The 170,025-nt window shown below is 61.7% G+C and carries 140 protein-coding genes, 2 tRNA genes and 1 riboswitch (1 of these 143 running past the window's edge); of the genes, 66 read left to right on the top strand and 76 right to left on the bottom strand.

Features of this window, described 5'->3' with window-relative positions; genetic code table 11:
• Positions 1–318 precede the first annotated feature (318 nt).
• The gene (locus LIY45_RS07950) at positions 319–1,665 is read left to right on the top strand and encodes an MATE family efflux transporter (protein WP_017478433.1); all 1,347 of its coding nucleotides are present in this window, start codon (positions 319–321) and stop codon (positions 1,663–1,665) included.
• On the opposite strand, the gene LIY45_RS07945 is transcribed toward LIY45_RS07950, so the two are convergent.
• The 5 genes from LIY45_RS07945 to LIY45_RS07925 form a co-directional block, all read right to left on the bottom strand.
• Complete coding sequence (locus LIY45_RS07945; RefSeq protein ID WP_226475893.1) at positions 1,649–2,512, bottom strand: alpha/beta hydrolase; 864 nt, start codon at positions 2,510–2,512, stop codon at positions 1,649–1,651. The genes LIY45_RS07950 and LIY45_RS07945 overlap by 17 nt on opposite strands.
• Before the next feature lie 167 nt (positions 2,513–2,679).
• Positions 2,680–4,593 (bottom strand): arginine decarboxylase, encoded by a 1,914-nt coding sequence (gene speA, locus LIY45_RS07940; RefSeq protein ID WP_017478431.1) that lies wholly within the window; start codon positions 4,591–4,593, stop codon positions 2,680–2,682.
• A gap of 212 nt (positions 4,594–4,805) precedes the next feature.
• Positions 4,806–5,177: a translation initiation factor Sui1 gene (locus tag LIY45_RS07935; protein ID WP_003217297.1), complete on the bottom strand. Its 372-nt coding sequence runs from the start codon at positions 5,175–5,177 to the stop codon at positions 4,806–4,808.
• 173 nt (positions 5,178–5,350) lie between these two features.
• Positions 5,351–5,887, bottom strand: coding sequence for an NUDIX hydrolase (locus tag LIY45_RS07930; RefSeq protein ID WP_026078096.1), 537 nt, complete (start codon positions 5,885–5,887; stop codon positions 5,351–5,353).
• Between the two features lie 2 nt (positions 5,888–5,889).
• Positions 5,890–6,957 carry a DUF2333 family protein gene (locus tag LIY45_RS07925; RefSeq protein ID WP_017478429.1) on the bottom strand — a complete coding sequence of 356 codons (1,068 nt, stop codon included), beginning with the start codon at positions 6,955–6,957 and terminating at the stop codon, positions 5,890–5,892.
• A 274-nt stretch (positions 6,958–7,231) separates the two neighbouring features.
• Between LIY45_RS07925 and LIY45_RS07920 the strand changes: the two genes are divergently transcribed.
• The 13 genes from LIY45_RS07920 (at position 7,232) to LIY45_RS07860 (ending at position 24,269) form a co-directional block, all read left to right on the top strand.
• Positions 7,232–8,902: a PleD family two-component system response regulator gene (locus LIY45_RS07920; protein WP_226475892.1), complete on the top strand. Its 1,671-nt coding sequence runs from the start codon at positions 7,232–7,234 to the stop codon at positions 8,900–8,902.
• A gap of 52 nt (positions 8,903–8,954) precedes the next feature.
• Positions 8,955–10,916 (top strand): methyl-accepting chemotaxis protein, encoded by a 1,962-nt coding sequence (locus LIY45_RS07915; RefSeq protein ID WP_226475891.1) that lies wholly within the window; start codon positions 8,955–8,957, stop codon positions 10,914–10,916.
• A gap of 264 nt (positions 10,917–11,180) precedes the next feature.
• Positions 11,181–11,636 (top strand): type II 3-dehydroquinate dehydratase, encoded by a 456-nt coding sequence (aroQ, locus tag LIY45_RS07910; RefSeq protein ID WP_017478426.1) that lies wholly within the window; start codon positions 11,181–11,183, stop codon positions 11,634–11,636.
• Positions 11,637–11,661: 25 nt separating this feature from the next.
• The gene (gene accB, locus LIY45_RS07905) at positions 11,662–12,123 is read left to right on the top strand and encodes an acetyl-CoA carboxylase biotin carboxyl carrier protein (protein ID WP_003217309.1); all 462 of its coding nucleotides are present in this window, start codon (positions 11,662–11,664) and stop codon (positions 12,121–12,123) included.
• Positions 12,124–12,140: 17 nt separating this feature from the next.
• The gene (gene accC / locus LIY45_RS07900) at positions 12,141–13,502 is read left to right on the top strand and encodes an acetyl-CoA carboxylase biotin carboxylase subunit (RefSeq protein ID WP_010174033.1); all 1,362 of its coding nucleotides are present in this window, start codon (positions 12,141–12,143) and stop codon (positions 13,500–13,502) included.
• Positions 13,503–13,778: 276 nt separating this feature from the next.
• Positions 13,779–14,657 carry a 50S ribosomal protein L11 methyltransferase gene (prmA, locus tag LIY45_RS07895; RefSeq protein WP_017478425.1) on the top strand — a complete coding sequence of 293 codons (879 nt, stop codon included), beginning with the start codon at positions 13,779–13,781 and terminating at the stop codon, positions 14,655–14,657.
• A gap of 30 nt (positions 14,658–14,687) precedes the next feature.
• Entirely contained in the window at positions 14,688–15,950 is a 1,263-nt protein-coding gene (locus tag LIY45_RS07890) for a DUF3426 domain-containing protein (RefSeq protein WP_226475890.1), read from the top strand.
• Between the two features lie 185 nt (positions 15,951–16,135).
• Entirely contained in the window at positions 16,136–17,149 is a 1,014-nt protein-coding gene (gene dusB, locus LIY45_RS07885; protein WP_017478423.1) for a tRNA dihydrouridine synthase DusB, read from the top strand.
• A complete protein-coding gene (gene fis, locus LIY45_RS07880) occupies positions 17,146–17,466 on the top strand; it encodes a DNA-binding transcriptional regulator Fis (RefSeq protein ID WP_003186237.1) in 321 nt (106 codons plus the stop codon). Before dusB ends, fis begins: the two co-directional genes overlap by 4 nt.
• A gap of 81 nt (positions 17,467–17,547) precedes the next feature.
• Positions 17,548–19,155 (top strand): bifunctional phosphoribosylaminoimidazolecarboxamide formyltransferase/IMP cyclohydrolase, encoded by a 1,608-nt coding sequence (purH, locus tag LIY45_RS07875; RefSeq protein WP_017478422.1) that lies wholly within the window; start codon positions 17,548–17,550, stop codon positions 19,153–19,155.
• Between the two features lie 184 nt (positions 19,156–19,339).
• Positions 19,340–20,632: a phosphoribosylamine--glycine ligase gene (gene purD / locus LIY45_RS07870; RefSeq protein WP_226475889.1), complete on the top strand. Its 1,293-nt coding sequence runs from the start codon at positions 19,340–19,342 to the stop codon at positions 20,630–20,632.
• A 102-nt stretch (positions 20,633–20,734) separates the two neighbouring features.
• Positions 20,735–23,509 (top strand): hybrid sensor histidine kinase/response regulator, encoded by a 2,775-nt coding sequence (locus tag LIY45_RS07865; RefSeq protein WP_226475888.1) that lies wholly within the window; start codon positions 20,735–20,737, stop codon positions 23,507–23,509.
• Between the two features lie 163 nt (positions 23,510–23,672).
• Positions 23,673–24,269 (top strand): MarC family protein, encoded by a 597-nt coding sequence (locus LIY45_RS07860; RefSeq protein WP_003217330.1) that lies wholly within the window; start codon positions 23,673–23,675, stop codon positions 24,267–24,269.
• 1 nt (position 24,270) lies between these two features.
• On the opposite strand, the gene LIY45_RS07855 is transcribed toward LIY45_RS07860, so the two are convergent.
• The 5 genes from LIY45_RS07855 to cobG all read right to left on the bottom strand — a co-directional run bounded on the left by LIY45_RS07855 (position 24,271) and on the right by cobG (position 29,656).
• Positions 24,271–25,062, bottom strand: a complete 792-nt coding sequence (locus tag LIY45_RS07855) for a hypothetical protein (RefSeq protein ID WP_226475887.1) — start codon at positions 25,060–25,062, stop codon at positions 24,271–24,273.
• A gap of 302 nt (positions 25,063–25,364) precedes the next feature.
• Entirely contained in the window at positions 25,365–27,005 is a 1,641-nt protein-coding gene (gene cobJ, locus LIY45_RS07850) for a precorrin-3B C(17)-methyltransferase (RefSeq protein WP_226475886.1), read from the bottom strand.
• Positions 27,005–27,736 (bottom strand): precorrin-2 C(20)-methyltransferase, encoded by a 732-nt coding sequence (locus tag LIY45_RS07845; RefSeq protein ID WP_063033329.1) that lies wholly within the window; start codon positions 27,734–27,736, stop codon positions 27,005–27,007. Before LIY45_RS07845 ends, cobJ begins: the two co-directional genes overlap by 1 nt.
• Complete coding sequence (locus LIY45_RS07840; RefSeq protein ID WP_226475885.1) at positions 27,736–28,362, bottom strand: precorrin-8X methylmutase; 627 nt, start codon at positions 28,360–28,362, stop codon at positions 27,736–27,738. Before LIY45_RS07840 ends, LIY45_RS07845 begins: the two co-directional genes overlap by 1 nt.
• Entirely contained in the window at positions 28,355–29,656 is a 1,302-nt protein-coding gene (cobG, locus tag LIY45_RS07835) for a precorrin-3B synthase (protein WP_226475884.1), read from the bottom strand. The genes LIY45_RS07840 and cobG overlap by 8 nt, the downstream gene beginning before the upstream one ends.
• Before the next feature lie 95 nt (positions 29,657–29,751).
• On the opposite strand from cobG, the gene cbiE reads away from it, so the two are divergent.
• Both cbiE and LIY45_RS07825 read left to right on the top strand, forming a co-directional pair.
• A complete protein-coding gene (gene cbiE / locus LIY45_RS07830; protein ID WP_226475883.1) occupies positions 29,752–30,957 on the top strand; it encodes a precorrin-6y C5,15-methyltransferase (decarboxylating) subunit CbiE in 1,206 nt (401 codons plus the stop codon).
• Positions 30,954–31,673, top strand: a complete 720-nt coding sequence (locus LIY45_RS07825) for a cobalt-precorrin-6A reductase (RefSeq protein WP_226475882.1) — start codon at positions 30,954–30,956, stop codon at positions 31,671–31,673. Before cbiE ends, LIY45_RS07825 begins: the two co-directional genes overlap by 4 nt.
• A 146-nt stretch (positions 31,674–31,819) precedes the next feature.
• On the opposite strand, the gene LIY45_RS07820 is transcribed toward LIY45_RS07825, so the two are convergent.
• From LIY45_RS07820 to LIY45_RS07810, 3 genes are read right to left on the bottom strand one after another with little or no spacing between them, the layout of a single operon-like run.
• Positions 31,820–34,903, bottom strand: coding sequence for a MexW/MexI family multidrug efflux RND transporter permease subunit (locus tag LIY45_RS07820; protein ID WP_226475881.1), 3,084 nt, complete (start codon positions 34,901–34,903; stop codon positions 31,820–31,822).
• Positions 34,900–36,051: an efflux RND transporter periplasmic adaptor subunit gene (locus LIY45_RS07815; RefSeq protein ID WP_226475880.1), complete on the bottom strand. Its 1,152-nt coding sequence runs from the start codon at positions 36,049–36,051 to the stop codon at positions 34,900–34,902. The genes LIY45_RS07820 and LIY45_RS07815 overlap by 4 nt, the downstream gene beginning before the upstream one ends.
• Positions 36,052–36,074: 23 nt before the next feature.
• Positions 36,075–36,488, bottom strand: coding sequence for a VOC family protein (locus LIY45_RS07810; protein WP_226475879.1), 414 nt, complete (start codon positions 36,486–36,488; stop codon positions 36,075–36,077).
• A 47-nt stretch (positions 36,489–36,535) separates the two neighbouring features.
• Between LIY45_RS07810 and LIY45_RS07805 the strand changes: the two genes are divergently transcribed.
• A complete protein-coding gene (locus LIY45_RS07805) occupies positions 36,536–37,462 on the top strand; it encodes a LysR family transcriptional regulator (RefSeq protein ID WP_226475878.1) in 927 nt (308 codons plus the stop codon).
• Here the strand turns inward: LIY45_RS07805 and LIY45_RS07800 are convergent.
• Together LIY45_RS07800 and LIY45_RS07795 are read right to left on the bottom strand one after the other, a co-directional pair.
• Positions 37,441–37,722, bottom strand: coding sequence for a hypothetical protein (locus LIY45_RS07800; RefSeq protein WP_226475877.1), 282 nt, complete (start codon positions 37,720–37,722; stop codon positions 37,441–37,443). The genes LIY45_RS07805 and LIY45_RS07800 overlap by 22 nt on opposite strands.
• Positions 37,723–37,884: 162 nt before the next feature.
• The gene (locus tag LIY45_RS07795; protein WP_017478404.1) at positions 37,885–38,331 is read right to left on the bottom strand and encodes a DMT family transporter; all 447 of its coding nucleotides are present in this window, start codon (positions 38,329–38,331) and stop codon (positions 37,885–37,887) included.
• A 278-nt stretch (positions 38,332–38,609) separates the two neighbouring features.
• Between LIY45_RS07795 and LIY45_RS07790 the strand changes: the two genes are divergently transcribed.
• From LIY45_RS07790 to ureC, 20 genes are all read left to right on the top strand, one after another.
• A complete protein-coding gene (locus LIY45_RS07790) occupies positions 38,610–39,005 on the top strand; it encodes a DUF2946 domain-containing protein (protein WP_226475876.1) in 396 nt (131 codons plus the stop codon).
• A 46-nt stretch (positions 39,006–39,051) separates the two neighbouring features.
• Entirely contained in the window at positions 39,052–39,534 is a 483-nt protein-coding gene (locus LIY45_RS07785; protein ID WP_226475875.1) for a copper chaperone PCu(A)C, read from the top strand.
• A 64-nt stretch (positions 39,535–39,598) separates the two neighbouring features.
• A complete protein-coding gene (locus tag LIY45_RS07780) occupies positions 39,599–39,970 on the top strand; it encodes a DUF2946 domain-containing protein (RefSeq protein WP_226475874.1) in 372 nt (123 codons plus the stop codon).
• 93 nt (positions 39,971–40,063) lie between these two features.
• The gene (locus tag LIY45_RS07775) at positions 40,064–42,136 is read left to right on the top strand and encodes a TonB-dependent copper receptor (RefSeq protein WP_226475873.1); all 2,073 of its coding nucleotides are present in this window, start codon (positions 40,064–40,066) and stop codon (positions 42,134–42,136) included.
• A gap of 118 nt (positions 42,137–42,254) precedes the next feature.
• Positions 42,255–43,637: a PepSY domain-containing protein gene (locus tag LIY45_RS07770; RefSeq protein WP_226475872.1), complete on the top strand. Its 1,383-nt coding sequence runs from the start codon at positions 42,255–42,257 to the stop codon at positions 43,635–43,637.
• A gap of 152 nt (positions 43,638–43,789) precedes the next feature.
• Positions 43,790–43,924 (top strand): hypothetical protein, encoded by a 135-nt coding sequence (locus LIY45_RS30690; protein ID WP_260525256.1) that lies wholly within the window; start codon positions 43,790–43,792, stop codon positions 43,922–43,924.
• 10 nt (positions 43,925–43,934) lie between these two features.
• A complete protein-coding gene (locus LIY45_RS07765) occupies positions 43,935–44,723 on the top strand; it encodes an ABC transporter ATP-binding protein (protein WP_226475871.1) in 789 nt (262 codons plus the stop codon).
• The gene (locus tag LIY45_RS07760) at positions 44,720–45,667 is read left to right on the top strand and encodes an ABC transporter substrate-binding protein (RefSeq protein ID WP_226475870.1); all 948 of its coding nucleotides are present in this window, start codon (positions 44,720–44,722) and stop codon (positions 45,665–45,667) included. The genes LIY45_RS07765 and LIY45_RS07760 overlap by 4 nt, the downstream gene beginning before the upstream one ends.
• Entirely contained in the window at positions 45,664–46,674 is a 1,011-nt protein-coding gene (locus LIY45_RS07755) for an iron ABC transporter permease (RefSeq protein WP_226475869.1), read from the top strand. Before LIY45_RS07760 ends, LIY45_RS07755 begins: the two co-directional genes overlap by 4 nt.
• A 183-nt stretch (positions 46,675–46,857) precedes the next feature.
• Positions 46,858–48,123, top strand: a complete 1,266-nt coding sequence (gene urtA, locus LIY45_RS07750) for an urea ABC transporter substrate-binding protein (RefSeq protein WP_003217372.1) — start codon at positions 46,858–46,860, stop codon at positions 48,121–48,123.
• A 132-nt stretch (positions 48,124–48,255) separates the two neighbouring features.
• A complete protein-coding gene (urtB, locus tag LIY45_RS07745; protein WP_226475868.1) occupies positions 48,256–49,758 on the top strand; it encodes an urea ABC transporter permease subunit UrtB in 1,503 nt (500 codons plus the stop codon).
• Entirely contained in the window at positions 49,758–50,837 is a 1,080-nt protein-coding gene (gene urtC / locus LIY45_RS07740; RefSeq protein WP_226475867.1) for an urea ABC transporter permease subunit UrtC, read from the top strand. The genes urtB and urtC overlap by 1 nt, the downstream gene beginning before the upstream one ends.
• A gap of 23 nt (positions 50,838–50,860) precedes the next feature.
• Positions 50,861–51,694: an urea ABC transporter ATP-binding protein UrtD gene (gene urtD, locus LIY45_RS07735; protein WP_017478392.1), complete on the top strand. Its 834-nt coding sequence runs from the start codon at positions 50,861–50,863 to the stop codon at positions 51,692–51,694.
• A 116-nt stretch (positions 51,695–51,810) separates the two neighbouring features.
• The gene (gene urtE, locus LIY45_RS07730; protein ID WP_017478391.1) at positions 51,811–52,509 is read left to right on the top strand and encodes an urea ABC transporter ATP-binding subunit UrtE; all 699 of its coding nucleotides are present in this window, start codon (positions 51,811–51,813) and stop codon (positions 52,507–52,509) included.
• Positions 52,510–52,539: 30 nt separating this feature from the next.
• On the top strand, positions 52,540–53,379 hold the full coding sequence (locus tag LIY45_RS07725) for an urease accessory protein UreD (RefSeq protein WP_226475866.1): 840 nt from the start codon (positions 52,540–52,542) through the stop codon (positions 53,377–53,379).
• Between the two features lie 148 nt (positions 53,380–53,527).
• Positions 53,528–53,830, top strand: coding sequence for an urease subunit gamma (gene ureA / locus LIY45_RS07720; protein ID WP_003217383.1), 303 nt, complete (start codon positions 53,528–53,530; stop codon positions 53,828–53,830).
• 9 nt (positions 53,831–53,839) lie between these two features.
• A complete protein-coding gene (locus tag LIY45_RS07715) occupies positions 53,840–54,361 on the top strand; it encodes a GNAT family N-acetyltransferase (protein ID WP_017478389.1) in 522 nt (173 codons plus the stop codon).
• 5 nt (positions 54,362–54,366) lie between these two features.
• Entirely contained in the window at positions 54,367–54,897 is a 531-nt protein-coding gene (locus LIY45_RS07710; protein WP_226475865.1) for a GNAT family N-acetyltransferase, read from the top strand.
• Positions 54,894–55,202, top strand: coding sequence for an urease subunit beta (locus tag LIY45_RS07705; RefSeq protein WP_226475864.1), 309 nt, complete (start codon positions 54,894–54,896; stop codon positions 55,200–55,202). Before LIY45_RS07710 ends, LIY45_RS07705 begins: the two co-directional genes overlap by 4 nt.
• 142 nt (positions 55,203–55,344) lie before the next feature.
• Positions 55,345–57,045, top strand: a complete 1,701-nt coding sequence (gene ureC / locus LIY45_RS07700; protein ID WP_087693127.1) for an urease subunit alpha — start codon at positions 55,345–55,347, stop codon at positions 57,043–57,045.
• Here the strand turns inward: ureC and LIY45_RS07695 are convergent.
• Entirely contained in the window at positions 57,042–62,207 is a 5,166-nt protein-coding gene (locus LIY45_RS07695) for a DUF6543 domain-containing protein (RefSeq protein WP_226475863.1), read from the bottom strand. The two genes, ureC and LIY45_RS07695, sit on opposite strands and share 4 nt — an antisense overlap.
• 268 nt (positions 62,208–62,475) lie before the next feature.
• Here LIY45_RS07695 and LIY45_RS07690 point away from each other — a divergent pair, with 268 nt between their 5' ends.
• The gene (locus LIY45_RS07690; RefSeq protein WP_226475862.1) at positions 62,476–68,379 is read left to right on the top strand and encodes an NEL-type E3 ubiquitin ligase domain-containing protein; all 5,904 of its coding nucleotides are present in this window, start codon (positions 62,476–62,478) and stop codon (positions 68,377–68,379) included.
• Between the two features lie 4 nt (positions 68,380–68,383).
• Here LIY45_RS07690 and LIY45_RS07685 read toward each other — a convergent pair whose 3' ends face one another.
• Positions 68,384–68,692: a chaperone modulator CbpM gene (locus LIY45_RS07685; protein ID WP_003217397.1), complete on the bottom strand. Its 309-nt coding sequence runs from the start codon at positions 68,690–68,692 to the stop codon at positions 68,384–68,386.
• 2 nt (positions 68,693–68,694) lie between these two features.
• Complete coding sequence (locus LIY45_RS07680) at positions 68,695–69,642, bottom strand: DnaJ C-terminal domain-containing protein (protein ID WP_003217399.1); 948 nt, start codon at positions 69,640–69,642, stop codon at positions 68,695–68,697.
• A 288-nt stretch (positions 69,643–69,930) separates the two neighbouring features.
• On the opposite strand from LIY45_RS07680, the gene LIY45_RS07675 reads away from it, so the two are divergent.
• Entirely contained in the window at positions 69,931–71,199 is a 1,269-nt protein-coding gene (locus tag LIY45_RS07675; RefSeq protein WP_003217400.1) for an Hsp70 family protein, read from the top strand.
• A 118-nt stretch (positions 71,200–71,317) separates the two neighbouring features.
• Here LIY45_RS07675 and LIY45_RS07670 read toward each other — a convergent pair whose 3' ends face one another.
• The 3 genes from LIY45_RS07670 to LIY45_RS07660 form a co-directional block, all read right to left on the bottom strand.
• Complete coding sequence (locus tag LIY45_RS07670) at positions 71,318–72,331, bottom strand: AI-2E family transporter (protein ID WP_226475861.1); 1,014 nt, start codon at positions 72,329–72,331, stop codon at positions 71,318–71,320.
• Positions 72,332–72,517: 186 nt separating this feature from the next.
• The gene (locus tag LIY45_RS07665; RefSeq protein WP_017478381.1) at positions 72,518–72,832 is read right to left on the bottom strand and encodes a PsiF family protein; all 315 of its coding nucleotides are present in this window, start codon (positions 72,830–72,832) and stop codon (positions 72,518–72,520) included.
• Between the two features lie 71 nt (positions 72,833–72,903).
• On the bottom strand, positions 72,904–73,692 hold the full coding sequence (locus LIY45_RS07660) for a helix-turn-helix transcriptional regulator (RefSeq protein ID WP_226475860.1): 789 nt from the start codon (positions 73,690–73,692) through the stop codon (positions 72,904–72,906).
• 97 nt (positions 73,693–73,789) lie between these two features.
• Here LIY45_RS07660 and LIY45_RS07655 point away from each other — a divergent pair, with 97 nt between their 5' ends.
• On the top strand, positions 73,790–74,686 hold the full coding sequence (locus tag LIY45_RS07655; RefSeq protein WP_017478379.1) for a DMT family transporter: 897 nt from the start codon (positions 73,790–73,792) through the stop codon (positions 74,684–74,686).
• A 182-nt stretch (positions 74,687–74,868) separates the two neighbouring features.
• Positions 74,869–75,399 carry a ferritin-like domain-containing protein gene (locus LIY45_RS07650; RefSeq protein WP_017478375.1) on the top strand — a complete coding sequence of 177 codons (531 nt, stop codon included), beginning with the start codon at positions 74,869–74,871 and terminating at the stop codon, positions 75,397–75,399.
• A 136-nt stretch (positions 75,400–75,535) separates the two neighbouring features.
• Here the strand turns inward: LIY45_RS07650 and LIY45_RS07645 are convergent, their stop codons facing one another.
• Positions 75,536–77,605 (bottom strand): AsmA family protein, encoded by a 2,070-nt coding sequence (locus LIY45_RS07645; RefSeq protein WP_226475859.1) that lies wholly within the window; start codon positions 77,603–77,605, stop codon positions 75,536–75,538.
• Between the two features lie 368 nt (positions 77,606–77,973).
• Between LIY45_RS07645 and LIY45_RS07640 the strand changes: the two genes are divergently transcribed.
• Both LIY45_RS07640 and LIY45_RS07635 read left to right on the top strand, forming a co-directional pair.
• Positions 77,974–78,423 carry a hypothetical protein gene (locus LIY45_RS07640; protein ID WP_017478373.1) on the top strand — a complete coding sequence of 150 codons (450 nt, stop codon included), beginning with the start codon at positions 77,974–77,976 and terminating at the stop codon, positions 78,421–78,423.
• A 151-nt stretch (positions 78,424–78,574) separates the two neighbouring features.
• Positions 78,575–79,207, top strand: coding sequence for a TetR family transcriptional regulator (locus LIY45_RS07635; RefSeq protein WP_017478372.1), 633 nt, complete (start codon positions 78,575–78,577; stop codon positions 79,205–79,207).
• Between the two features lies 1 nt (position 79,208).
• On the opposite strand, the gene LIY45_RS07630 is transcribed toward LIY45_RS07635, so the two are convergent.
• Positions 79,209–79,697: a C40 family peptidase gene (locus LIY45_RS07630; RefSeq protein WP_226475858.1), complete on the bottom strand. Its 489-nt coding sequence runs from the start codon at positions 79,695–79,697 to the stop codon at positions 79,209–79,211.
• Between the two features lie 337 nt (positions 79,698–80,034).
• Between LIY45_RS07630 and ureE the strand changes: the two genes are divergently transcribed.
• The 5 genes from ureE (at position 80,035) to LIY45_RS07605 (ending at position 83,740) form a co-directional block, all read left to right on the top strand.
• A complete protein-coding gene (gene ureE, locus LIY45_RS07625; protein WP_226475857.1) occupies positions 80,035–80,535 on the top strand; it encodes an urease accessory protein UreE in 501 nt (166 codons plus the stop codon).
• On the top strand, positions 80,532–81,206 hold the full coding sequence (locus tag LIY45_RS07620; protein ID WP_226475856.1) for an urease accessory protein UreF: 675 nt from the start codon (positions 80,532–80,534) through the stop codon (positions 81,204–81,206). Before ureE ends, LIY45_RS07620 begins: the two co-directional genes overlap by 4 nt.
• 23 nt (positions 81,207–81,229) lie before the next feature.
• The gene (gene ureG, locus LIY45_RS07615) at positions 81,230–81,844 is read left to right on the top strand and encodes an urease accessory protein UreG (RefSeq protein ID WP_003217431.1); all 615 of its coding nucleotides are present in this window, start codon (positions 81,230–81,232) and stop codon (positions 81,842–81,844) included.
• 24 nt (positions 81,845–81,868) lie between these two features.
• A complete protein-coding gene (locus LIY45_RS07610; RefSeq protein ID WP_017478368.1) occupies positions 81,869–82,441 on the top strand; it encodes a HupE/UreJ family protein in 573 nt (190 codons plus the stop codon).
• Positions 82,442–82,609: 168 nt separating this feature from the next.
• Positions 82,610–83,740, top strand: a complete 1,131-nt coding sequence (locus LIY45_RS07605; protein ID WP_219272180.1) for an AGE family epimerase/isomerase — start codon at positions 82,610–82,612, stop codon at positions 83,738–83,740.
• Here the strand turns inward: LIY45_RS07605 and LIY45_RS07600 are convergent.
• The 9 genes from LIY45_RS07600 to LIY45_RS07560 form a co-directional block, all read right to left on the bottom strand.
• Positions 83,712–84,617, bottom strand: coding sequence for a cation transporter (locus LIY45_RS07600; RefSeq protein ID WP_008439079.1), 906 nt, complete (start codon positions 84,615–84,617; stop codon positions 83,712–83,714). The genes LIY45_RS07605 and LIY45_RS07600 overlap by 29 nt on opposite strands.
• 157 nt (positions 84,618–84,774) lie before the next feature.
• A complete protein-coding gene (locus tag LIY45_RS07595; RefSeq protein WP_219272178.1) occupies positions 84,775–85,542 on the bottom strand; it encodes an SDR family oxidoreductase in 768 nt (255 codons plus the stop codon).
• Positions 85,543–86,347: 805 nt separating this feature from the next.
• Entirely contained in the window at positions 86,348–87,064 is a 717-nt protein-coding gene (locus LIY45_RS07590) for an ABC transporter ATP-binding protein (protein WP_226475855.1), read from the bottom strand.
• The gene (locus LIY45_RS07585) at positions 87,061–87,936 is read right to left on the bottom strand and encodes an ATP-binding cassette domain-containing protein (RefSeq protein ID WP_010173909.1); all 876 of its coding nucleotides are present in this window, start codon (positions 87,934–87,936) and stop codon (positions 87,061–87,063) included. The genes LIY45_RS07590 and LIY45_RS07585 overlap by 4 nt, the downstream gene beginning before the upstream one ends.
• On the bottom strand, positions 87,933–89,210 hold the full coding sequence (gene livM, locus LIY45_RS07580) for a high-affinity branched-chain amino acid ABC transporter permease LivM (RefSeq protein WP_017478364.1): 1,278 nt from the start codon (positions 89,208–89,210) through the stop codon (positions 87,933–87,935). Before livM ends, LIY45_RS07585 begins: the two co-directional genes overlap by 4 nt.
• A 2-nt stretch (positions 89,211–89,212) precedes the next feature.
• Entirely contained in the window at positions 89,213–90,127 is a 915-nt protein-coding gene (locus LIY45_RS07575) for a branched-chain amino acid ABC transporter permease (protein WP_003217447.1), read from the bottom strand.
• 253 nt (positions 90,128–90,380) lie between these two features.
• The gene (locus LIY45_RS07570; RefSeq protein WP_017478363.1) at positions 90,381–91,517 is read right to left on the bottom strand and encodes an ABC transporter substrate-binding protein; all 1,137 of its coding nucleotides are present in this window, start codon (positions 91,515–91,517) and stop codon (positions 90,381–90,383) included.
• A gap of 376 nt (positions 91,518–91,893) precedes the next feature.
• On the bottom strand, positions 91,894–93,177 hold the full coding sequence (locus LIY45_RS07565; protein WP_226475854.1) for an FAD-binding oxidoreductase: 1,284 nt from the start codon (positions 93,175–93,177) through the stop codon (positions 91,894–91,896).
• A 168-nt stretch (positions 93,178–93,345) separates the two neighbouring features.
• A complete protein-coding gene (locus LIY45_RS07560; RefSeq protein WP_226475853.1) occupies positions 93,346–94,836 on the bottom strand; it encodes an aldehyde dehydrogenase family protein in 1,491 nt (496 codons plus the stop codon).
• Positions 94,837–94,991: 155 nt separating this feature from the next.
• Between LIY45_RS07560 and LIY45_RS07555 the strand changes: the two genes are divergently transcribed.
• The 3 genes from LIY45_RS07555 to nadE all read left to right on the top strand — a co-directional run bounded on the left by LIY45_RS07555 (position 94,992) and on the right by nadE (position 98,148).
• Positions 94,992–95,888, top strand: coding sequence for a LysR family transcriptional regulator (locus tag LIY45_RS07555; RefSeq protein ID WP_017478360.1), 897 nt, complete (start codon positions 94,992–94,994; stop codon positions 95,886–95,888).
• 214 nt (positions 95,889–96,102) lie between these two features.
• The gene (gene pncB / locus LIY45_RS07550) at positions 96,103–97,317 is read left to right on the top strand and encodes a nicotinate phosphoribosyltransferase (protein ID WP_226475852.1); all 1,215 of its coding nucleotides are present in this window, start codon (positions 96,103–96,105) and stop codon (positions 97,315–97,317) included.
• Between the two features lie 3 nt (positions 97,318–97,320).
• Entirely contained in the window at positions 97,321–98,148 is an 828-nt protein-coding gene (gene nadE / locus LIY45_RS07545; RefSeq protein WP_226475851.1) for an ammonia-dependent NAD(+) synthetase, read from the top strand.
• A 297-nt stretch (positions 98,149–98,445) separates the two neighbouring features.
• On the opposite strand, the gene azu is transcribed toward nadE, so the two are convergent.
• Positions 98,446–98,892: an azurin gene (gene azu, locus LIY45_RS07540; RefSeq protein ID WP_008439083.1), complete on the bottom strand. Its 447-nt coding sequence runs from the start codon at positions 98,890–98,892 to the stop codon at positions 98,446–98,448.
• A 337-nt stretch (positions 98,893–99,229) separates the two neighbouring features.
• On the opposite strand from azu, the gene LIY45_RS07535 reads away from it, so the two are divergent.
• Positions 99,230–99,817, top strand: coding sequence for a TIGR00730 family Rossman fold protein (locus LIY45_RS07535; RefSeq protein WP_003217468.1), 588 nt, complete (start codon positions 99,230–99,232; stop codon positions 99,815–99,817).
• 68 nt (positions 99,818–99,885) lie between these two features.
• A complete protein-coding gene (locus LIY45_RS07530; RefSeq protein ID WP_226475850.1) occupies positions 99,886–100,065 on the top strand; it encodes a hypothetical protein in 180 nt (59 codons plus the stop codon).
• A gap of 130 nt (positions 100,066–100,195) precedes the next feature.
• On the opposite strand, the gene LIY45_RS07525 is transcribed toward LIY45_RS07530, so the two are convergent.
• The 6 genes from LIY45_RS07525 to LIY45_RS07500 all read right to left on the bottom strand — a co-directional run bounded on the left by LIY45_RS07525 (position 100,196) and on the right by LIY45_RS07500 (position 111,109).
• Positions 100,196–101,086, bottom strand: a complete 891-nt coding sequence (locus LIY45_RS07525) for a transglutaminase family protein (protein ID WP_017478354.1) — start codon at positions 101,084–101,086, stop codon at positions 100,196–100,198.
• The gene (locus tag LIY45_RS07520; protein ID WP_226475849.1) at positions 101,086–103,572 is read right to left on the bottom strand and encodes a circularly permuted type 2 ATP-grasp protein; all 2,487 of its coding nucleotides are present in this window, start codon (positions 103,570–103,572) and stop codon (positions 101,086–101,088) included. The genes LIY45_RS07525 and LIY45_RS07520 overlap by 1 nt, the downstream gene beginning before the upstream one ends.
• Positions 103,573–103,725: 153 nt before the next feature.
• The gene (locus tag LIY45_RS07515) at positions 103,726–107,019 is read right to left on the bottom strand and encodes a transglutaminase family protein (protein WP_226475848.1); all 3,294 of its coding nucleotides are present in this window, start codon (positions 107,017–107,019) and stop codon (positions 103,726–103,728) included.
• Between the two features lie 187 nt (positions 107,020–107,206).
• Positions 107,207–107,656 carry a hypothetical protein gene (locus LIY45_RS07510; protein ID WP_226475847.1) on the bottom strand — a complete coding sequence of 150 codons (450 nt, stop codon included), beginning with the start codon at positions 107,654–107,656 and terminating at the stop codon, positions 107,207–107,209.
• Complete coding sequence (locus LIY45_RS07505) at positions 107,653–108,585, bottom strand: NAD synthetase (protein ID WP_226475846.1); 933 nt, start codon at positions 108,583–108,585, stop codon at positions 107,653–107,655. The genes LIY45_RS07510 and LIY45_RS07505 overlap by 4 nt, the downstream gene beginning before the upstream one ends.
• Positions 108,586–108,805: 220 nt before the next feature.
• A complete protein-coding gene (locus LIY45_RS07500) occupies positions 108,806–111,109 on the bottom strand; it encodes a YgiQ family radical SAM protein (protein WP_026078089.1) in 2,304 nt (767 codons plus the stop codon).
• 193 nt (positions 111,110–111,302) lie between these two features.
• Here LIY45_RS07500 and LIY45_RS07495 point away from each other — a divergent pair, with 193 nt between their 5' ends.
• Complete coding sequence (locus LIY45_RS07495; RefSeq protein WP_226475845.1) at positions 111,303–115,256, top strand: DUF6543 domain-containing protein; 3,954 nt, start codon at positions 111,303–111,305, stop codon at positions 115,254–115,256.
• An 18-nt stretch (positions 115,257–115,274) separates the two neighbouring features.
• Here LIY45_RS07495 and dnaB read toward each other — a convergent pair whose 3' ends face one another.
• The 7 genes from dnaB to rnr form a co-directional block, all read right to left on the bottom strand.
• Positions 115,275–116,669 (bottom strand): replicative DNA helicase, encoded by a 1,395-nt coding sequence (dnaB, locus tag LIY45_RS07490; RefSeq protein ID WP_003217484.1) that lies wholly within the window; start codon positions 116,667–116,669, stop codon positions 115,275–115,277.
• Positions 116,670–116,804: 135 nt separating this feature from the next.
• Positions 116,805–117,251 (bottom strand): 50S ribosomal protein L9, encoded by a 447-nt coding sequence (gene rplI, locus LIY45_RS07485; protein WP_003171376.1) that lies wholly within the window; start codon positions 117,249–117,251, stop codon positions 116,805–116,807.
• A gap of 18 nt (positions 117,252–117,269) precedes the next feature.
• Complete coding sequence (locus LIY45_RS07480) at positions 117,270–118,157, bottom strand: hypothetical protein (protein WP_026078088.1); 888 nt, start codon at positions 118,155–118,157, stop codon at positions 117,270–117,272.
• Positions 118,158–118,193: 36 nt separating this feature from the next.
• Positions 118,194–118,424 carry a 30S ribosomal protein S18 gene (rpsR, locus tag LIY45_RS07475; protein WP_002551829.1) on the bottom strand — a complete coding sequence of 77 codons (231 nt, stop codon included), beginning with the start codon at positions 118,422–118,424 and terminating at the stop codon, positions 118,194–118,196.
• Between the two features lie 28 nt (positions 118,425–118,452).
• Positions 118,453–118,875: a 30S ribosomal protein S6 gene (gene rpsF / locus LIY45_RS07470; protein ID WP_003217491.1), complete on the bottom strand. Its 423-nt coding sequence runs from the start codon at positions 118,873–118,875 to the stop codon at positions 118,453–118,455.
• 314 nt (positions 118,876–119,189) lie between these two features.
• Entirely contained in the window at positions 119,190–119,945 is a 756-nt protein-coding gene (gene rlmB, locus LIY45_RS07465; protein WP_003217493.1) for a 23S rRNA (guanosine(2251)-2'-O)-methyltransferase RlmB, read from the bottom strand.
• Entirely contained in the window at positions 119,942–122,575 is a 2,634-nt protein-coding gene (gene rnr, locus LIY45_RS07460) for a ribonuclease R (RefSeq protein ID WP_017478347.1), read from the bottom strand. Before rnr ends, rlmB begins: the two co-directional genes overlap by 4 nt.
• A gap of 224 nt (positions 122,576–122,799) precedes the next feature.
• Between rnr and LIY45_RS07455 the strand changes: the two genes are divergently transcribed.
• From LIY45_RS07455 to LIY45_RS07440, 4 genes are all read left to right on the top strand, one after another.
• Positions 122,800–122,886, top strand: a tRNA-Leu gene (locus LIY45_RS07455).
• A 173-nt stretch (positions 122,887–123,059) separates the two neighbouring features.
• Positions 123,060–123,146: transfer RNA gene (locus LIY45_RS07450), tRNA-Leu, on the top strand.
• Between the two features lie 145 nt (positions 123,147–123,291).
• Positions 123,292–124,317: an extracellular solute-binding protein gene (locus LIY45_RS07445; protein ID WP_226475844.1), complete on the top strand. Its 1,026-nt coding sequence runs from the start codon at positions 123,292–123,294 to the stop codon at positions 124,315–124,317.
• Complete coding sequence (locus LIY45_RS07440) at positions 124,317–125,882, top strand: iron ABC transporter permease (protein WP_226475843.1); 1,566 nt, start codon at positions 124,317–124,319, stop codon at positions 125,880–125,882. Before LIY45_RS07445 ends, LIY45_RS07440 begins: the two co-directional genes overlap by 1 nt.
• 108 nt (positions 125,883–125,990) lie before the next feature.
• On the opposite strand, the gene LIY45_RS07435 is transcribed toward LIY45_RS07440, so the two are convergent.
• The 12 genes from LIY45_RS07435 to LIY45_RS07380 form a co-directional block, all read right to left on the bottom strand.
• Positions 125,991–127,925: a methyl-accepting chemotaxis protein gene (locus LIY45_RS07435; RefSeq protein WP_226475842.1), complete on the bottom strand. Its 1,935-nt coding sequence runs from the start codon at positions 127,923–127,925 to the stop codon at positions 125,991–125,993.
• Between the two features lie 139 nt (positions 127,926–128,064).
• Positions 128,065–129,354 carry an adenylosuccinate synthase gene (locus LIY45_RS07430; RefSeq protein ID WP_226475841.1) on the bottom strand — a complete coding sequence of 430 codons (1,290 nt, stop codon included), beginning with the start codon at positions 129,352–129,354 and terminating at the stop codon, positions 128,065–128,067.
• Positions 129,355–129,408: 54 nt separating this feature from the next.
• Entirely contained in the window at positions 129,409–130,596 is a 1,188-nt protein-coding gene (locus LIY45_RS07425) for an ATP phosphoribosyltransferase regulatory subunit (protein WP_003217507.1), read from the bottom strand.
• Positions 130,597–130,897: 301 nt separating this feature from the next.
• Positions 130,898–131,764, bottom strand: coding sequence for a protease modulator HflC (gene hflC, locus LIY45_RS07420; protein ID WP_017478342.1), 867 nt, complete (start codon positions 131,762–131,764; stop codon positions 130,898–130,900).
• Entirely contained in the window at positions 131,764–132,942 is a 1,179-nt protein-coding gene (gene hflK, locus LIY45_RS07415) for an FtsH protease activity modulator HflK (protein WP_017478341.1), read from the bottom strand. Before hflK ends, hflC begins: the two co-directional genes overlap by 1 nt.
• Positions 132,943–133,038: 96 nt before the next feature.
• Positions 133,039–134,340, bottom strand: a complete 1,302-nt coding sequence (hflX, locus tag LIY45_RS07410) for a ribosome rescue GTPase HflX (protein ID WP_003217514.1) — start codon at positions 134,338–134,340, stop codon at positions 133,039–133,041.
• A gap of 12 nt (positions 134,341–134,352) precedes the next feature.
• Positions 134,353–134,616, bottom strand: coding sequence for an RNA chaperone Hfq (gene hfq / locus LIY45_RS07405; RefSeq protein WP_003217515.1), 264 nt, complete (start codon positions 134,614–134,616; stop codon positions 134,353–134,355).
• Between the two features lie 94 nt (positions 134,617–134,710).
• Entirely contained in the window at positions 134,711–135,682 is a 972-nt protein-coding gene (miaA, locus tag LIY45_RS07400) for a tRNA (adenosine(37)-N6)-dimethylallyltransferase MiaA (RefSeq protein ID WP_226475840.1), read from the bottom strand.
• Positions 135,682–137,580: a DNA mismatch repair endonuclease MutL gene (mutL, locus tag LIY45_RS07395; RefSeq protein ID WP_226475896.1), complete on the bottom strand. Its 1,899-nt coding sequence runs from the start codon at positions 137,578–137,580 to the stop codon at positions 135,682–135,684. The genes miaA and mutL overlap by 1 nt, the downstream gene beginning before the upstream one ends.
• A gap of 14 nt (positions 137,581–137,594) precedes the next feature.
• On the bottom strand, positions 137,595–139,028 hold the full coding sequence (locus tag LIY45_RS07390; protein WP_202948682.1) for an N-acetylmuramoyl-L-alanine amidase: 1,434 nt from the start codon (positions 139,026–139,028) through the stop codon (positions 137,595–137,597).
• A gap of 3 nt (positions 139,029–139,031) precedes the next feature.
• Entirely contained in the window at positions 139,032–139,502 is a 471-nt protein-coding gene (gene tsaE, locus LIY45_RS07385; RefSeq protein WP_063033391.1) for a tRNA (adenosine(37)-N6)-threonylcarbamoyltransferase complex ATPase subunit type 1 TsaE, read from the bottom strand.
• Positions 139,490–140,350, bottom strand: coding sequence for an NAD(P)H-hydrate dehydratase (locus tag LIY45_RS07380; RefSeq protein WP_226475839.1), 861 nt, complete (start codon positions 140,348–140,350; stop codon positions 139,490–139,492). Before LIY45_RS07380 ends, tsaE begins: the two co-directional genes overlap by 13 nt.
• Positions 140,351–140,412: 62 nt before the next feature.
• Here LIY45_RS07380 and queG point away from each other — a divergent pair, with 62 nt between their 5' ends.
• Complete coding sequence (gene queG, locus LIY45_RS07375) at positions 140,413–141,495, top strand: tRNA epoxyqueuosine(34) reductase QueG (RefSeq protein ID WP_226475838.1); 1,083 nt, start codon at positions 140,413–140,415, stop codon at positions 141,493–141,495.
• Here queG and LIY45_RS07370 read toward each other — a convergent pair.
• Positions 141,474–142,088: a trimeric intracellular cation channel family protein gene (locus tag LIY45_RS07370; protein WP_017478334.1), complete on the bottom strand. Its 615-nt coding sequence runs from the start codon at positions 142,086–142,088 to the stop codon at positions 141,474–141,476. The genes queG and LIY45_RS07370 overlap by 22 nt on opposite strands.
• Positions 142,089–142,297: 209 nt before the next feature.
• Positions 142,298–142,840, bottom strand: coding sequence for an oligoribonuclease (orn, locus tag LIY45_RS07365; protein WP_003217529.1), 543 nt, complete (start codon positions 142,838–142,840; stop codon positions 142,298–142,300).
• Positions 142,841–142,946: 106 nt separating this feature from the next.
• Between orn and rsgA the strand changes: the two genes are divergently transcribed.
• On the top strand, positions 142,947–143,978 hold the full coding sequence (rsgA, locus tag LIY45_RS07360) for a small ribosomal subunit biogenesis GTPase RsgA (RefSeq protein ID WP_076018064.1): 1,032 nt from the start codon (positions 142,947–142,949) through the stop codon (positions 143,976–143,978).
• Between the two features lie 52 nt (positions 143,979–144,030).
• Here the strand turns inward: rsgA and motB are convergent, their stop codons facing one another.
• Both motB and motA read right to left on the bottom strand, forming a co-directional pair.
• A complete protein-coding gene (motB, locus tag LIY45_RS07355) occupies positions 144,031–145,053 on the bottom strand; it encodes a flagellar motor protein MotB (RefSeq protein WP_017478331.1) in 1,023 nt (340 codons plus the stop codon).
• Between the two features lie 3 nt (positions 145,054–145,056).
• On the bottom strand, positions 145,057–145,908 hold the full coding sequence (motA, locus tag LIY45_RS07350) for a flagellar motor stator protein MotA (RefSeq protein ID WP_226475837.1): 852 nt from the start codon (positions 145,906–145,908) through the stop codon (positions 145,057–145,059).
• A gap of 166 nt (positions 145,909–146,074) precedes the next feature.
• Here motA and LIY45_RS07345 point away from each other — a divergent pair, with 166 nt between their 5' ends.
• The 3 genes from LIY45_RS07345 to asd are packed head-to-tail and all read left to right on the top strand — an operon-like array spanning position 146,075 to position 149,361.
• A complete protein-coding gene (locus LIY45_RS07345; protein WP_226475836.1) occupies positions 146,075–147,610 on the top strand; it encodes an HDOD domain-containing protein in 1,536 nt (511 codons plus the stop codon).
• Between the two features lie 58 nt (positions 147,611–147,668).
• The gene (gene rhdA / locus LIY45_RS07340) at positions 147,669–148,484 is read left to right on the top strand and encodes a thiosulfate sulfurtransferase (RefSeq protein ID WP_017478329.1); all 816 of its coding nucleotides are present in this window, start codon (positions 147,669–147,671) and stop codon (positions 148,482–148,484) included.
• 16 nt (positions 148,485–148,500) lie between these two features.
• The gene (gene asd, locus LIY45_RS07335) at positions 148,501–149,361 is read left to right on the top strand and encodes an archaetidylserine decarboxylase (RefSeq protein WP_226475835.1); all 861 of its coding nucleotides are present in this window, start codon (positions 148,501–148,503) and stop codon (positions 149,359–149,361) included.
• A 144-nt stretch (positions 149,362–149,505) separates the two neighbouring features.
• Here the strand turns inward: asd and serB are convergent, their stop codons facing one another.
• Positions 149,506–150,720: a phosphoserine phosphatase SerB gene (serB, locus tag LIY45_RS07330; RefSeq protein ID WP_003217536.1), complete on the bottom strand. Its 1,215-nt coding sequence runs from the start codon at positions 150,718–150,720 to the stop codon at positions 149,506–149,508.
• Positions 150,721–150,854: 134 nt separating this feature from the next.
• Here serB and LIY45_RS07325 point away from each other — a divergent pair, with 134 nt between their 5' ends.
• A complete protein-coding gene (locus LIY45_RS07325) occupies positions 150,855–152,387 on the top strand; it encodes an AhpA/YtjB family protein (protein ID WP_063033400.1) in 1,533 nt (510 codons plus the stop codon).
• 188 nt (positions 152,388–152,575) lie between these two features.
• Here the strand turns inward: LIY45_RS07325 and LIY45_RS07320 are convergent, their stop codons facing one another.
• The 9 genes from LIY45_RS07320 to LIY45_RS07280 all read right to left on the bottom strand — a co-directional run bounded on the left by LIY45_RS07320 (position 152,576) and on the right by LIY45_RS07280 (position 161,828).
• Positions 152,576–153,283: an ABC-type transport auxiliary lipoprotein family protein gene (locus LIY45_RS07320; RefSeq protein ID WP_226475834.1), complete on the bottom strand. Its 708-nt coding sequence runs from the start codon at positions 153,281–153,283 to the stop codon at positions 152,576–152,578.
• Between the two features lie 177 nt (positions 153,284–153,460).
• On the bottom strand, positions 153,461–155,725 hold the full coding sequence (gene parC, locus LIY45_RS07315; RefSeq protein WP_003217539.1) for a DNA topoisomerase IV subunit A: 2,265 nt from the start codon (positions 155,723–155,725) through the stop codon (positions 153,461–153,463).
• Positions 155,726–155,735: 10 nt separating this feature from the next.
• Positions 155,736–156,257, bottom strand: coding sequence for a TIGR02281 family clan AA aspartic protease (locus tag LIY45_RS07310; RefSeq protein ID WP_226475833.1), 522 nt, complete (start codon positions 156,255–156,257; stop codon positions 155,736–155,738).
• Complete coding sequence (locus LIY45_RS07305) at positions 156,254–157,249, bottom strand: esterase-like activity of phytase family protein (RefSeq protein ID WP_017478324.1); 996 nt, start codon at positions 157,247–157,249, stop codon at positions 156,254–156,256. Before LIY45_RS07305 ends, LIY45_RS07310 begins: the two co-directional genes overlap by 4 nt.
• Positions 157,249–159,153: a DNA topoisomerase IV subunit B gene (gene parE, locus LIY45_RS07300; RefSeq protein ID WP_003209518.1), complete on the bottom strand. Its 1,905-nt coding sequence runs from the start codon at positions 159,151–159,153 to the stop codon at positions 157,249–157,251. Before parE ends, LIY45_RS07305 begins: the two co-directional genes overlap by 1 nt.
• A 44-nt stretch (positions 159,154–159,197) precedes the next feature.
• Positions 159,198–159,806 carry a YqiA/YcfP family alpha/beta fold hydrolase gene (locus tag LIY45_RS07295; RefSeq protein ID WP_017478323.1) on the bottom strand — a complete coding sequence of 203 codons (609 nt, stop codon included), beginning with the start codon at positions 159,804–159,806 and terminating at the stop codon, positions 159,198–159,200.
• Positions 159,807–159,855: 49 nt separating this feature from the next.
• Positions 159,856–160,671, bottom strand: a complete 816-nt coding sequence (gene cpdA / locus LIY45_RS07290) for a 3',5'-cyclic-AMP phosphodiesterase (RefSeq protein ID WP_226475832.1) — start codon at positions 160,669–160,671, stop codon at positions 159,856–159,858.
• Positions 160,672–160,770: 99 nt separating this feature from the next.
• Positions 160,771–161,220 carry a DUF1249 domain-containing protein gene (locus LIY45_RS07285; RefSeq protein ID WP_003209507.1) on the bottom strand — a complete coding sequence of 150 codons (450 nt, stop codon included), beginning with the start codon at positions 161,218–161,220 and terminating at the stop codon, positions 160,771–160,773.
• Complete coding sequence (locus tag LIY45_RS07280; RefSeq protein WP_226475831.1) at positions 161,211–161,828, bottom strand: NUDIX domain-containing protein; 618 nt, start codon at positions 161,826–161,828, stop codon at positions 161,211–161,213. The genes LIY45_RS07285 and LIY45_RS07280 overlap by 10 nt, the downstream gene beginning before the upstream one ends.
• Positions 161,829–162,039: 211 nt before the next feature.
• On the opposite strand from LIY45_RS07280, the gene LIY45_RS07275 reads away from it, so the two are divergent.
• The gene (locus LIY45_RS07275) at positions 162,040–162,786 is read left to right on the top strand and encodes an RsiV family protein (RefSeq protein WP_226475830.1); all 747 of its coding nucleotides are present in this window, start codon (positions 162,040–162,042) and stop codon (positions 162,784–162,786) included.
• Here LIY45_RS07275 and cytX read toward each other — a convergent pair.
• Positions 162,755–164,044 (bottom strand): putative hydroxymethylpyrimidine transporter CytX, encoded by a 1,290-nt coding sequence (cytX, locus tag LIY45_RS07270; RefSeq protein WP_226475829.1) that lies wholly within the window; start codon positions 164,042–164,044, stop codon positions 162,755–162,757. The two genes, LIY45_RS07275 and cytX, sit on opposite strands and share 32 nt — an antisense overlap.
• Positions 164,045–164,233: 189 nt before the next feature.
• Positions 164,234–166,138 carry a phosphomethylpyrimidine synthase ThiC gene (gene thiC / locus LIY45_RS07265; protein ID WP_008439122.1) on the bottom strand — a complete coding sequence of 635 codons (1,905 nt, stop codon included), beginning with the start codon at positions 166,136–166,138 and terminating at the stop codon, positions 164,234–164,236.
• A gap of 145 nt (positions 166,139–166,283) precedes the next feature.
• Positions 166,284–166,389, bottom strand: a riboswitch (TPP riboswitch).
• A 196-nt stretch (positions 166,390–166,585) separates the two neighbouring features.
• Between thiC and LIY45_RS07260 the strand changes: the two genes are divergently transcribed.
• A complete protein-coding gene (locus LIY45_RS07260; protein ID WP_017478318.1) occupies positions 166,586–168,025 on the top strand; it encodes a TolC family outer membrane protein in 1,440 nt (479 codons plus the stop codon).
• Positions 168,026–168,146: 121 nt separating this feature from the next.
• Here LIY45_RS07260 and waaA read toward each other — a convergent pair whose 3' ends face one another.
• Positions 168,147–169,424 (bottom strand): lipid IV(A) 3-deoxy-D-manno-octulosonic acid transferase, encoded by a 1,278-nt coding sequence (gene waaA, locus LIY45_RS07255; protein ID WP_226475828.1) that lies wholly within the window; start codon positions 169,422–169,424, stop codon positions 168,147–168,149.
• A gap of 23 nt (positions 169,425–169,447) precedes the next feature.
• Positions 169,448–170,025 carry the 3' portion of a LysR family transcriptional regulator gene (locus tag LIY45_RS07250; protein WP_226475827.1) on the bottom strand. 313 nt of this gene lie beyond the right edge of the window, so the window shows 578 of its 891 coding nt (coding positions 314–891); its start codon lies off the right edge, out of view; its stop codon occupies positions 169,448–169,450.

The raw sequence follows: 170,025 nt of genomic DNA, 5'->3' as shown, positions 1-170,025 counted from the left end.
CTCCTTCTGTGATGTTGTAGCGCCTCACATCTGGCTCTCCTTTTCCGCATTTTCCATGTTGTTTTCCTTTTCTCGCGCCCAAGCAGGCCTGAGCACCACAAGGGTGTTGATTCATGAGGCGTGTGATCGCGCCGGCATGGCGTGAAAAGGATGGTGCTGAACAGCGCAGGACCTAACAACTGACCGTTCGGCCAGGCTCTTGAATAAAACGAATCGCCTCACGCCCATCAAAGTTTCACCTGTAGGAAATCACCCCCTACATCGGATCTGCGTTGCCGCCAATGGCCAGTTACACTATCGCTCCCCAAAGGAGCCCGCATGACTTCCCTGCTGACCGACTGGCGCGACCGCCCCACCCACCGCCGCGTGTGGGCCCTCGCCGCGCCGATGATCCTGTCGAACATCTCCGTGCCGCTGGTGGCGCTGGTGGACAGCATGGTCATCGGCCACCTGCCCCACGCCCATCAACTCGGCGCCGTGGCCGTCGGGGCCAGCCTGTACACCTTCCTCGCCTGGGCCATGGGCTTCCTGCGCATGGGCTCCACCGGGTTTGCCGCCCAGGCCGCCGGGCGTGGTGATGGCGCGGCGCTGCGGCAGATTCTGTTGCAAGGACTGTTGCTGGCGCTGGGCCTGGCCATAGTGCTCGGCAGCATCGGCATTCCGTTAAGCGGCCTGGTGCTGGACTGGATGCAACCCTCGCCCGAGCTGAACCAACTGACCCGTGAATTCTTCCACACCCGCCTCTTCGGCCTGCCCGCAGCCCTGGCCAGCTACGCGCTGGTGGGCTGGTTCCTCGGCACCCAGAACGCCCGCGCGCCCCTGGCGATTTTGCTGACCACCAACCTCGTCAACATCGCTCTCAACCTGTGGTTCGTGCTGGGTCTGGATTGGGGCGTGGTCGGCTCCGCCCGCGCCTCGGTGATCGCCGAATGGACCGGCGCCCTGCTCGGCCTGGCCCTCACCCAAAAAGCCCTGCGCGCCTACCCCGGCCATATCGCCTGGGCCGCACTCACGCTGTGGCAAAGCTGGCGCCCGCTGCTGGCGGTAAACCGCGATATCTTCATCCGCAGCCTGGCCCTGCAATCGGTGTTTTTCATGATCACCGTGCAAGGCGCTCGCTTGGGTGATGCGACAGTCGCGGCGAATGCGCTGTTGCTGAACGGATTACTGCTGACGGCTCATGCCCTGGACGGGCTGGCCCACGCCGTGGAAGCCTTGTGCGGCCATGCCATCGGCGCCCACGACCGCCAGGCCTTGCGCCGCTCGCTGGTGGTGGCCTGTGGTTGGTCGCTGCTGGCCAGTATCGGTTTTGCGATCCTGTTCGCTGTGTTCGGCCACTTGTTTATCGCCATGCAAACCGACATCCCGAGCGTGCGCGAAACCGCCGACATCTACCTGCCCTACCTCGCCGTACTGCCATTGATTGCCGTGTGGAGCTACCTGCTGGACGGCCTGTTTATCGGCGCCACCCGCGCCCGGGAAATGCGCAACGGCATGCTGCTGACGGTGGTGATTGTGCTGCCCTTCGCCTGGGCCTTGCAGGGCCTGGGCAATCACGGCCTGTGGATAACCTTCCTGCTGTTCATGGCCCTGCGCAGCCTCACGCTGTGGGCAATTGCCTGGCGCCTGAACCAACAGGACCGCTGGCTCACTGGCCCGGCGTGAACTTGATAAACGCCGTGACCCGGTCCAACACAGGCGCCAGCCAGCGCAGCGGCCGGGAGATCGAGGCCACCAATGTCGCGTGGCTGGTCTTGGTGAAGTAGAACGCCTCCACCGGCACGCCCGCCGCCCGCAGTTTGTTCGCCAACCCGCCGGTATTGCGCGTGGGGTTGACCAGGTTGTCGTCCACCGAGGCAATCAACAGGCTCGGCGGCGCGTCATGGCTGACGTGGTTGATGGGTTGGGAATCGGGTGGCGAATCCGGGAAGAAGAACACCGGGCGCACCTCGCGGTTTTCAATCGGCAGGAAATCATACGGCCCGGCGAGGCCGATCCATCCCTTGAAGACTGACGGCGACAGGCCGACCCCGGCCAGCCACTGTGGGTCCAGCGCGAGCATTGCCGCGTTGTACGCACCGGAACTGTGGCCCATCACATACAGCTTGCGGGGATCGCCACCGTACTCGGCACTGTGCTGATACGCCCAGGCCACCGCTTGGGCGCCGTCCTGCAAAAACGCCGGGTAACGCACCTGTGGATAAAGTCGGTAGTCAGCAATCACCACCACGATGCCCCGTGAGGCCAGGGCTTCGCCGACGAAACCGTAGTCATCCTTGGAGCCGCTGTTCCAGCTGCCGCCATAGAAAAACACCACGACGGGCGCGTCGGGCAAGGCGGTGACGGGACGGTAGATATCGAGTTTCTGGCGGGGGTCATCACCGTAGGCGATGGAGGAAGTTTTGGTGAAGGTGCTGGTGGGGGTAAGTGCGTTGAGCACTTTGATGGGCGAACAAGCCGCAAGCAGCGCGGCTATTGCCAGGGTGAACACTTGCAGGAGTTTGCTCGACATCGTTCAGGCCCTATAAGGAGGGTACTGCCAAAACGCTGATCAAAGGTGGGAGCTGGCTTGCCTGCGATGGCGGTGGGTCAGCTAGCCCATTGGCTGCCTGACACTCCGTCATCGCGGGCAAGCCCGGCTCCCACATTAGAGCCGGGTCTACCTTGAAGTCGGTGTGCTTACGAGGACAGGTACGACGAACGGGTCAAACCAAGACGCAACGCATCCAGGAACTGAGTCCGCTCCGCCGCCGTGATCTTCGCGCTGGCGCACTTGTCACGGTAGTGAGTCATCAACTCCTCCGGCGACAAGTGCACGTAGCGCAGCATGTCTTCGATGGTGTCGTGGGTCTCGATCCCGGCGCTGTACACCGAACCGTCTTCGCGCTGGTAGATGTTCACCGAGTCGGTGTCACCGAACAGGTTGTGCATGTCGCCAAGGATTTCCTGGTAGGCACCCACCAGGAAGATCCCCAGCAGGTAGTCCTCACCTTCTTTCACGGCGTGCACCGGCAGGCTGGTCTCGATGCTTTGCTCGTCGACGTACTGCTTGATCTTGCCGTCGGAGTCGCAGGTCAGGTCCTGCAGCACCGCACGGCGCAGCGGCTCTTCGTCGAGGCGATGCAGCGGCAGGATCGGCAGCACCTGGCCGATGGCCCAGGTGTCCGGCAGGCTCTGGAAGACCGAGAAGTTGCAGATGTATTTGTCGGCCAGCTTGTCGTTGAGCTCGTCCAGCACCTGGCGGTGGGAACGCTGACGGGCTTTCAACGAATCGTGCAGGCGGCGGCAGACGGCGAAGTAGCACTGCTCGGCCAGGGCTTTCTCGGCCAGGGTGATCTTGCCGTCGGCGTACTGGGTGGCCACGTCGCTCATGTAGTGAGTGGCGCGCCAGTAGGTTTCGGTGACCATTTCGATGTCGGTCGGGCCCAGCAGGTCCACCAGCCATTGCACGGTTTCCGGCAGGCTTTCCTTGTTCTCGATCAGCGGCACGTCGTCGTTGTGTTTCTCGACGTCGGTGACTTGCACCACCAGCATGGCGTGGTGGGCGGTCAGGGAACGGCCGCTCTCGGAGAAAATGTGCGGATGCGGCAGGCTCTGGGCGTCGCAGAATTCCTTGAGCATGCCCACGACCACGCCGGCATAGTCGTCCATGTCGTAGTTGATGGAGCTGGCGTTACGCGAGTGCGTACCGTCGTAGTCCACGCCCAGGCCGCCGCCTACGTCGATGTGGTCCACCGGCAGGCCGAGGTTGCGCAGTTCGCCGTAGTAACGAATGGCTTCCTTGAACCCGTGCTGGTAGTCGGCCAGGTTGGCGATCTGCGAGCCCATGTGGAAGTGCAGCAGGCGAATGCCCTGGTCCAGGCCCGCCGCGCGGAAGCGCTCGACCACCGACAGCAGTTGCGCCGCCGACAGACCGAATTTGGATTTCTCGCCGCCGGTGTCTGCCCACTTGCTCGACGCCAGGGACGACAGGCGCACCCGCAGGCCCACCTGTGGCTTGACCTTGAGGTTGGCGGCTTCTTCGATCACCAGGCCGACTTCGGATTCTTTCTCGATCACGATGAACACGTTGTGGCCGAGCTTCTGGCCCATCAGCGCGAGGCGGATGAACTCACGGTCTTTGTAACCGTTGCAGACGATGGTGCCGCCTTTCGGCGCCAGGGCCAGCACGGCCAGCAGCTCAGGCTTGGAGCCGGCTTCCAGGCCAATGGACACGTCCTGGGTGGCGATGATGTTTTCGATCACCGCCTCCTGCTGGTTCACCTTGATCGGGTACAGCGCGGTGTATTGGCTCTGGTATTCCAGGCGCTCGATGTTGGAATCGAAGGCACCGGTCAACTGGCGCACGCGGTCTTGCAGGATGTCGGGGAAACGCACCAGCAACGGCAGGGACAAGCCGCTTTTGCGCAGCTCGTCGACTTGCTCGTACAGGTCGACAGGCGTGCTGTTCGGGCCGTTCGGACGGACTTCAACGCGACCGGCATCATTGATCGCGAAATACCCGGCCCCCCAATGGCGAATCCCGTAAACACTGCGGCTGTCCGCAACTGTCCATTGGCTGCCATCGTCTTTGCGTGTGCGTCGTACGGACATCGAAGTCCCCTATAAATGAAGTCGAAGTGCACCGGCCTGATCAGAGGCTGGCGCAGTCTAAAGAATGAAAATGACGATTTGCCTGTGAGAGGGGTAGACCCCACTTGCAGGACAGAGTTTAGACACCGGTCAGGAACAGGCTCTGTGAAAACCATGGAGACGACAGTTTGCGTTCAGCAAGCGGGTCATCGGGGTGGTTTTCACAGAGGCTGCTAGCCGCCGGATTTCTTCGCCTTGTAACCCAGCTTGATCAGCTCGGCCAACAGCAACTCGACGTGGTCGCCCTGGATCTCGATGACACCGTCTTTCAAGGCGCCACCGGTGCCACAGCGCTTTTTCAGCGTCGTGGCCAACTCCTTCAGGGCCTCTTCGGCCAGGGGCACGCCGGTGATGGTGGTCACCGTCTTGCCGCCACGGCCCTTGCTCTCGCGACGGACGCGGGCAATACCATCGCCTTCAGGAATCAGGGTTGTTTTGCAGGTACACGCGTCCACGGGCTGGCGACAGTCCGGGCAGTGTCGACCTGCGTCGGTGGAAAATACCAGGCCACCAAGGGCGGCGAAGGATGCGGCTTTTTTGGCCACCGGCAATCCTCTTGGGAGGACAAAGACTGATCGATGGGGTCATCGACCGCGAAGCCCCACTCAGGCAGGGGCAGCGCTACTGAACCGCGAGAGCGGTTCAGCCTGAAAAGTCGCGCAGTGTAACGGCAAAAAGGCCCCTTGCTAAGAGCCAAATGGCGCCAATTTATGCAACTTTAGCGACGCAGGGCCAAATAACGACGCAGCCCTTCCTGTGCATCCGGGCAATAGGGCTTTTGTTCGGCCTCCTCCAGCACCGTCGCCAGTGGCAGAAAGCGCGCCTCCATGACTTCTTCCGGCTGGATCCGCAGGGGCCCGTCCCACACCGCCGAGAACGAGGTGCACCAGAGCCGGCTGTCGCCGTCTTCGAAATAGAAGTGGTCGTGCGGGGTCAATTCGACGCCGCTGACGCCCAACTCCTCTTCCAGCTCGCGGGCTGCCGACTCGGCGTAGGACTCATGAGCCGCCACCATCCCGCCCGCCGCCGTGTCCCAGAACCCCGGGTACATGGCTTTGCTCAAGGTGCGCCGGTGCACACACAGCTCACCGGCCGAGTTGAACAGGAAGATAAAGGTGCAGCGTCCGATCAGCCCGCGCTGGCGCAAATCGGAGCGCACCAGGCTGCCGAGCAGGTTGTCCTGCTCGTCGACCCAGGCAATCAGTTCGGCGTCGGAGGCGGCGCGGTGCGCAGCCTCCCTGGTGGAAGCGTCCATCATCAACCCTGGTTCAGGAGCTGACGCAAGTCGATCACTGCAGCGTTGGCCCGGGAAATATAGTTGGCCATGACCAGCGAATGGTTGGCCAGGATGCCAAAACCGCTGCCGTTGAGAATCATCGGGCTCCACACCGGTTCCTGCGAGGCTTCCAGCTCACGAATGATCTGGCGCACGCTGACGGTGGCGTTCTTCTTGGCCAGCACATCGGCGAAGTCGACTTCGATGGCGCGCAGCAGGTGGGACAGGGCCCAGGCCTGGCCGCGGGCTTCGTAGAACACGTTGTCGATCTGCATCCATGGGGTTTCCACCACTTCTTCGTCGAGCTGCGGCACTTCACCCGGCGCCAGCGCTTCGGTTTTCAGCGCGGTGTTGAGCTTGACCCGGCCCACGCTGGCCGACAGGCGTTGCGACAGCGAACCCAGGCGGGTCGCCACATCACCCAGCCAGTTGTTCAGGTTGTCGGCACGGGCATAGAACAGCGCGCCGCGCTGATTAGGGTCGGACAAGCGTGCTTCGTAGCGGCTCAGGGAATTGATGCCTTCCTGGTATTCCGACTCGCTGGACGGCAGCACCCAGCTCTTGTTGTCGAAGTTGAAGCGCGGTTCGGCCTTGGCCAGGTCCGCGTCTTCCGCCGACTGCGACTGGGAACGGGCGAAGTCCTTGCGCAGGGCACGGGTCAGGTCACGCACCTGCACCAGCACGCCGTATTCCCAGCTCGGCATGTTGTCCATCCACAGGCCCGGCGGGAAACGGTCGTTGGAAATGTAGCCACCCGGCTTGTTCAGCAAGGTGCCGGCCACAGTCTTGAGGGTTTCGACGGTGGTGAAGCCCACCACCATTTGCTTGCCTTCCTTCTCGGCCGCAATCTGCGCGTTTTGCTGGACCGGGAACAACGCAGGCTCTTCACTCCAGTACCAACCCAGGGCACCGGTGACCAACAGATACAACGCAACCAGCGAGAGCAACGCACGGCTCATCAGCAAATTACGGAAATAGCTGCGGGGGGCCGACTTGGTTTCAGGGGCCGGGCCCTTTGCACTGCCTGCGCGGTTTTTCCAGTCCAGCATGGCGATATCCTTTCAATCACTTGAGTTCAATAGCTACGACCACAACCCTACCCCATCGTGCCGAGCATTGCGGCGCTTTTAGTCGGGGTGGCGCAAGTGCGCGGCTCGACTATAAAGGATGCACGATGTTTACGCCCGCGCGACTGCATGGTCGGTAAATGAATATCCAGGACCTTGCAGTTAATTGACGTATGACACGCGTGCAACGGAAAAGAGGTGCTAGCATAGAGCCATCAGTTCGACCTCAGCATGCAGCCTAACTAGTAGTCAGGATATGACCGAGCCAGAAGACCCCAGCCGTGAGCGTCTCAAGCACCATTTTGCCCAGCGGGTAATTCATCAGGCACGTCAAATTCTTGAGATCTGGCAGCGCCTGCAACGCAGCGAATGGTCGACCGCCGACTTGACCGAACTCGGCGAGGCCAACCTGCGCCTGCTGCGTTTCGCCGAACGCTTCGAGCAGCCGGAACACGGCCAGCTGGCACACCAGATCAGCGCTTCACTCAAGGCGGTGGACGACAACCGCGGCCGCCTGAGCAGCCACCTGATCACCGAACTCAATCGCCTGATGCAGCGCCTGTCCCGCACCGGCCTGCGCCAGGGCGACCACTTGGAACAAACCCTCCTGCCGCCGATGCGCAAGCCGATCTACGTGATGCTGGCCGACCACGACCGTGCCGAGCGCCTGGCCAAGCAGTTGGAGTTTTTCGGCTTGAGTGCCCAGTCCCTCGACAGCGTGGCAGCATTTCGATCATCGATGGCCGAGCGCTTGCCGGCGGCCATCGTCATGGATGTGGATTTCTGCGGCACCGGCCTGGGCCTGAAGCTCGCCGCCGAAGCCCAGGAAGGCTTGGAGCAAAAACTGCCGCTGCTGTTTTTCAGCCTGCACGAAACCGACACCCCCACCCGCCTGGCCGCCGTGCGCGCCGGCGGCCAGGAGTTCCTCACCGGAACCCTGGAGGCGTCGAGCCTGCTGGAAAAAATCGAAGTACTGACCTGCGTCGCCCAGTACGAACCTTATAAAGTGCTGATCATCGACGACTCGCGGGCCCAGGCGTTGCACACCGAGCGCCTGCTCAACAGCGCCGGCATCGTCACCCGCACCCTGATCGAACCGATCCAGGCCATGGCCGAGCTGGCGGACTTCCAGCCCGACCTGATCATCCTCGACATGTATATGCCGGCCTGCACCGGCACCGAACTGGCCAAGGTGATCCGCCACAACGACCGCTACGTCAGCGTGCCGATCATCTACCTCTCGGCCGAAGACGACCTGGACAAGCAACTGGACGCCATGAGCGAAGGCGGCGACGACTTCCTCACCAAGCCGATCAAGCCTCGGCACCTGATTACCACCGTGCGCAACCGTGCGGCGCGGGCGCGCAACCTCAAGGCGCGGATGGTGCGCGACAGCCTCACCGGGCTGTACAACCACACCCACATCCTGCAATTGCTCGAAGACTGCAGCTTCCGCGCACGCCGCGAGAGCAAGCCGCTGAGCTTTGCGATGCTCGACATCGACCACTTCAAGCGGGTCAACGACAGCCACGGCCACCCCATGGGCGACCGGGTGATCAAGAGCCTCGCGCTGTTTCTCAAGCAGCGCCTGCGCAAGACCGACTATATAGGCCGTTACGGCGGTGAAGAATTTGCCATCGTGATGCCCGACACCGATCTCGACGCCGCCTGCAAAGTGCTCGATGAAATCCGTGGGCGCTTTGCCGAGATCCACTACCCCGCCCAGCCCCAGGATTTGTGGTGCACCTTCAGTGCCGGCGTGGTGGAACTGTGTGATGGCTCCGACAGCCTGATGATGGCGGCCCAGGCCGACGAGGCGCTGTACCGCGCCAAGGATGCGGGGCGTAACCGGGTGATCTCGGCGCGCGCATCAAAGCAAAGTGCCACCTTTTCACCGGAATCCACCGAATCCGTCATAACTCTGTAATGGAAACGCAATAACTTCAGGCACTTACTTCTGCTGTCGGTTGAAACCACGCATGCGCCTGAAGCTGCTGACGAATCTGAACACCCTCCTTCTGGTCGCCGTTTGCCTGGCCCTGGGCGCGACGCTCTGGTGGTCGCAACGCGCCCTGGAGCGCCCCTATCTGTTGATGGAGCGCTACCTGGGCCTGTCGCAGACCTTTCAAAACCAGGCCGCGCGCAATATCGACGATTACCTCGCCAGCGGCGACGCCCTGCGCCTGAGCAGCGCCAGCCAGAGCCTGGAAAACCTGTTGCAGCATCTGGATGAGTTACCCGCGGACCTGGCGCAAAACCTGCGCCCCAGCCTGGTAGACCTGGATACCTTCAGCAAGACCGACCTGCTGGCCGCCGGCAAGCTGGCGGGCGACCCGCAGGCCTTGCTGCTGCAAGCCGAACGCGAGCTCGGCGCCAATCTGGAGCAACTCAACCAATACGCCAGCGGTGTCACTGCCCCCGACGCGGCACGTTACCTGCCGCCGTTGCTCGCGGCGTCCCAGCACCTGGCCAAACTCTCCCTGGCCCGGGACAAGCTGGTAAGCAGCGGGCGCAGCGAACTGGCCGACGATGTGGAGCGCGAAGTCAGCAATATCCGCAGCCAGGCTGACGTGCTGGGGCAACTGCCGTTGCTGGGCGTGACCGCCAGCAGCGAGTCCAATACCGACGACTTCTCGGCCATGATGGGCCTGGAAAACGCTGAAAAAACCGTAGCCCAGGACACCGGCGTCGACCTCAAGCGCGAACTCAACAGCCTGCTGACCCGCTACCCCGCTGAGCTGAAACGCACCCGCGAGCAAATCCAGCAACGCACCGAACTGGCCAGCAGCACCCACCTGAAAATCAACGCCGTGCAGCAAGCCATTGCCGGGCTAGAGCCGGTGGTGCGGGCCCAGCATGCGCAGATCCAGGGCGAAGTGCGGCTGATGCAAGGCGTCATGATCGGCCTGATTTTGCTGATCGCGCTGTTGATCGACACCTTGCAACGGCGCCTGGCGCGGGTGCTGACCAACCTGGCGCCCGCCTTGTCCACTTGGGCCGAAGGCGACTTCAGCCAGCACATTGCCTTGGGCAAGACCAACCGCGAACTGCACGATATCGAGGAGTCCCTGAATCGCCTGCGTGCTTATCTGGTGGACCTGGTGGGCACTATCCGCGGCAACGCCGAGCAAGTGGCCGGCAGCAGCAGCGCCCTGGCGGAATTGAGCAGCGGCATGCACGACGGTGCCGAGCGCCAGGCCGGTGACACCGCGCAGATTCGCGATTCCCTGGGCGAACTGGAAGCCACGATCCAGCAGGTTGCCGGCGACGCCAGCCAGGCCGCCGAGGCCAGCCGCAGTGCAGGCCAAGCCGTGGAACAGGGCCAACGAGTGATCGGCCTGAGCCTGACCGGGTTGCACGCCTTGGTCGGCGAAGTGCAGACAAATGCGCAGATGATCGAGAAACTCGCCGAGGAATCCGCGACCATCGGCGGCGTACTCACGGTGATTCGCTCCATTGCCGACCAGACCAACCTGCTGGCGCTGAACGCCGCCATCGAAGCTGCGCGGGCCGGAGAGGCCGGGCGCGGGTTCGCCGTGGTAGCCGATGAAGTGCGCTCCCTGGCCCAGCGCACCGCCGGCGCCACCGCCGAAATCCAGCACCTGATCGCCGGCCTGCAAACCGCCGCCCGGCAATCGGTGGAAGGCATGCGCGCCCAGGTCGAACACGCCGAGGCCACCGCCGAGCAAGCCCAGGCGGCCGACGGCGCGCTGGATGAAATCGTCGGGGCGATCCAGACGATCTCCGACACTGCGGTGCGAATTGCCGATGTGACGGCCCAGCAAAGTGGCGCCGTGAGTGAAATCCGCGATAACAGTGAGCGGATTCACCAGCTGGGTGAGGACAACTTGCTGCGAATTGGCCAGGGACGCCGCCAGGGCGAGCACTTGCTGGTACTTGGCGGGCAACTCAATACCGCCGTGCAGGCATTCCGCGTGTAACCGGCTCTCCGGTCTTGTGAAGATCAAAATGTGGGAGCGGGCTTGCTCGCGAAGGCGGCGCCCCCGTCAACGCATGTGGCGGCTGAACCACCGCCATCGCAGGCAAGCCCGCTCCCACACTGACCGGATTCAGCCTTGCGGTCACATATTTTGCGCAATCCTCGCTAATCGTGCTGCCTACTGCATAGAACTGGACAGTCACAAAGGCTTTGCGGCATAGTCGCCGGGTTCTACCGTGCCCACATCAATAACAAGGAACAGCCGATGGCGACCTTACTGGTTCTTCACGGACCCAACCTGAACCTGCTCGGCACCCGCGAACCGGGCGTCTACGGGTCAGTGACCCTCGAACAGATCAACCTCGATCTGGAACGACGGGCACGTGATGCCGGCCACCATCTGCTCTACCTGCAAAGCAATGCCGAGTACGAACTGATTGATCGCATCCATGCCGCGCGCAGCGAAGGCGTGGACTTTATCCTGATCAATCCCGCCGCTTTTACGCACACAAGCGTTGCATTACGTGACGCGCTGCTGGCGGTGAGCATCCCATTCATCGAAGTGCATTTATCGAACGTGCACAAACGCGAACCTTTCCGCCATCACTCTTACTTCTCCGACGTTGCGGTAGGAGTGATCTGCGGCCTTGGCGCCAGCGGTTACCGACTGGCCCTGGAGGCCGCCCTGGAACAGCTTGAAGACACGGCCAAGCGCCCCTGACCGACCCTTTGGGAGTTGATGATTCATGGATATCCGTAAAGTTAAGAAACTGATCGAACTGCTGGAAGAATCCGGTATCGACGAGCTGGAGATCAAGGAAGGCGAGGAATCCGTACGGATCAGCCGTCACAGCAAGACCCCGGCCCAACAGTTCTACGCACCGCAGATGCAAGCGCCGGCTCCGGCCGCTGCGCCAGTGGCTGCTGCTCCGGTTGCGGCTGCTGCCGAAGCCCCTGCTGCGCCAAAACTGAACGGTTTCGTGGTCAAGTCGCCAATGGTCGGTACCTTCTACCGCACCCCGGCACCGACCTCGCCAGCCTTCGTTGAAGTCGGCGCAACCGTGAAAGTGGGCGACACCATCTGCATCGTTGAAGCGATGAAGATGATGAACCACATCACGGCTGAAAAAGCCGGCGTCATCGAATCCATCCTGGTAGAAAACGGTCAGCCGGTTGAGTACGACCAGCCGCTGTTCACCATCGTTTGAACCGCGGAGCGCCTTCGATGTTGAAACCTGCGAAGAAACTGCAAAAAGTCCTGATCGCCAACCGCGGCGAGATCGCGCTGCGTATCCTGCGCGCCTGTAAGGAAGAGGGCATCAAGACCGTCGCTGTTTACTCGACGGCCGATACCGAATTGATGCACGTGAAACTGGCGGACGAAAGCATCTGCATCGGCCCGCCACTGGCCACGAATTCGTACCTGAAAGTCTCGAACATCATCGCCGCCGCCGAAGTGACCGGCGCCGATGGTATTCACCCGGGCTACGGCTTCCTCGCGGAAAACGCCGATTTCGCCGAACAGGTGGAGAAATCCGGGTTTGCCTTCATCGGCCCCAAAGCCGAAACCATTCGCCTGATGGGCGACAAGGTATCGGCCAAGGACGCCATGATCGCGGCCGGCGTGCCAACCGTTCCAGGTTCCGACGGCCCGCTGCCTGAAGACGAGGCAACCGCCCTGCGCATTGGTCGCGAAGTCGGTTACCCGGTGATCATCAAGGCCGCCGGCGGCGGTGGTGGTCGCGGCATGCGCGTGGTGCACAAGGAAGAAGACCTGATCGAAGCCGCCAAGCAGACCCGCTCCGAAGCGGGCGCCTGGTTCGGCAACCCGATGGTCTACCTGGAAAAGTACCTGACCAACCCACGTCACGTGGAAGTGCAGGTACTGTCCGACGGCCAGGGCCACGCCATCCACCTGGGCGACCGCGATTGCTCGCTGCAACGTCGTCACCAGAAGGTTCTGGAAGAAGCGCCGGCACCGGGCCTGGATGAAACTGCTCGCCAGGAAGTACTGGCTCGCTGCGTCAAGGCGTGCATCGACATCAACTACCGTGGCGCGGGCACTTTCGAGTTCCTGTACGAGAACGGCCGTTTCTACTTCATCGAGATGAACACTCGTGTGCAGGTAGAGCATCCGGTTTCGGAAATGGTCACCGGTATCGACATCGTCAAGGAGATGCTGAGCATCGCCGCGGGCAACAAGCTGTCGTTTACCCAGGATGATGTGAAGATCCACGGCCACTCCCTGGAGTGCCGGATCAACGCCGAAGACCCGAAAACCTTTATCCCAAGCCCTGGCCTGGTCAAGCATTTCCACGCGCCCGGCGGCAACGGCGTCCGTGTGGATTCGCACCTGTACAGCGGCTACAAGGTTCCGTCCAACTACGACTCGCTGATCGGCAAGCTGATCACCTGGGGCGCCACCCGCGACGAGGCCATGGCCCGTATGCGTAACGCCCTGGACGAAATCGTGGTAGACGGCATCAAGACCAACATCCCGTTGCATCGGGATCTGGTTCGCGATGAAGGCTTCTGCGAAGGTGGTGTGAACATTCACTACCTGGAACACAAGCTGGCTAATCAGTAAGCGAAGTGATCCACCCCACAAAGCCGCCTTCGGGCGGTTTTGTTGTTTGTGGGATACAAAAAACACCACAAAACCCTGTGGGAGCTGGCTTGCCTGCGATGGCGGTGGGTCAGTGAGGTAATGCTCCGCTGACACTCCCCTATCGCAGGCAAGCCAGCTCTCACATTTAGCCTGCGTTCAGTCAGTGGTGTCGTCTTCTGCCCGCCGCTCGCGTAAACTTGCGCGTCTTTCGCAGCCCTACCCCGCTGCACACTCATTTTTTCAAAGGTGCCCGCCATGCCTTGGCTGCAAGTCCGTCTCGCCATCAGCCCAGAACAAGCCGAAACCTACGAAGACGCGTTCCTCGAAGTGGGCGCCGTGTCGGTGACCTTCATGGACGCCGAAGACCAGCCGATCTTCGAGCCCGAGCTCAACACCACCCCGCTGTGGTCCCACACCCATCTGCTGGCCCTGTTCGAAGACGGCACCGATGCCGCCAGCGTGCTGGCCCATATGGAACTGCTCACCGGCGGCCCACTGCCGGAACACCACAGCGAAATCATCGAAGACCAGGACTGGGAACGCAGCTGGATGGACAACTTCCAGCCGATGCGTTTTGGCCAGCGCCTGTGGATCGTGCCGAGCTGGCACGCCGCCCCCGAGCCTGACGCCGTCAACCTGCTGCTGGACCCGGGCCTGGCCTTCGGCACCGGCACTCACCCGACCACCGCCCTGTGCCTGGAATGGCTCGACGGCCAGGACCTGAAAGACTGCAACGTGCTGGACTTCGGCTGCGGCTCGGGGATCCTGGCCATCGCCGCCCTGCTGTTGGGCGCCAAGGAAGCCGTCGGTACCGATATCGACGTGCAAGCCCTGGAAGCCTCCCGCGATAACGCTGGGCGCAATAACATCGCCGAAGAGAAATTCCCGCTGTACCTGCCGGAGCAATTGCCCCAGGTGCAGGCCGACGTACTGGTGGCCAACATCCTCGCCGGGCCGCTGGTCGCGTTGGCACCGCAGCTGTCAAGCCTGGTCAAGCCGGGCGGCCGCCTGGCGCTGTCGGGCATCCTCGCCGAACAAGGCGAGGACGTGGCCGCCGCCTACGCCCAGGATTTCGAGCTGGATCCGATCGCCAACCGCGATGGCTGGGTACGCATCAGTGGTCGTCGGCGCTAGAATGAGCGCCTGCATGAATCGGATGGCCGCATGACCGACAGTTTCGTCACCCAGTGCCCACATTGCCAAGCACGCTTTCGCGTCAACCACGCTCAATTGAGCGTGGCCCGTGGCGTGGTGCGCTGTGGCTCATGCCTGCAAGTGTTCAATGCCGCTCGCCAACTGCTGGAGCAGCGTGGCAGTACGCCCGCGCCCCAGGCACTCCCGGCGGTAGCGCCACCGCCAGCAGCAGAACCGCCACCCGAGGCACCCCGGGCCATCAGCCAGAAGCAGTGGACCTCCGAAGAGCTTGACCTGGATAACCTGGACCTCGACGAAGAACTGGCCAAGCTGGAACGTCGCGAGATTCAGCACACCCAGCCGGTAGGAGCCGATCGTCGCCAACCCGGCGCCGACCGTCGGCAAAAGGAAGACGCCCTCAGCGCCAGCCGCGATACGGCCAAGGCCGAGGAAGAGCAATGGGCTGCCAGCCTGTTCAGTGAGCCACGGGATGAACGGGCGCAAGCCCCGCAACCGGCCGATGATGAACCGCAACCGGCCAAGGCAGGCCCCGGCAAACCCAAGCGCACCGAACCGTCGATGTCGTTTGAAGCGGTCGAGCCCGACGACGAACCAGCGCTGCACGCCAACACCACCGATGACGAACTCGATCCACCGGTAACCGCCGTAGCAGAAGAGCCGGAACCCGAACAACCGGAACGCCCGCAGCCCAAACGCAAGCGCCCTCGCCCCGAGGCCGGCGTCCACGACGACCTGCTTTCGGACCTGGAAGACGATCCGCTGCACCTCTACTCCCAGAAGCGCGCCTCCGGCTGGGGTCGCCGCCTGTTCTGGGGCTTGCTGGTGTTGCTGGCTGCCGCCGGCCTGGCGGGACAATACGTCGCCTACCAATTCGACGACCTGGCACGCCAGGACGCCTACCGCCCATGGTTCCAGGAACTGTGCCCGAAACTGGGCTGCACTGTGCCCTCACGGGTCGATATCGCCCACATCAAGAGCAGCAATCTGGTGGTGCGCAGCCACCCGGAGTTCGCGGGCGCCCTGGTGGTGGACGCGATCATCTATAACCGCGCGACTTTCTCCCAACCGTTCCCGCTGTTGGAGCTGCGCTTTGCCGACATGAACGGGAATATGATCGCCAGTCGTCGCTTCAAGCCCGCCGAATACCTCAGCGGTGAGTTGGCCGGCGTAACCGAGATGCCCTCCCAGACGCCGATCCACATTGCCCTGGACATCCTCGACCCGGGAAACAAAGCGGTGAATTACAGCCTGAGCTTCCATTCTCCCGAGTGATCCGGCACACGGGGCAAGGTTTGACGGCGGATTCTTGACTGCACCGCCCTTGACCAAACCAGCGGCGATAAGAAAATAACTGTTCAGATTTTATCCAATTCAGCCTTTATCCAGTCATCGAGAGCGGGTATCATGCCAACCCTTTTTCGAACTCTAATGATCCGGCCCCACAACAGGGAAGTCCTATGTCGGCGGTACGCATCGGCCCATACACATTGCACAACGGCTTGATCCTCGCCCCGATGGCGGGCGTCACCGACCAGCCCTTTCGTCAGCTTTGCAAACGTTTGGGCGCAGGGCTTGTAGTCTCGGAAATGGTGACCAGCGACATGAGCTTGTGGAACACCCGCAAATCGCGGATGCGCATGATCCACGAAGGTGATCCCGAGCCCCGCTCGGTGCAGATCGCCGGCGGTGATGCGCAAATGCTGGCGGATGCGGCCCGGGCCAACGTGGAGTTGGGGGCGCAGATTATTGATATCAACATGGGTTGCCCGGCCAAGAAGGTCTGCAACAAGGCCGCAGGTTCTGCCCTGTTGAAGGATGAGCAGTTGGTGAGCGAGATCCTGCATGCCGTGGTCGCTGCAGTGGATGTGCCGGTCACCCTGAAGATCCGCACCGGTTGGGACCGGGACAACAAGAATGGCCTGACGGTGGCGAAGATCGCCGAGCAGGCGGGCATTACAGCGCTGGCAGTGCATGGCCGCACCCGCGCCGACCTTTACACCGGTGAAGCCGAGTACGACACCATTGCCGCGATCAAGCAGGCGGTGTCGATTCCCGTCTTTGCCAACGGCGACATCGATTCAGCCGAGAAAGCCCGGCGCGTGCTGCACGCGACCGGCGCCGATGGCCTGTTGATTGGCCGCGCGGCCCAGGGGCGGCCGTGGATTTTTCGTGAGATCGAGCATTTTCTGCGTACCGGCGAAACCTTGCCGGCACCGGAGCTGATCGAGGTGGAACGTATTCTGCTAGAGCATCTGGCCGCGCTGCACGCCTTCTATGGAGACGTGATGGGCGTACGCATTGCTCGCAAGCATGTGGGCTGGTATCTCGCAACCTTGCCGGGCGCCAAGGAGTTTCGCGCCCACTTCAATCGTTTGGATGATACGGAAGCACAGTGCGCCAACGTTCGTGAGTTCTTCACCGAGCGTTACAAGAGCCTGGTGACAGGGGACGGAGAAGGGGTGGCCGCATGACGATGATGACCGAGACTTTAGTGAGTGGAACAACACCCGTGAGCGACAACGTCAATTTGAAACAGCACCTCAACACGCCGAGCGAAGAAGGCCAGACCCTTCGCGGGAGTGTCGAGAAGGCGCTGCACAATTATTTCGCCCACCTTGAGGGCGCTGCCGTCACGGACGTGTACAACCTGGTGCTCTCCGAAGTCGAAGCGCCGTTGCTCGAAAGCGTAATGAACTACGTCAAGGGCAACCAGACCAAGGCCAGTGAGCTGCTCGGTCTGAACCGTGGGACGCTGCGCAAGAAACTCAAGCAGTACGATTTGCTGTAAGCATTCAATCAAACCAGAAAGGCGCCCGCGTAAAAACGGACGCCTTTTTTGCTGACTCCTTTGCTTTTGATGGAAATTGAAATGACCGACCAGACTACCCGCCTGCCGATCCGCCGTGCCTTGATCAGTGTCTCCGACAAGACCGGCATCCTCGAATTTGCCCGGGAGCTGGAAGCCCTGGGCGTGGAGATTCTCTCCACCGGCGGGACCTTCAAACTGCTGCAGGACAACGGCGTGGCCGCAGTGGAAGTGGCGGACTACACCGGTTTCGCAGAAATGATGGACGGTCGGGTCAAGACCCTGCACCCGAAAATCCACGGCGGGATCCTCGGTCGTCGCGGTATCGACGACGCCATCATGAGCGAGCACGGCATCAAGCCGATCGACCTGGTGGCCGTTAACCTGTACCCGTTCGAAGCCACCATCAACAAGCCAGGCTGCGACCTGCCGACCGCCATCGAAAACATCGATATCGGCGGCCCGACCATGGTTCGCTCGGCAGCCAAGAACCACAAAGACGTGGCCATCGTGGTGAACGCCAGCGACTACGCCAACGTACTGGAAAGCCTGAAAGCCGGAGGCCTGACCTACGCCCAGCGCTTCGACCTGATGCTCAAGGCCTTCGAACACACCGCCGCCTACGACGGCATGATTGCCAACTACATGGGCACCGTGAACCAGGCGGCCGAAACCCTGAGCACTGAAGGTCGCAGCCAGTTCCCGCGCACCTTCAACAGCCAGTTCATCAAGGCCCAGGAAATGCGCTACGGCGAGAACCCGCACCAGAGCGCGGCGTTCTACGTTGAGGCCAAGCCTGCTGAAGTCGGCATCGCCACCGCGACCCAACTGCAAGGCAAAGAGCTGTCCTACAACAACGTGGCTGACACCGACGCCGCGCTGGAATGTGTGAAGAGCTTCGTCAAGCCGGCCTGTGTGATCGTCAAGCACGCCAACCCGTGCGGCGTGGCCGTGAGCCCGGACGCTGAAGGCGGTATCCGCCAGGCCTACGAACTGGCCTACGCCACCGACACCGAATCGGCCTTCGGCGGCATCATCGCCTTCAACCGTGAGCTGGACGCCGAGACCGCCAAGGCGATCGTTGAGCGTCAGTTCGTTGAAGTGATCATTGCCCCATCCGTCAGTATCGAGGCCCGTGCCATTGTTGCTGCCAAGGCCAATGTGCGCCTGCTGGCCTGCGGCGAGTGGTCGGCTGAGCGTGCCGCTGCCTGGGACTACAAGCGCGTCAACGGCGGCTTGCTGGTACAGAGCCGCGACATCGGCATGATCGGCAGCGCCGACCTGAAAGTAGTGACCAAGCGCGCCCCGACCGAACAGGAAATCAACGACCTGATCTTCGCCTGGAAAGTCGCCAAGTACGTTAAATCCAACGCCATCGTCTACGCCAAGAATCGCCAGACCATCGGTGTTGGCGCCGGCCAGATGAGCCGCGTGAACTCGGCGCGTATCGCTGCGATCAAGGCTGAACATGCCGGCTTGCAGGTTGCCGGTTCGGTGATGGCGTCCGACGCATTCTTCCCGTTCCGCGACGGCCTCGACAACGCCGCGAAAGCCGGTGTTACCGCCGTGATCCAGCCAGGCGGCTCGATGCGTGACGCAGAAGTGATTGCAGCGGCTGATGAAGCCGGCATCGCCATGGTCTTCACCGGCATGCGCCACTTCCGTCACTGAGCCAACTCGATCGAAATGTGGGAGCCGGTTTTGTGGCGAGGGAGCTTGCTCCCGCTGGGGTGCGAAGCGCCCCCAAAAGCGGGCTCCAGCTGCGCTGTCGAACGGGAGCAAGCTCCCTCGCCACAAGAGTCCGGCTCCACATTAAAGCGCTCGTGCAGCGCCCACAGAATTTGAGGTTTTTGAAATGAATGTTTTGATCATTGGCAGCGGTGGCCGTGAACACGCCCTGGCCTGGAAAGTTGCCCAGGACCCGCGCGTCCAGAAAGTGTTCGTCGCCCCCGGCAACGCCGGTACCGCCATTGAAGCCAAGTGCGAAAACGTCGCCATCGACGTGTTGGCCCTTGAGCAACTGGCGGACTTTGCCGAGAAAAACGTTTCCCTGACCATCGTCGGTCCGGAAGTGCCCTTGGTGGCTGGCGTCGTGGACCTGTTCCGCAGCCGTGGCCTGGACTGCTTCGGCCCAACCGCCGGCGCTGCCCAGCTGGAAGGCTCGAAAGCCTTCACCAAGGATTTCCTGGCACGCCACAAGATCCCGACCGCCGATTACCAGAACTTCACCGAGATCGAGCCGGCCCTGGCTTACCTGCGTGAGGTCGGTGCACCGATCGTGATCAAGGCCGACGGCCTGGCCGCCGGCAAAGGCGTGATCGTCGCGATGACCCTGGCTGAAGCCGAAGACGCCGTGCGCGACATGCTCGCCGGCAACGCTTTCGGTGAAGCCGGTTCCCGGGTGGTGATCGAAGAGTTCCTCGACGGCGAAGAAGCCAGCTTCATCGTGATGGTCGACGGCAAGAACGTACTGCCGATGGCCACCAGCCAGGACCACAAGCGTGTGGGCGACGGCGACAGCGGCCCGAACACTGGCGGCATGGGCGCTTACTCCCCGGCTCCGGTAGTGACTGCCGAAGTGCACAAGCGCGTGATGGACCTGGTGATCTGGCCAACCGTGCGCGGCATGGCCGAAGAAGGCAATGTGTACACCGGCTTCCTGTACGCCGGCTTGATGATCGACAAGGCCGGCAACCCGAAAGTCATCGAGTTCAACTGCCGCTTCGGCGATCCGGAAACCCAACCAGTGATGCTGCGTCTGCAATCGAGCCTGGTACTGCTGGTGGAAGCGGCGCTGGCCCAGGCCCTCGACAAGGTCGAAGCCCAGTGGGACCCGCGCCCAAGCGTCGGCGTCGTGCTGGCCGCTGGCGGCTACCCGGCCGACTACGCCAAGGGCGATGTGATTGAAGGTCTGGAGGCGGCTGCTACGCTGGAAGGCAAGGTGTTCCACGCGGGCACCGCGCTCAAGGATGGCAAGGTCGTCACCGCCGGTGGTCGCGTATTGTGCGCCACCGCCATGGGCAGCAGCGTAGATGCCGCCCAGCAACAGGCTTACAAGCTGGCGGCGAAGATCGACTGGAAAGGCTGCTTCTACCGCACCGACATTGGCTACCGCGCCATTGCCCGTGAGCGTGGCGAAAGTCAGTAAACAGCTATCCGTTCGGTTAGGCAGGGGCCCTTGGCCCTTGCCCTACGCTTGTGGCCCCGCGCATAGTTATACCCATGCATCAACCTACGAAGGGATTTCGCCGTGCGCTGGCTCAGGATCGCCATAGGTTTCACTGTCAGTCTGCTGACCTTGCTCTGCTTGCTTCCGGCCCAGGCCGCGGCACAAGGCAGTGGCTGGGCGGTATTGCTTGACGAACAGGCCGATCTGCAACTGAGCGACATCCGCTCGCCCCGCTACATCAATCAATTCAGCCCCATCGAACTGGACCGGATTACCGCCGCGCAACCGGACGGTGCGTTATGGGTGCGCTTCAGGCTGCAACCCGGCAAGCACGAGCAAGTGCTACGGGTATTCGCCCCAGACCTGGCACACCTGAACCTGTACGTGCTCGACGGCGACACCCTGGTGGAGCAGCAAGCCACCGGCACCCGCCAGCCCCAGGCCGAGCGCCCGCTGCCCAGCAGCGACTTCATGCTGCCGATGCCCCAAAGCCAGAAGCCGCTGGACGTGTACCTGCGCATGGTCTCGGAACACGAGCTGCGCCCCTACATCACCCTGGAGCCCGCCGTACTCGCCGCGGCCAACCAGAACCAGACGCTGATCTACGGGCTGCTGTTCGGCTGCCTGGTGATGCTGATCCTGCATAACCTGACCCGCTACGCTTACCATCGCTCCCGCAGCAGCCTGTGGCTCGCCGCCTGCGAAGTGTTGTTGCTGCTGAGCCTGGCGCTGCTGCTCAACCTGGTCGGGCCGTGGCTGCCGAACTGGCACGCGGTACAAACCCCTGGTGCATACCTCGCCCTGCTGCTGACGGCGCCGTGCGGGCTGATGTTTGCCTATCGCTTCTTTGCGCCCCTTGGCCCGCATCCGCTGAACAAGCTGTTGATGGCCGACATTCTGCTGATCGTTCTCAGCGGGCTGTTGCTGCTGTTCGTCAACACGCTGCCACTGAACATCATCACCTACGCCCTGGTGGCGCTGGCCGGCCTGAGCATGCTGTTCGTCTCGGCCTATCACTGGCAAAAAGGTTATCGCCCGGCGCGCCTGTTCATGGTGGCGATGGTGATTTTCAACATCGGCACGCTGATTATCCTGCCGGCCTTGCTGGGCCTGACATTGGTGGCGCCCCAAGGCTTGATCGTCACCCTGCTCGGTTTTATCTGCCTCAGCGGCCTGTTGATGAGCCTGGCCTTGGGCGAACGCCAGCGCGCCATCACCGAAGACAACTTCAGCCTCAGCCGCGACCTGGCCGCCAGCAATGCCGAAATCGCCGCCAAGGCCGAGTTCCTGGCGAAGATCAGCCACGAAATCCGCACCCCCATGAACGGCGTGCTGGGCATGACCGAGTTGCTGCTGGGAACGCCACTGTCGGTCAAGCAGCGCGACTACGTGCAAACCATCCACAGTGCGGGCAACGAATTGCTCACGTTGATCAACGAGATTCTCGACATCTCCAAGCTCGAATCCGGGCAGATCGAACTGGACGACGTGCAGTTCGACCTCAATGCGTTGATCGAAGACTGCCTGAGTATTTTCCGCGCCAAGGCCGAGCAGCAAAACGTCGAGCTGATCAGCTTTATCCAGCCCCAGGTGCCACGAGTCATCAGCGGCGACCCGACGCGCCTGCGCCAGGCGCTGTTGAGCCTGCTGGAAAACGCCCTGCAAAAGACCGATGAAGGTGAAGTGCTGATCGTCGTGGCGCTGGACGAGCGCAGCAGCAAGCCGCGTTTGCGAATTGCGGTGCAAGACAGCGGCCTGCCGATGGAGCCCGCCGAGCGCGACGCCCTGCTGCACAGCGAATTGCACAGCAAGAATTTCCTGTCTGCCACACGTTTGAGCGGCCATCTGGGCCTGGTCATTGCCCGCCAGTTGATCCTGCTGATGAACGGCGAGTTCGGCATCAAGAGTGGCAGCCAACAAGGCAGCACCCTGTGGCTGACCCTGCCACTGGACCCGGAACGTCTCGAACATCCCACCTCCGACCTCGACGGCCCGCTCAAGGGCGCGCGCGTGCTGGTGGTGGACGACAACGACACCTGCCGCAAAGTGCTGGTGCAGCAATGCACGGCCTGGGGCCTGAACGTGAGTGCCGTGCCTTCGGGCAAGGAAGCCCTGGCGCTGCTGCGCACCAAGGCGCACCTGCGGGATTACTTCGATGTGGTGCTGCTGGACCAGAACATGCCCGGCATGACCGGCATGCAACTGGCGGCGAAGATCAAGGAAGACCCGAGCCTGAACCACGACATCTTGCTGATCATGCTCACCGGCATCAGCAATGCGCCGAGCAAGATCATCGCGCGCAACTGCGGGATCAAACGCATCCTCGCCAAACCCGTGGCCGGCTACACCCTCAAGACCACCCTGGCCGACGAGTTGACCCAGCGCAGCAAGGGCACTGTGCAACCGCGCCAGGCGGCGATCAGCGCGCCGGTCCCGGTGACCGTGCCGAATGACTTCCGGATTCTGGTGGCCGAAGACAACAGCATCTCCACCAAGGTGATTCGCGGCATGCTCGGCAAGCTCAACCTGCAGCCGGACACCGCGAGCAATGGTGAAGAAGCGTTGCAAGCGATGAAAACCCAGCGGTATGACCTGGTGTTGATGGACTGTGAAATGCCGATTCTCGACGGCTTCTCCGCCACCCAGCAACTGCGGGCGTGGGAAGTCAGCAACCAGCGCATTCGTACGCCGGTGGTGGCGCTGACGGCGCACATTCTTTCGGAGCACAAAGAGCGTGCGCGCCAGGCCGGGATGGACGGGCACATGGCCAAGCCGGTGGAGTTGTCACAGTTGCGCGAGCTGGTGGAGTACTGGGTGGCACAGCGCCAACAGCGGCCAGAGCACGCGCCTACCTGACCTGAAATACGCTCTCCCTGTGGGAGCTGGCTTGCCTGCGATAGCGGTGCATCAGACACCTGATTTTTTGGCTGATACACCGTCATCGCAGGCAAGCCAGCTCCCACATTTGTTCCGTGGCGCCTGATAGACTCCCCACTCGTCCCCGCCGCGAGCCGCGCCCATGCTCCATGTGCTATTCAGCGTTTACCTGAAGATGCTGGTGCTCTACAGCCCCTTCTTCGTGCTTTCCTGCTTTATCAGCCTGACTCGTGGTTACTCCAGCAAGGAGCGGCGGCGCCTGGCCTGGAAAGTGGCCCTCGCCACCCTGGTATCAAGCGTGTTGCTCTACCTGTTCGGCCGGGTGATTTTCAGTGTGTTCGGCATCACCGTCGACGCCTTCCGCATCGGCGCCGGCAGTGTGCTGTTTATCTCCGCCCTGGGCATGGCCCAAGGCAAGTCGGCGGTGCAGACCGACAACGTGCAGCAGGACGTGACCATCGTCCCGCTGACCATCCCCCTGACCGTCGGCCCCGGCACCATCGGTGCGCTGCTGGTGATGGGCGTCAGCCAGCCGCACTGGGACGACAAGATCACCGCCATCCTCAGCATCGCCCTGGCCAGCCTTACGGTGGGCGTGGTGCTGTACCTGTCCAACCGTATCGAACGCATTCTCGGCGACCAGGGCCTGCAGATTGTCAGCCGCTTGATGGGGTTGTTTGTGTGCGCCCTGGCCGCACAAATCATCTTCACCGGGGTACGCGGTTACCTGGTGCCGTAGGTCAAATCCTGTATTGGGCGATGGCCAGGCGGACCTTGTCCCCTGCGCTGTCGCGCATCAATTGAATCGTGGCTTCGTTGACCACCGAACTGTTCAGCACCAGGCAGGTGCGGCCACTGAAGGCTTCAACGGACGCGCTGTCCCACTCCAGAAACGGCATGCCCCACTGCTTGCTGACGCCGTGGGAGCTGTAAGTCACCAGCACCATCGACACTTCCCCCGCCGTTTCCGAACAGGATGCCAAGCCGAAATCGCCGCCCTCACGGGTCGTGGTATTTCGTTTGAATAACTCAAATGAGGCCGGGAGCTGTTTCAAGGCTTCGATAGCCTCCCCCACCCGCTTGGGCAGTACACTGATCAATGGCCCCGACAGGAACGTCGAGGCCACGGTGGCCGCCACCAGGTTCAGCGCCGCCAGCTGCACCGACAATCCTTTGCGGGTCGTGTATACCCGCTCGAAACTGCTCCTGACCGGCATCCAGCCCAGGCTGCTCATCACCTTGATGAATTCGTTGTACCAGGCCTCCGTTCCCCGGGCGATCCGCAACACATCACTGACGTAGCTGCTCGCCAGCAAATAGCTTTTGCGGGTGTACTCCTTGTTGAGGCTCGTCATGCCTTCCACAAACGACATGACACTGTTGTTCACCACTGCCGCGTTCAGCTCATCATCACCGTCGAGCTTCTCCGGCGCGCGCAACCCCGACGCCAGGCCGGGCGCGCCCGGAAGCCGGTAGGCGGCAATCAGCTTCCTCCTTTTTGCGCTGTTGATCCGTCTGTTATTTCGCTCCATAGCCATTTCTCCATAACCCCCAACATGGGGCTTAACGCCAACACTAGTCGACTTGCCGGGGATTTTGAGCTGCTGGAAATTGACCACGGGACGCGCCGCGACCCGCCGGAAAAATCACTGCAGAGGGCACAGATGAGTAAACGCTGGGGATGAGGCGACGGCGCACAAAGACGCCGTGCTTTTCTTCAAACCGTAGAGAAAGGTATGACGTGAGTCGATGCAAAAAAACCTCGGCAAGCAGACCTTTCCGGCATCAATGACTGACGTTTCAAGGCGGCCCCATGGCGAGGCCGCCGTCGTTTTCAGGAGACCGGTTTCTCGCCATACCAACGTGGCGTATACACCCACTCGCCACCACCCGCCCGCGCAAAGACACAGGTGGTGGACGATCCGATCAGCACCATGGTGCGCATGTCCACCTGCTCCGGGGTCAGTTGCCCCAGGGTGGTGACTCGCAGGGTCTGGCCCGGTCGACCGATATCGCGCCCCAACACCACCGGCGTCTCGGCCGTGCGGTGCTGCGCGACGATCTCCAGGGCGCGCCCCAACTGCCAGGGCCGAGCACGGGAAATCGGGTTGTAGAACGCCAGCGCCAGGTCGGCCTGGGAAGCCAGGTCCAGGCGCTTCTCGATGATCGACCAGGGCTTGAGGTTGTCCGACAGCGACATCACGCAGAAGTCATGCCCCAGCGGCGCCCCCGCCTGCGCCGCCGTGGCGAGGGATGCCGACACACCCGGCAGGATTTCCAGGTCGACCTGATGCCAGGCCGGGTCGCTGGACTCATGCAGGGCCTCGATCACCGCAGCCGCCATGGCGAATACGCCTGGGTCACCCGAAGACACCACCACCACCGAACGCCCCTGCGCCGCCAGCTCAAAGGCATGACGGGCGCGCTGCATCTCTTCGCGGTTGTCGGTGCAATGCTGGATTTGATCCGGGCGGAACGGCCCCGCCATGCGCACATAGGTTTCGTAACCCAGCACGTCGGTGCAGCGGGCCAGTTCAGCCTTCACCGCTGGCACCATCAGTTCCGCAGCGCCGGGGCCCAAACCGATGACCGCCAGGCGGCCGCGGGGGCGACCGATCAGGGACAGGTCCAGCGGTGCATCGGCCACCGTAATGGCGATGTCCGTTTGGGTCGGCAAACCGGCGAAGCGCAACGGTACGCCCAACTCGATTGAAGCCTCATGCAGCGACGAATCGGCCATCTCGGTTTCAGCCGCCAGCAGACACGCCAGGGACTGCACGGCGAGCCCTGCATCCTGCAACGCCGCACGAATGCGCGCGGCCAGTTGCGGCCCCGGCTGGCAGGTGACCAACACGTTCTTCGGATAAATCAGTAGCTCATTAGCCGCAGGCGTACGCTCGGCACTGCTGACGTGAATCGCCAGACGCGCCTGCTGGTCCTGGGGCAAGTTGGCCTGATCCAGCCACGGCGCCGCGCCTTCAATGCGGACCGATTCCCCCGCCAGCAAATCGGAAACAAAGCGTTTGCCCAGTTCCAGATCGCCGAGCTGATAACCGCTGGGCGGGTTGAGCAAGCAGGTGCCGAAACGCAGTTCGCCACTGGTGGTGATCGCGGCGGCCACGCCCAAGGCCGCGGCGATTTCCCGCGCCATTACGTTCACGCCCCCCAGGCCACCGAGCAGCGGCACTACGGCGCTGCCGTCTTCGGCAACTGCCAGCACCGCAGGCTCGACGCCCTTCTCCAACAGCAGCGGCGCCAGGGTGCGGATCACAATTCCGGCGGCGCACAGGGCGATGATCGGCGTGCCCTGTTGATACAACTGGCGCACGGTGACACCGAATTCGTTATAGGCCTGATCCGCACCTTCAACCCGTCCGGCCAGGCCGTGGATCAGTGCGGCGGGATACACCTGCTGGATAGCCCGGGCAGTGGCGAGGCTGCCCTGCCCCAGAATGACAATCGCGGGAGCCGTCATCAGCCTTGCCACCTTTCACCGGGAACGATGATCAGCGAGAAATACGGCGAAGACGTTGGATCGACCTGGTCCAGGGCGACGATTTTCTGATTGGCCATGGTCGCGCGCTCGACGTACAACGCCCGGCTCGCCAGCCCCAGCTCTTCCAATACCTGACGCACCTTGGTGAAGTTGCGGCCCAGCTTCATGATCACCGCCGCGTCGGCATCCGCCAGGCGACGCTTGAGTTCGTCATGGGGCAACACGCCGGAGAGCACCGACAGGCTCTGGTTGCGATACACCAACGGCGCCCCCAGCACGGACGCGCCGCCGAGCATCGAGCACACACCCGGGATCACCTGAGCGTCGTAGCGCTCGGCCAGGCGGTCATGCAAATACATGTAGGAGCCGTAGAAGAACGGGTCACCTTCGCAAATCACCGCCACATCGCGCCCGGCATCCAGGTGTGCGGCAACGTCGACACTGGCGGTGTCGTAGAAATCACTGATCACTTGCTCGTAGGACAGCGGCGCGGGCAACACTTCAGTGGTCACCGGGTACACCAGCGGCATCAGGGTTTGCTGCGGCACCAAATGGTCTTCGATGATGCCGAACGCGTTGCCTTTCTTGCCCTTGGCCACGAAGTACGCCACCACCGGCGATTCCCGCAGCAGGCGCAGGGCTTTCAGGGTGATCAGTTCCGGGTCACCGGGGCCTACGCCCAGGCCAATCAAACGTCCGCGTGCCGGCATTATTCGACCTCCGTGGCCAAGGCGTTGACCGCGGCGGCGGCCATCGCACTGCCGCCCAGGCGGCCCTGCATGATCACGAACGGTACGCCGCGGCTGTCTGCCGCCAGCATCGCCTTGGATTCGGCGGCGCCGACAAAGCCCACCGGAAAACCGAGAATCAGCGCGGGTTTTGGCGCCCCGGCGTCGAGCATTTCCAGCAGGTAGAACAGCGCTGTCGGCGCATTGCCGATCACCACCACGCTGCCTTCCAGGTGCGGGCGCCACAGCTCCAGGGCGGCGGCGGAACGGGTGTTGCCCAGCTCGCGGGCCAACGCCGGCACGCTGTCATCGCGCAGGGTGCAGATCACCTGATTGTTGGCCGGCAGGCGCGTACGGGTCACGCCTTCGGAAACCATCCGCGCATCACACAGGATCGGCGCGCCGACGGCCAGGGCTTCGCGCCCGGCCCTGCCGGCACCTTCGGAAAATTGCAGGCCGTCGATGGCGTCGACCATGCCGCAGGCATGAATCACCCGCACGGCGAGTTTTTCCAGGTCGGCAGGAATGCGATCCAGCTTGGCTTCTGCGCGAATGATCGCGAAGGAGTTGCGATAGATCTCCTGACCGTCGCGGATGTAATCAATCATCGGTGTTGCTCCGTGGGTGGGCGCGCAACAAGGCGCCCGCCGCTTCAATGGAAAGAGTGCGCGCGTGCAGGCGGCCAAAACCGGGCTGGCCTGCGTCGCGGAAATAGAGGTCGTAGTGGCCGGGGCTTACCGCCAGCAAGGTGACGGGCGCGGTGTGTGCGGCGGCGCAGGAACGTGGGCAGCCGGACAGGTGCACGCTGTGGCCGGGCGCGAGCGTTGCCAATTGCAGGGCGTCGGTCTTGGTGTCGGCCAGGCCTTTGGCGCATCCGCTGGAGCCGGTGCAGGCGATCAGGCGCGCCAGGGGCTGGTCCACCGAGCACAAAAAGCCAAGCCGTTCGAGGCGTTCAATGACAGCCGCCGCGTCACGGATATTGGGCAGCAGCAGGCCCTGCCATGGCGTGACACGCAGGGTAGCGTCGCCATGGTCGACGGCCAGCTGCGCGGCGCCCCTGAGCATCGCCGAATCCAGGCGGCCCAAGGGGGCGACGGCAGCGACGTAGACTCGATTTTTTTGCCGCTGTGGATAACTTCCCAGGTGCAGCGGCGCGGGGTTGGAATGGCGTGAAAAGCCGTCAACCGGCTGCAACGGCAGGTTTAGCCGCCCGAGAACGTTATCCACAGCCGTTTCAGCCAGCAGGTGGCGCATGCGGGTTTGATCGGGCCGGGCCAGTTCAAGGAACCGCTCCAGAACCGCCACCACCAGTGCATGCCCTTGCGCCAAAGGCACGGCGGCCAATGGCGCGTCCTGCGCCGGGCAGCCTGCCAGGCCGAATGCCAACAGCGTCTGGCCATTGGCGTCGAACGCCGACAGCCACAGGTCGTGATGATGCTCGAGCATCGCCAGGGCTTCACCGCCGTCCAGTTGCACGGCGAACTTGGCTGACAGCTCATGGAATCGCGGGTGGGTTTCCAGGGTGGCGAGGATTTCGTCGGCCAGCGGCCGTGTGTCGAACAGCATCTCGCGGTCGATGCCGGCGCTGGGGCTGAGCATCAGGTTGCGCACATCGTCACCGGCGGCGCTTCTGGGCCCAAGGTCAGCGGCCAGCAAGGCGGCGATCAATGCGTCCTGTTCGGCACCTATCCCGCGAATCTGCAGGTTGGCGCGGTTGGTCGCCTCGATTACCCCGCCGGCATGGGCATGGGCCGCATCAGCCACGGCAAAGGCCTGCTCGGCGCGGATCGAACCACCGGCCAGCTTGATCCGGCAAATCCCGCCATCCAGCGCCTGGACAATACGCAGCAACCCCGGACAGGCCGAGGGGCGCAAGGTATTGGACGGTGGTATTGGTTTCACAGGGCTACCGGTTCACGGGTAAAGGCGCGGTATTATGCCTGCTTTGTCCGGCGGCATGAAAAGCCTGCCCGTCGGATGTCGTTCAAGGAATTCATATGTCGCCCTGGCTGACGGTAGTAGGCATCGGTGAAGACGGCTTCAAGGGCCTGGGCAGAAACGCCCGGCATGCCCTGCTGCGCGCCTCGCGCATTGTTGGCGGCCAGCGCCAGCTGGACTTGTTGCCGGTATGTATCCGTGGCGAACGCCAGCTGTGGCCGAGCCCGTTTTCCCTGGAACCGGTGCTGGCCAGGCGCGGTGAAGCGGTGTGCGTGCTGGCCAGCGGCGATCCGATGTTCTATGGCGTAGGCGCGAGCCTGGCGCGGCAGGTGCCCGCCGATGAGCTGCTGATTCTGCCGGCGCCTTCGTCGGTGTCATTGGCGGCGGCGCGTTTGGGCTGGCCGCTGCAGGACGTGGTGACGCTGTCGGTGGTTGCCCGGCCATTGGCGGCGCTGAATGCGCACCTGGCCAGCGGCGTGCGCATGCTGGTGCTGAGCAATGACGGCCAGAGCCCGGCGGCGATGGCGGCGCAGTTGGCTGAGCGTGGCTTTGGCGCAAGTCGCCTGAGGGTGTTTGAACACCTCGGTGGACCGGATGAGCGGCACCTCGACGGCATCGCCCGGGATTGGCCAGGTGAACCGATTGCGGCATTGAACCTGGTGGCCATCGACTGCGTCGCCGACGCCAACACAGCCCGCCTGTCACGCCTGGCGGGGCTGCCGGACTCGGCCTTCAAGCACGATGGCCAACTGACCAAACGTGACGTGCGCGCCATGACCCTCGCCCGCCTCGCGCCGATGCCCGGCGAACTGCTGTGGGACGTCGGCGCGGGCAGCGGCTCCATCGGGATCGAATGGATGCGTGCCCACCCCAGTTGCCGAGCGCTGGCCATCGAAGCCGATGAAGGCCGGCAACTGTTGATCGAACACAACCGCGACGCCCTTGGCGTCCCCGGCCTGCTACTGATTCGCGGCACGGCGCCCCATGCACTGAACGGGCTGGAAGCGCCCGACGCTATCTTCATCGGCGGCGGCGTCACCCGCGACGGCGTGCTCGACACCTGTTGGCAACAACTGCGCCCCGGCGGTCGGCTGGTGGCCAACGCCGTGACCCTGCAAAGTGAAATGACCCTGATGGCCTGGCGCGAACAACACGGCGGCGAACTGACCCGCATTCATGTAGCCCAGGCCCAGCCGCTGGGGGACTTTGATACCTGGCGCCAGGCGCTGCCGATCACTCTGCTGGAAGTGATCAAGCCGCTATGAAACGCATCCTGCTGCTGGGCGGCGTGACGGAAGCCCTGGCCATTGCCCGCACACTGGGGCCGGAGCATATCTACAGCCTGGCCGGTGTTGGTCGGGTGCCGACCGACCTTACTTGTGAAGTGCGCGTCGGCGGCTATGGCGGCGCTGAGGGCCTGGCGCAGTTTATTCGCGACGAAGGCATCGAACGGGTGGTGGACGCGACTCATCCGTATGCCGCGCAGATCAGCGCCAACGCGGCCCGCGCCGCGGGTAGGTGCGGCATTCCCTGCTGGGCCCTGCGCCGCCCGGCGTGGCAGCCACAGGCCGGTGATGACTGGCGCGAGGTCAGTGACTGGGCGGAGTTGATCGAAGCCCTGAAACCCTTCAAGCGGCCGCTGTTCACCCTGGGGCGCGAACCGTTGCAGCACCTCGACGAAATCCCCGCCGAGCAGTTCTGGACGCTGCGCGCGCTGGACGTATACCCGGGCAATGAACGTTGCGAAGTGATCGGTGCCCGTGGGCCGTTTTTGATCGAGGATGAGCGGGCGTTGTTTGAGCGCCGGCAGATTGATGTACTGATCAGCAAGAACAGCGGCAGCAGCGCCACGGAGCCAAAGCTGGAAGTGGCGCGGGAACGTGGGGTGCCGGTGCTGGTGTTGAAGCGGCCGGTGTTGCCGGAGGTGGACCGGGAGTTCACGACCGTCAACTCGGTACTACAAGCCTTACAGTCGTTATGACCTGACACGAACAAATGCCAAGTCGCAACTCAGCCGGTTGGCCGAGGCCAGTGCATCAATGAGGTTGACCAACAGGTCTTCGGTGCGGATTCCATCGGCTACAGGCACTGACTGAAACGGGCGTCCTCAGGACGCCCGTTTTGCTTTTAAGCTTGAGGCTTGAAGCCAGCGGCTGTTTTCTCTATCACCTCCCAATCAATTACCGGCTTATGCGCTCGTGACAGCAGGGTGTAGACCGACGGCAACACGAACAGCGTAAACAAGGTGCCCACCAGCATCCCGATAACGATCACAAGCCCCAGGCCAAATCGGCTGCTGGCGCCGGCGCCGGACGAGAACAGCATCGGTACCAGGCCAACCACCATCGCGGCGGTGGTCATCAGGATCGGGCGTAGACGAATTCGCGCTGCGCGGATGATCGCCTGGGCCGGCGTGCAGCGGTATAGCGGCTGTAACTCGTTGGCGAACTCGACCATCAAGATCCCGTGTTTGCTGATCAGTCCGATCAGCGTCACCAAGCCAATCTGCGTGTAGATGTTGATCGTGGCCAAACCCAGGGCCAGCGGGATCAACGCGCCGCAGATCGACAGCGGCACCGTGATCAGGATGATCAGTGGATCGGTCAGGCTTTCATACTGCGCGGCCAGCACCATGTAGATCACGATCAGCGCAAACAGGAACGTCAGCATCAACGCATTGCCTTCGTGAATGAACTGGCGCGAATCGGCCTGCCAGTCATGGCTGAAGCTGGCCGGCAGCTGCTGGCTGTGCGCCTGCAAAAACGCCACCGCCTGACCCAGGCTGACCCCCGGCGCCGGGATGCCCTGGAAGGTCGCGCTGTTCTGCTGATTGAACTGCTTGAGCTTGTTGGGCTCGATCACGCTGTGCAGGCTGACCACGGTCGACAGCGGCACCTGCTGGCCGGCGTCGGTATCGAGGTAGAAGGCATTCAGGTCCTGGGGCGTGAGGCGGCGCGACGCCTGGCTCTGGGGGATCACATCATATGAACGGCCCTGCAAGGCGAAGCGGTTGGTGTAATTTTCGCCGATCAACACCGCCAGGGTGCTGCCGATGTCCTGCATGCGAATCCCCAGGCTGTTGGCCTTGCTGCGGTCGATGCGCACCTGGGTCACCGGGTTGTTGAAGGCCAGGTCACTATCGACCACCGCAAACAGGCCGCTGGCCCGCGCCTGGGTCTTCAGCTCTTCCATGGCCTGGTACAACGAGCGGTAGTCCTCGGTGCTGCGCATCACCAGTTGTACCGGCAAACCGCCGGTCGAAGCGGGCAGTGGCGGCAACTGGAACACAAAGATCGAGTTGCCCTCCACCGCATCCACGCTCTGTTGCAGTTCGGCCTGGATACTCGCGGCGCTGCGTGAACGTTGCGACCACTCGCTGAAGTTGACGCCGGCGAAGCTGGCCGCCACCCCGTCGTTGCCATTGATGATCCAGGTACTGACGGTCTCCGGCAGTTGGCCGAGAATCTCGCTCAACTGATAGGCGTAGCGCTCCACGTAATCGAGGTTGGCGTGTTGCGGTGACTTGATCGCCAGCAGCAGGTTGCCCTGGTCCTCATTCGGCGCCAGTTCCTTGCTGGCCTGCCCGTACAGCCAGGGCAGGCTGATCAGCACCAGTGCGCCCAGCAGCAGGATCAGCCCTCGCCTGCGCAACGAGCCGAGCAGCGCGCGCTGGTAGAGGCGCGCCAGACGCTGGAAGAAGCGCTCGGCCAGGCGGCTCATGCGCCCTTCGTGTTCCTGGCTGGGCAGCAGCTTGGCGCACATCACCGGGGTCAGGGTCAGGGCGATGACCCCGGAGACCAGCACCGCGCCGGCCAGGGTCAGGGCGAACTCCTTGAACAACGCGCCGGTCAGGCCGTTCATCAGTCCGATGGGCATATAGACGGCGGCCAGGGTGATGGTCATGGCGATCACCGGCGAAGCCATTTCCCGTGCGCCGAACAGCGCGGCTTGCAGGGCCGTGCGGCCTTCCTTGAGGTGACGGTGGATGTTCTCCATCACCACGATGGCGTCATCCACCACCAGGCCGATGGCCAGCACCATCGCCAGCAGCGTCAGCAGGTTGATGCTGAACCCGAACAACGTCATCAGCCCCAAAGCGCCGAGCATCGACAGCGGGATGCTGACGATGGGGATGATCACGCTGCGCACCGAGCCCAGGCACAGGTAGATGATCACCACCACGATCAGGATCGCTTCGATGAGGGTCTCGATCACTTCGATGATCGACGCCTCGATAAAGTGCGCGGTCTCAAACGCCAGCGCCACCTTGACTCCCGGCGGCAAGGTTTTCTCGATGGCCGGCAGCAGGCGCTTGATATCGGCGACGATCAGCAGCGGGTTGCCCTTGGGCGTTGCATACAGCCCCAGGTGTACCGCCGGCTTGGCATCCATCAGGGCACTGGTTTCATAGGCCGCCGAGCCGAGCTCGACGGTGGCGATATCGCGCAGGCGCAGCAGGTGGTCACCATTGTTGCTGATGACCATGTTGCGAAATTCATCCAGGCTGCTCAGGTCGGTATTGACCTGGATCGAGGAGACCACGTACTGGCCCTTGATCTGCCCCGGTGCTGCCTGGAAGTTATTGTCGCGGATGGCCTGTTCGACCTGAGCCGCGCTGATGCCGTGGCCTGCCATGCGCTGCGGATCGAGCCACAGGCGCATCGCGAGGCGCTGGCCGCCGAAGGTCTCGACCTTGGCCACACCCTCGATGGTGGAAAACAGCGGCTGCACCACGCGACTGAGGTAATCGCTCAAGGCCGAAGCGCTGAGCGAATCACTGGAAAACCCCACATAGGCCACGGCCGTTGCGTCGCCGGCGGAGCGCTCGATCACCGGGTCGTAGGCCTGTTCCGGCAGGCGATATTTGACTTGGTTGACCTTGGCAATCACATCGCTCAGGGCCTTGGCCGAATCCTGATTAAGGGCCATGCGCAAGGTGATCTGGCTGCGTCCCTGCACCGAGGTCGAGCTGACGTAGTCCACGCCTTCCACCGAGGCCAGGGACTGGTTGATCGGCTGGGTCACAAAGCCTTGCATCAGCTCGGCGGGGGCGCCGGGATAGTCAGTGGTGACGCTGATCACCGAGCTTTCCAGCAGCGGGTACTGGCGCACGGGCAGGTCGAGGTAAGCCTTGAGGCCGGCCAGCACGATCAGCAGGCTGACCACAAGCGCCAGCACCGGGCGGCGCACAAAGAGGTCGGTGAATTTCACGGTTGCTCTCCGGACATGCTCAGCCGTGGGGGCGTGTTGGCGTCGTTCAACACCGTGCGCTCAAGGGGTTCGATGGCGGCGCCGTCGCTGAGCTTGATCTGCCCGGAAATCACCACCTGTTCACCCGGATTCAACCCCGAGTCGATCACTACCCGGCCCTCCCGGCGTTCGCCGGTCTTGACCAGCACGCGCCGTGCAATAGGCGGGGTGTTGGCGTCTGGCGAGGGTTGCACCACAAACACATCTTCACCATAGGCGTTATAGGTGATCGCGGTTTCCGGCACGGTCAGGGTATTGCTCGGCAGCGGCTGGGGCAGGCGCACTTTGGCGAACATGCGCGGCAAGGCGCCGGGCGTCGGCGCTTGCAGCAGCGCCTGGACACTCAAGGTGCGCGCGCGATCGAGGAACGGGTCGATGCTGCTGATGCGCGCGGTGTAGCGTTGCCCCGGCAGGGCATCGAGCTGCACGTTCACGCGGTTGCCGACCTTGAGTTGCGCCAACGCTTGTTCCGGCACGCTGAAATTGACGTACAGGCCTTGGTCGCCCACCAGGTTGATCAGGCTGTCGCCCGGATTGACGTACTGCCCCAAGTGCACCTTGCGAATCCCCAAGGTGCCGGCGAAAGGGGCGCGGATGGTCAGTTGATCAATCTGCGCCTTGAGTTCCTGCAGGGCTCCTTGAGCCGTGGTGTACTCGGTCTGGGCATTGTCGAAGGCTTCGTGGGAGATGGCGTTGACCTTGACCAGGCTGCGCGAACGTTCCAGCTTGACCTTGGCGTTTTCCAGCTCGCTTTGCAGGCGCATCAGGCTGCCGCGCTGTGGCGCGTCGTTGAGCTTGACCAGCACTTGGTCCCGCTCGACACGCTGGCCGGATTCCACCGGCAATTGCACCACGCGCCCGCCGACTTCGGCGGGCACGCTCACCTGATGCACCGCCTCCAGTTCGCCAATGGCCTCCAGGTAGCGGGTGAACGGTGCATCGCTGACTGGCGCAATCGCGACTTTTATCGGCGCCGGGGCGTAGGAGGCAACGGCCGGATGGCTCCAGCGCCATAAGCCCCAGGCCAGGGCGAGCAACAGGAGCGCGGCGATCAGCAATGCCACGGTGGTTCGGGAAACGGCACGTCCCGGAGTGCTGACGTGAGGCATAAGCTTCATTCCTTGAAGAGCAATCAGTAAATGGGCCAACAGCCCGGTGTCAGCAGTTCGACGAGGTTCGCATCCGGGTCACGGAAGTAAACGCTCGATCCGCCCTTGGGCCAATGCGTACGCCCTTCGATGGCGATATCGGCCGCGCCCAGGCGCGTCTCCCAGGTCGGCAGGTCTTCGGCATCGATGGCAAAGCAGATATGAATACGCCCGCTGGCGTCGTGGGGTGGGATCTCGCCGCCGCTCAAATACTTGGTCTGCACGGAGGCGCCCCGTTTGAACAGCAAGAGAGTATTCTGTTGGCCAACGTTGAACGCGACGAGCACGCTGCTCTCAACCATCACTTCCAGTTGCAGGTGCTGGCTGTAAAACGCTTTGGCGCGTTCAAGGTCATCCACGTACAGCGCGGTCTCAATAATTCGTTTGATTTGAGGCATGTTTTGCTCCTTTTTAAAGGGTTGCTCCCTGAAATGGAATTCATCGCATGGTCACGGTCTTACTGCGCAACATCGATTTGAATCTGTTGGTGGTACTCCATGCACTGCTGACCGAAAAACACGTCACCCGCACGGGGGAGCGGCTGAATTTGAGCCAGCCGGCCATCAGTCATTCCCTGAGTAAGTTGCGAGTGCTGCTGGACGATCCGATCCTGATCCGCAAGGGCAATGAGGTGATGCTTAGCGCCCTGGCGCAAAACATCCAGGACCCGCTGCGCGAGATTCTCAGCCAGATTGAAACGCTGTTCGGCAAGTCCATCGACTTCGACGCGGCCCGTTCTCAACGCACCTTCCAGTTGGCGATGTCGGATTATGGCGCGGCGATTATCCTGCCCAAATTGCTGGTGCGACTGCGTCGAGAGGCGCCGAACACCACCCTGGTGGTGACCCAGGGCAGCCGGCACGGGATGTTTGAGCAAGTGGCGCAGGGCAAGATCGACCTGGCCCTGGGGGTGTTCCCCAGCCTGACGCCCGATGTGTCGATGGAAGTGTTGTTCGAGGAAAGTTTTTCCTGCCTGCTCGACCGACGGACCTTGTCCAAGGAAGGCATGCTGGACCTGGAGAGCTACCTGGAGCGCCCGCATATCCAGGTGTCCATGGACGGTGGCGCCAATGGCGAAGTCGACAGCGTGTTGCGCGCCGAGGGCTTGCGCCGTCGTATCGCCGTGAGCGTGCCGCACTGGCGCACCGCGCCAGGCTTGTTGCACAACACTGACCTGATCCTCACCGTCGCGACGCGAACCCTGGAGGACACTCTGCTTAACCCGGACCTGGTGCAATTGCCGCCACCGTTCAGCATTCCGCGCTTTCCGTTTGTGCAGATCTGGCACCAGCGTTTCTGTGACGATCCGGCACATGCGTGGTTGCGCGATCAAGTCAAGCAAGTGGTGGCTCATACCGTACTGGTCGATTGATCGGGGCGCAGGCGTAAACGCAGGTCTTGCCCCAGTTGGGCGGCGGCATAGCGCCAGGCCAGTGGCGAGACCGGGTTTTCCGCGCGTTCAGCCAACTGTTCGATGGACTCTTCCGAGACCTGGCGCCAGGCGGCCAGGGGCAGCTTCAGGTTAAGCGCGTCTTGGAAGTGCTCAGGCAGGCCCATCAAAAAGCGGTCGGTCATCTCGTCGGTCAAGGGGCCGTCGAACACCGGCCAATGGTTGAAACCCTTGGAAGTCATAACGCTGGTTTCCTGCTGCGGTAAAGAAAAGGCACGCGCACCCAGGTGCCGCGTGCCCGGCTTTCATAGGGTGCAGATCAGCCCGGTTAGCAGGCAGTTGCGCTCGAAATCATCCCAATAGCCTTTAGGGTGCTTGGCCCGTTCGGCTTCGCAGGTTTGTTTTCAAGTGCGCGTAGTAATAAGAAAACCTCCAATGACGACGATTACGCCGACCAGTTTATTAATATTAAGAGACTGCTTGGGAAAGCCGATCAGGCCAAAGTAGTCAATCGCGATTGAAACGATAAGCTGGCCGACCAATACCGCCATGATGAAGTTCAGCGCACCGAGCCGGGGGGCCATCAATAAGGCGACGGTGATGTAAAACACACCTGCGACACCGCCCATCCAAATCCACCACGGACCTTCTTGTACCGCCGACAAGTTCGGACGGGGCGCTTTGACAACAATGATGACAACGATGAGGACGACCAGACTGACCAACAAGGAAACTGCGGTTGCCCACAAAGGGTGGCCCAGGAGACTGCCTAATTTTGCGTTAGTCCCGGCTTGCAAGGGCACTGCGAAGCCGGCGAATAAGCTGAGCAGGACAAACATCAGTAAGGTCATGGAGTGCACTTTCCTTTTTTTTGAAGTTTTACGGTGATCGGTTTGTCGGCGCCAATTCTTTGTTTTGATGAGTTGTATTCGTCGCACTGATCAGCCGGAAATTTCCGTGGACGGCCTCCACATTCGAATCGGGCCCATTTGAAAAAAATGGAAATCCCTGATTCCCGTCTATCCTGAAACCCAGCACTGCGACACCAAACCACACCGCTCCTTTTTACTTATCCCCCCCGATCAGGCTAAATACCCACCTGATCGCTTAACCCTACGGATTGTCCGCCATGGCCCGTCAACGCTTTGCATTTGCCTGGATCGCCTGCTTTGCAGTGCTGTTCAATGCGTTTGCCATGCCGATGGCCGGGGCGATGCAGCGTTCGGACAATGCCCTCGACCAACTGCTCTGGGGCAGTTTCTGCTCCTCCAATGCCAACAAGCTGACGGCGATTGCCCTGGGCAAGCTGGAGATTCCGGCGCCGCAGCAGGACGATCACTCCACCATGCAGCATTGCTGGTGCTGCTCGGGCTCGGCGCCATTAGTGGCGTTGCCGGGGCACTCACCAACACTGTATTTCGCACGATTCGACGCGGTGCAAGACCTGCCACCGCCGTCATTGCAATCCCCTACCCCGCGCCAGCAATGGCCAAGCCTTAACCCCCGCGCCTCTCCAACGGTCTGATTTCTTCGCAAGTGAACTGCGTTTAGAACCGTTCTGGAGAACTGCCATGCTCAAATCTTCCCTGCTTCTGGCTGCGTTGTTGCTGCCGGTGTGTGCTGCTGCCAATGCCGAAGACTTCAAGGTCGGCGAACTGGTGGTCAGCGAACCCTGGTCCCAGGAACTGCCGCCCAACGCGCCGACCGTCGCGGCGTATTTCGTGATTCATAACCAGGGCGAAAACGCTGACCGGCTGCTCAGCGTCGACACGCCCGTGGCCGCCAAGGCCGAGCTGCATGAGCATGTGATGCAGGGCGACCTGATGAAGATGCAGCAGGTGCCCAGCGTCGCGGTGCCGGCCAAAGGCGACCTGACGTTCGCCCCCATGGCCTACCACGTGATGCTGCTGGACCTGAAGGACCGCAGCGCATTGCGTGACGGCCAGCATTTCCCGCTGACCCTGAATTTTGAAAAGGCCGGGCCGGTGAAGGTGCAAGTGTCGGTGCAGAAGCAACCGCCCATGGCCGGCCACGAGCACATGCACGCCCAATAGATAACGCTTGATGGGCGCCCCACGCGCCAGGTTGTCGCCACACCGCCGTAAGCCTGTGAGCCTTATGCGCGGCAGCTGGATCAGCCTGTTCGCCATGCTGATGATCTTTATCGGTCCGCTGATTTCCCAAGCGATGCCGATGGATCATCACGCCGGTATGTCCATGGAAATGTCCATGGACGGCCCGAGCTGCCATGGCGACGCATCGCCTGCGACCGACCACAACAAGGCCCCCGACGAACACCACGTGCTCTGGGAAAAGTGCGGCTATTGCAGCCTGCTTTTCAGTTGCCCGGCGCTGCCGGTCAGCGTGTCGTTTGTCACCCTTGGCAGCCCGCCACCCGCCAATGCCCTCATCCCCGCCCCACGACTGGGGCATGCCCGGCAAACCGTGTTCCCCGGTGCCCGCAGCCGCGCCCCACCCATCATCGCGTAAGCACTTCACACCGTTACTTCACCCCGGCCGACTTTAGACAGACAGCCGCAGGCTGCTGGCCGTGTTGTTTACGAATGATTGATGGAATTTTTCATGTCCAGGTTTTCTGCTGACACCCGTTTGGGATGTACTCCCGTGTTCGCTGTTCTGTGTGGCGCGCTGCTGGTTCCACAGGTCCACGCCGACGAGCACGCCGACCACAATGAACTGAGCCCGACGGTGATCACCGCGATCGCCCCCAGCTCCCCGCTGACCGTCGTCACTGACCCGAAAGACCCGCGCCAACCGGTGCCCGCCAGCGATGGCGGCGACTACCTCAAGACCATCCCCGGCTTCGCCCTGGTGCGCAACGGCGGCACCAACGGTGACCCGGTGCTGCGGGGCATGTTCGGCTCACGCCTGAACATCCTCACCAACGGCAGCATGATGCTCGGCGCCTGCCCCGGCCGGATGGATGCGCCCACCTCCTATATCTCGCCGGAAACCTACGACAAGCTGACGGTCATCAAAGGCCCGCAAACCGTGCTCTGGGGGCCGGGTGCTTCGGCGGGCACGGTCCTGTTCGAACGCGAGCCCGAGCAGTTCGGCGAGCTGGGCACGCGGGTCAACGCCAGCATCCTGGCGGGCTCCAACGGGCGCTTCGATAAAGTTGTCGATGCGGCAGCCGGCGGGCCGCTGGGGTATGTGCGGGTGATCGGCAACCAGGCCCACGCCGACGACTACAAGGACGGCAACAACGACACCGTTGCCTCGCGCTACGACAAGTGGAACGGCGACGTGGCCGTGGGCTGGACCCCGGACGCGGACACCTTGCTGGAACTCACCGCTGGCCGTGGCGATGGCGAAGCCCGCTACGCCGGGCGTGGCATGGATGGCTCGCAGTTTTTGCGCGAGAGCCTCGGATTGCGCTTCGAGAAATCGAATATCGGCGAGGTGCTGGATAAGGTCGAAGCGCAGGTCTACTACAACTACGCCGACCATGTGATGGACAACTACACCCTGCGCGTCCCCTCAGGCACCGGGATGATGGCCGGGCCCATGGCGGCCAACGTCGACCGCCGCACCCTCGGCGCCCGCATCAAGGCCACCTGGCGCTGGGCCGATGTGCAGTTGATCAGCGGCCTTGATGCACAAACCAACGAACACCGCGAACGCAGCGCCATGGGTGTCGACACCTACAAGGACCTGCCCCGCAGCAAGGATGCCAACTTCCACAACTACGGGGTGTTCGGCGAACTGACCTGGTACGCCGCCGACCGCGACCGCCTGATCACCGGCGCCCGCGTCGACCGCGCCTCGGCCAAGGATTTCCGGCAAACCATCAGCTCCGGGATGATGAGCAGCCCCAACCCCACCGCCGGTAAAACCCGCGCCGATACGCTGCCGTCCGGCTTTGTGCGCTACGAGCACGATCTGGCGGACAGCCCTACCACCCTGTACGCAGGGCTTGGGCATTCGGAGCGTTTCCCTGATTACTGGGAGCTGTTTTCTCCCGACACTGGGTCGGTCGGTTCCGTGAATGCCTTCGACGGGGTGAAGCCTGAAAAAACCACCCAGCTGGATTTTGGCCTGCAATACAAATCCGCCGATCTCGACGCCTGGGCCTCGGGCTACGTCGGCCAGGTGCGCGATTTCATCCTGTTCGACTACCAGCCGGGAATGATGGGCACCACCTCCCAGGCGCGCAATGTGGACGCGCGAATCATGGGCGGTGAACTGGGCGCAGCCTACAAGCTGACCGCCAACTGGAAAGCCGACGCCACCTTCGCCTACGCCTGGGGCAAGAACAGCAGCGACGGCAAGCCGCTGCCGCAGATCCCGCCGCTGGATGCGCGCTTCGGGCTCACCTACAGCCAGGACGACTGGAGCGCCGGCGCCTTGTGGCGGGTGGTCGCGGCGCAAAACCGCATCGACCAGAACAAGGGCAACGTGGTGGGCAAGGACTTCGACAAGAGCTCGGGCTTTGGTGTGTTCTCGCTGAACGCAGCGTATCGCATCAACAAAAACTTCAAGGTCAGCACCGGCGTCGACAACCTGTTCGGCAAGGCGTACGCCGAACACCTGAACCTGGCCGGCAACGCCGGGTTCGGCTACCCGGCCAATGACCCGCAAGCCATCAAGGAACCGGGGCGTACGCTCTGGACCAAGGTGGACATGAGCTTCTAAGCGCATCGCAGGCAAACCCGCTCCCACAGTTGCAATGCATACCCCTGTGGGAGCGGGCTTGCCCGCGATGGCGTCCTCGATAACACAAAAAATCCAAGCCTTTGCGGAGCACACCCTGATGAACCCACCGAAGATTTCCTTCTACAACCTGGCCTGGCGCTGGCATTTTTACGCCGGGCTGTTTGTCGCCCCCTTCATGGTGCTGCTGGCCCTGACCGGCATCATCTACCTGTTCAAGCCTCAGCTCGACCCGCTGATGTACGGCAACCTGCTGACGGTGCAAAGCGCCGAGCACGCACTGAGTGCCGACGAGCAACTGCAACGCGCCCAGGCCGCCTATCCCCAAGGCAAGATCAGCAAGTACCTGCCCCCTGCCGACACCACCAGCAGCGCGCAATTCGTGATGCATAACGACGGTCACGACGTGACGGTATTCATCGACCCGTATCGCGGCACCGTGCTCGGCGAACAGGACGCCAAGTACAACCTGCAAGCCATCGCCCGTGCGCTGCATGGTGAGTTGATGATCGGCACCGTCGGTGATCGTCTGGTGGAACTGGCTGCCGGCTGGGGCGTGATGCTGGTGATCTCGGGCCTGTACTTGTGGTGGCCGCGAAACAAGTCAGCAGCGGGCATTTTGTGGCCACGGCTGGGCAGTCGCGGCCGGCTGTTCTGGCGGGACTTGCATGCGGTCGCCGGCTTCTGGGGCGCGGCGTTCCTGCTGGTGATGCTGCTCAGCGGCATGACCTGGACCGGCTTCTGGGGCAAGCAATATGCGGAACTGTGGAATAGATTCCCGGCGGCGATGTGGAACAACGTACCGCAGTCCGACCAGCAGGCCCGCAGCCTCAACACCGCGAGCCAACAGACCGTGCCCTGGGCGATGGAAAACACGCCGATGCCAATGTCCGGCGAGCATGCCGAGCACATGAAACACGCCGGCATGAGCCAGGGCCCGGCAGCCCCGGGTATCCGCCTGCAACAGGTGGTCGACCTTGCCAGCTCACGCAAGGTCGAGCCCGGCTACAGCATCACCTTCCCCACCACTGCCGAAGGCGTGTTCACTATCGCGGTGTTCGCCAACGACCCGCGCAATGACGCGACCCTGCATGTGGACCAATACACCGGCAAGGTCCTGGCCGATGTGCGCTGGGAGCACTACAACAGCGTGGCGCGGGCTACCGAATCCGGCGTGATACTGCACGAAGGCAAGATGTTTGGCGTGGTCAATCAGATCATCGTCTTGCTGATCTGCCTGATGATCCTGCTCAGTGCCGTCAGTGGTGTGGTGATCTGGTGGAAGCGCCGGCCGCAGGGTGGGCTGGGGGTTCCACCGCTGCGCCATGACCTGCCGAAATGGAAAACCGCGATGGTCATCATGCTTGGGCTGGCGATTATCTTTCCGCTGGTGGGCGCCTCGTTGATCGTGGTCTGGGCGTTGGATCGCCTGGTGCTTTCGCGATGGTTTGGCCAACGTGAATCGGCTTCAGGTTCAGCGTGAAACGGGCGAGATGCCCTGCCTGGAGGGGTTATGTAGTCTTGCGCGGGCTTTCGCCCACGCCGCACAAAGTGTTACATTATAACGCCTAATCCGCTCTCCCACTCGCCGCGCCCTGCGGCGAGTACCGCCTCGAAGAAGCGATTTATGGTGCGATGAACAAGTACTATGCGTGCGGCCTGTGCCTGCTCGTCCTGCAATTGAATAACCAGTTCGACGGCACCTACGGCCAGCAATGGACCCCTGGCGAGCCGCGCTCGTTCTTCGTGACAGCGGACTACACCTTTTAATGAGAACTGCATGACATCACTCAACCTCACCAACCTCGCCTGGGCCCCTCCCGGCCACGAGCACTGCCATCACCAGTTCCAACTGCGTGATGCCAGCCTGCGGGTGGGTGCCGGTGAGTTTGTCGGGCTGATCGGCCCCAACGGCAGTGGCAAGACCAGCCTGCTGCGGTGCGCCTATCGGTTCAGCAAGCCGGCCGAAGGTGAGGTGCTGCTGGAACACCAGAACGTCTGGAAGCAATCCTCGAAGTGGTGCGCCCAACGTATCGCCGTGGTGCTCCAGGAATTTCCCGATGCGTTCGGCCTGCGGGTGGATGAAGTGGTCGCCATGGGCCGCACACCTCATAAAGGGCTGTTCGACAGCGACACCGTTGAAGACCGCAACCTGATCCGCCAGGCCCTCGAATCCGTCGGCCTGCTGGGCTTTGAAGACCACGCCTTCGCGACTCTCTCGGGTGGAGAAAAACAGCGGGTGATCCTGGCCCGCGCCCTGGCCCAGCAACCGCAACTGCTGATCCTCGACGAACCCACCAACCACCTCGACCCACGCTACCAGCTGCAATTGCTGCAACGGGTCAAGCGCCTGAACATCGGCACCCTGGCCAGCATTCATGACCTGAACCTGGCCGCAGCGTTCTGTGATCGGCTGTACGTGATCAACCACGGGCGTATCGTCGCCAGCGGCACACCTCACGAGGTACTGACCGCCGAATTACTGCGCGAGGTGTTCGGCGTTGAAGCATTGATCGACACTCACCCCTTGTCCGGCTACCCCCGAATTACCTGGATAACCCAACCATGATCCTGCGCTCCCTGCTGTCTCTCGCGTTGCTGCTCGGCACTTGCCAGGCGTTCGCCGAAGCGACCCATTACCCGCTGAAAATCAAGAGCTGCAACCGCGAGGTGACCTTCGCCGAGGCACCGAAACACGCGGTCAGCCACGACATCAACATGACCCAGATGATGCTCGCCCTGGGCCTCAAGTCGCACATGGCCGGCTACAGCGGCGTCACCGGCTGGAAGTCGGTCACCCCGCAAATGGCGCAGATCCTCGACGGCCTGCCGGAACTGGCGAGCAAATACCCGTCGGTGGAAACCCTGCTCAACGCCAACGTCGACTTCTTCTTCGCCGGCTGGGACTACGGCATGCGCGTCGGTGGCGACCTCACCCCGCAAACCCTGCAACCGTTGGGCATCAATGTCTACGAGCTGACCGAGTCCTGTGCCTTCGTGATGAAGCGCCCGGCGGCCACCCTGGAAGACACCTATAACGACCTGCGCAACCTGGGCAAGATCTTCGACGTGCAGGACCGCGCCAATGCACTGATCGCACAGATGCAGGCACAGGTCGCCGAAGTGCAGAAAAACCTGCCGGCCGACAAGCCTCGCGTGTTCCTCTACGACAGCGGCGAAGACCGCGCCATGACCTCTGGCCGCCTGGGCATGCCCCAAGCGCTGATCGATGCCGCCGGCGGGCGCAATATCCTCGACGACGTGGACGCCAGCTGGACCCGGGTCAACTGGGAAACCGTGGTGGAGCGCAATCCGCAGGTCATCGTGATCGTCGACTACAGCGAAATCACCGCCGAGCAAAAAGAGCAGTTCCTGCTGAACAACCCGGCGCTGCAATCGGTGGACGCGATCAAGAACCAACGCTTTATCGTCATCCCCTACGTGCAAGCCACGCCGGGCATCGACAACGTGGTGGCGGTTGAAACCCTGGCCAAGGGGTTCCACGGCGAATGATCACCCGTCGCTATGCCCTGCTGCTGAGTGCCCTCGGCGCGTTGTTGCTGATCTCGTGCGTGGTCTCGCTGGGGTTCGGCTCGGCGCGGGTGCCGGTGGACGTGGTGTGGCGGATCCTGCTGCATAAAGCCTTCGGCATGGGCGAGGTGGACTGGAGCGCCGGGCAGGAACATATCGTGTGGCTGATCCGCGTGCCGCGCATGTTGCTCGGTGCCCTGGTGGGCGCCGGGCTGGCGTTGATCGGTGCGGTGTTGCAGGCCGTCACACGCAACCCGCTGGCTGACCCGCACCTGCTGGGTGTGACCTCCGGCGCCACCCTCGGCGCGGTGATCGTGGTGTTGCATGTGGGTGAAGTGATCGGCTTGCTGACCCTGCCCATCGCGGCGTTCATCGGTGCCTTGCTGAGCATGATCGTGGTGCTGGCGGTGGCCAGTCGCAACGGTCGGCTGGAGAGCGACCGCCTGCTGTTGTGCGGGGTGGCGGTGTCATTCGTGATGATGGCGGTGGCCAACCTGCTGCTGTTCATGGGCGACCATCGCGCGGCCTCGGCGGTGATGTTCTGGATGCTCGGCGGACTCGGCCTGGCGCGCTGGGAGCTGCTGGCGATTCCCTTCGCCACGGTATTGCTGGGGCTGATGTTGCTGCTGGGCATGGCGCGTCCGTTGAACGCGCTGATGGCCGGCGAACAGACCGCCGTAACCCTGGGCCTGAACGCGCGCAATGTGCGGTTCAAAGTGTTTTTGATCGCCTCCCTGATGACCGGCGTGTTGGTGTCCATCAGCGGCTCCATCGGCTTTGTCGGGCTGATGGTGCCGCACATCGCCCGGCGCCTTGTGGGTGCCGAACACCGGCGTTTGCTGCCGGTGTGCGTGCTGTTGGGCAGCGTGTTCCTGGTGTGGGTCGATGTGGCGGCCCGCACCCTGATTGCCCCCGAAGACCTGCCCATCGGCGTGGCGACGGCGGCGATTGGCGGGTTGTTTTTTATCGGTTTGATGCGCAAGCGCTGACGCCCTTTCGCCATCGCCCCGTTGTAGCGCACATTGGCGCACCAGCGCGCCTTCGGTGCCAGTTCATGGTGCGCCGCTGTCGCTGGCCAAGGCGCAAAAACGACCATTTCCTGCCTTTTGCCGACTAGGCACACCCCTTGCAATCACTCCCTCATCACAACGTTGAGTCATGGAGATTGCACAATGAAGCGTCGCAGCTTGATCAAGGCTTTCACACTGTCGGCATCCATCGCCGCGATGGGCATGACCTGGACGGTGCAGGCCGCCGAGACCATCAAGGTCGGCATCCTGCACTCGCTGTCCGGGACCATGGCAATCTCCGAGACCTCGCTGAAAGACATGGCGCTGATGACCATCGACGAGATCAACGCCAAGGGTGGTGTGAACGGCAAGATGCTCGAGCCGGTGGTGGTGGACCCGGCGTCGAACTGGCCGCTGTTCGCTGAAAAGGGCCGCCAGTTGCTGACCCAGGACAAGGTCGCCGTGGTGTTCGGTTGCTGGACCTCGGTGTCGCGCAAATCGGTATTGCCGGTGTTCGAAGAACTCAACGGCCTGCTGTTCTACCCGGTGCAATACGAAGGCGAAGAGATGTCGCCGAACGTGTTCTATACCGGTGCGGCGCCGAACCAGCAGGCGATCCCGGCGGTGGAATACCTGATGAGCGAAGAAGGCGGCGGTGCCAAACGCTTCTTCCTGCTGGGCACCGACTACGTGTACCCGCGCACCACCAACAAGATCCTGCGTTCGTTCCTGCACTCCAAGGGCGTAGCGGATAAAGACATCGAAGAGGTCTACACCCCGTTCGGCCACAGCGATTACCAGACCATCGTGGCCAACATCAAAAAATTCTCGGCCGGCGGCAAGACTGCGGTGATCTCCACCGTGAATGGTGACTCCAACGTGCCGTTCTACAAAGAGCTGGCCAACCAGGGCCTGAAGGCCACCGACGTGCCGGTCGTTGCCTTCTCCGTGGGTGAAGAAGAACTGCGCGGCATCGACACCAAGCCGCTGGTGGGCAACCTCGCCGCCTGGAACTACTTCCAGTCGGTGGAGAACCCGGTGAACAAGAAATTCGTCGCCGACTGGAAAGCCTATGCCAAGGCCCACAACCTGCCGGGCGCGGATAAAGCCGTGACCAACGACCCGATGGAAGCCACCTACGTGGGTATCCATATGTGGGCGCAGGCGGTGGAGAAAGCCAAGTCCACCGACGTCGACAAAGTGCGTGAAGCCATGGCCGGGCAGACCTTTGCCGCGCCGTCCGGTTTCACCCTGACCATGGACAAGACCAACCACCACCTGCACAAGCCGGTGATGATCGGTGAGATCCAGTCCGACGGGCAGTTCTCGGTGGTGTGGCAGACCCAGGAGCCGATTCGGGCGCAGCCGTGGAGCCCGTACATTCCGGGGAATGACAAGAAGCCGGATTACGCCGTCAAGAGCAACTAAGACCGCCGCACTGATCGTTCCCACGCTCCGCGTGGGAATGCATCCCGTGACGCTCTGCGTCACACAGCGGACGCAGAGCGTCCAAGGCGGCATTCCCACGCAGAGCGTGGGAACGATCTATAGGAAACTGCCATGCCCACTGCCCTCCACCGCTTCATCCTCGCCGCCCTGCTGTTGCTGCCCTTCGCCGCACACGCCAGCGACGCCGAAGACTTCATCAACGCCAACCCGATGCAACAAGCCAAGCTGCTCCAGGACTGGGCCGCCCAGCCCGACCCGGCGCGCATCGAGCTGGTGGACGCCCTGCAACAAGGCCAGATCACGGTCAACGGTGAGACCAAGACCGTACGCCTGAACAACCGCCTGCGCGGCTTGATCGACAACGTGCAAGCCAGCCAGCAATTGCTCGCCGCCGACCCCAAGGTACGCCTTGCCGCCGCGCAAACCCTGCAAAAAAGCGCACAACCTGCGCAGCTGAAATTCCTCGACCAGCAGCTCGCCGGCGAAACCAATGACGACGTACACGTCGCCCTCAGCCTCGCCCTGGCCAACCTGCAACTGGTAGACCCCGACCCGGCCGTACGCCTGGCCGCCGTGCGCTTGCTCGGCGGCACCGGCGACCCGCTGGCCCGCACCCGCCTGGAAGCCTTGCTCGCCCCCGGCGTCGAAGCCGACGCCACGGTACACACCGCCGCCGAGACCAGCCTGGCCCAGGTCAAACGCAAACTGATGGTGGGCGAGATCCTCGGCCAGGCCTTCAGCGGCATGTCCCTGGGTTCGATCCTGCTGCTGGCCGCGCTCGGCCTGGCGATCACGTTCGGCTTGCTCGGGGTGATCAACATGGCCCACGGCGAGATGCTGATGCTCGGCGCCTACTCCACCTATGTGGTGCAGTTGCTGATGCAGCGCTACGTGCCCCAGGCCATAGAGTTCTACCCGCTGATCGCACTGCCGGTGGCATTTTTTGTCACCGCCGCCATCGGCATGGCCCTGGAACGCACGGTGATTCGTCACCTCTACGGCCGCCCATTGGAAACCCTGCTCGCCACCTGGGGCATCAGCCTGATGCTGATCCAACTGGTGCGCCTGGTGTTCGGTGCGCAGAACGTTGAAGTGGCCAACCCCGAGTGGCTGTCCGGCGGGATCCAGGTGCTGCCCAACCTGGTGCTGCCCTACAACCGCATCGTGATCATCGCCTTCGCGCTGTTCGTGGTGGTACTGACCTGGCTGCTGCTGAACAAGACGCGCCTGGGCCTCAACGTGCGCGCCGTGACCCAGAACCGCAACATGGCCGCCTGCTGCGGCGTGCCCACCGGGCGCGTGGACATGCTCGCCTTCGGCCTCGGCTCCGGCATCGCCGGCCTCGGTGGCGTGGCCCTGAGCCAGATCGGCAACGTCGGCCCGGACCTCGGCCAGAGCTACATCATCGACTCGTTCCTGGTGGTGGTGCTCGGTGGCGTCGGCCAGTTGGCCGGTAGCGTCATGGCCGCCTTCGGCCTGGGGATCGCCAACAAGATCCTCGAACCGCAGATCGGTGCCGTACTCGGCAAGATCCTGATCCTCGCGCTGATCATTCTGTTCATCCAGAAACGCCCGCAAGGACTCTTCGCACTGAAAGGACGGGTGATCGACTGATGAACCAGCCATTGATGCTCACAGCCGCGCAAAAGGCCGGCCCCAAGGTGACCGTCGCAGTCGGTGCAGTGCTGCTGATCCTGCTGCTGGCGTTGCCGTTGTTCTCGCTGTTGTCACCGGAAAACCCGCTGCACGTTTCCGCCTATACGCTGACGTTGGTGGGCAAGATTCTGTGCTACGCCATCGTCGCTCTCGCGCTGGACCTGGTGTGGGGTTATGCCGGGATGTTGTCCCTCGGCCACGGCCTGTTCTTTGCGCTGGGCGGCTATGCCATGGGCATGTACCTGATGCGCCAGGCGTCCGGTGATGAGCTGCCGGCGTTCATGACCTTTTTGTCGTGGACCGAATTGCCGTGGTACTGGACCGGCACCAGCCACTTCCTCTGGGCGATGTGCCTGGTGGTGTTGGCACCGGGCTTGCTGGCGCTGGTGTTCGGGTTCTTCGCCTTCCGCTCGCGGATCAAGGGCGTGTACTTCTCGATCATGACCCAGGCCCTGACGTTCGCCGGGATGCTGCTGTTCTTCCGCAACGAGACCGGGTTTGGTGGCAATAACGGCTTTACCAATTTCCGCAGCATCCTTGGGTTTGGCATCACCGAGCCGGGCACACGGGCGGTGCTGTTTGTGGCCACCGTGGCGTTGTTGGTGGCCAGCCTGTACATCGGCTGGCGCCTGGCCCAAAGCAAGTTCGGCCGGGTGCTGACGGCACTGCGGGATGCGGAAAACCGCCTGATGTTCTGCGGCTACGACCCGCGTGGCTTCAAGCTGTTTGTGTGGGTGTTGAGCGCGGTGCTGTGTGGTTTGGCGGGCGCGTTGTATGTGCCGCAAGTGGGCATCATCAACCCCAGCGAAATGTCGCCGACCAACTCCATCGAGGCCGCCGTGTGGGTGGCCCTCGGCGGGCGTGGAACCTTGATCGGCCCGCTGCTGGGCGCCGGTGTGGTCAACGGCATGAAGAGCTGGTTCACCGTGGCGTTTCCTGAGTATTGGCTGTTCTTCCTCGGTGCGCTGTTCATTATCGTCACCCTGTATTTGCCCAAGGGTGTGATTGGCCTGCTGAAGAAAAGGGGCGACCAATGAGGATCACAGCGACGGCGGAATTTATGCTCGAACCTATCCTTGAACCCAATAAAGACCAGGGCAGCGCCCGCGATGCCATCGGCCTCGGCCAGGCGGCCGGCAAAGGCCTGAACACCCGCCACGGCACCATCCTGACCCTGGAAGACATCAGCGTCAGCTTCGACGGTTTCAAGGCGTTGAACGACTTGAACCTGTACATCGGCGTCGGCGAACTGCGCTGCATCATCGGCCCCAACGGCGCAGGCAAGACCACGCTGATGGACGTGATCACCGGCAAGACCCGGCCCAGCCACGGCAAGGCCTGGTTCGGCGAAACCCTCGACCTGACCAGCATGAGCGAAGTGCAGATCGCCCAGGCCGGCATCGGTCGCAAGTTCCAGAAGCCCACGGTATTCGAAGCCCTCAGCGTGTTCGAAAACCTCGAGCTGGCGCAGAAGACCGACAAGTCGGTGTGGGCCAGCCTGCGGGCGCGTTTGAGCGGCGAGCAGAAAGACCGCATCAGCGAAGTCCTCGACACCATCCGCCTGACCGCCTCGGTCAACCGCCCCGCCGGCTTGCTGTCCCACGGCCAGAAGCAGTTCCTGGAAATCGGCATGCTGCTGATGCAGGACCCGCAACTGTTGCTGCTGGACGAACCGGTGGCGGGCATGACCGACGCCGAAACCGAGTTCACCGCCGAGCTGTTCAAGCGCCTGGCGGGCAAGCACTCGCTGATGGTGGTGGAGCACGACATGGGCTTTGTCGGCTCGATTGCCGACCATGTGACGGTGTTGCACCAGGGCAGCGTGCTGGCCGAAGGGTCCCTGGAGCAGGTGCAGGAAAATGAGCGGGTGATCGAGGTTTACCTCGGTCGCTGATGCTTTATGTGGGAGCTGGCTTGCCTGCGATGGCATCGACACGGTGCAACTGATACACCGAGTCGCCTGTATCGCAGGCAAGCCAGCTCCCACAAGGAATTGAGGAGATTTTGAACATGCTGCAAGTCGACAAGCTGCACCAGTATTACGGCGGTAGCCACATCCTGCGCGGGCTTTCCTTTGAGGTAAAAGTCGGCGAAGTCACCTGCCTGCTGGGCCGCAACGGCGTGGGCAAGACCACCTTGCTCAAGTGCCTGATGGGCTTGCTGCCGGCCAAGGAAGGCGCGGTGAACTGGGAAGGCAAGGCCATTACCGGCTTCAAGCCGCACCAGCGGGTGCACGCCGGTATCGCCTACGTGCCCCAGGGCCGGGAGATTTTTGGCCGCCTGACCGTGGAAGAAAACCTGCTGATGGGCCTGTCGCGCTTCCCCGGCTCCGAAGCCAAGGAAGTGCCGGCCTTCATCTACGAGCTGTTCCCAGTGCTGCTGCAAATGAAGCAACGCCGGGGCGGCGACTTGTCCGGCGGCCAGCAACAACAGCTGGCTATCGGCCGCGCCCTGGCCAGCCGCCCGCGCCTGTTGATCCTCGACGAGCCCACCGAAGGTATCCAGCCATCGGTGATCAAGGAGATCGGCGCGGTGATCAAGAAGCTCGCGGCACGCGGTGACATGGCGATTCTGCTGGTGGAGCAGTTCTATGATTTTGCCGCTGAACTGGCTGACCAGTACCTGGTGATGTCCCGGGGCGAAATTGTCCAGCAGGGGCGCGGAGAAAATATGGAAAGCGAGGGTGTGCGCGGGCTCGTTACGATCTAATCTGTAGCGTCCTAACGATAAGCACTGACCATGACCCTACCTGCCCCCACCGCGCTGTTCACCCCCAGCTGGCACGCCGAGCTGGAGCTCGGCTACGCGCGCTTCGGCGACACCACGCGCCCGGTAATGCGCCGCCACCTCGGCCCGCTGCGGGTGCAAAAGCACCTGTACGCCGAAGGCCCCGAAGTGTGCCAGCACATCATCGTGCACCCGCCGGGCGGGATTGCCGGCGGTGATCGCCTCGATATCAGCGCCCATGTCGCCGAGGGTGCCTGGGCGCAACTGACCAGCCCCGGCGCGGCCAAGTGGTACCGCGCCGGCGGTCCGGCCTATCAGAAGCTGGAGCTGACGGTTGAGGCTGGCGCGACGCTGGAATGGCTGCCGCAGGAGACCATCGTGTTCAGCGCCGCCCAGGCCGAACTCACCACCCGCATTGACCTGCAAGGCGATGCCCGGCTGTTCTACTGGGACGTGGTGGCCCTTGGGCGCCCCGCCAGTGGCGAACGTTTCAACCTCGGGCACTTCCAGTCGCACCTGGATATCCGCCGCGACGGCCAGTTGATTTGGCATGAACGCCAGCGCATTGTGGGCGCCGACGGCTTGCTCGACTCGCCCATCGGGCTGGGTGGGCAACCGGTGTTTGCTACCTTGCTGGTGACCGGCGAAATCGACCCTGAACTGCTCGAACAATGCCGCTCCCTGCCCCACGCGGTACGCGGCGACCTGACCCAATTGCCCGGCCTGCTGGTGGCCCGCTGCCTGGCCAGTGAAGCGCTGCTGGCGCGAGGCTGGCTGATCGCGCTGTGGCGCCTGCTGCGCCCGGCCGTGCTGGGCCGAGAGGCTGTATCACCGAGAATCTGGAGCACATGAAGATTAAAAATGTGGGAGCGGGCTTGCTCGCGAATGCAGTGGGTCAGCCAAAGATGCATTCACTGACACACCGCATTCGCGAGCAAGCCCGCTCCCACATTGGATCTCCGGTGTTTTTACGAATGTATTTAATAGTGGACCTTGAACGATGGACCTGACCCCACGGGAAAAAGACAAACTGCTGATCTTCACCGCCGGCCTGGTGGCCGAGCGACGGTTGGCGCGCGGTGTGAAGCTCAACTACCCGGAAACCATCGCCTACATCTCCGCCGCGCTGATGGAAGGCGCCCGCGATGGCCGCACCGTCGCCGAGCTGATGCACTTCGGCACCACCCTGCTCACCCGCGAACAGGTGATGGAAGGCATCCCGGAAATGATCCCGGACATCCAGGTGGAAGCCACCTTCCCCGACGGCACCAAGCTGGTCACCGTCCACCAACCCATCGCCTGAGGCCCGGCCATGTCCTTTTTGATTCGTGATGCGGTGCACGCCGATTTGCCAGGGATTCGCGATATCTACAACGACGCGGTGCTCAACACCACGGCGATCTGGAACGAACAACCGGTAGACCTGGGCAACCGCCAGGCCTGGTTCAGTGCCCGCCAGTCGCAGTTTTACCCGATCCTGGTGGCCGTCGAAGACGAGCAGGTCATCGGCTATGCCTCGTTTGGCGACTGGCGGCCCTTCGAGGGCTTTCGCCACACCGTCGAACACTCGGTGTACGTGCGCAACGACCAGCGCGGCAAAGGCCTCGGCCCACAGCTGATGCAGGTGCTGATCGAGCGGGCGAAAACCTGCGACAAACACGTGATGGTCGCCGCTATCGAAAGCGGCAACCAGGCCTCGATCCGCCTGCATGAGCGCCTGGGTTTCATCACCACCGGGCAGATGCCCCAGGTCGGCACCAAGTTCGGGCGCTGGCTGGACCTGACCTTCATGCAACTGACGCTCAACCCAGGCGCTACGCCGCCCAAGGAGTGACACCGATGAACGCCCAACTGCGTCGAGTCAATGCCGAAAGTTTTGCCCATTACCGTCCGGGTTTGATTGAGCTGTTGCTGGACGCCGTGAAGCACGGCGCCTCGGTGGGCTTCATGGCCGACTTCGATGAAGCCCAGGCCAGCGCTTATCTCAGCGGCGTGCAGGCCAGCCTCACCGACGGCAGCCTGCTGCTGTGGGTGGTGGTGCGCGATGAGCAGGTCATCGCCAGCGTGCAATTGGCGTTGTGCATGAAAGCCAACGGCCTGAACCGTGCCGAAGTGCAGAAGCTGCTGGTGCACAGCGAGGCTCGGCGTCGAGGCCTCGGCCAGCAACTGATGAGCGCCCTGGAACTGAGCGCCCGCCAGTACAAACGCGGGCTGCTGTACCTGGACACCGAAGCCGGCTCCGACGCCGAAGCCTTCTACCAGTCGCTGCGCTATACCAAGATCGGCGAATTGCCCAACTACTGCCAAAGCCCGGACGGGCGCTTCACCCCGACCGCCATCTACTTCAAGACCCTGGGACAACCTGCATGATTCCTGGCGAATTTCAGATCCAGCCTGGCGACATCGAACTCAACGTGGGTCGGCGCACCGCCATCTTGAGCGTGGCCAACAGCGGCGACCGGCCGATCCAGGTCGGTTCCCACTATCATTTTTTCGAGACCAACGACGCCCTGACGTTCGACCGTGCCGCCAGCCGTGGCATGCGCCTGAACATCCCGGCCGGCACCGCCGTGCGCTTTGAGCCGGGGCAGAGCCGTGAAGTGGAACTGGTGGAATTGAGCGGCAAGCGCCGGGTGTTCGGGTTTGCCGGACGCATCATGGGCGACCTCGACTGACCTGTGGCGAGGGAGCTTGCTCCCGCTGGAGTGCGAAGCGCTCCCAGGATTTTGGGGCCGCTGCGCAGCCCAGCGGGAGCAAGCCCCCTCGCCACAGCAAGCTCCCTCGCCACATACCGGGAACGATCAAGGAATTAAGCATATGAAGATTTCCAGACAAGCCTACGCCGACATGTACGGCCCCACCGTGGGTGACAAGGTCCGCCTGGCCGACACCGAGCTGTTCGTCGAAGTCGAGCAGGACTTCACCGTCTACGGTGAAGAAGTGAAATTCGGCGGCGGCAAGGTGATCCGCGACGGCCAGGGCCAGAGCCAACTGCTCGCCCATGAGGTGGTCGACACCCTGATCACCAACGCGCTGATCATCGATCACTGGGGCATCGTCAAGGCCGACGTTGGCCTGAAGAACGGTCGCATCGCCGCCATCGGCAAAGCCGGCAACCCGGACATCCAGCCCGGCGTGACCATCTGCGTCGGCGCCAGCACCGAAGTGATTGCCGGTGAAGGCATGATCCTCACCGCCGGCGGCATCGACACCCACATCCACTTCATCTGCCCACAGCAAATCGAAGAGGCGCTGACCAGCGGCGTCACCACCATGATAGGCGGCGGCACCGGGCCGGCCACCGGCACCAACGCCACCACCTGTACCTCTGGCCCGTGGCACCTGGCGCGCATGCTCCAGGCTTCCGACTCGTTCCCGATGAACATCGGTTTCACCGGCAAGGGCAACGCCAGTCTGCCGGAGCCGTTGATCGAACAAGTGAAGGCCGGCGCCATTGGCTTGAAGCTGCACGAGGACTGGGGCACCACGCCGGCGAGCATCGACAACTGCCTGAGCGTCGCCGACGAGTACGACGTGCAGGTGGCGATCCACAGCGACACCCTCAACGAATCCGGCTTTGTCGAAACCACCCTCGCCGCCTTCAAGGGCCGCACCATCCACACCTACCACACCGAAGGTGCCGGTGGCGGCCACGCCCCCGACATCATCAAGGCCTGCGGTTTCCCCAACGTGCTGCCCAGCTCCACCAACCCGACCCGGCCGTTCACCCGCAACACCATCGACGAACACCTGGATATGTTGATGGTCTGCCATCACCTGGACCCGAGCATTGCCGAAGACGTAGCCTTTGCCGAAAGCCGCATCCGCCGCGAGACGATTGCCGCCGAAGACATCCTTCACGACCTCGGAGCGTTCTCGATGATCAGCTCCGACAGCCAGGCCATGGGGCGGGTCGGCGAGGTGATCACGCGTACCTGGCAGACCGCCGACAAGATGAAAAAACAGCGCGGCCCGTTGCCGGGTGACGGCGAAGGCAACGACAACTTCCGCGCCAAACGCTACATCGCCAAGTACACCATCAACCCGGCGATCACCCATGGCATCAGCCACGAAGTGGGCTCGATTGAAGTGGGCAAGTGGGCCGACCTGGTGCTGTGGCGCCCGGCGTTTTTCGGGATCAAGCCAACCCTGATTCTCAAGGGCGGCGCGATTGCCTCAAGCCTGATGGGCGACGCCAATGCCTCGATCCCGACGCCGCAACCGGTGCACTACCGCCCGATGTTCGCCAGCTTCGGCAGCTCGCTGCACGCCACCAGCCTGACCTTTATCAGCCAGGCGGCGTTGGCGGCAGGCTTGCCCGAGCAATTGGGCCTGAAGAAGCAGATCGCCGTGGTCAAGGGTTGCCGCGCGGTGCAGAAAACCGACTTGATCCACAACGATTACCTGCCGGATATCGAGGTCGACCCGCAGACGTATCAGGTCAAGGCCGACGGCGTGTTGTTGTGGTGCGAGCCGGCGGATGTGCTGCCGATGGCTCAGCGCTATTTCCTGTTCTAGGTCCCGAGGATGGCTGTGATCGCCTGGTCGGTCAGAGTCTTGCCCAAGGCGCTGTACTCGCTGTCGATCTGGATAAACGAAGCAGTGTACTCCTCCTGGCTCATGAGGGTCCCCGGCAAGCTGGCGTTACTCGAACGGCCCAGCAGGCGCGCGGTCCGGTCGATGGTGAGGCGCAGGGTGTCCTTGGTCGCGTCCGACAGGTTGCCATCCCCGGCCCAATCCGCTTGCGCCGCTTGATAATCGATCAGCGCCTCGAATTTGGCCTGGATCTTTGCGTAGTCCGCTTTATTGGCCTTTTGCAGGAAGTCGGTCCACATCGGCTGCTCCAGTAAATTGGTACGCAGCTGCTCACCTTGATCCAGGGTCATGACGCGCTCAAAAGCCGCCTCAATCATCTGCGGCGTCACGTATTCCTCGCGGTACAGCATGCTCTTGGCCTGCCATGGCAAATCCAGACGCGTGGCCAGTCGTGCGGTATACGCCAGGTAGATCTCGACCTCATCGATGTCTAGTATCTCTTCACCCGCCTCATCGACGTGAATGACCCGCGCACCCTCCTCGTCGTACTCCGGGTACCTGACACCAAGCGCCAACAGTTGCGCCACGCGGTCGTGGGCGATGCGGCCCAATTCGTCCATACGCCACTTGCCCCGGGCCAGCTTGAATACCGCACGCCTTACCACATTGGGGTCGTCGCTGAGATACGCCTCCCGCCGCAGCACCTCCACCCCCATCGCATTGAACAACTGCGCCCCGGCGTCCACGCAGGCCGTCGGAGTGCCTGCCATCCGGAACAACTCGTCGCGCAACTCGGCGCTTTCCCCCATGGCCTCCAGCATGCGCCAAACCTTCTCGGTCAGTTCCGGTAACAGTCGGCCACCGTCAACCGAGGCATCACCGGAGTTGCGCAGGGCACGCAATTCGTTGAAAAAAGGCTCGGAGCCCAATGACTGCTCCAGAAAATCCCACAGCGGTTGCTTGCCCAGCCATTCATCCTCCGAAAGACCGGTTTTCCACAGACGACTGTCATACGCGCCACGGACAGGGAACTGACGCTGCGGGTCATTACCCGCCGCCTCGATGTACAGTTTGAACTGATCGAGCAACGCCGGCGCCAAGTGTTCCCGGGACAGCGCCGTTCGCGCCACGATCAACGCATTGTCGGAGCCCGGCGCAAATACAGGGATACGGCTGAGGAAGTTGTCACGTATGTCCAGGATAAACTGGCGCGGCCGGGACAGACGAAACACGCTGGCCGGCCATTCCTGCAAACCGGTGCCGCCCAACCACAGCAGTCGCAACTCAGCCATGCGACTGACATCGGGAGCCATACCCAACGGGTTATTGTCCAGGCCCAGCTCCTCCAACTGAGTCATGTCCTTGAGCTGTAGGACGGCTTGCGGGGTCAGAACAATCTCATTGGCGCCCAGGTACAGGTTTTTCAGATGAGGCATCCGTGCGATCGCTACCGGCAAGCGTGTCAGTTCACACGCTTCCACGCCCAAATGGCGCAGCCCGCGAAAGTTGGCCAGAAATGGCTCAAGGTCATCGCTGGTCACGCTCATTTCCACCAGTTCGATGCGGCTGACATAATTGAAATCGGCACTCAACGCCGGCAATGTGCGCAGTTGCTCGTGCAACTCGACCTCATCCCAGGTGATTTTCTGCCCCTGGTAAACACCGTTCCTGTCGTTGTCCCGAGGGCCGACACGCCTCCAGGCGTCGTCCAGGGTTTGAAGAATCCGTCTCTTGGCCTTTAGCGCTGCCCGGTCCTCCGGGCCGAATTGTTCCACCCCTTCCTTGTGCTGGGCGGCCCACCTCTGCAAGGTTGCCATCAAGGTTCGGTGCTCGTTCTCAAGCACGGTGAGCCAGCCGTCATTGAGCGGATTTTGATCGGGCTTGATGGCTTCGATTTCTTCGTCGGTAATGTCCGGGTAGAGGTCACGGAGACGGTCATTTATTTGTTGAACCCTGCTCCCCGGCCCGCGCCCACTCAACGGGTAGCCCCGCCGGCCATCAGCCAGCAACCGGGGCGGTTCGAAAAATGGCCGTTTGACCGACTGCATCCCCAGGGCCAACCGCAAGCGGTCCCGTGGCAGCAGGTGCTGCTGGACCTTTTCCTGCAACGCCAGGCCCTGCCCCACGTCCCGCAAGCCCACGGCAATGCGGTGTGCATCGGTCAGCGCGTGCTGTAAGGACTCGTACAAACCATCGATGCCGTGCAGGGTTTGGCCATTAGTGTCGTAGGCCTGGTATCGTCCGGCGCCCACCCGCACCAGCACCTTGCGAGCTGCCGCCTGCGGTGAGCCAGAGCTGGCGCGCAAGGTACCGTTGAAGGATCCGTCGCGGACCTCAAGGCGCAGGCTGTCACGCCACCCCGGCAGTTGCTCCAGCGTATTGAGTACCAGGGCTTCGGTGTCAGGCCCCGCCAGCCCCGGCAGGTATGCACCCTCGTAGGCTCGGGTCAGGCGCAGTTGCGCTTGCATCAGGCGTGCTTGCCGGGCCACCGGGAAGGGAATTTTGCGGGTGCTGCGGAGCGCTTCCCGCTCGCCGGGCGTGGCGTTGCTCAAAAGCTCTTCGGCGACCACGTTCGGCAGCCTGGGAAAATCGCGCTGCACCGTTTCTACCTCAAGGCTGCGGGGCAAGTGCGCCTCGCTGTAGCGGCTTTGGAACAGTCGCCTCACATTGTTTTGCGCATGGTCCGCCAAACGCGCCTGCAACTGCTCGCTACGCAATACCCTGCCCTCGGGCAGGTGCTGACCGAGCAGTGCCTTGAGCGGTTGCTCATCGAGCGCGTCGACCACCCGCTCGGCCAACTTGCCCGCCATGAGGTCAGCGCGGCTGATGCGGATCAGGTCCCGCGCGGCCACATCACCGTACTGAATCGGCTCCCCCGTGCCGTGAAACACTTGGATGGCCTTGCTCGCAGGCCATCCCCGCATGTCCACCATCAGCAAGGCCGCGTAATCGCACAACGACTCGGACAGTCGCCCCGCGCGTATCTGCTCGCCGAGAACGCCCACATCGCTGTAGACCTGAAACCGGCGAATCGTGTCACGCAATAGCGCAGGGGTTGGCTCGCTTTCCGCGTGCAGCCGGCGCAACACGCTGTCGTCCACATCACTGATACGCCGGATGGCCTCCAGTTGCCCGTCACTCATGGCGTTCAGCACCGGCCCAAGACGGCGCATCAGCGTCGGGCCTCGCCAGCGCAGCGGTCGTTGCGCCTCGTGTAACCAGGCGCCCGAACCGTTATGGCGGATCTGCGGCTGATAAGCCTCGGCCCGCTCAGGGTGCTGGATGCGGTATTGCCCGGAATAGGGATCTTCGTTCAGCACATAGTGCCTGTCGGACAGGGCCAGCACCCGGCGTCCGGGAAGGTGATGCACGCCCACCTCGTCAGGCGTCGAGGTGGCGGGCGGACCGGCTTTGAGCGCGTAAGGCTCGATGTTCGGCTTCCACAAACGCTGCGCCCCGGAAGGCAACCTGACCGACTTCAAACCTTCGATAAACGGTGACACGGTGAAATGAAACGCCGCCCCGCCCACTGCCAGCATGGCCACGTTTTCCAATACGTCGCCTACATGTGACCAGCCTGCCTCCCGGTCGCCTTCACTCAGTTCGATCGCCCCCTCCAGCACCTCGTACAACAACTGGCCGGCAGTGACCACCGCCATCAACGCCCCCAACGGCGGAATGGCCATCGACACCAGGTTCAGCACCAGCAGGCCGAGGTTCATGTAGTGCGACAGGCGACGATGACGATGGTTGGCGTCCGCCATGATCGTCGGTACCGCCATGACCAGGGCGTCCTCGAACATACGCTTGCGGGTGCCGTCGTAGAGTTCTTCCCACAGGTCCACGTCGACCCACAGGCCTTTCATCGAATCGCACTCGATATGCAAGTTGGGCCCTTGTTGGGGCACCCTTACGGTATGGGCCGGTCCCCCCAGCACTGACTCGATGGACCGTATGTTCGGTTCCAGGATCGAGGACCAGAACTGGCCCTTTTCGGAACGCAGCCACTTCAGGGCCCAGCCTCTATCGGGCGCGTCTTCGACCTCCTCGGTGAAACGTCGATAGAAATACGCCAGGTCTTTGCGAGCGATGAAGCGGCTGAGGAAATGCTGGTAATCGGTCGGTACGGGTACGGTCGGCCTGGCACCGGCCGGGTTGGGCCACTGTGTCAGTTGCCGGGTCAGTTCCTGACGAAACTCGGCAAACGACTCGTAGCGTTTGATCGGGTGCTCCGGGTCATCCGGAATGTAGGCGATAAACCAGTTTGAATAGCGGTACTGCACACAGGGATCAATGATTACGCAGCCATGCAGATGCAGGTTCATGATGCAGGGCCGGCGATACCAGACTTGCTTGTCGCCGAGCATGATCCGCCGTTCCCCGCTGGCGACCCGCATCAGCAATGCGTGGTCATCGGCACCGATGTCGCCCTTGAGCAGCGCCACGTAGGCCGCGGCCTTGAAGGCGTCCTTCTGCCGGGCAATGAAGCGGTCATGCAGCAGGTTTTTCGAGACGGTCTGGGTGGGCCGCAAAAAGGTGGTGAGGTGATCCTGGTACTGACTCCCCAGGTCCAGCGTGCGACACAGCTGGGCGAACACCTCGACGGTCAGCGACGTGGGATGGCGCTCGAAGTGGCCCTCGGCATCCGGGGCGGTGATAAAACCCGAGGCGCTGTTAAAGAAACCGGCACGTGTCGCGGGCTCCTCGAAGTTGTTCAAGGCAGCTTGCAGCAGGGAAAAGGTCTGGGTTTTGAAGCCCCCCGTGCGCCGGCCGAAGCTGTCCTCAACCGGGTTATAGAGGCGCACATAAGTCTGGTTCACATCCAGCACATAGCCCTTCTCCCTTAACGCGGCCTCCAGCAACGGCTGGCCAAAGGCACTGGCCTCCTGCACCTTGTGCATGGACTGCTCGAGGGCCGCATGGGAATTGAAACTGGCCTCGACCAGGCTTTTAAGCTGGTCCTTCTGGGCCGGGGAAATGGCCGAGTACCAAGCGGGGATCTCTGCTGCTTTAACTTGCCTGATCGCAGCACGCAGAGAAGGTGACGCGTTGATCAGACTTTGGGGAATAGCAGCCTTGATCTGTTCATAGTGGCGCCCTTCACTGCCCGGCAAGAGGGGCGCTGGGGCTTGAGGTGCTGGCATATCCAAGTACCTTGGTGGAAATAAAGTACGGACCTTAGCCAGCCCCTGCCGGTGTCCGGTGGTAGCTATATAAATCAAAGGAAGACGCACAACCCCATCGTTTCTGCGACCTCATGATTTGAAACTTCCGCGTGGTATTTAACTATGCGTCGCATTGATAAAGCCGGGCTATTTCATTAACTATTGCAGCTCACCCAACACCTTTTCGACTTATTAATCTTCCGCTCGACTCGTTACTCTTTTCCTTTGTTTATCAAAGGAATGAATCATGTCAGAGACGTCCGCAGTGCCCGCCGTTCATGGGAACGACGACAACAGTGAATTTATCAAACAGTCCATCCCGGACTGGCTGGCCCAGTCGTCAGCCCAGCGCATCAGTGCGTTTAGCTCGGTCGATCTCGAGCGTTCGCTATGGATGGACAGCCTGTCGCCGCTGCAGCGCAGGACATTGAAAAGCGTTAACGAAGCCTGCTTGAAGTCCCAACAGGCGGTGGATAAAGAGCTGGAAAATGTACAGACACTCAAGGCGTTCGCTGCGCCTTTGTTAAATAAGGCGCTCAAGGACACGTTCAACATCAGCCTGGATATAGAAGGCACTTATCTTCGCCTGTACAAACCCTTGAAACTGGGCACGTTCGGCGTAAAAGTGAACACGTTTAAAGTCATGGAGGTTTCGCTGTTACAGGCGGCCCTGCATAACTTTGAAGCCAGCGAATGTGAAGCCGGCGCCTTTGATGTTTCCTCAGGGTTTACCCAGTATCCAGACAAGACCGGCACCTCGCCTGGCATTACCCCCACACTGGGGGTGCCGGCTTTTATAACGCTGTGCCGCACACTGGACATCGGTGCCCGCTACCAGGCGCACCTCAAGGAGACCCTGCTGCCCGCCGATGAAGCCATCGCCACCCAGCGGCGCAACAAGGTGATCACCAGTCAGAAAGACGCCCTCAGGGCCGCCGCCTACCTGGCACTGCTCAAGCAGGATATTCGCCCCGCAGATTTCATCCTGATGCAGCAAGTCATCGACGGCGAACGCAACCCGACCCTTGCAGGCAAGCCGGTGTGGTTCAGTTGCCTGAGCTTGGCAAACCGTGTGCTCAAGGGCTGCGTGGTCTTCACCCCGGTGGAAAAATACCGTTATGCCGAGGACTTCATCGTCTACATCCCCCACGACCCGGTACACCCACTCAAGCGCTATGACAGCTTTGCCGATCTGAAATCAGCGCTGACCCGCCAACTGCTTGCACAGGATAAGCAACCCGTCGAAGCCGACACCGAAGGCCGCCCGGCCCCCACCCGCTATCAGCGTTTTATCAGCCAGTTTTTCGACGAGGCTGACAAGGCCCCCTTCTTCAACCGCTTCACCGAACCGGCTCCCGGCCCTCTCTTGACAGGCGAGGCGGTTGCGCGCTCACCGATCACCCAGACGCTGCTGCAAATTGCCTTCCCTACCCTGACGCAGTTGGCCGTGCCGCAGGAGTTTCCGCCGCCACAACCTGGCCCCCGGGTGCGGGCCGAAAGCCCCAATCTCTATCCGATGGTGGTTTCAAGGCGCGGCCTGTGGGCGGCCAATGTCGACCTGTGGAACGACCTGTACGAACAGGGTCGCGACAAACACCTGAGCGACGCCCGCACGCAGGCCGTGCCGACTGCCGATGTCGACGCGCGGGTACGTGCGCAAAAGATTGCGCATCTGCTGGAGGGCGGCGCGGCCGTATTGGGCCTGGTGTCGATGTTCGTCCCGGTACTCGGTGAATTGATGATGGCAACCATGGCCGAACAGTTGCTGTATGAAACATTCGAGGGCGTGATGGAGTGGAGCGAAGGCGACCGAGAAGCGGCGAAACAGCACGTGCTTGATGTCGCCCAGAACCTGGCCGTCATGGCTGTGCTGGCCGGCGCCGGAAAAGGCCTGCAAAAACTCACTCTCCCGCCGGCGCCAGCACTGATTCAAAGCCTCAAGCCAGTCAAATTGCCCAGCGGCGAGCAGCGGTTGTGGAAGCCGGACCTGGCTCCTTACCGCAGCGAGGTCACCCTGCCCGAAGACGCCGTCGTCGATGACCTGGGCCTGCACCGTCATGAGCAACACCCCCTGCTGCCCCTCGACGATCAGCTCTACCAACTCAAGCCCGAGCCAGGCAGCGACACCTACCGTGTGCAGCATCCGACGCGACCGGACGCCTATGCCCCCGAAGTGGCGCATAACGGTGCCGGCGCCTGGCGCCATGAAGGCGAAGAACCGTCGACCTGGGACGGCCCAATGCTGATGCGCCGCCTGGGTTACCGCACCCAGGGCTTGAGCGACGCGCAACTGGAACAGGTGCGCGTGGCCAGTGGCACCAGCAAGGATCAACTGCGCCAACTGCACGTCGAGCATCAACCGCCACCCGCGCTGTTGACCGATAGCCTGGAACGGTTTCGGATCAACCAGCAGATCGACACGTTTATCCAGCAAATGAGCAGCGATGATCCCCTCGTCTATACCCAGGCAGACCCACTGTTGCAGGAGCAAATCGTCGATCACAGCGGGCTCAGCCATGAACCGGCTCCTGGCAGCACCCGGCAGGAACTGGCTGAACAATTGGCCCGGTGGCGTCGAGATATGGCCCGCGAGGCGAGCAAGATCCGCAGGTCGCTGTTCGACACACGCTATCGTGCGTATGACGCCACACGGGACCCGCACGTACAGCGCCTCAAGGATGAGTTCAGTGACTTGCCAAGCAGCGTGGCCAGCCGATTGCTGGAAACCACCACCGAGGCAGCACAGCCGGGGATATCGCCGCGCCTGAGAGCGTTGGCCCGCGAATACCAACAGGAAGTGCGCCTCGAGCGGGCCTATGAAGGGCTATTCCTTGACGTCCTGGAAAGCCAGGACAGCCGGCGCCTGGCCCTGCATACCCTGGAAACCCTTCCGGGCTGGCCGCAAGACCTGCGTCTGGAAGTCCGCCTGGGCAGCGAGCGAGGGTCACTGGTAGATGCCATCGGCGCGCAATCCGCTCCCTATAAAAGGGTGCTGGCCATGGACCCGGATAACCTGTTCGGCCAAACCGACCTCTATGGCGCGGTGCTGGCAGCACTCAACCATGTCCAGCGGCGCGCCTTGGGCAATACAGCACGCGACGCCGGAACCCTGAGAGCGCGAGTACGGCAGGCGCCGTTGAACCGCGATGCACTGCGCCCCGTACTGCTGGAATACCCCGTGTTCAGGCAGCCCCTGACAGGCAATCCAAGGCTGTTGGGGGGCATGCCGCTACTGTCTTTGAACCAACTGCGCAGCCCCGCCGGCCGGGTACGCAAGCTGTACCCGGGCTTCACCGAAGAGCAGGTCAACGGGTTTATCGAAACCCAGGGTGCTGACGTACGCAACGAGCTGACACGCCGGGAAGAGCAATACGCCACCCTCAAGCGCGAGCTGAAAGCCTGGGTGACCCAAAGCGCCCGCGAGGAGCGCTCCCGCGACTCGGCTTCCTATTCGCCCGGGAGCAGGGAGCAAGCAGTTGCCGGGCGGTTGAAAGATTGCTGGCGCCGTCAGTCCATCGATAGCGCAGGTGAGATGACCGGGCGCCAACTGAAAATCAATGCGCAGGTGAAGCTGCCGAGCTTGAGCGCCGACTTCAGCCATGTTGACGAGTTGATACTCGATCAGGTGAGCCTTACCGATACGCCGGAGCAGTTCCTGAGCCACTTTCCGAACCTGAAGCGTCTGACCCTGCAGTTTCTCGGCGGTCTGGAGCAACACACACTGACGGAGTTGCCCGCAGCCATCACGGCCATGAAAGAGCTCACCTATCTGGACCTCAGCGACAATGCCATCCGCCTTACCGAGTCCACGGCCACCCGACTGGCGGGCCTGACCCGGCTTGAAGTACTGAACCTGAAAAGCAACCCGTTGGGCCAACTGCCCGACTTCAGCGGCATGACCCGACTGCGCACGCTCAATCTTCGCCTCACCGGCATCGATCAATGGCCGCCAGGGTTGCTCGACCTGCCGGCGCTGGAGGTGGTTGATCTGTCGGCCAATCGCCTGACAGCAGTGCCCGAGAGCCAGCTCAACCCTCCCGCCGCTCAGGTTGAGGCCAGCATCCGGCTCAACCGCGTGACCCTGCTGCACCACAACCCGTTCACCCTTGAAGCCAACGAGCAGATGCGCGCCTACCTTTTACGCATGGCGCGTACTCGCCCCGGATGGCGTAACACCGGGTTGCCAGAGGCGTTCCGGGTGCCCATGAGCAACGACCCACAGGTGGCGCGCCTGCGCAATCTGTTCCCCGGCTTCAACCAGGCAGACGCCGAGCGCTTTGTGCTGCAGGCAGGCACCGATGCGCAAGCGGCATTGACCCGCCTGGAAACCGAGTGGCAAACCCTGAGCACCCGCCTCGAGACCTGGGTCGAAGAACACTTCATGGTTGACGCCGGCAATGATCGCATCCACCGCGGCCGCGCCGTTGAACGACGCCAATTTGCCGAACGGCTCAAGCAATGCTGGCAACGCAGCACCCCCATCGCCCGGTCCAACGACGGCAGGCCCATCGGTCACGAACTCGACCTGTCCGGCTTGAATATCGGCGAGCTGCCCACCCTGGAGGCGGACTTCAGCCATGTCGGGGTGCTCACTGTCCGTGACATGCCGTTGAATGCCGGGCTGGATCGCTTTCTGGAGCACTTCACCTTCACCCGCTGGCTAGACCTGTCGCAATCAAGGTTGAGCGCGATCCCACCTTCGCTCGCAAGGCTGACCCGGTTGACCCGGCTGAACCTTCAACGCTTGCAATTGACGATGACGGAGGCCGACCTGGCCGTGCTTGAAAGCATCACGACCCTCAAATCCCTTGACCTGAGCAGCACCCCCTTGCCCCGTGCGCCAAACCTCGGCGCGCTGACGCAGTTGCGCGGCGTGATGCTGAGAAACACCGGCATCACCCAGTGGCCCGACGGGCTTGGCGTACAGCCGGTGCTGGACCTCATTGATCTGCGCGACAACCGCATCAGCACGCTGCCACAGGCCCAAATCAACCCGACACCCGACCAGGCAGTGGCTGCCATTCGGGCCAACAACGTGACGTTTATTGAGGGCAACCCACTGACGGAGGACGCTCAGGTCGAGCTGATGAACTACCGGCTCAATACCCTTGCACAGTACCCCGAAACAGCCACCGGACGGCTGCAGGGAAGCATGCGCTATCAAGCCCCCCGGCCCCGCCCGGCAGAGGAAGAGCCCATTGAAGCGTCGGACGAGTCGGAGGTGGAAACGCAATCCGGGCATTGGATGGAGGGTCTGGCGCCCGAGCAGGTCACTCGCCGAAAAGCCATGTGGGAGACCATTGCCACCCAACCGGGCGCCGAGGTGTTCCTGGGTATCCTGAACAATCTTCGCGAGTCGGCGGAATACCGCTCCGCGTATGCCGACTTGCAGGCGCGTGTCTGGGCAATGATCGAGGCCGCTGGCGCTCACGACTTGCGCGAAGAGCTGTTCGCCATAGCCGGCGATCCACGCTGCGGCGATCGCGCGGCGCTGGTGTTCAGCGACATGGAAATCAAGGTCATGACCTGGAAAGCCACGCGCATGGCAGGCGACGGCGATGTCGGCACGCCCCTGCTGCACCTGGCGCGGGGTCTGTTTCGCCTGGACGAGGTTGAAAAGGTCGCCAGTCGGAACATCGGCAGCCGGGAAGCACAAATCCGCCTGTCGAACCGCACACCTGAACAGAAGCTCGCCGATATCGCCAAACTGGAAGACATCGAAATCCGCCTGGCCTACCGCATGGGCCTGAGCGAACGCCTTGAGCTGCCGGGCCAACCCTCGGACGCGCGTTACACCGCATCGGGAAGGGTGTCCCAAGCGATGCTCGACAGCACTGCCACACAGATTGAAAGACTGGATAACACCGAACTGTACCTGCACTCGCTACTGGGCAGAGAGTTTTGGCAGACCTTTATCCGTAACCGATATGCCGAACAGTTCGAGGCCCTCAGGGAGCCGTTCCAACTGCGTGAGCAAGGGTTGTCCGAGCAACACGAGGCGGGCGTGCTGACCGACGCCGACTACGAAACCCAGGCGCAGGATGTGCAATTGCAGCTGTCGATTGAAGAGGCAAGGCTGGTTGAATCACTGACCCTCAAGGATTGGATCGGCGCCCTGAAGCCATGCAAAGAAGGTTGCCTCATCGTCTGACGCGTCAGGGTGTCTGCACCAACCGCCCCAACCGTTGCTTGAGCATCTGGTTCTCGGCCCGCAGTTGCTGGACTTCCTCCAGCAGGTCGAGCGCCAGGGCGACGCCTTCCCATTCCAGCTCCAGGTCCTTTTGCAGCGCCGAGGCACGCTTGGCCAGGGCCAGTTCGTAATCGGTGAAACGCCAGGACTCGGGACTGGTCCCCACCGGTTCAACGATGCCGTGCTCGACGATTTCGATCACGTAGGCCACCGACAGGTCGGTGGCCTCACAGAATTCTGCCATGTTCACTTGAACCAAACGGGGACTGCTCATCGTTAGCTACTCCATGATTCTCTTGGATCGAAGGCGGCTTTTTGTGCCAGTTCCTGCCACAACGCCTTGACCTCGTCGTCGGTGTTTTTCGGCATCACCGCCTTGAGTTGCACAAACAGGTAACCGCGCTGCCCGGCCTTGTTCAACAAGCCGTGACCCTTGGCGCGCATGCGCTGGCCGTTCTGGCTGCCGGCCGGCACCTTGAGGTTGATCTTGCCGGTGAGGGTCGGCACCGCCACTTCCGTGCCCAACGCCAGCTCCCACGGGGCCAGCGGCAGGGTAATGATCAGGTTTTCACCTTCCACATCGAATTTCGGATGTGGCGCGAACTTGATGATCAAGTACAGATCACCATTGGCCCCACCGCCAATCCCCGGCGCGCCCTGGCCCTTGAGGCGGATGCGCTCGCCGTCGGCCACACCGGCCGGGATCTTCACGTTCAGGCTCTTGGTGGTGTTGCTGACGTGCTGGCCGGCCGCGTTGTATTGCGGCACCTGGAAGTTGACCTGTTTGGACTCGTTGGACAGGGTCTCTTCAAGGAAGACCGGCAGTTCCATTTCCACATCTTGCCCCCGGCGCCCGGCGCTACGGCCCTGGGCACCACCAAAACCATTGCCGCGCGAACCGAAGATCGAGCTGAAGAAGTCCGAGAAGTCGCCGGTGTCCTGGCCACCGCCGCCATAGCCACCACGGCTCTGCCAGCCTGGCGGGCCCTGGAACGGCTGGCCATGTTGGCCGTATTTGCGCAAATCGTCGTATTCAGCGCGCTTGTCGGCGCTTTTCAGCGCTTCATAGGCTTCGGACGCGTCCTTGAACTTGGCTTCGGCGTCCTTTTCCTTGCTCACGTCCGGGTGATATTTGCGCGCCAGCTTGCGATAGGCGGCCTTGATTGTCTTGTCGTCGGCAGTCGGCTCGACGCCAAGAATCTTGTAATAGTCTTTGAAGTCCATCGGGAGTATCACCGTCCGTTATCGATATCGCACTGCCAGCGTCACAGCATGCGCCTGTTTGCGGCGTCTGGATTGACCGATCTCAATCTTGTGACCGAAGGGTGCGTCAGAAGTTTATCGGCGCTGCGGGCAGAATCCTGCAGCCACCAACCGTATGGGGAGGATTTGGGGGCAAACACCGGGCTTTCAAGGTAACAAGTCCGTTGTATTTAGCGGATAGTCGGCCTACGCATCTGCACGCGGGTGGCATACACTGCGCGGCCGTTTTTCAACCGGAACCCGATTGACATGAAAAACCCATCCCCAGCCCGTGCCTGCGGTATCGACTTCGGCACGTCCAACTCCACCGTCGGCTGGATTCGTCCCGGCATGGAAACGCTTATCGCGCTGGAGGACGACAAGATCACGCTGCCGTCGGTGGTGTTCTTCAACTTCGAAGAACGCCGCCCGGTGTACGGACGCCTGGCCTTGCACGAGTACCTGGAAAACTACGAAGGCCGGCTGATGCGCTCGCTCAAGAGCCTGCTGGGTTCCAAGCTGATCAAGCACGACACCAGCGTATTGGGCACGGCCATGCCGTTCACCGACCTGCTGGCGCTGTTTATCGGCCAACTCAAGAGCCGCGCCGAGACCACCGCCGGGCGTGAGTTCGACGAAGTGGTGCTGGGCCGCCCGGTATTTTTCGTCGACGACGACCCGATGGCCGACCAGGAAGCCGAAAACACCCTGGTGGACGTGGCCCGCAAGATCGGTTTCAAGGACATCTCGTTCCAGTACGAACCGATTGCCGCGGCCTTCGACTACGAGTCCACCATCGAGAAAGAAGAACTGGTGCTGATCGTCGACATCGGCGGGGGGACGTCTGACTTCTCCCTGGTGCGCCTGTCGCCCGAGCGTCGCCAGATCGATAACCGCCACGACGACATCCTCGCCACCGGCGGCGTGCACATCGGCGGGACCGACTTCGACAAGCAACTCTCCCTGGCCGGCATGATGCCGCTGTTCGGCTACGGCAGCCGCATGAAAAGCGGCGCCTACATGCCCACCAGCCACCACATGAACCTGGCGACCTGGCACACCATCAACTCGGTGTACTCACAGAAATCCAAGCTGGCGCTGGGCAGCATGCGCTACGACATCGAGGACACCGGCGGCATCGACCGCCTGTTCAACCTGATCGAACAGCGCGCCGGGCACTGGCTGGCGATGGAAGTGGAAGAAACCAAGATCCAGCTGACCCGGCAGGACAGCCGCCATGTGCTGCTGGACCGGGTCGAGCCGGGGTTGAGCGTGGAACTGAGCCGGGCGTTGTTCGAGTCGGCCATCGACGGCCTGCTGGAGCGGGTGCGCAATGCGGTGACGCAACTGCTCAACGACGCCTCGGTGGACGTGGCCCAGGTGGACACGGTGTTCTTTACCGGGGGTTCCAGCGGGATTCCGGCGCTGCGCCACAGCATCTCGGCGATGCTGCCGAATGCGCAGCATGTGGAAGGGAACATCTTTGGCAGTATCGGCAGTGGTCTGGCGATTGAGGCCAGCAAGCGGTACGGCTACTGATTACACGGCTTGTGTGGCGAGGGAGCTTGCTCCCGCTGGGCTGCGCAGCAGGCCCGTTTTTTTGGGGCCGCTTCGCGCCCCAGCGGGAGCAAGCTCCCTCGCCACAAAAAGCCGATCGCTACACCATCCCCGCCAGCTTCAACTCACTCTTCAAGTACGCATAATAAATCGGCCCCGCCACCACCCCCGGCAGGCCGAAGGCAGCTTCGAACACCAGCATCGCCAACAGCAATTCCCACGACTTGGCACTGATCTGCCCGCCGACGATCCGCGCGTTGAGGAAGTACTCGACCTTGTGGATCACGATCAGGTAGCCCAACGCCGCCACCGCCACCCAGATCGACAGCGACAAGGCCACGATGGTGATCAGGGTGTTGGACATCAGGTTGCCGATCACCGGCAACAGGCCCAGCAGGAACGTCAGCACGATCAACGTCTTGGTCAGCGGCAGGTGAATCCCGCACAGCGGCAGCACTACGGCAAGGAAGATCGCGGTGAACGCGGTGTTCAGCGCGGCGATCTTGATCTGGGCGAAGACGATGTTGCGAAAGGCCTGGACCAGCAGGTGCAGGCGGTCGAACAACGCGGCCGCCAGGGGTTTGCGCTTGGTCAGGTCCGGCACACGCTGCAGGGCGATGATCGCGCCCAGCACCATGCCAATGAGCAAGGTCACAAACATGTGCGCGGCGTCTTTGCCCACCAACTGCAATTCGCTGAGGTGTTTGCTCAGCCATTCGCCGATGGCCACGCGGAACTCGGCGGCGCTGGCCGGCAGGTAGGCATCAAGGAACGGCGGCAGTTGGCCGCGGGCACGGTCGACCACGCCCATGAATTTATCAAGGGAAGCCCCCGGGTTTTCCGCTTCGTGCAGCAGGAAGCTGATGGCCCCGGCAAAGATCAGGGCCAGGATGCTGACGATCAAAGTCCCGAGCAACGCCACCGCCAACCAGCGCGCACGCCGGCCTTCGATCAATCGCTGCAACTGCGGGGTGAGCATGTTGACCAGCTCATACACCAGCAGCCCGGCCAGCAGGCTCGGCAGCAACTTCAACGGCAAAACCAGCAGCAGCCCGCCAAAAATCAGCACGCAACTGACCAACAACAACACGTGACGCTGAGAAAACGTTGGCATACAGCCTCAAAACGAACGGCGTTAAAGGATGGGCAGTCTGCCAGCCTTGGGTGAATCAAGCGAGAAGTCTGAACGCGGTCCAATGTGGGAGCTGGCTTGCCTGCGATAGCGGTGGGTCAGTCAACAAAGGCATCGACTGTCAGGTCGCAATCGCAGGCAAGCCAGCTCCCACAGGGTTCTGCATCATTATTTCTTCAGGCAGGTGCTCATAAACGTTTTACGTGCATCGCCGGTCAGCGCCTGGGTTTTCGCCGTGGCGTTGCAGTCTTTCATCTTTTGCTGCTGTGGCGTGAGGGTCTTGGCGTCGTTGGCGGCCGGGGCGGCCTTCAGGCAGGTGCTCATGAATGCCTTGCGATCATCACCGGTTTTGCCACTGGTCTTGGCTTCGGCGTTGCAAGTGGTCATTTTTTGTTGCTGAGCCGTCTGTGCAGCAGTCGCGGCAAAGCCTTGGGAACACAACAGCAAGCCCATCATCAACAGCGGAATACGCAGCATCTTCATGGAGTTTTCTCCCTGTTACCGTGCCGAGGGGCACGGCCTCCCCAGCAGTGTAGTCAAACCCTGTTACACGTTCACCTGCTACGAATATTCGTCCGACGGTACTGCTCCGGGGTGCAGCCGGCCTGGCGCTGAAACATCGCGATAAACGCCGAGGCAGTGCTGTAGCCCAGGTCAAAGGCCACTTCCTGGACGCTGCGCGGGCTGTCCAACGCTTCGATGGACGCAAGGAAACGCAGGCGTTGGCGCCATTCGCCGAAACTCATCCCCAGCTCCCGCACAAATTGCCGGGCCAGGGTGCGCTCGCTGACATGTACCTGCTCGGCCCAAAGGGCCAGCGCGCGGTTATCGCCTGGATCGGCCTGCATCCCCTCCAGCACGCTGAGTAGCCCGGGATGGCTGGCATACGGCAGAAAACAATCGTGCACCGGGGCCTGCCGGAGCTGGTCCACCAGCACCTGGGCCAGGCGCACATCGGCTTCATTCTCGGGAATGTTGACGTCACGTTCGGCGAAATCACTGAGGATCGCCTTGAGGATATCGCTGATGGTCAGGGTGCACGGCTGCGTCGGCAACTGCTCGCACAGCGCGGGCGCCAGGTACACCGAGCGATAGACAATCGCCTGGGCATTGTAGGAACTGTGCTGGGTATTCGGTGGGATCCACACTGCGTATTGCGGCGGCGACATGAAGCGGCTGCCGGCCACTTCAAAGCGCATCACGCCACGGGCCGAGTAGTCCAGGGAACCCCAGGCATGCTGGTGGGCACTGGCATGGGTGTCGGCCTCGAATTCCGAATAGCGGAAATACACCGGGGATGGCAACTGGTCGAAATCGGGAAGGTTGATGTACTTCTTGAGCATATTGTCTGGATACAGAGGTCGGATGGCTGGATCGAAGTATAGGCTTCGATCCAGACAAAGGATAATCGCCGCTCATAGACGCAACAGGTTCCTTTCAATGCAATACGCTTATCCATTACTGGCCATTTTTATCTGGGCCGGCAATACCGTGGTCAACAAACTCGCGGTGGGGACGATTTTCCCGGCCGAGATCGGCTTTTATCGCTGGCTGCTGGCCGGCGTGCTGTTTACCCCGTTCATGCTCAAACCCGTCATCGCCAATTGGTCGCTGATTCGCCCCAACCTGGGCAAGATCTTCATCCTCGGCGTGCTGGGCATGGCGGTGTATCAGAGCCTGGCGTATTACGCCGCGAACCTGACCTCGGCCACCAACATGGGCATCATCCTCTCGCTGATGCCGCTGATGGCCCTCACTGCCGCCATCATCAGCCTTGGCCAACGCCTCACCTTCGGCGCGCTGACCGGTGCCGTACTGTCGTTCGCTGGCGTGGTGGTGGTGGTTTCCGCCGGCAGCCTCAGCGCGCTGCTGCAACACGGGCTGAACATGGGTGACGCGATGATGCTGGTGGCCACCCTCGCCTACGCGGTCTACAGCACCCTGCTGAAAAAATGGCAGCTGCGGTTGCCGCCGCTGGTGTTGCTGTATTTGCAGGTGTTGGTGGCGGTGGTGGTGCTGTTTCCGCTGTTTCTGTTCTCCGACAAGGCCGGCCTTGGCTGGTCGAATATCCCGCTGGTGCTGTACGCCTGCCTGCTGGCCTCGATGCTCGCGCCGTTGGCGTGGATGCACTCGGTAAAGACCCTCGGCCCAAGCCGCACCACACTGTTTTTCAACCTGCTGCCGCTGATCACCGCGTTGATTGCCGCCGTGGTGTTGAAGGAGCAACTGGCGATGTATCACCTGGTGGGCGGCTTGCTGACCTTGGGCGGGGTGATTTTGTCGGAGCGCTGGACGACACCGGTTCGCAGCAATGTCAGCGCGCCTGAAGCGACTTAAGGCCCACCTCAGAAGCTCCCGCCGGTCCGGGCGTTTTTTGAGTGGTTGCAGGAGGAAGCGCGGCTGTCGGGGCACGCCCGGTAAAATCCGATAAAACTTTTTGCGTTGCCTGGGACTCACAACTTGGAGCGATCACGCCGGCAGAGCGTGGCGCAAAACCGGATTAGTACCAGGAGAATGAGATGACTGACTCACATTTGTCTGACGTAGCCACTTTACGTGACCGCGCCCGCAAGAACGTCGAAAACGGTGCCGTGACTGAGGGCTATGACGCCGACCGCCAGGAAATCCTGCGTCTGCTCAACGAATCGCTGGCCACCGAACTGGTGTGTGTGCTGCGCTACAAGCGCCACTACTTCATGGCCAATGGCGTCAAGGCGCATGTCGCCGCCGAGGAATTTCTCGAGCACGCCACCCAGGAAGCCGAACACGCCGACAAGCTGGCCGAGCGCATCGTGCAGTTGGGCGGCGAACCGGAGTTCAACCCCGACCTGCTGTCGAAAAACTCCCACGCGCAGTACGTGGCCGGCAATACGCTGAAGGAAATGGTCTACGAAGACCTGGTGGCCGAGCGCATCGCGGTGGACAGCTATCGCGAGATCATCCAGTACATCGGCGACAAAGACCCGACCACGCGCCGGATCTTCGAAGAGATCCTGGCCCAGGAAGAAGAACACGCTGACGACATGGCGGATATTCTGAAGGACCTGTAACTAACACACGAACACCGCAAAACCCATGTGGGAGCGGGCTTGCTCGCGAAGGCGGTGGATCAGTCGGCACATTCTTGACTGATCCACCGCCTTCGCGAGCAAGCCCGCTCCCACATTTGGTTCCCGGTTTTGGCAGCTAGCCCTTCACTGTTTTAGGCGCCTTGCCTTCCTTCATCTGTTGCAGCAGCGGCGCACACTGGTTCGGCTCATCGCCGCTCGGCGCCACCAGCGCCAGCAAACCCGCCGCCGGGCCGGCAATCACACCCAGTGCAACCATACCCGCGCCACGCAACATCAGCGGCACCGCCTTCACGCCAGCATTCGGCTTGATAAACGGCCCGTTGACGTACAACGGCGAGCGCAGGGAGAACAGGCGGAAGCCTTTGGACTCTGGGGTAATCGTCAGGTCAAGCTGCTCGCTGGCCATGTTCGCGGTGCCATCGATGTAGATGATCGCGTTCTCGGTGTCGAACACAAACAGGCGAGTCGTCGCCAGGCCGGACTTGATGCCAAAGTCTGCCGCCGCACAGTTGATCTTCACTTCCTTGTCGCCAAACAGGCGGCCGACCACGTAGTTGCCCACGTTAAGCCCGGCGATTTCCATCAGGCCCCGGCTGATGGCCCCGTCGTTGATCAGCATCTTCAGATCGCCATTGGAGGTGCCCAGCAAGGCGGCTACGGAGTTGCCGCGCCCGGAAATATCCGCATCGCCGTTGAGTTCACCAAAGCTGGTTTTCATCGGCTCGAAGGTCGGGAACAGCTGCTTGAGCTTGAAGTTGCGCGCGGTGAGTTTGGCCTGGCCTTCCATCGGCGTGGTGCGCCCGTTGAGGCGAATCTGCGCGTCGAGCTTGCCACCGGCTACGCCGAAACGCAGGGGCTCCAGGCTCAACTGACCGTCGTTCAACACCAGGTGGGTGTAAAGGTCGGTGAACGGCAATTCGGCACTGTGGACGATGCGCTTGCCGGTAAATTCGACGTCGGCATCCATGTCGCGCCAGCGCTCGGTGCGGAACTCTTCCACCGGCAGCACCTTGGTTGCCGGCTGCTTGCTTTCGCCGCCACGGGCTTTTTGCTTGGCGTTGGAGTCGGCGCCAATCAGCGGCGCCAGGTCGGTCATCAACAACTGATTGGAAACCAGCGCCCCCGTGAGCTTGGGCCGTGGCTGGCTGGCGACGTAGCCAAGGTTGCCGTGGATGTCGCTGTTGCCGATCTTGCCGTTGAAATTTTCATACTGGAACGACGCGCCACTGGCCTCGTGCAGCTTGGCGATCAGGTGACCGTCGGTGGAATAGGCGGGCGAATCCGGCAGGGTCACGCCGGTGAGTGGGTAGAGATTGCCCAGGCTGCTGCCGGAAAGCTTGAGGCGCAGGTCGAGGGCGCCGAGGTTCATCGGGTCGGTCAGGGTGCCGGCCAGCGCGATGCTGGTGTCGCCGATCCTGGCCTGGGCTTGCAGCGGGAACGGCTTGGCCGCGTCCTGCAACGCCAGCAGACCACCGATCTTGCCGGTGCCATCAAGCTTCTGGCCGTGGTACTGGCCTTTGACCTTGAGGCCGAACGCGTAATCCTGCGGCGCCGAGCCTTTTTCCAGGGCTTTCTTGGCGTCGGCATCCCCGACGATCTCACCGAAGGGGATCGGCTTGCCGAGCAAATCAATCACTACGTCGAGTTGGGTCTTGAGGGTTTGATCGTCAAGGGTTACGTGGCCTTTGTCGAAACCAATCGCGCCGATATCCACCACCCAGTTGGACGGTTCGGCATTCGGGTCCTTGGGGTCGAACTTGAAGGTCCAGTTGGCGCGGCCGTCGGCCAGGCGCTGCAACTGCGCACTCGGCTCGGTGAGGTCGATACGCGGGATCACCACGCGCTGGGCCAGCAATGCCAGGGGCGAGATGCGCAATTCCACGCGCTTGAGGGTGACCATCTGCGGGGTTTTCGACCAGTCGGGGTTGCCCAGGGTCAGGTCTTCGGCAATCACATGGGGCCACGGAATCCAGGCGCGCCAGCCGCCTTCATCGGCCTCACGCTGCCACACCACCGCCAAGTTGCCATTGATGGCAAACGGTCGATGCAGCTCTTCGGAGACCTTGGCGTTGAGCGGCGGCTTGATCCGGTTCCAGTCAAAGAACACCAGGACCAACACCACAATGGCGATTAACAACACGAAGCTGGCGCAGCTCCAGGCGAGAATTTTACGAGTGCGCGTCATTGCACAGGACTCCAGGTTACGACTGGGCGGGCGCCTTGCGGCGCACGTTTTGACTACAGCTTATATGGCTACGACTGACAAACGGCACGGGGGTTTAACCCCATTGATGAATTAGCGGTAAAAACCGCCTTTCCTGACCAACCCGACAGTTTCAATCATCAATCACGCACCGTTGTTACCCACGATCGTGTCGAAAATACCCACCTCGGTGCAAAAGCGCGGGCTTGAGACCTGCGAGATAGAGCCTTCGCCGGGAACAATCAATTCTGTTGATTATTACCATTGTGTTTATGAACTTTTATATCGACTTATCAAGAGTAGCATTAGCCCTGTACCCAATTTATCGCCCTCCCAAGGAGCAACCCATCATGAAACGCCAATTACTCGCAAGCTTTGTACTGTCCGTCCTGGCCACCAGCGCATTTGCCCTGCCAGCTGCTGAACAGGCGACTCCGCAAGTGAAAGCCGACGCTTCCCACGTAAGCCAAACCCTGGCTCGCAGCGGCGCTTCGGACAAGAACAACACCGACTACAACGGCAGCATCACTGAAAACGGTTCGGACCAAGCCAACAAACGTGCTTACACCGAAGGCGTTGCTGAAGGTGGCCGTGATCGTCTGGAACAGAAAGGCCTGGTTGAAGGTGGCGCTGATCGCCTGATGGAACGCAACGCTGTTGCCGAAGGTGGCCGTGATCGCCTGGAACAGAAAGGTCTGGTTGAAGATGGTTCGAGCCGTGCCAACAAACGCGCCTATGCTGACGGCGTAGTGGAAGGCGGTGCTGACCGTCTGCAAGAACTGCATCAAGCACAGAGCTAAGCCCGTGCTGGCCCTGGAAAAAAGCCCGATCAGCCGATCGGGCTTTGACTTTGTGTGAACTGCAACGCCCTTCTCCCTTTTGAAGTTCGACGCTGGCAAAGCTGATTTGCTAGAGTGCGTCGCTGTCCTTGTCCACAAAGCCCGCCTGCCAATGCTGCCCCGTGCCGAACAGAAGCAACAGACCCGACTCGCCCTGATGGACGCAGCCCGCCATCTGATGGAGTGTGGCCGTGGGTTTGGCAGCCTGAGCCTGCGTGAAGTGGCCAAGACCGCCGGCATCGTGCCCACCGGTTTCTACCGTCACTTTGCCGATATGGATCAGTTGGGCCTGGTACTGGTCAGTGAAGTCGGCCAGACCTTCCGCGCCACGATTCGCCTGGTGCGCCACAACGAATTCGTGATGGGCGGCATCATCGATGCCTCGGTGCGGATTTTCCTGGATGTGGTCGCCGCCAACCGTTCGCAATTCCTGTTCCTGGCCCGCGAGCAATACGGTGGCAGCCTCGCCGTGCGCCAAGCCATTGGTGCCCTGCGCGAAGACATCACCAGCGACCTCGCCGCTGACCTGACCCTGATGCCCAAGCTCCAGCACCTGGATGCCGACGGCTTGCACGTGATGGCCGACCTGATCGTCAAGAGCGTGTTCGCCACCCTGCCCGACATCATCGACCCGCCCGCCGAAGCGCTGCCTGCGCACCTCACGCCGCAAGCCAAGATCACCCAGCAACTGCGTTTTATCTTTATCGGCCTCAAGCATTGGCAAGGCCTGGGCAGCACCGAATAACTCAGCGCACGGCGTGGAAACGCTTGGCGGTGGTGTAGTTCTTGTTCCAGTAGCTGTTGGCCAGTGAGTCGATGCGCACGCTTTTGCCCGTGCGTGGCGAGTGGATGAACTTGCCCTCTCCTATATAGAGACCAACGTGGCTGACCTGGCCGCGCCCATTGCCCCTGAAAAACACCGCATCACCCGGTTGCAACGCATCGCGCTTGACCGTGGCCGCGGTTGAGCGGTGCATCGCTGAGGTGGTGCGAGGCAGATGAATGTTGGCTTCGGTCTTGAACAGGTACACCAGGAAGCTGCTGCAATCGAAGCCCTGCTTCACCGAAGCGCCGCCCAATTTGTAGGGCGTGCCCAACAGCTCATGGGCGCGGTCGATCACGTTGTCGATAGAAGGTGGCGGGGCGAATGCCGGGGCACGCTGAAGATTGGCCGAAGCAGATGAAATGGCGAGCGAAAAACTGACAATGATTAAACAGAAAAATGACTTGTACATGGTGGAAACCGCTGAGGATTAAATACGGAGCGGAATCCTAATGAAACAGCGCGTAACGCAACGCACGGCAAATCCTGCAAGTGCGTAGGAAAAGTCCCAAGCAATCAAAACTCATAAAAGATGAAAGAAATTTCATGCACCAAGCAATGGAATTCAACGCCTAGCGCCCGAATCCGGTGCTATAAATCCACTCACGCACCAAAATGAAACATTTTGGAATAATTTCCTGCGCCATCAGGTGGCATAAGTCGCCTGCCTACAGGGAATTCCTACTCCCCGCGTGGTTGGCAAGACCCTTGCTCTAGCTTGCTTATCGCTCATAGCTGGAAGCTTTCTGATGCTGGTGATCCACCGCCGAATCGCCCCCAAACCCGTCTGGGCCGCAGAGTTGCTGCTGAATTTCGAAGCCCGCAGCAAAAGCCGCCTGCGCTGTTTCAGTGCCGATGGAGAAGACGTCGGCCTGTTTCTGGAGCGCGGCCAACCGCCGCTGCACGATGGCGAATTCCTACAGGCCGAAGACGGACGTGTCGTACGCGTGTGCGCCCGGCCTGAACAACTCCTGCACGTCACCTGCAGCAGTGCGTTTGAACTGACCCGCGCCGCCTATCACCTGGGCAACCGCCATGTAGCCCTCCAAGTGGGCGACGGTTGGCTGCGTCTGCTGGATGACTACGTGCTCAAGGCCATGCTCGACCAGTTGGGCGCCACCACTGAAACCATCGAGGCTCCGTTCCAGCCGGAACACGGCGCCTATGGCGGTGGCCACCATCACTCCCGCCATGGCGACGAAGACTTCAACTACCCACCCAAGCTGCATCAGTTCGGCGTACGTCTATGAACCCAGCCTGGGCGCTGTTGCGTCTGGCCAGTCCGCAGTTGCCGATTGGTGGCTACAGCTATTCCCAGGGCCTGGAAATGGCCGTGGAACAAGCCCGCGTGACCGACCCGGCGAGTGCCGGGCGCTGGATCAGCGATCAACTGTTGCTCAACCTGGCACGCTTCGAAGCGCCGCTGCTGCTCGCCCACTGCACGGCTGCCGCTGAACAGGATTGGCCGCGCCTCGCGCAGTTGTGTGAAGAACACCGCGCCAGCCGCGAAACCCGCGAGCTGTACCAGGAAAGCCGGCAGATGGGTTACTCCCTGCACCAACTGCTGAACGGCTTGCCGGAACTGGATGACGCCGCGCGGGCGTTTCTCGCCCAGCGCCCCGAACCACACCTGGCCCTGGGCTGGGCGCTGGCCGCCCGCGCCTGGCAGATCAGCCCCGATGACGCCCTGGCCGCCTGGCTGTGGAGCTGGCTGGAAAACCAACTGGCGGTGCTGATGAAAACCTTGCCACTGGGCCAGCAAGCCGCCCAGCGCCTGACCAGTGAACTGCTGCCGCAGCTGCAACAAGCCCAGCAGGACGCCAGCCAACTCGACCCCGATCACTACGGCAGCGCCGCGTTTGGCCTGTCCCTGGCGTGCATGGCCCATGAGCGCCAGTACAGCCGCCTGTTCCGTTCCTAGGGCCTTTTATTTTGGAGAATCATATGAACACCCAACCCCTGCGCGTCGGCATCGGCGGCCCGGTCGGCTCCGGCAAGACCGCCCTGACCCTGGCCCTGTGCCTGGCCCTGCGTGATCGCTACAACCTGGCAGTGGTCACCAACGACATCTACACCCGTGAAGACGCCGACTTTCTGGTGCGCAACCAGGCCCTGGCGCCCGAGCGCATCATCGGCGTAGAAACCGGCGGCTGCCCCCACACCGCGATTCGCGAAGATGCCTCGATCAACCTCGAAGCGGTAGACCAACTGAATCGGCGCTTTCCCGGCCTGGACCTGATCCTGGTGGAATCCGGCGGCGACAACCTGTCGGCCACCTTCAGCCCGGAACTGTCGGACCTGACCATCTATGTGATCGATGTGTCGGCCGGCGACAAGCTGCCGCGCAAAGGCGGGCCGGGGATCTGTAAATCCGACCTGCTGGTGATCAACAAGATCGACCTGGCACCGCTGGTGGGCGCGTCCCTGGAGCTGATGAACAGCGACACCCAGCGCATGCGGGGCGGTAAACCTTTCGTCTTCAGCAATCAGAAAACCGGCGTCGGCCTGGAAGAAATCGTCGCCTTCATCGAACGCCAGGGCTTGCTGACCGCAGCCTGATCAACCTCAACAAGGAGCCTGTCCATGCGCCTCAATACACTTCTCGCAGCCGCAGCCTTGCTGCTCACTCCCGCCCTCGCCTTCGCCCACCCCGGCCATGGCGACAACGGCCTGGTGGCCGGTATCAGCCACCCGCTGGGCGGCATTGACCACTTGCTGGCGATGCTCGCCGTGGGCCTGTGGGCCGCCCAACAGAAAGGCTCAGCACGCTGGGCGCTGCCGTGCACCTTCGTCGGCACCATGCTGATCGGCGGGATGCTGGGCTTTGAAGGGCTGGAACTGCCGGCGCTGGAAAGCGGGATTGCCGCGTCGGTGCTGGCGCTGGGCCTGGCGGTTGCGCTGGCGGTGCGGCCACCGTTGTTCGTGGCGGTGGCGGCGACGGCACTGTTTGCGCTGTTCCATGGCGTGGCTCATGGCTTGGAGCTGCCGGACATGTCCAGCCCTTGGGCGTATGCCGTAGGGTTCGTGGGTGCGACGGCGGTTCTGCATGCAGCGGGTTATGCCGTGGTGCGTTTCCTGCCGGCGGCGGCAGCGCCGTTGGTGCGGGTGGCGGGTGCGGCATCGGCGGCGACTGGGGTTTGGTTGCTCGCGGCCTGAGATTTTCAGCGCTTCCAATGGCCCCATCGCGGGCAAGCCCGGCTCCCACAGGTGTCCTCGATCACCTGTGGGAGCCGGGCTTGCCCGCGATGGCGGACTCACAGCCACCACTTCCCCCAAGCCTGATACCATGTCGCGCAAACACCCCTGCCGTGACGACGCCAGCCGATGCCCATCGCTCCAAGCTCCGCCCTCAAGCCTCAATTGACCGCTGTGTTGACGCACTTCCACGACCTGATCGTGCCGCTCTGGCATGGCCCGGGCTGGAATGCCGACCTGGCGCTGCCCTATGAGGCCCTGGACGCCGATCATCGGCCTTTGCCGCCGCAACGCTACCGCGCCATGGCCTGCGCACGGCAGTTGTACCTGTTCGCCAGCTTGATCGGCGAGCCCGGCGCAGCCTTTGCCGAGGAGCGCGCCGCCGCGCTGTTCCGTTCCCTGCAACGGCACTTCCACGACGCCGAGCACGGCGGCTGGTTCTACAGCATCGACGCCCACGGCAAGCCACTGGATAAACGCAAGGACCTCTACACCCACGCCTTCATCATCTTCGCCTGCGCCCACTATTGGGCCAAGGTGCGTGAATCGCTGGTGGAGTCGGTGCTGGACGCGGCCCTGGAAGTGGTCGCCGAACGCTTCGCCACCGGCGACGGCCTGTACGAAGCGGTGCTGGAGCGTAACTGGTCGTCCCTCAAGTCCGGCCCTCTGCAAAACCCGTTGATGCACCTGGCCGAAGGCTTCCTCGCCACGCTGGCCGTGCGTGAAGACGCCGTCACCCAGGACGCATTGCTGGACCTGGCCAACGCCCTGCAAAAGCGCTTCATCGACCGCCAGCACGGCGTGATGATGGAAAAACCGCTGGGGGCTGTGGATAACTGGTTTGAGCCGGGACACCAGTTCGAATGGTTCTTCCTGCTGGAGTCTTCGGACTTGTTGCGAGGCACACCGCTGCACGCGTCCCTGAACAAAGCGTTCAGCTATGCCGAGCAAAAGGGTGTGGATAACCTGACCGGTGCGGTCAGCGGCATGCTGGCCCTGGACGGCAGCCTGCGTGACGGCACTCAACGCATCTGGGCCCAGGCCGAATACCTGCGGGCGCTGACCTTGCGACCCAACAGTGAAGCCGTGCTGCAACGCCAATTGCTGGCGCTGCAACAGCGCTTCCTGCACGACAAAGGCTGGAATGAGTGCCTGGATGCCAAGGGGCAAGTCAGCCGACGGGACATGCCGTCGACCACGCCTTACCACTTGGCGACGTGCTACCTGGGCCTTACGCAATCCATTTGCGATCCCCGGTAAAACTGATCGTCAGCCAGCGGGCCGCGTCCGGCTTGCCCAGCCCTGTGGATATTTCTTCGCGCAGCCCGTCCAGGGTGGCGACGTTATCCACCGGGTAATCCGCCGGCAGCACCACATGAATCTCGATAAACCGCGCCCGCCCGTGCTTCTGCACGTAGGACACGTAGTCGTCGAAACCATGCCTGGCCACGACCGCCTCCATCACTTCGCGCACTTTGCCGTCCAACTGGTCCGGCACAATCCCCAGCACGTCGCGTAGCGCCGGGCGCAGGATCTTGAAGGCCGGCGCCAGCATGCTCAACGCCAGCAGGATCAGGATCAACGGGTCGACATACACCGCCCACTGCCCATAGCCCTGGGACTTGAGCAACAGCGCCGCCAGGAAGCTCACCAGCAGCCCCACCGACAGCATCGCATCCACCAGCCAACTGATGTTATCGAACTGGATCAGCGACGACTTGAGCGTGCGATTGCGATAACGCACGTAGAAGAAATAGGCGAACTCGACGACGGTAAATACCGCCGCATAGATGATCACCAGACCCAACTCGATATCGCGCCCGCCATTGATAATGCCGAACACGCCGTTGAGAAACGCATAGATGGCGATCAACAGCAGGAAGCTGCCTTCGATCAGCAGCACCATGGGTTCCAGGTGCCAGTAGCCGAACTGGAAACGTTCGTTGCTTTTCTTGGCGATCAGCTTGGCCGTGATCAGCATCAGCACCTTGATGGCGGTGGCGATCAGCGAGAAAAAGCCGTCGAATAAAATCGATTGGGCGCCCGACACCACGCCCGTGACAATCCCGGCGATCGCCACGGCGAACATCAGGATGGTCGATTGTTTGAGCAGCGACTGCTCACCTCGGTTACTCACATATCCTCCTGTCAAAACCTTTGAACCGCAGAGCGCGGCGGGGTTTTCAGGGGTGGAGTGTACCTGATGTCCTGTTTTGGCCGATTTGCCGCCTATTCAAGGCTGACAAAACCTGTGCTGAGGGAGCTTGCTCCCTCACCACAACAGCTCGACGAGCTTAGCCCTTGGCGCCACGCTCAATCGCAAACCCGGCCCAGGTCTGGCTGACCGGCATCAGTTCCAGGCGGTTGATGTTCACGTGCGCCGGGGTGTTCAGCACCCAGAAGATCGTGTCCGCAATGTCCTGCGGCTGGATCGGCTCGGCACCGGCATAGGTCGCGTCATAACGCGCCTGGTCACCGGCAAACCGCACCAGGGAGAACTCGCTTTCGCACAGGCCCGGCTCGATGTTGGTCACGCGCACGCCAGTGCCCTGCAAGTCGCAACGCAGGTTCAGCGAGAATTGTTTGACGAAGGCCTTGGTGCCGCCATACACGTGGCTGCCCGGGTACGGGTAGCTGCCGGCGATGGAGCCAAGGTTGATGATGCCGGCGCCACGGCCGTGGGCGATCAGGCGCGGCAACAGCAGGCTGGTGGTGGTCAGCAGGCCCTTGATGTTGGTATCGACCATGGTTTCCCAATCGTCGAGGCTGCACTTGGGCGCAGGGTCGGTGCCCACCGCCAGGCCGGCGTTGTTGATCAGCCCGCGCAGTGTGGAGAAGGACGGCGGCAGGTTGGCGATTGCCTCTTCCATGGCTTTGCGGTCACGCACGTCCACCACCAGGCCGAGCACTTCGGTCTGCTTGGAGAGCTCGGCACACAGGGCGTTCAGACGCTCTGCGCGGCGGCCGGTGAGCACCAGTTTCCAGCCGGCTTCGGCAAAACGGCGGGCACAGGCCTCGCCAAAACCGGAGGTCGCGCCAGTAATAAACAGCGTATTGGACATGGTGTTCTCCTTGCAGGGCTACGAGGTAAAAAATCAGCCAGCAGAATGCCCGGCTGCCGGGCTGGCGGCAACTGATACACGCTGTGGACACAGGTGAATGCCGCTCATACTGTACGAAATTCAACCAATCACTTGGGAGCCATACAGGCCGCGGCGTGCAGCCATGTGCGCGCACCTTATCCACAGCCCCGTCCACAGTCTTTGGGGGCAAGTGCAAAAGCTGAAAGCCGCAGTACACAAGGCTTTCAGCGCGATTCAAAAAGTTTTTTGCTTGACCTTGAGCGAGCCCTATGTAGCCCGCTTCAAAACGGTGCAATCAGGACGATGGCTCCGGGCCAGTCATTCCGGCCTCTGCGGCACTCTTTCCAGAGTTTAGTCACAGACTTATCCACAGGCCGGAGTGACATCTTCCGGTCATATACCTGTGTCTTTAAACAGGTTGACAAAACCCTCGAGTGGTCGCGAAAAACTCGTTGATCAATAAACAACCACCGCGCTACAAGCCACGGAAACAAAGGGCTCCAGCCAGCTACTCCCACGTTACCCACAGCCGGTTCCACAGTGGTTGGGGACAAGTCAAAACTGTGACAAAACAGGGATTTGCGGCGGCTATATGTCGCGCTTTGGCAGGTGTCTGGATTTGTTGTCCACAATTTCAGGAAAGCACTGTGGATGAGCGTTCTCACGCTGATCGTTCCCACGCTCTGCGTGGGAATGCAGGCCGGGACGCTCTGCGTCCCAAAGCGTGACGCAGAGCGTCACCAGAGGCGTTCCCACGCGGAGCGTGGGAACGATCAGAGTTACATCAGTGCCCGCCGAGGTAGGCGTTGCGCACCTCCTCATTCACCAGCAGCTCCTTGCCGGTGCCGGTAAGGCGAATCTCGCCGTTGACCATCACGTACGCCCGGTCCGACAAGCGCAGCGCATGGTTGGCGTTCTGCTCCACCAGGAAGATGGTCATGCCGGTAGACGCCAGTTCCCGCAGCGTGGCGAAGATCTGCTTCACCACAATCGGCGCCAGCCCCAGGCTCGGCTCGTCCAGCAGCAACAGCTTGGGCCGGCTCATCAGCGCACGAGCGATGGCGAGCATCTGCTGCTCCCCACCGGACATGGTCATCGCCCGCTGGTTACGCCGCTCCTTGAGGCGCGGAAACAGCTCGAACATCCGCTGCATGTCCTCGGTGGCGAACTTGTCGCCAATCGGGATGGTGCCCATCAGCAGGTTTTCCTCGACGGTCATGTCGGGGAACACCCGCCGCCCTTCCGGCGACTGCGCAATGCCGTTGGAGGCGATGTAGTGGGACGACTTGTGGGTAATGTCGACGCCGCGGTAGATGATCTGCCCGGACTCGGCCCGTGGCTGGCCAAAGATCGACATCAGCAGCGTGGATTTACCCGCGCCGTTGGAGCCGATCAGGCTGACGGTTTCACCTTCGTTGATGTGCAGCGAAACTTTCTTCAGGGCCTGGATCGGGCCGTAGTACACGTCCAGGTCTTTCAGTTCGAGGATTGGCTCACTCATACCAGCTCCTCTTCGTCAGCGCCCAGGTAAGCCGCGATCACTTTAGGATCATTGCGGATTGCTTCAGGGCCGCCCTCGGCAATCACGTTGCCGTGGTCCAGCACCACGATGTGGTCGGAAATACTCATCACCATGCCCATGTCGTGTTCGATCAGTACCACCGTCAAGTCGTGCTCGTCCCGCAGCAGACGAATCATCGCGCTGAGGGCTTCGGTTTCCTGGGGGTTGAGGCCGGCAGCCGGTTCGTCGAGGCAGATAATCTGCGGCCGGGTGCACATGGCGCGGGCGATTTCCAGGCGGCGTTGTTGACCGTAGGACAACTCGCCGGCCAGGCGGTTGGCGCAGTCCACCAGGTCCACCACTTCCAGCCAGTAGAAGGCATGGTCGAGGGCGTCGCTTTCTGCCTTGCGGTACCCCTTGGTGTTGAGGATGCCCGCGAGCATGTTGCGGTTGACCCACATGTGCTGGGCCACCAGCAGGTTCTCCACCACCGACATTTCCTTGAACAGGCGAATGTTCTGGAAGGTGCGCGCCAAACCGGCACGGTTCACCAGGTGGGTGCCGCCGAACATTTTGTAGAACACCCGGCTGAAGAAGCTTTTCGGTGAAACAAAGTCGGTGGCCTTGAAGCGCTCGCCCAGCAGCTGGATCACGTTGGTCTGCTTGCCGCGCACATTGAGTTCGATCTTGCCGCCGGAGGCTTTGTAGAACCCGGTCAGGCAGTTGAACACCGTGGTCTTGCCGGCGCCGTTGGGGCCGATCAAAGCGAAGATCGAGTTGCGTTCGACCTTGAGACTCACATCGCTCAAGGCCTTGATTCCACCGAAGTGCATCATCAGGTGTTCCACGGAGAGGACGACTTCCTTGCTCATGGCGCCACTCCTTTACGTGGGACTACACCGGTACGGCTGATACGAATCAAGCCTCGTGGTCGCCAGATCATCATCACCACCATCAACACGCCGAACAGCAGCACGCGGTATTCAGAGAAGCTGCGCAGCAGCTCCGGCGCCACGGTCAGCACGAACGCGGCAATCACTACGCCGACGGTCGAGCCCATGCCGCCCAACACCACGATGGCGAGGATCAGCGCCGACTCGAAGAAGGTGAACGACGACGGGTTGACGAAGCCCTGGTAGCTGGCGAAAAACACCCCGGCCAGACCGGCAGTGGAAGCGCCGATGGTGAACGCCGAGAGCTTCACCAGCACGTGGTTGAGGCCCATGGAACGGCAGGCGATTTCATCTTCGCGCAAGGCTTCCCAGGCGCGGCCCACCGGCATGCGGGTCAGGCGGTGCTTGATATACAGCACCAGCAGCACCACCAGGAACAGCACGATGTAGATGAACAGGAATTTGAAGTTGGGGTTGTAGTCGATGCCGAAGAACTCGTGGAACGGCACCCCGCCATCCTTTGCCTTACGCACGAACTCCAGGCCGAAAAAGGTTGGCGACGGCACCGGCATGCCATTCGGGCCACCAGTAAACGACAGCCAGTTGTTCAGCACCAGGCGGATGATTTCACCGAAGCCCAGGGTCACGATTGCCAGGTAATCCCCGTGCATTCGCAGCACCGGGAACCCGAGAATGCACCCCGCCAGCGCCGCGCAGATCGCCGCCAGCGGCAGCACTGTCCAGAAGCCCAGGCCGAGGTATTGATAACCCAGCGCCAACCCATAGGCACCGATGGCGTAGAACGCCACGTAACCCAGGTCGAGCAGCCCGGCCAGGCCCACCACGATGTTCAGGCCCAGCCCCAACAACACGTAGATCAGCCCGAGGATCACCACGGTCAACAGGTACTTGTTGGCGAAGAACGGGAACACAATGGCAATCACGATCAACGCCGGGATGATCCAGCGCAGGCGCGATTTGTAGTCGGGCTTGAGTACATGCACACCGGAACCGGTGCTTTCAAACCCTTGCAGAATCCGCAGGCCCCTGGGGGTTTGCAGGAACAGGCTCATGGCAAAGCGGCCGACCATCACAATGGCCACCAGGATGCCGACACGCGCCGGTTGCAGGTTGAAGCTGTAGCCGTCGAGGACCACGCCGACGATCGGACCGAACACGATCAGCGAAATCAGCCCGGCGAGTACCGCATCGACGACACTTTTCTTGATATCGATAGAGTAGGCAGCAGACATAGTTATACCTTCGCCACGAGTGGGCGACCGAGCAGGCCCTGGGGACGGAAAATCAGGATCACCACCAGCAGGGAGAAACTGAACACGTCTTTGTAGTCAGAGTTGATCAACCCCGAGAACAGCGACTCGGAAATACCCAGGATGATCCCGCCGAGCATGGCCCCAGGCAGGGAACCGATGCCACCGAGTACCGCCGCGGTAAATGCCTTGATGCCGATGATGAAGCCGGCATAGAAGTCGAACGTGCCGTAGTTCAGGGTGATCAGCACCCCGGCCAACGCGGCCATGGCGGCACCAATCACGAATACGTAGGAGATGACCCGGTCGGTGTTGATGCCGAGGATCGACGCCATCTTGCGGTCTTGCTGGGTTGCGCGGCACATGCGGCCGAGCTTGGTGTACTTGATGATGTAGGTCAGCAGGCCCATGCCGACAAACGCGGCCACCAGGATGAACACCTTGGTGTAGGTCAACTGCACGAAGCCGGTGCCGATGTCGACTCTCCAGGCGCCGGCCAGCAGCGTCGGGATGCCTTGTTGCTTGGCGCCCTGGGCGATCTGCGCGTAGTTCTGCAGGATCAGTGAGATACCGATGGCGCTGATCAGCGGGGCCAGTCGGGTGGAGTTGCGCAGCGGTTTGTAGGCGACACGCTCGATGACCCAGCCGTAAACGCCAGTGACGACGACGGTGAAGATCAGGGTGCCAAGGATGAGCAGCGGGAAGGATTCGATGCCGAAGTAAGCCAGCAGTGCCAGACTGATCGCCGCGAGGTAAGCGGAAATCATATAAACCTCGCCGTGGGCGAAGTTGATCATGCCAATGATGCCATAGACCATTGTGTAGCCGATGGCGATCAAGCCATAGACCGACCCGAGGGTCAGCCCATTGACCAGTTGCTGCAGGAAAATACCATCCATAACGCAATCTCACGCAGTGAGAGCCTGCACACCTGTGGGTGTGCGGATCTTCTAGGAGGAAAAGACAGACACAAAAGAGGCTGGCAACCAAGTCCCCTCGTGAAAGCTGGCTTGTGTGGGAGTCGGGCTTGCCCGCGCTGCAGACACCTCGGAATGTCAGTCAAACCGAGGTGAAGCTATCGCAGGCAAGCCAGCTCCCACAAAAGCCCGGCTCCCACAGGGTCAAGTGGCGTCTAACCCATCGCGCTAACTATTACTTCTGCTTTTCCAGCTGGTGATACTTGCCATCCTTGTCCCACTGGTAAACCACATAGTCGGAGACTTTCAGGTCGCCCTTGGCATCCCAGGTCTTCTCGCCCATGACGGTTTTGACCGGGTGGGCTTTCAGCCACTTGGCCGCGTCTTCGCCCTTGTTGGACTTGGCGCCATTGAAGCCAGCGGCCAGGGCCTGGAGCGAAGCATAGGCATACAGGGTGTAGCCTTCAGGCTCGGTGCCACTTTTGCGGAACTCTTCCACCACGGCCTTGCTGTCTGGCAGCAGACGCGGGTCGGCGCCAAAGGTCATGTACACGCCGTCCACATACTGTGCGCCGCCGGCGGTCGCTACCAGTTCATCGGTGACCACGCCGTCATCGGACATGAACTTGACGTCTTTCAAGCCGGCTTCACGAATCTGGCGAACCAGTGGACCGGCTTCCGGGTGCAGGCCGCCGAAGTACACGACATCAGCACCGGTGGAGCGGATCTTGGTGACCAGGGCGCTGAAGTCTTTCTCGCCACGGGTCAGGCCTTCTTCCAGCACCGGCTTCACGCCACGCTTGGTCAACTGAGCCGCGGTAGCGTCTGCCAAACCTTTGCCGTAGGTGTCCTTGTCGTTGATAACCGCGACTTTCTTGCCCTTGAGCACGTCGACAATGTAGTCGCCGGCCACGATGCCTTGCTGGTCGTCACGGCCGCACATACGGAACATGGCGGTCATGCCGCGCTCGGTCACTTGCGGGTTGGTGGAGCCTGGGGTGATCGCAATCACACCCGCGTCGTTATAAACCTCGGAGGCCGGAATGGTGTTCGAGGAGCAGAAGTGCCCGACCACGCCGATCACTTTGTCCTGGTCAACCAGACGGTTGGCCACGGCCACGGCCTGCTTGGGTTCGCAGGCATCGTCGCCGGCAACCAGCACGACTTTCTCGCCATTGATGCCACCGGCCTTGTTGATGACGTCGGCTGCCGCCTGGGCACCTGTCATGTACTGCTTGCCAAATGCCGCGTTGGCACCGGTCATCGGCCCCGCTACGCCAATCTTCACATCAGCTTGAGCAAACGCAGAAACACCCAGCGCCGCAGTAACGGCGAGGGCCAGGAAACCTTTCTTGTAAAACGTCTGGGACATGAGTGGTGCTCCGAGGTTTTTGTTGAATTGGCACTGCAGCTTCACTTCAAAAACTTTCAGCGAAAGCCCAGAGCAAGCGGCGTGCCATTACGTTTTTATTATTCAAAAAGACACGGTGTCATTGTAATTACAGGTTTTTGGGCGCCTTTTGATTGGACGTGCAACCGTCTAACTCAACCAGGTGCAACCATTGGACTCATAAAGTGCAACCCGGCCGATCAAGCGCTGCAACCCGGCCATCAAACGGCCACCCTTGAACCTGTAACAGCATGCGTAACGGAAGTGCACATTTACAGTGCGTTACTGCTACGACTCGCACCAATACAGATTAGTAGCCGGCAAGGAAAATGCAGGCTTCTGAGCGGTATTTCGTTGATCAGATCACGATCCGCAGGCATTGGCCCGCGTGATACAGCGAGAATCCTGCTTCATACAAACAGCTGCGCAGGCCCACACCGGCCAGCGGCTGCATCGGTGCGAAGGGGATCGGCAGTGCCTGTGGATCCTGGTGACACAGGTAGTCCGCAAAGGCTTTGCCCACGACACTGCCGGTCGTCACACCGCGCCCGTTGTAACCGGTGACCGCCACCAACCCGGGCGCCGGTTCGAACAGGCGCATCAGGTGGTCTGGCGTGAAGGCGATGCAGCCGGTCCAGGTGCATTCCCACTGCACCGGCTTGAGGTACGGGAAGTAGTGCTGCTGCACTCGATCGGCCCAGGCCTTGAGGAACCAGGTGGGTTTCTGGTTGCCGTTGCCCAGGCTGCCGAGCAACAGCCGGCCCTCGGCGTCGCGGCGGATGCTGCTGAGTACCTGGCGGGTGTCCCAGGAGCCTTGGCCGCCCGGGAGAATTTGTTGTGCGGCTTCGTCGGTCAGTGGAGCCGACGCCACCTGATAGTAATAACCGGGGAAAAAGTTGCGGCGCAGCTCGGTCCACTCGCCTTCGGTGTAGGCATTGGAAGCAATCACCACCTGTGCGGCCTGCACCGCGCCCTGGGCAGTCTGCACAGACCAGTGCGGGCCCTGGCGTTCCAGTTGGGTGACCGGGGAATGGTCAAACAACTGCCCCCCCAGCCCGACTGCAGCATTGGCCAAGCCGCTGGTGTAGGCCATCGGGTTCAAGGTGCCAGCACGCCGGTCGAGCAAGGCGGCAGCAATCTTTTTGGTACCGGTGGCTTGCTCGCAGGCCGCGCCGGTCAATAGTTCTACCGGTGCGCCGCGACGCTTCCATTGTTCTTCACGACTGCGCAGATCCGCCTCGCCACGAGCGTTATGCGCCATGTGCAAAGTGCCCTCGCGGCGCAGTTGGCAATCGATGTTGTATTTGTCGATCAGGCTGAACACCAGGGACGGTGCCGCGCCGAGCATGCGGTTGAGCTGGCTGCCCACCGCTGTGCCAAAACCGGCTTCGATCTCGTCCGGGGGAATCCACATCCCGGCGTTGACCAAGCCCACGTTGCGCCCCGAACCACCGTGGCCGGTGCGATGGGCTTCGAGTACGGCGACGCTTTTACCTTGTTCCAGCAGGTGAATGGCCGCCGACAAACCGGTGATCCCGGCGCCGATCACGCACACATCCACCTTGACCTCGCCCTTGAGCGCGGCGCGATCCGGCCGGCCAGGGGTGAGTTGTTCCCACAAACATGCTTCGCGTAATGCCATTGCCAGACTCCGATGAGACCTAACAAACCACTATTTTGATGTGCGAACCCGCTCAACTGTGGGAGCTGGCTTGCCTGCGATGCAGGCACCTCGGTGCATCAGTGACACCGGGGTGATGCTATCGCAGGCAAGCCAGCTCCCACATTGAACTCACTCCGACTTGAGGTATCAGTCGAAGGTAATACCTTGGGCCAGCGGCAGTTCCAGCGAGTAGTTCACGGTGTTGGTCTGGCGACGCATGTACCCGCGCCATGCATCCGAACCCGACTCACGCCCGCCACCGGTCTCTTTCTCACCGCCAAACGCGCCACCAATCTCCGCGCCGCTCGGGCCGATGTTGACGTTGGCGATCCCGCAATCACTGCCCACCGCCGACATGAACTGCTCAGCTTCACGCACGTCAGTGGTAAAGATGCACGAAGACAGGCCTTGTGGCACCGCATTGTTCAGGCGCAGCGCTTCAGCGAAATCGGTGTAGCCCACCACGTACAGAATCGGTGCAAACGTTTCGGTGCACACCACATCACTCTGCTCCGGCATTTCCACAATGGCCGGCGACACGTAGTAAGCGTTGGGGAACGTGTCTTCCAACTGACGCTTGCCGCCAAACACCCGGCCGCCTTCGCTCAAGGCCTGCTCCAGGGCGTCCTGCATGTTTTCGAAGCTGTGCTTGTCGATCAGCGGGCCGATCAGGTTGCCTTCCAGCGGATGGCCGATGCGCACTTTGGAATACGCGGCCTTGAGGCGGGTGACGATTTCCTCTTTCACCGACTCATGGGCGATCAAGCGGCGCAGGCTGGTGCAGCGCTGCCCGGCGGTACCGACGGCGCTGAACAGGATGGCGCGCACGGCCATGTCCAGGTCAGCGCTTGGGCCGAGGATCATTGCGTTATTGCCCCCCAGCTCGAGAATGCTGCGGGCAAAACGTGCGGCGACTTTCGGTGCCACTTCACGGCCCATGCGGGTGCTGCCGGTGGCGCTGATCAGCGCAACACGCGGGTCATCCACCAGTGCGGCGCCGGCATCGCGGCCACCGATGATCACTTGGCTGAGGTACGGCGGCGCATCGCTGAAGTTCTTCAACACGCGCTCGAAGAGCGCCTGGCAGGCCAAGGCGGTGAGCGGAGTCTTTTCCGAGGGTTTCCAGATCACTGCGTTGCCGCATACCAGCGCCAGCGCGGTGTTCCACGCCCATACGGCGACCGGGAAGTTGAACGCGCTGATCACGCCGACCACGCCCAGCGGGTGCCAGGTTTCACGCATGTGGTGGCCCGGGCGCTCGGAGGCGATGGTCAAGCCGTACAGTTGACGCGACAGGCCGACGGCGAAGTCGCAGATGTCGATCATTTCCTGCACTTCACCCAAACCTTCCTGGGTGATCTTGCCGGCTTCCCACGACACCAACTCGCCGAGGTCGGCCTTGTACTCGCGCAACACGTCGCCGAACTGGCGCACCAGCTCACCACGACGGGGGGCCGGCACCTTGCGCCAGGCGTCGAATGCATGCTCGGCGCGACTGACCTGCTGCTCCACCTCGGCGGCACCTTCCCAGTGCACACTGGCAATCCGGCTGCCATCAATGGGCGAATGCACGGGCTGTTTTCCCGACTGGTACAGCGCCGGGTTTACCCCGAGACGATCAAGCAATGCGGCAACCATGGGTCACTCCTTCAAGCTGTAAAAACAAAATAGGCGCCGCCAACGCTCGCGGCGATCCAGGCCTTATTTGTAGCTGGCCCAAGACTTGCCAACAAACGACGATTAGGCGAGATATCATTCCGTTTATTCATGCTAAGAACAAAAAGAGGCGTGCCGTGCTGAATAAAAGACATTTGCCCTCGATCACCGCCCTGCAGTGTTTCGAAGCGGTCACCCGCCACCTGAGTTTTACTCGCGCCGCCGAAGAGCTGAACCTCACCCAGAGCGCCGTCAGCAAACAGGTCGCGCAGCTGGAAGAACTGCTGCAGCACCTGCTGTTTCGCCGGGTGCGCCGTCGCTTGCAGATGACCCCGGCGGGCGATCTGTACCTGGTGGAAGTGCGCAAGATCCTCACCCAGGTGGAGATGTCCACCCATTACCTGCGCTCCTACGGCGGCGAGACTGAAGTGCTGCGGGTCTCCACGCCCTACACCTTCGGCGCGCGCTGGCTGGTGCCACGCCTCAAGGGCTGGCGACTGCGGCATCCGCAGATTCACCTGGACCTGTGCAACGAACAGGAGCCCGACGAGTTGCTGCAAGGCAAGGCCGACCTGGCCTTCTATTTCGGCCAGGGCTCACGGCCCGGCACCGAAAGCCTGAAGCTGTTCAGCGAAGAACTGGTGCCCGTGTGCTCGCCCGACAGCCTGCCCGCGCAACCGTTTACCGACCCCACGCAACTCAGCGAACTGGTGCTGCTGCAAAACGCCTCGCGCCCCCAGGGCTGGCACGACTGGTTCGCCGCCCAGGGTTATCACACCGAACACAGCTACCACGGGCCGCGCTTCGAAACCTTTTATATGTGCATCCGCGCCGCACAAGTGGGCTGCGGCGTGGCGCTATTGCCCAGGTTTCTGGTGGAAGAAGAGTTGGCCGAAGGCAAGCTGGTGATCCCCTGGCAGCACGCGATGCCGAGCCAGGATGCCTATTACCTGGCCTACCCCGAGCACTCGGCGGAAGTGCCCAAGGTGCGGGATTTTGTGAAGTGGATGATGGAGCAGGTTGAGTCTGATTGACCTTTTTTGCCTGCAATACCGCTATCGCAGGCAAGCCAGCTCCCACCTTTTGGAATGCATTCATCTGTGGGAGCTGGCTTGCCTGCGATGGCGCCAGTAGCCATCCTCAAAAAAATCACTGGCAAAACAGCACAGGTCTATGCGCCACTAGCGCCATTCCTTAATTGTGCGTAAAGGTCGGCGCCCATCGCCGACCCGTCTGGAGATTCCCGTTATGAGCGAGAGTGTGTTTGCCGATCGCATCGTGCAGAACCTGCTCGACACCGACTTCTACAAGCTGACCATGATGCAGGCGGTGCTGCACAACTACCCGAACGTGGAAGTTGAATGGGAATTTCGTTGCCGTAACAGTGAAGACCTGCGCCCGTACCTGGCGGAGATCCGCTACCAGATCGAGCGCCTCGCCGAGCTGAGCCTGAGCCCCGACCAGTTGGGTTTCCTGGAGCGCATCAGCTTCATGAAGCCGGATTTCCTGCGCTTCCTCGGGCTGTTTCGCTTCAACCTGCGCTACGTGCACACCGGCATCGAAAACGGCGAGCTGTTTATCCGCCTGCGCGGGCCGTGGCTGCACGTGATTCTGTTTGAAGTGCCGATGCTGGCCATCGTCAGCGAAGTGCGTAACCGCTATCGCTACCAGACTGTGATCCTCGAACAAGCCCGCGAGCAGCTGTATCGCAAGTTCGACTGGCTGACCGCCAACGCCAGCGTCGAAGAGCTCTCCGAATTGCAGGTGGCGGATTTCGGCACCCGTCGGCGCTTCTCCTTCCGCGTGCAGGAAGAAGTGGTGAACGTGCTCAAGCACGACTTCCCCGGGCGTTTTGTCGGCACCAGCAACGTGCACCTGGCCCGCGAGCTGAACATGAAGCCGCTGGGCACCATGGCTCACGAATGGATCATGGCCCACCAGCAACTCGGCCCCCGGCTGATCGACAGCCAGATCGCCGCCCTCGACTGCTGGGTGCGCGAGTACCGTGGCCTGCTGGGCATCGCCCTGACCGATTGCATCACCACCGATGCGTTCCTCGGCGATTTCGACCTGTACTTCGCCAAGCTCTTCGACGGCTTGCGCCACGACTCCGGTGACCCGGTGCAATGGGCCGAAAAGGCGATTGCCCACTATCACAAGCTGGGGATCGAGCCGATGAGCAAGACCCTGGTGTTCTCCGACAGCCTGTCGCTGCCCAAGGCGCTGGAGATTTTCCGCGCGCTGCGTGGTCGGATCAATGTGAGCTTCGGCATCGGCACCAACCTGACCTGTGATATTCCCGGTGTGGAACCGATGAGCATCGTGCTTAAAATGACTGCCTGTAATGGCCAGCCCGTCGCGAAGATTTCCGATGAAGCGGGCAAGACCCACTGCACCGATCCGAACTTTGTCGCCTATTTGCGCCACGTTTTCAAAGTACCTGCCCTACCCAGCAAGGAGTGAATCATGCAAGCCGTACAGCGCGAGATTGCTGAACAGCTCAAGGTCCAACCACCGTTCAAGGACCAGGCCGCCCTTGAGGCGGAGGTCGCCCGGCGCGTTACCTTTATCCAGGACTGCCTGCTCAATTCAGGCCTCAAGACGTTGGTGCTGGGCATCAGCGGCGGCGTCGACTCCCTGACCGCCGGCCTGCTGGCCCAGCGTGCGATGCAAGAGTTGCGTGCTGCCAAGGGAGACGACGCCTACCGCTTTATCGCGGTGCGCCTGCCCTACGAAACCCAGTTCGACGAACACGACGCCCAGGCATCCGTGGACTTTATCGAACCCGATGAGCGCCACACCGTGAACATCGGCCCGGCGGTGAAAGCCCTGGCCAATGAAGTGGCAGCGTTTGAAGGCAAGGCCGCCGTTTCCCGGGACTTCGTACTGGGCAACACCAAGGCGCGCATGCGCATGGTGGCGCAGTACACCATCGCCGGCGCAGCCGGTGGCCTGGTGATCGGTACCGACCATGCGGCGGAAGCCGTGATGGGCTTTTTCACCAAGTTCGGTGATGGCGCCTGCGACCTGGCGCCGCTGAGCGGGCTGGTGAAGAGCCAGGTACGCGCGATTGCCCGGCACTTTGGTGCACCGGAATCGTTGGTGGAGAAAATCCCGACGGCCGACCTGGAAGACCTGTCGCCGGGCAAGCCGGACGAAGCGTCCCATGGCGTGACCTATGCCGAGATCGATGCGTTCCTGCACGGCGAGCCGGTGCGCGAGGAAGCCTTCAAGATCATCTGCGACACCTATCGCAAGACCGAGCACAAGCGGGTGATGCCGTTTGCGCCCTGAGCTGACGTCGCCGTTCATTGTGGCAAAAGGGCTTGTTGTGCTGAGGGACTTTGCTGTGGTGAAGGAGTTTGCTGTGGCGAGGGAGCTTGCTGTGGTGAAGGAGCTTGCTGTGGTGAAGGAGCTTGCTGTGGCGAGGGAGCTTGCTCCCGCTGGGGCGCGAAGCGCCCCCTGATACGCGGTGACCTTATTGGGGCTGCTCCGCAGCCCAGCGGGAGCAAGCTCCCTCGCCACAAAAGCAGCTTGCCCACAGCCAAAAAAAAGCGCCCCGACGGGCGCTTTTTTTTGCCTGAAAGTTGCTTACTTCAGGGTCACAGTGCCTTTCATCATCGAGATGTGGCCTGGGAACGAGCAGAAGAACGCATAGTCAGTGCCTGCCGCCAGCTTCGACACATCGAAGGTCACGGAGTCTTTCTCGCCAGCACCGATGATCTTGGTGTGGGCGATGATGCGGGTGTCGCCGTCTTTCAGGTAGTTCTTGTCGATACCGGCGGCCATGCCGTCGCTGGCGATCCCAGGCATGTCGGCGGCGGAGCTCAGCACCCAGTTATGGCCCATGACGTTTTTCGGCAAGCTGCCGGAGTGGGTCAACTCAACGGTGAACGTCTTACAGCTCTTGTCGATTTCGATGGCCTTGGTGTTGAAGGACATCTGGTCAGTGGAGTCGACAGTGACCTTGCACTCTGCAGCAAGCAACTGGCCGCTAGCCAGAGTCAGCAGGGAAACAGCAACGAGTTTGGCAAACATGTGAATCTCCAGGGCAGGGTTTAAAAAACGCATAGTGCGACAAGGGTGCCTGAGGCAGGCGGGAATTCTTATGATCTGCATCAACAGATTGTATACAACTTTAGGCTATCAGACTCATCGACACAATCTACCGGCCAAAGTACGGGTGCCGGCCTATGATCGGCCCATCACCCTTCCGGAGTCCGAGCCATGCCCCTCAATAGCCTGTTCCGCAGCCTGCTTGCCGCCTATGCCTGTGGCGCCAGCGGCACCTGCGAAACGCCTCAACGCGAGGTTTAATCCTTTGAGAGACGCATGCCAGCCTTTACTCTTTAGCCACAACTGAGTGGAGTCAGGTATGTCCTTGAAGTCTGTCTGTGTGTTTTGCGGTGCCAGCAGCGGCACCAATCCGGCCTACCGTGAAGCAGCCGTAGCCCTCGGGCGCGCGCTGGCCGAGCGCAAGCTGACCCTGGTGTACGGCGGTGGCGCCGTGGGCCTGATGGGCATCGTTGCCGATGCCGCCCTGGAAGCCGGCGGTGAAGTGATCGGGATTATTCCCGAAAGCCTGAAAAACCTCGAAATCGGCCACAAAGGCCTGACCCGCCTGGAAGTGGTCGACGGCATGCACGCCCGCAAGGCCCGAATGGCCGAGCTGAGCGACGCCTTTATTGCGCTGCCGGGCGGCCTGGGCACCCTGGAAGAACTGTTCGAAGTCTGGACCTGGGGCCAGCTCGGCTACCACGGCAAACCGCTGGGCTTGCTCGAAGTGAACGGCTTTTACCGCAAGTTGACCGATTTTCTTGATCATATCGTCGGCGAAGGCTTCGTCCGGGCACCACATCGTGCCATGCTGCAAATGAGCGAATCGCCGGCTGAGCTGCTTGACGTACTGGATGCCTGGCAACCGCTGGTCTTGCCCAAATGGGTGGACCAAAAACCCGATTAACCCTTGGGACGCGATTAAAGGCAGAATACGCGCCGCTCAACCTCACCTTCGACCCCAGAGGATCGCCCATGGCAAAACCTAATTACTCCTTCGCCAAACGTCAGAGAGACTTGGCCAAAGAGCAGAAGAAAGAGGAAAAGCTGCAGCGCAAGAAAATGGCAGCCGACGAAGAAGCCGGTGCACTGAACCCGGATGCTGAAGGTACAGTGGCTACAGACGAAACCGAAGCACCGAAAGACGCTGAATAGGTGATCGTTCCCACGCTCCGCGTGGGAATGCATCCTGGGGCGCTCCGCGTCCCGATTTGAGATATGTGCAGGGTGACGCAGAGCGTCACAGCAGGCATTCCCACGCGGAGCGTGGGAACGATCTTGTGCATTACTCCAGCGGCATCACCGTCACCCGCACTTCCGGGTCATGGCTCCCTCCCCCCAGAATCACCCCTCGCAACGGCGAAACATCGGAAAAATCCCGGCCCCAGGCCAGGGTGATGTGTTCCAGTGCCGGCTGCACATTGTTGGTCGGATCAAAATCCACCCAACCCGACACCGGGCAAAACACCGATACCCACGCGTGGGACGCATCCGCGCCGATCAACCGTGGCTGGCCGGGCGGTGGCTGGGTCAGCAGGTAACCACTGATATACCGCGCCGCCAGGCCCCGGGAGCGCAGGCACGCGAGCATCAGGTGGGCAAAGTCCTGGCACACGCCGCGCCGGCGCTCCAGCACTTCCACCAGCGGCGTGGCGACCTGGGTGGCCTCGGCATCGAAGGTGAACTCGCTGAAAATCTTTTCCATCAGCGCCTGTACACCCAGCAGCAACGGGCGACCGGCCGGGAAACAGTCTTCGGAGAACTCGACGAAGCTTTTCTTCAAATGCACATAGGGCGATTCGAACCGATAGCGGCAGGCCTCGATCACTTCGGCCGACAGCGGCTGGCTGCTGTAGGTCAGGCCGTTACGGGTCTGGTCCCAGGCCGGCGACAGGCTGAAATCCAGCACCGGCCGCGCCAGCACTTCCACCGTCAGCCCGGCGTTGACCAACAGTTCATCATGGGGCCGCTCGAACGCCAGCCGGGTGATCGGGTTACCAAACACGTCCAGCTCATCCCGGCGCGAGGTCGGCTCGGGGCTGATCTCCAGTTGCTGCGAGCTGCAGCGCTGCCACGCGCAAGGCCGCGGCCACAGGTGCGCCAGCTGCTGGGCCAGGGACACCGGGCTGTCGTAGTGGTAATGGGTATCGTGGAAAATCTGGTAGCGGGCACTCATCACACAGACACCGTTTGCTGGCTGACATCGTCCACATGGGCAAAATGGCGCAAGGCCAGGCGGTCGGAGACTTGCCCGCTTTCATCGGCCACCGCTTGCAGCAGGTCGGCCAGGCCATCCAGCGCAGCGCGCACACTGGACTCGCCGAACAGCGGGTTCTCCAGGCAACCCAGGTCAAAGCGCGCCAGGCGCTCCACCAATGGCGCCAGTCCGGTTTCCCGGGGCACGCCGAAATCGTCATTCAAGCGGCGCAAGGTGCGGCTCACCAGCTTCAGCTGGAACAGCACCGCGTGGGGGTTTTGCTCATCCAGCAGCAACAGGTCCAGCACCGGGATCAATTGCGGCACCGCGAGGTAGCGCGATCGATAGGTGATGCTGCTGTTGCCCAGTTCCAGCAACCACTCCAGCCCGGCCTGATCGAACACCGCCACGCCACGCAGGAAGGCCGCCAGGCTGCTGCTGAGAAATTGCAGGCGCTCGATGCGCCGGCCCATCATCAAGAAACGCCAGCCTTCGTCGCGGGTCATGTCGTCGAGGGCAAAGCCCGACAGCGCCGCGAGGGACATCACCAGGCGGTTGAGGAAATCCAGCAGTTCGCCGAAGTCCGGTTCTTCGCTCTCCAGCTCCAGGGCTTCGCGCTGCAACTCCACCAGCGCCTGCCAGTTTTCCCGAGACAGCTTGCCGCGCACCTGGGACGCCGCCCATTGCAAGCGCTGCAGGTTGGCCCGCAGGCTCGACGGCCAGTCATCACCGAGCAACGCCGCCTGAAGCCGCTCAGGCAGTTCGCCCTCCTCCGGCAACAGTCGCAGGTTCTCACCCAGCTCAACGGCCGCCTGCAGCGCCAGCGGGTCGTCTCCGTCGACATAGCGGGCGAGGACGATCCGCAGCCAGCGCGCGCTGTCATCACAGCGCTCGCAATAACGGCCAAACCAGAACAGGTTTTCCACCACCCGCGACGGCAGGTACGGATCACGCCGTACCAGGTCGTGGGCGCCGATGGCCCGCTGGGCGCGCCATTGTTCGGTACCGAGGGCGCGTTCGCCGAGCACCCAGGTGTCCTTGCTTGCACCGCCGCGTTGCATCGACACCACTTCGGCATCGGCTTCGGCTGCTACGCGGGTCAGGCCACCGGGCAAAACCCGGTAACCGTCGGCGCTGGCTACGGCGTACACACGCATGCCGATGGCGCGGTGTTGAAGGTGATCGTCGACGGTGTGCCAGACCGGCGCCTGTGACAACTGCGCCAGTTCCTGGGCGACGTAGGCGTAAGGCCGCGCGCGCATGCGTTCGGCCAGGGCCTCGCGTTGTTCGTCGTTCAAGTCGCGACCAAACACCGGGGTGAAACTTTGCGACGGGAACGCCGGCTTGATCAGCAGCTCCGGCAGTTTTTCCAGGGCTTCGGCCAGCACCGGCGCCTCACCGCACCACCAGGTGGCGATGGACGGCAGGATCAGTTCTTCGCCAAACAGGAATTGATTGATCTTCGGCAAAAAGCCCAGCAGGCCGGGGGACTCCAGCACACCACTGCCCAGGGCGTTGGCCACCAGCACATTGCCTTGGCGCACAGCGTCCAACAGGCCAGGCACGCCGAGGGCCGAGTCGGTGCGCAGTTCCAGCGGGTCGCAGAAGTCGTCGTCCAGGCGACGCATGATCGCGTGCACCCGGCGCAGGCCGCTGAGGGTTTTCAGGTACACCGTGGCGTCGCGCACGGTCAGGTCGCCGCCTTCCACCAGCGGGTAGCCGAGCTGGCGGGCGAGGTACAAATGTTCGAAATAGCTTTCGTTGAAGCGGCCCGGAGTCAGCAGCACGATCAATGGTGGCTGGTCGTCGCTCGGCGCCTGGCGGGCCAGGGTTTCCTGCAAGGTGCGGAAAAACCCGGTGAGGTGCTGCACCTGCAAGTCACGGTACAGGTCCGGGAAGGCGCGGGACACGATGGTGCGGTTTTCCAAAGCATAACCGGCGCCGGACGGGGCCTGGGTACGGTCGGCGGTCACCCACCAGCGGCCATCCGGCGTACGCGCCAGGTCCACGGCGTACAGGTGCAGAAACGCGCCGTCGGGCGGCTGGATGCCCTGGCATGGCCACAGGAAATTGTTGTGGCCGAACACCAGTTCAGCCGGCAGCAAGCCTTCGGCGATCAAGCGTTGCGGGCCGTAGAGATCGGCCAGTACCGCATTCAGCAGGCGTGCGCGCTGGGCGATGCCGGCGGCAAGTTGCTTCCACTCATCGGCGGCCAGCACGTGGGGCAGCAGGTCCAGCTCCCAGGGGCGATCGGCACCCTTGGGGTCGGCGTAGACGTTGTAGGTCACGCCGTTTTCCTGGATCTGCCGGGTCAGCAAGGCCTGGCGCTGGGCGAGTTGCGCCGGGGTGCTGCGTTGCAGGTGATCGAGCAGGCGCTGCCAATGGGCACGAACCGCGCCGCTGTCGTCCAGCAGTTCGTGATAAGTGCCCGCGGTCAGCGGGTAACGGTCGAGCAAATCGGGCATGGAACGCTCGGCAGAGGCAAGGGAAGTCAGTATGTGGGAGCCGGGCTTGCCCGCGATGCAGGCACCTCGGTGCATCTGGTGTACAGAGGTGATGCTATCGCAGGCAAGCCAGCTCCCACATTAGAGATTTGTCGCTTTCGGGATTATGTACATTCAATCCTCTGTCTTTTTTGCAAAGCGCCGTAAATCCAGGGTCATCGGCAATTCATCATTGATCACCACGCTCGGCACCGGCAATTTACCGGGACTGTGCCCCAGACGGAAAAACCGTGCCATCCGCCGGCTTTCAGCTTCATTGGCATTCACCGGCAGGCTGTCGTAATTGCGCCCGCCCGGATGGGCGACATGGTACTGGCAACCACCCAGCGAGCGCTGCATCCATGTGTCCAAAAGATCGAACACCAGTGGCGCATGCACCGGAATCGTCGGCTGCAAACAGTTGGCCGGCTGCCACGCGCGATAGCGCACGCCAGCCACAAACTCGCCCACGCGCCCGGTGGGTTGCAACGGCACTGGGATGCCGTTGCAGGTCAGCAGGTAACGCTGGGGCGGCAGGCCGCTCAACTTGACCTGCAAGCGCTCCAGGGACGAATCCACGTAGCGCACCGTACCGCCCACCGCGCCCTCCTCGCCCAGCACGTGCCAGGGTTCCAGGGCCTGGCGCAGCTCCAGTTCGATACCGCTGACGGCGTAGTCACCCACCTTGGGAAAACGGAATTCCAGGTGCGCAGCAAACCATTCAGCCCGCAGCGGATAACCGGCCGCGTTCAGCTCGACGATCACGTCGGCAAAATCCTGCTCGATAAAGTGCGGCAGCAGGAAGCGGTCGTGCAATTCCGTGCCCCAGCGCGCCAGCTTTGGCGGCGCATAGGGTTCACGCCAGAAGCGCGCGACCAGTGCCCGCAACAGCAGTTGTTGGGTCAGGCTCATGCGCGCGTGAGGCGGCATTTCAAAGGCACGCAGTTCCAGCAGGCCCAGGCGGCCGGTGGCGCCGTCCGGCGAGTAGAGCTTGTCGATGCAGAACTCGGCGCGGTGGGTGTTGCCTGTGACGTCGATCAGCAGGTTGCGCAGCAGGCGGTCCACCAACCAGGGTGGGCATTCTTCGCCCACTTCGGGCATCTGGGCGAAGGCAATTTCCAGCTCGTACAACGCATCGTTACGCGCTTCGTCGACCCGTGGCGCCTGGGAAGTCGGGCCGATGAACAGCCCGGAAAACAGGTAAGACAACGACGGGTGGTTATGCCAGTAGCTGATCAAGCTGCGCAGCAGGTCGGGACGCCGCAGGAACGGCGAATCCTTCGGCGTGGCACCACCGAGGACGAAATGGTTACCGCCGCCGGTGCCGGTGTGGCGGCCGTCGATCATGAATTTTTCAGTGGTGAGGCGGGTTTGCCGGGCTTCCTCGTAGAGAAACTCGGTGCGCTCCACCAACTCGTCCCAGGTGGCGGACGGCTGCACGTTGACCTCGATCACCCCCGGGTCCGGCGTCACCCGGAAGTTGCTCAGGCGTGGGTCGCTTGGTGGCTCGTAGCCTTCCAGCAGCACCGGGCAATGCAGCTCTTCAGCGGTGGCCTCGATGGCCGCCACAAGTTCCAGATAATCCTCGACCCGCTCCAACGGCGGCATGAACAAGTAGAGCCGGCCTTCCCGTGCTTCGGCACACAGGGCGGTGCGGGTCAGCCAGTCGGCGGATTCGTCGATCTTCGGAATGCGGTCTTTGCTCTCGGCCGCCTCCCCGTGGCTTTGCAACTGTGAGGGGGTCGGCAGGTCGGCCAGGTCCTGGTTGGGATCGGTGGGATGCACGAACGGATAGTCCGCCGCCGTCACCCACGGCTGCGAGGCCAGTGGCAGGCGATAACCCAGGGGCGAATCACCCGGCACGAGGCGGCAATGGTTGTCCCGCAGGTACCAGCGGCCGCTCTGCCAGCGGTCATTGGCCGCCGTACGCGCCAGCGGCAGCACCTGGCCGATGACTTTATCCAGGCCCTGGCTGAAGACTTTGCGCAGGCGTTCGCGCTCGAGCTTGTCCTCCAGGCGCGGATCTTCGGCGGTGACGTTCTGCGGCAAGGCGCCTTCGCGCCACAGGTAATAGAAATTGTCTTCGTAGGCCGGGAATACAAACTGCGCAGGCAGTTTCAGGCGCTCGGCGACGCTGGCCAGAAAACGCCCGGCCATCACGCCGTCGGCGCCATAGCTTTGTTGCTCATCGGCGATCAGCGCGCTGTTGTGCCAGATCGGCACGCCATCGCGGCGCCAGTAGCAGTTGAGGGACCAGCGCGGCAGTTGTTCGCCGGGGTACCACTTGCCCTGGCCAAAGTGCACCAGGCCCTTGGGCGCGTAGTGCTTGCGCATGCGCTGGAACAGCTCGGCAGACAATCGGCGTTTGTCCGGGCCGAGAGCGGCGGTGTTCCATTCCGCACCGTCGGGGTCGTCGATGGAGACAAAGGTCGGCTCGCCGCCCATGGTCAGGCGCACGTCGTCCTTGAGCAGGTCACCGTCGATCTGCCGGCCCAGGGCCTGGATGGCCAGCCACTGCTCTTCGGTGTAGGGCTTGGTAACCCGTGGGGCTTCCCAAATCCGCTCTACGGACATCTCGTGGGTAAATTCGCACTCGCAGGGTTCCACCAGGCCACTGATGGGCGCTGCTGAGGAAGGATCAGGACTACAAGCCAACGGGATATGCCCTTCACCGGCGAACAAGCCGGAGGTGGCATCGAGGCCGATCCAGCCGGCGCCCGGCAAATACACTTCGCACCAGGCATGCAGGTCGGTGAAATCCACCTCGGTGCCGGACGGGCCGTCGAGGGCTTTGACGTCGGCGGTCAGCTGGATCAGATAGCCGGACACAAAGCGCGCCGCCAACCCGAGATTACGCAGCAGTTGCACCAGCAACCATGCCGAATCCCGGCAGGAACCGGAGGCGTTTTCGAGGGTGAATTCCGGGGTCTGTACGCCTGGCTCCATGCGGATCAAGTAGCCGATATCGGCGGCCAAGCGCTGGTTGAGGCCCACCAGGAAATCCACCGCCGGCAACGGCGTGCGGTCGATACCCGCCAGATACGCGGCGAATCTTGGGGTCAGGGGCAATGTTTCCAGGTACGGCGCCAGCTCGCGCTGCTCATCGGCGGCGTAGCTGAACGGGATTTTTTCGGCGTAGGGTTCCAGGAAGAAATCGAACGGATTGAATACCGCCATCTCCGCGACCAGGTCGACTTCGATGCGCAACTCGTCAGTCTTTTCCGGGAACACCAGGCGCGCCAGGTAATTGCCCTGGGGGTCTTGTTGCCAATTGATGAAGTGCTGCTCCGGCAGCACCTTCAACGCGTAGGACAGAATCCGCGTGCGGCTATGAGCCGCCGGACGCAGACGAACAATCTGTGGGCCGAGCTCGACCGCGCGGTCGTAGCGGTAATGCGTAACGTGGTGCAACGCGACATGAATCGACACGGCGGCCTCCTGCGAGCCAGGGCATGAAAACAAAGCGCGCAAGACTTATGCCAGAGCAGCAGTCATTACGCTTTATCGTGGGACCCGGTGCAGTACAGCACCAAAACGGCGCGATGGCTGCCGTCGTGGTGCGAGGGTTGCACATATTTGTGGCGGGCGTGTGAGGGTGGGTGGTGAATCTACCCAGTCACCGTGCTTTGTGCTTGGCGATCACGGCTTCGCGCAGGTGGCGCACTTCGCGCAGTTTCTGGCGCATTTCGCGGTGGCGGTTGCTGTTGAGCAGCCATAACCCCAACAACGGGAAGAGTACAGCCGAGCCATAGACCAGCACGTGAGAGGTGTATTGAATCATCGGCAATACGAACAGCAGGCAACATCCCAGGTAACCCGCCATCAAGCCGGTGGCCCACGAGCGTCCGCGCGCGATCATTACGTTGCCAAACACTATCACCGTGACCAACACCAGAATGGCAATCCCGGAGTAGCTGGATTTGAGCCCCGGATCAACGCCACGTAAATAAGTCACGCCCGCCAGGGATACAGCAGACGCCCCGGAAAAGATCGCCATGAAGATGGTGCCCATGAACACCGGGAAATAGCGTGCGAGAAAACTGCCCATGTCGGGAAAGCCGTTCATTCCGTCAGGTCCTCGTACAAGCCAATTGCAAGGGTGCTGGCGGCGCCAACATTCCCGGTACGGTAGCTGCCGGTGAGGCCTAATAGGCCACCCAGTGCATCTTTCATTTGGGTCAGGGTTGCGTGGCGAATTTCGGTGGAGCTGAAACTCTTCGTCAGCTTGCCCGTACGCTGCTGCAACTTGAGCAACTTGGGCGTCAGGCTGGGATCCCTCAGGCTCAGCAGTTCCTTGGTCAACTTCTTGCGTTCCTGGCGGCTCAAGCCCTTGAGCAGTTCGTACCAACTCTTGCCCAACGCGGCGGCCTTGTTGGCCTTGAGCAATCTCACCGTCGTCAGTGCGCCGGTGCCGATACCCACCAAAGAAGCGGCATCAAGAATGGGGGAAACAGCGCCGTACCATTCGGCGTCATCCATACGGTCATTGGCATCGGGGTCAAGGATTTCGTTGTAGGTACGCGCTACGCCAAACCCACATTGCGCGCTGCTGGCCAGCGCCGCCGTCACACCAATGCCGACCACAAAGGCACTGGCTCCCGCCGTAAACGGTACGGCAACGCTGCCGCTGAAGACAACGATCCAGCCGATCACCGCAGCGGAGCATGACAACCCCATATCGAACGTCTCGCTCATGAGGCGCCCTTCCCGAGGGTTGGTCTTCACCTGCTCCACAAACTGTGCGGGGGCTATGTATTTTTGCGCCTCACGCAAAATGATGCGCTTGGGCCTGATGCTGCAAATCGGTTTGAATTCGCGCAGGGTGACGACATTGAAGTCAGCATCGATATACACCACGCCCGCCCCCACAATGCCGGGATCGGCGTCGATGGCAGCAAACAGGCGTGGCAGGTTTATCTGGCTTTCGATGCGCTGGCGGGCCATGAACTGGGAGCGGTTGGAGTCCATGCCGATGCCAAGCAGGGGGCTGCTCATGGGGTGTTCTTCCTTGAAATGGGTGGTGACTGAACTGACGCTTTCGCGAGCAAGCCCGCTCCCACATTTGACCGCATTCCCCTGCCGGAACCCGGTCAAGTGTGGGAGCGGGCTTGCTCGCGAAGGCGATTTAATGGGCGCCACCTTAACAAACAGGCTACCCACCCGCTAGAAAGCAAAACGCCAGCACGAGGCTGGCGTTTTGCGATTCAGGCTGCGATCAACGCGGTACGACCGGCTTGCGGGCTGGCTTCTTGCCTTTGCCCTTGGCGGCGTCGGTGCGTTCCTTGGCGGCCTGCTTGTTGCGCGCCATGGCCGCGGCCTTGGCTTGCTCACGCTTGTCCCACGGGTTGCTGCCGTCACTGCCACGGGGCGGCAGGCCGGTGTGCTGGGTGAGGATCCTGGTGGTGGTTTCCTTCGCAACCTTGTGGCTGCCAGCCGGCGTCGAGTTCTTGCGACGGGCGCTCTGGTAGCTGTCGGTGGCCGGCTGGTGCAACGGGATCAGTTGCTCCTTGCCCGGCCCGATCAGGTCGGCACGGCCCATGCGGGTCAAGGCTTCACGCAGCATCGGCCAGCCTTTCGGGTCGTGGTAGCGCAGGAAGGCCTTGTGCAGACGGCGCTGTTCTTCGCTCTTGACGATGGTCACCGCGTCGCTCTTGTAGGTGACCTTGCGCAGTGGGTTCTTGCCCGAGTGGTACATCGCCGTGGCGGTGGCCATTGGCGACGGGTAGAACGCCTGCACCTGGTCAGCGCGGAAGCCGTTGCCCTTGAGCCACAGGGCCAGGTTCATCATGTCTTCATCGGTGGTGCCCGGGTGGGCGGCGATGAAGTAAGGAATCAGGTACTGCTCCTTGCCCGCTTCCTTGGTGTACTTCTCGAACATGCGCTTGAACTTGTCATAGCTGCCAATGCCCGGTTTCATCATCTGGTTGAGCGGACCTTCCTCGGTGTGTTCCGGGGCGATCTTCAGGTAGCCACCAACGTGGTGGGTCACCAGCTCTTTCACGTATTCCGGCGACTCGACCGCGAGGTCGTAGCGCAGGCCGGAAGCGATCAGGATCTTCTTCACACCCGGCAACGCACGGGCGCTGCGGTACAGCTGGATCAACGACGAGTGGTCGGTGTTCAGGTTCGGGCAGATGCCCGGGAACACGCAGGACGGCTTGCGGCACGCGGATTCGATTTCCGGGCTCTTGCAGGCGATGCGGTACATGTTCGCGGTCGGGCCGCCGAGGTCGGAGATGACGCCGGTGAAGCCTGGCACCTTGTCGCGGATCTCTTCGATTTCGCGAATGATCGACTCTTCGGAACGGTTCTGGATGATCCGGCCTTCGTGCTCGGTGATCGAGCAGAAGGTGCAGCCGCCGAAGCAGCCACGCATGATGTTTACCGAGAAGCGGATCATGTCGTAGGCCGGGATCTTTTCCTTGCCGTACGCCGGGTGTGGAACACGGGCGTAAGGCATGCCGAACACGTAGTCCATTTCTTCGGTGGTCATGGGAATGGGCGGCGGGTTGAACCACACGTCCACTTCGCCGTGCTTCTGGACCAGCGCGCGGGCGTTGCCCGGGTTGGTTTCCAGGTGGAGCACGCGGTTGGCGTGGGCATACAGCACCGAGTCGCCACGGACTTTTTCCACGGACGGCAGACGAATCACCGTCTTGTCTCGGGTCATGCGCGGGCTGGCCAGGATCTGTACGACCTTGGCCTCTTCCGGGTCTTCAACCGGGCCCTTTTCCTGCTCGATGGCGCAGGCCTGGGTGTCCTGGGTGTTCACGTACGGGTTGATGATCTTGTCGATCTTGCCCGGACGGTCGATACGGGTGGAGTCCACCTCGTACCAGCCCTCAGGCGTGTCACGGCGAATGAACGCAGTGCCGCGCACGTCGGTGATGTCTTCGATCTTGTGGCCCCACGACAGGCGCTGGGCAACTTCGACAATGGCCCGCTCGGCGTTGCCGTACAGCAGGATATCGGCGCAGGCGTCGATCAGGATCGAGTTGCGTACACGGTCCTGCCAGTAGTCGTAGTGGGCGATGCGGCGCAGGGACGCTTCGATGCCGCCGAGCACGATCGGCACGTGCTTGTAGGCTTCCTTGCAGCGCTGGCTGTAGACCAGGCTCGCGCGGTCCGGACGTTTGCCAGCCATGCCACCGGGGGTGTAGGCGTCATCGGAACGGATTTTCTTGTCGGCGGTGTAGCGGTTGATCATCGAGTCCATGTTGCCGGCCGCGACGCCGAAGAACAGGTTCGGCTCGCCGAGCTTCATGAAGTCGTCTTTGGACTGCCAGTTGGGCTGGGCAATGATCCCGACGCGAAAGCCCTGGGACTCCAGCAGCCGGCCGATGATTGCCATGCCGAACGACGGATGGTCCACGTACGCGTCACCGGTGACGATGATGATGTCGCATGAATCCCAGCCAAGCTGATCCATCTCCTCCCTGCTCATGGGCAGGAATGGCGCAGGACCGAAACATTCGGCCCAGTACTTGGGATAGTCAAATAACGGCTTGGCTGTTTGCATGACGGTGACCGGTGTTGAGATGAAAAATCGCGGGCGCGGAATATAGCACAAATTTTGACCAATTCCGACGGCAATGGTCGGCTTTTGGCCCAGCCAGGTTTTGCGGACGGTACAGGGGCTATTCCGCTAACCGATGTGCAAAAAAACCATGGGTAGTCTGGGGCGGATCAATCACTGCCCCACGGTTTATTCAATGAGTGCCCCTACCCCCCAATCTCCACATCAGGCCTTTATCCAGGCCCAATTGCCCGCCTGGATCACCCAGGCACCCGCCAACCTGCTCAAGGACTTGCGCGAGAGTCTGGTCAGCAGCAACCAGTCCAGACACGACATCAAGGCGCTGCTGGATGAACTGAAGAATCCCCAGGACTTCGCCCGCCCATTACTGCGCGCGGCGCTGCGCTCGCGTTTTTTTGGTTTGCTGGAGGATGAGAACGCGGTTCTGATACGGGAATGGAAACACCACCACTTGCTCGGCCTGATCAAGAACCATGCAAAGACCACGCGCCAGACGCTGCTGGAAGCGGCCCTGCAAAACTTCGAAGCACCGGAAGCGCAGAACGGCGGCATGGAAACAGGCACCGGGCTCTATAACATCACCCGGACCGGTGACGTGCTGACCCAAGCGTCCGCCACCACGTTCGCCGGGATGTGTCGCACCCTTGACCTGGGCGGCCAGTACCTCAAGCACATCACTCAGGTGCTTGAGCCCACCGCAGCCGCCGGAGCCACGCGCACTGCCGCTCAGGTGCTCGAGCAGTTGCGAGCCCATGAACGCCATGCCTTCGGGGTTGCCCTGCATATCGCTTACATGAAGCGCGAGCTCACCTCCCGGCAGCATCTGCAACTGCATAGCCTCCAGCGCACCGGAAACCACACGGACATAAAGCGCTACCACCTGACAATCAGTGGCGTGGTACTCGCCACTGTACTGGTGATCGAAGCGCCCACCATCGGCATTCCGGTGCTGCTCTACGTTCCCGAAGACCCCCAGGCAACCTTTCGTCGCCACAACTCCATGGAAGACCTCCAGAACAGCCTCGCCGAACGCCTGGAAAACCCGGACTACCTGGCCTTCTTCAGTCGTCTTGCGCCGTTGCATTACCAGCAGACGCTCTTCAAGACTCGCCCTGCCTGGGTCGACTACCTGTCCATCACCACACCCGGCCGGCACCACCGTGCCAGCCTGGAAAACCCGGTCACCCGCACCCCGATCCCCAGGGACGTGTTCCGCTCCATGGCCCACCAACGCATCGCTCAGATCAAGAGTGACGCCCGCACCCTGGCCGTTCCCACCGCGGATGCCGACCTGATGAGCCGGCAGAAACGCCTGCAAGGCGATATCGACCTGGGCAAATCACTGCTGTTCTTCGCGGCCTCATTTATTCCGATTGTCGGGCAGGTCATGCTGGCGGTGACCGCCGCCCAACTGATCGCCACCGTCTATGAAGGGTTCTCGGCCTGGAGCCGCGGCGATAGCGACGAAGCCTTGAACGACTTGCTGGATGTGGTCGATAACGTTGCCCTCGCGGCCGCCACGGCGGGTGCGATCAAGACTGTCGGCTTCAGCGCCCGCCTGATAAAAGTCCAGTTGCGCAACAAGAGCTGGCGCCTGTGGAACCCTGATCTGACGCCTTATCGTCAGCCCACGACGCTGCCCTCCGGCCTGGCGGCTGACGCCCGGGGTGTGTATCACCACGAGCAACAGCAGTACCTGAAGCTGGACGATCAGGTCCATGCCGTACAGCGCCACCCCGATGGCGATCAGTGGCAACTGGTGCACCCCACCGACCCACACGCGTATGCGCCGCCGCTGCTCAACAACAGCGTGGGCGGCTGGCGTGCAGAGCATGAAGATCCACAAGGCTGGGATGACCTCAAGCTGATCAAACGCCTGGGCCCCGATGCCGCCAACATTACCCAGCGGTCGGTGGCGCCTATCCTGCTGCTCGGCGGTGTGGACAGCATCAGCCTGCGCCAGACCTACCAGGAGATGGTAAGGCCACCGCCGCAGCTGCGAGACACCGTCAAACACTTCAACCTTGAACAGGAAATCAGTGACTTTGGCGTTGATCGCGCAGAAGGCAAGAGCGTCACCCCCTACTCGCCCTTCATCCAATTCCACCTGGTGTGTTCATTGCCCGAATGGCCGCAGGGCTATCGGCTGAAAGTCATTGATGAACAGCAGAACGTGGTGCTCAGCCATGGCAGCGGGCCCACCGACATCCGGGTGCCGACGTCGCGCTTCAGAAACGGCGAGCTGTTGCATGTGCTGGAGCAGCAATTGCCTCAGGCAGACTTCAACAAACTGCTGCCCTCCCCCTATATCGATTACTTCACCAAGCAGGAAAACCTTGCCGTGCGCCTGCAGGCACAGGTCGAGACGCAAAAACAGCAGCTATTGTCCCTGCTCCTCGAACCCACTGAAAAACCCCTCACGCCCGTTGAAAAAGAACTTCGCGCCCTGACGCCCGGCCTGCCCAAGAGCTACCTTGAAGAGATGGAGACCACCCTCAGCCCCGAGCAACGCCAGGCGCTTCTGGAAGACAAGCGCCTCCCCCCTCAGCAGCGGTGGGAAGCGGGAGAATACCTTGAAGCGCGACGCGCGCTGAGAGCGAGTCAAGGCCTTTACCTTGATGCAACACGCGGCCCGGAAAGCGTGCCGCTGGCCCTGTACAGCCTGGAGCAGGTGCCAGGGTGGCCGGGGTCGCGAAGGATCGAGGTCTATGCCGACAGCAACAGCGGCGCACTCTTGGGCAGTATCGGCAGCGCGCTGGAGAGCGCTCGCCATATTCTGATCCGCCAAGGGGAACGGTACACGGTCCAGGATACCGAGGGCGCACAGCTGCATCCGCCCACCGACCTGTTCAGCGCCCTTGAGCACACGCTGTCCGGGTCTGAACGCCAGACACTTCTAAGCAGGTCCAACGGCAGCTTGAAACAGGCGATCCTGCAAAGCAGTTCGCGGTTGCTGGCCAGGCCACCTGCGCTCCGCACCCTGCCTGCGCCGTTGACATTGCCCGTCAGCTACCCGATCGACCCGCTATTCGCCGAGCCGGCCACCCCGGACGGCCTGACAGTACGTCCGGACGACACCTACCAGGCGCGCCCCTCCGCCGACGGCCACTATCGCTATTACATCCTGGAAAACGACAGATACTTCCGGGTCAAAAATGAAACCCTGGGCTGGCAACTGATCGATGCGCGCAGCCCCTACAGGGCCTATCGGCCCTACCTGCGCAGGCGGCTGGACGGTGGCTGGGAGATCGACCCCGCCACCGGCGCATTGCCAGGCGGCATGCTGCGCACACCTACGCTCGACGACTTGCACATGGACTCCAGCGACGAGTACGAGTCGGCACACTCCAGTGAGTACGAGTCAGCCGAAGAGGGCACCGTGCGCACGCTTTACACCATTCAGGAGATGCGCCAGATGCACTCCGATAAAGGCTACCAATACAATCAGAACTATCTGCGCATTTACGATCGAGCCAACAACGGCCGATACCCGTTGCGTGATGAAACAGGCCGCCCCATGCGCGTCCGGTTCATACAGCGGCGCGGGCTGTCACTGACCTCCCAGGAAACGTTCAGCAAGGACCTCGTGATGCCCTACCTTCAATGGGAAGGCTACCAACATGTTGCCCGCCTGTATGAAGAGAAGCTTGAGGTAATGCCCTTTACCGCTGACTATCAGAAGTTCCCGGAGGAAGCCGCCTTGATCGGCCAGGCCATGGTCCGCAGCCGTAAGCCGATCAAAAAGGGCGAACCCCTCGGCGTTTATGGTGGAGAACTATTGCCGAGTGACACGGCCATGTATCGAAAAGACCCGTATCTGATACCAGTGGTGCCGCAGCCGCGGATGCTGACTCGCTATCACCCGCTGCTATCGGGTGATAACGCGCTCTCGCGAATCAACACGATTCTGGAATACGAAGCAGGGCAACCGGTGAGGCAGGCCGCTACCGGGTACAACGTTGAGGCGGCGCGGTTTAATGTCGACACCCAGGTTGGCACAGGCCCCCTGCGGCGTCTTTTCATCACTGCACTGTTTGCCAGCGAGGACATTCCGGCCGCTGCGGAACTGCGCTGGAACTACCAGTACGATGAAGCCGGGATCAAGTTGCACTTCTCCACTCAGCCGTAGACAAACGCCTGAAGCCACTTATTCGTCTTCAAAGTTGTAGCTGCCCGGCGCCAGGTTTTCGAAGCGGGTGTATTTACCGATAAAGGCCAGGCGCGTGGTGCCAATTGGCCCGTTACGCTGCTTACCGATAATGATTTCAGCGATGCCTTTATGCTCGGTCTCCGGGTGATACACCTCGTCCCGGTAAACAAACATGATCACGTCAGCATCCTGCTCAATCGCTCCGGACTCCCGCAAGTCGGAGTTGATCGGGCGTTTGTTCGGGCGTTGCTCCAGGGACCGGTTGAGCTGCGACAGGGCAACCACCGGGCAGTTGAATTCCTTGGCCAGGGCTTTCAACGAGCGGGAAATCTCGGAAATCTCGTTGGTCCGGCTGTCGCCGCTGGACCCCGGGATCTGCATCAACTGCAGGTAGTCGATCATGATCAGGGCAATGTCGCCATGCTCACGCACCAGGCGTCGGGTACGCGCGCGCATTTCCGAGGGGCTGATGCCCGCGGTGTCATCGATAAACAGCTTGCGGTCGTTGAGCAGGTTGACCGCCGAGGTCAGGCGCGGCCAGTCGTCGTCTTCCAGGCGACCGGCACGCACCTTGGTCTGATCGATGCGGCCCAGGGACGACAACATACGCATGATCAGCGATTCACCTGGCATCTCCAGGGAGTAAACCAGTACGGCCTTGTCGCTGCGCAACACGGCGTTTTCCACCAGGTTCATGGCGAAGGTGGTTTTACCCATGGACGGACGGCCGGCGACGATGATCAAGTCCGCAGGCTGCAGGCCGCTGGTCATGCCGTCGAGGTCGGTGTAGCCGGTGGACAGGCCGGTGATGGCGTTGTCGGTGTTGAACAGGGTATCGATACGGTCGATGGCCTTGGTCAGCAGGTCGTTGACGCTGACCGGGCCACCGGTTTTCGGCCGGGCCTCGGCGATCTGGAAGATCTGGCGTTCGGCTTCGTCGAGAATCTCTTCAGCGGTACGGCCTTCCGGGTTGAAGGCGCTGTCGGCGATCTCGGTGGCGATGCCGATCAACTGGCGCAACGTGGCCCGCGCACGGACGATCTGCGCATAGGCCTTGATGTTGGCGACCGATGGCGTGTTTTTCGCCAGCTCGCCCAGGTAACCCAGGCCGCCCACTTGGGACGTCTGGCCTTCCTTGTCCAATTGCTCGGCCAGGGTCACCACGTCGATCGGTGAGTTCTGGTCGGCCAACTTGGCAATGGCGCGGAAGATCAGGCGGTGGTCATGACGGTAGAAATCGCCGTCCGAGACTTGATCCAGCACGCGCTCCCAGGCGTTGTTGTCCAGCATCAAACCACCGAGCACGGCCTGTTCGGCCTCGATGGAATGTGGCGGCACCTTCAGGGCGGCGGTTTGCAGGTCATATTGCTCAGGAGCGGAGATATCGTTCATGGCCACTTGGAATAGTTGGAGAATCAGGGGCTACAGAAAAACAAAAGCCAGAAAAACAAAAGGCACGACCTGTGAACAGGATCGTGCCCGATGTTAACCGCCCGGCACGCGAGGTGCCAGTCAGTTAGGTGCTGCTTAAGCTGCTACCACAACAACGCGTACGGTTGCTTCGACTTCAGCGTGCAGGTGCACGGCTACATCGAATTCGCCAACGTTGCGGATGGTGCCGTTCGGCAGACGAACTTCGCTCTTCTGCACTTCAACGCCGGAGGCGGTCAGTGCATCAGCGATGTCGTGGGTGCCGATCGAACCGAACAGCTTGCCTTCGTCACCGGCGGTGGCAGTGATAGTCACTTCCAGCTCAGCCAGTTGGGCAGCGCGAGTTTCGGCCGAAGCTTTTTTGTCTGCTGCTGCTTTTTCCAGCTCAGCACGACGCTCTTCAAACGCAGCCAGGTTGGCAGCGGTTGCAGCGGTAGCTTTGCCGTATGGCAGCAGGTAGTTACGACCGTAGCCGGCCTTAACGTTCACTTTGTCGCCCAGGTTGCCCAGGTTGGCGACTTTTTCCAGAAGGATCAGTTGCATGTGAAAATCCTCTAACTTTTAACCTTCACCGTTCGCGTTATCGGCGTCTTTCGGCGCCAGACGACCGCGAAAATCAATCAGGCCGTCGACAATGGCCAAGACCACGAGTAACGGATAGATCAGCTGCATGAACAGCAACAGCGTCACGTACAACCCCACCAGCCAGAATCTGCCCAGTCGCTTTTGCGCCACCAGCCCATGAATCAGGGATAGCCCGGCGAATACCAGCGGTACGCTGCACAACGGCACCAACAGCGCCAGGCCAAACGTCGGCCCGACCACCATGAACGCCAGCAGCAACATCGCCGGTCCAGCGGGGATTCTGATACTGCGAAACTCGCGACCAAAACCACCCGGGTTATACAACAACGCCTGCCAGTAACGCCCAAGAATCAGGCTCAGCACGCTGACAATCTGCAACAGTGCCGCTATCAGGCCGGTCAGCATCGGTGCAACCACTGACGCGAAGCGCGCTCGCTCCTCTACCGATAACTGCTGGTAGAGATCCCCGAGGGCCAGCGGCAGGATCTTTATGATCTCCTGCGCCAGCGCCTCGATTTGCGGGCGGAAAGCCGCGCCAAGCGCCAGTGAATACACCAACCCCAATGCCACGCTGACCAGCAGCGTACGGACCCAGGACTCACTTGCGCGTAAAACCAACGCAAGGGCCGATGAACCGAGCAGTACCAGAAGTACCCGTGGATCATCGAATTTCAACCACCAGACCAAGGCCGGCAGTATTCCCAGGGCAAGAACGCCAAGGGCGTCCTTCAAACCGCGCCGCAGGAGCACAAGGCAACCCGCGGCAGCACCCAACCAATACAACAACGGCAATGCTGCACATCCAGCCACTACCAGAGTGGCCTGCACACGACCGCGCATGATGAACTCAGCTAAGGCGCGCATGCATTCAATCCCTTACTACTTGTCGACTGCCCGGTCTCAGCGGCCGTGGCTGTCGGTGTAGGCCAGCAGGGCCAGGAAGCGGGCGCGCTTGATAGCGGTGGCCAGCTGACGCTGATAACGAGCTTTGGTACCGGTGATGCGGCTTGGAACAATTTTGCCGGTCTCGGATACGTAGGCTTTCAGAGTGTTGAGATCTTTGTAATCGATCTCCTTCACGTCTTCAGCGGTGAAGCGGCAGAATTTACGACGACGGAAGAAACGTGCCATTTGATAGGCTCCTTAAAAGGTCCGTGGATTACTCGTCAGCGTTATCGCTGTTGTCGCTGTCATCACTATCAGCGCTTTCAGCGCCTTCGTGCTCAGGACGGTCGCGACGCTCACGGCGCTCACTGCGGTTTTCTTCAGCCTTGAGCATCTCGGATTGGCCGGTAACGGCTTCTTCGCGACGGATGACCAGGTTACGGATCACTGCATCGTTGTAGCGGAAGTTGTCTTCCAGCTCGGCCAGGGCCTTGCCAGTGCATTCAACGTTCAGCATCACGTAGTGAGCCTTGTGAACATTGTTGATTGCGTAGGCCAGTTGACGACGGCCCCAATCTTCCAGACGGTGGATTTTGCCGCCGTCTTCTTCGATCAGCTTGGTGTAACGCTCTACCATGCCGCCGACTTGCTCGCTTTGATCCGGGTGGACCAAAAAGATGATTTCGTAATGACGCATGAATGCTCCTTACGGGTTGTAGCCTGCCGCTCAAAAACGGTCAGACAAGGAGTGAATGACACTTATGGATCTTGCCGAAGGGAGGCACATGCGTGCCTGCCATGAAGGCAAGGGGCGCAATTGTAGAGAAGGGGGAGAACGGGCGCAAGGTGATTGGTGATTATTTGAACAACGCAGAATCAAGGCAAACACAAAACAAATGTGGGAGCTGGCTTGCGTGCGATGACAATGGCACAGGCAACATCTCTGCTGACTGACACACCGTCATCGCGGGCAAGCCCGGCTCCCACAGGGTCTTGCGTCGCTCTCAAGCCTTATTTCTTGGCTTTGGCCTTGGCGCCACGCTGGCGCTGGGCTTCGAACAGGCAGACACCCGTTGCGACTGAAACGTTGAGGCTGCTGACGCTACCGGCCATCGGCAGGTGCACCAGGTAGTCACAATGCTCGCGGGTCAGGCGGCGCATGCCCTTGCCTTCGGCCCCCATGATCAGGATGGTCGGGCCGGTGAGGTCCTGGTCATAAATGCTGACCTCGGCCTCTCCCGCCGTCCCCACGACCCACAGGCCGCGCTGCTGGAGTTTCTCCAGGGTGCGCGCCAGGTTCGTCACGGCCACCAGTGGAATCACTTCCGCCGCACCGCAGGCGACTTTACGCACGACAGGCGTCAAGGTTGCCGACTTGTCTTTAGGCACGATCACCGCCAACGCACCGGCAGCATCCGCCGAACGCAGGCAGGCGCCGAGGTTGTGCGGATCGGTCACGCCGTCGAGCACCAGCAACAACGGTGCGCCTTCGGTGCGATCGAGCAGCTCGTCGAGCATCGCCTCGCCCCAGACCTGGCTCGGGCTTACATCGGCGACCACGCCTTGGTGAACACCTTCGACCCAGACATCCATCTCGCGACGTTCGGCCTGGCCGATGGCGACTTTATTTTGGTTGGCCAGTTCGACCAGCGCTTGAACACGCGGCTCACTGCGCCCTTCTGCCAACCACACCTGCTTGACGCGTTTCGGGTGGTGACGCAGCAATGCTTCTACGGCGTGTACGCCGTAGATTTTTTCCAGACTCATGACTTGGCCTTAGGTTTGCGCGACCCGCCGCTTTTCGCGGGAGCCGAACCCGCTTTTGGCGGGCCTTTACGGTGTTTACTCGGCTTGCTCGACGGCTTTTCCGCCTCGCGGGACTTTCCCCCAGACGCCGCTTTACCACCGCTTTTGGCTTCGTTGAGCAACTGCTGCTTCAACTCGCGGCTCTTGCGCAGCTCGGCGTTTTTCGCCGCAGCATCGCTTGGGCGGTAGGCTTCGGGGGCCTTGTCCTTGGCAGACGAACGACGAGCAGGCTTGGCTGGCGCGGGCTCGGCGACCGCTGCTTTCGCAGGAGTACCTTTGCCTTTGCTGGCCGGCGCAGTCGTTTCGCCGCCACGTTTTTTACGGCCAGTCGGCTCGGCTGGTTTATCAGGCATGCCGAAGTCGATCTTGCGTTCGTCGAGGTCGACGCGCATGACCTGCACTTCCACAGTATCGCCCAGACGGAAGCTGCGACCGGTGCGCTCGCCCGCCAGGCGGTGATGCACAGGGTCGAAGTGGTAGTAGTCACCCGGCAAGGCGGTGACGTGCACCAGGCCCTCGACGTAGATGTCGGTCAACTCGACGAACAGGCCAAAACCGGTCACGGCGGTGATCACGCCAGGAAACGACTCGCCCACGCGGTCTTTCATGAACTCGCACTTGAGCCAATTCACTACGTCGCGGGTCGCTTCGTCGGCACGGCGCTCGCTCATGGAGCACTGCTCGCCCAACTGTTCCAGGGCCGCTTCGTCGTACGGATAGATCCGTGCCTTCGGAATGGTCATTGCACCAGCGCGCTTGACGTGCGGGGTGTTCTGCTTGGAATGGATCACGCTGCGGATCGCCCGGTGCGTGAGCAAGTCCGGGTAACGGCGAATCGGCGAGGTGAAGTGGGTGTACGCCTCGTAATTCAGGCCGAAGTGGCCCTGGTTATCGGCGCTGTACACTGCCTGGCTCAGGGAACGCAGCATAACGGTCTGGATCACGTGGTAATCCGGACGGTCCTTGATGCTCGCGAGCAGGGCCTGGTAGTCCTTCGGCGTCGGGCCGTCCTTGCCTTTGTGCAGGGACAGGCCGAGCTCACCAAGGAACGCGCGCAGCTTCTCCAGACGCTCCGGCGGCGGGCCGTCGTGCACCCGGTACAAGGCAGGAATCTCGTGCTTTTTCAGGAATTCTGCAGTGGCCACGTTGGCCGCCAGCATGCATTCCTCGATCAGCTTGTGAGCATCGTTACGGGTGGTCGGGGTTATCGCGGCGATCTTGCGCTCGGAACCGAAGACAATCCGGGTTTCCTGAGTTTCAAAGTCGATCGCGCCACGCACGTGACGAGCGCCCAGCAGCACTTTGTACAGCGCATAGAGCTGCTTGAGGTGCGGCACTACATGGCCGTACTCACCGCGCAGGGCTTTGGCTTCGCTGGTTTTCGGCTGTTCCAGGATGGTGCTGACCTTGTTGTAGGTCAGGCGCGCCTGGGAGTGGATCACCGCTTCGTAGAACTGGTAGTCGGTCATTTCGCCGGTTTTCGAGATGGTCATCTCGCACACCATGGCCAAACGGTCGACTTTCGGGTTCAGGGAGCACAGGCCGTTGGACAGCTGCTCAGGCAGCATCGGGATCACGCGCTCGGGGAAGTACACCGAGTTGCCGCGCACCTGGGCTTCGTTGTCCAGGGCCGAACCAATCTTCACGTAGCTGGACACGTCGGCAATCGCGACGAACAACTTCCAGCCGCCGGAGAACAGGCGCAGTTTGCCTGGCTTGGCTTCGCAGTAGACCGCATCGTCGAAGTCGCGGGCATCTTCGCCGTCAATGGTGACGAACGGCAGATGGCGCAGGTCGATGCGTTTTTCTTTGTCTTTTTCTTCGACTTCCGGCTTGAGCTTGGCGGCTTCTTTGAGCACAGCCTCAGGCCAGACGTGAGGGATATCGTAGGTGCGCAGCGCAACATCGATTTCCATGCCCGGCGCCATGTAGTTGCCGACCACTTCGACGATATCGCCCTGGGGCTGGAAGCGCGCAGTGGGCCAGTGGGTGATTTTCACCTCGACGAACTGGCCAACCTTGGCGGCGCCATTGCGGCCCGGGGTGATCAGCACTTCCTGCTGGACCTTCGGGTTATCCGGCACGACAAAGCCGATGCCGCCTTCTTCGAAGTAACGGCCGACGATGGACTCGTGGGCACGGGACACCACTTCGACGATCACGCCTTCGCGGCGACCGCGACGGTCGAGGCCGGAAACGCGCGCCAGGGCACGGTCGCCATCGAACACCAGGCGCATTTGCGCCGGGCTCATGAACAGGTCGTCGCTGCCATCGTCCGGGATCAGGAAGCCGAAACCGTCACGGTGGCCGGCGATGCGGCCGAGGATCAGGTCGAGCTTGTCCACCGGCGCGTAGGTTCCCCGGCGGGTGTAGATCAACTGGGCATCGCGCTCCATGGCGCGCAGGCGGCGACGCAGGGCTTCGAGTTGGTCTTCGGTGGTCAGACCGAATTCTTCAACCAGCTGCTCGCGGCTAGCAGGCGAACCCCGATCGGCGAGGTGCGCCAGGATCAGTTCGCGGCTAGGAATAGGGTTTTCGTATTTTTCCGCTTCACGAGCGGCCTCGGGATCGAGGGACTGCCAATCGGCCATTAGAGAGTTTTCACCTTGTCTATATGCGGGTTAGTTTGGCATACGCGTATTGAAACGGGAAATTTCAGGTGTCGACAAGCCCGTAAAAGCACTTTGCAGCCCCTGGAACGCACCTTGCGCGACCGTCGGCGAAATATTCCAGACTTTTTTCATGGCAGGGCTTTACAGCTCAAAATAGCCTCCGTATAGTGCGCGCCATCGACGACGGCAACGTTGTTGATGCTGCCCAGGTGGTGAAATTGGTAGACACGCCAGCTTCAGGTGCTGGTGATCGCAAGGTCGTGGAAGTTCGAGTCTTCTCCTGGGCACCAATTTCAAACTCAAGGTTCTGCCTTGAGTCTCCAAAAACCCGCGAAAGCGGGTTTTTGCGTTTCAGGCCTTTGATTTTCAACGAGAATCTTGATTTATATTTTTGAATCAGGGGTTTACAGATCAAAAAGCCCTCCGTATAGTTCGCTCCATCAACAGCGCAAGCGTTGATAATGCCCAGGTGGTGAAATTGGTAGACACGCCAGCTTCAGGTGCTGGTGATCGCAAGGTCGTGGAAGTTCGAGTCTTCTCCTGGGCACCAAATTCAGATCAAACCCGCGAAAGCGGGTTTTTTCGTTTCCGGGGTTTGAAAACCTGACCGGTGATTTCCCCCCTCGTCCGCACTTGAGAAGTTTTATCGTTTATCCTTGTAAGGATTTGTTGCACTCAAGTGAGGAAAACCCCGGATGATGATCCGCGATACCCGTCTCAAGACATCCCTTCTGCGTGGCCTGACCATCACTCTGCTCGGCCTGACCCTGCTCTCGCCCGCTGCCTATTCTGCCGACAAGGTTGCACTGACCTTGTACAACGGCCAACACAAGGAGGTCGGCGATGAACTTGCCAAGGCCTTCGAAGCCAAGACCGGCATCCACGTCAATGTGCGCAAGGGCAGCAGCAACCAGCTGGCCAGCCAGGTCGCCGAAGAAGGTGACCGCTCCCCTGCCGACGTGATCTACACAGAAGAATCGCCGCCGCTGAATAAACTCGGCGAGCAAGGCCTGCTGGCGACCATCGACGCCAGCACCCTCGACGTTCTACCCAAGGAATACGTGGCCGCCAACGGCACCTGGATGGGCGTGACCGCACGCACCCGGGTCGTGGCGTTCAACCCGAAACTGATCGCCGAGAAAGACCTGCCCAAGTCGGTACTGGATTTCGCCGGCCCCGAATGGCAAGGCAAGGTCGGTTTCGTACCCACCAGCGGCGCCTTCCAGGAGCAGGCCGTGGCGATCATCAAGCTGCACGGTCGCGAAGCCGCTGAAGAATGGCTGACTGGCCTGCGCGCCTTCGGCAAGGTCTACAGCAACAACATGGTTGCGCTCAAAGCCGTGGAAAATGGCGAAGTCGCCACCGTCCTGGTGAACAACTACTACTGGTTCGCCCTGAAGAAAGAAAAAACCAACCTGGATTCGCAGCTGCACTACTTCACCAACGGTGATGCCGGCGGCCTGATCACCGTGTCTGCCGCGGCGGCACTGAAATCCAGCAAGCATCCAAAGGAAGCCCAGCAACTGTTGGCCTTCATGGCCAGCGAAGAAGGCCAGCGGGTGATCACCAACACCTCCGCCGAATACCCTCTGCGCAAAGGCATGGAATCCAACCGCGGCCTCAAGCCTTTCAGCGAGCTGCAACCACCGAAAGTCACCCCTGCCGACCTGGGCAACGCCGAAGAAGCCCTGGAACTGGAACGTGACGTTGGCTTGAACTGATGAACCCATCGCTCCCCGCCCCCGCCTTGCGCGGGGGTTTTACGCCGAGACGCAAACGCCCTTCAATCTGGTTGCTGCTGCCGGCCCTGCTGCTGGTGGGCCTGAGCCTGTTGCCGCTGGCGTATGTCGGCCTCAAGGCCTGGCAAGCGGGTTGGGCCGAGGCGGTGCATTTGCTGTGGCGGCCTTATGTGTTCGGGCTGCTGCGCAACACCCTGGCGCTGATGGTCGGCGTGACCGTGGCCTGCGGCGTGATAGGTCTGTCGCTGGCCTGGCTGCTGGAACGCAGCAACCTGCCGGGACGGCGTATCTGGGGAGTGATCCTGTGCCTGCCGTTTGCGGTGCCGGCGTTTGTCAGCAGCTTCACCTGGGTTTCATTGAGCGCCAATTTCGAAGGGCTGGGCGGGGCGATCCTGGTGATGACCTTGTCCAAATACCCGCTGGTGTTTCTGCCGGTGGCGGCGACCCTGCGCAATCTTGATCCGTCCCTGGAGGAATCGGCCCGCACCCTTGGACTGAATCGCTGGGGCGTGTTCTTTCGCATCACCTTGCCGTTGCTGTGGCCGTCACTGCTGGCCGGGGCACTGTTGATTGCCCTGCATATGCTGGTGGAGTTCGGCGCGCTGTCGATCATCGGCCTGCAGACGTTTACCACCGCGATCTATCAGCAATTCGAGCTGGAATTCAGTAATGCCAATGCGGCGATGCTCTCGGCGGTGCTGCTGGTGATGTGCCTGACACTGCTCTGGCTGGAATTGCGGGTACGCGGCAAAGGCCGGCATGTGCGCACCGGCCAGGGCGCAGCGCGGCATGCCGAGCAGGTTCGGCTCGGCAAATGGGCGCCGCTGGGGCAACTGTATTGCCTGCTCCTGGCGATCATTGGCAGCGGCATTCCACTGGGCATGCTGGGTTACTGGCTGGCAGTGGGCAGTTCGGCGGCATTTCCGATTGCAGAGATCGGCGAGGCGCTGCTTTCTTCCTTGGCGTTGTCCTTGGGCGGCGCTGCGCTTTGCCTGTTGTTTGCCGTGCCTGTGGGCTTGCTGGTAGTGCGCTACAAGGGCCAGCTCGCGCTGTGGGCCGAACGCCTGCCGTACCTGCTGCACGCCCTGCCCGGCCTGGTGATTGCGCTGACGCTGGTGTACTTCGCGCTGCATTACGTGCCGGCGCTGTATCAGACGTCGGCGTTGTTGCTGATCGCTTATGCGTTACTGTTTTTGCCCCTGGCCCAGGCGCCAATCCGCACCGCGCTGAACAAGGCAGCACCCCAGCTGGAAGAAGCGGCGAGAACACTGGGGGCGTCGTCGTTCAGTGCGTTTTGCCGGGTGACTTTACCGATTATTTTCCCGGCATTGGGCGCGGCGTTTGCGCTGGTGTTCCTGGATGCGATGAAGGAATTGACGGCGACGTTGCTGCTTAGTCCTACTGGATTGAACACACTGGCGACTGCCGTGTGGGCGCATACCTCGAATGTGGAATTCGCGGCAGCGGCGCCCTATGCAGCACTGCTGATTCTGGTGTCGGGGCTGCCGGTATATCTGCTTACGACGCGGATGTATCTGAGCCGCTGAAGCCGCCATCGCAGGCAAGCCAGCTCCCACATTTGAGCGCATTCCAGAGTTGGAACTCGGTCGAATGTGGGAGCTGGCTTGCCTGCGATGAGGCCGGAACAGCCAACATCAAGCCCTGAACTGCCCCAGGCTCGCCTTCAACTGCGCTGCCAACCCATCCAGCACCTTGCCACTGGCGGTGGTCTCTACCACCGCCTGCGCCGCACGCTCGGCCTGGGCATGAATGATCTCCACCCGCCCACGCACCGCATGCGCACCTTGCGCCTGATGCTCAGCCGCACGCGTCGCCAGGCCAATCGCTGCATGCACCTGCTCTACCGAGGCCTGCACCGACTGCTGCAGGCGCACGCTGTCGCGCAATACCAGCAGACCTTCGCTGGCCTGGCGTCCGGCCTTGCCGATGGTCTCTACCGCCTCACGGGCGCCTTGCTGCAAGGCCACGATGTGGGCCTGGATGTCGCCGGTAGAGCTCTGGGTTTTGCTGGCCAGGGCTCGCACCTCGTCCGCCACTACCGCAAACCCGCGCCCGGTCTCACCAGCCCGAGCGGCTTCGATCGCCGCGTTGAGTGCCAACAGGTTGGTTTGCTCGGCAATCCCGTGGATCACCGTCAACACCACCTCAATCTGCTCGCTCTGCTGCGCCAGGCGCTCGATCACCTTGGACCCGGCCTGCACCTGCCCCGCCAACGCCTCGATCAGGCTGCCGACCTCGGCTGAAGTGCGTGAGTTCTCATCGGTCGCCTGGCGAATATCCACCACCTGCTGCAAGGCCGCCTGCATCGCATGGCTTTCCGCCTGGGCCTCGTCAGCCATTTGCGACAGCGCCCGCAGACTTTCAGCCACCTCATCACGCTGCAAGCCGGCGGCTGCATCGGCCCCCGCATTGCGCAGGGTCATGGCGCCGATTTCCACGCCGGTACGCTGGGCCACATCACCCGCTTCGCGCACGATGGGCTGCAACTTATCCACAAAGCGATTGACCGCCGAGGCCATATCGCCGATTTCGTCCCGGCTGTTGATCTGCACGCGCTTGGTCAGGTCGCCCTCGCCTGCCGCCAGGTCGTCCATCGCCGCAATCAGCAGCTTCAGGCGATTGACCACCCGGCGGCCGAGCACCACAGCAATCAGCAACAGCACGCCGAACCCTACAACCGCCAGGCCCATGCCGATGCGCCAACGCAAGGTGCCTGCCGCCTCTTGCACGGCATTGGTGGTATTGGCGGTCATCTGGGTGGCCGTGGCTTGTGCCGACTGCAAGCGCGCGCCCATCGCGGCAGCACTGTCAGCGGCGGCACCTTTGAGGCTGTCGCCCACTAACTGGTCACCGCTGGCAATCAGTGCAGCAAAACGCTTATCCAGCGCGGCCAGGTCAGTCTCTACTGCGGCGGTCGAAACCCCCATGCGGACCTTGCCGATCTCTACACCATTGGGGCTGATGGACGCTTCGACGTAGAACACCGAGGGATCATTTTTCGCCGCGTCCAGCACTTTATCCAGGGCACGTTCGCCTTTGCCCTTTTCCAGCAGCGCCTGGTTTATCGGGTTTTCACGGTTGAGGTAACGGGTCAGATGCTCGCCAGCCGCGTCGTCATACACCACAAACAACACATTGGGATTGCGCTGGGCTCTGCGGGCAAACTCAGACAGCGTCGGCACGTCGCTGTCCCACATGGCGCGCGGCGCCACCGAGGCGAGCAGTTGCGCCATGTCACTGGCAGAGTCCTGCAGGTCTTTTTCCAAGGTCGCACGCAGTTGCTTCTGCTCTTCCTGCAGGCGCGTGGAAAGCCCCGCCGTCAGGCGCTGGCGGGTGCTGGAAGACAGGCTGTCCAGACTGGAGGTGACTTCCTTGCCGGCCTGGGCCAGTTCACCGGAAAGCTTTTGGCTGTCGACACCCAGCCGATTGTCTAAATCGGCTTCCAGGGCGGTGACCGTGCTCCGGGTCAGAGCGACGGCCACCAGCACTTGCACCAAAAGAGCGATACCTAGGGTAACGAACACCGGCCGCAACAGCCGGCTTTGTAACAATGAGAGAACGGCAGACACTGGGAATCCCTCCACCACGGGTGCCATTAATTTGATAGCACCGCGAAAGAAAGAACCATAGCAAGGGTCGTGCCGTTTACCAGGCGCAAACGACAAAGGGCTCCCGAAGGAGCCCTTTGCTTTTTACATCAACAGCTTATTAAGCGAACGGGTGACGCAGAACGATGGTCTCGTTGCGGTCCGGGCCCGTCGAAATAATGTCGATTGGCGCACCGATCAGCTCTTCAACGCGCTTGATGTAAGCGCGTGCGTTGGCTGGCAGTTCTTCCAGGGTCTTGGCGCCCACGGTCGACTCGGTCCAGCCCGGCACTTCTTCGTACACAGGCTGCAGGCCTACGTAGCTGTCAGCGTCGGTTGGGGCAACGTCCTTGCCTTCTGCATCTTTGTAGCCGACGCAGATGTTGATGGTTTCCAGGCCGTCGAGTACGTCCAGCTTGGTCAGGCAGATGCCCGAGATGCTGTTCACATCGATAGCACGACGCAGGATAACGGCGTCGAACCAGCCACAACGACGAGCACGGCCAGTAGTCGCACCGAACTCGTGACCTTGTTTGGCCAGGTGCGCACCGACGTGGTCGAACAGTTCAGTCGGGAACGGCCCCGAACCTACACGCGTGGTGTACGCCTTGGTGATGCCGAGGATGTAGTCCAGGAACATCGGGCCAACGCCCGAACCAGTCGCAACGCCACCAGCGGTGGTGTTGGAGCTGGTGACGTACGGGTAGGTGCCGTGGTCGATGTCCAGCAACGAACCCTGGGCGCCTTCGAACATGATGTCTTTGCCAGCGCGACGCAGGTCGTGCAGCTCGGCAGTCACGTCCAGCATCAGCGGCTTGAGCAGCTCAGCGTATTCCTTGCACTCAGCCAGGGTCTTTTCAAACTCGATGGCTGGCTCTTTGTAGTAACCCACCAGCATGAAGTTGTGGTAATCCACCAGTTCACGCAGCTTGTCTTCAAAGCGCGGCATGTTGAGCAGGTCGCCCACACGCAGGCCACGACGTGCAACCTTGTCTTCGTAGGCCGGGCCGATGCCGCGACCGGTCGTACCGATCTTCAGCTCGCCACGGGCCTTTTCACGGGCCTGGTCCAGCGCAACGTGGAAGGACAGGATCAGCGGGCAGGAAGGGCTGATACGCAGGCGCTCGCGCACGGGCACGCCTTTCTCTTCCAGCTTGGTGATCTCGCGCAGCAAGGCGTCAGGTGCAACCACCACGCCGTTGCCGATCAGGCACTGTACGCCTTCGCGCAGTACACCCGACGGGATCAGGTGCAAGACGGTTTTTTCGCCATCGATGACCAGGGTGTGGCCAGCGTTGTGGCCACCTTGGTAGCGCACTACGGCGGCAGCATGTTCGGTCAGCAGATCAACGATCTTGCCTTTGCCCTCATCACCCCATTGGGTGCCCAGGACTACGACATTCTTACCCATAACACTTGTCCTCATTCGCGCAAACTTGGTGCCGGCAGCGGCCGGCAGGAAAACTCAAGAAGCCAGTGGCGATACTTGCCAAAGCCCGTTCTGCTGAATCAATTGCCGGTCGCAGTCCGCTTCACGGGCGGCGGCCAATGGCTGCCCAGGCAAGGCCTGGACCACACGTTGACCCTCACTGCGCAACTGGCAAACCTGCTGCCAGAGTGCTGCGTCCGTACTGTCGGGCATCCAGATACCGCCAGACGGCAGTTCGACCTCAGCACGCCCCAGGGTCACCAGGGTTTTCAAATCAGTGGAAAAGCCGGTCGCCGGACGGGCACGACCGAAGTCGGCGCCGATATCGTCATAACGACCGCCCTGGGCAATGGCCTGGCCAACACCCGGGACAAACACCGCGAACACCACACCGGTGTGGTAGTGGTAGCCGCGCAACTCACCCAAATCAAAATACAGCGGCAACTGCGGGAAGCGCGCAGACAACTGCTCGGCAATCGCCAGCACGTCATCCAGGGCCGCCAATACATCAGCCGGCGCATTCGCCAGACGATCACGGGCAGCGGTCAGTACTTCACGGCCGCCACACAGATCCACCAGCGCACGCAGCATGCCCGCCAGGTCAGCAGGCACGCCCGCCGTCAAGGCAATCACTTCATCAATAGCCTTGCGTTGAAGGGCATCGAACAACTGCTGCTCCACTTCACCCGACAAACCGGCCGCACGGGCCAGGCCGCGGTAGATGCCGACATGCCCGAGGTCCATGTGCACATCCGGCACATCGGCCAGTTGCAGCATGGCCAGCATCAAGCTGATGACTTCCACGTCGCTGCTCGGGCTGGCATCGCCATACAACTCGGCGCCCAGCTGGATCGGGCTACGGGAAGACGACAAGGCACGCGGTTGAGCATGCAGCACGCTGCCGGCGTAGCACAGGCGGCTCGGCCCTTCGCGACGCAGGGTGTGCGCATCAATGCGCGCGACTTGCGGCGTGATGTCGGCACGAAAGCCCATTTGCCGGCCCGATTGCGGGTCGATGACCTTGAAGGTGCGCAGATCCAGGTCCTGGCCCGCGCCGGTCAGCAGGGATTCCAGGTACTCGATATGGGGGGTCACGACAAACTCGTAACCCCAGCTCTGGAACAGATCCAACACCTGGCGGCGCGCGATTTCAATGCGCGCAGCTTCTGGTGGCAGTACTTCTTCGATGCCATCTGGCAGCAGCCAGCGGTCTACCGTTGCCATTACGCCATTCCCCTATGATCCGGGCGGCCAGCCCTCGGGCGAGCCTTGAGTGAAGCAGAAAATACCCGGCCCCTGCATAAACCACGCGCAAGAGCGACGTGACGAACGACCAACAATCGGCCTCGTCGGGCACTTTCCTCGAAAAACCTGTGGCGCCTGCGGAGCAAAACCACAATCAAACATGCAGACGCAAAAAAGCCGGGAATTTCCCGGCTGCCGCATCATACACCCGTTTTCTGAAAGGATCACCCCGCCCGGCATTTTAGCCGCCCGACGGAGTGATTCTCAGACTACATGCGGGTTACTTGGACTTTTCCAGGTAGCGGAAGAAATCGCTACTTGGGTCCAGCACCATGACGTCGGTTTTGTTCGCAAAGCTTTCACGGTAGGCACGCAGGCTACGGTAGAACGCGTAGAACTCCTGGTCCTGGCCATAGGCCTTGGCGTAGATCGAGGCGGCTTGAGCATCACCATCACCACGGGCCTCTTCAGACTCGCGATAAGCTTCTGCCAACAGTACGCGACGCTGACGGTCGGCATCCGCACGGATCCCTTCTGCCAGTTCGTTACCCTTTGCACGGTGCTCACGAGCCTCGCGCTCACGCTCGGTGCTCATACGCTCGAACACGCTGCGATTCACTTCCTTCGGAAGGTCGATAGCCTTGACCCGAACATCGATCACTTCGATGCCCAGTTCTTTTTCCGCCATCGTGTTCAACGAACGCGTGATGTCAGCCATCAGCGCATCACGTTCACCGGATACCACCTCGTGCAGGGTGCGCTTACCAAACTGGTCACGCAGGCCCGATTCCAGACGGCGCGACAAACGCTCGTCGGCAATCTGCTTGAGGCCGGAGGTCGCGGTGTAGAAACGCTCGGCATCCTTGACGCGCCACTTGGCGTAGGCGTCAACCATCACGGCTTTCTTTTCCAGGGTCAGGAAGCGCTGTGTCGGTGCATCCAGGGTCATCAGGCGGCCGTCGAACTTGCGCACCTGGTTGACGTAGGGGACTTTCACATGCAGGCCCGGCTGGACATCTGCCTGGACCACGCGACCGAATTGCAGCAACACCGCGCGCTCGGTCTGAGACACGATATAGAAGCAGTTCCAGGCAGCGATGACCACGACGACGCCCACAATCAGGGCGGTCAGCGATTTATTGCTCATCAACGACTCTCCCTGGTACGTGTTTGCTGTTGCAGCAAGTCAGCGGCCGCACGGGCGCTCGCTTCGTTGGCAGCGGCAGTTGAACCGGTAGCCGGTGCGCTGGTGCTGCTACGACCACCTTCGATCATCTTGTCCAGCGGCAGGTACAGCAGATTGTTCTGCCCGCCCTTGCTGCCGGTCACGAGAACCTTGCTGGTGTTGCTGAAGACTTCCTGCATGGTGTCCAGGTACAGACGCTCACGAGTGACTTCCGGTGCCTTGCGGTACTCGGCCACCAGCTTGGTGAAACGATCTGCCTCACCCTTGGCACGGGAGACCACTTCGTCGCGGTAACCGTTGGCATCCTCAAGGATGCGCTGGGCCTGACCACGGGCTTCCGGCACGACGCCGTTGGCGTAGGTTTCAGCCTGGTTGCGCGAACGCTGCTCGTCTTCACGGGCACGGATCACGTCATCGAAGGCTTCCTGTACTTCACGCGGTGCAGCTGCGCTCTGTATGTTGACCTGGGTTACGGTGATACCGGTGCGATAGGTATCGAGGAACCGTTGCAGGCGCTCCTTGATCTCGCTGGCCATCAATTCACGACCTTCGGTCAGCACCTGATCCATTGCGGTGGAACCCACCACGTGGCGCAGGGCACTTTCGGTCGCTTGTTGCAGGCTGATTTCCGGCTGATCGACGTTCAGCACGAAGTCCTGCAGGTTGCTGATCTTGTACTGCACGGTCAGCGGCACTTCGACGATGTTCTCGTCTTCGGTCAGCATCTGGCCCTGCTTGGTGTAGGCACGCTCACGCGTGACGTTTTCCATGTACTTTTTATCGATCGGCGGGAAGTAGATGTTCAGGCCTGGGCCGACGGTCTCGTAGTACTTGCCGAAGCGCAGCACCACGGCTTGCTCCTGCTCGTCCACCACATAGACGGCGCTGTACAGCCAGACGGCCGCCAGCACAACGAGGCCGATGCCGAGCAGGCCGTAACCACCGCCCTTGCTCGTACGACCGCCTTCGTCACCACCACCACGTTTTTTTCCACCACCGAACAACCCATTCAGGCTTTCCTGCAGCTTTCGGAAGGCCTCGTCGAGATCTGGTGGCCCCTTGCGGTCGCCATTATTGCGGCGTTTACCACCCCAAGGATCCTGATTATTCGAGTTGCCACCCGGCTCATTCCAAGCCATAGCGCTCTCCATCTGATAAAGCAAAGACGCACCCACGGCGCGCCGACCAATGCTACAGAATGCCTGTCACAGCGGCACAACCGCTTTCTCAGGCTTTTATTGCAAAGTGTGTTGTTCGATGAACTCCGTCGGCACAACACCTTCCCGACTGACCAGCCGATTCAGCTCCGAGCGCGGCAATCGAACGGCCAGCAAGCTGACACCTTCTTCGTCGTGTTCTTCTTTCTGTACCGCGCCCAGCTCGAAAAACTGTGCACGCAGTCGAGCAAAACGCTGAGGCAAGCGCAAGGTGCCAACAAACAAATCGCTGCCCAACAACTCGGCAATGGCTTGTTCAAGCAATTCCAGACCACTGCCATCACGCGCCGACAACCAGACCCGCTGGGGCTTGCCGTTTTCGTCGCGCTGGATTTGTGGCTCAACGCCTTCAAGCAAATCGAGTTTGTTATAGACCTCGAGGATCGGCAAGTCCTGGGCACCAATCTCGCCCAGTACCACCATGACCTGCTCAATCTGCAACATGCGATCCGGTTCGGCCGCATCGATCACGTGCAGCAGCAGGTCGGAATTGCTCGACTCTTCGAGCGTAGACCGAAATGCCTCGACCAGCTTGTGGGGCAAGTGACGAATGAAACCCACGGTATCGGCCAGGACAATCGGCCCCAGGTCGTCCAGTTCCAGACGGCGCAAGGTCGGGTCGAGGGTCGCGAACAGTTGGTCGGCCGCGTACACGTCCGATTTCGTCACGTTATTGAAGAGCGTGGATTTGCCGGCGTTGGTATAGCCCACGAGGGAAACGGTCGGGATATCCGCACGCATACGGCCACGTCGCGATTGTTCGCGCTGGCTGCGCACCTTCTCCAGGCGGCCCTTGATCTGTCGCAGGCGCACCCGCAGCAGACGCCGGTCGGTTTCCAGCTGGGTTTCACCCGGGCCACGCATGCCGATACCGCCACCCTGGCGTTCAAGGTGAGTCCAGCCACGAACCAGCCGGGTGCTCATGTGGTCAAGCTGGGCCAGTTCTACCTGGAGCTTGCCTTCATGGGTACGGGCGCGTTGAGCGAAAATATCGAGAATCAGACCCGTGCGGTCGATCACGCGACACTCGAAGACTCGTTCGAGGTTACGTTCCTGACTGGGCGTGAGGATGTGATTGAAAATCACCAGATCGGCCTTTTCAGCATGGACCAGGTCGCGCAGTTCCTCGACCTTGCCGCTGCCAATCAGGAATTTGGCGGTTGGCCGATGACGCGGCACGTTAAAAAACGCGACGGTCTCGGCGCCGGCCGAATTTGCCAACTCCTGAAACTCCTGCGGATCTTCGCGCGCCTCAGGGTCCTGTCCATCCAAGTGAACGAGGATTACTCGCTCACCACCACCGTGGCGCTCAAAGAACAAAGGAGACTCCTATCAGGCGTTACCCGGTGCAGGCTCGGCGTCACCCTGTTCTTCGGTTGCGCTAGGCAGACGAATCGGACGAACCGGCACTACGGTCGAGATAGCGTGTTTGTAAACCATCTGGCTTACGGTGTTTTTCAGCAGGATCACGAACTGGTCGAACGACTCGATCGTACCTTGCAGCTTGATACCGTTGACCAGATAGATGGAAACCCCAACTTTCTCTTTACGTAAAGTATTCAAGTAAGGGTCTTGTAGCGAATGCCCTTTTGACATGTGCCGCACTCCTTTAAGGATCAATAATAAAAAAACGGAAAATAGATAGCTTATGGCCGTCACACCCCCAAGGATAGACGGCAATTGCAAGGACTCAGCTCAATATGGAGACCGTGCCCAAGTATTTCAAGGCGCGTGACAGATTGTCGCTGTCCAGGCTGTCCAACCAGTGCAAATCGCTCCAGCTGCGCAACCAGGTGAACTGGCGCTTTGCCAATTGGCGCGTAGCAATGATGCCGCGCTCCTGCATTTCGGCTGACGTCAGCTTGCCATCCAGATGATCCCAGACTTGGCGGTAGCCTACAGCACGTATCGAAGGGAGCCCCGGATGCAGGTCACCTCTTGAACGCAGTGCTACGACCTCCTCCACAAACCCCTGTTCCAACATAATTGTGAATCTTTGTGCAATTCGTTCATGCAGCACCTGACGATCCGCCGGAGCGATGGCCAGATTCGCCACAGTATAGGGCAATTGTGACTGTCCCGAAGCGCCTGCTTCAGTACTTTGCGCAGTTTGTTTCAGCCTGTGTTCAGTCATGGTCTGGCCACTGACCCGCCAGACTTCCAAGGCTCGCGTCAGGCGCTGGGGGTCATTGGGGTGAATCCGTGCGGCGGAAACCGGATCCACCGCAGCCAACTGGTCGTGCAGGGCTTGCCAGCCAAGGCGCGCAGCTTCTTCTTCAAGTTCGGCGCGCACCTGGGCATCGGCGGGAGGCATGTCTGCCAGACCTTCCTGCAAAGCCTTGTAATAGAGCATCGTGCCGCCTACCAGCAGCGGAATGTTGCCCCGCGCAGTGATATCGGCCATGGCTGCCAGGGCATCGTTACGAAAATCAGCCGCCGAATAGCTCTCACTGGGATCGATAATGTCGATCAACCTGTGCGGGTACTGGGCCAGCAGCTCTTTCGAGGGTTTGGCGGTGCCGATGTCCATGTCCCGGTAAACCAGTGCAGAGTCGACACTGATGAGTTCGCACGGCAAGACCTTGGTCAGTTCGATGGCCAGGTCAGTCTTGCCGGCGGCCGTCGGGCCCATCAGGAAGATTGCGGGGGGCAAGGCACTCATCAACGGCCGCGCAAGAACAGTTTATCGAGGTCGTCCAGGCCCATCTGGGTCCAGGTCGGTCGGCCATGGTTGCACTGGCCGCTGCGCTCGGTGTTTTCCATGTCCCGCAGCAGGCCGTTCATTTCCGGCAAGGCCAGGCGCCGATTGGCGCGGATGGCGCCGTGGCAGGCCATGGTGCCGAGCAGTTCATTGATATGGGCCTGGATACGATCGCTGGTGCCGTACTCCATCAAGTCCGCCAGTACGTCAGCCACCAGCCGGTTGGCCTCGGCTTGCTTGAGCAAAGCCGGGATCTGGCGGATCGCCAGGGTTTCCGGGCCCAGGCGTTGCAGCTCAAAGCCCAGCTTCTGGAACACGCTGAGGTGTTCTTCGGCACAATCGGCCTCGCGCTGGCTGACCGCCAGGGATTCCGGCACCAGCAGCGGCTGGCCACTGAGGCCTTCGCTGGCCATGGCGATCTTCAAGCGCTCGTACATGATCCGCTCGTGGGCCGCATGCATGTCCACCAGCACCAGGCCATGGGCGTTTTCCGCAAGGATGTAGATGCCCTTGAGCTGAGCCAGGGCGTAACCCAGCGGCGGCACATCGCCCTGGCCTTCCGGCAAGGCGGCAGCACCCGACTCGGCTCCGGGCAGCGGCGCGAAAAACTCGCGATAGGCTGCCTGGGCTTCGGCCACCGGCAACGCTGATTGCGGGCGCGGCGTGTATTGGTATTGATAACCGGCGCCCGCGCCTGAGCCAGGCGCGGTATAGCTCGGCTGGGCTTGCGGCGATTGCAGCAGGTTGGCTGCCAGGCTCATTTCACCCTGAGGTCCGAACTCACCGGCTTCCGGCCCCGTAGGACGGACGATGGCTGTGACAATCGGCGCCGCCAGTTGATCATCCGGGCGCACATCGCCCAGGGCGCGGTGCAAGGTGCCATAGAGGAAATCGTGGACCATGCGACCGTCACGGAAGCGCACCTCGTGCTTGGTCGGGTGCACGTTAACGTCCACCACCGACGGGTCGACCTCAAAAAACAGCACGAACGTCGGATGCCGCCCGTTGAACAGCACGTCGCGATACGCCTGGCGCACCGCATGGGCCACCAGTTTGTCGCGCACCGCCCGGCCATTCACAAAGAAGTACTGCAAGTCAGCCTGGCTGCGAGAGAACGTCGGCAACCCCACCCAACCCCACAACCGCAAGCCATTGCGCTCGATCTCGATCGGCAGCGCCTGCTCCAGGAACCCCGCGCCGCAGATGGCCGAGACGCGCCGGGCACGGGCCGCATCATCATGGGCCTCGTGCAGGCTGAGGATGGTCTTGCCGTTGTGGCGCAGGTGGAAAGCCACATCAAACCGGGCCAGGGCCAGGCGCTTGATGACTTCCTGCAGGTGATCGAATTCGGTTTTTTCGGCCTTGAGGAATTTGCGCCGGGCCGGGGTGTTGAAGAACAGGTCGCGCACTTCCACCGAGGTGCCCACCGGATGTGCCGCCGGCTGGACCCGGGGCGCCATGTCGCGGCCTTCGGTTTCCACTTGCCAGGCCTGGTCGGCGTCGCGGGTGCGGGACGTCAGGGTCAGGCGGGCCACGGAGCTGATGGAAGCCAGGGCCTCACCACGAAACCCGAGGCTCATCACTCGTTCAAGGTCTTCCAGGTCACGAATCTTGCTGGTGGCGTGACGGGCCAGGGCCAGGGGCAGGTCATCGGAGGAAATCCCGCTGCCGTCGTCGCGCACTCGCAGCAGCTTGACGCCGCCCTGCTCAACGTCGACGTCGATGCGCTTGGCGCCGGAGTCGATGCTGTTTTCCAGCAATTCCTTGATCACCGACGCTGGCCGCTCGACCACCTCACCCGCCGCGATCTGGTTGGCAAGGCGCGGGCTTAGCAGCTCAATGCGCGAAGTGTTGCTCAAGACTGTTTCGCTCATTATTGCGCCGCCAGTTCAGTGCCCGGGATGGTCAACACCTGGCCGACCTTCAATTCATCGGTCTTCAGGTTATTGGCGCTGCGCAAGGTTGCCGCAGACACCTGGAAGCGCACCGCCAGCATCGCCAGGGTGTCACCCGGCTGCACGCGATGGTCACGCGGCCCCTGGGCGATCTTCCCGGAATCACGCAGCCAGGCTATATAAGTGCCCGGCGGCGGGTTCTGCTGGAAGAACTGGCGAACACCGGCGCTGATGGAACGTGCCAACGCCTGCTGATGGCTGGCAGAGGCCAGTTTCGAGGCTTCGTTGGAGTTGGAGATAAACCCGGTTTCCACCAGGATCGATGGAATATCCGGCGACTTGAGCACCATGAACCCGGCCTGTTCCACGCGCTGTTTGTGCAGCGAGGTGACGCGACCAATGTTGCTCAGGACTTTCTGCCCGACGTTCAGGCTGGAAGTCAGCGAGGCGGTCATCGACAGGTCGAGCAATACGCCGGCGAGCATCTTGTCCTTGTCGTCGAGGGATACGTTGCCAGCCCCGCCGATCAAGTCGGAACGGTTTTCACTGTCCGCCAACCAGCGGGCGGTCTCGGAAGTGGCCCCCCGATCCGACAGAGCGAACACCGAGGCGCCAAACGCAGCGGCCGAAGGCGCGGCGTCGGCGTGGATCGAGACGAACAGGTCAGCGCCCTTCTTGCGGGCGATTTCGGTACGGCCGCGCAGCGGAATAAAGTAGTCGCCGGTACGGGTCAGCTCGGCGCGATACCCTTTCATGCCATTGATCTGGCGCTGCAGTTCGCGGGCGATGGCCAGTACCACATCTTTTTCATGCTGGCCGCGGGAGCCGGAGGCACCGGGGTCTTCGCCGCCGTGGCCGGCATCGATAACCACGATAATGTCACGCTTGCCCGCCGGAGCCGGTGGCAGCGGCGGCAATTTGACCTGGGGTTGCGACTGGTTGACCGGCACCGCTGGTATCGTCGCGACGCTAGGGGTAGGTGCAGGCGGCGGCGCGGCATCGGCGGCATTGTCGAACAGGTCGACCACCAGCCGGTTGCCATACTGCGCGTTGGGCGCCAGTACGAAGCTCTTCGGGGTTACGGCCTTTTTCAGGTCGATGACCACCCGCAGATCGGTCGGCGTACGTTGGGCCGAGCGCATCGCGGTAATCGGGGTATTGGCCATGGCAACTTTCAACGGCGCGGCCAGGGTCGCACCGTTGATATCAATCACCAGGCGATCGGGCGCCGTGAGGGTGAAGACGCTGTGCTGAACCGGGCCAGACAGGTCGAATACCAGTCGCGTGTTATCCGGTGCCCGCCACAGGCGAACACTTTTCACCTGTGAGGCCGCCAGTGCATTGAAAGTCATTGCCGCAAGCAACACCCCTACGACAGTAACCAACGCGCGAAAGCGCATACCTAACCCCATCAATTATTTGAATTCCAATGCCAAGGCGGCGCACCACGACTCGCCGCGCGCGCTCTGGGACAACAACTTCAGCTGACGTCCGTGCTTATGCGGGGTAATGGTAATGGTCAGGTCCGGCTTTGGCAAAAAGCCTGTGCCTTTATCTGGCCACTCGATCAGGCACAGAGCGTCCTCATCGAAGTAATCGCGGATGCCCATGAATTCCAACTCTTCTGGATCCACCAGGCGATACAAGTCGAAATGGAAGGCGCGCAGCTCGCCGATTTCGTAGGGCTCAACCAAGGTAAACGTAGGGCTTTTCACAGCACCTGCGTGCCCCAACCCGCGAATGATGCCCCGGGACAGGGTGGTTTTCCCGGCCCCCAGATCACCTTCCAGAAAGATCAGGCCCGAGCCTTTCGTCACCTGGGCAATACGGTTGCCGAGGGCGACCATGGCGTCTTCATCGGCCAGGAAAAGGATTACTTCAGACACGGCGATTGCTCCTCCAGCAACTGACGAATGGCAGGAATCAGGTCGCTGGCGGCCAGCCCGCGACCGTAGGTGCCCTGGCGATCTCCGGCAGTGGCATGCAGCCAGACCGCCAGGCAAGCGGCATCAAATGCCGACATGCCTTGCGCCAGTAAAGCACCGACCAGGCCGGCCAACACGTCACCCAGGCCAGCGGTTGCCATCGCAGGATGCCCCTGATCGCAGCGGGCAACCCGACCGTCCGGGCTGGCGATCAAGCTGCCCGCGCCCTTGAGGATCGCTACTGCATTGAATTTCTGACTCAAGGCGCGCGCCACGTTAAGGCGGTCGGCCTGAACCTCGGCTGTCGAAATGCCCATCAAGCGGGCTGCTTCGCCAGGATGTGGAGTGATCACGCAGTTGGCCGGCAAGCTGACGCTGCCCGTCGCCAGCAGGTTCAAGGCATCGGCGTCCCAGACTTGCGGCTGCTTGGCGCTGGCCGCTACCGATAGCAGGCTTTTGCCCCAGGACGCCTCGCCCAGGCCCGGGCCGGTGACGATCACGGAGATCTTTTCCAGCAAGCCCATCAACTGATTGGCCGAGTGCACGCCCACGGTCATGACTTCCGGCAACCGCGCCAGCGCCGCTGCAACATGCTCACTGCGGGTCGCCAGGGAAACCATGCCGGCGCCGCTGCGCAGGGCACTTTCGGCGCTGAGCAAGGCGGCGCCGCCAAAACCACGGTCGCCGCCGATCAGCAATAGATGGCCGAACTGGCCTTTATGGGCGTCCGGAGAACGCGCAGCGAGTTGCGGCAATTGGCCGGGCAACAGGTGCTGAACGTCGGGTATTTCGTGTTTTGTCTGCGGCATGCGTCTTCAAGCTCCGATGTCTGGCAGAATTATACGCATCTAACCTGCGGTTTCTCTTGTTCATGCCTGCTATTACCTACGACCTGCCCGCCCTCGCCCAATCGATCAAAGACTGGGGCCGCGAGCTGGGCTTTCAACAAGTGGGCATCAGCGGCCTGGACCTCGCCGAGCATGAGCAGCACCTGCAACGCTGGCTCGACGCCGGCTACCACGGCGAAATGGACTACATGGGCGCCCACGGCAGCAAGCGCTCACACCCGGAAGAACTGGTACCCGGCACCTTGCGCGTGGTGTCGCTGCGCATGGACTACCTGCCCGGCGACACACAAATGGCCCAATTGCTGGCCAAACCCGAAAAAGCCTACATCTCCCGTTATGCCCTCGGCCGCGACTATCACAAGCTGATCCGCAAGCGCGTACAGCAACTGGCCGACCGGATTCAAGCGCAGATCGGCCCGTTCGGCTTCCGCGCGTTTGTCGACAGCGCTCCGGTGCTGGAAAAAGCCATTGCCGAACAAGCCGGGCTGGGCTGGATCGGTAAAAACACCCTGGTGCTCAACCGCAAGGCGGGCAGTTACTTTTTCCTGAGCGAGCTGTTTGTCGACCTGCCATTGCCAGTCGACCCACCGCACACCACCGAACACTGTGGCCGTTGCACCGCCTGCCTGGACATCTGCCCTACCAACGCCTTCGTCGGGCCCTACGTGCTGGACGCCCGGCGCTGCATTTCCTACCTGACCATCGAGCTGAAAAGCGCGATCCCCGAAGAACTGCGCCCCCTGATCGGCAATCGGGTATTCGGCTGCGATGACTGTCAGATCGTTTGCCCGTGGAATCGTTTCGCCCGGCCTACCGATGAAGGCGATTTCAAGCCACGGCACAATCTGGACAACGCCGAGCTGGCCGAATTGTTCATGTGGGATGAGGACAAATTCCTCAGCAGCACCGAAGGCTCGCCCCTGCGCCGCGCCGGCTATGAGCGCTGGCTGCGTAACCTGGCGGTGGGCCTGGGCAATGCGCCATCAAGCATTCCGGTGCTGGAAGCGTTGAAGGCACGTCGGGAATATCCGTCGGAACTGGTACGCGAACATGTGGAATGGGCGCTGAACCAGCACGCCGAGCGTCAGTGCACGTCGTCGTTATAGACGAACTTGGGCATCTCCCAATGGAAACGTATCGCCAACAGGCGCAATAAAAAGCCGCTGAACAGCGTCAGCAGGATCGATTGCTCGCTGGGCAGCTCAAGGTAGATGCACAGCATGTAGAACCAGGCGGCGAGAAACGACACGCTGGCGTACAGCTCGCGGCGGAAGATCAGCGGGATGTCGTTGCAGAAGATGTCCCGCAGGATGCCGCCGAATACCCCGGTGATCACACCGCTGACCGACGCCACCAGCATGCCGTGGCCCATTTCCAGGGCGGTCATGCTGCCGATCAGGGTGAAGGCCACCAGGCCCACGGCGTCCAGCGCCAGGAACAGTGAGCGCAGGTGGCGCATCAATGGGGCGATGAAGATCGTCACCAGGGCCGCGACGGAGGTCAGCACCAGGTATTCCGGGTGTTTGACCCAGGTCAGCGGGTAGTGGCCGAGCAACACGTCACGCACCGAACCGCCGCCCAGCGCTGTCACGCAGGCGATCAGCACCACACCAAACCAATCCATCCCGCGCCGCCCGGCGGACAAGGCGCCGGTCATGGCTTCGGCGGTGATGGCGACGAGGTAGAGCATCAGCAGCATGGTGGCGATCCTTGCAAAGAGGCGCGCAGTCTAATCATTTGGTGATGGCACCAAAAGGGGGCGAGCCCTCAACAGCTTAAAGCTCTTGCTAATGTGGCGAGGGAGCTTGCTCCCGTTGGACTGCGCAGCAGTCCCATTTTTTCAGGGCCGCTTCGCAGCCCAGCGGGAGCAAGCTCCCTCGCCACAAAAACGCCTCACCACGACTCAAGTCAGAACTTGATGAAATGCTTGCGGTAATGCTGCAGCTCGGCAATCGACTCGCGGATATCGTCCAGCGCCAGGTGGGTGCTGCCCTTGTGGAAGCTGTCCTTGACTTCCGGCGCCCAGCGAGCGGCCAACTCCTTCAAGGTCGACACATCCAGGTTGCGGTAGTGGAAGTAGCTTTCCAGCGCCTTCATGTGGGTATAGAGAAAGCGGCGATCCTGGCAAATGCTGTTGCCGCAGATCGGCGACTTGCCCTTGGGCACCCACTTTTCCAGGAAGGCGATGGTTTCAGCTTCAGCCTCGGCCATGCTCACGCGGCTGTCGCGCACACGCTGGGTCAGGCCCGAGTTGCCGTGGGTGCGGGTGTTCCACTCGTCCATGGTGGCCAGCACCGCGTCGCTGTGGTGAATGGCGATCACCGGACCTTCGGCCAAGGTGTTGAGGTTGCTGTCGGTGACAATGGTCGCCATCTCGATGATGACGTCGGTGTCAGGGTTCAGACCGGTCATTTCCAGATCGATCCAAATCAGGTTCTGTGGGTTTTGCATGTCGTGGTTCCTTGGCACCTTGGCGTAGCTGCGCAGTTTAGCAGGCAGGGCGTGCTAGACTCGCGACCGTTTTACCTAACCTTTGCATTATCGACACGGAACACCAATGGCCAAACGCCAGCTTAACCGTCGCCAAAACTGGCGCATCGAAAAGATTCAGGGTGAACGCGCTGCCCGCGCCGCCAAACGTGAATCCTCCGCCGTGGAAGCGCTTGAGGGCGGCGACCTGGGCCCCGAGCAAACGGGCCTGGTGATCGCGCACTTCGGTGTGCAGGTCGAAGTCGAGGCCACCGAAGGCGATCACGCCGGCCAGGTGTTCCGTTGCCACCTGCGCGCGAACCTGCCTGCGCTGGTGACCGGCGACCGGGTAGTTTGGCGTGCCGGCAACCAGGGCATCGGCGTCATCGTCGCCCAGTTGCCGCGCACCACCGAACTGCGTCGCCCCGACAGCCGCGGCCAGCTCAAGCCGGTGGCGGCCAACGTCGACATGATCGTCATCGTCTTCGCGCCACTGCCCGAGCCCCATGCCAACCTGATCGACCGCTACCTGGTAGCTGCCGAACACGCCGGCATCCGCCCGCTGTTGCTGCTGAACAAATTCGATCTGATCGACGAGCAGAACGCCCCGGCGCTCAACGCGTTGCTGGCGGTGTACCGCACCCTCGGCTACCCGGTGCTGGAAGTCTCGGCGCATCACGGCAATGGCATGGAACAGTTACAGACCGAACTGGATGGGCGCATCAGCGTGTTCGTCGGCCAGTCGGGCGTGGGCAAGTCGTCCCTGGTCAACAGCCTGTTGCCGGAAGTCGAAACCCGTGTTGGCCCGCTGTCGGAGTTGTCCGGCCAGGGCACCCACACCACCACCACCGCGCGGTTGTTCCACTTCCCGGGTGGCGGCGAGCTGATCGACTCCCCGGGCATCCGTGAATTCGGCCTGGGCCACGTGAGCCGTGCCGACGTGGAAGCGGGCTTTATCGAGTTCAACGACTTGATCGGCACCTGCCGCTTCCGCGACTGCAAGCATGACCGCGAGCCAGGTTGCGCCCTGCTCAAGGCCCTGGAAGACGGCCGCGTGCAGCAGCAGCGAATGAACAGCTATCGCTCGATCATCGCCAGCTTGCCCGAGACCAGCTATTAACATGTAGGAGATACAAAAAGGCCGCGATCATCGCGGCCTTTTTGTATCTGGCTTACGAGCCGGTGGCTGGCTGAGTCGGATCCTTCATTCCACCGTCATCAAACAGGTTCAGCTTCTGCCGCAGCTCATGGGCTGGCAGCGGCTCCTGATCGGGCGGCAGTGCGTTCGGGTCTGCCGGCACTTCGCCCGGCGCACCCTCACCCTGGGTCGGTACCGGCGGTGCTGCGTGCTGGTCACCTTCAATCGCCCGCTGGGCTTTTTTGGTCAGCACGACGATATCGATGCGTCGGTTGATCGGGTTGAACGGATCCTTGGGATCAAACAGCTGCGAGGAAGCAAACCCCACCACCCGCGCCACTTGAGGGTCCGGATAGCTGCCAGCGACCAGTGCACGACGCGCGGCATTGGCCCGGTTGGCCGAGAGCTCCCAGTTGCCGAAATCGCCCTGCCCGGCATACGGCTTGGCATCGGTGTGGCCGCTGATGCTGATCTTGTTCGGCACCGCCTTGATGGTGTCGGCCATGGCCAGCAGGATGTCTTCAAAGTACGGCTTCAACCGCGCGCTGCCAGAGTCGAACATCGGCCGGTTGGCGGCGTCCGTGATCTGGATGCGCAAGCCATCGGGCGTGATCTCGAAGGAAATCTGATCCTTGAACTTCAGCAGTTGCGGGTTTTCCTCAACCTTGGTTTGCAGCTCTTGCAGCAGCAATTCCAGGCGCTCCTGCTCAACCTGGTCGGCCATGCTCTCGACGGTATCGCGTTCGATCGGGATTTTTTCCTGAGGCGAGTCGGTCTTGATTTCCGGGTTGATGGTGCGCTCGGGCGCCAGTTGCGGCGAACCACCGAGGTCGATCACAAAAGGCGTGCCGCTCTCGGAGAAACCGATGGGGTCCTTGAAGTACCCGGCGATGGCGATCTTCTGTTCCGGCGTGGCGGTGGACATCAGCCACAGCACCAGGAAGAACGCCATCATCGCCGTCGCAAAGTCGGCGAAGGCGATTTTCCAGGCGCCGCCATGGTGCCCCGCAGCGAAGCGCTTGACGCGCTTGATGATGATCGGCTGGTTGTTTTCCATGGCTTAGCGACCGCGAACCGCTTGTTCCAGCTCAGCGAAGCTTGGACGGTGCTTCGGATACAGCACCTTGCGCCCGAACTCTACCGCCAGCGATGGCGGCATGCCGGAAGCCGATGCCACCAGGCAGGCCTTGATGGCTTCGTAGAGATTCACTTCTTCCTTGGCATCGTGGGCCAGGGACGTGGCCAGCGGGCCGAAGAAGCCGTAGGCCGCGAGAATACCGAAGAAGGTACCCACAAGTGCCGCACCTACGTGCATGCCGATAGCCTTCTGGTCGCCTTCGCCGAGGGAAGCCATGGTCACCACGATCCCGAGAACCGCAGCAACAATACCGAAACCGGGCATGCCGTCAGCAACACCGGTCACAGCGTGGGACGGGTGCTCCAGCTCTTCCTTGAGGCTGAACAGTTCCATGTCGAACAGGCCTTCCAGCTCATGGGGCGCCATGTTGCCGGACGACATGATCCGCAGGTAATCGCAGATGTAGGCGGTCATGCGCTCGTCTTTGAGCACCGCCGGGTACTTGGCGAAAATCGGACTCGCCGAAGCGTCCTCGATATCACCCTCAATGGCCATCATGCCTTCGCGGCGGCTCTTGTTGAGGATCTCGTAGATCAGCCCCAGTACTTCCAGATAGAAGGTGTGGGAGAAGCGCGAGCTGAACATGCCCAGCGACTTCTTGATCACGTGCATGGTCATGTAGCCAGGGTTGGCCTGCAGGAATGCGCCGAACGCCGCACCGCCGATAATCAGCACTTCGAAGGGCTGGATCAGCGCCGCAATCTTGCCGTGGGAAAGGACGTATCCGCCGAGCACGCTCGCGATGACGACGATGATGCCGATAATTTTAGCCATAGGGGATGAGTACTTGCGCCGTCGGGTTCAGGGTCATATTCGCCAGAGTTGAAAACTCTTGTTCTACTTATCGGCAAATCTGCGCCAGACTATAGCCCGTTATGGCGAAAAACCAGTTCGGCCCGTCCCGGGCGTGTTGACCGTAAGTGATGATCGCGCCCCAATCATGGCAAATGAAACGACAGTCCCAACTCAAAAACCCACGACGCTTGCCGCTTGGATAAAGCGTCTGGACGATGTGCTCTTGCCTGTTCCACAGGCGAGTCACGACCGGGTCTGCAAGGCCATCGGCGACAACCGCAGTTCGTTGCGCGATATTGCAGAGTTGATGCAGAACAGCCCCGCGCTGGTGCTCAGCGTGATGCGCGAGGCCAACAACCAGGCCCACGGCAGCCTCGCGGAACCGGCAGAAAACCTCGAAGTGGCGATCAATCGCCTCGGCCTCAAGCGCACCGAAGAACTGCTGCGGCGCCTGCCTTCCGTGCCGCTGAATGAAATCCCCGTGGCCCTGCGCCAATTGCAGATGGTCAGCCAGCACGCCTCGCAACAAGCCAGCGGCCTGTTCGCCAGCCGCTTGGCACGCCTGTGGCAAGACATTCATTGGGGCAGCCTGCTGTTCCTTTCGCCGCTGTGGCCGATGGCGATTGCCTATCCCAAGCTGCTGGAAGCATGGGAACTGCGGGTGATCCACAAGGGTGAATCGGCCCGCATAGTCGAACAGGATCTGTTCGGCGTGCGCCTGCTGGACCTGTGCCTGGGGTTGACCGAAGCCTGGCGCCTGCCAATCTGGGTGTCCCAGGGTTATACATTGCTGCTGACGGAACAGCGGCTGCTGGCCAAGGCACTGCGCATTGCCCGCGAAGACGAGCCGTTGCGCCAACAGCAGTTGCTGGATGCCGACCCCAACCTGCGCCGCTGGCTGAACCAGCCGGCCAACACCGTGCTGCTGGCCAACGGCCTGGCGTTGGCGGCCCAGGAGTCGTGGACCTGCCCGCACACCCAACGCTGGCAATACCTCACTGCGCTATACCTGCAGCAACCGTTGGCCGAAGTGCAGCAGCAGTCTCACCAACACGCAGCGATCAGCGCCCGCACGACCCTGATGCGCGATCTTTGGCACCCGGCGCTGTCGCTGATCTGGCCCTGGGATGTGCAGCGCGTTCACCACGGCTTGCTGCCGGCACCGCCGCCCACCGCCGAATCCCTGGCGATCTGGCGCAAGCGCTGCACCGAATTGCTGGTGGAGCCGAGCCGCTTTGCCAATGCCATGCACCTGACCACCTGCGCCAAGGAAGCCCTGGTGGCCTGCGGTATGCAACGGGTGATGCTGCTGATGGCGGACAAAACCCTGAGCACCTTGCGCGTGCATCAAGTCGACGGCCTGCCCAAGGACGCCGACCACATGAGCCTCGACGCGACACAAAGCACCCTGCTGCAACGCCTGCTGGCCAAGTCCGCCCAGGTGCGCCTCAACCCCGAAAACCACGCCCAGTTCTCGGCGCTCTTGCCGCCGGAACTGCGCCGCCTGTTCAAAGGCGAACACCTGCTGCTGCGCTCCCTGAGTTGCAATGGCCGGGTGGTGATGCTGATGGTGGCCGACCAGGGCGGCGGGCCGTTCTCGGAAACCACCGTGCAAGCCTTCGGCAAAACCGCCCAATGCATCGAAAAGGCCCTGCACAGCTTTACCAACCGCAGCGCCTGAAGCTTGCGCTACAATCGCCCTCCTTTAGCGCCCAACTTTTATGCCCAGGAGACCTCACATGCCTGACTTCTCTGGCTTGCCGCTGGTCATCGAGCCCAGTGACCTGCTCGGTCGCCTTGATGCCGAACACCTGATCCTGGTGGACCTCACCAGCGCCGCGCGTTACGCCGAAGGGCATATCCCCGGCGCACGCTTTGTCGATCCCAAGCGCACCCAACTGGGCCAGCCACCGGCGCCGGGCCTGCTGCCGGGCAAGGCCGATCTTGAAAAACTGTTCGGCGAACTGGGCCACACCCCGGATGCCACCTACGTGGTGTACGACGACGAAGGCGGTGGTTGGGCCGGGCGGTTCATCTGGATGCTCGACGTGATCGGCCACCAGAAATACCACTACCTCGACGGCGGCCTGCTGGCGTGGCTGGAAGAAAAGCACCCGCTGTCCACCGAAGTACCGGCCAGCGCCGGCGGCCCGGTCAGCCTGACGCTGCATGAAGAACCCACCGCCACCCGCGAGTACCTGCAAAGCCGCCTCGGCGCTGCCGACCTGGGCATCTGGGACGCTCGCGGCCCGCTGGAATACTCCGGGGAGAAAGTCCTCGCGGCCAAGGGTGGACACATCCCGGGCGCGGTGAACTTTGAATGGACTGCCGGCATGGACAAGGCGCGCCAGCTGCGCATCCGCCGCGACATGCCGCAGATCCTCGAAGACCTCGGGCTGACCCGCGACAAAGAAATCATCACCCACTGCCAGACTCACCATCGTTCTGGCTTCACCTATCTGGTGGCCAAGGCGCTCGGTTATCCGCGAGTCAAAGGTTATGCCGGTTCCTGGGGCGAATGGGGCAACCACCCCGACACCCCCGTTGAGATTTAAGGTTTAAGGACAGTTAATGAAAAAGCAGTTGTTCATCCTCAGCCAGTACTTGCTGCCCCACCACTTGCTGTCACGTCTGGCCGGCTGCATTGCCGAATGCCGCGTGCGCTGGTTCAAGAATGCGTTCACCAGCTGGTTTGCCAAGCGTTATCAAGTAGACATGTCCCAGGCCCTGGTTGAAGACGTGACGGCTTACGAGCACTTCAACGCCTTCTTCACCCGCGCACTGAAAGAGGGTGCACGGCCGCTGGATCAAACGCCAGGCGCGGTGTTGAGCCCGGCCGATGGTGCCGTCAGCCAGCTTGGGCCGATTGAGCACGGCCGGGTGTTCCAGGCCAAGGGCCACAGCTTCAGCGTGCTGGAATTGCTCGGTGGCGATTCGGCCGTGGCTGCGCCGTTCATGGGCGGTGATTTCGCCACGGTCTACCTGTCGCCGAAGGACTACCACCGGGTGCACATGCCACTGGCCGGCACCTTGCGGGAAATGGTCTACATCCCTGGCCGCATCTTCTCGGTAAACCAGACCACCGCCGAAAACGTGCCGGAGCTGTTTGCACGTAACGAGCGTGTTGCCTGCATTTTCGACACTGAACGTGGCCCGATGGCGGTGGTGTTGGTGGGCGCAATGATCGTGGCATCGATCGAGACCGTCTGGGCGGGCCTGGTAACACCACCGAAGCGCGAGCTGAAAACCTTCCGCTACGACGAAGCTGCCCGCGGGCCGATTCACCTGGAAAAAGGCGCGGAGCTGGGACGCTTCAAGCTGGGTTCGACGGCGATCGTGCTGTTTGGGCCGAACCAGGTGCAATGGTCGGAAGCACTGCAGGCGGGGACGCCGGTGCAGATGGGCCAGGGCATGGGTTTGCCGAAAGCCTGACTCAAGGCGATTGAAGATCAAAATGTGGGAGCTGGCTTGCCTGCGAAAGCATTGGCGCGGTCCCTCTGAAAGAACGAGGCGCCTGCATCGCGGGCAAGCCCGACTCCCACATTGATCCGGTTCAGACCTTAAGCTTTGTGTCGTTTACAGCTGACCGTCGCGGTCGCGGAAGCCCAACAGGTACAAGACACCATCCAGCCCCAGGGTCGAAATCGCCTGCTTGGCCGATTGCTTGACCAGCGGCTTGGCGCGAAACGCCACACCCAACCCGGCAATCGCCAGCATCGGCAAGTCATTCGCCCCGTCGCCGACCGCAATGGTCTGCTCCAGACGCAACCCTTCCTTGTGTGCCAATTCCCGCAGCAGATCAGCCTTACGCTGTGCGTCGACAATCGGCTCTACCGCCACGCCCGTCACCTTGCCGTCCACCACTTCCAGCTCGTTGGCGAACACATAGTCGATACCCAGCTTGGCCTGCAATTGCTTGGCAAAGTAGGTGAAGCCGCCTGACAGGATCGCGGTCTTGTAGCCCAGGCGCTTGAGTTCGGCGAACAGGGTTTCGGCACCTTCAGTCAGGCGCAGGGAGGCGCCGATGGAGTCCAGCACGCTCACATCCAGGCCCTTGAGCAGCGCCAGGCGCTCCTTGAAGCTGGCACGGAAATCCAGCTCACCGGCCATGGCCCGCTCGGTGATTTCCGAGACTTGCTCGCCCACACCCGCAGCCTTGGCCAATTCGTCGATGACTTCGGCTTCGATCAGCGTCGAGTCCATGTCGAACACCGCCAGGCGACGATTGCGGCGGAACAGTGAGTCTTCCTGAAAGGCGATATCGACGTTCAGCTCCTGGGCAACGCTCAGGAATTCGGCACGCAGGGCCTGAGGATCCGCCGGCTCACCGCGTACGGAGAACTCGATGCAGCCCTTGCCCTTGTCCGCTGGCGTGTCCAATGGCATGCGACCCGACAGACGGTCAATATGGTCGATATTCAAACCGTACTGAGCCGTGATCGAACTGACACGCTGCAATTGCTCCGCCGTCACCTTGCGGGTCAACAGCGTCACAATGTGGCGTTTCTTGCCCTGGCCGGCCACCCAGCTCTGGTAATCCTCTTCTGACACCGGGGTGAAACGCACCTGTTGATCCAGCTTATACGCCGTAAACAGGATGTCCTTGAGCACGGACGAAGCCTGCTCGGTGCTGGGAATTTCCACCAGGATGCCGAACGACAGCGTGTCGTGAATCACCGCCTGGCCGATGTCGAGAATGTTCACACCACCCTGGGCCAGAACACCGGTAATGGCTGCGGTGAGACCCGGACGGTCCTCACCGGTGATGTTAATCAGGACAATTTCGCGCAAAGCGCACCCCCGAGCTGGAAAAAAACCGCATTCTACCCACTTTCAGTGACCATCGGGCACAGCCAGCGCTTTGCCGGTCTTGGGCCTGTCGCTATACTGCGCGTCAACTTCACGGACTAAAGAGCCGAGCTTAAGTGAACCGGCCCACGCCAGTAAAAACCGATAACTTCTTCCTGCTGATCTTCCGGGCACTGCGCCACCGCCGTGTACCGATCGCATTACGCATCGCCAGCCATAACGTGATCCTGGTCGCCCTGGCCCTGGTCATCTACGCCTGCGTGATGGGTTTGCAGTTCAAGCAGGCCATGCACGAGCAAGCCGACGCCCTGGGCGAGAGCCTGACCACCCAGACCGCCACCTCGGCGACTGAGTTGTTGGTGTCCAACGACATCCTCAGCCTCAACGTGCTGCTCAACAACCTGACCAAGAACCCGCTGGTGGCCCACGCCGCTATCTATAGCGTGGACAACCGGATCATGGCCGAAGCCGGGCAACGCCCGAAAAACGGCCTGCTGGGTGAAGCCGAAGGCCTGTACCAGAGCAATATCACGTTTCAGGACGTGAAGGCCGGCCAACTGCGCATCAGCCTGGACATGCAACAGTTCCAGCAGCCGATGACCATCAGCCTGCAAAGCATGGGCATCCTGAGCGCGATCCTGCTGGCACTGTCCCTGGCCTTGAGCCTGCGCCTGGGTCGGCATATCTCCACGCCACTGATGCAACTGCGCATCTGGCTGCGGGACATCGACGAGCACACCCCGGCCACCGACCGCCAGGACGAAATCGGCGACCTCGCCCGCCAGCTGCACACCAGCTTCGCGCCGGAGCCCGTGGTGCCCGAGGTTGAACCCGAGCCCGAGTTCGACGACACCGAGTACGAAGACGACGAGCCCGAGTTTGAAGTGCGCAACCTGCGCGACCCAAGCTTCGACGAATCCGCGCCTGTGGCAGGTCTCAAGCCGGCAGCCCGCCATGTGATCAAGGCCGAAGAAGACGAACTGGACGAAGAAGACCCGTTCGCCGATCTTCGCGACAACTCAGCCCCAACCACCACCGTGCCGCAACCGGCACCTGTGCGCAGCACCCAGCCCCAGCACAGCGCCGTATTGGCCGTGCAGTTGGGCGCACAGGACCAGCTGCGCCGCTTGCCGCGGGCACGCCTGACCGAGTTGCTGGAGCGCTATCGTGATTGCCTCGACCAGGCGGCCTCGCTGTATCAGAGCGAGCTGCACACCCTGAACGATGGCAGCACGCTGATGCTGTTCCACAGCGAAGACAGCGGCGAAGACTACCTGACCAACGCCATCTGCTGCGGTGAGCTGCTGCGGGCCTTGGGCCATGCACTGCAAATCGAAGTGGCCGACAGCGGCATCACCTTGCAGCTGCAATTGGGCCTGACGGTAGGCGACGATCTGTATGGCATGAGCCAGATTGATCTGCTGCTGACCGAGATCGCCCAGGACGCCCTGGCCTTGTCGCAACACAGCCGCAACCTGCTGCTGGTGGAACGCAAGATCAGTGATGACGTGCTGATTCGCCAGCGTGCGCGGATCCGCCCGATTGCCAGCCCTGAGGGTGCGTGCTGTGTAGAGCGGTTAATGGAGCCTTACCCGTCGATGCTTGAGCGCCAGCTGGCGCGGATGCATGAGACGCGGGCGAAGAACTAAAGAACAACGCTGAACCCCTGTGGGAGCGGGCTTGCTCGCGAAAGCGGTGTATCAGAAACACATTTGGTGACTGACACTCCGCTTTCGCGAGCAAGCCCGCTCCCACACTTGATCTGCGAACGACTCAGATCCCGCATAAACAAAAAGGCCCGCTCATCAGCGGGCCTTTTTGTTGGTCTGTATTCAGGTCAGAACCTGAACACTTCCATATCCGTACGAATCGGCACGGCCATCGGCATCTTCGGCTTTTCCGGTGCCGCAGCCTTGGGCTGCGCCGGGGCCTGTTTGCGTGGTGCTTCTGCAACCGCTGGTTGATTGGCCAATGGCTTGAGAGCCACCGACAGCTGGTCAGCCAAACGTTGCAACAACACACCCTGGGCCTGGACCTGGGACGCGGTGCTGCCGGCGTGCTCTTCCTGCAGGTGCACGATGCGGTTATCCCGCACTTGGCCACGGCGGTCGATCAAGCGCCACTGCGCGTCGAGGATAGCGGGCTGCGAAACACCCGAGTCCAGCCGCGTAATGGTCAGCAGTACCTGTACGTCCGGGGCAAAACCCAACGGCGCCGGGGCCAATACCACACGCTGGCTGTCCAGATGGCCCGCCACCTGACGCAACATCAACTGATTGATGTCGGACGAAAGGCTACCGGCCCAACGGCCATCAGTGGAACCTTGCAGGCTGCCGTCGTTCTGACGTTGCAGCAGGGTTTCACGTTGCAGGTAGTCAGCCACCACAACAGGGCCAAGCAATACGGCCATGCCGGCACTTTGTGCAGGCTGAGCCGGACTTCCACTGTCCAGCTGATACAGCGACACAGGTTGATGTGTGCTGCAACCCGCCAGGCCCAAAACGCCAGCGAGCAACAAAAATAAAGGAAGGCGCGGAGCAGTCATCATCCCATCCAGGTGGCTGCCACAAGGCGAACCACAATGTAATACTCAAAAATAACCTGTACGCGCTCAGCCACGCCGGCGCTGGAAAGGCCATATCATCCGTGAATATGCGCCATGACTCCAGCGCGAAAGCGTCGATCTACGGGTTAAATCGTAGATCGGGCGCTCTATATCGCCTTAAACGGGCGTTTCCACCAGCAAAGCGTCCACTCGCTGGAAGCCGCGCGGCAGTTTATTGCCACGACGACCCCGCTCACCCTTGTAGTGCTCAAGGTCGTCAGGGCGCAGTGACAACGTGCGCTTGCCAGCCTGCAACACCAGGGTCGAGCCTTCCGGAATCACGGCGATGTCGGTCACGTACTCTTCGCGACTGGCCACCCGCTCCCCGGGGATACCAATGATCTTGTTGCCCTTGCCTTTGCCCAGCTGCGGCAAATCGCTGATCTTGAACACCAGCAGGCGCCCTTCGGTGGTCACCGATGCCAGCCAGTTGCCTTCACGGTCTTCCACCGGACGCGGCAGGATCACCTTGGCGTTGTTCGGCAGGCTCAACAACGCCTTGCCCGCCTTGTTCTTGGCCTGCAGGTCTTCACCCTTGACCACGAACCCGTAGCCCGCATCGGAGGCGATGACGTACAGCGAATCATCGTCCGGCAGCAGCACGCATTCAAAATTCGCACCCGGCGGCGGTGTCAGGCGCCCGGTCAACGGCTCGCCCTGCCCCCGCGCCGACGGCAACGTATGCGCCGGCACCGAATAACTGCGACCGGTGGAGTCGATAAACACCGCAAACTGGTTGGAACGCCCCGCCGCCGCAGTTTTGAAACCGTCGCCAGCCTTGTACGACAGGCCGGTGGCGTCAATATCATGCCCCTTGGCCGAGCGAACCCAACCCTTTTCCGACAGAACGACGGTAATTTTCTCGTTGGGCAGCAGCTCGGTTTCGGTCAGGGCCTTGGCTTCGGCACGCTCGACAATCGGCGAACGGCGATCATCACCATAAGTTTCGGCATCCTTGATCAGCTCGGTGCGCACCAGCTTCTTCAGCTTGGCTTCGCTGCCCAGCAGGGCCTGGAGCTTGGCTTGCTCCTTGAGCAGCGCGTCCTGCTCGTCCCGCAGCTTCATCTCTTCCAGACGCGCCAACTGACGCAGACGGGTGTCGAGGATGTAGTCAGCCTGGATTTCGCTGAGCTCGAAGCGCGCGATCAGCTCGGCCTTCGGGTGCTCGGCGGTACGGATGATGTGGATCACTTCATCCAGGTTGAGGTAGGCAATCAGCAAGCCGTCCAACAGGTGCAGGCGGCGCTCGACCTTGTCCAGGCGGAATTGCAGGCGGCGACGCACGGTCTGCACCCGGAACTCCAGCCACTCCACCAGCAATGCCCGCAGGTTCTTCAACTGCGGCTTGCCGTCCAGACCAATGATGTTGATGTTGACCCGGTAACTGGACTCCAGCTCGGTGCTGGCGAACAGATGCTGCATCAGCACTTCGTGGTCGACCCGGCTGTTGGTCGGGATGATCACGATGCGGCACGGGTTCTCGTGGTCGGACTCGTCACGCAGGTCGGCGACTTGCGGCAGCTTCGACGGCTTGGCCTGCATCAACGCGGCAATCTGCTCCAGCACCTTGGCGCCGGACACCTGGTGCGGCAGCGCGGTGACGATGATGTCGCCGTCTTCGATGTGGTACACGGCGCGCATGCGCACCGAGCCTTTACCGGTCTGGTAGATTTTCAGCAGGTCGGCGCGAGGCGTGATGATTTCCGCTTCGGTCGGATAGTCCGGGCCCTGAATATGCTCGCACAACTGCTCGACCGTAGCCTTCGGCTCATCCAGCAAGCGCACGCACGCGCTGGCCACTTCCCGCAGGTTGTGAGGCGGTACGTCAGTGGCCATGCCCACGGCGATGCCGGTGGTGCCATTGAGCAGGATGTTCGGCAAACGTGCCGGCAACACCAACGGCTCGTCGAGGGTGCCGTCAAAGTTCGGGCCCCAGTTGGCCGTGCCCTGGCCCAGTTCGCTGAGCAGCACTTCCGAATAACGCGACAAGCGCGCCTCGGTATAACGCATGGCGGCGAAGGACTTGGGATCATCCGGTGCACCCCAGTTACCCTGGCCGTCCACCAACGTGTAGCGGTAGCTGAACGGCTGCGCCATCAGCACCATGGCTTCGTAGCACGCCGAGTCGCCGTGGGGGTGGAATTTACCGAGCACGTCACCGACGGTACGCGCCGACTTCTTGTGCTTGGAGTCAGCGTCCAGGCCCAACTCACTCATCGCATAGATAATGCGCCGCTGTACGGGCTTCAGGCCGTCGCCGATATGCGGCAAGGCACGGTCCATGATCACGTACATGGAGTAGTTGAGGTAGGCATTTTCGGTGAAGTCAGCCAGCGACCGGCGTTCAACGCCGTCTAAGCTGTCTGCAAGGATGTCACTCATGCGGGCCTCATCATTGTTTGGTCTGGCGCAGCAGCAAGGTGCCACTGCGCTGGGTAAATTCAAGTTGTTTCAAAGCACTCATGCCCAGCAATACCTGTTCGTCGCCCAATCCCGGTACCACTATGGCGCGCACGTCCTGAAGGACGATATCGCCCAGTTGCAGGCGGCCCAGCTCGGTCCGGAAGCCTTGGGTTCGCCCGTTGGCAGTACTCACGCCAACCGGCATGCCGCGTTTAAGCCCGAGACGGTCGGCCAATTCGGCCGGAACCGCCACGTCGGTCGCCCCGGTGTCGAGCATGAATTCCACCGGCTGACCGTTGATCTGGCCAGTGGCGACGAAATGCCCTTGGCCGTTGCCCAGCAGTTTTACTTCGATGTAACCCTCGTGTTGCTCCGAGGTGACTACGGCATTGGGATTTTCCTGACGCGCTTCCCACTGCCCAAAAAATCGTGTGGCCAAAAACAGGCCGGCGCCCCAGGCCACGAACATCAACACCCGTCCGGCGCGCTTGCCGGGTGGCTGGGCGCTCATGGCTTGGCGCTCCAGCCACCCGCAGGGGCGGCGAAACGATAGACCATCGGCCGTTTTTCACCATCGGCGCGCGGCTTGAAATTATTGTCGATGCCGATCCAGGCACCGTCTGCGTCCACCACCAGGGCTTCAGCCAAGCCGTACGCCTGGGCGTAACGCCGATTCGGTGTCAGCGCTTCATCGGCAAACGACCAGCACAACTCCACCTTGGCCGTGACCGCGTCCCGGCGACACACCTGAAACGCATTGCGTTCCAGGGTAAACAGCTTGCCATTGAACAGCGCCAGGTCGGCAAAGTCCTTGGACACCGCCTTGGCCCCCGGGAATTGAGCCGGCTGCATTTCCTGGCCGGCCTCACTCAGCAATACACAAGGGCCGTCGCAATCCCAGAGGGTTTGCGGGCGCTTGATGGAAATCAGCCCGCGCCGCTCACGTTCGGCCGCAAGCCAGATTTGATTGCCTTCAGGGTTCACCGCCAAGCCTTCGAACAACGCATTGAAGTGCAGCAACATGCCACTGGCCCGCGCCTCACGCACCATGCCCGGGGCGATCTTCAGCCACTCAGGCTCACCGGTCACCGGCACTTGGAGCACCGCCGCGTGGGCTTCGCTGACGATGTAACGGTTGCCCGCCGCATCGCAGCTGATGCCTTCAAAATCCAGGTCGCCACCGCGAATCAACGACGCCGCCTTGGTGCGTGAGCGCAAGCCAAAGGGCAAGCCGGATTCCGGCACCGGCGGCACATTGATCTTCACCGTTTCGGCCTGCCAGGTATCGGCACTGATATCGAGCCGGTAGATCTGGTCGTCGTCGCGGTCGGACACCGTCCACAACGCCTTACCGCACACGGCCAGGCCCGATAGGTTACCGCCGCGCATGCCTTCCACCGGGTGTTCCGACAACAGCTTCAGCTCAGCCGCAGGCGCTGCGGCCACCGAGGTGGCCGCCAACCCGCTCAACAACAGTATCGCCAGGGCGAAACCGCTGCGCATCAGCCCAGAACCTCGGCCAGGTTGCCCTTGGACTCCAGCCAGTTCTTGCGATCCGGCGCGCGTTTCTTCGCCAGCAACATGTCCATCATTTCCGAGGTAGCGGCGAAATCTTCCAGGGTCAATTGCACCAGGCGCCGGGTGTTCGGGTCCATGGTGGTTTCCCGCAATTGCGGCGGATTCATCTCACCCAGGCCCTTGAATCGGGTGACCTGAGGCTTGCCGCGTTTCTTCTCGGCCACCAGGCGATCGAGGATGCCATCACGCTCGGCTTCGTCCAGGGCGTAGAAAATCTCCTTGCCCAGGTCGATGCGGTACAGCGGCGGCATGGCGACGTAGACGTGACCGGCATCCACCAACGGGCGGAAGTGCTGGACGAACAGCGCGCAGAGCAAGGTCGCAATGTGCAAGCCGTCGGAGTCGGCGTCGGCGAGGATGCAGATCTTGCCGTAGCGCAGCTGGCTCATGTCCGCCGCGCCCGGGTCGACGCCGATGGCCACGGCGATGTTGTGCACTTCCTGGCTGGCCAGGACTTCGCTGCCGTCGACTTCCCAGGTGTTGAGGATCTTGCCGCGCAGGGGCAGGATCGCCTGGAATTCCTTGTCCCGCGCTTGCTTGGCGGAGCCACCGGCGGAATCACCTTCCACCAGGAACAGCTCGGAGCGCATCGGGTCTTGCCCGGCGCAATCCGCCAGCTTGCCCGGCAGTGCCGGGCCCTGGGTGATGCGCTTGCGTTCGACTTTCTTGCTGGCCTTCAAGCGGCGGCCAGCGTTGTTGATCGCCAGCTCTGCCAGGGCCAGGCCCAATTCAGGGTGTTCGTTGAGCCACAGGCTGAAAGCGTCCTTGACCACACCGGAGACAAACGCCGCAGCCTCACGGGACGACAGACGTTCCTTGGTCTGGCCGGAGAATTGCGGCTCCTGCATCTTCATCGACAGAACGAACGCGATTCGCTCCCAGACGTCTTCCGGCGCCAGCTTCACGCCGCGAGGCAGCAGGCTGCGGTATTCGCAGAATTCGCGCATGGCATCCAGCAAGCCCTGGCGCAAACCGTTGACGTGGGTACCGCCCTGGGCGGTGGGGATCAGGTTGACGTAGCTTTCCTGAACGCTGTCGCCACCTTCCGGCAGCCAGAGCAAGGCCCAGTCCACTGCTTCTTTATTACCGGCGAGGCTGCCGCAGAACGGCTCGTTGGGCAGGCGTTCGAATTCGCTGACGGAGTCTTCCAGGTAGGAGCGCAGACCGTCTTCGTAATGCCATTCGACCTTTTCGCCGGTGCCCTTGTCTTCAAAGCTGACCAGCAGGCCCGGGCACAGAACAGCCTTGGCCTTGAGCACGTGCTTGAGGCGGCTGATGGAGAATTTGGGGGAATCGAAGTATTTCGGGTCCGGCGCGAAGTACACGCTGGTGCCGGTGTTGCGCTTGCCAACGGTGCCGATCACTTCCAGGTCGGTGGCTTTGTAGCCATCGGCGAAGGTCATCTGGTACTCGTTGCCGTCGCGCTTGACCTTGACCCGCACATGGTTCGACAGGGCGTTGACCACGGAAATACCCACACCGTGCAAGCCACCGGAGAACTGGTAGTTCTTGTTGGAGAACTTGCCGCCGGCGTGCAGCTTGGTGAGGATCAGCTCGACGCCCGACACACCCTCTTCCGGGTGAATGTCCACCGGCATGCCGCGACCGTCGTCGGACACTTCCAGGGAATGGTCGGCGTGAAGGATGACTTGTACCGACTTGGCGTGCCCGGCCAAGGCTTCGTCGACACTGTTGTCGATGACTTCCTGGGCAAGGTGGTTCGGCCGACTGGTGTCGGTGTACATGCCGGGGCGTTTGCGCACCGGGTCGAGGCCCGAGAGGACTTCGATGGCGTCGGCGTTATAAGAGCTAGCGCTGGGAGTGGCCATGGGGTCTCGTCGTGAGTCGTTCGATTAAAAAGTAACCTGCGGTTTCACAATGCGGTGAAATCGAAGGATTGGTACTGATCTGCGCCAATGCCGGCAAAACTCAACAGCGCCGGTAACTGTTGGGCGAAGCCCTGGTAACCATGGTCGCCACCGGCCTGGATGCGCAAGGCACAGGCCCGGTAATACTGCTGGGCGAGCCGATAATCCAGTGTTTCATCGCCGGTCTGCAACCATACCTGATAACGCTGGGCGTCCTGGGGCGCCGGCACTTCCAGCTCGGCCAGGGCCGCAACGTGATCGTGGGTCAATTCCCAGGTCTCGTCGGTGTAGAGGTTCTTCTGGGTGCCCAGGTAACCGTCGAACATCCGATGAGGGCTGACTGCCGGGTTGACCAGCAAGGCGTTGAGGCCATGGCGCTCGGCAAGATGGGTTGCATAGTAGCCGCCGAGGGAGCTGCCGACCAGCAGTGGCCTTCCGAGGTCACGGATAGCCGCCTCCAACTGGGAGATCGCCTGGCGGGGGTGATGATGCAGGGCCGGCACGCGCAATTGGTCGGCCAGACCGAGGCTGTCCATCACGGTGATCAACTGGCTGGCCTTGTTGGAGGCGGGTGCGCTGTTGAAGCCGTGGATATACAAGATCGATGCGGACATTCCGGGTCCTCTGTGGGTCAGCCAAAGAGGCGCAGTTTACAGGGAAATCTCAGTAGCCGTTGCTACCGTAATCCACCTGGAACGCAAAGCCCTGCACCCGCTCCACGCCGGTTTCCAACCGTCCGTCGGCATGCAGGCGCAGCCAGCGATAACCGGGCGCTTCCTCGCTCACCTTGAAGTCCTCGCTGCCGGGGGCGAACTGGATGCAGGTGGACGGCGACGCCAGCAGACGCACGCCGTTGCGTTCGCGGTCGATTTCCTGATGCACATGCCCCCAAAGCACCGCCCGCACCTGCGGGAACCGGTCCAGTACCGCAAACAACGCCTCAGGATTACGCAAACCGATGGGCTCCATCCAAGCACACCCAATCGACACCGGATGATGGTGAAAACACACCAGATGATGCCGAGTCGGCGCCTCACTCAACGATTGCGCCAACAGCTGCAGTTGCTGGTCCTGCAAATACCCCGGCACCGAGCCCGGCACCGCCGAGTCCAGCAGGGTGATGCGCCAGTTGCCCACATCCACCACCGGCTCCAGCAAGGCACTGTTGATCGCCGCTTGCAGCATCACCTGCGGCTCATCGTGATTCCCCGGAATCCACCGCGCCGGCGCTTCAATCTGCCGGGTCATCTCACGAAACGCCTGGTAGGACTCCAGCGTGCCGTCCTGGGACAAATCCCCGGTGGCCAGCACCAGATCAATCTGCGGCTGCTGCGCCAGCACCCGCTCGATCACCCGTTGCAGGCTCTCGCGGGTTTTCATGCCCAGCAGCCCGCCGTCCGCCTCGGCAAACAGGTGGCTGTCGGACAACTGCACCAGCAACGCCGAAGCGTCAGGGTTCAAGGCGGATACGCTCGGCAAGGCGTTCTCCCAGGGCGTGATCACAGGAATGGGCATTTGAGGCGATTATGCTGGGGCAGGACACAAAGAGGAAACCCGTGAAGCGGACGCAGTTCACATCTATCGAACGACTTCGAACTCGTGGCCCAGGGCCAGGCAGTGGCTCAACCATTCGCCGAGGAACACATTGAGCTGTGCTTTCTCATCGGGCTGGTGCATGAACACATTGGGGTAAGGATAGATGCTGCGAAAGCGTCGTGCATGTTCGGCGCTGATCACTTCGGCCATGCGCGCGTCGTGGTACACCTGCACTTCCAGCTGTGGCACCGGCAGCCACGGCAGGCTGTGCTCCTGGCGCACCCGCAGGGTAGTGGTGTACGGGCAGTTCACGATCACTTCCAGGGTCAGCACGCCGAGCATCTGGTCGCCGTGGGTCACGGCAATGCGCCGCGCCTCGGGGGTGTGGCGCATGTCCGGCAGCAGCCGCATCAGCCGTGCATAGTTGGCCTCGCAGGCTGCTTGCAGCCCGATCAGGTCAACCCGATATCGCTCCCGTGCCTTTACTGCCATAACCCCCTCACTTCCGCGCGATTAAGCGCAAGCCATTGCAGGGCAATAATGCTCGCTGCGTTGGAAATCTTACCGTCACGTACCGCTTGCAGGGCGTCTTCAAAGGCCCAGACGGTGACGCGGATATCTTCAGCTTCCTCTTCCAGTCCATGGACGCCACCGGCCACGGCGCTTTCGCAACGGCCCAGGAACAAGTGGACAAATTCGGTGCTGCCACCCGGCGACGGAAAGTACTTCGTGATCGGCCAGAGTGCGGAGAATGTAAGGCCAGCTTCCTCTTCGGCTTCGCGGTGTGCAACCTCCTCCGGTTGCTCGTCCTTGTCGATCAGGCCGGCGACCATTTCGATCAGCCACGGGTTGTCGGTACGGCCCATGGCGCCGACGCGAAACTGCTCGATCAGCACCACTTCATCGCGCTGCGGGTCGTAGGGCAGCACACACACGGCGTCATGACGCACAAAGACTTCGCGATTGAGCTCACGGCTCATGCCGCCATCAAACTTCTCGTGCCGCAGCTTCAGCCGATCCAGTTTGTAGAAGCCCTTATAGGCATTGTCGCGCTGAACAATCTCGACCTTGCTCGGCGTCGATTTCGCTGTGTCCGTCATATCAACCCTCGTTTATTGCCTTGCGGTGTCGAGGCGGCCTCGACATCGCGCCATCCTAACGCGCTCGTGCCCCTTGATGCAGCCCCTTTCCGGTTGCCGGGATAGACGGCGGGCGTCAAACTCACTCTAATCAGCTTAGTGGCGAACTGACTGCCTTGTCGGGAGTCGAAGCTCCACATTTTCACCTTTCCTCGATTTATGAAGGACACACATGTCGCTTTTAAAAATCGCCTCCGTGGCCTGTATCGCCTTGACCCTGGGTGCTTGCCAGAGCCTGTTCCAGCCGAGCTATCTGAAACCGCTGGACACCACCGCCGACGCCTCCGAGCAGATCAAACCCGGCTGCAGCAGCCCGGATTGCCCGCTGGTAAACATCGACACCGTGCACTTCCCGTCCGAGCCGCAGTTGGACCAGATCATCGAACAGCGCCTGCTGCAGATGGCCCGCACTTCGCCTGGCCAGGCCATGCCCGCCACCCTGAACGCCTACCGCGACAAGTTCTTGCGTGAGTCCCCTGACCGCAACAGCATGTACTTGCAGGCCAAGGTACGTGAGCAGCATGACGGACTGGTGATCATCGAAGTGTCCAGCTACCTGGACACCGGCACCGCCCACGGCGAGCCGGGCCGCGGTTTCATCAACTATTCACGCCTGCTGCACAAAGAGCTGAGCCTGACTGACATGTTGCTGCCGGGCCAGGAAGAGGCGTTCTGGAAGACCGCGAAAGTCGCCCACAACAACTGGCTGATCAACTCGCAGATGGACCGTGACCCGGACTTCGTGAAGAACTGGCCGTTCCAGAAAACCCCGAATGTGGCGTTGACCAGCAACGGTGTGGTGCTCAAGTACAACGTGACCACCATCGCGCCGTACGCATTGGGGCTGATCGAAATGACCATCCCCTATGCGCGCCTGACCGGCGTGATCAAGCCTGAGCTGGTGCCCGCACGCCACTGAAGGCCCGGCCCAGAATGAAGTGCAACAGCCCTGCCAGCACCAGCGCCGGCAGGGTCGCGCCGACGTCCGGGTACAGATTCGCCAGCAAGTGATAAGTACTGATGCCACCGAGCCAGGCCAACAGCGCCGGCCAGCGCAGGTTGCCGGCAACCCCGTGGCCACGGCGGCGCAGGATGAAGTGATCCACCAGCACCACGCCAAACAGCGGTGCGAACACCGAGCCGATCAGCAGCAGGAAGTTCTGGTACTGCGCCAACGGCGCGAAGCAGGCGATCAGCGTGCAGATAACGCCAATGGCCAACGCCAGGTGCTCGACCTTCAAACGCAACAGAATCCCGCTGGACACCGCCGCCGAGTGAATATCGGCGAAGGCGTTTTCTGATTCATCCAGCAGAATCAGCAGCAGTGGAATCCCCAGGCCAGCCCCGGCCAATGCCAGCAGTAACGCATTCACTTCACCGCTCGGCGCAAACGCCAGGGTGTAGGCCACGCCCAGGCTCATCAGCCAGAAGTTACCGATGAAGAAACCCAGCGCCGTGCCGCCGAACACGTTTTTCGCGCGTTTGCCGAAGCGTGAGTAGTCGGCAATCAGTGGCAGCCAGGACAGCGGCATGGCAATCGCGATATCGAAGCCAACGGCGAACGGCATCGAACCGTCACCGGCCTGAGCCCAGAGTGCAGCCAGGTCGGCCTTGGCGAACAGGTTCCAGGTCAGCCACAGGCAGGCCGCCAGCAGCAGCCAGATGCCCCATTTGCGCAAGATCTGCCGCACAAAGGTCAGCGGACCGCTGACGGCGAGCAAGGTCGCGAGCGCGCCGAATACCAGGGTCCAGAACAATGGACTGGTCAGCAGGCTGCCTTCGCTGAACGCGCGGGCGCCCAACAGGCTGGCGGCGTCGCGCATCACGATGATTTCGAACGAGCCCCAGCCGATCAGTTGCAGCAGGTTCAGCAGCGCCGGCAGGCTTGCGCCCTTGGTGCCGAGGCTGAGTTTAAGGGCTGCCATGGAGGACAGGCCGGTGTCGCTGCCGATCACGCCCACGGCGGCCAGCAGCAGGACGCCGACCAGGGTGCCGAGGAAGATCGCCAGCAACGAGCCGGACAGGCCCAGGCCCGGCGCCAACAGCGCGCCGGTTTGCAGGACCATCAGGCCGATGCCCAGGGAGAACCACAGGGAAAAGAGATCGCGGGCGCCGAAGACGCGTTTGTCGGCGGGCACCGCGACGTCTGGGGAATAGGTGCTGGGTTGAATGCTCAAGGGTGTTATCTCAGAGGGGCACTATTATTTGAATCAGCAAAGCCCCCTGTGGCGAGGGAGCTTGCTCCCGCTGGGCGGCGAAGCCGCCCCAAAACCTGCAACCGATGAGTGTCAGTCAAGACACCGATCCAGATTCCGGGAGCGCTGCGCACTCTAGCGGGAGCAAGCTCCCTCGCCACAGGTTCTGATTCAGACCTTTTTGTACAGCTGACTACCTTCCTGCTTGAACCGCTCCGCCTGCTCCGCCAGGCCCTTGGCCACGTCCACGTCCACCGCTTCAATGCGCTGGTTGGCCGCGTACTCCCGCACTTCCTGGGTGATTTTCATCGAGCAGAATTTCGGCCCGCACATCGAGCAGAAATGCGCGACCTTGGCCGAGTCCTTCGGCAAGGTTTCATCGTGGTACGAACGCGCCGTGTCCGGGTCCAGGCCCAGGTTGAACTGGTCTTCCCAGCGGAATTCGAAGCGCGCCTTGCTCAGCGCGTTGTCACGAATCTGCGCCCCCGGATGCCCCTTGGCCAAGTCCGCCGCATGCGCTGCGATCTTGTAGGTGATGATCCCGGTCTTCACGTCGTCCTTGTTCGGCAGGCCCAAATGCTCCTTCGGCGTGACGTAGCAGAGCATCGCGCAACCGAACCAGCCGATCATCGCCGCCCCGATACCCGAGGTGATGTGGTCATAACCCGGCGCGATGTCGGTGGTCAGTGGGCCGAGGGTGTAGAACGGCGCCTCGTCGCAGCACTCCAGCTGCTTGTCCATGTTCTCCTTGATCAACTGCATCGGCACGTGGCCCGGGCCTTCGATCATGGTTTGCACGTCGTGCTTCCAGGCGATCTTGGTCAGTTCGCCGAGGGTTTCCAGCTCGCCGAACTGTGCGGCGTCGTTGGCGTCGGCAATCGACCCCGGGCGCAGGCCATCTCCCAGGGAGAAGCTGACGTCGTAGGCCTTCATGATTTCGCAGATTTCGTCGAAATGGGTGTAGGTGAAGTTCTCTTTGTGGTGCGCCAGGCACCACTTGGCCATGATCGAGCCGCCACGGGAGACAATGCCAGTGACGCGCTTGGCGGTCAGCGGCACATAGCGCAGCAACACGCCGGCGTGGATGGTGAAGTAGTCGACGCCCTGCTCGGCCTGTTCGATCAGGGTGTCGCGGAACAGCTCCCAGGTCAGGTCTTCAGCGGCGCCACCGACTTTTTCCAGGGCCTGGTAGATCGGCACGGTACCGATCGGCACCGGCGAGTTGCGGATGATCCACTCGCGGGTTTCATGGATGTGCTTGCCGGTGGACAGGTCCATCACCGTGTCCGAACCCCAGCGAATGCCCCACGTCAGTTTCGCCACTTCTTCTTCGATGGACGAACCCAGGGCGCTGTTGCCGATGTTGCCGTTGATCTTCACCAGGAAGTTACGGCCGATGATCATCGGTTCCAGTTCGGTGTGGTTGATGTTGGCCGGGATGATCGCGCGGCCGCGGGCGATTTCTTCGCGCACAAATTCCGGGGTGATGATTTTCGGTACGCTGGCACCGAAGCTGTGGCCGGCGTGTTGCTGGTCCAGCAGGCCGGCGGCACGGGCTTCTTCCAGCTTCATGTTTTCGCGGATGGCGACGTATTCCATCTCGGCGGTGATGATGCCTTTGCGGGCGTAGTGCATTTGCGTGACGTTAGCCCCGGCCTTGGCGCGGCGCGGGTTCTTCACGTGGGCGAAGCGCAGCGCGGTCAGCTCGGCATCGCTCAGGCGCTGTTGGCCGAAGTGCGAGCTCAAGCCCGACAGGCGTTCGGTGTCGCCACGGGATTCGATCCACGGCGAACGCACATCGCCCAGGCCCTTGCGCACGTCGATGATCACATTCGGGTCGGTGTAGGGGCCTGAGGTGTCATAGACCACCACGGGCGCGTTGATTTCGCCGCCGAAGTCGGTGGGGGTCACATCAAGGCTGACTTCACGCATCGGCACGCGGATATCCGGACGAGTGCCCTGGACGTAGATTTTTTGCGAGCGGGTAAACGGCTGCACGGAACCGGAGTCGACCTTGGCCGATTCGCTCAAGTGCACGGTGTTTTTTGATTTTTGGCTTTTTAATTCAATGCTCATCACGGGCTCTCCAACTATCCAGGTGGTGGATTTTTGTCGGAGCGAACCTGTGACGGATGGACGCACTGTGACAGTGCTGTGCTTGGCGCACGGGCTGTTCGATTGTCGAACAACATCCCGGACGAAGCACAAGAGGACTCGCCGGGTGACGAGAAATCTTGTTCCCTACGCAGGCGCTAACCTGATCAGGTTCAACGGGATCCGGTATTTACCGATCTCAGCCTTCCAACAAGGCACCCCGACAAGAACGCGGCCAGTCTAGACCATGGAGCAGGCAAATTGCCAATGACGGTGCATTCATCGTGATGAATGGCGTAATTACAGGATTGTTGTGCCGTGATAGCGCCACTACACTCGGTGACTGCTCAAGGTCTTGACGCCAGGAATGGGCCGCCTTAGCCTTGGGCTCCAAATTATCGCCGTAATATTTACTCTAGGGATCGCCTCATGCTGCGCAAACTTTCACTGGCTCTCGCCGTGTCTTGTGCGACCAACGGACTGGTCTGGGCAGCTGAAGCGCCCCTGACGACCAAAACCGACCTGGTCAGCGTCTACCAGGAAGCGGTGGACAACAATGCCGACCTGGCCGCCGCCCGCGCCCAATACGGCGCGCAGAAAGAAGTGGTGCCCCAGGCCCGCGCCGGCTTGTTGCCGAACCTGTCGGCCGGTGCCGACATCAATAATGTGCGCACCCAGCTGGACCAACCCGCCGCGACGGTCAACCGCGACGCCCATTCCTGGCGTGCGACCTTGAGCCAGCCGCTGTTCCGCGCTGATCGCTGGTTCCAGCTGCAAGCCGCCGAAGCGGTCAATGAACAGGCTGCACTGCAACTCTCGGCCACCGAACAGAACCTGATCCTGCAAAGCGCCGAAAACTACTTTGCCGTACTGCGTGCCCAGGACAACCTGGCCTCGACCAAGGCCGAGGAAGCCGCATTCAAGCGCCAACTGGACCAGTCCAATGAACGCTTTGACGTGGGCCTGTCGGACAAGACCGACGTGCTGCAATCCCAGGCCAGCTACGACACCGCCCGCGCCAACCGGATCCTGGCCCAGCGCCAGGTGGACGACGCCTTCGAAGCGCTGATCACCCTGACCAACCGCCAGTACAACTCGATCCAGGGCATTGTCCACACGCTGCCGGTGCTGCCACCGTCGCCGAACGACGCCAAGGCCTGGGTCGAAACCGCCGGCCGCCAGAACCTGAACCTGCTGGCCAGCAACTACGCGGTCACCGCCGCCGAGGAAACCCTCAAGCAACGCAAGGCCGGCCACGCGCCGACCCTTGATGCCGTGGCGCAATATGAAAAAGGTGACAACGACGCCTTGGGCTTCAGCAACCCGAGCGCCTTTGGCCAGCCTTATCACGGTGACGTGTCGCAACGCACCGTGGGCCTGCAGTTGAGGATCCCGCTGTACAGCGGCGGCCTTACCAGTTCGCAGGTGCGCGAGTCCTATTCCCGTCTGGGCCAGACCGAGCAGCAGCGCGAAGGCCTGCGTCGCCAGGTGGTGGAAAACACCCGCAACCTGCACCGCGCGGTGAACACCGATGTGGAGCAGGTGCAGGCGCGCCGCCAGTCGATCATCTCCAACCAGAGCGCGGTGGAAGCCACGGAAATCGGTTACCAGGTGGGTACGCGCAACATCGTCGATGTGCTGGACGCCCAGCGCCAGCTGTACACCTCGGTGCGCAACTACAACAACAGCCGCTACGACTACATCCTCGACAACCTGCGCTTGAAGCAGGCGGCGGGCACATTGAACCCGGGGGACTTGCAGGATCTGGCGCGGTATTTGAAGGCTGACTACAACCCGGACAAGGACTTCCTGCCACCGGACCTGGCCAAGGCGGCTGCGGCACAGTTGAAAGCTAACCCGGGTTACTAAGACCGCCCGTTAACCCAATGTGGGAGCGGGCTTGCTCGCGAAAGCGGTGTATCAGTCGACTTATTCGCTACTGACACTGCGCATTCGCGAGCAAGCCCGCTCCCACATTTGATTTGTGTTGTTAGACGTTAAGCAGTCTGCCCAACCCATCCAGCAAACGCTGCAACGCCCCCTGATTGGCGCGCATCACCGCCAGCCCCGCCTGCCCCATCTTCTGCGCGTCCTGCGGCAGCTCGAACAAGCGCTGTACCGCCACCGCCAACCCCTCGGCATCGTCCACTTCCTGCAACGCCCCGGCGTCGCGCATCATTGCGCTGATTTCCAGGAAGTTGAACACGTGGGGCCCGCAGATAACCGGCTTGGCCAAGGCCGCCGGCTCCAGCGGGTTATGCCCGCCCGTGGCGACCAGGCTGCCGCCGACAAAGGCGCTGTCGGCCAAGGCATACAGGAACAGCAACTCGCCCATGGTGTCGCCCAGCAACACGGAAGTCTGCGCCGTTACCGCCTCGCCGCTGGAGCGACGCACCGTGGCGAAACCCTGCTGCTGGCACAGCTCGAACATCGGGTTGAAACGCTCTTGATGACGCGGCACCAGAATCAGCAAGGCATTGGGATAACTGGCGAGCAACTGGCGATGGGCAGCGAGTACCACTTCATCTTCGCCTTCGTGGGTGCTGGCGGCGATCCATACCGGGCGTTCGCTGGCATGCCATTGTTCACGCAACGCAGCAGCGCGCTCCAGCAGTTGCGGGTCGATGGTCAGGTCGAACTTGATCGAGCCGGTGACCTCGACGGTCTCGGGCCGTGCACCCAGGCTGCGAAAACGCTCGGCCTCGGTTGCGGTCTGGACGGCGAACAGGCTCATTTCCGCCAGCATCGGCGCCGTCAGCTTGGCAAAACGTCCGTAGCCCTTGGCCGACCGTGCCGACAGCCGTGCGTTGGCCAATGCCACGGGGATCCCGCGCTTGGCGCATTGGTGAATATGGTTGGGCCACAGCTCGGTCTCCATGATCACCGCCAGTTTCGGCTGCACGCGATCGAGAAAACGCTTGGCTGCACAGGGCAAATCGTACGGCAGGTAGCAATGCTGGATGCGCGGTTCGTTGGCGAACAACGCCTGGATGCGCTCGGAACCGGTGGGCGTCATGCAAGTGACGGTGATCGGCAGCTGTGGATAACGCTCCAGCAGCCCGCGAATCATCGGTGCGGCGGCGATGCTCTCGCCGACTGACACCGCGTGCACCCAGATCCCGCCAGGTTGCATCACCGGCAAGCCATAGGAAAAGCGCTCACCCACGCGCTTGGCATAAGCCGGCGCCTTGCGTGAGCGCAGCCACAGACGCAAAGCCACCAACGGCAGCGCCAGGTAAAACAGACAGCTGTAGAGAGTTCTATTCATGGCGGCGGAGTTTATCGGCTTTTTCAGTCGATCGCCTGCAAGCACTCGGCAAAACGCTCGGCAAAGAAACGCGCGGCCGGGCCGAGGGGCTCATCGCGGCGCCACACCAGTTCCACCACCAGCGCTGGCGGGGTCCATTCGCTGTTCAGTTCAACCATCTGGTTCTGGTAGGTCGGGTACTGCACCACATGCCGCGGCAACCACGCCCAACCCAGGCCGCGGGCCAGCCATTCCGCCAACACGTAGAAACTGTCGGCGCGCCATACCTGCGGACTCGCGGCCTCGCTGCCGGGGTAAACGCTGGTCTGCGTGGACATCAACAGTTGGCGATACTGCGCCAGCCGCTGGCAATCGACGAACGCTTCCTTGGCCATGGGATGCCCGACGCCGCACACGGTGACCATTTCGACGCTGCCCACCACCCGACGCTCCAGGGCTTCGGGGATTTGGTCGTGATAGAACAGCATCCCCAGGTCCGCCTTGCGCTCCACCAGCTTGCGCGCGACATCGCCCTGGGCACTGCTGGAAAGCTGCACCTCCAGATTCGGGAATTTTCCCGCCAATCTTTCCAGGCTATTAAGCACCGGCTGATAGAGCATGG

The sequence above is a fragment of the Pseudomonas sp. MWU16-30323 genome (genome assembly GCF_020515595.1).
GTDB classification, from domain to species: domain Bacteria; phylum Pseudomonadota; class Gammaproteobacteria; order Pseudomonadales; family Pseudomonadaceae; genus Aquipseudomonas; species Aquipseudomonas yamanorum.
This window is presented reverse-complemented; position numbering and strand designations above follow the sequence as displayed.

Coding starts and splice junctions, on each gene's coding strand:
- LIY45_RS07305 (WP_017478324.1), bottom strand. CDS start 157,249: ATGCGCAGCGGTTTCGCCCTGGCGATACTGTTGTTGAGCGGGTTGGCG.
- LIY45_RS07620 (WP_226475856.1), top strand. CDS start 80,532: ATGAACCCAGCCTGGGCGCTGTTGCGTCTGGCCAGTCCGCAGTTGCCG.
- ureE (WP_226475857.1), top strand. CDS start 80,035: ATGCTGGTGATCCACCGCCGAATCGCCCCCAAACCCGTCTGGGCCGCA.
- rlmB (WP_003217493.1), bottom strand. CDS start 119,945: ATGAGTCTGGAAAAAATCTACGGCGTACACGCCGTAGAAGCATTGCTG.
- LIY45_RS07590 (WP_226475855.1), bottom strand. CDS start 87,064: ATGAGTGAGCCAATCCTCGAACTGAAAGACCTGGACGTGTACTACGGC.
- LIY45_RS07795 (WP_017478404.1), bottom strand. CDS start 38,331: ATGACCTTACTGATGTTTGTCCTGCTCAGCTTATTCGCCGGCTTCGCA.
- LIY45_RS07670 (WP_226475861.1), bottom strand. CDS start 72,331: ATGCCAACGTTTTCTCAGCGTCACGTGTTGTTGTTGGTCAGTTGCGTG.
- LIY45_RS07655 (WP_017478379.1), top strand. CDS start 73,790: ATGCAATACGCTTATCCATTACTGGCCATTTTTATCTGGGCCGGCAAT.
- cbiE (WP_226475883.1), top strand. CDS start 29,752: ATGTCGCCCTGGCTGACGGTAGTAGGCATCGGTGAAGACGGCTTCAAG.
- LIY45_RS07715 (WP_017478389.1), top strand. CDS start 53,840: ATGTCCTTTTTGATTCGTGATGCGGTGCACGCCGATTTGCCAGGGATT.
- LIY45_RS07790 (WP_226475876.1), top strand. CDS start 38,610: ATGGCCCGTCAACGCTTTGCATTTGCCTGGATCGCCTGCTTTGCAGTG.
- LIY45_RS07680 (WP_003217399.1), bottom strand. CDS start 69,642: ATGGACTTCAAAGACTATTACAAGATTCTTGGCGTCGAGCCGACTGCC.
- LIY45_RS07275 (WP_226475830.1), top strand. CDS start 162,040: ATGTCGCTTTTAAAAATCGCCTCCGTGGCCTGTATCGCCTTGACCCTG.
- LIY45_RS07950 (WP_017478433.1), top strand. CDS start 319: ATGACTTCCCTGCTGACCGACTGGCGCGACCGCCCCACCCACCGCCGC.
- LIY45_RS07845 (WP_063033329.1), bottom strand. CDS start 27,736: ATGCCGGCACGCGGACGTTTGATTGGCCTGGGCGTAGGCCCCGGTGAC.
- urtD (WP_017478392.1), top strand. CDS start 50,861: ATGCTCGAACCTATCCTTGAACCCAATAAAGACCAGGGCAGCGCCCGC.
- LIY45_RS07755 (WP_226475869.1), top strand. CDS start 45,664: ATGATCACCCGTCGCTATGCCCTGCTGCTGAGTGCCCTCGGCGCGTTG.
- LIY45_RS07525 (WP_017478354.1), bottom strand. CDS start 101,086: ATGAGTGCCCGCTACCAGATTTTCCACGATACCCATTACCACTACGAC.
- LIY45_RS07815 (WP_226475880.1), bottom strand. CDS start 36,051: ATGCCTCACGTCAGCACTCCGGGACGTGCCGTTTCCCGAACCACCGTG.
- motB (WP_017478331.1), bottom strand. CDS start 145,053: ATGGAAAACAACCAGCCGATCATCATCAAGCGCGTCAAGCGCTTCGCT.
- azu (WP_008439083.1), bottom strand. CDS start 98,892: ATGTTTGCCAAACTCGTTGCTGTTTCCCTGCTGACTCTGGCTAGCGGC.
- LIY45_RS07915 (WP_226475891.1), top strand. CDS start 8,955: ATGCGCCTGAAGCTGCTGACGAATCTGAACACCCTCCTTCTGGTCGCC.
- LIY45_RS07585 (WP_010173909.1), bottom strand. CDS start 87,936: ATGAGCAAGGAAGTCGTCCTCTCCGTGGAACACCTGATGATGCACTTC.
- LIY45_RS07310 (WP_226475833.1), bottom strand. CDS start 156,257: ATGAGCGCCCAGCCACCCGGCAAGCGCGCCGGACGGGTGTTGATGTTC.
- LIY45_RS07640 (WP_017478373.1), top strand. CDS start 77,974: ATGAAACGCCAATTACTCGCAAGCTTTGTACTGTCCGTCCTGGCCACC.
- LIY45_RS07890 (WP_226475890.1), top strand. CDS start 14,688: ATGACCGACAGTTTCGTCACCCAGTGCCCACATTGCCAAGCACGCTTT.
- LIY45_RS07645 (WP_226475859.1), bottom strand. CDS start 77,605: ATGACGCGCACTCGTAAAATTCTCGCCTGGAGCTGCGCCAGCTTCGTG.
- rsgA (WP_076018064.1), top strand. CDS start 142,947: ATGGCCAAACGCCAGCTTAACCGTCGCCAAAACTGGCGCATCGAAAAG.
- LIY45_RS07500 (WP_026078089.1), bottom strand. CDS start 111,109: ATGCAAACAGCCAAGCCGTTATTTGACTATCCCAAGTACTGGGCCGAA.
- LIY45_RS07610 (WP_017478368.1), top strand. CDS start 81,869: ATGCGCCTCAATACACTTCTCGCAGCCGCAGCCTTGCTGCTCACTCCC.
- LIY45_RS07320 (WP_226475834.1), bottom strand. CDS start 153,283: ATGACTGCTCCGCGCCTTCCTTTATTTTTGTTGCTCGCTGGCGTTTTG.
- hfq (WP_003217515.1), bottom strand. CDS start 134,616: ATGTCAAAAGGGCATTCGCTACAAGACCCTTACTTGAATACTTTACGT.
- LIY45_RS07925 (WP_017478429.1), bottom strand. CDS start 6,957: ATGCTGGACTGGAAAAACCGCGCAGGCAGTGCAAAGGGCCCGGCCCCT.
- LIY45_RS07430 (WP_226475841.1), bottom strand. CDS start 129,354: ATGGGTAAGAATGTCGTAGTCCTGGGCACCCAATGGGGTGATGAGGGC.
- parE (WP_003209518.1), bottom strand. CDS start 159,153: ATGGCCACTCCCAGCGCTAGCTCTTATAACGCCGACGCCATCGAAGTC.
- prmA (WP_017478425.1), top strand. CDS start 13,779: ATGCCTTGGCTGCAAGTCCGTCTCGCCATCAGCCCAGAACAAGCCGAA.
- LIY45_RS07705 (WP_226475864.1), top strand. CDS start 54,894: ATGATTCCTGGCGAATTTCAGATCCAGCCTGGCGACATCGAACTCAAC.
- LIY45_RS07480 (WP_026078088.1), bottom strand. CDS start 118,157: ATGCGCGCCTTAGCTGAGTTCATCATGCGCGGTCGTGTGCAGGCCACT.
- LIY45_RS07840 (WP_226475885.1), bottom strand. CDS start 28,362: ATGATTGATTACATCCGCGACGGTCAGGAGATCTATCGCAACTCCTTC.
- LIY45_RS07260 (WP_017478318.1), top strand. CDS start 166,586: ATGCTGCGCAAACTTTCACTGGCTCTCGCCGTGTCTTGTGCGACCAAC.
- LIY45_RS07605 (WP_219272180.1), top strand. CDS start 82,610: ATGCCCATCGCTCCAAGCTCCGCCCTCAAGCCTCAATTGACCGCTGTG.
- ureA (WP_003217383.1), top strand. CDS start 53,528: ATGGACCTGACCCCACGGGAAAAAGACAAACTGCTGATCTTCACCGCC.
- LIY45_RS07920 (WP_226475892.1), top strand. CDS start 7,232: ATGACCGAGCCAGAAGACCCCAGCCGTGAGCGTCTCAAGCACCATTTT.
- LIY45_RS07760 (WP_226475870.1), top strand. CDS start 44,720: ATGATCCTGCGCTCCCTGCTGTCTCTCGCGTTGCTGCTCGGCACTTGC.
- nadE (WP_226475851.1), top strand. CDS start 97,321: ATGCAAGCCGTACAGCGCGAGATTGCTGAACAGCTCAAGGTCCAACCA.
- LIY45_RS07380 (WP_226475839.1), bottom strand. CDS start 140,350: ATGCCGCAGACAAAACACGAAATACCCGACGTTCAGCACCTGTTGCCC.
- LIY45_RS07650 (WP_017478375.1), top strand. CDS start 74,869: ATGACTGACTCACATTTGTCTGACGTAGCCACTTTACGTGACCGCGCC.
- purH (WP_017478422.1), top strand. CDS start 17,548: ATGACCGACCAGACTACCCGCCTGCCGATCCGCCGTGCCTTGATCAGT.
- LIY45_RS07295 (WP_017478323.1), bottom strand. CDS start 159,806: ATGTCCGCATCGATCTTGTATATCCACGGCTTCAACAGCGCACCCGCC.
- LIY45_RS07665 (WP_017478381.1), bottom strand. CDS start 72,832: ATGAAGATGCTGCGTATTCCGCTGTTGATGATGGGCTTGCTGTTGTGT.
- accB (WP_003217309.1), top strand. CDS start 11,662: ATGGATATCCGTAAAGTTAAGAAACTGATCGAACTGCTGGAAGAATCC.
- LIY45_RS07685 (WP_003217397.1), bottom strand. CDS start 68,692: ATGAGCAGTCCCCGTTTGGTTCAAGTGAACATGGCAGAATTCTGTGAG.
- LIY45_RS07725 (WP_226475866.1), top strand. CDS start 52,540: ATGACCCTACCTGCCCCCACCGCGCTGTTCACCCCCAGCTGGCACGCC.
- LIY45_RS07505 (WP_226475846.1), bottom strand. CDS start 108,585: ATGAGCAGCCCCCTGCTTGGCATCGGCATGGACTCCAACCGCTCCCAG.
- LIY45_RS07630 (WP_226475858.1), bottom strand. CDS start 79,697: ATGTACAAGTCATTTTTCTGTTTAATCATTGTCAGTTTTTCGCTCGCC.
- LIY45_RS30690 (WP_260525256.1), top strand. CDS start 43,790: ATGAACAAGTACTATGCGTGCGGCCTGTGCCTGCTCGTCCTGCAATTG.
- speA (WP_017478431.1), bottom strand. CDS start 4,593: ATGTCCGTACGACGCACACGCAAAGACGATGGCAGCCAATGGACAGTT.
- dnaB (WP_003217484.1), bottom strand. CDS start 116,669: ATGAACGATATCTCCGCTCCTGAGCAATATGACCTGCAAACCGCCGCC.
- purD (WP_226475889.1), top strand. CDS start 19,340: ATGAATGTTTTGATCATTGGCAGCGGTGGCCGTGAACACGCCCTGGCC.
- LIY45_RS07535 (WP_003217468.1), top strand. CDS start 99,230: ATGTCCTTGAAGTCTGTCTGTGTGTTTTGCGGTGCCAGCAGCGGCACC.
- waaA (WP_226475828.1), bottom strand. CDS start 169,424: ATGAATAGAACTCTCTACAGCTGTCTGTTTTACCTGGCGCTGCCGTTG.
- LIY45_RS07570 (WP_017478363.1), bottom strand. CDS start 91,517: ATGTCCCAGACGTTTTACAAGAAAGGTTTCCTGGCCCTCGCCGTTACT.
- LIY45_RS07635 (WP_017478372.1), top strand. CDS start 78,575: ATGCTGCCCCGTGCCGAACAGAAGCAACAGACCCGACTCGCCCTGATG.
- LIY45_RS07765 (WP_226475871.1), top strand. CDS start 43,935: ATGACATCACTCAACCTCACCAACCTCGCCTGGGCCCCTCCCGGCCAC.
- LIY45_RS07560 (WP_226475853.1), bottom strand. CDS start 94,836: ATGGTTGCCGCATTGCTTGATCGTCTCGGGGTAAACCCGGCGCTGTAC.
- LIY45_RS07445 (WP_226475844.1), top strand. CDS start 123,292: ATGATGATCCGCGATACCCGTCTCAAGACATCCCTTCTGCGTGGCCTG.
- urtA (WP_003217372.1), top strand. CDS start 46,858: ATGAAGCGTCGCAGCTTGATCAAGGCTTTCACACTGTCGGCATCCATC.
- LIY45_RS07690 (WP_226475862.1), top strand. CDS start 62,476: ATGTCAGAGACGTCCGCAGTGCCCGCCGTTCATGGGAACGACGACAAC.
- ureG (WP_003217431.1), top strand. CDS start 81,230: ATGAACACCCAACCCCTGCGCGTCGGCATCGGCGGCCCGGTCGGCTCC.
- livM (WP_017478364.1), bottom strand. CDS start 89,210: ATGTCTGCTGCCTACTCTATCGATATCAAGAAAAGTGTCGTCGATGCG.
- LIY45_RS07390 (WP_202948682.1), bottom strand. CDS start 139,028: ATGGGGTTAGGTATGCGCTTTCGCGCGTTGGTTACTGTCGTAGGGGTG.
- urtB (WP_226475868.1), top strand. CDS start 48,256: ATGCCCACTGCCCTCCACCGCTTCATCCTCGCCGCCCTGCTGTTGCTG.
- accC (WP_010174033.1), top strand. CDS start 12,141: ATGTTGAAACCTGCGAAGAAACTGCAAAAAGTCCTGATCGCCAACCGC.
- LIY45_RS07710 (WP_226475865.1), top strand. CDS start 54,367: ATGAACGCCCAACTGCGTCGAGTCAATGCCGAAAGTTTTGCCCATTAC.
- hflK (WP_017478341.1), bottom strand. CDS start 132,942: ATGGCTTGGAATGAGCCGGGTGGCAACTCGAATAATCAGGATCCTTGG.
- LIY45_RS07800 (WP_226475877.1), bottom strand. CDS start 37,722: ATGACTTCCAAGGGTTTCAACCATTGGCCGGTGTTCGACGGCCCCTTG.
- rhdA (WP_017478329.1), top strand. CDS start 147,669: ATGCCTGACTTCTCTGGCTTGCCGCTGGTCATCGAGCCCAGTGACCTG.
- LIY45_RS07775 (WP_226475873.1), top strand. CDS start 40,064: ATGTCCAGGTTTTCTGCTGACACCCGTTTGGGATGTACTCCCGTGTTC.
- LIY45_RS07575 (WP_003217447.1), bottom strand. CDS start 90,127: ATGGATGGTATTTTCCTGCAGCAACTGGTCAATGGGCTGACCCTCGGG.
- pncB (WP_226475852.1), top strand. CDS start 96,103: ATGAGCGAGAGTGTGTTTGCCGATCGCATCGTGCAGAACCTGCTCGAC.
- motA (WP_226475837.1), bottom strand. CDS start 145,908: ATGGCTAAAATTATCGGCATCATCGTCGTCATCGCGAGCGTGCTCGGC.
- LIY45_RS07280 (WP_226475831.1), bottom strand. CDS start 161,828: ATGACGGACACAGCGAAATCGACGCCGAGCAAGGTCGAGATTGTTCAG.
- ureC (WP_087693127.1), top strand. CDS start 55,345: ATGAAGATTTCCAGACAAGCCTACGCCGACATGTACGGCCCCACCGTG.
- orn (WP_003217529.1), bottom strand. CDS start 142,840: ATGCAAAACCCACAGAACCTGATTTGGATCGATCTGGAAATGACCGGT.
- miaA (WP_226475840.1), bottom strand. CDS start 135,682: ATGAGTGCCTTGCCCCCCGCAATCTTCCTGATGGGCCCGACGGCCGCC.
- rnr (WP_017478347.1), bottom strand. CDS start 122,575: ATGGCCGATTGGCAGTCCCTCGATCCCGAGGCCGCTCGTGAAGCGGAA.
- LIY45_RS07660 (WP_226475860.1), bottom strand. CDS start 73,692: ATGCTCAAGAAGTACATCAACCTTCCCGATTTCGACCAGTTGCCATCC.
- LIY45_RS07810 (WP_226475879.1), bottom strand. CDS start 36,488: ATGCCTCAAATCAAACGAATTATTGAGACCGCGCTGTACGTGGATGAC.
- rpsR (WP_002551829.1), bottom strand. CDS start 118,424: ATGGCACGTTTCTTCCGTCGTCGTAAATTCTGCCGCTTCACCGCTGAA.
- LIY45_RS07930 (WP_026078096.1), bottom strand. CDS start 5,887: ATGGACGCTTCCACCAGGGAGGCTGCGCACCGCGCCGCCTCCGACGCC.
- LIY45_RS07805 (WP_226475878.1), top strand. CDS start 36,536: ATGGTCACGGTCTTACTGCGCAACATCGATTTGAATCTGTTGGTGGTA.
- urtE (WP_017478391.1), top strand. CDS start 51,811: ATGCTGCAAGTCGACAAGCTGCACCAGTATTACGGCGGTAGCCACATC.
- thiC (WP_008439122.1), bottom strand. CDS start 166,138: ATGAGCATTGAATTAAAAAGCCAAAAATCAAAAAACACCGTGCACTTG.
- rplI (WP_003171376.1), bottom strand. CDS start 117,251: ATGCAACTGATCCTTCTGGAAAAAGTCGCCAACCTGGGCAACCTGGGC.
- LIY45_RS07510 (WP_226475847.1), bottom strand. CDS start 107,656: ATGAACGGCTTTCCCGACATGGGCAGTTTTCTCGCACGCTATTTCCCG.
- LIY45_RS07565 (WP_226475854.1), bottom strand. CDS start 93,177: ATGGCATTACGCGAAGCATGTTTGTGGGAACAACTCACCCCTGGCCGG.
- rpsF (WP_003217491.1), bottom strand. CDS start 118,875: ATGCGTCATTACGAAATCATCTTTTTGGTCCACCCGGATCAAAGCGAG.
- hflC (WP_017478342.1), bottom strand. CDS start 131,764: ATGAGCAATAAATCGCTGACCGCCCTGATTGTGGGCGTCGTCGTGGTC.
- LIY45_RS07530 (WP_226475850.1), top strand. CDS start 99,886: ATGGCAAAACCTAATTACTCCTTCGCCAAACGTCAGAGAGACTTGGCC.
- LIY45_RS07370 (WP_017478334.1), bottom strand. CDS start 142,088: ATGCTGCTGATGCTCTACCTCGTCGCCATCACCGCCGAAGCCATGACC.
- LIY45_RS07770 (WP_226475872.1), top strand. CDS start 42,255: ATGAACCCACCGAAGATTTCCTTCTACAACCTGGCCTGGCGCTGGCAT.
- LIY45_RS07440 (WP_226475843.1), top strand. CDS start 124,317: ATGAACCCATCGCTCCCCGCCCCCGCCTTGCGCGGGGGTTTTACGCCG.
- asd (WP_226475835.1), top strand. CDS start 148,501: ATGAAAAAGCAGTTGTTCATCCTCAGCCAGTACTTGCTGCCCCACCAC.
- parC (WP_003217539.1), bottom strand. CDS start 155,725: ATGAGTGACATCCTTGCAGACAGCTTAGACGGCGTTGAACGCCGGTCG.
- LIY45_RS07285 (WP_003209507.1), bottom strand. CDS start 161,220: ATGGCAGTAAAGGCACGGGAGCGATATCGGGTTGACCTGATCGGGCTG.
- LIY45_RS07345 (WP_226475836.1), top strand. CDS start 146,075: ATGGCAAATGAAACGACAGTCCCAACTCAAAAACCCACGACGCTTGCC.
- LIY45_RS07945 (WP_226475893.1), bottom strand. CDS start 2,512: ATGTCGAGCAAACTCCTGCAAGTGTTCACCCTGGCAATAGCCGCGCTG.
- LIY45_RS07520 (WP_226475849.1), bottom strand. CDS start 103,572: ATGCCCGATTTGCTCGACCGTTACCCGCTGACCGCGGGCACTTATCAC.
- LIY45_RS07675 (WP_003217400.1), top strand. CDS start 69,931: ATGAAAAACCCATCCCCAGCCCGTGCCTGCGGTATCGACTTCGGCACG.
- LIY45_RS07695 (WP_226475863.1), bottom strand. CDS start 62,207: ATGCCAGCACCTCAAGCCCCAGCGCCCCTCTTGCCGGGCAGTGAAGGG.
- LIY45_RS07780 (WP_226475874.1), top strand. CDS start 39,599: ATGCGCGGCAGCTGGATCAGCCTGTTCGCCATGCTGATGATCTTTATC.
- LIY45_RS07860 (WP_003217330.1), top strand. CDS start 23,673: ATGCTCCATGTGCTATTCAGCGTTTACCTGAAGATGCTGGTGCTCTAC.
- aroQ (WP_017478426.1), top strand. CDS start 11,181: ATGGCGACCTTACTGGTTCTTCACGGACCCAACCTGAACCTGCTCGGC.
- LIY45_RS07495 (WP_226475845.1), top strand. CDS start 111,303: ATGAGTGCCCCTACCCCCCAATCTCCACATCAGGCCTTTATCCAGGCC.
- urtC (WP_226475867.1), top strand. CDS start 49,758: ATGAACCAGCCATTGATGCTCACAGCCGCGCAAAAGGCCGGCCCCAAG.
- cobJ (WP_226475886.1), bottom strand. CDS start 27,005: ATGACGGCTCCCGCGATTGTCATTCTGGGGCAGGGCAGCCTCGCCACT.
- LIY45_RS07785 (WP_226475875.1), top strand. CDS start 39,052: ATGCTCAAATCTTCCCTGCTTCTGGCTGCGTTGTTGCTGCCGGTGTGT.
- LIY45_RS07855 (WP_226475887.1), bottom strand. CDS start 25,062: ATGGAGCGAAATAACAGACGGATCAACAGCGCAAAAAGGAGGAAGCTG.
- queG (WP_226475838.1), top strand. CDS start 140,413: ATGCCTGCTATTACCTACGACCTGCCCGCCCTCGCCCAATCGATCAAA.
- dusB (WP_017478423.1), top strand. CDS start 16,136: ATGTCGGCGGTACGCATCGGCCCATACACATTGCACAACGGCTTGATC.
- LIY45_RS07825 (WP_226475882.1), top strand. CDS start 30,954: ATGAAACGCATCCTGCTGCTGGGCGGCGTGACGGAAGCCCTGGCCATT.
- LIY45_RS07595 (WP_219272178.1), bottom strand. CDS start 85,542: ATGTCCAATACGCTGTTTATTACTGGCGCGACCTCCGGTTTTGGCGAG.
- LIY45_RS07425 (WP_003217507.1), bottom strand. CDS start 130,596: ATGGCAACGGTAGACCGCTGGCTGCTGCCAGATGGCATCGAAGAAGTA.
- fis (WP_003186237.1), top strand. CDS start 17,146: ATGACGATGATGACCGAGACTTTAGTGAGTGGAACAACACCCGTGAGC.